The following is a 217217-nucleotide window of genomic DNA, read 5'->3' on the forward strand; positions in this document are numbered from 1 at the left end:
CAGTTCCGCATTTGCCGGCGAAACCTTCGTGAATGCCGGCATGCTGAATGTCGGCTACAAGGGCATTGGCACGCTGGCCGGACCTGTCACCGTTGACGCCGGCGCGCGGTTCGGCGGCAGCGGCACGGTTGTTGGCAATGTGACAATTGCCGCTGGTGCGACGCACCGGGTTGGCGACACGGTGCCGGTTACTCCTGTGGCGGGGCTTGTCCAGACCCAGACGATCACCGGCAACTACGTCAACCACGGCATCCTCGAGATCGAGGCGACGCCGACGACTGCCGACAGGCTCACGGTCAACGGCACGGTCGACATCGCCAATGCGACGCTCAATCTGTCGCTGACGCCCAACGACCCGAGCCCCGGCCGGCGGCTGGGACCCGCTCAACGGGCCGTTTACGATTATCGCCAATGACGGTAGCGACGCCGTCACCGGCACGTTCTCGTCCGTGGGCAATCTCAACAACCTGCTCTTTCTCAACCACCTCATCAGCTACACCGGCGGCGACGGCAACGATGTCACGCTGGCGCTGAGCCGCAACGACCTTTCGGTCGAAGAGGTCGCTCAGTCGTCGAACCAGTCGGCCGTCGGCGGCGCCGTCGATAGCCTGCCAAGCGGCAATCCGGTGCGCTCGGCGCTGCTGATGTCGACCGACGAAGACGAAGCGCGCGATGCGCTCGAGCAGCTTGCCGGCGATGTGCATGCTTCGGTCAGCGGCGGCTCGACGCAAACGAGCCAGTTCCTCGGCGAGTTCGCCAATGACCGTGTTCGCTCGGCCTTCGGCGATGTCGCCGCACCTGACCTGCCTGTCATGGGTTATGGCGAAGGTGGTCTCGAACTGGTCGCCGCCGACAGCGACCGCTTCGTCGTCTGGGGCCAGGCGCTCGGCAACTGGGGTTCGTTCGACGGCGACGGCAATTCGGGCGGCTTCAAGCATTCGAGCGGTGGCCTTGTCGCCGGCGGCGATACCATCGTCGGCGATGGCTGGCGTCTTGGCCTGCTTGGCGGCTACAGCCGCACCAGCTTCGATGCCGATGATGGTGCTGCCTCAGGCGACAGCGACAACTTCCATGTCGGTGTCTATGGCGGCCGCCATTTCGGTGCCGTCGCGCTGCGCGCCGGTGCGTCCTACACCAGACACGCGATCGACACGAGCCGCACGGTCTCATTCCCGGGTCTCACCGAGACGCTGAAGGCCGACTACGATGCCGGCACGGCGCAGGTCTTTGTCGAGGCAGGTTATCGCGCCGAGATGGGCCGTGTCGCCTTCGAGCCCTTTGCCGGCCTGGCTTATGTCTCGACCTCGACCGACGGCTTCACTGAATCAGGTGGCTCGGCGGCACTGACCAGCACTGACAAGAGCTTCGATAGCACGACGACGACACTTGGCCTGCGTGCTGCCACCGACTTCAATGTCGGCGACAGCAAGGCGACGGTGCGCGGCGGCCTTGGCTGGCGCCATGCCTTCGGCGATGTCACGCCCAGCTCGACAGTGGCCTTCGCCGGCGGCGGTGACAGCTTCACCGTCCATGGCGCGCCGATCGCCCGCGACGCGTTGTTGATCGAAGCCGGCCTCGATTTCGCCATCGCGCCCAAGGCCAATCTCGGCCTGAGCTATACCGGCCAGCTCGCCAACGGCGCCCGTGACCACGGCGTCAAGGCAAGCCTCGGCGTCAAGTTCTAGGCCCGGCATAACCAGGCGGGCATTGCAGCCCGCCTGGCAGCCCGTCTCGTTCAGACCCGTCTCGTTCAGAATTGTCTTTGGTATCAGGCGCTTGCGGCGGCGATTGACGATGCCGGTTATTTTGCCGAATGTCGGCGCTCGGTTTTTATAGTCACTCTCGCCGCGAGTTGCTTCGATGAATGCTCCCATTGCTCAGTACCGCACGTTGCCGCTGCCCGACTACCAGGAAAAGCCGGTCGAGGAGATGCGTGCCGGGGCGCAGTCGTTCTACGACGAGATCCGTACGCGTCACACGGTGCGCGATTTCTCGACGCGGCCGGTGCCGCGCGACATCATCGAAACCTGCATCATGGCGGCCGGTACGGCACCCAATGGCGCCAACCACCAGCCCTGGCACTTCGCCGTCATCGGCGACGCCGACATCAAGCGCCAGATCCGCGAGGCGGCCGAGATCGAGGAGCGCGCCTTTTATGAGGGTCGCGCCGGCGAGGAGTGGCTCAAGGCGCTGGCGCCGCTTGGCACCGATGCCTCCAAGCCGTTTCTCGAAGACGCGCCGTGGCTGATCTGCATTTTCGGCGAGCGCAAGAGCCGCTCGGCCGACGGTGTGTCGCGCAAGAACTACTACGTGCCCGAATCGGTCAGCATTGCCACCGGTTTCCTGATCGCCGCACTGCACCGCGCCGGCCTGGCGACGCTGACCCATACGCCGAACCCGATGAGCTTCCTCAACGAGATCTGCGGCCGCGACCCGCACGACAAGCCCTACATCCTGATGGTCGTCGGCTACCCCAAGGAAGACGCCACCATCCCCGTGCACGCCACCGAAAAGCGCCCGCTGTCGGAGATCGCGACCTTTCTTTGAGGTGAGGCTGTGAGGCGAGGGGCTAGTCACCCTCGCCGGCGAAGGGATTGACGATCCGCAGGCGACCGTCGACCACCCTGCCGTGCTGCATGTCCTCTGACCACACAATGGTGCAGTTGGCCCGTAGTGCGGTGGCGACCACAAGCGCGTCATAGAACGACAGGCGGTTCTGTTCTGCCAGTCTCAAGGCTTCAGCGTGGGTGTCCGCATCCAGCGGCAGCACGCGCGGGCAAAGTGTGCGGATGATCGCAACGGCGTCGCCGACCTCTGACCAACTCATGCCCAGCTTTCGATGCGCCACATTGGCGAACTCGTTGAGCCCCTGGACGCTGATGCTGCAGCCCTTGGCCAGCAATTGTTCAGCCACTTGGCTGCGCGGATCGCTGGTGAAGGCGTAGACGAGGATGTTGGTGTCGAGCAGTTCGTCGACAGCTGCCATTACCGGACGTTCGCGTCTTCGCGGTCGAACGTCCAGCCGGCGGGCAGGGGCTTGCGCAAGCCACGGATGCGTTCCAGTGCGCGCTCGCGGCTTCTGTCGAGAGCAATGTCGAAGGCGCGTTCGCCGGCAACCCTGATATCGATCTCGTCGCCTTCCTTGAGGTCAAGCGCCTCGACGACCTGGGCGGGCAACCTGATGGCGAGACTGTTGCCCCATTTCGAAACCTGCATGCCAGCCTCCATGATATACAGAGAGAATGTATATCATCCGGCCTTCCGCTCCAAGGGGAAGTCTATTCGGCAGCACCCTGGAAAGCGCTGGCGCCGGTGTCGAACTGCAGCTTGGCAAGCCGGGCATAGATGCCGCCCTTGGCGACAAGGCTCGCATGCGTGCCTTCCTCGACGATGCGGCCGCCATCCATGACCAGGATGCGGTCGGCCTTGAGCACGGTTGCCAGCCGATGGGCGATGACGATGGTGGTGCGGCCCTGCATCAGATGCTCGAGCGCTGTCTGCACCTGCTTTTCGCTTTCGGCGTCGAGTGCCGAGGTCGCCTCGTCGAGCAGCAGGATCGGCGCGTCGCGCAGGATCGCCCGGGCAATGGCGATGCGCTGGCGCTGGCCGCCCGAAAGCGTGACGCCGCGTTCGCCGACTTCGGTGTCATAGCCGTTCTGCAGCTTTTCGATGAACTCGTCAGCCAAGGCCGCCTCGGCTGCCTTGACAATGTCAGCCTGCGATGCGCCAGGGCGACCGAAGCCAATGTTCTCGGCGGCCGTGCTGGCAAACACCGTCACGTCCTGCGGCACGATGGCGATGCGTTCGCGCACAGCGCGTGGGTCTGCTTTCCTGAGGTCGACGCCGTCGATGACAACGGCGCCAGCCTCGGGGTCGTAGAAGCGCAGCAGCAGCGAAAATACGGTGCTCTTGCCAGCACCCGAGGGGCCGACAATGGCCACCGTCTCGCCCGGCTTCACAGTGAAGCTCAGGCCATGCACGGCGGCGCGGTCGGGCCGGACCGGGTAGGAGAAGGTCACGTCGCGGAATTCGATCGCGCCGGCGCTCTTGGCGGGCAGGGCCGTGGGCACGGTGGGGGCAGCGACGGTCGGCTCTTCGGCGAGGATTTCGGTGATGCGTTCGGCAGCACCGGCTGCGGAACTGAGCTCGCCCCACACTTCCGACAGGGCGCCGAGCGCGCCGGCGGCAAACACCGAATAGAGCAGGAACTGGCCGAGCGTGCCGGGCGAGACCACGCCTTCGAGCACGTCGCGCGAACCGAACCACAGCACTGCCACGACCGAGGCGAAGATGGTGAAGATGGCAAAGAAGGTCAGCACGGCGCGGGCCAGCACCGAAGCGCGGGCGGCGTTGAATGCGGTCTCGACGGCGGCGGCGAAGCTTGATGTCACCAGCGGTTCGTTGGTGAACGCCTGGAGCGTGCGGATGGCGCCGATCTGCTCGCTGGCAAAGGCGGTGGCGTCGGCAAGCGTGTCCTGCGCCAGGCGCGACTTGCGCCGCACCGAGCGGCCGAAAGCGACCAGCGGCAGCACGATCAGCGGGATCGCGGCGATCACCAGGCCCGACAGCTTGGGGCTGGTCACCACCATCATGGCCAGCGCGCCGAGGCCGAGGATGACGTTGCGCAGGGCGACGGAAGCGGTGGCGCCAACGGCCGACTTGATCTGGGTGGTGTCGGCGGTGAGCCGCGAGACGATCTCGCCCGACATCGCCGTGTCGAAGAAGGCCGGCGACAGCGAGGTGACATGCGAAAAGACGTCGCGGCGGATGTCGGAGACGACGCGCTCGCCGAGCGTGATGACGAAATAGTAGCGGCAGGCCGAGGCCAGCGCGAGCAGCGCGGCGATGCCCACCAGCATGGCGAAATATTTGGCGATGAAGCTCGAATCGGCGGAGGAGAAGCCGTGGTCGATCATCCGGCGCACGGCGATCGGCAGCGTCAGCGTGGTGACGGCGGCGGCGACCAGCGAAATGATCGCGCCGATCACCAGCCTGGGGTAGCGGTAGAGATAAGGCGAAAGCCGGCTCAACGGACGCAGCGAACGCCGGCGCTCTTCATTCGCGGCCGTTGTGGTGCTCGCCATGCTATTTCCCTCTCGGCCACGGCCCATTTGCAGGCTGCCGGCCTTGTGATTCGAAATCGGCTGATGTATAGGCACGCCGACCGTTTCTGAAGCTGTGGCCTATCTAGCCGTGGCTTCGAATTTTCGAAAGAGGCGCATCGCCGCAGGATACCTGCGCAAGCCGCGCCGCGACAGCAGGAACAGAGCGATGAAAGCCGATATCCATCCCGACTACCACGCCATCAAGATCGTCATGACCAATGGCACCGAATACATGACCCGCTCCACCTGGGGCAAGGAAGGCGATACGATGAACCTCGATATCGACCCGACCACGCACCCGGCCTGGACCGGCGGCCAGCACAACCTGCTCGATCGCGGCGGCCGTCTGTCGAAGTTCAAGAAGCGCTACGAAGGCCTCGGCATCTAAGCCGACCGCTTCAAGAATACCAAGAACCCGCCCTCGTGGCGGGTTTTTTGTTTGCTGCGGTTGGCGGCTCCGGGGTGCGTGCCGACGACGGCTTGCGCTGCCCCTCACCCTTACCCTCTCCCCGAGGGAGAGGGGGCGTCGACGTTGCGGCCAGCCGGCAGGGGATGAGGGGCGGTGCGATGCCGGCCAGGTACGCGCTTAGCCGGTCGCCGCGATCTCGCGCAGCGCCATCGCCTTGTAGTCGGCCACCAGCGCGTCGCCCTCGGCGCGGTCGACCGAAATCGCCAGCCGCATCGTGGCCTCGCCCAGCGACATGATCAGGAAGGCCTTGCGCTCGATTTCGGTCGCGTCGACGGCGGGTGCGACCCGCCGCCATGCCTCGGCCAGCAGCGCGCCATTGGCCCGGCTGTCCCTGATATCGATATCGCGCAGCGCCTTGTCGGCCTGGGTGCCCGACCAGATGTCGCGCATCACCGGTTCGGCGAGGAAGATGCCGTAATAGACGTCGATCAGTTCGCCGAAAGCCTCGATCAGCCCTTTCCTGTCGAGCACGCCGGCAAGCCCGTCTGATATGCAGGCGCGGCCTTCGGCATTGTAGCGCTCGGCCAGCGTGCGGATGATCGCGCCCTTGTCGGGGAAGTACTGGTAGAGCGAGCCGATCGACACGCCGGCGCGTTCGGCCACTTCGCCCATCCGCATGGCGTCGCTGCCGCCTTCCGAGATCAGCGCGCTCGCCGCCTGCAGCATGCGCTCGACGCGCTCCTGGCTGCGCTTCTGGCTCGGCGCGCGCCGCAGCGCCTGGCCCGAATTGTCGTCGATTGCTTCCATGATGTTCCGCCCGCAACGAATCCGCTTGACGGTCATAATATGAGGGTTTATCACATTTGCAAATGTGAGGAATACTCACATTAACGAAGGAGGCCAGAATGACCGCATCCCAGCATGACATGAAGCCCGTTCTCATCCTCGGCGGCACCGGCAAGACCGGCCGTCGCATTGCCGAGCAGCTTGCGCAGCACAACCTGCCCGTCCGCATCGGCTCGCGCAGCGCCACCCCGTCCTTCGACTGGGAGGACCGCGCCAGCTGGGCCGGCGCAGTCGAGGGCGTCAGTGCCATCTACATCTCCTATTATCCCGATCTTGCGGCCCCAGGTGCCGCCGAGGCCGTCGGCGCATTCGCCGAATTGGCTGTCGGCATGGGTGTGAAGCGCCTGGTGCTGCTGTCCGGGCGCGGCGAGCCCGAGGCGCAGCAGGCCGAGGCCGTCGTCCGGCAGTCCGGTGCGGACTGGACGATCCTGCGCTGCAGCTGGTTCATGCAGAATTTCAGCGAGGGCTTTCTGCTCGACGCCGTGCTGGCGGGCGAGGTCGCGCTGCCGGTCGGCGCGATCCGCGAACCCTTCATCGATACCGACGACATCGCCGACGCCGCTGTCGCCGCCTTGTCAGACGACCGCCATATCGGCCAGCTCTACGAACTCACCGGTCCGCGCATGCTGACCTTCGCTGACGCCGTCGCCGAGATATCAGCCGCCACCGGCCGCGATGTGCGTTTTGTCGAGATCAGCGCCGACGAGTTCAAGGCCGGCCTTGCCGAACAGCGCCTGCCCCAGGACCTCATCGACCTGTTGGCGATGCTGTTCACCGAGGTGCTCGACGGCCGCAACCAGCATGTTGTGGACGGTGTCAGCCGGGCGCTCGGCCGGCCCGCGCGCGACTTCACGGACTATGCCAACAATGCCGCCGCAACCGGTATCTGGGGAGACAAGCAATGATCGCTGCAGCTTTCACCGCACTCAGCTTCCTCGCAGCGCTCGGCAGCGGCATCGCCGCCGGCCTGTTCTTCATCTTCTCCAACACCATCATGGCGTCATTTGCCAGATTGCCGGCGCCCCAGGGCATCGCCGCCATGCAGCAGATCAACGTCACCATCATCAACCCGCTGTTCATGCTGGTGTTCATGGGGATGGCGGTGCTGTCGCTGGTTCTAGGTGCCAAGGCGATCTTCGGCTGGAGCGAGGCGGGGGCGGCCTGGCTGCTTGCCGGCAGCGTCGCCTATCTCGTGGGGTGTTTCCTGGTGACGATGGTCTTCAACGTGCCGCTCAACGACGCGCTCGCCGCGGTCGATCCGGCAAGTGCCGAGGGTGCCGCCATGTGGACGCGCTACCTCACCGAATGGCTGCCGTGGAACCATGTCCGTGCGGTCGCCTGCCTGGTGTCGCTGGCGTCGTTCGTCATGGCCTTTGCCCGCGCCGCCTGACGCATCAACCCGCATCGGCCCGATCTTCGGAAAGCACGATGCGCCAGGCAAGAAACGATAAAGGCCGGGGATGACCCGGCCTTAGCTGTTTCAAGCATGGCGCTGCCAGCGCGCCATGGCGTGCTCGATCAGCCGGCCGACGAGATCGGGGTAGGTGACGCCAGAGGCTGCCATCGTCTTCGGATACATGCTGATGTTGGTGAAGCCGGGAATGGTGTTGACCTCGTTGACCAGTGCTGTGCCATCCGCCTTCACGAAGAAGTCGACACGCGCCATGCTCTCGCAGCCGAGCGCCAGGAAAGCGCCACGGGCGATCTCCTGCAGCTTGGCCGTGGCCGCTTCCGGCAGTTCCGCCGGGATGCGCAAGGCCGCGCCATCGGCATCGATGTATTTGGCCTCGTAGGTGTAGAAGCCGTGGCTGGCGGCCGGCATGATCTCGCCCGGCACGGAGACGGAGAGCCGTCCGTCAGGCGCTTCGAGCACGGCGAATTCGACCTCGCGGCCGGCGACGAATTCCTCGATCAGCACCTTGCGGTCATGCTTGAAGGCTTCGGCCAGTGCGATGTCCAGCTGCTCCGCCGTTTTCGGCCTTGCTGACGCCGACCGAAGAACCCTGCCGCGCCGGCTTGACGAAGACAGGCAGTCCGAGCTCGGCCTTGACGGCGTCGAAAGCGGGCTTCTCTCCGGCATGCACGGTCATTCCGCGCGCCACCGGCAGCCCGGCTTGCTTCATCAGTCGCTTGGCCACGTCCTTGTCCATGGCGTTGGCCGAGCCGATCACGCCCGAGCCGACATAAGCAATGTCCGCCACCTCGGCGAGGCCCTGGACCGCGCCATCCTCGCCGAACGGACCATGCAGGACGGGAAACAGAACGTCGACCCTCGGCAGTTCGAACGGCGCTTCGCCGGCGGGCAGGGCGACCAGCCGTCCCTTGCCGCCGGGCACCAGCGCCACCTCGGTGCCACCTGTGGGCACGGCCTTGGGCAGCGCGCCGTCGCGGTCGAGCTCGGCCAGGAACCAGCGGCCGTCGCGGGCGATGCCGACCGGCACGACCTCGTATCTGGACGCGTCGATCGCCTTGACGACGTTGCTCGCCGACATGAGGGAAACGTCGTGTTCGGAGGAGCGTCCGCCGAAAAGAACTGCGATGCGTAGCCTCGATGTCATGGATGCTTTCCGTCCCTTTGAATTTCGCGAGCGAACCCGCCGGCCAATGGCGCGATTCAACGTCCTGCTTGCTCAGCAAATCGAACTTATCTGTGGCGCCGTTTCAGGGTTCGGCGGTGCCGCGCAGCTTTTGCGCCGTTCAGGCCTGGTCCTTGGATTTATGGCCCTTGCGATCGGAATGGCCAAGGTCGCGCTCGGGGTCGATGATGTCGCGCACCAATTGCTTCAGCTTGGCCGCATCGGGAAAGCCGCCGTCGCGCTTGCGGTCCCACACCAGCGTGTCGTTGCAGGTGATGGTGAACACGCCGCCCGTGCCCGGCACCAGCGTCACCTCGCCAAGCTCGGTGCCGAAGGTCGACAGCAGCTCCTGCGCCATCCAGCCGGCGCGCAGAAGCCACATGCACTGCGTGCAGTAGGTGATGCGGATCTGGGGAAGGCTCATCAAGTCCTCAACACACTCGTTCCAGCAATCCGGTCATAGATCGGATCGTGCTTCCTGGAAACCGAGATGGCAATCCACAGCAGCCAGGCGATTTGGATGACCGCCGCGATGGCAAACATGGTCCAGTAGCCTTGCGTTTCCATCGCCGCAAACGGGTCTTCGATAACAAAGAATACGACGACCGCAAACAGCACGCCTGGGACCATGCCGATCCATTTGGCGGCTTGCCGGATCACGGCCTGCCTGAGAGGCAAGCCGATCTGACCTGGGGTGCCTGTCGGTACGGCCCTGATGCCGAGGGTGCGCTTGCCAAACGTGGCGCCCGAGCGCCGCTCCATGGCAATCAGATAGACGACAACTGCGAGGATCGCGATCCAGTCGGTGGTGAACGCATTGACAGGGTTGCCTTGGGCATCCAGCGAATAGGTGATGAAACGACCGGACGTCGTGTTGCCCTCCTGCTTGACGGTGCCAATGGCAAGAGTTCTTGCTGTTGGCAGTCCAAAGAAGCCGATCTCGCATTCGGAGAACGTGTTGGCGTCCGCTGGCGGAGGCGGTTCCAGTCCTGACGGAGCCAGCGCGACAGGCGCGCATGTCCTGGACACGAGGCCGAAGCTGCCCTGGATCGATCCATTGCTCATCGCAAACAAAATGGCCACGACGATCTGAAGCGGCACCAGGACAACAAGGCAATCGATCACCAACGCGCCGACGCGCCGCCAGAAACCCGCTCGCATTGGAGCGCTTTCAACGTCTGTCATCTGGATGGTCTCCCCTCACCACGAATGAGGCTCGCCCATCCCCAGCCAAAACGCAATTGGCGCCGGTCGAGGATTTTCGACCGACGCCAATGATGTCAACTCTAGCCTCTTTGGACGTGCTTACGCCGCGCTGAGCTTGGCCAGTGTCGCTTCGTCGACTTCGAAGTTGGCGTAGACGTTCTGCACGTCATCGTCGTCTTCGAGCGTGCCGACGAGCTTCATCAGCGACTGGGCACGCTCTTCATCGACCGGCACGTTGTTCTGTGGCTTCCAGATGATCTTCACCGACTCGGCGTCGCCGAGCGAGCTTTCGAGCGCCTTGGACACTTCGCCGAGGTTCTCGAAGGCGCAGGTGATGGTGTGGCCGTCCTCATCGGACTGCACGTCGTCGGCGCCGGCCTCGATCGCCGCGTCCATGACCTTGTCGGCATCGCCTGCGGTTGCCGGATAGACGATTTCGCCGACGCGATCCCACATGAACGACACCGATCCGGTTTCGCCCAGTGCCCCGCCCGACTTGGTGAAGGCGGCGCGCACGTTGGAGGCCGAACGGTTGCGGTTGTCGGTCAGCGCTTCGACGATCAGCGCCACGCCGCCGGGGCCATAACCTTCGTAGCGCACTTCTTCGTAGTTCTCGGCGTCGCCCATCGAAGCCTTGGAGATGGCGCGCGCGATGTTGTCCTTGGGCATCGACACGGCCTTGGCGTTCTGCACGGCAAGGCGCAAACGCGGGTTCATCGTCGGGTCGGGCACGCCGGTCTTTGCTGCAACGGTGATTTCGCGCGCGAGCTTGGAGAACATCTTCGACCGCACCGCGTCCTGGCGGCCCTTGCGGTGCATGATGTTCTTGAACTGTGAATGGCCGGCCATGGGACCCCTGTTTGTCGCTTCGGCAGTGTTTGAATGGGCCGCCTTATAGATAAATCGGCTCAATACGTCCAGACATCAGGGCTTTCCGGTACTCGCGAAAACGTGACTCTGCGCGCCAGGCAGTGGCTGAGATAGTGCGTTTCAGCCCGAACGCCCGAGAGCGCCATGCCCCTTCGCCTGTTCGCCGCCTGTCTTCTCGCCCTCCTTGCACCCGTTCAATCTGCAGGTGCTGCCGACGACCCGGTGCCGAGCAAGTGCATGGCCATCGCCCAGGCGCTGCCCGAGGTCACCTTGCCAGCTTCACTTTGGCCCAGACTTTCGTCGATGGCGACGTCACCATCACCTATGCCGGTCATTCGACCTATGTCATCGAGACGCCGGATGGCGTGCGCATCGCCACCGACTACAGTGGCATCTACGGCTCAAATCCGCTGCCGCGCATCGTCACCATGAACAAGGCCCACCGCACCCACTACACCGACATGCCCGACAAAAGCATCGAGCATGTGTTGCGCGGCTGGAACCCTGACGGTGGGCCGGCCAGGCACGCGCTGGTCGTCGACGACGTCCATGTCCGCAACGTACCGACCGACATCAGGCGCTTCGGTGAGATGGAACGCGACGGCAACTCGATCTTCATCTTCGAGGTCGCCGGCCTGTGCATCGGCCATCTCGGCCATCTGCATCACCGGCTCGAAGACGCGCATTACGGCGCCATCGGCCGGCTCGACGTGGTGATGGTGCCGATCGACGGTGGCATGACGCTGTCGATCGATGCGATGACCGAGATCACCACCCGGCTCGACTCCTCATGATCCTGCCGATGCACCGTCATTCGACACCGATTGGCGCGTTCACCGCGATGATGGGTGACGGCTTCGCGGTCGAGTTCCGCGACACCCGTTCGCTCAAGGTGTCGCTCAGGTCGCTGCCGGATCGGCCGACCATCGTCGTACTCGACGGGGTCTGAGGCTCAGCTGCCGCTGACACGCACCTGGTTGCGGCCGCCGGCCTTGGCCTCGTACAGCGCGTGGTCAGCCTTCACCAGCATGACGTCGATTGTCGTGTCGAGTGCGGCCCGGCATGCCGAGACGCCGATGCTCACCGAAAAATCGAGGGTGGGGCTCGACGCCATCGTGACCACGGCTTCATCGACCGAAACGCGGACGCGCTCAGCCAGGGCCGTTGCCTCGATCAGGTCGGTTGCCGGCAGCAACACGGCGAATTCCTCGCCGCCAAGGCGTCCGAACAGGTCGCGCCCGCGCAGATGCGTCGGCACCAGCGCACAGAATTCCTTGAGCACGGTGTCGCCGACAGCATGGCCGTAGCGGTCGTTGATGTGCTTGAAGTGATCAAGGTCGAGCATCAGCACGGCTATGTTGCCACGCGTTTGCACCAGTTCGTCGAGCCTGCACTGACCGCGTTCGAAGAAGGCGCTGCGCGATAGCGCGCCGGTCAGCGTGTCGTAGGTTGCCAGATGGGTCAGCTTGTCGATCAGGTCCCGACGTGCCGCGTTGATACTTGCCACCGTCAAGGGACCGAGTGCGGTGAGCGCGATGCCGAGCCGTATCGAATCGAGCGAATTGATCAGGTCGGGCAAGGTCGGAATGGCAACAATGCCGGCAGGGATGGCGATCAGCAGCCATATGCACAGCAGCATCGTCTGCACCGATGTCGTGAACAGGCTGTAGCTCAGCGCGCACCACAAGAGCGCCGGCATCGGAAAGGCAAGCGCACCTGCGCCGCCGATGAATACGCCTGCCATGACAGACAGGATCAGCGCAAGGCAGGGCAGGCCATGCATGATGTTGGCGTGAGACATGGTGCTGGCGGACCTGATGTTGCCGACAACCTTGCGGAAACCCGGAAACGTCAGGATCGGCGGCAGGATGATCAGGTTGTTGGCGAGTTCTGTGACCCACCAGAAGACGACGCCCTGGAGAAGGTCGCGGTCGAACAGTATGGCGACGGCACCACCGCCGACGAGTGCCGAGACCAGGGCCAGCACGCAGCAGATGCCGAACAGATAGAGCACCGAGATCGCATGCTGCAGTCTGCGGTCCTTGTCGCTGACAAACTGGAAGCAGAAGTAGCCGGTCATCGAACCGGCCATGTTTGCAACGGTCAGCCACAATGTGATGTGCCAGCTGCCGCCGGTGGCGAGATCGGCCGCGACGTAGCCGAGGAAAGCCGCAACCCAGGCCTGGGGGCTGGCATAACGCGGATTGCGCACCATCATGCCGAGAAGGATGGCGTTCGCCGGCCAGAAACTGGCGAGGAAGCCGACAGGGCGGGTGAGGATTCCGAAAAGTGCCGCAGCGAAAATCACGCCGCCGACGATGACCATGCCTCGCACCCGCTGGGTCGCAAGCGATGCGGCCAGCGGGCTGTTGGCGTCAGTTACGCTCATTAGCCCAATACGCCCGACAAAGTGTCCCTAAGCACATACTCACCGAGTGGGGTTCAAATGGCATTAACATATATTAGGGCTTTTGAAACAGCCCTTGGTTGCATTTCCGCATTGTTGCTTTCTTCGAGATTGCGAAGGCCATCCGGGCGAACAACCTTGGCCGGGGCGTCGATTGAACGGGGTCTCCCACGGCGGGCCGTGAGAGACCGTGACCTCAGGCGGCCAGCCTGACGTCCAGATCCTGCAGCGTGGTGTGGCCAAGGAAGCCGCCGGTTGAGGTTGCCGGCTGCTCGTCCTCGATGGCATGGGCAAAGATCACGGCCGGGTCGGCTTCGAGCTTGGCCATGTGCTTATGGATGCCGGGAAATTCCCTGGCGATGTCGAACAGGCCGAGGTCCTCGCCCCAGCGCGCGATGCCGATGAAATAGGCGTCGGCAACCGTTTTGTGGTCGCCGACCAGCCATTCCCTGCTTTCGAGCACGCCTTGCAGGAAGGCATAGTCGTTGGCGGCCTTGTCACGCGCCAGCTTGCGCAGCATGTCGCGGCCGACCGCGTCGCCCTCGTCCAGCTTGAAGGCATTCCAGCCATAGCCGAGGTCGGAATGCAGCGAGGTGTGGAGATAAGAAAGCATCCAGTTCAGCTGGTCGAATTCCTTGCTGCCCTGGGCGAAGCCCAGTCCCTTGTCGAGACCGCGCGCGGCGATGTTGTGCAAGATCGCCAGGCTTTCGGTCAGGGTCCGGCCGTCGCTGGTGATCATCGCCGGCGTCTGGCCGAGCGGGTTGACCTTGGCGAAGGTGCCGGAGCGCTTGGCCATCATGTCGATGCGGTGCAGCCGGTAGGGCTGGCCGAGCCATTCGAGTGCCACGATCGAGCCGAACGAGCAGCCATGCGGCACGCCGTAGAAGAGTACAGGTTCCATGTTCAATCCTCTTGAAATCGGACCGCGAAACAGTCGCGGCGTGCCGCAGAACCTATGCGTTGCTTTCGTTGCGGCAAGTACCTACATTTCCGTAAGGTACTGACTTAAAAGTAAGAATTGAGGGTTTCATGGCGAAGATCCAACCAGAAAGTTGTGGCCTCGGTCCTGCCTTCCAGGTCATCGGCGGCAAGTGGAAGGCGCTCATCCTGTGGCTGGTGCATACCGAGCCGCGCCGCTTCGGTGAGCTCAAGCGCCTGGTGCCCGACATCAGCGAGAAGATGCTGATCCAGCAGCTGCGTGAAATGGAGGCCGATGGCCTCGTCCACCGCGAGGTGTTCCACGAGGTGCCGCCGCGCGTCGAGTATTCGGCGACGCCGCTCGGCCAGTCGCTCGATGATGCTCTGGTGCCGCTCGCCAACTGGGGCAAGGCGCATGGCGCTGCCATCGAGGCGCGCAGGACGACCGCCGCCTAGCTACCAGTCATCGGGGTTGAGACGGAGTTCTCAGCCCTCGAGGTCGAACTTCAGCCGGTCGAGAATCGACATCGCGTGGGTGGCGTATTCGCTGATCCAGCGGTCGTGAATCAGCTTGATCGGCAGCGAATTGAGGTGGTTCCAGCGTTCCCGGCCGTCGCGCCGGGCGACCACCAGCTCAGCCTCCTCCAGGACCTTCAGGTGCTGCATCACGGTGCAGCGGTCCATGTCGTCGAAGCGTTCGCAAAGGGCGCCCGTAGTCAGCGCGCCATCCTTCAGCACATCCAGCATCAACCGCCGGCGCGGATGCGCCAGGGCCTTGAAAACATTGTCGTCTTTCGAATCGCTTGACATGTTATATTTTTATAACACATTATCGCCGAGTGCAAGCATAGGAGGCTCACAATGTCCTTGGGGTTCAAGGTTTCGGGGCGTATCGCCAAGCCCGTTCACGAGGTGTTCGACGCGGTCGTCAACCCGAAGAAGCTCAGCGCCTACTTCACCACCATCCGCGGTGCGAGCGCGCCGCTGGTCGCCGGCACCACCGTCACCTGGTGGGGTTCGGTACCGGTCGAGGTCGAGGAGATCGAGCTGGACAAGCGCATCGTGCTGCGCTGGGACGCCGAGGTGGCCGAGGGCCAGCCGGCCTACAAGACCAGGATCGAGATGGGCTTCGAGGTGCTCGAGGACGGCTCGACTTTCGTCACCATCGGCGAATCCGGCTGGGTCGAGGACGCGGTCGGACGCAAGGCGTCCTATGGCAACTGCGAGGGCTGGGCCGAGATGCTGTCGGCGATGAAGGCGTGGCTCGAATACGGCATCAACCTGCGCGAGGGTTTCTACCCCTCAGAGATGCGCGGCGAGTTGCCGACGACCAGTGACCGCAAGTGAAGAGGGAAGAGACGATGGCTACCAAGATCGAAGGCGGCATCAACATCGCCATGAAAGTGCCGAGCCACCAGTACGAGGCGACCATCGCCTTCTACCGCGACGTGGTTGGTCTCGAGGGCATTCCAGAAAAGGCGCCGGCCGTGGGCTTCAAGCTCGGCCCGAACCGGCTCTGGATCGACGAGGCTCCGACGATGAGCCAGGCCGAAGTCTGGCTGGAGCTGTTCACGCCCGATTTCGCCGGCACGCTCAAGCAGCTCGGCGATGCCGGTGCGGTGCGCTGCGACGCGATCGAGCCGCTGGGCGAGGATTTCCGCGGCGGCTGGATCATGAACCCGGCCAACATCGTGCACATGGTTCGCGAACCCGACGCCTGGTGAGCATGCATCTCGGGCGGCGGGATCGGCCGCCGCCCGATCTCGTCACACTGCCTGGAACCGCACTTCGCCCTGATTCAGGAAGCAGGCCTTGTCGAACAGCTTGAGATCGAGCGGGTTGGGCAGTCTGACATCTCCAAGGTCCGGCATCGCCTTCGCCGACGGGTCGTATGAGCGGTCGATCTGCGAGATCATGACGATGATCAGTCCCTTGTCGCGAGCCAGCGACCTCAGCGCGCGCACCTGCTCCATCAGTTCCGGACTGTCGCGCTTCTGGTCAAGCAGCTGCAGATAGTCGACCACCACCAGGGTGCCGCGCGGCGCCGTCGCCATGCGCCTGGCGATATGGCCGGCGTTGATCGCATCGGAGCTGTCGAGTTCGAACAGGGCGCCGAATTGCTGCCGCTCGGCGCCGATGGCGCGAAAGCGGTCGAGCACATCCTTTTCGGTGTATTCCAGCGTGAAGAAGCTGCCGCGGTGGCCCGCCTTCATCGCCTCGACGGCGAGTTCGAGCCCCATCAGCGTCTTGCCCTGGCCCGGCCGGGCGCCGAGCAGGACCATGTCGCCCGGCACCAGGCGAGCGAACAGCCTGCCGGCGGGGCTCACCGCCCCAGCCCTCGCGGCCAGCAGGCTCCAGCCGGCAAAACCTTCGTCGGCCGCTACGTCGTCGAGTGCTTGATGGAGAGGGACTTTCTTCGTCCTGGCCAGAAGCCTGGCCTTGCGCTTCAGCATGGGAATGGGCGCGGAAAGTTTCATTGCGCGAACCTCCAGATACGAGCTGTCGTCGCAACCCCTCCTTATGCACGTGCTCGAACAGATGGTTCGATGATTAGGCGCCTTGCACGAACTGTACTTTCCCGATGGAGGGGGGAGGCGTGGGCCGCGCCAGAATCAGATGATAGCCCAGAACCCAGTGGCCTGAAATTGGCGCGGAAACGAAAACGGCGGGCACAGATTTACACGCTGTAGTGCCCGCCGTTTGTCCTGTCCGTCAGTGGCCGGCGCTGCGCTTGCGCCGGTTCCGCTGCAGCATGTTGAGGCCTTCGACCAGGGCCGAGAAGCCCATGGCGGCATAGATGTAGCCCTTGGGCACATGGTAGCCGAAGCCGTCGGCGATCAGCGTCATGCCGATCATCAACAGGAAGCCGAGCGCCAGCATGACGATCGTCGGGTTCTTCTCGATGAATTTGGCGAGCGGGGTCGCTGCCAGCATCATCACCGTCACGGCAACGATGACGGCGATGTACATGATGCCGATCTCGTCGGTCATGCCGACGGCGGTGATGATCGAGTCGATCGAAAACACCAGGTCGAGCAGCAGGATCTGGAAGATCGCCGCGCCCATCGAAAGCTGCAGTGTCCGCGAAACGATCTCGTCCTTGTGATCCTCGGGGTCGACCGAGTGGTGGATCTCCTTGGTCGCCTTCCACACCAGGAACAGGCCGCCGGCGATCAGGATCAGGTCGCGCCAGGAGAAGCCGTGGCCCAAGGCGGTGAACACAGGTGCCGTCAGCGCAACGATGAAGGAGATGGTGGCGAGCAGCACGAGCCGCATGATCAGCGCCGCCGAGATGCCGAGCCGCCGCGCCTTGGCGCGCTGGGCCTCAGGCAACTTGTTGGTCAGGATCGAGATGAAGATCAAATTGTCGATGCCGAGCACGACCTCCAGCGCGATCAGCGTCAGCAGCGCCACCCAGGCGGTCGGGTCGTTGACGAAGCCGAAATACGGCGCCAGGAATTCGATCATCTATGTGTCCCCGTTGTTCTTCTGAATAAGTTTCGAGCGGCCGGTGGCCGCTCCAACCGCATATGCAAAGCCAAGGCGTCGCGTATCCGAGCGACCGCGTTGTACTCTAACATTTGCTGACGTGCGGCGGGCAAGTAGGTGTCCACTGGCCCCTCGTCAATGTCAGGACCAGAAGGAAGGTACGGTTTCTTCGAGCCTTGGGCCGCGGCGCAATGGCGCAATCCGCTCGGCGAGGCCGGTGCGGTCGGAGATGTCGACGCCGACACCGCAGATGGTCGCTGGCCCGTTGGCGGCCTCGAAACGGCCCTTCGGCACCTTCGACAGGAAGCGGTTGAGCGGCTCTTCCTTGTCCATGCCGAGCGAGGAATCGTAGTCGCCGCACATGCCGGCATCGGTCAGATAGGCGGTGCCGCCATTGAGGATCTGGTGGTCGGCTGTCGGCTGGTGGGTGTGGGTGCCGACGACCAGGCTGGCGCGGCCGTCGACGAAATGCGCAAAGCACATCTTCTCGCTCGTCGCCTCGGCATGGAAGTCGATCACCACCGCATCGGCCTGCTCGCCGAGCGGGCAGGCGGACAGTTCTCGCTCGCCGGCCTGGAACGGATCGTCGAGCTCGGGATGCATGAACACCCGGCCCATGATGTTGGACACCAGCACGCGCGCGCCATTCTTGGCGATGAACAGGCCCGAACCACGGCCCGGCGTGCCTTTTGGAAAGTTCGCCGGGCGCAGGAAACGCTCCTCGCGCGGCGCAAAGGCCAGCGCCTCGCGCTGGTCCCAGACGTGATTGCCTGTCGTCACCACATCGGCGCCGGCATTGATCGTTTCGCGGAAGATCTCTTCGGTGATGCCAAAGCCGCCGGCGGCGTTCTCGCCGTTGACGATGACAAAATCGAGCCGGAAATCCGAAATCAGGCCGGGCAGCTGGTTCCACACCGCGGTGCGTCCGGCCTTGCCCACCATGTCGCCAAGAAAAAGAAGTCTCATGACGTCATCTACAATTCAGGGGCAAAGCTGCGCAACCCGCTTTCCGTCAGTATTTCGGGGATGATGACGTCGTGGTTCTCATCCGGAACACGCTCGACCTCCTGGCAATCGAAGGCGATGCCGATCAGCCTGGGTTCGATGCCCTTGTCCTGCAGCCTGGCGATCGCCCGGTCGTAATAGCCCGCGCCATAGCCGATGCGGTGGCCGCGCGCGTCGAAGGCGGCCAGCGGCACCAGCATGATCTCGGGGTCCAGCACCTCGGCTTCTTCATGCGGGCCGACGGTGCCAAAACCCATATCGACCATCGGCGCGCCGCGCACCAGTTCGCGGAAGACGATGGTGTGCTTGTCGAGGATCGCCGGCAGGCACAGCCTGGCGCCATGCTCGCGCAGTGCAAACATCATCGGCCTGACGTCGACCTCCGAACGCATCGGCCAGAAGCCGGAGACAATCGTGCCCGGTTCGATCGGAACGTTGTCGCGCGCCGTCTCGGCCATCTCCAGCGAAGCTTCGATGCGCCAGAACTGGTCAAGCGCATCGCGGCGGGCCAGCGCTTGCTTGCGCAGTTCTTTTTTCAGTGCTCGTGTTTGCATCGTCATGGCGCCTTTATAAAAGCCTCAGGCTAGAAAAATCCAGATTGCCCGTGCGTTTCGCTTGCGACTTCAATCCCGCGCATGTCGACCAGATATTGCACCGCCGGCAACTGTCTCGCCTTGCAGCTGACGATGTTGCCTTCCAACAACCGATTCCGACCTTCGCGACTTTGAGCTAGAGGTTCTGCATGCCCGACCCATTCGTGTCCGAAACAACCGTTCGACTGGCCACAAGCCTGGAGCGCGAACCGCTGGAATACCTGCAGCGCAGGGCTTCGCTTGTCGCCGATGCCTACAGGGAAAAGTTGCTCGCCCATCCCGACGCGATCGATCTACCGCTCGAACAGATCGAGGCCGGGCAGGTCCATGTCGCCGAGCGGTCAGGCGCGGTTGTCGGCTTTTGCGTCGTGCTGCCGCGATTGGACGGCGATGTCGAGCTGGATGGCCTGTTCGTCGAGCCCGATTGTTGGAAGCAAGGTATCGGTCGGCTGCTTGTCGCGCACGCCGAAGCTGTCCGCGCAGGCAATGGACGCGCGCCTTTTGTGGGTCGTGGCCAATCCTGAGGCGCTGGGCTTCTACGCCTCGTGCGGGTTTGAGCTTGTCGGCGAAGAGCAGACCCGCTTCGGCATGGCGCTGACCATGCGAAAGTCCGTCCGCGTGCCATAGCCAGCCGGGACTCGGCGATGCCGGGCGTCGATGACGATCTTGTGGATGTTGGGATGTTTGGGCCGATGTTGGGAAAGTGACGATCCACACGACCGGTGGAGAAGTCGATCCCGGAGACCTACAAAGTAGGTGGGCGCCGTGTGAAAAGACCCACGGGTCTTCCCAGGGACAGCTCCCTAAGGATCGTTAAGGCCCCGGGGAAAATGCTCTCCTGCCGCGAAGCGCAGACCGTCACCACCAATATAGGCGCTATGGCCGCAATGCGCCATGGCAATGCGACCGCTCGTGCAACGATATTTATGGGCGGCAGTGTGCAGGGGTTTTCCATGGTGACCTCATGCATTTTCCAGATCGCGACCTGCGAGATTTGCCCGACTGCTCTCACCAGCCGGGAGCGCTCCTTGACAATGGCCAGACCGGGACAATGGCCAGACTGGAACCGGGGCGTGGCAGTGAGCAAGCTTGCCCCTTCGCCCGCACCTCCCTAGTGTCTGCGCCGACGAATTTGGAGTTTCGCATGCGCTTTGAAGGAACGTCGGCCTATGTCGCCGACAAGGATCTGATGGTGGCGGTCAACGCGGCGATCGCGCTGGAGCGGCCGCTTCTGGTCAAGGGCGAGCCGGGCACCGGCAAGACCGAGCTGGCCCGTCAGGTGGCATCAGGCCTTGGTCTCGAGATGATCGAGTGGAACGTCAAATCCACCACCAAGGCGCAGCAGGGCCTTTACGAATATGACGCGGTGTCGCGCCTGCGCGACAGCCAGCTTGGCGACGGCCGCTTCAACGACATCAAGAACTACATCAAGCGCGGCAAGCTGTGGGATGCGTTTGCTGCCGGCAGGAAGGTCGTGCTTCTGATCGACGAGATCGACAAGGCCGACATCGAGTTCCCCAACGACCTGTTGCAGGAGCTCGATCGCATGGAGTTCTTCGTCTACGAGACCGGCGAGACGATCCGCGCCGAGGTGCGCCCGATCGTCATCATCACTTCGAACAACGAAAAGGAGCTGCCCGACGCGTTCCTGCGCCGCTGCTTCTTCCATTACATCCGCTTCCCCGACGTCGAGACGCTGCACAAGATCGTCGAGGTCCACTATCCCGGCATCAAGCAGAACCTGGTCCGTGCCGCCTTGACCCAGTTCTACGAGATCCGCGAAGTTGCCGGCCTCAAGAAGAAGCCGTCGACCTCCGAGGCGCTCGACTGGATCCGGCTGCTCGTTGCCGACGACGTGGCGCCCGAAGACTTGCGCGCCGACCCCAAAAACGCATTGCCCAAGCTGCATGGCGCGCTGCTCAAGAACGAACAGGACGTGCATCTGTTCGAGCGGCTGGCCTTCATGGCCAGACGGCAGGGGTGAGCAGCGGTTCGCCTAGCGGACGAAAAGTCAATGATTTGGCTTCGCGCAACGAACGCCCGGAGCCATAGCGGAGGGCAGGGTACGTCATTGCCCGGCCTCTGCTTGCGCACCGTTCGGCCAGCACATTCCCGTGCTGTGGACCGTTGGCTGCGCGCCAGCGCTCAGGCAGGTTGCAGCCAACCGACGCAATCACCGAAGGCATAGCCATGACCGACATCACCATTCGCCCGCTTGAGCTTGCCGACCATGCCGAATGGCGCCGGCTGTGGACTGCCTATCTCGATTTCTACAACACGGTACTGCCCGAAAACATCTACCAGCTCGCCTGGAAGCGGCTGTTCACCGACGGCGAGTTCGAGCCCAAGGGCCTGATCGCCCTTGTCGACGGCAAGGCGGTCGGGCTGACCCACTACCTCTACCATCGCTCGGGCTGGTCGGAGGCCAACAACTGCTACCTGCAGGATCTGTTTGCCGACCCGGCGGCGCGCGGCAAGGGCGTTGGTGCCGCGCTCATCGACGCGGTGAAGCAGGAGGCGGCGAAGCTGGGTGTCACCAATGTCTACTGGATGACGCATGAGACCAACGCCACCGCGCGCAAGCTCTACGACCGCGTCGCCCGCCGCACCGGCTTCATCGAATACGATCTGCTGTAGGCGTTGAAAATGCGCCCGGTCGGGCTGCAGCCTGTTCAGCCCGATGTCTTCGCCACCCACTGGTGCCACTGCGCGGCGTTGCCACGGAAAACGTTGAGATCGATCTTGCCGTCGACGCCGTGCGACAGGCCCGAACCCGAATATTGCCAGAACACCCAGTTGCGGCCGGGATAGACCTTGGATGGCGGTTCGGCCACGGCGCGCAGCCAGAACGGATAGTCCTGGAAGTGGCCGCGCAAATTGTCGCGGTAGAAGTCGGGCGCGGTGTAGATGACCGGCCGCTGGCCGTAATGGCGCTCCAGCTTGTCCATGAAGACCTGCATCTTCTCGCGGATCTTTTCGGGATTGTGGCGCCGCTTGCAGCTCGACTCGCCATTGTATTCGACGTCGATGACCGGCGGCAGCGCGCCCGCAACCTTGGGCACGTTGCGGATGAACCAGTCGGCCTGCTCACCAGCGGTGCGGCACCAGTAGAAGAAGTGATAGGCGCCGCGCTTCAGCCCGGCAGCCTCGGCGGCGCGCCAGTTCTTGCGGAACATCGGATCGAGATGGTCGCCGCCGTCGGTCGCCTTGATGTAGGCGAAGTTGGCACCTTGGGTGCGCAGCTTCGGCCAGTCGATGTCGCCCTGCCAGCGCGACACGTCGACGCCATGGACGGCGAAATTCCGGGGCGACATGGCCTTGCCGAAATTGATCGGCTTGGCGTCGCGGAAACGGCGGCCATAGATCTGGCCAGGGGCAAAGGGCGTTGCCTTCATCGGCCGCGACGGCGCGATCAAGGCGATCGGCTTGGCGTCGGGCGTGGGCATGTCTTCAAGCTCGATGGCCGGTTCCATCGGCGTGCTGAGCATCGGCGTCGGCATCGCCATCGCCACCTGAACCGGCGGTGCCGTCATCGTGGTCACTTCAGTCGGCGCTGCCATGACCGGCTGGGGCGCCTGGGCGACGACAGGCGCGATGTCGGCCGAGGGCCTGATCACCGAACTCGTCGTCTCCTGGGATGGTGAGGCCTGCTCCATCAGGCTGCCAAGGCCCGAACTGGAGGTGCAGCCGGCCAGAGCCAGGCTGGCGAGAACGATCGCTGACGCCGCTGAGAAACGCATTGGTACCCGTACGCAAAACAAGACAGGAGCAAAGGCAGACTCGCCCCGCTTCCCCACTGACGGGAATTGCTAACGGGAAATTACCAAGAAAGACTGAATCCGATTTTTACTTTAATTAGATTTCGGGTGTTGCAACCTTGCCGAAACGCTGCTGCCGCGCGCCACTTGGACGCGGCTGCGGCGATGGGCTTGCCTGCCGGCTCGCTCGCAAGCAAAGTGCCTGCCATGTTCATACCCTTCTTTCTCGAACTCAAGGCGGCCAAGGTCCCGGTTTCGCTGCGCGAATATCTGGCGCTGCTCGAGGCGCTCGACGCCGACCTCGTCAGCTATGACGTCGAGGGCTTTTATTACCTGGCGCGCGCCGCACTGGTGAAGGACGAGCGCCATATCGACCGCTTCGACCAGGTCTTTGCGCACTACTTCAAGGGTGTCGAGGCGATTGCCGGGGAGGGCGCCATCAATGTCGCTGACATTCCCGAGGAGTGGCTGCGCCGGCTCGCCGACAAGACACTGAGCGAGGAAGAAAAGAAGCTGGTCGAAGCGCTTGGCGGCTTCGACAAGCTGATGGAGACGCTGAAGCAGCGGCTGGAAGAGCAGAAGGGCCGTCACCAGGGCGGCTCCAAATGGATCGGCACCGCAGGTACCTCGCCCTTCGGCGCCTATGGCTACAATCCCGAAGGTGTGCGCATTGGCCAGGAGACGAGCCGCCATCGCCGAGCGGTCAAGGTCTGGGACAAGCGCGAGTTCAGGAATTTCGACGACTCGGTCGAGCTTGGCACGCGCAACATCAAGGTGGCGCTCAAGCGCCTGCGCCGCTGGGTGCGCGAGGGTGCCGAAGAAGAGCTCGATCTGCCCGGCACCATCCACGCCACCGCCGATCACGGTTATCTCGACGTCAAGACGCGACCCGAGCGGCGCAACGCGGTCAAGCTTTTGATGTTTTTCGACGTTGGCGGCTCGATGGACGACCACATCAAGGTCGTCGAGGAGCTGTTTTCGGCGGCGCGGGTCGAGTTCCGCCAGCTTGAATATTTCTACTTCCACAACTGCCTCTACGAAGGCGTGTGGAAGGACAACCGACGTCGCCATGCCGAGGTCTTGCCGACCCTCGACGTGCTGCACAAATACGGCCACGACTACAAGGTCATCTTCGTCGGCGACGCCTCGATGAGCCCCTATGAGATCGCTTATGCCGGCGGTTCGGTCGAGCACTGGAACCCCGAGCCAGGTGCGGTGTGGCTGCGCCGCGTGCTCGAGCAATGGCCCAACGCCGTCTGGCTCAACCCGACGCAGGAAAAACACTGGGGCTACACCAGTTCGATAAAGATGATCGCTGAGATCTTTGCCAGCCGCATGTACCCGCTGACGCTGGCCGGGCTTGAAGCGGCGACCAAGCAACTGTCGCGAAAGCATTAGGGCATTCACCGTGACGTGATGCCCTGTGATGCAGGTCTGTACGTAACTATCTGTGCCAGGAACACGAACAGGCAAGAAGAACAAGTCCGGGAGATCATTGCATGGACACCAAGACCTATCCCGTCACCCGCACCGATGCCGAATGGCGCGCGCTGCTGACGCCCGAGCAGTACCAGGTGATGCGCAACCACGGCACCGAGCGGCCGGGCAGCTGTGCGCTGCTCTACGAAAAGCGCGCTGGCACCTTCACCTGCGCCGGCTGCGACCAGCCATTGTTTGAATCCAAGCTGAAGTTTGAAAGCGGCACCGGCTGGCCGAGCTTCAACGACCCGGTCGAAGGTTCGGTCGAAAACACCGTCGACCGCAGCTACGGCATGGTGCGCACGGAATGCCATTGCGCACGCTGCGGCAGCCATCTCGGCCATGTTTTCCCTGATGGCCCGCCGCCGACCGGGCTGCGCTACTGCATCAATGGCGTGGCGCTCAACTTCGAGCCGGCGGCCTGAGCTTTACAGCAGGCTGGCGAGGATGATCCACAGCGTGGCGCTGATCTTGATGGCGCGGCTATTCGGTATCCCGGCCATGTCGGCCGTGCGCAACACGCTGCCATAAAGGAACAGATTGTAAGGCAGCGGGATCAGGTGGACGGCGACTGCCAGCAGGGCTGACATCTTGGCTGCCAGGATCAGCAGTGCGACGATCGTGGAGGCGACATTGATGATGCTGCCAACCACCACCATGTCCCACCAGAACAGCTGGCCGAGCGGCACCTCGCCGTTCCAGCGGCGCGAGAAAAATGCCGAAAGCCCGCCTTGCCCGCCCACAGGGTTGTCGGAAGGATGGAATTGTCCCGCGCTGCTCATGCCCGACCTCTTCACCTTCGCGGCGAGCCGGCGTGCGGCCCATCGCACCATGCCATTGTAGCAGGTAAATAGGGCATCATCTCAGTCGTCTTTACAAGTCCAACCAAAGCTGCACTTGCCAATACAGTGAACGATTGCAAGCATTTGTTTGTCGGACGGGCGTCAGCTGCGTGCGCCGTCGAGGCGTTCGACCAGTTGCCGCGAGGCGATCAGGCAACGTCGCGCCCGTTCTTCGGGGCCCATGCCGACGGCGAGCCGCATCATCGGGATCTCGATGCTGAGCGGCCGGTCGGCGGGCAGGGCGCGGAGATATGCGTTCAGCGGCAGCGCGCCTTCGCCAGGCAGATCGCGGTCGAAGGCCGCGTGGCGCACCATCGTCTCGAGGTCGGTGGCGGCGGGCGGGGCGTCGCAGAGATGGATGTTGTGGAGCAGAGCTAGGTTGATCGCAGCCAGTTCGGCCGGCGAGATGCCCATGCGGTCGATGTGCAGCATGTCGAGGATCAGCCCGGCGCCATGAGCCGCGCCCGCTGCGACCACCGACAACGCTTGCTTGAGCGTTCCCGCAGCCCGATGGGCTATCGGCTCGAAGTCGACGCCGAGCCCGCAGCCCGCCGCCATTTCGGCAAGACCGCCAAAGCGGTCCTCGATCTCCGCCTGCCCGATCGCTCCCCTCATGTCGGCCACGGCGATCAGCCGGGGGGTGCCAAGTGCCGCCGCGGCCTCCATCGCCTCGGCACTGCGCGACAGGTCGAAATCCCTGCGGATCATCCAGCTTTCGACCTCGGTCACCGTCAGCCCGGTGTCATCAAGCATCCGTCGGCAGGTGGCGGCGAGCGCCTTGTTGCCGAGCAAAGGCGACGGCGCGTCCGCCGCGGCGGTTGGATGGATGCGCAGGCCGACATGATCGTAGCCAGTCTCCGCAGCGATCCGGATCGAACTCGAGCGGCGAGGCGACCGGCGCGGTCAGGTACGACATCGAAAAGCGTCTCATCGCCGGGACCTTATCTGCGGTGCCGCGAAGCGGGATGGTCGGATTGGGTGCGCGGGCCCGAACCCGTCACTTTTTCGCGCAACGTGCCGACGCTGTATTCGGTCTTGAACATGCCGCGCCGCTGCAGCTCCGGCACCACCATGTCGATGACGTTTTCCATCGTCTCATGGGCGAGGATGCGAGCGATGTTGAAGCCGTCGACATCGGCCTGCTCGACCCAGCGGGCCAGTTCGTCGACAACCTGCTCGGCTGTGCCGACGATCAGCAGGTTGCGGCCGCTTACCACCATGCTTTCGGCCGCCTGGCGTACAGTCCACGTGCCTTTGCGCGTCAGGATCTCCAGCTGCGAGTGCGCAGCATCGGTCTTCTCGTAGCGGATCGGCTCATCCAGCGGATATTTCGACAGGTCGATGCCAAGTGCTGCCGACAGCTGGCACAGCATGCCCTCGACGCTTGTGTGGCGTTTGTAGTCTTCATAGTGGGCGCGGGCGAGTGCTTCCGTCGCGTCGACGATGATGGTTGCCCCGGCGAAGAACTTCAGGCTGCTGGGGTCTCGGCCAAGCTCGGCGGCGCGATTGCGCATGTCGGCTACCTCAGGCGCCACCAGTTCCAGCTTTGGCCCGTTGATGAAGACGCCCTCGGCATGGGTGGCAGCGAAATGGCGGCCGCGCGGCGACCCGCCGGCCTGAAACAGCAGCGGCGTGCACTGCGGCGACGGTTCGGCAGCGTTCACCGCGCGGATCTTGTGGAGGGGGCCGCGGTGATCCACTTCGCTGATCAGCTCCGGGTCGGCATAGATGGCACTTGCCTTGTCGCGCTTCAGCGCGCCGTCCGCCCACGAACCTTCCCACAGCCGGTACATCACCTCCATGAACTCGTCGGCGGCGTCGTAGCGGGCGTCGTGCTCTGCCAGTTCGTCGCGGCCCATGGCGCGTGCGCCGCTGCGCAGGAAGGACGTGACGATGTTCCAGCCGACGCGCCCGCGGGTCATGTGGTCGAGCGTCGTCATGCGTCGGGCAAACAGATAGGGCGTCTCGTAGGAGGCGCTGCCGGTGATGGCGAAGCCGAGGTTGCTGGTCACCAGTGCCATGGCCGGCACGATGACTGCCGGGTCGAGGCTCGGCGCCAGCGCGCCGCTGCGAAATGCCGGTGCGTAGCTCTGCTGATAGATGTCCGGCACGCCGAGCGAGTCGGCCAGAAACAGCGCGTCGAACAGACCGCGCTCCAGCAGGCGGGCATAGTCGGCCCAATAGTCGATGCTGGTGAAATCGAGCGCCTTGTCGCGCGGATGGCTCCACAGGCCGAAGGCAAGGAAGCTCGGATTGCACTGGTCGAGCGCGTTGAGCCTGATTTCCCTGGTCATGCGAAGGCGTCCTCCTGCTGGATTTGCGGTGCAACTTCCCGGAGGTGAAGCCCTGGATCAAATGACCGTTTTCGACGCGGCGATCTCGAAATCAGACCGCTCATCCAGCGGCCTCGAACCGCCCGGCCAATGTCTCGACAAAACGCAGCAGAACGGGCGTTTCGATCTCCTCGCGCCAGAACAGCTTGAGCGGCAACGGCACCGAGAAGCCGTCAACCTTGCGGATCAGGACGTTGGGCGGGTGACGCCCGGCCTGCGACCGGTTGACGAAGGCAATGCCGAGGCCGGCGGCGACAAGGCTCAACGTCGCCTCGGTGCTGCCGGCTTCCAGCAGCACGCGGATGGTGAAGCCCTTGGCGTGCAGCGCCTGCGTGACCTTCTCCGCCATCAGGCCGGACTGGGCGAGGTCCATGCCGATGAAGTCGGCGCCGTCGAGGTCTTCGAGGGAAAGCTTGTCCATGCCGGCGAGCGGATGGTGCTCGGGCAGGGCCAGCGCGAGGTCGTCGAGCACCAGCTGACGCGATTTCAGGCCGTGCGGATAGCCAAGCTCATAGGCCATGCCGAGGTCGATGTTACCTGCTGCCAGCGCCTGGAACGCCTGTTCTGACAGCATCGGCGTCAGCCGGAGTTCGACCGTCGGCTGTTCGCTGCGAAACCGCTGGAGCCCGTCGGGGATCGGCGCAAACATCATCGCCGCGCCGTTGAAGCCGACACGCAGCAACGACACCTCGCCGCTGCCGATCAGGTCGAAGCGGCGGATGGCGAGATCGACCTCGCGCAAGATGCGCGAGGCGTCCTCCAGCAGTGCTGCGCCGGCCAATGTCAGCCGCACGCCTCTCGGTTCGCGCTCGAACAGCCTGCCGCCGAGATGGGCCTCCAGCTCGCCGATGCGCCGCGACAGCGCCGATTGCACGATCGCCAGCCTGTCGGCTGCCTTGTGGAAGCTGCCCAGTTCGGCCGCGACGACGAAATGCTGCAGGTTCTTGAGCAACTGCATCCGGCGGATGCCAAGCCGGCCAAAACTGCGGCTCTCCTTGATGTCCTGGGCCTTGATGTCTTGGGTCTTGCCGGTCATCTGGGCACCATGCGCAACGGGGACTGATCGTCGCGTGATCTTGCCGATGCCGAAACGAGATCGCCTCGTCCGAAAAGGTCATTTGCTGCCGAAAGCGGTTGCCTGTCTGCTGACAGCCGAAACTGCAGGAGGACACGAAATGACGGCAAAAGCCTTGATCGTCGGGATTGGCGGCACCACCCGCAATGGCTCCAGCTCGGAGCGCTTGCTTCATCAAGCCCTGGCTGCGGTCGAAGCGTCGGGGGCCGAAACGCTTGTCTTCGGCGGCGAACGGCTGTTGTTTCCGATCTATGGAACGGCCAAACCTGCCGGCCTGGAACTGGAGTTCATCGACGCGCTGCGCCGCTGCGATGGCGTCGTCATCGCCTCGCCGGGCTATCACGGCTCGCTCTCGGGCTTGGTCAAGAACGCGCTGGACTATGTCGAGGAGCTGCGTGGCGATGCCAGGCCCTATCTCGAAGGACGCCCGGTCGGCCTGATCGCCGCTGCCGCCGGATGGCAGGCCGGCGGGTCGACGCTTCAGCACCTGCGCTCGATCGTGCATGCGCTGCGTGGTTGGCCCACCCCGCTGGGCGTCATTGCCAATTCGTCGCTGCCCAGCTGCGATTGTGCTGGCCAGATCGCCTTGATGGCCGGTCAGCTCATGGATTTTGCCGGCGCTTTTGCAGCGTCCGCAGCCGCGCCGACAAAGGCGCGGTGCGTCGCTTGAATTTCAAAGCCGAAACAGGCTCGCTGCGCACCGTCTCGGATGCGCCGCGGGCCAGAGCTTCAGACCATGCCGAGGGCGGCCTTGTACAGGTCGAGGATCGCCTCGGCTTCGTCGCGCTCGGCCTGGTCCTGCTTGCGCAGGCGGATCAGCGTACGGACGGCCTTGGTGTCGAAGCCGGTGCCCTTGGCTTCGGCATAGACGTCCTTGATGTCGTCCGAGATGGTCTTCTTTTCTTCTTCAAGCCGCTCGATGCGCTCGATGAAGGCGCGCAACTGGCCGGCGGCAACGGTCTGGCTGGTATCTGAAATTTCGTCGGCCATGGGGCACTCCGCAATTGTGACTGGAATAGCGCGACTCGGCGCGCCAGGGGCATTTCGGCCCGGTTCGATGCCCGATGATGGCAGGAGGGTCAAGGGGACGTGGCGGCGCAGCTGACACGACGCCGCGTAAAATCCGCTCAGTGATCCTTGGGATCCTTGGGTCGGCTGGCTTCGAAGGCTGTCTTTTGCGCGTCGGTGGCGTCGCGCTGATGTTTTGCCTGCCACTCGGCATAAGGCATGCCGTAGACGATCTCGCGCGATGTTTCCTTGGACAGCTCGACGCCGGCCTCGTTGGCCGCGTCGCGGTACCAGTTGGACAGGCAGTTGCGGCAGAAACCAGCGAGATTCATCATGTCGATGTTCTGCACGTCGGAGCGCTCGCGCAGATGTGCGAGCAGCCGGCGGAAGGCGGCGGCCTCGAATTCGCGCTGCTGTGCTTCGCTGAGTTCAGCCATCTGGTCCTCCATCACAGTGGCCCGGTGCGCGAGCCGAATTGTTTGACCTCATGTATATCGGCACGGCGGTTGATCGCGTCAACGATCGGAGCCAGCCGATCGGCCCAGGCGGTGGTACCCTCGTCATCGCCGATCAGGTCCTGCCGGATCTCGATCAGCGCATGGGCAAAGCCGTTGACGATGGCGTGGCGGAACATGGTGTCGCCGCGCAGCGCCCCGTCATAAGGCTCGTTGTCGCCAACGACGATGCCGGCATCTTCGGCCAGCATCTCGATCAGCGGCCAGGCGGCGCGGTGGTCCATGTCCCACAAGACACCGGCATGCCAGGGCCTGATGCGGCCCTGCATGACCGGTGTGAAGGAATGCACCGACAGGATGAACGGCGCGGTTCCGGTCTGTGCATGGACCGAGGCGATCATCGCGCCGACGGCGTCGTGATAGGGCCGGTAGAACCTGTCGAGCCGGCGCTCGCGCTCGTCTTTTGACATCGGGTAATTGCCCGGGATGACCGAGCCGTCATAAAGCTGGCGGATCAGGGTCGGGTCGTCCTCGCCACGATTGGGGTCGATCAGCAGGCGCGAAAAATTGGCCAGCACCGCCGGCGCGCCGATGATCGCCGCCAGCTTGCGGGTCACCTGTTCGGCGCCGATGTCATAGGCGATGTGGCGCTCGAACTCCTGGGGTGGCAGGCCGAGATCGCCATATTCCTGCGGCAGGTCGCGCCGGGCATGGTCGCACAGAAGCACCAGGCCCCGGCCGCGGTCGCCCTCGATGATTTCGAACGGGGCAAAGAGAGTGTTTCGCGTCATCGGTGGGCAATTTGTCCTGCGGCACGGCTTTGGTGTAGTTTCGTCGCCGCTTGTGATGTGGGGATATGTGCTAACGCCGTTGTTTTGCCAACCTTTTTTCGAATATGCCAGATGAGGCAGCAAATCACACCGGCTGAGCGCATCTAAATCGATTGGATAAGCGCTGTGCGATGCGTTGACATGCGCTTGCACATTGCCGAAAAGGGCACCAGAAAATGAAGAATACGTCGAAGAGGGGCTTGGGGATGGAACTTGCCGGAAGGCCGCGCGCACGCTCAGCCTTCGCAATGCTCTTTCTTTTCCTGGCAATTCCCGTTCTTACGGCCGTCGCTGCGACGCCTGCACATGCCGACTTCAGGGTCTGCAACGCAACCCAGAGCCTCGTCGGCGTCGGCATCGGCTATCGCGCCAAGGCCGGCTGGATCACCGAAGGCTGGTGGCACATCGAGGGCCAGACCTGCAAGACGCTGATCGAGGGGCCGCTGTCATCGAGGTTTTATTATCTCTATGCAGAAGATGCCGAGCGCGGCGGACGCTGGGATGGCCCGGTCAACATGTGCGTGGCTGAAAAAGAGTTCAAGGTTGCCGGGGTCACCGACTGCGTAGCGCGCGGTTTCCAGCGTGCCGGCTTCCAGGAATACGACACGGGCGAGCAGGCGAACTGGATGGTCCAGCTCACCGACGAGCCCGCAACGGGCGGCAATGCGGCCGCCTCGGGAACCAACGGTCAATGAGACGCAGCCGCAAGGTCAAGATACTCGCCACACTCGGTCCGGCCTCCTCCGACGAGGTCATGATCCGCAAGCTCTTCGATGCGGGCGCCGACGTCTTCCGCATCAACATGAGCCATACCGACCATGACTCGATGCGTACGCTTGTCGGCCGCATCCGCAAGGTCGAAGAAGAGGCGGGCCGCCCGATCGGCATCCTCGCCGACCTGCAGGGGCCGAAGCTGCGCGTCGGCAAGTTCGCCAACGGCAAGGAAGAGCTGACGGTCGGCCGGACCTTCACCTTGGACGACAGTGCCGAACTCGGCGACAGCAAGCGCGTGCACCTGCCGCATCCCGAGATTCTCAAGTCGGTCCAGGAAGGCCATCGCCTGTTGATCGACGATGGCAAGCTCGAGCTCAGGGCAGTCAAGACCGACGGCAAGTCGATCGTCTGCACCGTCGTTGCCGGCAACAAGATTTCCGACAAGAAGGGCGTCAGCCTGCCCGACACCGACCTGCCGGTCGGCGCGCTGACCGAGAAGGACCGCAAGGACCTCGACGCCGTGCTCGAGACCGGCGTCGACTGGGTCGCGCTGTCGTTCATCCAGCGGCCCGAGGATCTCGCCGAAGCGCGCAAGATCGCGCAAGGCCGCGCGCTGCTGATGTCCAAGATCGAAAAGCCGCAGGCCGTTGCCCGCCTTGCCGAGATCATCGAGCTCTCCGATGCCTTGATGGTTGCCCGTGGCGACCTCGGTGTCGAGATGCCGATCGAATCGGTTCCCGGCATCCAGAAGCAGATCACCCGTGCGGCCCGCCGTGCCGGCAAGCCGGTGGTTGTCGCCACCCAGATGCTGGAATCGATGATCACCGCCCCGGTGCCGACCCGCGCCGAAGTGTCCGACGTGGCGACCGCGGTATTCGAAGGCGCCGACGCGATCATGCTGTCGGCCGAATCCGCAGCCGGCGAATACCCTGTCGAGTCGGTGGCGACGATGAACCGCATCGCCGAGCGTGTCGAAAAGGATCCGACCTATCCCGGTATCATCAATGCCCAGCGTTCGCAGCCGGAAGCGACCGGTGCCGACGCCATCTCGCTTGCGGCGCGCGAAATCGCCGAGACGCTGAAGCTGTCGGCGATCGTCACCTACACCGCCTCGGGTACCACCGGCCTGCGCGCGGCGCGCGAGCGGCCGCAGGTGCCGATCATCGCACTGTCGCCGATCCTGGCGACCGCGCGTCGCCTGTCGCTTTTGTGGGGCACGCATTGTGTTGTCTCGCCCGATGCCGCCGATCTCGACGATATGGTCGACCGCGCCTGCAATGTTGCCTTCAATGAAGGTTTTGCCGCCGCCGGCGACCGCGTCATCATCACCGCCGGCGTGCCGCTGAGGACGCCGGGCTCGACCAATATGCTGCGCATTGCCTATGTCGGGCCGGAAGGCAAAGGCAGCAGGTAAATTACGGCAGTAGGGGAGTAGGGGAGTAGGGGAAATATGGCAGCATGTGTTGCCGCTGTCCTCTATGCCTTTATCCTACTGCCAATTCCCCCTACTCCCCTAAATCGGCGCCTTCTCGTTCACGCACATATCCGTGCCGAAATCATCGCCGGCAATCCGCGCCTCGACCGCCCGGGCTATCGCCTGCAGGTCGCGCGGCTGGCCGGCAAGCTTCTCGATCGCTGCCGCGACGAGATCGGGGGCGATCCAGTCCGGCTTGTGGCCAAGGTTGCTGACCCAGACCAGTTCGGCGCCGGGAATGTCGCGGGCCAGGCCGATCGAATGGATCTCCTCATAAACGACCGTGTCGTGATCGCCTGAGATCACCACCGTTGGCGTCCTGATCGTGGGATAGCGCGGTGCGATGGCAAGCACGTGGCGGTAAAGCCCCTCGACATCGATGGCGTTGGCGCGGAAAGCCCTTGGCCGCAGCACCAGCTTGATCGCGGCTTCGTCGACATAACCGTCGGGCACCTTGTTGGGCGAAAAGACGCAGACTGTCGCCGCATCGATGCGCATGAGCCCGGCCGGGTTGGCGACGGTTTCGGCAAAGAGCCGCCCGATCACTGGTCTGGCGCTCAGGCTGTAATACCAGGAGGTGTCGCCGCCCGGCCAGGGATGTGTCGCCGCCGACAGCAACAGCAGCCCGCGCGTGTGTTCGGGGTGTTCGAGGGCGAAGGTCGCCGCTACCGCGCCGCCGAACGAATGGCCGACGATGATCGCATCCTTGATGCCGAGCCTGTCCATCAGGGCAACGATGGTCGCCGCCTGTTCGGTCGGGTTTTCGTTATTGCCGGGGCCGCGGCCGGACCAGCCATGGCCGGGCCGGTCGAAGAACAGCATCTCGGCGCGGCCTTCGAACAGCTGTTTGAGCGGCAGCATCTGGTCTTTCAGATTGGCGCTGGCGCCATGGATGAAGACCAGTGGCGGCAGGTCGGCGCCGGCTGGTGCCGGCACATGGACATAGTGGATGTCGGCGCCGTTGACGTCGATGAAGCTGCCGACCGGCGGGTTGCGCCGTTCGATCAGCCACGATGCCGCGCGGGTAAAGCCGGCGAGCGCAAGGACGATCGTAACGAGCAGGACCAGGACAAAGGTGAGGATGTTCATGCGGCTCGCGGGGAAGGGGACGGAGTAGGGAGTAGGGCAGTAAGGCAGTAAGGCATAAAACAAAGGCAAATAGGACAGCTGCAACACATGCTGCCCTATTTGCCCTACTGCCTTATTCCCCTATTCCCCTCTCAAATGCCTTCGCCGGCAAGCTCTTCCGACAGCCGCGACACCTCATTTTGGGCGTTGCGCAGCATCGGGTAGATGTCGAGCACGCGCTGCCAGGCCTGCAACGCCAGTTCGTCGTGGTCGGTCAAGGCCATGATCTGGGCCATGCCGGACAGGGCGCCAAAATGGCGCGGCTCGAGCTCAAGCGTGCGCTCGATGTCGGCCATCGACTTGCGATAGTTCTGCATCAGGAAATGCACGGTGGCGCGGCGGTTCCAGCCTTCGGCATATTGGGGCTGGAGTGTCACGACCTGGTCGAGGAAGTCGAGCGCGACGTCGAACTTCTTGGCTTCCAGCGCCTGCTGCGACCACAGCATCATCAGGTCGACGGAAGCGCTGCCTGACCTGTACCAGGCCTCCCAGATCCGGCTGGCGAGGCGCTCGGCGGCCTTTTCGTTACGCTCGCGCTTGAGATCGGAAAACAGCGAATCGAGCTGGGTGTCCGCCTTGGCGACGACGGCTTCACCGTTCGCCTGGGCAAACGCCTGGAGTGGCAGGGGCGTCGCCACGATGGCCAGGGCGAAAAAGGCAAAAACGTTCCGCATGCGGAAATTCTAGACCCCCGCATGGGAACGTCAAACTGAAATTGCCGTGATGCGTCGGCCGCGAGCGGCCGGGCCTACATCAACCCTGGCGGGCCTTGTAGCGCGGCGCAGTCTTGTTGATGATGTAGACGCGGCCCTTGCGGCGAACCAGCTGGCAATCACGGTGACGGCCCTTGAGCGCCTTGAGCGAATTCTTGATCTTCATGTTACTGACCCATCGGATGGGGCCCATCACCGGGCCGAAACCAAAAGCGCGCCAAAGGAGCGCGCCCAATTTGTGTGAGTGGCTCTTAGACGAGGAAGTCTTGGCCAGTCAACCACGAGCGCGCTTCACGTGGCGGATTGATTGGCTTTTTTGCCGGCGCTGGTCGTGGCGACACTGGCGTGCCGCCGGGCCATCTTGGTGGATGCCGCAGGCGCGTCAATGTCGGCCGGGAAGATCAGTGGCCGGGAAGGTCAGCGGCTGGTTCAACCGTTGCGACAAGGCGCTTGATCGCCGTCGTCAGAGAAGTCGTGCCGCGCCGGTGTTCGCTGTCGTTCTGGCGCATGAACAGGCCGTTGGCTATGCCCTCATACATGCCGAGAAGCGCTGTCACCACCTCGCCTGATACACCTTCCCCGGCAAGCAGCGCGGCGTGCTGCTGCGGCGGGACCAGCACCGGCGTCACCGGATGCCCGAGAACTTCGGCGAAGGCCGACGCCACATCGCCGGCGCTCCAGTCTTCGGGCCCGCCCAGCTCGACGATCCGCTTGCCGGTCCATTCCTCGCACAGCAGCGCTGCCGCCGCGCGCCCGACATCGATGGTGCTCACCATCGGGATGTGCTGAGCGGGGTCGAGGAAGGTCGGCAGCACGCTGTCGGACATGACAGTTGCTGCCACCTCGCCCCAGGTCTCGACAAAATAGCCCGACCGCAGGTAGGCGGTCGCCGCTGCCGCTCCGTCAAGCAGTGCCTCGAATCGGTTGAGTGTGGCGATAACGCCGGTGCCGGCGGCATGCTGTGCGCCGATGGACGACAGGACAATGGCTTTGGGCAGACGCGCCCGCCTGGCTGCATCGGCCAGTGCCGCGCCGAGCTGTTGCGTGCGCGCATAGGGATCGCCGCTCACCGGCGGCGGATCGAGCAGGAACGCTGCCTGCGCGCCCGCCAGCGCATCGGCCATCGCGTCGGCGTCCTCGATATCAGCGACAGTCGTCTCCGCGCCGAGGGCCATCCACTTTTCAGCCTGTTCCTTGCGGCGCAGCACGACGCGCACGGCCTCGCCGCGTTCGATGAGGGCGCGCGCTGCCTCGCCGCCGGCCCGTCCGTTTGCTCCAAGCACAACATACATGATTGCCACTCCGTCAGATTGCTCGATAGGGGAACAGATAGGCGGAGGATTTCCATGCGTCCAATGCATGTCGTATATAGTCGTCATGCGCGAAATGGATTTACGCCGGATCGACCTCAACCTGCTGGTGGCGCTTGAGGCGCTGCTGGACGAGAAGAACGTCACACGGGCAGCCCAGCGGCTCGGCATGAGCCAGCCGGCCGCGAGCCGGGCGCTCGGGCGCTTGCGCGCGCTGTTTTCTGACGCGCTTTTGGTCGATGGGCCGGGCGGCTACCTCCTCAGCGCCCGGGCCGAAGAGCTGCGCCCCGCGCTGCGCAGGATATTGGCAGGCGTGGGCGAAATGCTGGAAGCGAATGTGTTCGATCCGGCGACGGCGACGGGCAGAATCCGGCTTCTCATGCCCGATCTCCAGGCCGCCGCGCTCGCGCCGCATCTGCTCGCCCGCCTCGCCCACGAGGCACCGTCGCTTGATCTCGATATTGTCGCGCCCGATAAGAACGGGTTCGAAGCGCTGGAGCACGGCGACGCGGATGCAATGGTGGCGCTGATCGACGAGGCGCCGGCCGGCATCCACCGCCGCCGCCTCTATGACGAAGAACTCGTGACGCTCATGCGGGTGCATCACCCTGCGCTGGCAGGAAAGCTCACGCTCGACCGCTTTCTGGCGCTGGAGCATATCGTGGTGAGCGTCACCGGCATCGGGCCGGCACCTGTCGATGAGGCGCTTGCGCGGATGGGGCGAACGCGACGGGTGAAGCTGCGCGTGCCGAACTTCTTCGCGGCGGTCGAGATCGCCGCGCGCTCCGACCTGATCATGACCCTGCCGTCGAGCCTGGCCCGTGCGGCGGCCGACATGAGGCGCTTCGTATCGTTGCCGCCGCCGCTCGATCTCCGGACTTTCACGATGAGCCTCGCCTGGCACGCCCGCCAGCAAGACGCGCCCCGGCACATCTGGTTGAGACGTGCCATCGTCACGGCGGCGACGGATATGTCATCGGCGATTGAAGTTGGAGGCTGAGGCTGCAAAGCGGGCTATCTGGCACAACGCCTCAACCAGGCCCGCGTCCGTCGAATATGCTCCAGCTCGAGCCTATGGCGATGCCATCAACCGTCTCGGCGACAATGCGGAGGCGCGCAAGCTGCTGCAGGACGTGCAGGGCGCTGGGATCGCCGTCCGCGATGGCGAAGGCGCGTTTTCCTCGTCAGGCGTCGGCGGTGGTTCAGCCTATCCGATGATCCAGGCGACGGGCCTGAAGCACGTGACCGACCGGCGCGTCGCGGCGTCTATCTCAAATGCGAGGAGGGGCGACCTGAGCTGTCCGGTGCCGGCAAAGTAGGGCCAGCCTGTATCGCCTCAGGCGTATTCCGCGGTGTTGTGGACATTGCAGGGAAGGCCGAACTGCTCGCCCCAACGGCATAATGAACCCGCTGCCGCATTGAGGGCTGCGCCGCGTTCAGTGAGCGAATAGACCACCTTGGCCGGCATTTCCGAATGGACTTTGCGGTCGACAAGCCCGTCGGCCTCGAGCTCGCGCAATTGTTGCGCCAGCATCTTTTCGCTGACCCCGGGAATCGACTGCTTCAGTCGGCCGAACCGGCGCGATGCCGTTCCGAGCTGGCAAAGGATATCGACCTTCCATTTGCCTTCGGTCATCCTGACAGCCATTGCAAAGCCATTGTCCGCCGTTTTGCTCATCGCGCTTTCCTTACCTTCAGGTGACCACTTACGCCGAGGTTCGTATTGTGCGCCGCCCGTTTCAACATACCTCCACGACGTCGCGACAGAAGCCGCGGCGTGGCACCGCCATTGGATATGGAGAGTTGGAATGACGCGTTCAATTGCCGTTGTTGGAACCGGTCGCATGGGCTCGGCACTTGCCAGCGCCCTGCTGGCCAAGGGCCATCGCACCACGGTCTGGAACCGGACAAAGGAAAAGGCTGAAGCGCTGGCCTTGCTTGGCGCGACCATTGCGCCGTCAGCGCTGGAAGCTGTGTCTGCGGCTGAGATCGTCATCGTGAATGTCAGCGACTATAAGGCGACGGCAGCCATTCTGCGCGACGACGCCTTGGCCTCGGCCATCCGCGGCAAGCTGATCGTGGAGCTGACGTCGGGCACGCCGCATGGCGCGCGCGAAGCCGCTGAATGGTGTGTCGAGCACGGCGCCGGTTACCTCGACGGCGCCATCATGGCGACACCTGACTTCATCGGCACGGATGCCGGAACGATCCTGATCTCGGGGCAAAGCCAGGCGTTCCGCGACAATGAGGCCGTCTTTCGCGCCTTGGGCGGAAATGTCCAGCATGTCGGGCAAGATCCCGGACGTGCGAACGCGCTTGACAGCGCGCTGCTGGCGCTCATGTGGGGCGAACTGTTTGGCGCGCTCCAGGCGATCGCCGTGTGTCAGGCCGAAGGGATCGAGCTCGGCGAACTGGGGCGGCAGTGGACCGCGACAGCGCCTGTCGTCGAGGGGCTTGTCGCTGATCTCATCAAGCGTACGAATGCCGGTCGTTTTGCCAGCGACGACGAGACGCTGTCGTCGATCTCCACACATTACGGTGCATTCCAGCACCTTTTGGAACTCATGGATGCGCGTGGAATCGACCGCTCCGTGGCTGACGGTTACGACGCCATCTTCCAGCGGGCGTTTGCAGCCGGCCAGCTGCACGGAGATTTTGCGGCGTTGTCGCAATTTTTCGGGCAAGGCCGCATAACAGCGGCGGCAACAACGAAGGAGGCTGGCCGCCTTGTCGTCCAGCCTCCGCCAGATCATCCATGTGAGGAAACAGAATGCCTTTGACGCGTCTCGTCGACACCTATTGCGCGGCCTGGTCTGCCGAGAGCGCCGAGCAGCGGCGGGCGTTGCTGCTGTCGGTCTGGAGCGAGGGCGCAACCTACACCGACCCTACCGTCCATGCCGAAGGCGCGGAGGAGCTGCTTGCGCATATCGCCGGAATTCAAGGCAAGCATCCCGGTGCCCGCATCCTGCGCACAAGCGACGTGGATGTTCATCATGGCGTCGCGCGCTTCGCCTGGAGGTTCGTCATGCCTGACGGATCATCCCCGCGCGAGGGCCTGGACATCGCCTTTGTCGATCCCGACCAGAAACGCATCACGCGCATCATCGGCTTCTTCGGCGCGCTGAACAGGTCCTCTCCATGATCCTGGTCGATCATCAACGACGTCGTGGAGAAGTGGCCCTACCACTTCCCTACCACTTCACATTGAACCCGAGCTTCGCACCAAGCGCATTGTTGCCACCGAAATCCGCGACGCTGCCCCGGGCGAGAGCCTCACCGAAGACGCTGTAGCGCTCGTTCGCCCAGCTCAGCGAGCCGCCGATGCCAACCCCGCCCCAAAGTCCGCGGTTGCGTGACGTGAAGGCGGTTCCTGATACGTCGACCGAGGAGCCGTCAAGCAGATCGTAATAGAAGTTGGCGACGCCGTAGAGGTGGGTCCGCTTCGTCTCGCCGGTCGCGTCCTTCCATTCGTTGTCATAGTCGGCGGACAGGCCGAGGCGGCCCACCAGCGTGTCGCCGCCATCGCTGAGCGACACCTTGCCGTTATACCGGTCGGTGAAGTCGCTGAAGCGCACCGCCGAATAGGCCAGCTGCGCCTGCGGCGTCAGCGACCAGTTGGTGTCCAGCCCGATCTTCTGGCCGGCTTCGATGCTGAGCCCGTAGCCCAAGGCGTCGTTGCCTTCGACCAGCGTCGTTCCGATCGTGTCGGAAACGATATCGGCCTCGTATCTGGTCAGCTGCGCCTGCCCGTCGACATAGAGGCCGCTCGCGCCATACCAGGTGAGCGTGCCACCCACCCCGAAGCCGATGGCGTCGATCGAGCCGGTGCCGTAGATCGACGAGATCTCAGAGCTTATCGTTCCGAACTGGCCATTCACGCCGGCCACCAGCGCGCCGGCCTCGCTCTCGTGCAGCAGGCCGTCCATGCCGGCCTGGAGCCTCCAGGTGGTTACCTCATAGCTGGCGCCGGTGGTGGAAACATCAGGCGCGAATTGCGCCTGTGATGCGTCCATGCGGGCCCAGATCGCGTCGGGCGCGACCGCGCCGTTGTCCGCACGCGCGGGCTGCCCGCCATGGAGCGACTTCCGGCTGCCGACACGTTGCTGCAAGGTGCCGAGTTCGTTGAAGCTCTGCAGCACGTTGGCGTAGTTTTCGTAGAGCGGCACGGTGGGTGCATAGAGCGGGCCGGCGTCGATGAGCTTGGAACGCAGGTACCAGTCGCCGTCGGCCACGCTCTCGGTGCCCTGATAGAGCCGGTAGGCGTAGGCGCCGCCGACCACCGCCTGGTCGCCCTCGAACACATAGTCACCGACGAGCGAGAATGTGCCGTTCGACGCGCCGCCGACCTCGATGACCTTGATGCCTTGGACCGTCTGGGCGCCGGTGCCGCCGACATTGGTGACGACAAGCGACGAGGTGCCCGAGCTGTCGCCATTGACCATGAGGCGCTCGGTGGCCGAGCTGTCATCGCCGAGTGCGGTGTTCACATAGACGGTGCCGCCGCTGCCGACATAATTGCCGGTCACGGTGAGCGTGGTGTTGGCGCCGCTCAGGCGCAGCGCGCCGGCATTGTTGATGCTGGCGATGGTCTGGTCGAAACCGCCGAGATCGAGCGTAGAACCGGCCAAGGTTGAATAGTCGCCACCGAACACAGCGGCCGCGCCGGCCTGGAGAATGCCGTGCTCCACCTTGGTGGGACCGGAATAGCTGGCCATCGCGTTCTGGATCAACGTGCCGTCGCCACGTTTCACCAGTCCGCCCGCGCCGGTCAGGGCCCCGCTCAGCGTCAGCACCGCGCCGGGGGTGACATCGAAGACGCCGTCGCTGGTGAAGGACATGGCGCGCGTGCTCTCGAAGCTCGCGAGAGCGCGCAGCGCGCCGCCGTTGAAGGTGAGCGCGCCAGCTACCGCGCCCAGCGCGCCGTCACTCGATATGGCGAGCGTGCCGCCCGAGATCGTCGTGCCGCCGGTATAGTCATTGGCGCCCGACAGCGTTTGTGTGCCGCCGCTGAGCGTCAGCCCGCCGCTGCCCGAGATGACGCCGGAGAAGACATCGTTGGCGCTGGTGATCGTCAGGGTCTTTGCGCCAAGCGCAACAGCACCGCTGCCGGCGAGGCTCTTGATGCTGGTCCCGCCCGCGGTAATCGTCGAGATGTCGAACGTCCCGTCCGCGACGACGCGGCTCGAATTGCTGATGTCGCCGGCGCCGGTCAGCCGAAGCGTGCCGGCCTGGATCATGGTCTGGCCGGCGTAAGTGTTGTTGGCGGCCAGGTTCAGAGTGCCGGTGCCGATCTTGGTCAATCCACCGACGCCCGTGAATGCGGATGTCGCATCGGTGCCGACGGCGAACGTGACTGTGTCTATCGTCAGCCCGCCCGCGAGGATGTTCAGCTCGGTACCGGCAAACCCGACGATGAAGGTAATGGGAGCGCTGCCTCTGGCACGCAAAATGGCATTGTCGAAATTGACCTGCGAGGCGCCGACGCCGCTGCCGCTCAGGACGCGGGTCTCAAGCGTGCCGCCGCCGCTGATGTTGATCGTGCCGGACCCGATGCCACTGGCCAGCCTCGTGCCGGAGGATGCTGATGCCAATACCTTCGCGCCATTTTCAATGTTGAGCGTGCCGGTGCCCGCGAAACCAACGACAAGCTGCCCGCCGGTGACCAGCCATTGTGATCCGGACCCGGTGACGGTGACGGTTCCATGGCTTCCAGCCGTTTGCCCGATTCGCGCGGTCAAGCCAGTGCTTGTCAGCGTGCTGCCGTTCTGAATTGTCAGATTGCCCGTCGAGCCGGCGACCACACCGACTGCGATGTTTCCGGTCGTTCCCGTTGCCGCGCCGCCGACACCGAGCACCGTCGCGTTTGGCGACGTCGCGCCAATGTTGATGGCGGTACCGGCGCCGGGGACGACTGTGCTCTGCCAGTTGCTCCCGACGGTCCAGTCATTGCTCGTGGTTCCGGTCCAGTTGACCTGCGCCGTCGCCGAGCCGGCGGAGAGAGCCACGAGAACCGCTGCCACGCCGACGCTGGCGAGCAGCTTGGCCTTGCCTGAGTGACGGGGACGATTAGCGTAGCCGCGCCCGGTCGCCTCAGTAGACATGCAGTCCTCAGAATACGCAAAATTATCGCGATGCAGAATCAGCGGACACTGCCGGTATTCGGAAGTTTAGACAAGCACAGCCATCGTGCCGATGCGTTGTCATAATTAAGAAAGATTTGCGACAGACCTTCGACGCGCACGGAGGTGCAAGCAAACTAGCGGACTACGGGTGTTTTGTCTTTTGGCAACTTATGATTGTGGCTGGCGGGCATGAATGGTGTCGGGCTAACTTCTGCTCTGGCGACCCTCAAAACGGGTGTTTGGTGTTTGCAGCCAGGCCGCTGATTCTGGGCCTGTCAGTGCTGCCCCTCAGCCGCGCGGCAGCAGCCTGGTGAATGACCCATCTCGCGGCCCGGGCGCGCCTCGGCCCTGCCGTAGAGGTGGACGGCGATGGATCGCGCATCCTGTCTGGAAGCTATCGACCAGAGTTGGCGATGCGATGCTCGAAACCGGCCAGGTCAAAGCGGACTATGTGAGGGCGCAATATGCGCCGATCCGACGCTCGCTTGCGGCTACGCCCTCCAGTTGCTCGTCAAGTTGTCGGTACTCCGCATCGTAAGCGACTTTGAACCGCTCAAAATGTTCTCGACTAAGCCAACGGTCAATCGTGAGGTAGACGTTCACCCGCTCCTCATCGGCAAGGAGCTGGGTTTCAATGTAGCCTTCTCCTTTGCGAAAAAGCTGCGCCCATGAACCGGACGGACCATAAGATGCTTCGAAGTCTGCGCGATGCCCTTCGGCTACCGTGAACTCCCAAATGATGTGGTAGCTTGCTTTTCCGCGCATTGGTGAACCGTACCAGCTTGACTAGCTAAGCGCGAGCGTCCGCCATGAGCGTCAACCACCCGGACCGTGGCGAAGCCAGCCATTGCCGGCCCTCAAAGCAGGTGTTTGGGGTGTTGTGACGCCGAGCCGCTAAGTGGTGGGCCTTGCCGGTGCCGCCCGTCAGCGGTGCGGCAACAGCCTGGTGAAATGGCCCATCTTGCGGCCCGGCCGCGCCTCGGCCTTGCCGTAGAGGTGGACGGCGACGTCGGCTTCGGCAAGCAGGGCCGGGACCTTTTCGATATCGTCGCCGATCAGGTTTTCCATGACGCAGTCGGAATGGCGGTTGGCGTCGCCGAGCGGCAGGCCGGCGACGGCGCGGATGTGCTGCTCGAACTGCGAGACGACGCAAGCGGCTTCGCTCCAGTGGCCGGAATTGTGCACCCGTGGCGCCATCTCGTTGACCAGCAGCGAACCGTCGGCAAGCACGAAGAACTCGACGCCGATGACGCCGACATAATCGAGTGCCGTGAGGATCTTGCGCGCCGCGTCGCGCGCTGCCGAAGCGGTTTCGTCGCTGATCGCCGCAGGCACGGTCGAGCTTGCGAGGATGCCGTTGCGATGGACATTTTCGGCCGGGTCGAAGGCGGCGATGCTGCCGTCGGTGCCGCGCGCAGCGATGATCGAGATTTCGCGCTCGAAGGCAACGAAGGATTCAAGGATCAGCGGCACATTGCCGAGCGAGGCGCAGGCGCCGTCGAAGCCGCCTGTCGTCATGTTGCGGAAGACCATCTGGCCCTTGCCGTCATAACCCATGCGGCAGGTCTTCAGCACGCCGCTGCCGCCAAAAGCCTGCAGTGCGGCGGCCAGATCCTGGTCGTTGTCCACAGGCATGAAGCGGGCTGTGGATATCCCGATGCCATTCAGGAAGGTCTTTTCGACGAGCCGGTCCTGGGCGACCTCGAGGGCGCGCGCCGGCGGGTAGACCGCGACGGTTCGAGCAAGCTGTTGGGCGGCAACGACGGGAACGTTTTCGAATTCATAGGTGACGACGGCACTGGCGCGCGCCAGCTCGTCGAGGGCTGCCGGATCGTCATAGGCAGCGACGATCTGGCGATTGGCGACCTGGGCCGCCGGGCAATCGGCCTGCGGTTCCAGAACCGTCGTCTGGTAGCCGAGGCGAGCGGCCGCCATGGCCAGCATGCGGCCAAGCTGGCCACCGCCGATGATGCCGATGGTGGCGCCGAGGGGGAGAGGGGCGCTCACGCGTCGTCCGTCGGCTGTTCGGCGACCCTGGCGGTCTGGGCGGCGCGCCATTCGTCGAGCCTTGCGGCGAGCGCGTCGTCGGACAGGGCAAGCACGGCTGCGGCAAGTAGCGCTGCGTTGGCCGCACCGGCCTTGCCGATGGCGAGTGTGCCGACGGGGATGCCGGCTGGCATCTGGACGATGGAGAGCAGCGAATCCTGGCCCGACAGCGCCTTTGATTCGACCGGCACGCCGAACACCGGCAGCGGGGTCATCGCCGCGGTCATGCCGGGAAGATGCGCCGCCCCGCCGGCGCCGGCGATGATGACGCGGAAGCCGGCAGCCTTGGCGCCCTTGGCGAATTCGTAAAGCCGATCGGGCGTGCGGTGGGCCGAGACGATGCGCGACTCGTAAGCAATGCCGAGCACGTCGAGCAATTCGGCGGCATGGCGCATGGTCGCCCAGTCAGACTGGCTCCCCATGATGATGGCGACGTCGACCCTGTCCTTGCTCACGCGCGGCACCCCTGCTTGATAAGCCTGCGCTTAACCGAAATGCGCTGCCATCGCAACCAAAGGCCCGCCAAAAATGGCGGATTCTCAGGCGATGATGTCGGGGATGATGCGGTCTTCGATCTGGGTGATCTTGTCCTTGAGCACCAGCTTCTTCTTCTTCATCCGCTGGATCTGCAACGTATCGCAGCCCATCGCGATCATCGCGTTGATCGCGGCATCAAAATCAGCATGGTCCTGCTTCAAGCGTGCAAACTCGAGACGAATCTCGGCCTGTTCCTGTTCCGACATGTCTACCGTCTGCAAACTCACTGGCGCACCCGGGGCGCTCCTAAGGCGGGGTCGGCGACTCCTTGTCACCGGCGCGAAGCCCTTATCACATTTCACGCTGTCAGGAAATGCTACCACGCTTTATTCGACATCGCCGACCGAGGGTGGCAGACTGTCATGGTTCCGTCACAGAGCACTGTCTGCGGTGGGCAGGGCTGTGCCCCGGGGCATCGAGGAAACCATGAAAGGGAGAACCAATCATGTCTCTTGCTTCCCATCTTGAAGAGCTTCAGCGCAAACATGGCGACGTCGAGCGTCAGCTCGGCGAGGCAATGAATCATCCATCCATGGACGACCTGCAAATCGTAGCGCTGAAGCGTCGCAAGCTGGCTCTCAAGGACGAGATTGAAAAACTGAGAGGCGACGACCCGACCCAGCACTAGGCTGGCCAGGAGGTCTCCAACAAGGCCCTGATTTTCGGCAAGGGTCCGACAGCCGGCGGCGAAACAACATCGCCGCCGGGACAGGGTGTTGTTTATCGGCCAAATCAGCGCATCACGTAAAGTCAGTCGCTCTTGCAGCGCGGCTGGTGGAGTTGCCGCGATCGGGCATCACGCCAACGCTGCGATCCAGCTTGTCGTTGGCCTGCCGTAATGTGGCAGTCTCTTGCCAGGCGTGGCCGCAACCTTGTCGCTGCCGTCAAGCGTCCCAGAACTGATCGAGCCAGATGTTGAGCTTGCGGAAGCCGGTGATGCTCACCGCATAGACGCGGCGCGTGCCTTCGGCGCGGGCGCTGACAAGGCCGGCATCGAGCAGCACCTTGAGATGCTGCGACACCGCCGGGCGTGACACCGGCAGGCCGGCGGCGAGTTCGCTCACGGTCTTGGGGCCACGCCGCAACTCCTCCAGCAGGTGGCGCCGGTTGGCATCCGAAATGGCGAGGAAGGTGTCGTCAGCTGTCATGGCTCCTTTGTGCCGCAACATCAGCGCAATCTCAACCATGAGTCGCAGCCTTGGCGTTCCTGCCCGACAGCTTTGCACGCTGCCAGTGGGGCGAGGTGTCAGCTTTCCGGTTCGGTCTTCTGCCTGGGGTCGAGGCGCAGCGATTCCGGCGTTGCGCTGCGGTCGGCCGGCTGGGTCTTGAAGGCTTCGCGTTCCTCGATCGGCACCGGCGCGCGGCGCTTGATGCGCAGCGCGGTGTAGCCGGCAAGCGCAAAGTGCGCCGCGGCGGTGGCGAGGAACAGCGCTTCGGGCCGCAACACATCCATCAGGCTCGCGCCAAGCAGCGGCCCGACCATGGTGCCGAAGCCGTAAAGCAGCAAAAGCCCGCCCGAAACCTTGACGAAATCCTCCGGCTTGGCGTGGTCGTTGGCATGCGCCACCGCCAGCGAATAAAGCGTGTAGGCAAAGGCACCGTAGCAGGCGGTCATGGCGATGACGAACGGGCCGGAGCGCGGCGCCACCAGGAAGATCAGCACGGCAGCGACGGCCGAGGCCAGCGACGCGCCGATCAGCACGTAGCGGCGGTCGGTCCTGTCGGAGATCTTGCCGACCGGGATCTGCAGCGCGGCGCCGGAGACGACGACAAGACTCATCATCAGCGCGATCTCGGGCGTCGAGATGCCGACGCGCGCGCCATAGACCCGCACCCAGCGTGCCCCAGTCGCCATTGGCGACACCGATAAGGAAACAGGCGACCGAGGCGACCGGCGAATTGGCGTAGAGCCCCTTGATGTCGAGCGAGACGTCCTGCAGCGGCTTGGGGTGGGCGGCACTCGAAACCGCGGTCGGGATCAGCGACAGGCAAAACAGGATGCCTGTGACCATGAACAGCGAGGCGCTGGTGACGTCGCCGCCGGCGACCATCATCTGGCCGGCCATGATCGAGGCATAGGTGACCATCATGTAGAGGCCAAAGACGGTGCCGCGGTTTTCGTTGGTGGCGCGCTCGTTGAGCCAGCTCTCGATGACCATGAAGGCGCCGGCCATGGCAAAGCCGGTGAAGGCGCGCAGCGCAATCCAGACATATTCGTTGACGATCAGGCCGGTCAGCAGGGCGATGATCGCAGCCGACGCGGCGAAGGTGCCGAAGGCGCGGACATGGCCGGCGCGGCGCACGACCCGCGGGGCAAAATAGCAGCCGGCAACGAAGCCGCCGGCCCAGGCGGTGCCCATCAGGCCAAGGGCCGTGGTCGAAAAACCTTCTTCCTGGCCGCGCAGGGGGAGCAGCAGGCCATGCAGGCCGGAGGCGGCAAGCAGGAAGGCGGTGCCGCGCAGCAAGGACAGGATCGGCCGGTAGGTTGCGAGCATCAGGTGTCCCACCACGAATCAATTAGGAAGTCAGAATGTGATGATAGCCGCTTTGGGGCTTATCGGTGGCGCGCCGGCGTCAGCCGCGCTTGAACAGCGCTTCGGCCGCCGATTTGGTCGAGCCCTTGGCGGTTAGTTCGGCCTCGAGCCGCACGATCTCGGCGCGCAGGGCCGAAATGCGCTCGTCGAGTTCGCCGACCGACAGCAAAGACAGGTCCTGGCCGATCTCGTGGACGGTCTTTTTCTTTTTCGGCTCGTCGTCGAACAGCGCCATCTCGCCTTCCTCCATGTCAGACAGGCGTTTGCCTGATTTGCCAATCAGAATACATAGTGCGGTCAACCACATGTAAAGTCCGGGACACACCGGACCGACGGAGACCGAAAAGACATGGCCACCAGACTTCCCGACAAGATGCTTGCGGTGGCGATCTCGCAGCCGGGCGGGCCGCGCGTGCTCAAGGCGGAAAAGCGCGACCTGCCCGAACTGGGCGCGGGCGAGATCCTGATCCGGGTCCATGCGGCCGGCGTCAACCGGCCTGACGTGTTGCAGCGCAAGGGCGCCTATCCCGCGCCGCCTGGTGCCTCCGACCTGCCCGGGCTCGAAGTGTCGGGCGAGGTGGCAGCCCTTGGCGAAGGTGCTGCGCGCTGGCGGGTTGGCGACGCGGTCTGTGCGCTGACGCCGGGGGGCGGTTATGCCGAATACGCCAAGGTGCACGAAACCAACGCGTTGCCGCTGCCCAGCGGCTTCACCTACACCGAAGCCGCCGCCGTGCCGGAAACCTTCTTCACCGTCTGGCACAATGTGTTCGAGCGCGGCGCGCTCAAACCAGGCGAAACACTTCTGGTGCATGGCGGCTCGTCGGGCATCGGCACGACAGCGATCCAGCTCGCCTCGGCCTTCGGCGCCTATGTCATCGCCACCGCCGGCTCGGAGGACAAATGCGCTGCCTGCCTCAAGCTCGGGGCCGACCGCGCCATCAACTACAAGTCGGAAGACTTCGTCCAGGCGGTGAAGGACGCCACCGACGGCAAGGGCGCCAATGTCATCCTCGACATGGTCGGCGGCGACTATGTCGGCCGCAACTATCATGCCGCCGCTGTCGACGGCCGCATCGTGCAGATCGCGACGCAAGGCGGGGCGGTGGCGAGTGCCGATTTCTCAAAGCTGATGGTCAAGAGGCTGACCCATACCGGCTCGACGCTGAGGCCACGCACCACCGAGTTCAAGGGCGCGATCGCCGCAGCGCTCGAGGCCCAGGTGTGGCCGCTGCTGGCTGTCCGCCGCGTCGCGCCTGTGATGGACATGATCTTCCCGCTCAAGGAAGCCTGGCGGGCGCATGAGCGCATGGAAGAGGGCGAACACATCGGCAAGATCGTGCTGGATGTCGGGTGAGGGGTTTCGCCCTTCGCTATGGCTCCAGGCGCTCGATATTCGAAAAGCCAAATCGTTGGCTTTTTGCCGGCGTTACGCCGTCATGTCTCACCCCTGCTCAGTCGTCGCCAGCCGCCGCGGACTTGGGGGCTCATCTCCGAGCAGCAGCACCTTATCCCCTGCCAGCCCGGACGCCGTCGCCAGGACGGAGGGTTATCGGTCAGGTGGAAAGGGGTTAGAAAAGAAGATTTTCAACACGATGTATTTGGGGTAGACTTCTTCGAAGAACTTTCATTATTTCAAAATCTTAGGGAGGGGCCATACTGATCTATCGGTGTCAATGTTCGCCGGAGATGATGAAATCTATCCACGGCGTTGGCCGGATATTTGTATGACTAATGCGGGGGGAGTCGCATTCAATGAGTTACGTTTTCCTTATTTCTGGACCGATTTCGGTAGGCAAAACCGCGTTGATGACCAAGTTCGAGCAGCGGTTTGGTGCCAAACGCCTGTCGACGCGACAAATACTTCTAAAAATCGACGCTACCGCTGATCGCGAGGCTCTAATCAAGCTTGGCATCGACAAGGACCAGCAGACAGGTGGCAAGTGGGTATTTGACGGCTTCAAAGCTGTGTCAGGCGATGAACCAGATGGTACTATTTGGCTGATTGATGCTGTCCGAACGAGTGAACAGGTTGCACACTTTCGCGAGGCCCTCGGCGAACGCGTGAGGCACATTCATCTCACCGCGCCAATAGGTGTGCTGCGTGAACGTTACGCCAGCCGACCTGCTGAGCTCAAAGAGTTTCCCACCTACGATGACGCCAAACTACACGGGACAGAGCAAAATATCGAAAGTTTGGCAAAGGGTGCAGACTTTGTCATCGAGACGGACAGAAGCGATCCTGCGTCACTGTTGGCTAGAGCGACTGCCGGCCTCGGGTTGTTTCCGCGCGCACCCGAGCAATGCGTCGATGTTTTAGTCGGCGCGCAATATGGGAGTGAGGGCAAGGGCAACATCTGTGCGCACATAGCGGAGGAGTACCAAGTCCTTGTACGTGTTGGAGGGCCGAATGCTGGTCATAAGGTTGCGCATCCAAAATATGACTACATCCAGATGCCGTCAGGCACGCTGTCGAACCTGACTGCTAAGATTTTGATTGGCGCGGGGGCAACCTTATCGGTCCTTCAGGTGCTGAAGGAGATCAAAGATCTCAATTTAACACCCGATCGCCTATCAATTGATCCGCAAGCCGTGATCATCGAGGACGCCGATAAACAGCAAGAAGAGCGAACGCTTGAGGTTATCGGCTCGACCAAGAAGGGGGTTGGTGCTGCGACGGCGCGGAAAATTATGGGCCGGGACGGCCAAGAGTATTGGGGCAGCAAAGTGCGTTTGGCGCGAGACATCCCGGAATTCAAGGAATTCATACGCTGTACGAAAACAGAACTGGAGAAAGCCTATGCGGCCGGTCACCGTGTGCTGTTGGAAGGAACTCAAGGAACAGACCTAAGCATACATCACGGCCAGTATCCCCATGTGACGTCGCGAGAAACAACGGCCTCCGGTTGCCTAGCCGATGCCGGGATCGCACCTAGCCGCGTACGCAAGGTCATCATGGTGATGCGCACTTATCCCATCAGAGTGGGTGGTGAGTCAGGTCCCATGGCCAACCCGATTAATTTTCGCATTGTTGCGGAGCGCAGCGGTATCTCAGAAGCGAGCATTGCCAATACAGAAGTGGGGACCGTTTCTGGGAAGCAAAGGCGGATCGCCGAATTCGATTGGGATCAAATCCGGCGAGCAGCGTCAATCAACGGTGTCACTGACATTGCGCTAACCTTCGCCGACTACATTGATGTCGCCAATCGCCCTGCCAGAAGGTTCAACGAACTGACACCAGAAACCAAATCATTCATCGAGGAGGTCGAACTTGTGACTAACGCCTCTGTTTCACTTATCGCCAAGGATTTCGGCAAAGATGCCGTAATTATCGATCGCCGTACTTGGGGAAAAGGATCGAAACAGTGACAGAAGCCGAACTTCTCGCACGGTACCCAAGGTTGTACCATATGGCCGAGGACGGCAGTTGGCCATCGATCCAGGCGAATGGCCTTCTCAGCACGTCGGCGCTTCTCGATCTCTATCGAGTGGAAGGCCAAGATCGTTTTGCCTTGGAATCGCAACGCCGGGCCGAGTCCGTGATCATCAAGCGAGACGAGTACCCGGACGCAATCGTTCGCGACCAGAAGCCAATGTCCGATTCGGCATTGAAAAAATGCTTGCTTGACGGACTGACACCACAGGAGTGGTACGAGAATCTCAATCGAAAAACCTTCTTTTGGCTTTCGAAGGAACGCTTGTGGAGGTTATTGGGAGCGAAAGCCTACCGCGAGGAACCGCAGACCGTACTGACGATTGATACTGCAGCTCTTGTCGCGGCTCATCGTGAGCGCATCCTTCTCAGCCCCATCAACAGCGGTTCGACGATCATGAAGCCGCAACCTCGTGGGAATGGAACTTTCATGACCGTTGCCGATTACCCGTACGCTGATCGGCGCCGCACGCGTACACACGCCGATGCTCTGGTCGAACTGGTAGTCCTCGATGGCGTCCCTGACATTCGCGACCACACGATAGCTGCGCACCGTATTGAAAATGGTCAGGTTGCCGAGATATGGCGGAGAGACGGGGCAGACGCAAACGATGGACCAGAGCTCTAAAGCTCAGGCATCGGACATTAGCCGCGCTGGTCGCTGGGATTTACGAATAAGGTCAGCAAGATGGCTGGTTAGTCCGATGTCGCCGTTGATTGTTACCCCGGCATCGGCGGGCAAGTCGGTCAAGAACGCGCGTAGTGCTTCCAGCCCGTCACTTGCGCTGAAGGAGCTCCAATGTTCAGCGTCCCCTGGGACAAGAACTGTAGAAGAGGATTGCGTTTCGCCGCGGTGTAGTTGGACAATCCAGACGTTTTGTCCGTCATGAACCCACTCGAATCTGACCGGCCCGAGTTCTTCTGATAGGCTCTGATACGCTTTACGCACGTCGCTCAGTACCGCAGATGGCAGGTTCTCGGGCCGATCTTTTCCAAGCATTAGTCCGTCGCCTTCGCCTTCACGCCCTTCAACCAAAAGTTCGTGATCGATAGTCACAATCGCTGCGCCCGAGTAAACGGCAGGAACAGCAGCTTGGCAAAGCACTGAGGCGATAGCACTGTGCTCGCTGTCTTCAACGGACATGAGCTTGAAAGGGTCTGTCCACCCTTTGAGCGTTGTGTAACGACCCGGCTCGGGATCGTGCGGACAAGTGCGAGTCCAAACCTCTAGACTTCCAGTTGGTCGACCGAAGGTGAACGGTGCGACTCGTCGGCCAAAAACAGTAGTTTTAGGAACAGGTAACCCTAGGTGATCAGCTATCAGCAAGCCAAACGCTTTGTCGCCTATATGACGGCTAAAACGGTTGGGCCATGCAAAGCTTGGAGAGGGATAACTGCTGTCTGTTTTTTCGTATTCCCACGCGAGCGTATGGCTGCGCTTCCAGCCACGGGGCTTCGGGTGGATGCTAAACTCTAAGCGACTATCATGCGGAGTATCGATGTCTGGTTGAAAACCATAGACAGTTTTCAGCAAAGCTATGCCCCAGTCCAGTGGCAAAGAGACCACCCCTGGTTTCTCCACACAGCGAGGCGTGTCGTCTGGGGCAAACTCGATGACGCCGCCCTGGATTACGCCTGAAACGCCGCCGTCATTGATGTCGACCGTTTCGTTGGCGATGATGAATAGTCCTTCACCGGCGAGCCGATTGGCAGAAGCAATAGCGTCTTCTAGTCGGCCGAGCCCGTACACAAATTCTCGGCTACGAGGACTGTCGGGCGAATAGCTGCGGAGATTGATCGTCCCATCCACGCTGTTGCTCAGCAGCACATTTAGCGCTGCAGGGAGTGAGCCGAAATCGTGATTAGGGGCAAAGCCAGTGATGCGCGAGTATTGCTGCCGCAGGCGACCGTCGGCATGCGGAGCGAAGCTCACAAATTGAGCAACATTTCCAGTTCGGGCCAGCGTATCGAGCGACTGGTCCTTGCGCACGTTCATCGATTTTTCCTTCGAATGGTCCGCTCTGCGGCGTCTGAACCATAGCGCGTAGTGTGCCGGCCATACACCCGCAATCCAATCGTTTTCCAGAGATTGCTTTAGCTTGTGGACAACATCTGACAACGTAAATTCTATTGCCTGCCCTATCGGGGCGATGTTGTTGAAATGTCGACGGAAAGCGCGCGCTTTCAGCTATCTAACCTACCGTGAAGCTGCTCGAAGCGCTGTAGAAAAATTTGCTTTGCCTCTGGCGGTGAATACGACTTTACCGTGATTTTTGCGGGGATCACGCCTGCTGCGTGTGCCCATGCATCTGTTCCAGAGGGCATGATCTGAGCTTGTTCTGCAGCGAGCACGCGCAAGTCGGCTTTTTTGACCGCATCTGGAAGTGGATACGGCACGCTGAAGCGGTCGAAGATAGCGCGTTCAACATCGGCCTCGATACGCTTGTAAGCCGGCAGCAGTTGCTTCAGCGGGCGAGTTACATCACCAATGAAGGCTTCCGCCGCGTCATGCATGAGGGCTGCATATGCGTGGTCGCTTGCAACTTCGCTTACATGCACACAGTGTTCAGCCACTGAATAAAAGCGGTCGCACTGGCCGGCATAGCGGCATATCAGTGAGAGGCCATGAGCAATGTCGTCGATCGTAAATTCGCTACTATGAGGATCCAGGAAGTCCAATACTGCGCCGCTGCGGAGCATGATTGTCGGTCCTACGGCCACTTTTACAGCGATCAATGAGTGCTTTGTCATCGCGTGGCTCCTTCGCGAACTTAGAGGAAGACAACTCTATTCGTTTCGACAGCACTCTCAACAGGCACCTTGCAACCGCTACCGGTTGATTTAGCGCCGATGTCGTCTACTAATTGTAGTTGGGCGGGAAAATTGATAGCGGGTCCATGCCGTTTTGCACCACGTTTTTTTGTCGCAGGCATGAAGCCTGCTGATGGTATGTTCAGGCGCCAGACTCCGGCTATGCCGTCCCGAACTCATTCTCCTATAGTGCTCCTACTGCCGGGATCTGCCTGGGCAGGTTTCGGGCTGAGTGCGTGACAAAGAACCTGACAAGAACCCGCCTCCTCGGCCTCGCGCTCTGGCTCGCCGCACTTGCGGCCTTTGCGCTCTATTCGGTCGAGGCGTCGCGGGCGCGGCTGGCGGGTGAGCTGGAGGTGACCGGGCGGACGCTGCACCGGCTGATCTCGCAGCGGGCGGCACAGCATGATGCGCATATGACCAGCCTGATCGCGCTGACCAGTGCCGACCCGCCCTTGGGCGCGGTGCGGCAGGTGATGGAGAGCATATCAAGGTTTTATCCGCGCATTGCCTGGATCGCGCTGGTCTCGCTCGGTGGCGAGGGTGGCGAGGGTGGCGGCGCGGCTGTGGCCAGCGGCGCGGCGGCGGCTGGCGCGGGTGCTGCGCCCGCCGGCGGGGTCAGCATGCTGGTCGAAGTGCCCGAGGGCGGCGGCGAGGACCTCACGCCGTTGCGCGGGGCGATCGGCGAACAGCTGCGCGGCAAGATCTCGGTGTATGCGAGCCAGAATGGCCGCTATCTGCTGGCCAAGCGGGCGCAAGCGCCTTCGGACGCGGCTTTGGTGTTCGGCATCGACGCCAGGCTGTTGCTGGAGCCGGAGGAGCGCCCCAGCTGGGCGCATCTCAGGCTCATGCTCGACGGCCAGGAACTGCTCGACCTGCCGGCGGACGAGGATTTTGGTACTGGCAGCGCGCTTGTGGCGGCACCGCATTTCGAGAAGGTGATCGACGGCGAGGGGCAGCGGATCCTGCTTACGCTCGACCGGGCGCTGCCGCTGGCAGCCCTTCTGCCGCCGAGCCAGTTGCTGGGCTTTGCTGTTTTGGCCGGCCTTGCGTCGTTTGCGCTGATGTTTGCCTTGCGCCAGCGGGCGGCGGCGCAGGCATCGCTGCAAACGGCACGGCAAGCGGAGGCACGCGCATTGTTGCAGGAGCGGGAGACGCTTCTGGCGCATGCCTCGCGCGTCAACGCCATGGGCGAGCTGGCGTCCGGCATGGCGCATGAGCTGACGCAGCCGCTGACGGCGGTGCTGAGCCGCAGCCAGGCGGCACTCAGGCTGGCGAGTGCGGAAAAGCCCGATCTCGGGCTGATCGCGCAGGCGCTCGACGTCAATGTGCGCGAGGCCAAGCGCGCCGGCGCCATGCTGAAACGCATGCGCGACTATGCCTCCAACAAGGCGCCGGCGCCCGTCGCCTCTGATCTGAACGGGATCGTCACCGAGATCGTGGCGCTGACTTCCGCCGATCTCGCGCGGCGCGGTATCGCGCTGGAACTCCAGCTTGCCGGGGACGGGCCGGAGGCGGTGGTCGACCCCATCGAGATGGAGCAGGTGCTGCACAACCTGATCCGCAATGCCGCCGATGCGCTGGAAGGCACCGTTGGTGCGCGGATCAGCATCGAGACGCGTGCCGTCGGCGGCGAGGTGCAGGTCGTGGTGTCGGACAACGGGCCAGGCATCGCAGCCGAGGTGCTGCCAAAACTGTTCACACCGTTCTTCACCACCAAGGCCGACGGCATGGGGCTGGGGCTGTCCTTGTGCCAGACGCTGGTGGAGCGGGTCGACGGGCGGATCGAGGCGCAGAATGGCGAGGGCGGTGGGGCGCGGTTCGTCATCACGCTGCCCGCCGCATCGGCCCGAAAATCGCAACCGATTGCCGGAACGCACGATGCGTAGATTCAACGACTGCCGGACGGTCCTTAGCGCGTCCACACGCGCGGTGCGCGGGTTCATCAGGTGGCGGAGCGGCCTTGACGCGTCCACACGCGTGCTGCGGGGAGAAGGCGCATGAGCCGGTACAAGGTCTATCTGATCGACGACGACGAGGCGGTGCGCGAGGCGATCGCGTTCCTGCTCGGTACCTATGGCATCGAGGTCGAGACCTTAGGTGATCCCAAGACGTTCCTGGCGCATGTCGATGAAGACAAGCCAGGCTGCCTGGTCGTCGACCTGCGCATGCCCGAAGTGTCGGGGCTGCAGCTGCACCAGAAGCTCAGTGAGCGCGGCATCGACTGGCCGACCATCATGATCACCGGCCATGGCGACGTCGCCGCCTGCCGCCGCGCCTTCAAGGCCGGCATCCAGGATTTCCTGACCAAGCCGGTCGATGGCGAGGTGCTGGTCGAAGCACTTCAGCAGGGTTTCTTGAGCCTCGACGCCAGGCTGGAAAAGCGCGAGGCGCGCACGCTTCTGGCCAGGCTGACGGAGCGCGAGCGCGAGGTGCTCGACATGGTGGCGCAGGGCTGGGCGAGCAAGGAGGTGGCGCAGGCACTCGACGTGTCGGTGCGCACCATCGACGCGCACCGGGCCAAGATCGCCGAGAAACTCGGCACCAGCTCGGTGGCCGAGTTCGTGCGGCTGACGCTGCTGGAAAAGGGGGCGTGACATCCGCTTTCGCTGCGTCGACCTGCGCTTCGCCCTGACGGGGCGGCTAGGTAGTCCTACCTAGGCCAGGTGGTGGCATCGCGGATTCTGCTGTGCCTGTGACCAGCGTAGGTATTGCCTCGGACAAGCAAGACGCTTTCTCCCAAGCAACATCAGGACAGGTCATGATCAAGAGCATTTTCCTCGCCGCCGCTGCCACCGTCGCCCTCAATGGCGCTGCTTCCGCACAGGTGCTGACCGAGAAGAACATCTCGTCGAGCCTTGCCGTCGAGATCGCCCAGAACGCGGTCGCCGCATGTGCTGCCGACAAGTACAACGTCACCGCCGCCGTGGTCGACCGCGCCGGCGTGCTGCGCGCCCTCGTCCGCGCCGACAATGCCGGCACCCACACGGTTTCGGCTGCCCAGGACAAGGCCTTCACCTCGGCCTCGTCGCGCACCCCGACCTCCAAGATGGCCGAGAACGTGCAGAAGAACCCCGGCGCTGCCGGCCTCGTCGACATTGACGGTTTCCTGGTGCTCGCCGGTGGCATGCCGATCAAGGCTGGCGACGCTGTCATCGGCGCGATCGGCGTCGGCGGCGCACCGGGCGGCAACTTTGACGAAGCCTGCGCTGTCGCTGCGCTCGAAAAGGTCGCCGACCAGCTGAAGTAAGCCCATTCGGCAGCATTGCCGGCATGATCAGCCCCGCTCCCGGCTTCGCCCGGAGCGGGGCTTTTTCGTGCGCCGGCGCAGGCGAAACGGGCCATTTGCCGGCGGTTCCAAAATCGTTGCGGTGGCCGGCGAATGCGTCTATATACGGGCCGAATTTCCCATTTTCTGGTGGTCTTGATCCACCGCCCGCGTGAGGGACGCGGGCGAGCGAAGAGGATATATCGCATGGCCAATACGCTGCTTATGCCCAAGGCGACCGCCGTCTGGCTGGTCGACAACACGGCACTTTCGTTCGAACAGATCGCGCAGTTCTGCTCGCTGCACCCGCTCGAAGTGAAGGCCATCGCCGACGGCGAGTCGGCCCAGGGCATCAAGGGCATGGACCCGATCATGACCGGCCAACTGAGCCGCGCCGAGATCGCCAAGGGCGAGGGCGACAGCAATCACCGCCTCAAGCTGTCGGACCCCAAGGTCCGCGTGCCCGAGGCCAAGCGCAAGGGTCCGCGCTACACGCCGCTGTCCAAGCGCCAGGATCGCCCGAACGCCATCTACTGGCTGGTCAAGAACCATCCCGAACTGAAGGACGCGCAGATCTCGCGCCTCGTCGGCACGACCAAGGCGACGATCGAGCAGATCCGCGAGCGCAAGCACTGGAACATGGCGACGCTGTCGCCGCTCGATCCGGTGGCACTCGGCCTGTGCTCGCAGATCGACCTCGACATCGAAGTGCAGCGCGCCTCGCGCGGCCGCGAAGCCCCGGCACCGACCGGCGATACACTTTTGCCGGCTTCGCTGACCGAGCGCCTGACGCCCGAGCAGGCCGCACCCAGGGACGAAGACAAGGAACTCGACGCCAACGCCGTGTTCGCCAAGCTCTCGGCCCTGCGCTCGAAGACGCCCGACGAGGACGAAGACGACAAGTTCTGAGGGTTTTCCTCACAGCATCAAAAAGGCCCCGTTATGCGGGGCCTTTTTTGTTTCTGCGCTGCCCTGCAGGAGAGGTCAGTCCGACAGGCGCGGTGCTGCCATATCGCGGCCGAAGCGGTGCAGGATCAGGCTGGGCGAGCGGTCCGCCGCCGGTTCGGCGAAGGTAATGGCGGCCTCGACATCCCTGTAGAAGAAGCGGTGTCCGCCCTCGGCAAACAGCCGCAGTCTGGGCTGGCCGGTGAACTGGGCAAACAGGCCGTCGTCGTCGCGCATGACGGAGAGGATCACATCGGGCGCGAGCCGGTAGCGGCCGACATAGCTGTCGAACAGCTTGGGATCGACTGAAACTTCGCTGTGGCGCGGCTTGGCCCTGGTCAGCGGGATCTCTGGATTGAGCAGATGCAGGCCGATGTCGCTGACGCCGGTGTTGGCATTCGACAGCACAACGACACCGGTCCGTGCACCGGGGTGGAAGCCGATGAAGGCGCTGTAGCCGCCGGTGCCGCCATCGTGCCAGGCGATCTCGCCATTGCTGCTTTTGGTGACGACCCAGCCGAGGGCAGCGGAGGTCTCCTGTTCGCCGATCGCCCGCCGCGTTGCCAGCGTGCCGGCAAGGGCCGTGGTCAGCGGCGTCGTGTCCTTGTTGAGCGTCACCTGGAGCAGGTCGAGCAGGTCGCTGGCGCTCGAGCGCAGCGCGCCGGCGCCGGCAAAGGCGGGCAGGTCCCAGTTGGGAACAATCTCCAGCACCGCGTTGTGGCCGGTTGCCATGCGCTTGGCCAGACGTGGCGCAAGCGCGATCGCCGTGCTGCGCATGGCAAGCGGGGCGATGATGCGCTCATCGACAAGGGCTTCGTAATCCTTGCCGGCGCGGCTTGCCAGCGCCTGCCCCAGAAGTGCTGAGCCGAGATTGGAGTATTCATATTCGGTGCCGATGTCGCGCGGCAGCGTGTAGCTGGAGACGAAGGCATGCATCTGCTCGACCGTGTAGTCGGCATAAGGGTTGGTCTCGTCGGTCGGCTCGAAATCGTCGGGCATGCGTGGCAGGCCGGAGGTGTGGGTGGCGAGGTCGACAAGGGTGATCGCCTTGCCGCCGCGTTCAGGGACGGCGACGTTCATCGGCAGGTATTTGGCCACCGGGTCGTCCAGCTTCACTTCGCCCCGTGCGGCCATGTCGGCGAGCAGCAATCCGGTAAAGACCTTGGTCACCGAGCCGATCTCGTAAACGGTGTCGCCGTCGACCGCGCGTGGATCGAGGCCGCCGAAGCTGCCATGGGCAACGATGTTGCGCCCGCCCGGTCCGATCGTGCCGACGACGATGCCGACACTTTGCCTCTGGACGTCGATCCTGTCGGCAAGGATGCGGCGGATCTCCGTCTCGGTGGGCAGCTGGCTTGACGAGGCGCTCGAGGCTGTCGTCACGACAATGGGCCTGTCCATCTTGCGGTCAAGATAGAGCAGCCCGCCGGCAACGGCAGCGACGGCGAAGATCGCGGCAGCGGCGGTCAGCGCGCCTGAAAATGCGGAAGGAATCCGGAAGCGAGTCATTGGTTATCGTCTTGGGGCTGTCGTCTTTTGGGTGTTGTCTTTGGGTAGCTCTGGCGTGAAGGCTGATGTGCAAGGTGCAAACGTCACTGTCTGGCGCGTCCGGATTGCGGGAGCATTGCGGTTGTCGATATCCAGGCGCGGCTGACCGCTGGCTGGGCTGCAAGCGCTGGCTGGCAAATCGGCCCTGTTTCACGCACGCGGCAAAAAGGCCCCGTCTCGACGGGGCCCTTGGTTTCGCTTGTGGTTCGAGGCGTCAGCCCCGGCGGTTCAGTCGGTCAGTCGCGGTGCCGAAATGTCGTTGCCGAACTGATGCAAGGTCAGGCTTGGCGACGGGCCGGCTTTTGCCTGCACGAAGGTGATCGCCGCCTCGACATCCTTGTAGAAGAAACGGTGCCCGCCCTCGGGGAAAAGGCGCAGCCTGGGCTGGCCGGTCAGCTGCGCAAACAGCTTGTCGCCGTCGCGCGTGATTTCGAAGACCAGGTTGGGCGCGAGCTCGTAGCGGCCGGCATAGCCGTCGAAGAGTTTCGGATCGACGACCGCTTCGACCGGTTTCGGCTTCGGCTCGGCGAGCGGGATGTCGCGGTCGAGCAGGTGCATGCCGATGTCGTTGACCCCGGCGTCGGAATTGGAGAGGACGACGACACCGGACCGGGAGGCGGGATGGAAGCCGATGAAGGTGGTGAAGCCGCCGGTGCCGCCGCTGTGCCAGACGATATCGCCTGACGAGGATTCGGTGACCATCCAGGCGAGACCGATCTGGGTGTCGGCGTTGACCGGCTTGCGCTTGACGCTCGCCGCGGCAACGGCCTCGGTGAGCGGGGTCTTTTCGGTGCTCAGCGCCATGGCCAGGAACCTGACCAGATCGTTTGTCGACGAGCGCAGCGCGCCGGCGCCGGCAAAGGCCGGAAGCTCCCAGTTGGGGACGGGCTGCAGGTCGCCATTATGGCCCGTGGCCATGCGTCCGGCGAGTTCGGGCGAAAGCGTGATGGCGGTGCTGGTCATGCCAAGCGGGTCGATGATCCGCTGCCGCATCAGCGTCTCGTAGTCGATGCCGGCACGGCGGGCCAGCGCATGGCCGAGCAGACCGAAGCCGGTGTTGGAATATTCGAAATCGGCACCGATGTCGCGCGGCAGCTGGTAGTGCGACAGGAAGCCGTAGAGCTGTTCGGTGGTGTAGGCGGCGTAGGGATTGAGCATGTCAGGCGGAACCAGGTCGTCGGGCAGGCTCGGCAGGCTGGAGCGGTGGGTCGCCAGATCGGCAAGGGTGATCGACTTGCCGGCGCGCTCGGGCACAGTGACGCCGTCGGGCATGTAATTGGCGAGCGGGTCATCGAGCTTCACTTCGCCTGATGCCGTCATGTCGGCCAGCAACAGGCTGGTGAACACCTTGGTGATCGAACCGATCTCGAAAAGCGTGTTGCCATCGACCGGGCGCGGGTCACTGGCGCCAAACTTGCCGTGGGCAACGACGCTGCGGTTATGCGGCCCGATCGCGCCGACGACGATGCCGACGCTTTCGGCCCTGAGGTCGATGCGCTCGGCAAGGATCTTGCGGATTTCCGAATCGGCCGGGAACGTATTGGAGGCGCTGCTGGCGGATGCTGTCGTCACCGTGAAAGGTCTCTCGATCAATTGGTCAAGACAGAGCAGGCCGGCCGAGAATGCAGCCACGGTGCAGATTGCCGCCGTGACAGTCAGGGCGCCTGAAAGCGCGGAAGGGGTTCTTTTTGATATCATCGTGTTGCTGTCTCTCGAACAGGCATTGTCGCTTGGGAGCCTCACTCATCTGACGGCCTGAGATTGCAACAGCATTGCGCGCCCCGTCACATGGGCTGCAAGCGCGGCCGTCGGCTTGCCGGTTCGCCTTGGCAGGCGCATGATCATGGGCTCAGCGAACGCAAGATGCCCCTGAGGTGCGAGATGAGCGGGTCCGCCGCATTCGACGCCTGGAGTGCCGGCAACAGCTACGAGCATTACATGGGCCGGTGGAGTCGGCTGGTGGCGACGAAGTTCGTCGCCTGGCTTTCGCCGCCCGAGCAGGTCGCGTGGCTGGAGATCGGATGCGGCACCGGCGCGTTGACGGCTGCGGTGCTTTCAGCTGCGGCACCACGCTCGATTTTGTCCATCGATCCCTCAGTCGATTTCGTAGCACATGTCCGCAAAGCGATCGGTGACGGACGGGTCCGGTTCGAAGTGGCGGATGCGCTGAAGCTGTCGGCGGAGCCGGCGAGCATCGACGTCGTCACCTCCGGGCTGGTGCTCAACTTTGTTCCCGACAGGCCGGCCGCCCTTGCCGAAATGCGACGCGTGCTGAAACCGGGCGGCGTGGTGTCGTTCTATGTCTGGGACTATCCTGGCGGCGGCATCGGCTTCATCCGCCAGTTCTGGCAGGCAGCCATCACCATCGATCCGGCTGCGGCGGAGCTGGGCGAAGGCAAGCGGTTTCCGTTCTGCACACGCGAAGGGCTTTTGGCGCTATGCCGGGAAGCCGGCTTGCGCGACATTGCCATCGCGCCGATGGAGATCGAAACCCGGTTCGCGGATTTCGAGGCGTTCTGGCAGCCGTTCACGCTGGGTGCGGGGCCAGCACCTGGTTACTGCATGAGCCTGAACGCGTATCAGCGCGCCAAACTCAAGGCGCGCCTGGCCGAGCGGCTGGGATCGACGGGGCCGATCGAACTTGTGGCGCGTGCCTGGATGGTCAAGGCGAAAACGCCAGGCTGAACGGCGGAGCCGTTGGCGATGCGAGCCGCGCTATTCGCTGGCGATGAAGCGCAGCGTGCCGGCGATGCCTGAGCCTGATGCGCCGCCCTTGCGGTCGGACGGATGGTTGATGCCGTCCATGACAGGGATTTCGGTGAAGTCGAACGGGCTGATGCCTTCGAGGATGGCGGCGTTGACGCCAAACTGGTTGGGGTTCGAGCGGCGCTGGTGGTGGGTGTAGATGCCGCATTTCGAGCAGAAGTAGTGCTTCGCCGCCATGGTGTTGAACTGGTAGATGGTCAGCGCGTCTTCGCCTGATAGCACATCGACGCCGCCGAGATCGGCCGACAGGGCGACCGCGCCCTTCATCCGGCAGTAGGAGCAGGTGCAGCGTCGCGCGCTGCGCAGGCCGTCCGACAGCCCTGACGCGCAGACGGACCGTGCCGCAGTGGCAGGCGCCGTTGATCTCATGAATGTCCATGTTCATGGCCGCGATGTCCTTGTCGTCAGGGTTATCAGGTTCGGTTCTCAACTGAACTGAACCGGTCGCGATTTCAAGGATGTGGGCCCGATTGTCGCTTGTACCAAAACCAAAAAAGCCCGGCTTGTGGCCGGGCCTTTCTGGTGAGGCTGATGCCGGGAGGATGCGTCAGCCACGGGAGGTGCGATCGGGGGTGCCGAAAGATTCGCTGCGTTCGACGCTGCGGTAGTAGTCGACGAGCAGCTTGCCGCGCTCGGGCTTGAAGCTGCGGCCGGAAGAGGCGACCGAAGAGATGCGGTCGATACGGAAGGCGCGGAAGTCGTTGCGCATTTCGCACCAGGCGATCAGGGTCCAGACCTTGCCCCAGAACCACAGGCCGAGCGGGCGCACGTCGCGGGCCGAACCGCGGCCGGCCTCGTCATTGTAGTCGAGCTTGAGCACCTGGCGCTTTTCGACGGCGCGTTCGATCAGGTCGATCGCCTCGCGGTCGGCGTCGGAAACCACCCACATCGGCGTGTGGATCTCGGTGCGGGCGATACGGTCCTTTTCGGAGTCGGGCAGCACGGCGCCGATCTTGACCAGCGCTTCGTCGGCGGCACGCGCCATGGCGGCACCGCCAAAGGCGCGGACCATGCGGGCGCCGGCAACCAATGCGACGATTTCATCTCGTGTGAACATCAGCGGCGGAAGGTCGAAACCTTCCCTCATCATATAGCCCACCCCGGCCTCGCCATCGATCGGCACACCCGTCGATTGCAGGTCGGCGATGTCGCGATAGATCGTGCGCTCGGAAACCTCGAGCCACGCGCCCAGCTTGTGCGCGGTGACCAGGCGGCCACCTCGGAGATGCTGTACGATCTGGAACAGCCTGTCGGCGCGTCTCATCGAAAACCCCTCAAAGTCTCGCGCTGTTCTTGGCCAAGTGGGGGCGCCTGGCTTCGATGACAATGCGCATCGTCAAAAAGCTGTTCCGTTGGGCCTTCGTGCCGGCGCTGGATGGCGCCGAATGACCACGCATGCGGAACTCTTCATCCTATCATCGCACAAGGCTCCTGACAGCGTGTTGTCAGGAGGCGTCACCATGTGCGCGCGCCACCATGGCATGCTCGCGTGCGAACATGGCGCGCATCTCGCCGATCTGGCCGGCCATCTCGGGATAGAGCGCCTCGAGAAAGGCCGCGGCAAAAGTGCCTGGCGCCGAGCCCGGAGCCGAGACGATGTTGTTGTCGGCGACGGCGTGCGGCACATCCTGGTAGCTTGCTGCACCAGCATAGGCCGGCTCGTGGCCGAGGATCCAGTCGCGGCCGTTGCTGGTGTGGCTCGTGCCTTCGAACAGGCCGGCGCGGGCGAGCGCCAGTGTGCCGGCACAGATGCCGCCGACCACGCCGCCGCGCGCCGCGACCGCCTTGAGCAGTGGCGCAACATCAGGCGCGTCCTTCGCTGCCCAACCGTCCGAACCGATGACCGCGACCGCGTCGAGATCCATGTTTTCCGCCGGATCAGTGCTGCGCGTGGCGGCAAGGCTGAAGCCGGCGATCGAGGTCAGCGGCGAGGCGTGCGGCGAAATCGCCACCGCGCGCGAGCCGAACCATTCGACCGCCGATGCGGCCAGCAGGCCGTATTCCCAATCGGCATAACCTTCGATGAACAAGACGCCGATGGTCTTGGGTGCGGTCATGGGCGTGTCCCCTGTGTCAGGCGATGTGTCAGTTGCGGTCGGCGCGGCGCGTATTGAAACGGTCGGGCCAGCCGATATCCTTGCGGATGCTTGTCGGCAGCGAATTCATCAGCCGCTCGGTGCGGATCTCATTGTGCATGGTCCTGACCTTGCCGGCATAATGCCTGATGGTGCGAAAGATGTCAGGCGTGAAGGTGTTCATGACGGGTCCTCCTTGTCTTGAGTGAGAGGAGTATCGCACACCCCTCCTGACAGCAGTCTGTCAGGAGCAGGCCGGCGTCCTGAAGTTAATTGGCGTCAGACTTTGGCCGGCATCGTGTAGTTGAGCGCGAGCCGCCCGCCATCGGCAAAAATGGTCTGGCCGGTGATGTAGGAGGCGTCGTCGGAGGCGAGGAAAGTGGCGATCGCGGCGATCTCCTGCGGCTCGCCGATGCGGCCGAGCGGGGTGCGCGACAGGATGCGGGCTTTCGCCGCCGGATCGGCCTTGGCGCGAGCCAGCATGTCGGTCGAGATCGAACCGGGGCCGATGGCGTTGACGCGGATGCCGTGGGGCGCAAGGCCGAGCGCCATGACTGTCGTCAGCTGGGCGATGCCGCCCTTGGACACCGCATAGGGCACCTGGTCGGCAATGGCGACGACCGAATTGACCGACGACATGTTGATGATCGCCCCTGGGCCGCCGCCCGCCTTGACCTTGTCGACCATGATCCGGGCGACGGCCTGGCCGGCAAGGAAGGCACCCTTGAGGTTGATCCTCAGCACGCGGTCGAAATCATCCTCGGCGAGGTCGAGGAAATCGGCCTGGTGGTCGATGCCGGCATTGTTGACCAGCACGTCGACGTCGCCGAAGGCGTCGATCGTCGAGGCGACGAGATTGTGGACGTCGAGGCGCTTGCCGACATCGGCGCGGACGAAACGGGCCTGGCCGAGCTTTTCAAGGTCGCGCTGGGCGGTGTTGCCCTGCTCATTGTCGATGTCGGCGATGACGACGCGCGCACCTTCGCGCAGGAAGCGCTCGGCAATGGCATAGCCGATGCCCCTGGCGCCGCCGGTGATGATTGCCGTCTTGCCGTCGAGCTTCATTGTCCGCTCCCTTGGCCCTGCTTCGCGGGCGAATCCAGTTGCGGACAGTGGCGGGAAGGGCAGGCGCGGTCAACGGGGAGGGAGGACGGCGAGCCTACCGCGCCGGCCTTGATCAGCCCGAAGATGCGGCGGTGAAAACCGCCCGCTGGGCCTCGAAGGCGCGCTTGTAGGCGGGCCGCGCCTGGCCGCGGGCGACATAGGCTGAGAGATTTGGATAATCTTCCACTATGCCATCCCCCTCCAGCCGGCGCAGCACCATCACCATCATCAGGTCGCCGGCGCTGAATGTGCCATCGAGCCAGTCGGCATCGCCAAGCCTATTGGAAAGCTCGCCCATCCGGACGCGGATGCGATCCTTGAGCATCGGTATGCGCTCCTCCAGCCAGGGCTTGTCGCCTTCCACAAAAGGCGCCTGCTCAAGCTCGACGATCGGCGGCTCGACCGTATTGAGCGCGGCAAACATCCAGGTGATGGCGCGCGCCCGGGCGTTGGCATCTTTTGGCAGCAGCCCGGCATGGTGCTCGGCGATATGCAAGATGATGGCGCCCGACTCAAACAGGACGAGATCGCCTTCCTCATAGGTCGGGATCTGCCCGAACGGATGAAGCGCCAGATGGGCTGATAGCTTCATCGCCTTGAACGAAACGAGACGAACCTTGTAAGGCTGGCCAACTTCCTCGAGTGCCCAGCGCACGCGCATGTCACGCGCCAGTCCCTGGCCGCCGTCAGGCGAGCGTTCAAAGGCGGTGATGGTGGGGGTCATTGGACGGCTCCGGCTTGTTGCATGTCCTTGTATTCAGCCACCAGAGGACGAACGACCGGCGTGGCTCCCGACAACGTACCCGATTTTCCTTCGGCAGCGCACGGCTCGGCGCGGCTGACGGCACCATTGCCGTCGTTCACGCAATCGCCGCTATTGCGAAATGCCGAGCCACTGTTGCAAAACAAGGCATGTCCAAGACGACTCCTGCCACGTTGATGCTCGCCAAATCAGGTGTCCCTTTCGCCGTGGCTACCTATGACTACGATGCCGGCGCCGAGCGTGTCGGGCTGCAGGCGGCGGAGGCCATGGGGGTGCCCGCATCCATCGTGCTCAAGACGCTGATGGTCGAGGTCGATGGCAAGCCGGCCTGCGTGGTGGTGCCCTCCGATCAGGAGGTCAACATGAAGAAGGTGGCGGCCGCCTTCGGCGCCAAGGCGGCGCAGATGATGAAGCCGGTCGATGCCGAGCGGCTGACCGGTTACAAGGTCGGCGGCATCAGTCCCTTCGGCCAGCGCAAGCAGGTGGCAACCGCCGTCGAGGAGATGGCGACGCTCGAAGACGAGGTCTTTCTCAATGGCGGACAGCGTGGCCTGCAGATTCGCATGCGGCCCGACGACCTGGTCCAGGCGCTTGGGGCCAAGGTGGTCGACCTCATCCGCTGATGTTTCGGCCGAGGGGGCGGTTCGTCCGCGCCGGACAGCAACGCGTTATTTCCGCTTGTCGATGAAATGCTGCTTCAGCCTCGCGACGTCGTCCGCCGACCAGCCCTTGATGTCGGCGACCTGCATCCAGGCATCGATGTAGTGCTCGGCGGCATAGACATGGCCGTAGCCCATCGGGGCGGTGGTGGCCATGGCGATGTCGAGCGTCAGCTGCAGGAAGGTGACGACGGGATACCAGCGCAGTTCGGGCGACACGTCAGGCCCGCGCGGCGTCTTCATCCAGTCCGGCTCGCGGTAGAGCGCGTGCGTTTTCGTAAAAGACGATCGGGTCGGAGGCGTATTGCAGGTAGACGAGGCGCAGCGGCCCCCACTGGGCCCCCGGAATGTCGAGCGCGTTGTTCTGGGCGGTGAAGCGGACATAAGAGCCGTCGCGGAACGCCGGCAGCCACTCCGGCGTGCCGGGATTGCGGTCGTCGGTGATCGAACGCCAGATGCGGCTGGCGAAGGGCGGGCCGCTGAGCAACGCACCCTGGTAGGGATCGCCAAGCACTTCGAACAGCTCGTTGGAAAGCTCGGTGCTCAAGGCGCCGAGGCTGAGGCCGAAGAGATAGAGCTTCGGCCGCGTTTGCCGGGGCAGCGTGTGCCAGTAGCCATAGACCTCGGTGAACAAGGCGCGCGACTGCTCGGCGCCATAGCCTGGTTCAACCAGCAGCGACAGCCAGCTGGCGAGATAGGAATACTGGGCGGCGACGCTGGCGACATCGCCATGGTGCAGGAACTCGATCGGGTCGATCGCCTGTTCGTCGACCCAGCCGGTGCCGGTGGGCGTGACAATGACCAGCGTCGAGCGCTCGAAGCCGCCGGCACGCTTGAGCTCTTCCAGCGCCAGCCTGGCGCGCTGCTGCGGCGTGTCGCCCGACTGCAGCCCGACATAGACGCGCACCGGCTCCCTGGCCGGCTTGCCGGAGAGCTTGCCGATGTCGGCGGCGGTCGGGCCGGTGGCGATGTAGGAGCGGCCCATGCGGCCGAGGTCCTGCCAGCGCACCAGCGAGGCGGCACTGCCGGTTTTTTCTGGATCGGAGGGCTGCTGCGTCTCCGGCGGCATCAAAGCGTCGAGGCGCTGGAACGAGCTGTCCATCACGCGCAGGCCGTAGCGGAAGATGATGCCGTCGGCGGCCGACCAGAACAGCAGCACGGCTATGGTCGTGCCGATGACGTAGGACACGCGCGTCGGCACGAAGCGGCGCAGCTTTTCAGAGACGAAGACCAGCGTCAGCTTGAACAGCCGGCCAAGGGCGACGAGCACGATGAAGGTGACGAGCGCGATGGCGCCGACCTCGAGCGGATGGGCGGTGTCGACCGGATCGAGCCGCATCAGGGCGCGGATCGAGTTCTGCCATTCGGCGGCGCGCCACAGGAAGACCAGCCCGACGATGCCGCAGGCGAGGGCGGCGACGAGCTTGCCGCCGCGCAGTATGCGTGCCTTGAGTTCGGGCAGCTCGAGATAACGCCACAGCCAGCGCAGGAAGAAGCCGCCACCATAGCCGACGGCGGCCGAAAGGCCCGACAGTGCGCCCTGGGTCAGGTAGTTGCGCGGGATCAGCGTCGGGGTCAGCGATGCGGCGAAGAACAGCGTGCCGAGCAGCAGGCCGGTCGTCGAAAACGAATACCAGTAGCGGACGGCCCAGTTGCGCATGAATCTGCCCTTCGATTGCCAGGGCAACTTGCCGTGCGCGCCGGGCCGGCGCAAGCCGTCGGCTGGACGCGCGCTAGACCCCGATGCCGCGGGCTTTCAGCGCCTCCGTGATCTCGTCGAGAATGACGGGATCGTCGATGGTCGCCGGCATCTTCCACTCCTCGCGGTCGGCGATCTTCTGCATCGTGCCGCGCAGGATCTTGCCGGAGCGGGTCTTGGGCAGGCGCTTGATGGTGACCACCATCTTGAAGGCGGCGACCGGGCCGATGCGGTCGCGGACGAGGCCGACGACCTCCTTCTCGATGATGCCGGTGTCGCGGGCGACGCCGGAATTCAGCACGATGAAGCCGCAAGGGATCTGGCCCTTCATGGCGTCGGCGATGCCGATGACGGCGCATTCGGCGACATCGGGGTGTTCGGCGACGACCTCCTCCATGCCGCCGGTCGACAGGCGGTGGCCGGCGACGTTGATGATGTCGTCGGTGCGGGCCATGATGAACAGGTAGCCCTCGTCGTCGATGTAGCCGGCGTCTGCCGTCTTGTAGTAGCCGGGGAACTCGGCGAGGTAGGCGTTGAAGAAGCGCTCGTCGGCGTGCCACAGCGTCGGCAGGCAGCCGGGCGGCAAGGGCAGCTTGATCACGACATTGCCGAGCGTTGAGCGCGGCACCTCATGGCCGGCATCGTCGAGCACACGCACGTCGTAGCCGGGCATCGGCACGCAGGGCGAGCCGTATTTGACCGGCAGCAGCCCAAGCCCGACCGGGTTCTGGCTGATCGGGTGGCCGGTCTCGGTCTGCCACCAATGGTCGATGACCGGGACCTTGAGCTTGTTTTCGGCCCACTTGATGGTTTCGGGGTCGGCGCGCTCGCCGGCGAGGAACAGGGTGCGGAATTTCGTGAGGTCATATTGCGGCACGAAGAGCCCTTGCGGGTCTTCCTTCTTGATGGCGCGGAAGGCGGTGGGCGCGGTGAACAAAGCGACGACCCCGTGTTCCGAAATGACACGCCAGAATGTGCCAGCATCGGGCGTGCCGACCGGCTTGCCCTCAAACAGGATGGTGGTGGCACCATGTAGCAGCGGGGCATAGACGATGTAGGAATGGCCGACGACCCAGCCGACGTCGGACGCTGCCCAGAAGACCTCGCCCGGCTTGACGCCGAATTCGTTTTCCATCGACCATTTGAGCGCGACCATGTGGCCGCCATTGTCGCGCACCACGCCCTTGGGCTGGCCCGTGGTGCCCGAGGTGTAGAGCACGTAGAGCGGGTCGGTGGCGGCGACGGAGACGCAGTCGACCTTGCGCCCGGCGGCCTTGGCGGCGCCGACAGTCTCGGCGTAATCGAGGTCGCGGCCGGCGACGAGATCACAGGTCAGCTGGGGTCGCTGCAGGATCACGCAGCTCTGCGGCTTGTGGCTGGCCAACTCGATGGCGCCGTCGAGCAGCGGCTTGTAGGCAACGACGCGGCCCGGCTCGATGCCGCAGGAGGCCGAGATGATCAGCCTGGGCGTGGCGTCGTCGATGCGGGTGGCGAGTTCCTTGGCGGCAAAGCCGCCGAACACCACCGAATGGATGGCGCCGAGGCGGGCGCAAGCGAGCATGGCGAAGGCCGCTTCGGCGACCATCGGCATGTAGATGATGACGCGGTCACCCTTGCCGACGCCCTGGTCGGTGAGCACGGCGGCGAGCGCATTGACCTCGGCGAGCAGGCCGGCATAGGTGAACTTCTGCTGCGTGCCGGTGATCGGGCTGTCGTGGATCAGGGCGACCTGCTCGGCGCGACCGGATGCGACATGGCGGTCGAGCGCGTTGTAGCAGGTGTTGCACTCGGCTCCCGTGAACCACTGGCCATAGACACCGCGCTTGGCATCGAAGACCTTGTCCCACGGCTTGAACCAGTCGATCGCCCTTGCCGCCTCGGCCCAGAACCCCTCGGGGTCGCTGGCCCAACCGTCATAGACCTCGTGATAGCGAGATGGCATGGCGTCTCCTTCCCAGGACAGTGGCCCTTGAGGGCGTCTTTGTTGGCTCGTCTTGTACCCGCCGGGCCGCTGCGGCGTCCATTTGACCTTGGTTTAAGAGCCTGTCCACAAACCCGTTTTTTCCAGGCGTTTCGGTGCAAGGCCGCTGTTCCCAAACTGTAGCGCGCCGGCACAGTGTAGCAGATCGGGTCGCGGGCTTTGACAGGGGCGCGCGAAGTTGATCAAAGGCAGCATGTCGAAGGCGCTGTCGCTCATCATCCTGGCCATCATGGCGATCCAGCTGCTCAAGCCGCTCGGCCTGCCGGGGCTCAGGCAGCGGCGCGATTTCTGGAAGCTGGCGGTGCTGGCGCTGGCGGCGATTTCGATCACCGCGCTGCTCGGGCACTAGATTCAGGTGATGCCGGCCTGCAAATGGCTGATACCTGCGCTTCGCTCCGTTCCGGTTCTCGGAATCCACCATTTTCGGCGCGGCCTGACCTCTCGACGCGCGTTAGAAGGCAGGCGCCAGGCCCTGCCACGAAATATGCGCGCCGAGCAGTGCCAATCCGGCAAAGAACCAGCGCCGGAAGGTTTCCGCTTCGACGTGGCTGCGCAGCCAGCCGCCCAGCCACATGCCGGTCAGGGCTGGAACGATCGCCACAGCTGACATGCCGATCGACTGGAGCGGAATGGCATCGTTCGACCACAAGCCGATGCCGAGGGCCACAGTGGAAACGGTGAAGGACAGCCCCAGCGCCTGGACGAGATCGTCGCGGCCAAGGCCCAGTCCGCCGAGATAGGGCACCGCCGGAATGACGAAAACGCCGGTGGCGCCGGTCATGATGCCGGTAAGCGCGCCGATAACAGGGCCGGCCCAGGGCTCGCTCCGGCGCGGCACCGACATGCTGAGCTTGAGCAGGCCAAGCACTGCATAGACCAGCAGCACCAGCCCGAGCCCCGCGGTGACGATGGCGGTGTAGCTGCTGGTGAGCAGGCCGGTGGAGGCGAGGGTTGCGGCAAACACCGCTGTCATCATCGGCCACAGGCGCCGCACCAGCGCGGCGACGCCGGGGCCGGCGAGCAATTGCCAGATGTTGGTGACAAAGGAGGGCAGGAGCAGGATGGCGGCGGCCTCGGCCGGCAGCATGACGAGGCCAAGCAATCCCATCGCCACCGTGGGCAGGCCGAGCCCGACCACGCCCTTGACCAGTCCGGCAAGGACAAAGACGACACCGATGATGAGGACAAGCTGTTCCGGCATGTCGGCCAGCATGCAATGTTGGCGCGCCGGCGGGCAAGCGGCCACCGACGTGCAACGCCTGGGGGCAGAACAAGAGCTCGCCGGAGGGAAACCCCTTCCCCACCCCGGCGAGCCCCACCTGATTTGAGACAAATCAGGCTCCGGCTACCGCCGGCAAGACATGCCATGCATGACGCGTGCCAGCGGTTTCTGTGCCGGAATGGGACAAAGATGCGACGAGGTCGCCCTTGTTGGAATGGCTGTCTGTGGTGCATTCTTGTCGAATGCCCGCCGGCCGAAAAATGAAGGCTGACAATGACAGATGATGGCGTCGTGGCCCTTGGAACCTGACTCTACGATGGGCATGTCCCAACCGCGGTGAAAATCGTCCGCCAACCTTGCCGGCGAGGATCGGGAGATCACGAAGATCCGCCGTCCATTCGCGATGGCAGCGATCTGCCGTGCTTTGTCGCGTGGTGGCAGTCTCCCGGCGACCTGGCTGGTTTTCATGCTGCATCGGCGGAGCACGAAACCGTGGCAGATGCCATTGCTGCGGCGAATGCGCTGGTTCCGGGCATTTCGTGACAGAGATGAATTGTCGGCGAGATGGGTGACGACGAAGACCTCAGGCGCAGGCTGGACCTGCTGGGCAGCCGGATCGACGTGCTCAAGGCATTGGAGGTCCAACGGCAGGCGCACCAGGCGGACAAGCCGCTGGTGCAGCGGCCGCCGACGCAATGGGTCGACCCGGCTTACCGCACCCGCGCGAGCCTCACCCCGCCAGAACGGGCAGCCGGCATGATCATTCTCATCGTCATGGCGTTGCTGCTGGAATGGCTCTGGCCGAAATGAGCTGAGTTCCTGTAGGAAACAGCAGCCGCGTTTGGTGGTATTTTGACACGTCCAGGATCGGGAGCGGGGGGGATGAATTCCCAGGGTGTTGCCAAGGTGCCCTTCGGGCCGACGACGGCTGCCGCCATCGTTCTGGCGCTGATGATCTGCACGCTTGTCGCTTATTTCGTGACGGCCGCGTTGACCATCGCTGTCGGTCAGCTGCTGATGCTTGGCGATTGGATCACAGCGGGCGTGCGGCCGTCGCGCCACATCCAGATTTTTGCCGCCATGACCGGAGCTGCCGCGAGCGGGTTTGCCGGCGTCTGGGTGGCGCGGGTGGTCTGCGATTTCGCCTTCGCAGCCTACCTGCCGCGCGCGGTGTTTTATGCCTTGGCCGTGCTGGCCGTGGCCGGACTGGGCAAGATCTGGCATGCGGGCTCCCTGAGCGAAAGTGGTGTGCTGCTTTCCCAACTCGTTGCGACCGTTGTCGCTGCCTTCATCTGGTTCTGGCCCGACCGTTCGCCGGTTACCATCGGCAACGGCATCGTCGATTCCGACTGACCGGGAGGCGCGGCCCGGTGCGTTGCCAGGCCGCGCCATCAGTGACCAGATTGCTGGGGCCGAGTTGCTGGACTTGCCGGCAGCTGGCCGCTACGACAGCCTGATGAAGCAGAACAATCTCTACCTGATCATCGGCGTACTTGTTGCCGCCGTCATTGGCCTCGGCATCTATGTCTACCGTGAAGAGACCAAGCCCAAGGGCGTCGAGCTGCGTATCGACGAAACAGGCATTTCGGTCCAGGAAAAGTAATCGCCGCCTGGCTACTTCTTGTTGACGCCGGCCACCGCGAGATTGGTCAGCTTGCTGTTGGCGGCCTTTTCCTCGTCGAGGATCTCGCTCAGCAATTTGTGCGCCTCGTCGTGGCCGAGAACCTTGGCCCACTCCCTGAGCGAACCGTAGCGGGCGATCTCGTAGTGCTCGACGGCCTGGGCCGCCGCCAGCAGGCCGGCATTCAGCGCCGTTCCTGACGTTTCCTCGATCAGGCCGGCGCTTTCCTTCAGCAGGCCCTCGATGGCGTCGCACTTCTCGCCTTCAGGCTTGAGGCCGACTGATGAAAACACCTTCTTCAGGATCTGGACGTGACCCTTGGTCTCCTCCAGATGGTCGTCGAACGCCTGCTTGAGCTTGCTGTCGGTGACCGCCTTGGACACACCAGGCAGTGCCTTGGCGATGGCATTTTCGGCGTAATAGATGTCGTGCAAGGTGTGTTCGAACAGTTCGGCAAGGGTCTTCATGATCTCTTTCCTCTGCGTTGGTGTGGGGGAGTAAGCGATGGGCGGCACAAAGGTTCCTGCCTGTTTGGCCCCATGGCGATGGGCGCTGCACCCGCCCTACGCGAGCAAGATGTCCATTGCTGCCGCCCCGGCTTGATGGAATGATGGGCCATGGCGAGATTGACGAACACGGCTCCGAACCGGGTGTTGGCTGTCGATACGACAGTGGTGAATGACGAGCCGCTGCTGGCGCTGCTCAACCTCGAGACCGATGACGGGGCCGTCGAGCTTGCGATCAACCGGACAATGGCCGAGTTGCTCGTCGATCAGCTGCTGACCCTGCTCGGATACGACGAAGAAGAGTGACGGGCGCGCTCGCCCCAGCACTGCTTTGCCGTTTTCAACGGCTGCAATGGAACGCTCTGCCGCATCAGGGGTTGTCTCATGGCGAGACAAAGGTGGAGCCCGCAATGTATGAGCTTTTGCAAAATCTGCTGGTCACGGCCTGGTACGGTCAACCAGCCGGCGATGCCGACGAGGTGGCGCAGGAAGATGTGACAGCCGGCGGCGCCGGCGAACGCCTGCATCGCGATCTCGACGCCTGTTTCCAGGTGATCCACGAGCAGATCTCCGAGCGCAAGCAATGAGCGTCCGTGCCGCCGCGGCCGGCTCCAAGGCCCTGAAGCAAGCCGGCGTCTCCCGAAAGGAGCAAGCACCGTGAATGTCGCCAACCTGCAACTCGAAGGCCTGCTGATGGCCATCGCCACCATCAATCACATCCTGGTCCGCAAGGGCGTGCTGTCCGCCGAAGAGATCGACATCGCCTTGCGCAAGGCCGAAGCGAGCGAGACATCGGGAGAGCGCTCCGATGAGCTGTCGTCGTCGCATCGCGACGCCATCAACTTCCCGATCCGGCTGCTGCAGCTGGCCAACCAGTGCCAGCCGGAAGCCGACATTCCGTCGTTTTCGACCTTGGCCCGCATGGTCGGCCAGATGAAGGAACCGTATAACGACCAGATGTGAGCCTGCCTCAACCCTTTTGCCGCCGTGCCCCATGCCCCGCTGCCGCGATTGTTTTCAGATGGGGCGAGGTGAGGCGGCCTTGAGGGCAGAATGAAAATCCTTGTTTTCCAGCATCTCAGGGTCGAGCACAGCGGCATCTTCGCCGAGTTCTGGCGCGCGGCCGGGCATAGCGAGCACATCGTCGAGCTGGATGAAAGCGAGGCGATTCCCGATCTCGACGGCTTCGACATGCTGGCTGTCATGGGCGGGCCGATGGATGTCTGGCAGGAAGATGCCCATCCCTGGCTGAAACAGGAGAAAGCCGCGATCCGGCACTGGGTGCGCGAACTCAAGCGGCCCTATCTCGGCATCTGCCTCGGCCACCAGTTGCTGGCCGATGCGCTGGGCGGCAAGGTCGGGCTGATGTCGGCGCCCGAGGTCGGGCTTGCCAGCGTCGAGCTGACCGCGGCCGGCCGCGCCGACCGGCTGTTTGCCGGCGTCGATCCGGCGATCGAAACGCTGCAATGGCATGGCGCGGAGGTATCGGAGCTGCCGCAGGGTGGCGAAATCCTGGCCGCAAACGCCGCTTGCCCGATCCAGGCGATGCGTGTCGGCCAAAACGCCTATGGCTTCCAGTATCACATGGAGATCACCGGACGCACCGTTGGCGACTGGTCGCAGATATCCGAATACGCCGCGAGTCTCGAGCAAGCGCTGGGGGCTGACGAGGCCGGGCGGCTGGCGCAGATTGTCGCGCCGCATCTGCCGGCTTTTCGTGCGACCGCGCAACGTATCAACGACAATTTCTTCGCTGCCATAAGCCGCTGAGACGCGGCCTGTCTTTGTCTTTGATGTCGGCACGGCAACATCGTGCGCCGACATGTCTTGTTGTGTTCCGGGGCATATCGCCCTAGAGCCTGTTCCACCCTATGAGCGTGATCTTTTCCAAAAACCGGTTTTTACCGTTCGCTAGACGGACCTTGGGTTTGGGATCATGCTCTACGCAGGCATGAACCAGAAAAGGACACTGCATGCCCAGACCGACAAATTATAATCAGGAACGCAGAGACCGCGATCGCGCCAAGGCGATGAAAAAGGCCGACAAGCTCGCCGCCAAGGCCGAAGCCAAGGAACGCGGCAAGTCTGAAGGCGAGGTCGAAGCGACCCCTGAGGCGGAAACCGAGCTTTAAGGCGAGTTGCGCCCGACGGGGGCGGACAAAGACGCTGTGACCCCCGGAGGCATCGTGCCGTGCCGAAGATCGTTTTCGATCTTCGGGCCGATGCGCCGGGGTCAGTCCTTGTCGTTGACGAAGACGTTGACTTCGCGTGCCGCGGCGATGAAGGCACGCCGCGCGGCCATCACAGGCTTTTCGCCCGACATCGCATCCGAGCATGCCTGAAGCGCTGCGCGATGCTTGGGGCTGCGCTTGCCGGGCCAGCTGTTGAGCAGGAAGGCGGACGCCTCCTTGGCGGTGCGCAGGAGTAGCGGGGTGCCGGCCGGATCGGCCTTCACGGTGACGGGAGTTTCAAACCTGACGTTTTCCATCGCCGCTCATACGCCAAACCGGCCAGGGAAGCGAGCCGCATAACGTCTCACGGTTGAAGAGCGGGCAAGCTTGTGCTGCGTCGGCTCGACAGCCGGTGGCGATGCTCCCGGTTTGGCCTCTTGTGGGGCTGTGCCTACCGTGACAGATGAGGCGTCACGCTTCAAGAACCATGGTGGGGAAGAATGATCACCAAACGGATACTGCCTGCCATTGTTGGCCTGCTGGTCGCCAGCGCCGCGCCTGTACTCGCCGAGGGCGACCGCTACAGGGCCTTCAGCACCACCGCCGAGAGCATCACCGGCGACATTTCGATGGACGACTTCTCCATCACCTTCGCCAATGGCGAATCGCTGAAGTTCGCGGCCTTGCTGGGCGATCATTTCGTCGTCGACGGCAGCCGCGTGAATGCCTCCGTCTACAGCGTCGAGAATCCGGCCGACCCCGAACTGGAAAACGGCAACAGGCTGTGCGGCGCGGGTGACGTGACCTATCTCGCCAGCTGGAGCGGCGGCGAGGGCCTGACGATCGTTGCGGTGTTCACCGGCGACGAACCGCCCGAGAGCAGCGACGACATGTGCGCGTCGTATACCTATCAGGATTGAGCGGGCGGACGGCCTAGTTTCCTCGCTGTCGCTCGACATGTAGTGTAAGTAGTCGTTGGTCAGCGATTGAGCTTGGGAGGGCAATGTGACGCGCAGGACACCTGTCTGGCTGTTGTTATTGTGCGGTGCCGTGGTGTTTGGCAGCACATACAGCGCTACGTCGACCGAGAAGTTCCCCGTGTCTTGGCGCAAGACGATGACGAACGATCCGGCTACGAATTTTTACCTTACCAAATTCACAGCCGACTTGGGGGACCCGCTCCAAACCGCTGCCAGGAATTTCGTCATTGCGCGGCTTGTCGGATCCTTCTGCCAAGGCGCCAAGATCGCGAAGCCAAAGCTTGTGAAGTACCTCGCCAGTGCAGGCATGGACGATGCGTCAGTTGCTGCTCAGCGTGCAGCATATGACGGTGTTCGGATGACGTTCAGCCAGTTCGACTATCGCGAACTCGCGCATCTATGTGCCGGCGTCGAATACATGTTCGGATCAGAGGGGAAACTGATTGCCGGCGTCGGCAAGCCCGGAAAAGGTGAGCCTCGGGACGCCTATGATCCATTGAACCTGTATTTGAGCGTCGAGACGCTCATTCCTCGTCCTTGAGCTCCTTTGCTGCATTGCCGATCTATGCGGCGCTGGAGAAACAAAAAAAGCCCCGGATCGCTCCGGGGCTTTTCATTTTCGTGCCTGAAGGCTTGGCTTACGCCGCCTTTTCCAGCGCCTGTTGCCACTGGCCGAGTGCAGCCAGGTGGTTCATGTGGGCGCGGTGGGTGAAGGCGGCCTGGCCGGCGCCGAGGTTTTCAACCTTGCCCGACCATGCCTTCTGCGGTGCTGCCTGCAGCGCGCGGCCGTAGGAGAAGGTCAGCTTCCACGGATGCGGGCCGATCGCGTTGATGGCGTTGAGGTTGGCGGTTGCCTCCTCGTCGGACTGGCCGCCCGACAGGAAGGCGATGCCCGGGACCGCAGCCGGAACCGTTTCGCGGAACAGCTTGATGGTCTTTTCGGCGATTTCCTCGGCGCTGGCCTGCCTGGCGGCCTTCTTGCCCGAGATGACCATGTTCGGCTTGAGGATGGTGCCTTCGAGCTTGACGCGGGCGGCGTAGAGCTCGTCATAAAGCTTGACCAATGTCGCCTTGGTGACGTCGTAGCAGGTGTCGATGTCGTGGGCGCCGTCCATCAATACTTCCGGCTCGACGATCGGCACGATGCCGGCTTCCTGGCACAGCGCCGCATAACGGGCCAGCGCATGGGTGTTGGCGGCGATCGAATATGCCGAAGGCACGCTGCGGGTGGTGTCGATGTCGATCACACCGCGCCATTTGGCGAAACGCGCGCCAAGCTTGTAGTACTCGGCCAGACGTTCGCGCAGGCCATCGAGGCCTTCGGTGATGGTGTCGCCGGGGAAGTTGACGATGCCCTTGGCGCCGGCGTCGACCTTGATGCCGGGGATGGCGCCTGATGCCTTGATCAGCTCGACCAGCGGGGTGCCGTCGGCGGCGTTCTGGCGAATGGTCTCGTCGTAGAGGATGACGCCGGAGATGTATTTGGTCATCGCCTCCTTGGTGCGGAACATCATCTCGCGGTAATCGCGGCGGCTGTCGGCCGTCGACTCGACGCCGATCACGTCGAAACGCTTCTTGATGGTGCCGGAGCTTTCGTCCGCAGCCAGAATGCCCTTGCCGTTCGCCACCATGGCGACGGCGATGTCTTCGAGACGTTCGCTCATACAAGTACCTCCTGATCAGATGCCGGGCGCATAGCAGATGGTTTTCCCGAACGGAATGCCGACAACAAGCCTATAACCGATTGAAATTATTTCAATCGTTTTAGCTTGCGGGCAAGACCAGTGGGCAATTGACCAGTGCCTGAACTTAAGGAATTGCGTGTAGATGAAAGTACATGCTTGGGCGGATGCCGACCTGGTCATTCGGCCCGCGCGGATGCGCCTCCACGGACGGGGCCATGGTCGCTTGCCTATCTATTATATCAGCCAGTGCTAAAATAATGACCCTCGCCATGCGCCGATGCGTATGATGATGGGCGTATGACGATGATGGGAGGAAGCCATGGCTGATGGCGGAATGAACGTCACGAAATTCGAGTTCAAGTCCCACAACGAACCTGACGAGGTGCGGACGCCCGACAAGACCCGCGTCGAAGTGGTGCGGCTTGCCGGTTTCACGCTCGGCCGGCTCAATATGGAGCCGGGCTGGAGATGGTCCGAATGCGTCAAGCCGGTGGTCAAGACCGACAGCTGCCAGGTCTCGCATGTCGGCTATGTCGTCTCGGGAACCCTGACCGTCAGGCTGAATGACGGGACCCAGAAGACACTCAAGCAAGGTGCGTCCTACACCATTCCGCCGGGCCACGATGCCTGGGTCGAAGGCAACGAACGCTTTGTCTGCATCGAGGTGATGAGCGCCGAGCAGTACGCCAAGCCGGCGTAGCGCAAGGTCAGGGCGGGGGTGCAGTCACGACATTGACGGGGAACCGACAGTGCCCTACGCCGGTCTGCTCGCAAACCGCCTCTCCCCCACTTGATGAGGGAGAGGAAACGCTCGCTCGGCGTCAGGCCTTGAGCACTTCCACACCAGGCAGTGCCTTGCCTTCCATCCATTCGAGGAAGGCGCCGCCGGCGGTCGAGACGTAAGAGAAGTCGTCGGCAACACCGGCGTGGTTGAGGGCTGCCACCGTGTCGCCGCCACCGGCGACCGAGACGAGCTTGCCTGTCTTGGTGCGGGCGGCCGCATGCTGGGCGGCCGAGACGGTCGCCTTGTCGAAAGGCTCGATCTCGAAGGCGCCGAGCGGACCGTTCCAGACCAGCGTCGACGCACGGTCGATCCACTCATTGATGGTGGCGACGGTCTTCGGACCGACGTCAAGGATCATGGCATCTTCAGGCACCGCATCGATGGCGACGACCTCGTTGGCTGCTCCCGCCTTGAACTCGCGGGCGATGACGCCGTCCGACGGCAGGATGATGGCGCAGCCGGACTGTGCCGCCTCGATCATGATCTGCTTGGCGGTGGCGGCAAGGTCGTGCTCGCACAGCGACTTGCCGACGTCGGTGCCGCGCGCGGCCAGGAAGGTGTTGGCCATGCCGCCGCCGATGACCAGCGCGTCGACCTTCTTCACCAGGTTCATCAACAGGTCGATCTTGGTCGAGACCTTGGCGCCGCCGACGATGGCGACGACCGGCTTGACCGGGTTGCCCAAGCCCTTTTCCAGCGCCTCGAGCTCGGCCTGCATGGTGCGGCCGGCAAAAGCGGGCAGCTTGTGGGCAAGGCCTTCGGTCGAGGCATGTGCCCGATGGGCGGCGGAGAAAGCGTCGTTGACGAAGATGTCGCCATTGGCGGCGAGCTGCTCGACAAAGGCCGGGTCGTTCTTCTCCTCGGCCTTGTAGAAGCGGGTGTTTTCAAGCAGCAAGATGTCGCCATCCTTCATCGCCGAAACGGCACCAGCCGCCTTTTCACCGATGCAATCGGCGGCAAAGCCGACCGGGCGGCCGATGACCTCGGCGGTTGCTGCGGCTATGGGGGCCAGCGACAGGGCCGGATCGGGACCGTCCTTGGGGCGGCCGAAATGGGCGAGCAGGATGACCTTGGCGCCCTTGCCGGAAAGCTCGGTGATGGTGGGCGCGATACGCTCGATGCGGGTCGCGTCGGAAACCTTGCCGTCGGCCATCGGCACGTTGAGGTCGACGCGGACCAGAACCCGCTTGCCGCTGACGTTGCCGATGGTGTCGAGAGTCCTGAAGCCGGCCATGGGGTTTCCCTTTCCTCATTGGGGGCGCGCATCGGGCTGCCGATACGCCGCGAGATCGCGCGGACCATAGCCAGCGCCGACGCGGATGCAAGGTTTGAGCGGGCTTGGGGGCGAAATTTTGCTGCCGCCGGAGCGGTGTCGACAAAGCTGGCCAGTTCCAGGGCAATGGCGGCGGGGACTTTGGCTTGCGGCTTGCCGGCTGCGGCGAGCCGACGATATAGGTGCAGGATGAATGACGTCGTATCCCGGCCTTACATGGCAGACGATTTTTCCGCCTGCCTGGCGATATTCGACAGCAACGTGCCAAGCTTCTTCGCGCCGGAAGAGCGCGCGGAGTTTTGCCAATTCCTGGGAAGCGTCAATGCCGAGGACCGGCCCTATCTCGTGCTTGTAAGCAAAGGCTCGGTGATCGCTTGTGGAGGGCTGGTTACCGAGACAGAGAAACGGCAAGCCGGTCTGGCATGGGGAATGGTCGACAGGGCTTTTCACGGACAGGGACTGGGAACCAGCCTGACGCAGGCCAGATTGGCGCTGGCGCGCGCAGACCCAGACATCGCCGAGCTGACGCTGGCTACAAGCCAGCACACGCGTGGTTTCTATGAGGGGTTCGGCTTCACCGTCTCGAAAGTCACGCCTGATGGTTTCGCAGCCGGGCTGGATCGCTGGGACATGACATTGCGCCTCACGTCAGCCTAGTCGGTCAAACCGGCCTTTCTTGCTGCCATTGCCGCGCGCAGTCCTTCACCCTCACGCGTCCTCGGGCAAGCCTTCCGAAGTTGTCGCCGGCCTCTCCTGCTTGGCGGATGCCTTGCCGCCAGACCGCCCGGCAAGGAAGCGCTTGATGCGGTCGCTGATTTCGCCGCCGCTGAGGAACACCGGCACTGGCGGTGGTGGCGGGGCGGGCTCGATCGACAGGCCGACCGACATGATGCGGCCCTTTTCGTCGACGTCGCGGACGATCAGGTCGATCAGGCCGAGCGAGACGCGGTCGGCATATTCGACATGGCCGCGCAACCGCTGCTTGATCAGGTCGGCGATGGTGAGCTTGAGCTCCTCGTCCTTCACCGACGCGCCATAGATGGCGACGAGCTCGCCGGCGAGGTGGGTCTGGTCGACGGTGAAGGCGCCGAAGAAATCCTCGTCCTCGGCATGGACCTCGGCACGGGAGGCAAACAGCCTGTCGAGCAGGCGCGGGTAGCGGTCGGGCACGAAGATGTAGACGTTGTCGCCGGCCTGCAGGCGGCCCATGTCCTGGAAACGCATCGAGCGGCCGTCGCGCACGACCAGCGAAGGCCGGGCCCAGCGCGGGATACGCTGGCCCTTGGCGACCGGCGAGCCCGGCACGACACGGTAGGCAAGCAGTTCGTGATGCGCCGAGCCGGGCAGTTCGAGTTCGACCTTGTCGAGCGGGCCGAAGCGCTGCGGCACGATGAGGCCGAGGCGGCGGGCGAGCGGGCCGACGGTCCAGCCTTGGACCACCAGCGACGACAAAACGATGATGAAGGCGATGTTGAAGATTTCGCGGCCGTTTTCGAGCCCGCCAAGCAGCGGCGTGATGGCAAGCAGGATGGAGACGGCACCACGCAGGCCGACCCAAGAGATGAAGGCGGTTTCCTGGCGCGGGAACTTGAACGGGATCAGGCACAGCCACACCGCGATGGGCCTGGCGACGAACATCAGGAAGAAGCCGAGCAGCAGCGCCGACAAAACGATCTCGGGAAACTGCGACGGCGTGGCAAACAGGCCGAGCACCAAAAACATGATGATCTGGGCGAGCCAGGACATGCCGTCCTGGAAACGCTTGAGCGTCGACACCGCGCGGATGTCGGAATTGCCGGCGACGAGGCCGGCGAGATAAACGGCTAGGAAGCCCGAGCCGCCGACGGCGCCGGCCGCGGCGAAGACCAGCAGCGACAGCGTCAGCACGAAGATCGGCAATAGGCCACGGTCGAGGTTGAGGCGCTCGACCAGCTTGACGATGAGGAAGCCGCCGAGCAGGCCGATGGCAGCACCCAGGATCATCTGGACGAAGAAGCCGACGACGAGGTCGACAAGCAGCAGGTCGGTGTCGGGCTTGGCGCCGAGCGCGATGATCTCGACCAGCGTGATGGTCAGGAAGATGGCGATCGGGTCGTTGGTGCCGGACTCGATTTCAAGCGTCGAGCGCACGCGCTCGCGCAGATTGATGTTGCCGGCGCGCAGCAGGAAGAACACCGCGGCGGCATCGGTCGAGGCAACGGCGGCGCCGAGCAGGAAGGATTCGAGCCAGGTGAAGCCGGTGAGGTAATAGGCGGCGATGCCGAAGATCACCGTGGTGATGCCGACGCCGATGGTTGCGAGCGTGAGCGCGGGCAGGCCGGCCTGGCGCAACACGCCGACAGGCGTGCCAAAGCCGGAATCGAACAGGATGACGGCAAGCGCGATGGCGCCGACGAAATAGGCGATGTGGGCATTGTCGAAGACGATGCCGAGGCCGTCGACGCCGGAGGCAAGGCCGATGCCGAGGAACAGCAGCAGCAAGGGGGCGCCGAAGCGGAAGGCGATCAGGCTCGAAAACGCCGCCGCTACGACCAGCGCGGTGCCTACCAGCGTGATGAGATATACCGCCTGTTCCATCCCCGACCCGTCTGCGAACCACCTGTTAGCTGCGTCGGTTGAGAGTGCGGCGAAGAAAAGGCCATGTGCAAGCAAGAATGGATTTTTGCCGGCTTGGGCCTGTGCATGACCCCGATAATCGAACCGATTTTCGGAAAGGATCATGCACAAAATCAATGTGTTACAGCGTCCTTTGCGCGTCCAAGAGGACGCGCGGCGCTGTAAGAAATTTTTCTTGCATTGCAGCAAAAACGAAAACGCCCGGCCGAAGCCGGGCGTTGAAGAATGGATGAGGCAGGCCCGATCAGCCGATGGTCTTGCCCATCACGACGGCCGTGTCGGCCATGCGGTTGGAGAAGCCCCACTCGTTGTCGTACCAGGACATGACACGGACGAGGTTGCCCTCGATGACCTTGGTCTGGTCGAGCGCGAAGGTCGACGAGGCCGGGTTGTGGTTCAGGTCGATGGAGACCAGCGGCTCGTTGGTGTAGGCTAGGATGCCCTTGAGCGGACCGTCGGCTGCGGCGACGAGCACCGCGTTGACCTCTTCGACGGTGACGTTCCTCTTGGCCACGAACTTGAAGTCGATGCACGAGACGTTCGGGGTCGGTACGCGGATCGAGACGCCGTCGAGCTTGCCCTTGAGTTCCGGCAGCACCAGGCCGACGGCCTTGGCCGCACCGGTCGAGGTCGGGATCATCGACATCGCCGCTGCACGGGCGCGGTAGAGATCCTTGTGCATGGTGTCGAGGGTCGGCTGGTCGCCGGTGTAGGCATGGATCGTGGTCATGAAGCCCTTGTCGATGCCGAAGGCATTGTTGAGGACCATGGCGACGGGGGCCAGGCAGTTGGTGGTGCAGGACGCATTCGAGATGACGATGTGGTCCCTGGTGATCTTGTCGTGGTTGACGCCGTAAACCACGGTCAGGTCGGCACCGTCGGCAGGCGCCGAGACGATGACGCGCTTGGCGCCGGCGGTCAGATGCGCCGAGGCCTTGTCCTTGGAGGTGAAGATGCCGGTGCATTCGAGCGCGATGTCGACGCCGAGTTCCTTCCACGGCAGCTGCGACGGATCCTTGATCGCGGTGACCTTGAACTTGTCGGTGCCGATGTTGATGGAATCGCCTTCGACCTTCACTTCGTGCGGGAAGCGGCCATGCACGCTGTCGTAGCGCAGCAGGTGGGCATTGGTCTCGACCGGGCCGAGATCGTTGATGGCAACGACGTCGATGTCCTTGCGGCCCGACTCATAGATGGCACGCACGATGTTGCGGCCGATGCGGCCGAAACCATTGATGGCAACTCTAACGGTCATGTCTGATCCTCCTGGGGAACGTCTTAAGCCTGAAGCCGAGCCTTGGCAGCCTGGGCGGCGGCCTCGGCGGTGATGCCGAAATGCTTGTAGAGGTCTTCGATCGGGGCGCTGGCGCCGAAGCCGTGCATGCCGACGAAGACGCCGTCGGTGCCGATGAAGCTGTCCCAGCCCATGCGGATGCCGGCCTCGATGGCGACCTTGACCTTGGCGTTGCCGATCATCGCCTTGCGGTATTCGGGGCTCTGCTTTTCGAACAGCTCGAATGCCGGCACCGAAACGACGCGGGTCGGGTGGCCGGCGTCCTGCAAAAGCTTGCGGGCTCCGAGCGCGATCTCGACCTCGGAGCCGGTGGCGAAGATGGTGACTTCGGCATCGCCGTTGGCGGTGGCAAGTTCATAGGCGCCGTAGCCGCAGAGGTTTTCCTCGACATATTCGGTGCGCACCGCCGGCAGGTTCTGGCGGGTGAGTGCCAGCGTCGATGGCGTCGTGCGGTTTTCAAGCGTCAGCTGCCAGCACTCGGCGGCTTCCATGGCATCAGCCGGGCGGAAGACGATGTGGTTGGGGATGGCGCGCAGTGCCGCCAGGTGCTCGACCGGCTGGTGGGTCGGGCCATCTTCGCCGAGACCGATCGAATCGTGGGTCATGACGAAGCCGACGCGGATGCCCATCAGCGAGGCCAGGCGCATCGCCGGGCGGGCATAGTCGGAGAAGCACAGGAAGGTGCCGGAGTAGGGGATGACGCCGCCATGCAGCGCCATGCCGTTCATGGCAGCGCACATGCCGAGTTCGCGGATGCCGTAGTGGACGAAACGCTGGCCATAGTCTTCAGCCGAGATCGGCTTGGTCTGGCTGGTCTTGGTGTTGTTGGAGCCGGTCAGATCGGCCGAGCCGCCGATGGTCTCGGGCACCACGCCGTTGATGACCTCGAGCGCCATTTCCGACGATTTGCGGGTCGCGACCTTCGGCTTGTCGGCGGCGAGCTTCTTCTTGTAGTCGGCGATCGTGGCGTCGAAATTGGCCGGCAGGTCGCCGCGCATGCGGCGCTCGAACTCGGCGCGGATTTCGGTCTCGGTCTCGCCGAGGCGCTTTTCCCACTCATTGCGCTTCTTGGCCGAGTTGAGGCCGGCGAGGCGCCATGCGTCGAGGATGTCGGAGGGGATCTCGAAAGCAGGGTATTCCCAGCCGAGCGCCTTGCGGGTGGCTTCGATTTCGGCAGCACCGAGCGGCGAACCATGGACCTTGTTGGTACCGGCCTTGGCCGGCGAGCCAAAGCCGATGGTGGTCTTGGCAGCGATCAGCGTCGGGCGGTCGGAGCGCTTGGCGGCCTCGATGGCGCCGGCGATCGCTTCGGGATCATGGCCGTCGATGGCCAGCGTGTTCCAGCCGGAGGCGGCGAAACGGGCGAGCTGGTCGGTCGAGTCGGCAAGCGAGATCGGGCCGTCGATGGAGATGTTGTTGTGGTCCCAGAAAACGATCAGCTTGTTGAGCTTGAGGTGACCGGCAAAAGACAACGCTTCCTGCGAGATGCCTTCCATCAGGCAGCCGTCGCCGGCGAGCACGTAGGTGTAGTGGTCGACGAGCTTGTCGCCGAACTGGGCATTCATGATGCGTTCGGCGAGCGCCATGCCGACAGCATTGGCGAGGCCCTGGCCGAGCGGGCCGGTGGTCGTCTCGATGCCGGCGGCGTGGCCGTATTCGGGATGGCCGGCGGTCTTGGAACCGAGCTGGCGGAAATTCTTGATCTGCTCGATGGTCATGTCCTCGTAGCCCGAGAGATAGAGCAGCGAGTAGAGCAGCATCGAGCCGTGGCCGGCGGACAGCACGAAGCGGTCGCGGTCATGCCAATGCGGGTTGGCCGGGTCATGCTTGAGGAAGCGGGTGTAGAGTACGGTGGCGATGTCGGCGGCGCCCATCGGCAGGCCGGGATGGCCAGAGTTGGCCTTCTCGACCGCATCCATGGACAGAAAGCGGATCGCGTTGGCCATCCGGTCGTGTTTTTCGCGCGAGGACATCGTCCCTCCCATAAGCCGTGGAACTGGGGCCGATGGGAGCCCCGGAAAAGTGCGCGACACATAGCAGGCACAGGGCTTGAGTCAATAAATCGGTGCGTTTTCGCAGCCGCATTGCGGCGCCAAGTCACGCCCTGGCCGCTTTGGTGTGTCCAGTCGGAGACGGTTAGTGGGGGAAAGACAAAACAGCTTTGTTGACGCCTCCTTCAACCGGTGCCTAATGTTTCCTTGATAACGCGTTCTGAAACGTGCGCGATTCGGTGATGGGCGAGGGTCTACGGGAGCCATGACCGGGGATACGACACTCAGGGAAGTCATTGGCCGGCTCGGCAGGGCGATCGATACGCTTGAGGGCGCGGTCGCCGCACGGCTGGAACATGAGCAGGACTACGGCGAAGCCGAAGCCGAGGTCCAGCGCATGAATGCCGACCGGGCGCGCCTCGCGCAGGAGCTCGACAATTCCGAAGCCCGCGCCGAACGGCTGGAAGAAGCCAACAAGGAAGTCTCGCGGCGGCTCGTGACCGCCATGGAGACGATCCGCGCCGTGCTGGACAGGTAGGATGGAGATGGCGCAAGTCACGGTTACCATCGACGGCAAGCAATACCGCATGGCCTGCGACGAGGGGCAGGAAGAGCACCTCATCGATCTCGCCAGCCGCTTCGACCGCTACGTGCTGCACCTCAAGGACTCATTCGGCGAAATCGGCGACCAGCGCCTGACCGTGATGGCCGGCATCATGGTGATGGATGAGCTGTCGGAGTTGCAGAAGCGCGTCAAGGGCATGGAAACTGAGGTCCTGACGCTGCGCAAGACGCGCGACGACGCGCTGACCAAGGCCGACAAGAACGACGCCGCGCTGACCGGTGCGCTGGGCTCGCTGGCCGAGCGCATGGAACAGCTGGCGTTGAGCCTGACGAAGAAAGTTTAGGGACGGGCTCAGGGTTGAGTAGCGACCACAACGGTTGGCGTTGTCCTGATCGCTTGCCGGCATAGCTACCGGCGGCTGACACCCGCCTGCGGCGACAATCTGGCTCCCTCAAAGTCTCTCGACCGTCACGGCATGGATCCCCGGGATCGCCGCTGCTCGCTACGCTCGCGCTTCGACTGAGGATGACGGAAACCATTGGGCGCTCGCTAATTGCCAACGTTCGCGATTGGCGGAGACGCCCCTATCTCGTCATCCTCGTGCCTGTAGCGGCGGAGCCGCGAAGGGTCACGGGGATCCATGCCTCGATCTTGCCAATTCGCTGACGACGAAATGTGAGGCTGCCTTAGCCAACCGTGTATCCTCGGCGGGTGGCTTGTGCTGGATTGGCGGTCGGCTAGATTCCCGACATGGCTCGCAAGGGGTACGTCTATATTCTGGCGTCTCAGAAGAATGGTACGCTTTACACCGGCGTAACGTCCGATCTTGCAGGACGGCTCCTCCAGCATCAGACCGGCACAGGGTCGAAATTTGCGGCGCGTTATGGCGCAGTGCGTCTCGCATGGTTCGACGAATACGACTTGGTCGTTGATGCCATCGCGCAGGAGAAGACGATCAAGAAGTGGCCGCGCCAATGGAAGATCAATCTGATCGAGGCGCGAAATCCCGACTGGAACGACATTTCGTGGCATCTGCTTTAGAGCCGGGCGAGGGCGACAGTTGGAAAGCAAGCTGGCGCCGTGGCCGATTTCGCAACCGTCGCGGCATGGATCCCCGGGATCTCCACCGCTCGCTACGCTCGCGCTCCGACCCGAGGATGACGGAAGCTTTGGTGCCAGTGCCAATCGCCAACGTTGGTGATTGGCGGTGTCACACCCACCTCCGTCATCCTCGTGCCCGAAGCGGCGAAGCCGCGAAGGGCCACGAGGATTCATGCCGTGGCCGCTGATCTGACGGTGCTGATTTGAGTTGGCAGGCAGGGCCGATGGCGTGCTCGTTGCCAAAACGAAAAACGCCGCCAAAACGAAAAACGCGCCGGTTTTGCCGGCGCGTTTTCTGTTTGGTGACGCTGTCAGTCTCAGGCGTCGATGGTGCGGAGCGCCTGGGCCTGCTTCTTGGCTGCGGCCTTGACCGCATCCTGGACCTTTTCGAAAGCGCGGACCTCGATCTGGCGGACACGCTCGCGGGAGATGTCGAACTCGGCCGAAAGCTCTTCCAGCGTCAGCGGCTCGTCGGAAAGACGGCGCGCCTCGAAGATGCGCTTCTCGCGGTCGTTGAGCACCGACATGGCGCTCGCCAGCATGCCGCGGCGGTTGTCGAGCTCGTCCTGCTCGATGAGCATGGTTTCCTGGCTGTCATGGTCGTCGACAAGCCAGTCCTGCCACTCGCCCGACTCGCCTTCGCTGGCGCGGATCGGTGCGTTGAGCGAGGCGTCGCCGGACAGGCGGCGGTTCATCGACACCACCTCGGCCTCGGAGACGTTGAGGCGGGTGGCGATCTCGGTGATGTGCTCGGGCTTCAGGTCGCCATCGTCGAGCGCTTGGATCTTGCCCTTGACCTTGCGCAGGTTGAAGAACAGGCGCTTCTGGTTGGCGGTGGTGCCCATCTTGACCAGCGACCACGAGCGCAGGATGTACTCCTGGATCGAGGCCTTGATCCACCACATGGCGTAAGTGGCGAGACGGAAACCACGCTCCGGCTCGAATTTCTTGACGGCCTGCATCAGGCCGACATTGCCTTCCGAGATGACCTCGCCGATGGGCAAGCCATAACCGCGATAGCCCATGGCGATCTTGGCCACGAGACGCAGGTGGCTGGTGACCAGCTTGTGGGCGGCAGAGGTGTCTTCATGCTCGTTGTACCGCTTGGCGAGCATGTACTCTTCCTGCGGCTGGAGCATCGGAAAGCGGCGGATTTCTTCCAGGTAGCGGCTGAGGCCGCCTTCGCCGGAAACGATACTGGGTAGTGACTGGGCCATAAAGCGCCCTCCCTCTTCACGAGAAATGCTCCCTGATCCTGGCGAGCATGTGGCGCGGCTGCCGAATGCCTGTCGCGCCATGGGGTCTTATACAGGAACAAAACCAGAAAAGACACGATTTGTTCAACGCGAAACAGAGTGTCACGCCTAAGTGAACAATACGAGTCAGGTTTTCTGATCGAAGGTTCAGAGATTGCGAAAGCCTTCGACCAATTCCCCCATGTCGCGAGGCAAGGACGCCTCGAACCGCATGATCAGATGGGTAGCCGGATGGCGAAATGCAAGGAGCCTCGCGTGCAAGGCCTGGCGCGGAAACGCCTTGACGTTCGACTTCAGCGGCTCGGGCAAGCGGTTCGACTTGGTGCGGAAAGCCTGGCCGTAATCGGGATCGCCCAGCACCGGATGGCCGATATGGGCCATGTGGACGCGGATCTGGTGGGTGCGGCCGGTTTCCAGCCGGCATTCGACCAGGCTGGCGGCGGCAAATTCGCCTTGCTCGGAGCCGAAACGCTCCAGCACGGTGAAATGGGTGATGGCGTGGCGGGCGTCGTCGCGGTGCTCTGGCACCACGGCGCGGCGGACACGGTCGGCATGGCGGCCGAGCGCGGCATCGATGGTCCCGGTCATGCGCTGCGGGAAGCCCCAGACAAGCGCGTCATAGGCACGTTCGAGGTCGCCGGTGCGGCCGTGGTCGGCGAAGGCCTCCGACAGCGACTTGTGGGCGCGGTCGGTCTTGGCGACGACCATGACGCCGGAGGTTTCCTTGTCGAGGCGGTGGACGATGCCCGGCCGCTTGACGCCGCCAATGCCCGACAGGCTGTCGCCGCAATGATGGATCAGCGCGTTGACCAGCGTGCCGGTCCAATTGCCGGCACCTGGATGGACGACAAGGCCGGCCGGCTTGTTGATGACGATCAGCTCGTCGTCCTCGTAGAGGATGTCGAGCGGGATCGCCTCGCCTTCGGGATCGGCTGGTTCGGGTTCGGGCATGTCGATGGCGATCTGGTCGCCCGCGGCGAGCTTGCGCTTGGCTTCGCCGACGACATTGCCGGCAATGCGCACAGCACCTTGCTTGATCAGTGCCTGGACGCGGCTGCGCGACAGATCGGGCGCGAGGCGGCCGGCCAGCCACTGGTCGAGCCGCACACCTGCGGCATCGGCGTCGGCCTCGAGCACTATCAAAGTGCCTGTCGCTTCGCTATCTGATGCGCTCATAACAATTGTTCCGGAAGTTTTGACATGTCTCGGCCCGCCATCGAAGAAGAAGACAAGCCGCTCGACCCGTCGGTTGAGCGCGTCCGCAGGAAACTGGTCCGCTTCTTCATCATCAATATAGGGCTGTTGTTCATCGCCCTTATGGCTGTCCTCGGCGGCGTTGTCTACAAATCGCGGACGCCGGAGGCATCTGCACCGGTGGCGAGCGGCGACATCCAGGTGCCGGCCGGCTCCCAGATCAGCGGCGAGATCGTGTTGCCGGTGGGCGCCAAGGTCATGTCGCAGGCGCTGTCGGGCAACCGCATCTCGATCGACGCCGAACTCGTCGACGGCAGCCGGACCATCTTCCTCTACGACATCGCCGAAAGGCGCCTGATCGGCCAGTTCCAGGTGCGCAACAAGTGAGCGGCTTTGCCGCTTCGGGGCGTCGTGTCGCGACCGTCTCGGTCGTCGTCGCCGACTACGACCAGGCGATCGCCTGGTATGTCGACAAGCTTGGCTTCGTGCTAACCGAAGACGTCGACCTCGGCGGCGGCAAGCGCTGGGTGACGGTCGCGCCCGGCGGTGGCCAGGGCGCGAGGCTTTTGCTCGCCAGGGCGGATGGCGAGAGCCAGCTGGCTGCCATCGGCAACCAGACCGGCGGCCGCGTCTTCCTGTTTCTCGAGACCGACGATTTTGCCCGCGACCATGCGCTGATGCTGGCCAACGGCGTCGAGTTCCGCGAAGCGCCGCGCCACGAGGCCTACGGCACCGTCGCTGTTTTTGTCGATCTGTGCGGAAACCTGTGGGATCTGCTCGAACCGAAGCGTTGATGCCGCTGCGGTAGCAAGGCCGGGCGCAAATAACGCCTTTGGGCCTGTTGCTTTTTCGAAACCGCCAGCCTATATCGCCGATCTCGGCTGCGCCCATCGTCTAGCGGTCAGGACACCGCCCTCTCACGGCGGGAACAGGGGTTCGATTCCCCTTGGGCGTACCAGCGATTTCAGGCACTTAGCCGAGCCTCGGCAAAACTCATCAAATAACAGTCAAATAAGTCCCCCGAGCGACCGCTTTTTGGTCGCTTCGAGCGCCTTGCCGACTCTTGCCGAGCGGTATCCCTGACGGCATCATCAGCGGTGTCTTCGCGGGGGGCGAACTACATGGCATGGCGCAAAGGCTTTTTCGTGTCTGGTAGTCGTCTCGTTGGTCTGGGTAATTTTCGTTGCCCTGATCACCTACGAGGGCCTAGCGAATCCGTATTTCGGCACCTGTATGACCAGGACATGACGCCTAGCGAATTTCTTAATAGCGGCAACCGAAAAGAACAGCGCGTGTTCAGGTCTGAGCTAGCTTCGCTAGTCGCGAAATTGAGGTTCAAAGAAGAGGTATTGGAGGGCCAGCAGGTTGGCCGACGCCTGCCTGATATTGGAAATCAACGGCGGAGGCGCAGGAGTCCGCTTGGCACATCCCAAGTCATGAACGGAGTTCGAGCAATGCACATATCAACCGCGTTACTGGCTGCCAGCATCTTCATGGCTCCTTTCAGCGCCAGAGCTGAAGAGCTTCATTCATATTTTCATGCAGCTGAGGATGGTTCCAGCGGGACACTGACAATCAGCCCGTGCACAGGCGAGGAAGTGTCCGAGTGCGTATCCCAAACCCTGCAATGTACCGCGCGTGTATGGCCCCGGCTCCAGTTTACATTGATCACCGGCCCCATTGAAAAGGTAGCGAGGACCATGATTCTCGGTACGGACGGCCAGCCGCGCGGCTCAGTAAAACTAGCGGGAGGCGTATCGATAGATCTGCAATTTTCGACCGTCCATTTGGATGCAAATGAACTGGACGGGGGATGGACACTGACAGCAGGCATTTCCGACGCGGCCCCGCTCCTTGACGTCATTACCGCCAAGAACGGAGAGGGCGCAGTCATCGCGCTAGGCGGAGAGACATTTCAACTTGCCCCGGAGAGAGGTGACGGAGCAAAACTGGTGCAGCTTAGGGACGCATGCCTGAAACTCAATTGAACATGGCGCGCAATTGACTAGATCCTACCAGTGAACTCGCTGCCCCCTATTTTCAGCCCGTTTAGCGCAATGCATGATAGCGCTTTCCATCAGTATGGCTGGCCCGTCCGAAGCGAACGAACCTGTCACTGGTCGCGCTTCGGTGGTCGATGGAGACACTATCGAGATTGCCGGTGAGCGCATCCGTTTCAATGGGGTAGGCGCGCCGGAAAGTTGGCAGGTTTGCCACGATGGCAACGGCATAGCCTACAGGTGCGGGCAGGCCGCTGCCAATGCCCTGGATGAGTTCCTGGCCGCGTCTCGCCCGGCAAGCCGCGGCCGCTACAGGCGCTTTGTGGGGGACTGCTGCCGGGCAGATGGCGAGAGCGTTGCCCGCTGGCTTGTTCGCAACGGCTATGCACTGGATTGGCCGCGCTACAGCCGGGGTGCCTATGCGCGAGAACAAGCCGAGGCCCAGGTAGATCGAGGCCAAGGTAGATCGACTCGGCATCTGGCAGGGCGATTTCTTGGAGCCATGGGAAGCTCGGAAGCAGCGCAGCAATTAGAACTTTCGAGCAGCGGTACCTTTCGGCAATTCACGCGCACCCATTGAAAAATCACGCTTTTGGCCCTTAGATATGGAAGGCGCATCGGGCGAGAAGAATATGGGACGGCCCTTCAGGTTTCTGGCCACACTTTGCGTGTACTTGGTCGCTGTCACCACAGCACAAGCTGGGCTCAGATACGAAAAACTGGTCTCCGAGAGCGGCCAGCCGTTTCTATTGTTATCCGGCGAATTCACCGTTGCCGACACAATTGCAGAATTTGTGACAGTCGCCACAGCGCATCGCGCACAATTTGTTATCTTCGACTCACCCGGCGGCAACATCTACTCGGCAATGCAACACGGCCGGATGATCCGCGCCTTGTACTTAAATACCATTCAGACACGGAACTTCGAATGCGCGTCAGCCTGCGCGCTGGCGTTTCTGGGGGGTGTGGCAAGAAGTGCTGTGCCCGGGTCAATCGGAGTGCATCAGCATTCCTTTGCCTCGGACTTCGAACTGGGGCGGGACGATGCAGTTGCAGCCGCCCAGCAGGTGACCGCCGATATTCTCCAATACCTGACGGAAATGGGCGTCGATGCAGGCTTGATGCAGTTTGCCCTTAGGTATGACCGGTCAGATATGCGCTACCTTTCCGGCAGTGAGATGGAGAGCTTGAAAGTAACGACCGATAGTGCGCCTGCGGTCGGCACGGCCATGGCGGCGCCCGATCAGGCCGTACCCAATGATGGAGGCAAGCTCACCCAGCGCCTAACTAAGGATGGCTTAGAGATCGATCCTGGCCGATCTGGAGGTTTGACCGTCGGCGAAGGGAAGTCCGTTTCCACGCCGTCCCGCCCCCCAGATCACAGCGCTTTCGTGGAACAGAAGGCCATCTTCTACAAAGAAAGCACCAACGTAGCCCAAGGCTCGTCCCAGCCTGGCTATGTCATCTGGTCGGTGGTTCAGAAGTCACCAGGCGCCGGCTTGCCGCCCGAGCCTGCAATAGTTGCTGAGGTGGTTATTTCGGGGGGTGATATTCGGGCACGCATGACGGTTCGTCGCAACGCGGACAAGTCGCTGCCCGCAAGCCATGTCCTCGAAATATTGTTTGTCACGCCTGACGGCATCGAAGGTGGTGGCATCGAGCAAATCTTACGCGTGGTTATGAAGAACTCTGAACAGGACGCTGGCAATGCGCTGCTGGGCACCCCGGCCAAGATCGGCGAAGGGTTGTTTTTTTTCGCGCTACACAATTCGAATTCAGAAGTTGCTGCAAACCTCAATCTTCTCCAACGCCGCAAGTGGTTCGACGTGCCGATCATCTACAAGTCAGGCCGCCGTGCGTTACTAACCCTGGAGAAGGGAATGTCAGGCGAGGATGCTTTTGACAGAGCCCTGAACGCGTGGGCAAGGGAGTGAATGGGGAGAGACACCCAATAGGCATGCCCCTGGATTTCCTTTGATTGTTTTTCAACTACGTTCGCACACACCGGTGCGCGTCCATGCGCTTTCCCTCTCATGGGGGGAACAGAGCTTCGATTCCGCTTGGGCGTACCAACTTCTCCAGGCACATATTGTACTTCGAACCGCGAACGATGGTCAGGCAAGGCTATCAGTTTAACCGTCTCGATGAGCGATTGACTGCGGTCCATTCTTGTTCTCAGCCAACGATAGGTCGCTTCACATGCTCATCCCCGAAGCGCCGTCGACGCTCCGGGGATTCTTGTCGAAGGCAATCACTTGGCGGTCGCGGCCTGCTCGATGATGGCGGCGACGGCCTCGGGCTTGGAGACATAGACGGCATGGCTGCCTGCCGTTTCGGTGACGGTGGCACCGGCACGCTCGGCCATCATGCGTTGCGCAGCAGGGGGGATCATGCGGTCGTCGGAGGCGACCAGGTAATAGCTCGGCTTGGACTTCCAGGCCGGATCGGTGACGGCGCCAGCCAACGCTTCTACGCCCCACGGAACCTGCGAGTCGGCCATGAAGGACGCGACATCGGCGTCAACGTCGGCGGCGAAGGAGGCGGCGAACTTGCCCTTGTCGAGGAACAGGAAGCCATCGACGGGCGGCAGGATCGGCGGCACCGGAGCGCCGGCAGGCGGATTGGCGATCAGCGAGGAAACGGACTCGCCCTTATCAGGCGCGAAGGCGGCGATGTAGACAACAGCCTTCACCTTCTCGTCCGTGCCGGCTTCACTGACGACCACGCCGCCATAGGAGTGGCCGACGAGAACAACCGGACCGTCCTGCTCGGCAATCGCACGCTTGGTGACGGCGACATCGTCGGCCAGCGAGGTCGTTGGGTTCTGGACGATGGTGACGTTGTAACCGTCCTTCTTCAGAAGATTGTAGACACCCTGCCAGCCCGAACCATCGACGAAGCCGCCATGGACGAGGACGACGTTCTTTGCGCCTGTCGGCTGGGCTGCGGCGGGTGTGAGGGCGGATGCTGCCAGTGCAAGCGTTGCGGCTGCGGCGGTGATGAGGGTCTTGGTCATTGTGCGTCTCCTTTGTTGTTGCCGCGATAATTGTTATCGCGATAATCATCGTGTACGACAGCACATCATTCTTGTAAAGCGTTTTCTTTATCGCGATATCCTTTTTTGTGGTAAGGGATGGCCGAACCACCACGGAGACCCGCAATGACCACCGATCCAGTGCTGCCGCTTGATGGCCAGCTTTGCTTTTCAATCTATTCCGCCTCGATCGCCATCCAGCGGGTCTACAAGCCGATGCTGGACGAGCTTGGCGTCACCTACACCCAGTATCTGGTGCTCAGTGCCCTTTGGGAGCGCGACGGTCTGACGATCGGCTCCATCGCCGAACGACTGGCACTTGAGCCGAGCACAATCACGCCAGCGGTCAAGCGGCTTGAGGCGGCAGGCTTTGTGGCCCGCCAACGCAGCACCACTGATGAGCGCCAGGTGCAGGTCCAATTGAGCAAGAAAGGTGCCGACCTTCACGCCAGGACGGGCTGCCTGACATCAGCGCTGCTGCGCAATTCCGGATTCACGGTGCCGGACATGATCGAACTGAACCGCAAGGTGCAGTTGCTGCGTGACGGCATGCGAAACGCTGTCGGCTCAGCTTCAGTGGCGTAATCCTTCGTCACTGCAACGCGCTGTTGGAGCCGAGTGAGCAAAAGCGGCAAGGCGGACGTGCCTGACGCATCCACGATTGAACGGTCGCAGGTGAACGGGCAGGCATAAAGCCTGCCCGGCACGATTACTTCGTCCGGCAGCGGCCGGTCTTGGTTGTTTCCTTGTCGCCGTCGTCATAGGCGATGCCGACTTTTTCGCCGGCCAGCGAGGTGATGGTGCCCTTGTACCACTCGCCGGCGCCCTTGAAATTGCACTCGACCTTGGTGCCGATCATCCAGTCGTAGGGGCGGACCTTGCTGAGGCTGGTCGTCTCGCGCTCATTGTCGTCGTAGCGAACGGTGATCGTGTCGCCATTCACCTTTTCGATGACGCCCGCGAACCAGTAGCCGGAACCCTTGTAGTTCCCCAGAACCCAATCGCCCGTTGTCTGGGCGCTCGCCATGCCTGCGGTGGCGAGCATGGCGGCTGCCGCCAGTAGAACTGAAAGATGTCGTGTCAAATTATCACCCTTGGGATTTCACCCCAGCCCCCCATTGAGCTGTGTCGACATGCATATTTGAGCTGATGTGAATGCACGGTGAAAATTACCGCGCCGGGCCCAGATAATTCGACTGGCGGCAGGCAGCACACAGCTTGAACGGCCAGGGCGGAACCTAGCGTGCCGACAGGCGTTGCGTTGGCAAAGGAGAACATTGCCATGCTTCGAGCGCTAGCACTGCTTGCCGTCGGCTATGTCGCCTACAGGATGGGCCGGGAGTTCATCGCCAGCGTGCCATCGGATTTCGATCCTGTCCCAGCACCTTCGGCTCCGCCCAAGCGTCGCCGCAAGCCCGCCGCCAAGCCGAATACCAAGGTCGCCACGGCGACCACGCACTAAAGTTGGTTAGCGCCGGCATCAAACCGGCCGAACGAGCTCGCTCGGACGCGGCACTTCCATCTCAAGGGTTCGGTGCGGCGACGGCATTTCGGTTTCGGTCGGTTGCGGTTCTGGCACGGTTGCCATGTCGCGATCGTGGTCGAACTGCCGTGCCTCCGGCAAGGGATGCAGCCAGTTTTCGCGGCGGCTGATCCACAATTCATATTCAGGCGTGAGATCGCCTGGCACAACGTCGAGGTTGCCAAGCATGACTTCGGCCTCGTCGTCGCTGACATATGTCACGCGACTGCCGCAGGTGACGCAGAAGCTTCGGTTACCATATGTGCTGACCTGGCCCGTCTGTTCGAGGGCCGAGACCGGCCAGACCGCATAGGCGGAGAACGCCGAACCGCTGGTCTTGCGGCAATCGGCGCAGTGGCAGATTCCCACTCGCAGAGGCTGGCCGGTGACCCGGAAGGTCACAGCACGGCAATAGCAGCTGCCAGATCGAATGGTTTCGCCGCTACGATTTTCCATGGCAGGGCTCCTTTCCGCTTCAACGGAAAGCTATGGGGAAATGTTCCCCAGGCTAAAGCGGCATGCGGCCACGTTTCGGCGTGACCATCCATGGCTCGATCGACACCGGATCGGCTTCGCGGATGCCGACAGAACGGGCGAAGCCAGCGAAGGCATTGCGGGCTCCGTCGACCGACAGCCGGTCCTCCCGCGCTGCCTGGCATGCGCGGATCGCCGTGTTGTAGATCGGCCCGCGCCGCTGTTCGGGCCATCTTGCCAGGAAGCCGAGCGCGTCGGCGACGCTTGCGATCTGCAGGATGGCCTGATCGGCGTCCTTGACGAAAATCGGGCTGGAAAAGGTTCTGGCTGTCATCACTTCCTCCGGGGGTCATGGACCGTCATTCGAGCAAGCGAACTTGCCGGCAATGGCGCGACAAGCAGACCAGGAAAATGGCGACGGCTGCCTTCCCAGTCAAGAATGCAGTTCAAGCCGTGCCCGGCGGCATGGCCAGTATTCCGGCCTCATTGCAGAAGCTTTCGAAAGCTTCCCTGGCCTCGTCGTCAGGGATCGAGCCGTTGATCGCGGCCTGCATGGCGTTTTCGGCCAGGTAGAAGAACGGATTGCGCTTGTCCTGGGGCCAACCGTCAAGAAACTCGACGGCATCCGGCACCGAGACGACCTCGCGCAGCGAAAACTCTCCATCCCTGATCCAGACGTTCGGTGTAAAATCCATCCACCAAAACGCGCGTGAGCAAGGACGGTTGCATAGGCTGTCTTCACCGGCGGCGACGTTGCTGCCGCGCGGCGTGCCCGCGCGGCACTCCGGAGCTCATTCGGTCACGTCCGCCGCCCCGCAATTCGGCTCGCCGTCCGGCACGCCTTCGCGCCTGAGCCAGGCGAGCACGTCGCTGCGACCGAGATGGGTATAGACGCCACCCGAGCCGCAAGCCTTGTCGGGGAAACGGTGATTGACGGGCAGGGCGCGCGAGATCACGCCAAAGGGAATGAAATTGCCACGGGCGCGAAAAAATGCCGGCCCGCCACTGTCGCCGCCGCAGGTGTCGCGGGCGATGCCGCGAACGGGTGTCGCACCGGCAATGAATTCGGCAAATGGCAGGCAACTCAGGCCACGCGCCTGCCCGGTGGCGCAAAGCACGGAGTCGAGGCTGACAACGGCTTCCTGGCGGCTGCCAAGATCCTGCGCCGCGGACCCGCTGAAGCCATAGCCGGCGACGCTGATGTTTTCGGGCGGCGTCGGGAACCAGTGGGCGGCGAATGCGATCGCCGGCAACAGGCTGTATTGCGGGCAGGCGGTGGCGATCTCCGTCGACCATAGCGGTTGAACGATCTCCAGCAGTGCCAGGTCGTCGCCACGCGGAATGTAGCGGCTGTCGTTGCAGTTGTAGTTGCCGAAGCGCGAGACAAAGGCGGCTATGCGAAACTTGCCCTTGTCAAAGTTTTCGTTGGTGACCCGGTAGTTGGTCGCGCCACAGGTGCAGTGCGCGGCGGTGAGAATGCGTCGCGCCGAGACATAGAGGCCGCTGCAGACGCGGGTTTCGCCTTGCTGGGCAAAGGCGATGCCGACAATCTTGCGGTCGTCGCTTGGTGCGCCGCCGATCACCGATATGCCAAGCGGCAGCGGCACGGGCACGCTCACGCCTGGCGGAAGGCGGCCCGTCTGTGTCGGATCGGCCGCCGCTGACAACGACAGCCACAGCGTAAACAGCAAGGCAATCGCAATGCGCAGTGGTGCCGGGAGCATGGCTGCTACTCGGCGTAATATCTGAGGCAGTCTTCGGAGGCGAAGTTGATGCGTTCGCACCGCGCCATTTCCTCGCTGGTCAGTGCTGCCGACCGTGGCGAAGGCAGGACGGTGCTGCGCGGGGCGAGAGCGTCGACATTGTCGCCGGCGGCGAGGCGTGCGGCGATCACCTTGTTGAGCGTGGCTTCGCTGTCGTTCAGGCTGGCTTGCGATTGAAGCCGGGTCGAACGGGCGCCGGCGACGCCACCGCTGGCCGAATTGACCGTCGCCTGGATGATCTTCAGCGGCAACTGGGCGACGGCGAGGCCCTCCGAGGGCTTGACGACCTTGACCTGGGTCAAGGCGCCGTCGGTGAAGGTGATCGTCGTCGCACGCGAGACGAACAGGCTGCGCCTGATGTCGACACGGAACATCGGCGAGCCGTTGGCGAAGGCATGCGGCACGAGCTGGGTGGTGACGCCTTTTTCGACGACATGGACCATCAGCGAGGCCGGGCGGCGATAGTAGATGCCGGGTGCGGCGCGCGGTGGCAAAGCGGTGTCCAGGCTGGCGCCCTGGGCATAGGTGGTGCCAAGCGAGTGCTTGCCGCAGCCCGGACTCCACAGACCTGGGGCAACTTCGACCTCGACGCAGGAATTGTGCTGGCGCAGACTGGCGTTGACCGCCATCGCATCGCGATAATTGAACGGGTCGAAAGACATGTCCTTCAGCAATGGCTGGCTGATGGGCGTGTCGCGCAGCCGGACGACAAGCTTGGCGACCTCGACCAGGATGTCGGCGGTCCTGTCAGTCAACGTCGCAGCGACCGAAGCGAGCAGGCCGTCCTTGTTGAAGGTGACATTGATGTCGTCGTCGGAAAGCGGCGAAAGGGCGAAACCCGTCTCGAGCGCCAGCCTGCGATCCTGCACTGGCGTGCTGGCAACGACGATCTTCTGGGCGGTCTTGTCGCCGTAAAGCTTCACGTTGAGCAGGTGCTTGGGCAAGTAGTAGACGCCGGCCTTCTGGCCCTCGCCTGAGGTGTAGGCTTGCGTTACCGGTTGGCTGTTGACGGCCGAACAGGCCGTAAGCGCAAGCGTGGCGGCAGCAACGGCATACCGCAAATAGTCCCTGAAATCGCAACCCATGCAGTCCCCCTGCTATCAAAAGTTGCTGGATTGATTGTATGCAACTATAAATTTAGCAGAAAGCCGGACCCTTGTCCTGTTGTTGTTGGTTTGACGACTGCGGCCAGTCGACCGGTGGCATTACGCGAGCAAGAGAAAGCATCATAGACGACACCGGCCATGCCATGCCGGCACGAAATCATCTTGTGCTGTCGACATTCATGTGGGCATGAGCAGTGTTCAATCCAGGATTGCTTGGTGTCAGCTGGCTGGGTTACTGCCCGCAACCGGAGCCGCCCGCGAGGGCGGCTCATTGCGACGAAATGCAACTGCAATCGCGACTTTCAATACACATGCCCGACAAGAGTTCGTCCCATACAGGTCCAATGAGCGCGGCAGAGTTGGCAGCGCATCGGCTCTTTCCACATATTGACCGGCGCCTCGCCCTCCACCTGATCGCCATACATGAGCAGACGCCAAGGCTCGCGCGGCTCAAGGCCTCGCATCGCAAATGGCTGATGACCCAGTCGCTCTATGCGCTGACCCTCGAGCGCACGGAAGAAGACCCTCACTCCGGCCTTTCCGCGTCTCGTCTGGTCGAGATCGCCACCAGCATCGGCGCGGTCAGCCACAACACGGCAAGGGCCTTTCTGCAGGAACTGCTGAGCTACAAGTTCCTGATGGAAATCCCCAGCCCGCACGACAAGCGGCTGCGCCTGCTCGACACGACCGAGGCGAGCCGCAAGGCGATGACCGGCTGGTTCATGGGGCATATGGACTGCCTCGATGAACTGGACAATGGCGGCCGCCATGCCCGCTGTGCGGCCAATGACAGGATCTTTCGGGCGGCCCAGCCGCGCGCCGCCCGCCGGCTCATCGAAAACCCGTTGTGGCGCTATCCGGCCGAAAGCATCAATTCGTTCCTGCAGTCGGAACTGGGCGGAATGATCCTGCACGAAATCATTTCGCGCATCGACGACTTCACGCCGCAAGACGGCAAGGTGATCGTTGGCCCCTCCAGCGTCGCGGAACTCGCCGCGCGATACTTCATCTCGGTCACGAACCTGAGGCGGATGTTCAGAAAGGCTGAAACCAGCGGCCTGATGGGCTGGTCCGTGACGTCAGAGCAGCGGGTGCTGTGGCTGTCAGGTGCGTTTCTGGACGATTATTTCCTGTGGCAGGCGCAGAAGTTCGCGGCACTGGACGAGGCATATTGCTGGGCGGTTCAAAACGTCGATTTGGACAGCCACTCGACCGCCGACGGGTGCGAGAGCGATCCGGCAGGACCACCGCAACATGCAGTAGCGGCAAGATAGGACCAGATTTGGTCGTTTACCGGTCGCGGAGCTAGCCCTTATCACGCAGCGCAGGGCGTGCAGCAGTCAGGTTTCCAGGCAACGAAAGGTTGCCGTGTTGTGCCCTTTCATTGCTGGGGTTCTTCATGAAAACAATTCTCCTTGCCTCGACTTTTCTGTTTGCAGCCGCAGGCGGCGCTTTTGCTGCCGATGCGGTTGTCAACGCGCCGGCACCTGATACAGCGCCGGCGGGCTTTGTCTGGACCGGCGGCTATGTCGGCCTGCATGGCGGCTACGCCTGGCTCAACGGCACGGTCAATGTCGGTCCGGATGAGCCGCCCTTCGATGTCGATGGCTTCGACAACGGATTGCTGGGCGTCCATGCCGGCTACAATTGGCAGCTCAACGGCAATCTTGTTGCCGGCATCGAGGCCGACATCTCGCATGCCTGGACCAAGCGGGATCTGGTCGTCCGCGTCAGCCTTCCCGATTTCCCGCCGATCGACGTTCCTGTCGAGGCCGGAACCAACTGGCAAGGCAGCGCGCGCCTGCGTGCCGGTTATGCGATGGACCGTACGCTGCTTTTTGCGACCGGCGGCGTTGCCTTCGCCAATACCTACGTGAAGATGCGTGCATACGACGAAAGCAAGACGTTCCTCGGCTGGACCGTGGGCGCCGGCATCGAGCATGCTTTCACCGACAACTGGATCGGCCGTTTTGAATACCGCTATGCCGACTTCGGTTCCGAGGCGTTCCCGGCAGACATCAAGATCGGCCTTAACGAGCACACCCTACGGGCCGGCGTCAGCTACAAGTTCTGACCGGCACTGCTTGCAACATCAAAGCCCGGCCTCGCGCCGGGCTCATTTGTGGCAGGCCCCGCGACCTTCTCAGGGACTTGGCTGTGCCGGCAAGATTCGCGCGAACTCGACACCGTCGATGACGAGCAGGCGCGGCTCGGGTGCTGCGGCGATACGCTGGACGCCGTCGCTGCACGAAAACACCGGCCAGCCGGTATCCGCACACAGGATTTCGACGAACCAGTTGCCGAGCTGGTCGGTCAGGCTGATCCGCAAGGCGCCATCGCGCAGACGCCGCGCATGGGAGCCGTTGGCGGCCGTCCAGGTCCACGGCCCGCCGAGAGGCGGTCGGGTGAACATGACAAAGGGGTAGGTTTTGGGCGGCAGGTCTTCGTATTCGGACGCCATGCGATAGCGCATCATCGCAGTGGTGTAGTCGGCGGCTATGACAGGCCAGTGCGCATAAAGGACGCCGATGCCGTGCGGATGGGGGTCGACCAGCAATTGTCGGCCGCGATTGTCGGCGCCCGGAGCCGCCCCCGGAGCCGCCATTGCCATGGCAGCGATCGGGATGGCGGCAAGCAGCACTGCGAGTCGTCGCGACATGTGCCCGGCCTTAGCGCCCATTCCCTGGAGGAATGAGCCCTAATTTCGCGTTGGAGCCTGGCCTTGCCCGAAAACCTGTCTCCCAATTTCCGGGAAGGAATCAGCCTGCGCCATTGTCGCTGCTCGGCGAACCGGGATCAATGGTGGCATCAAACCCCGCGCATTCTCGCTGGAGGGCAGAAAAAAGCGTCGAGAAAATCCCGGAAATTTCAGCCGAAGAATAACGCCGGGCGCGCAACGCGCTCGGACGTCAGGGTCGCATGGAAATCTGGTGAGAACGTTCCGGCAGCCTGGCCGACACCACCTCATCCCGAAAGCCGGGAGGCTCTCGGGACATCAATTCGAGGTTGTGGACCGCCTGTCGTCAGGCGGCGGTTCTGGTCCTGAAACGGGGTATGCTTGCCAGCAGCAGATCCTTGTCACGTACGCCGCTTCGATAAAGCTTGAGGAGCGTCCTCGCTATTTCACTTGCCCATACAGAGCTCGGATCTTCGCCGCGTTCGTGGCAAATCTGGTCGAACACATGCTGAAGAAGCGCGAGATCCCTGGGATAAATCGGGGAGTTAGGCTGGGTGAAAAGTACGTGCTCCATAGTCTTCTCCCATATGGTGCTTGTTCTTTTGTCTTCTGCTTGCTGCTGAGTTTTTGCCTGCTTGCTGTCGCGGTCAGCCAAGCTGATCGCGATCGACAACTAAATCCGCGCCTACACCCGTGGGTATAGATCGAGGATAGAGTTCAGCATCGTCACGTATGTGGAAGCATCTGCCGCAGGCGATCGCATCGATATGCCTCCTTGAGGCAAAGGTTGCATGCTGGCGTGGTTCATTTCAGGGCGGAAATTCTGCTCTACAACCTGTGCGATGTCGAGTCACTCTGGGTTGCATCGGAGTTGCAGGAAAAGGTGGTCAAAACCTGGCGAAAGGGCCGGCCGCGAGGGGGGCGGCAGGCCCTTTCTGAACGTGGCTGAAAGGAAGGACCACGCCCATTGTGCCTGAACGCAACTCTCCGAGGCGGAAAATGGTTCCGCGCAAGGCGGCTTGCCTTACATCAGGACATCGACCGTGATCGATTTCCTTCATTATTTGTTCACCATCAACTCCGCACCATTGACCTGCGCAATGTATCGAGTGCGCGTCTTTGGCAACGCCCGGCGGGTTGGCACAACCCTTCCGCCCGCCGGTGCGCCGCAAGGCCCGCTGCGGCCTTTCCAACGGTCCCGGCATGACTCAGCCTGACGCGGGTGCTGGGCGGCCGCATGGCTGCACCAGACCGAAGATCGAAGAAAGGCATAAACGCTTGGCCGAAATGACCATCATCGTCGAATTCGAGACACTGGACGGGGCAGAGGAACAGTTCCTCGACCTGATCTCGGAACATGCCCGCGCCACGCTGCAGGAAGAGCCGGGCTGCCTGCGCTTCGAGGTCATCAAGCCGGTGGAGCGCGACGGCACACCCGTCGCCAACAAGGTGATGGTCAACGCGCTTTATGCCGACGATTCGGCTGTCGCGGTACATGAGCGCAATCCGCGCATGGCGGATGTGCAGGCGGCACTTTCGCCGCTGCTCAAATCGCGCCGGCTGATCCTTGCCAGGTCGCTTGGCCTCGTCGATCCCAATGGCGGCATGCGGCCCGAGGAGCTGAACGCCGCCAATGACGATTAGCGGAGAGGTTTCGGGCGCTCTTCGAGCTGCAACTGGCGGTTTCCTGGTCGTCCGGTTCTGACGCTGCGGAAAGTAAGCGCAGATTCGGCGGCAGCTTTTCGCAGCTTCTCACCTCGAATACATTTGGATCAGCTCATCTATGGCGCCGCGGCGTTAAGGTTAGTCAGTCGTTAATGCTTCTGCGGCAAGGTTTGTCGCGGCGGTCTGCGGGGGAGCAGCATCGCTCCATGCATGCAGGGCTGACGGATGCGGAAAATTCTGGGCTCGGACGTCAATGATCCGACCGGCGAGCCGGCCAATGGGCAAGGGCTGACGAACGAGGCGCGCAACATGCGGGCTTTGGACGATCTCAACCTGCCTTATGCCGACCTCGAACGCACCATCGATTCAATGAACATGGGCGTGGTGCTGGTTGATGCCAGCCTCAATGTGCAGTTCATCAACAGGGCCTTCTACGACATCTGGAAGCTGAGCGTTGGTCAGGTCGCTATCGGTTGCCCGTTCAGGGCACTGATGGACATCAATCGCTACAGCGGTGTCTACGCCGTCGTCGACGGCGACTGGGAAAGCTACGTCGCCTTGCGCGAGTCGGAGATCTCGGCTGGCGACGTTGCGCCGCGCGAATTCCGCCGTGCCGACGGCTGCACCATGATCTATTCGGTAACAGCGCTTTCGGGCGGAAAGCGGCTGGTTTCTTATTACGACGTCAGCGAGATGAAGCGCCGCGAGGTCGAGGCGGTCGAGGCCCGCCACCGGCTGGCCGAAGTGCTGGAATCGCTGCCGGCGGGCGTCATCATCTACGACCGCGACGACCGCTTCGTGCTCGCCAACCACAAGCTCAAGAGCGCCTTGCCGGCACTCGACGAGGTCCTGACCGAAGGCCGTACGCTACGTGACAGCCTGTTTCTGGCGCAGCGCTCGGGCTATTTCCGCGACACCGGCGACGAGGATCTCGATGCTCTTTATGACGCCGATCCCGTGGCCTGGGTCGAGGGCATGGTCGTCCGCTATCACACCAGCCAGGCGGTGCGGGAACGGCGCAATCCCGACGGGCGCTGGTACCAGATCTTCGACCAGCGGCTTGCCGACGGCACCTTCATCGGCGTGCGCGTCGACATCACCGAACTCAAGCAGCGCGAGCGCGCGCTGCAAGACTCGATGCGCGAGAACGAAGTGTTCCGCAGCCTGATCGACAATGTTCCGGTGTCGATCTACGCCAAGCACGCCGACCTCCGGCTGATGTATGTCAACCAGGGCTGGTGCGAACTGACCGGCTATTCCAAGCAGGAAGCGATCGGCAGGACCGACCTCGAGATTTTCGGCGCCGAAGGCGAGCCATTCATGGAGGCCGACCGCGAAGTCATGCGCCGCGGCACGACGGTGGAGATCGAGGAGACGGCGACCTGCGCCGACGGGATGGTGCGCCATCAGTTCGCGCGCAAGAGCGCGATGGTCGCGTCCGACGGCTCGCTCTACCTGATCGGCTCGACCACCAACATCACCGAGCTCAAGCAGCGCGAGGTCGAGCTTGAGGAGGCGCAGCGCCGGGCGGTGCTGGCCGACCGGGCGAAATCTGAATTCCTCGCCAATATGAGCCACGAGATCCGCACGCCGATGAATGGCGTGCTCGGCATGGCCGAGCTGCTGGCGAAATCCGATCTCGACCCGAAGCAGAAGACCTTCACCGACATCATCGTCAAATCAGGCAATGCGCTTTTGACGATCATCAACGACATCCTCGATTTCTCGAAGATCGATGCCGGCCAGCTGGTGCTCGACCCAATCCCGTTCAACCTGTCGGAGGCGATCGAAGACGTCGCCACGCTGATGTCGACACGGGCCAAGGAGAAGGATCTCGAGCTGATCGTGCGCATGCAGCCCGATCTCCGCCATCTCTATGTCGGCGACGTCGGCCGCATCCGGCAGATCATCACCAACCTGCTTGGCAATGCGGTGAAGTTTACCGATTCCGGCCATGTGCTCGTCGATGTGACGGGGCGCAGCGATGGCGAGCAGACCAAGCTGCATGTCGCTGTGACCGACACCGGCATCGGCATCCCCGAAGGCAAGCTCAAGCTGGTGTTCGAAAAATTCAGCCAGGTCGATGCGTCGTCGACGCGCCGGCATGAAGGTACGGGGCTTGGCCTCGCCATCACCTCGCGGCTCGTCGACATGATGGGCGGCGAGATCGGCGTGGAAAGCGGCGAGGGGGCTGGCTCGACCTTCTGGTTCACGCTGACGCTGCCCAATGCCGGACGGCTGGAGACGCGGCCGGCGGCACTGATCGACGTCACCGGTGCGCGCGTGCTGATCGTCGACGACAATGCCGTCAACCGCACCATCCTGACCGAACAGATGCTGTCGTGGGGGTTTGATTCCTGTGCCGCCAAAAGCGGTGCCGAAGGCCTGAACGTGCTGCAGGCCGCGCAAGCGATGGGCGTCACCGTCGACTGTATCGTGCTCGACTACCAGATGCCCGGCATGACCGGCGCCGAGATGGCGCGGATCGTGCGGCAGTCGCCAAGCCTGGCCGAAACGCCAATCGTCATGCTGACGTCGGTCGACCAGTCGCTTTCGGGTCCCGGACATCGCGACCTCGCCATCGATGCCCAGCTGATCAAGCCGGCGCGTTCGTCGGCCCTGCTCGAGGCGCTTGTCGCGGCGATCCAGCGCAAGCGGGTTCCCAACCTCACACCGGCACAGATGGCCGATGCGCTGGTGCCGGCCAAACATGCCAGCAGTCCAGCGCCCAACGTCGCGCGCATGCGCGGCGGGCAGCGGCCCAGCGGCGATGGCGGGCTCGACATTCTCGTTGCCGAAGACAATGAGGTGAACCAGATGGTGTTCAGCCAGATCCTGGCCGAGACCGAACTCAGCTTCGAGATCGTCGGCAATGGCCGGCGCGCGGTGGCCGCCTATGGCGAGCGTCATCCCAGGATGATCCTGATGGATGTGTCGATGCCCGAGATGAACGGGCTCGAGGCGACCAACGAAATTCGCAAGCTCGAACGTGGCACCGGCCTGCGTGTGCCGATCATCGGTGTCACGGCGCACGCGCTGAAAGGCGACAAGGAACGCTGCCTCGAAGCCGGCATGGACGACTATCTGCCCAAGCCGATCAGCCCGCGCGCGCTGCTCGAAAAGATCGAGCGCTGGTCGTGGCAGGACGAGGAGCGCCGCGGCGCGATCTAGATTCTGCCGATGCCGGCCTGTCCTGAATCTTCGGCACGCCCTGGGCCGGCTCTCAAAGACTGTGGAAATGTGACAGCTCGCGGCAACAAAGGCCGGCCTGCCGTTGGGTAGGCGGCTTGCATTCGTTGCCTGCCTGTTGTTTGCCTCGCGCCGGCAAAGGATCGCGGAAACGACCCCTTGGCGGCCATGCACTGCAACCGTTACAGGGGTGACACGAAACTGTCATGCAACTGTAATAGAGGGGGGCTATTGGCTCACCGGGCGCCGAGGAATGGCGTCATACGAGATACCCCAACAGGAGCAGGCCCCAATGAAAAAAGCTCTTCTCACTGCGTCGGCTGCTGCCTTCGCGATCGCAGCCTCGGTCGGCTATGCCTCGGCCCGCGACCAGATCCAGGTTGCCGGTTCCTCGACCGTTCTGCCTTATGCCAAGATCGTCGCCGAACAGTTCGGTGAGACCTTCACCAACTTCAAGACCCCGGTCGTTGAATCAGGCGGTTCGGGCGCTGGCATCAAGGAATTCTGCAAGGGCGTCGGCGAGAACACCATCGACATCGCCAACTCCTCGCGCCCAATCAAGAAGGACGAAATCAAGTCCTGCGTTGACGCCGGCGTCAAGGAAATCCAGGAAGTGAAGATCGGCTATGATGGCATCGTCTTCGCAACCGACGTCAAGGGCCCGGATTGGGCGCTGACGCCTGAAGACGTCTACAAGGCGCTGGCCGCCAAGATCGTCGTCGACGGCAAGCTGGTCGAAAACCCGAACACCAAGTGGAACCAGGTCAACCCGAACCTGCCCGACTGGGACATCGCCGCCTACATTCCGGGCGAAAAGCACGGCACCCGCGAAGTCTTTGAAGAAAAGCTTTTGGTCGCCGGCTGCAAGAAGCTCGGCGGCGTTGACGCCGGCAAGGCTTCGGGCCTCGACGACAAGGCTGCGGAAGCCGCCTGCAAGGCCGTGCGCAAGGACGGCAAGGCTGTCGACATCGACGGCGACTACTCCGAGACGCTCGCTCGCATCGATAGCAACAAGACCGGCGTCGGCGTGTTCGGCCTCGCCTTCTACGAAAACAACGCCGACAAGCTGAAGGTTGCCACCGTTGGCGGCATCACGCCTTCGGTCGAGACCATCGCCAAGGGCGAGTATCCGGTGTCGCGTCCGCTGTTCTTCTACGTCAAGAAGGCACATCTCGGCGTCGTTCCCGGCCTGAAGGAATATGTCGAGTTCTTCCTCGACGACCAGATGGTCGGCCCGGAAAGCCCGCTTGCCGATTACGGCCTGGTTGCCGCTCCTGACGCAGAGCGTGCTGCCCAGCGCGAAGCCTTCGGCGCCGGCAAGACCATGTAATATCGACCATGGGGCGGCGAAAAAAAATCGCCGCCCCATGGACTATTTCGCCGGCTGTTCCGTTCGGCACAATGATCTGAATTCACCGAGGCCGGCCCATGTCCTTCCTGCTTGTCTTCGCCATTGTACTCGCAATCGGACTGGCGGCCTTCGTGGTCGGCCGGCAAAGGGCGCGTGCGCAGGATGACGGAACGGTCAAGCCGCACTCGCGTGCGCACTACCACGGCTGGTGGGCGTTCCTGACGGGCGTCGTTCCGGCCGTATTGTTTCTCGCTGCCTGGGATATCGGCGCCAGTGCCTATCTCAACAGCCATATCCATTCGGCCCTGCCGGCCGATGTTGCCGACGGCACCGTCGCGCATGAAGATCTTGCCGCGGGCCTGGTCAAGAGCCTCGCCAGCGGCCTGCGCAAGCTCGACAGCCAGACGCTCGGCGCACTGCCTTCGAGCTTTGCCGAGTTGCAGCCGATGCTCGCCGCAAAGGGCGTGGCGCTGGCGCCCGACACGCAAGACTACATGATCCCGATCGCGACCGAGGCCAACCGCGTCTCCGATCGTCTCGGCATGATCTCCGCCATCGTTTCGGTCGGCCTCGCCTTGATCGGTGTCGGTTATGGCTTGAAGGGCATCAGCCCGCGTGCCAGGGCGCGCAACAATGTCGAGAAGGTGATGCTGTGGAGCCTGCTCGGCGCCTCGACGCTCGCCATCCTGACGACCGTCGGCATCGTGCTGTCGATGCTGTTCCAGACCATCGCCTTCTTCGAAAAAATCCCGCTGACCAACTTCTTCTTCGGCACCGTGTGGGATCCGCGTTTCGCCGCTGCCGGTTCGGGTGGCGCGGAAGGCCAGTTCGGCCTCATCCCGTTGCTCGCCGGCACGCTCTACATCGCCTTTGTCGCACTGCTCGTTGCGGTGCCGATCGGCCTGATGTCGGCGGTCTACATGTCGGAATATGCAGCACCCAAGGTGCGCGCGGTGGTCAAGCCGGCGCTCGAACTGCTCGCCGGCATCCCGACCATCGTTTACGGTATCTTCGCGCTCGTCACGCTCGGACCCTTCCTGCGCGACATCAGCGCGGCCCTGACCGGCGGCACCCCGTTCATCCAGGCGCAGTCGATCCTCACCGCCGGCCTGGTGATGGGCGTGATGCTGATCCCGGTTGTCTCTTCGCTTTCCGACGACATCATCACCGCGGTGCCGCGCGCCATGCGCGACGGCTCGCTCGGCCTTGGCGCCACGCGCTCCGAAACGATCAAGCGCGTCATCCTGCCGGCCGCCTTGCCCGGCATCGTCGGTGCCATCCTGCTCACCGCCTCGCGCGCCATCGGCGAAACGATGATCGTGGTGCTGGCAGCCGGTGTCGCCGCCAACCTGACGCTCAACCCGTTCGAGGCGATGACCACCATCACCGTCAAGATCGTCAACCAGCTGACCGGCGATCTCGAGTTCAACACGCCGCAGACGCTGGTGGCCTTCGCGCTCGGCATCACGCTGTTTGCGCTGACGCTGGTGATGAACATCGTCGCCCTTTACATCGTCCGGAAGTACCGGGAGCAGTACGAATGACCGATATTTCGCTCGACACGCTGACCACCTCGGTTGCCCGCCCGCGCCGCGACATCGGCATCAAGAAACGCTACGCCGCCGAACGCCGCTTCCGCCTCTATGGCGTGCTGGCGATCGCCGTCGGCCTGGCGTTCCTGGGGGTCATGCTGACCTCGATCGTCTCCAAGGGCTACACCGCCTTCTGGCAGACGACGGTGACGCTGGCGATCAACTTCGACGAAAAGATCATCGATCCGTCGAACAAGCGGGCGACCGATCCGAACGTGCTGATCACGGCGAACTATCCCAAGCTCGCCGAAGCCGCCTTGATCGAAAAGCTCGGCATCGATGCCAACGACAAGGCCGAGGTGCGCAAGCTCAAGGGCTTCTTGTCCGACAGCTCGCGCGTCCAGCTCCGGGCAATCGTTGCCGCCGACCCGTCGGTGATCGGCACGACGCGCAACGTCGACATCCTCGCCGCTGCCAATCTCGACTCGGCCTTCAAGGGCCAGATCGACCTCGACGTGCCGGAAAGCCGCCGCAAGGTGTCGGACCAGCAGGTCGAGTGGATGAACAAGCTCAAGGCCGAAGGCGTGATGGCCGAGCACTTCAACACCGGGCTGTTCAGCTATGGCGCGTCGAGCCGGCCGGAGACCTCTGGTGTCGGCGTCGCGCTCATCGGTTCGTTCTACATGATGGTGATCGTGCTGCTTTTGGCGCTGCCGATCGGCGTCGCCGCCTCGATCTATCTCGAGGAGTTCGCCAAGAAGAGCCGCTTCACCGACCTGATCGAGGTCAACATCAACAACCTCGCCGCCGTGCCGTCGATCGTCTTCGGTCTGCTCGGCCTTGCGGTGTTCATCAACTTCCTTGGCCTGCCGCGCTCGGCGTCCTTTGTCGGCGGCCTGGTGCTGACGCTGATGACGCTGCCGACGATCATCATCGCCACGCGTGCGGCCTTGGCCGCGGTGCCGCCGTCGATCCGCTCGGCAGCGCTTGGTCTCGGCGCCTCGAAGATGCAAATGGTGTTCCAGCACATCCTGCCGCTGGCGGCTCCCGGCATCCTGACCGGCACGATCATCGGCCTGGCGCGCGCGCTCGGCGAGACCGCGCCGCTGCTGTTGATCGGCATGGTCGCCTTCGTCGCCGACTATCCCAAGACGCCTTTCGACCCGGCGACGGCCTTGCCGGTGCAGATCTACATGTGGGCAAACGAGGCCGAACGCGCCTTTGTCGAACGCATGTCGGGCGCCATCATCATTCTTCTGATTTTCCTCATGGCCATGAACATCGTCGCCATCGTCCTGCGCCGCCGCTTCGAGCGCCGCTGGTAGGGCATGGACAAGGAGCATCCTGCTATGAACATCATGACCGAAAAATCCCTCGACGACGCGGTGAATGCTGAGATGAACGCCAGATCGAATGAAATCATCAAGATGCGCGGCGACAAGGTCACCGTGCACTATGGCGACAAGCAAGCGCTGTTCGGCGTCGACCTCGACGTCCGCCAGAACCAGGTGACGGCGCTGATCGGCCCGTCGGGCTGCGGCAAGTCGACCTTCCTGCGCTGCCTCAACCGCATGAACGACACCATCGACAGCGCCAGCGTCGGCGGCAAGATCACGCTCGACAACGAAGACATCTACGATCCCAAGATCGATGTCGTCGAGCTGCGCGCCCGCGTCGGCATGGTGTTCCAGAAGCCGAACCCGTTCCCCAAGTCGATCTACGAAAACGTCGCTTACGGTCCGCGCATTCATGGCCTGGCCAAGAACAAGGCCGAGCTCGACGTGATCGTCGAAAAGAGCCTGCAGAAGGCGGCCCTGTGGAACGAAGCCAAGGACCGTCTCAACGAGCCGGGCACCGGCCTGTCGGGCGGCCAGCAGCAGCGCCTGTGCATCGCACGGGCCATCGCCGTTGCGCCCGAGGTGATCCTGATGGACGAGCCATGCTCGGCGCTCGATCCGATCGCCACCGCCAAGGTCGAGGAGTTGATCGACGAGCTGCGCGAGAACTACACCATCGTCATCGTGACGCACTCGATGCAGCAGGCGGCACGCGTGTCGCAGCGTACGGCGATGTTCCACCTCGGCTATCTCGTCGAGGAGGGTGCTACCGACAAGATGTTCACCAACCCCGACGACAAGCGGACGCAGGACTACATCACCGGCCGCTTCGGCTGAGTGAGCGTTTTCGCCGCGGGTAACGATACGAGGAAGAAATCATGGGCGAACATACAGTCCGGTCCTTCGACGAGGAACTCCAGCACGTCGACCAGCTCATCCGCGACATGGGCGACCTCGCCAGCGCGATGGTTGCCGGCGCCATCCGCGCGCTGTTGTCGTCCGACCAGTCGCTGGCGCAGAACGTCGTTGCCGACGACACGATCATGGATGCCAAGCAGCGCGATCTCGACAATTCGGCAATCACGCTGATCGCCAAGCGCCAGCCGATGGCGCAGGATCTGCGCGCCGTTGTCGGCGCCATCCGCATGGCGGGCGACCTCGAGCGCATCGGCGACCTTGCCAAGAACATCGCCAAGCGTGTCGGTGCTGTCGGCCAGTCGCCGACACCGCGCAACCTGTCGCATTCGATCGACGCGATGGCGCAACTGGTGCTTGGCCAGGTTCGCGGCGTCGTCGATCTCTATGTCGCGCGCAAGGCCGAGGGCCTGAAGGACCTGCGCGCCGACGACCAGAAGATCGACATCCAGTACACCGCCGTGTTCCGCGAACTGCTGACCTATATGATGGAAGATCCGCGCAACATCACCGCCTGCACGCATCTGCTGTTCTGCGCCAAGAACCTCGAGCGCATTGGCGACCATGTCACCAACATCGCCGAGAACGCCTATTTCGTGGTGACCGGCACGCAGCTGCCGCTCAACCGGCCGAAGGTCGACGAGACCACGACGACGGTTCCGGCCTGAACTCTGCGGCGATGCGTGTCCCGATGGATGCGCAAGGATGCTGCAGGACTTTAAATCCGTGCATGATCCGGTTGGGGTCATGCACCAAGAAAGGGGACAGCCGATGATCGCCCCCAAGATCATGGTCGTCGAGGATGAAGAGCCGCTGGGCGTGCTGCTTCGCTACAACCTCGAGTCCGAAGGCTACCAGGTCGAAGTCGTCACCCGTGGCGACGAGGCCGAGATCAGGCTCCAGGAAAACGTGCCCGACCTTCTGGTGCTCGACTGGATGGTGCCGGCACTTTCCGGCATCGAATTGTGCCGCAGGCTCAGGATGCGGCCCGACACCGAACGCCTGCCGATCATCATGCTGACGGCGCGCGGCGAAGAGAGCGACCGTGTGCGCGGGCTTTCGACCGGCGCCGACGACTATCTGGTCAAGCCGTTTTCGACGCCGGAGTTCATGGCACGCGTCAAGGCGCTGCTGCGCCGGGCCAAGCCCGAGGTGCTGTCTTCGGTGCTGAAGGTCGGCGACATCATGCTCGACCGCGAGTCGCACCGCGTCTACCGCAAGAAGAGCGAGATCAAGCTCGGGCCGACCGAGTTCCGCCTGCTCGAATTCATGATGCGGCATCCGGGCCGGGTGTTCTCGCGCAGCCAGCTGCTCGACAATGTCTGGGGCGAGACGATCTATATCGACGAGCGCACTGTCGACGTGCATGTCGGGCGTCTGCGCAAGGCCGTCAACAATGGCCGCATGCCTGACGTGATCCGCACCATCCGCGGTGCCGGCTACGCCATCCGCGAGGATTAAGCGATTTCGGCCTCGGCGCGGCGCGGGGCTGTGCCGGCGGCAAAAATCTCCTGATCGACAGTGAGCAGGGCGCGCATCATCGCGCCCTCGCGCTTGAGCGGTACCTCGTTGGGCTCGGTGTCGAACGAGATCGCCTTCGAGTGCAGCCCGCCGGCGGTCTTGGCGATGGCGGCGCGGACATGCGGCTCCATCAGGTCGAAGGCTGTGGCGCCGACGCCGACGAAAGCGAGCGGCGCGGGGTCGAACAAAGCAAACATCGAACCCAGGCCGAAGCCGATGGCTTCGCCGGCTTTGCGGAAGGCTTCCCGCTCGGGGCCGTCATGGTCGCGGGCCGCATCGGCAAGCGCCCTGATGTCGTCGTCGGACAGGTCGGCCAACGGCTCGGCGTTTTCGTCGCCAAGCCTGGCGTTGCGCCAGATGGCGTAGTTGCCGGCATAGGCCTCGATGCAGCCGCGGCGGCCGCAGCGGCAGAGCGCGCCGTCGGGACGGTGGATCATGTGGCCGAACTCGGCGCCGGACGATTGGGTGCCGGTGAACAGCTCGCCCTTGATGACGAGACCCATGCCGATGCCGTGCGACAACAGGATGGCGATGAAATCGTCGCGATAGCGGGCCGGGTCGCGCCAGCGCAGCGCCTCGGCGATCATGTTGCAGTCGTTTTCGACCGACACGGGCACGCCGAACTCCTGTTCGAGCCGATCGGCGAAGGGGATGTCGTCGTGCTGGGTGATCGGCGACCACAACAGCTTGCGCGATGCGGCATCGGTGATGCCCTGGACGGCAATGGCGATGCGCAGCACCGCCGCGCCTGAAGTGTCGCTGTCGATCAGGCGCCTGATCATGGCGATGCACTCGTCGACCAGGGCTTCGGCTGGCATCCGCTGGGTCACCAGCCGTTTGGTTTCCTCGACGATGGTGTTGCCGGCGTAGTCGATGACAGCGGCAGACAGGCTGTTGAGCGAGAGCACGACGGCGACGATCGACGCAGCCTTGGGTTCGAGCGTCAGGGCCACCTGGGGCCGGCCGCGTTTCATTGAGACCGGCTCGTTGCTCTTGGCTTCAGCCAGGATGCCTTCGGATATGAGATCGGAGGATATGGTCGAGATCGTCGAATGGCTGAGGCCGGTGGTGGCGGCGATTTCCGTGCGCGACGGCTGGCTGGCGCGGCGAACCGCGGATATAACCATGGCGCGGTTACGCCGTCTCAGATCGTCGTGACGTATGCCGACCGACATGTGCTCGTCTTCCTCCCGGCGAAGCGCTGCCCTTTTTAAGCGGCAGTCCCTTGCGCGCCAAGTGATTGTGACAGAGCTCAAGCCAAATGTCTTTATTTATTTCGAGCTCCGAAAAAAATATGGAGCCCATGCGAAACCATGTTGACAGCGGCCGGCCATTGGGTCACTATTTTTTCGAGGCTCGAAAAAAGAGCTTCTCCAAGGGCTATGCGAAGTAGGCGCGCCCATTGGGCGCAGGGAGGAAATCATGAAAAAGTTTACCACCGCCATCCTGGCGGGTGTTGCCATGACTCTGTCGCTTTCGGCAGTGGCTTCGGCAAAGGACAAGGTCATCGGCGTGTCGTGGTCGAACTTCCAGGAAGAACGCTGGAAGACCGACGAAGCTGCCATGAAGGCCGCCATCGAAGCTGCTGGCGACAAGTACATCTCGGCTGACGCGCAGTCGTCGCCGGCCAAGCAGCTGACCGACGTCGAAAGCCTGATCTCGCAGGGCGCCAATGCGCTCATCATCCTGGCGCAGGATGCGTCGGCCATCGGTCCGGCCGTCGACAAGGCTGTCGCCGAAGGCATTCCTGTCGTCGGCTATGACCGCCTGATCGAAAACAAGGACGCCTTTTACCTGACCTTCGACAACAAGGAGGTCGGTCGCATGCAGGCCAAGGGCGTGTTCGCCGCCAAGCCTGAAGGCAACTACGTCTTCATCAAGGGCAGCGGTGCCGATCCGAACGCCGACTTCCTGTTCGCCGGCCAGATGGAAGTGCTCAAGGAAGCCGTCGACGCCGGCAAGATCAAGAATGTCGGCGAGGCCTACACCGACGGCTGGCTGCCCGCCAACGCCCAGAAGAACATGGAACAGTTCCTGACCGCCAACGACAACAAGATCGACGCGGTCGTGGCTTCCAACGACGGCACCGCCGGCGGTGCGATCGCTGCACTCCAGGCACAGGGCCTTGCCGGCTCGGTGCCGGTTTCGGGCCAGGACGGCGATCATGCCGCGCTGAACCGCATCGCGCTCGGCACCCAGACCGTTTCGGTGTGGAAGGACGCACGCGAACTCGGCAAGAACGCCGCCGAAATCGCCTCGCAGCTCGCCGACGGCAAGAAGATGGAAGAGATCGCCAACGTCACCAAGTTCAAGACGCCCGGCGGCCTCGAGCTGAACTCGGTGTTCCTGACCCCGGTTCCGATCACCAAGGACAACCTCAACGTCGTCATCGACGCCGGCTGGGTTGGCAAGGACGTCGTCTGCCAGGGCGTGGCAGCGGGTTCGGTTGCGGCCTGCAACTAACAGTCGGCCTGGTCCGAAAGGTGAGACGCCGCGGCTTTCTGGCCGCGGCGTTTTCCCAAAACGCCCGCTTCATGACATGGCATATTGACCCTATCATGCGCACACCGGCCGCCGCGCAGACGGCTGTCCGGTCGGGAGGTAACAATGACAGACACGACATCCAACGTGCCGGCTGACCGGGCGCGGACGACCGAGCTTAGCCCCGTCGGGCGTTTCCTCAAGGCAACCGAGATCGATACGCGCATGCTCGGCATGGTCGGCGCGCTGTTGCTGATCTGGATCGGACTGCAGGTGATTTCGAGCCTGCGCCTCGGCGTCAACCCGCTCGATTTCGACAGCCGCACCTTCCTGACCTTCCGCAACCTGTGGAACCTGTCGGTGCAGGCGTCCGCCGTGGCGATCATGGCGACCGGTATGGTGCTGGTTATCGTCATGCGCAACATCGACCTGTCGGTCGGCTCGGCCGAAGGCCTGATCGGCATGGTGATGGGCTTTGCCCAGGTGCATTTCCTTGTCAAAGCCGTCGGCCTCGAACTCGGCAATCCGTGGATCTGGGCGCTGGCACTCGTCATCGGCATAACACTCGGCTTGCTGATCGGCGCGCTGCAGGGTTTCGTCATCGCCTATATGGAGGTTCCCGCCTTCATCGTGACGCTGGGCGGATTGCTGGTCTGGCGCGGCGCGGCCTGGTGGGTTACCTCAGGCCAGACGATTGCGCCGCTCGATGCGACCTTCCAGCTCATGGGCGGTGGTCCGCAGGGCGCCATCGGCGCGACATGGAGCTGGATCGTCGGCCTTGTCGCCTGCCTCGCCGTGGTGTTGCTGCTGCTGCGTGGCCGCCAGCAACGCAAGCGCTTCAAGTTTCCGCTGCGGCCGCTCTGGGCCGAGACATTTCTCGGCACTGTTACCTGCGGTGTGATCCTCGGTGCGATCTGGATTGCCAATTCCTACCCCTGGCCGATCGGCATCGTGCGCCGCTACGCCGAGGCCAACGGCATCACCGTTCCCGAAGGCGGGCTGTTCATCGCCCATGGCATTGCCATTCCCGTGCTGATCGCGGTTGCCGTGGGCATCGTCATGACCTTCGTCACCAACCGCACCCGCTTTGGTCGTTATGTCTTCGCCATCGGCGGCAACCCCGAAGCCGCCAACCTCGCCGGTATCAACACGCGCTGGATCACCATGAAGGTGTTCATGATCATGGGCGTGCTGGCGGCGATCAGCGCCGCCGTCTCCAGCGCGCGCCTGAACTCTGCCACTAATTCGCTCGGCACGCTGGACGAGTTGCTGGTCATCGCCGCAGCCGTCATCGGTGGCACCTCGCTCGCCGGCGGCTCCGGCACCGTTGCCGGTGCCATGCTGGGGGCGCTTTTGATGCAGTCGCTGCAGTCGGGCATGGTGCTGCTCAACATCGACACGCCGTTGCAGAACATCGTCGTCGGCATGGTGCTGGTCGTGGCTGTGTGGCTCGACACGCTCTACCGCAAGCGCGTTTAACGAAATCGGGAGCCAAGATCATGGAACAGACCCGTATCCCGCTCGTCGACCTCAAGAACATCTCGATCGCCTTCGGCGGTATCCGCGCCGTCGACGACGCCTCGGTCGACCTCTATCCCGGCGAAGTGGTGGCGCTGCTCGGCCATAACGGCGCTGGCAAGTCGACACTGATCAAGATCCTGTCGGGCGCCTACAAGCGCGACAGCGGTGCGATCTTCGTCCGCGGCGAGGAGGCAGCGATCTCCAACCCGCGCGACGCCAAGAAATATGGCATCGAGACGATCTACCAGACGCTGGCTTTGGCCGACAATGTCGATGCCGCCGCCAACCTGTTCCTCGGGCGCGAGATCATGACCGCCTACGGCACGCTCGACGACGTCGCCATGGAGGCCGAGGCACGCAAGGTGATGGGCAGGCTCAACCCGCGTTTCCAGCGCTTCAAGGAGCCGGTCAGCAAGCTGTCGGGCGGCCAGAGGCAGTCGGTGGCGATCGCGCGCGCGATCCTGTTCAACGCCCGCATCCTGATCATGGACGAGCCGACGGCAGCCCTTGGTCCGCAAGAGACGGCGCAGGTCGGCGAGCTGGTCAAGCAGCTCAAGGCCGATGGCATCGGCATCTTCCTGATCAGCCACGACATCCACGATGTGTTCGATCTCGCCGACCGCGTCTGCGTGATGAAGAACGGCCAGGTGGTGGGCACGGCGCGCACCCAGGATGTCACCAAGGACGAGGTGCTTGGCATGATCATTCTCGGCAAATGCCCGCCCGGCGCCACCCCGGGGCCAGGAGCGATGCAGATCGCCGCCTGATCGATCACGACCAGCTTTGCCGGCTACGAACCTGGCTCAAGAGATGATCGCGAAAAGCAGTTCCACCTTTTCGCGATCATGCTTTAATGAGTGGAGGGTGACGCGAGCCAGCCGGAATTGAGAAAATACTTCCCCAGCCTGATCTTTGTTGCCGTCGCGCTGGTCAGCCTGACGATGGCGGCGCTCGTTTACCTGGCGACGGTCGAGGCCGCACGCATCAAGTTCCAGTCGGTGGCCGACGATGCGCTCAACCGCATCGAGGGCAGGATGGAGTTCGACCTGGCCTTGCTGCATGCGACGCAGGCGATGTTTGCAGCCCAGAAGGGCAATCTTTCGCGCGACCAGTTTCGCAGCTACTTCGCCTCGCTCGATGCCGAGCGGAGTTTCCCGAGCCTGCGCGGCATCGGCTTTGTCAGGCTCATCGACAGTGGGCAAAGCGGTTCGATCACTGTCGAGCTGAAACAAGGCTACGGCATCGACCGGCCGCCTTTCCCGCAAACCGACCTGCCGTGGCGGACGCCGATCGTGCTGTTCGAGCCGATGAGCAAGGCCAGCCTCGACGCCATGGGCTTCGACATGGCGACCGACCCGCTGCGCCGGACCACGATTGAAGCGGCGATGGCGGCAAAGGGCGAGCCGCGGGCAACCGGCCGGGTGCTGCTGGGCCAAGGTAGCGACAATGGCGCGCGCCAGCCGGGGATATTGGTGTTTTCGCGTGTCGACCGGCCCGATGGCGAGGGTACGGCTCCTGCCGGCTTCCTCTATGTCGCCTTCCGCACAGCCGAGCTGTTTCAGGCAGCGCTTGGCAAGGCGCCGCTGCTGCCGGTCGCGGTCGAAGTGTTCGACGGCACGATGGGCGAGGACACGTTGCTGTTCCGCTCGCAGGCGCCGCCCGACCCCGGCTATGGCGACGACTTCTCGGTGACGCGCGAGGCCAATGTCGCCGGCCGCAAGTGGACGATCAATTTCAGGCCGAGCACCGCCTTCATGCCGCCATCGCCGCGCGCAGCGCCGTTGATGCTGGGACTGTTCGGGCTGGTGCTGGCCGGCTCGATCGCGCTGGTTGCCCGCTACCAGCAGCGCGCTTACGAGGTTGCGGCGCAGCTCCACGAAACGACCGAAAAGAGCCTTTTGGAAAAGGACCTGATGCTTCAGGAGATGAAGCATCGGATCAAGAACTCGATCGCCCGCGTCCTGGCCATGGCGCGCCAGACGGCGGCACACTCCGGCAACATTGACGAGTTCTCGACGTCGTTTTCGGCCCGGCTTCAGGCGATGGCCGCGTCGCAGGACATGCTGACGCGCTCGCGCTGGCAAAAGGCCGACCTCAGCGAGTTGCTGCGCATCGAGCTTGGCCAGGTGTTCGGCAAGGAGTTGCCTCAGGACATGATGACCGGCCCTGCCGTCGAACTCGACGAAACCACGACGCAGGCGCTCGGGCTGACTTTCCACGAACTGGCGACCAATGCGCTGAAATATGGCGATGCCGACAATTCCGTCGGCGGGCTGAAAGTCGACTGGCGCTTGAACGGCGAGGGCAAGCGGCGGCGGCTGCTGCTCAACTGGACGGAACGCAACGGCAATGGTGTGTCGGCACCTGACAAGACCGGCTTCGGCACCAAGCTGATCGACATGAACATCACCCGCGAACTCGATGGCCAGATCGTGCGGCGCTACGCCGAAGACGGGCTGCGGGTGGAGATCGACATCCCTTATCGCGGCTGAAGGCTTGCGGGCAGACAAAGAAAAGCCCGGCGACGGCCTGAGCCGGCGCCGGGCCTTGTCTGCAAAGCCGTGTTAGCGGCAGCGCGCGGTGTAGATCTGGCCACGGCTGTTGCGGTATTCGCAATAACCATTGCGCAGATTGCGCACCAGCAAGCCCGATGCGGCGCCGACGGCACCGCCGATCAGAGCACCACGGCCGCCGCCGATCAGCGCGCCTGCCACAGCACCGACGCCGGTGCCGGTCACCACGTCGCGCTCGGTCGTCGTGCAGCCTGAGATTGCAACGACGGCTGCAACGACAAGAATAAGCTTCTTCATGTAGTCAGTCCTCTCACTTTAACATCGCCCGGCCGATACTTAGCGTATCAGCCCGAATTTCGGAATCGTTTTTCCACGCAACGCGTCAATTCAACGGCTTAGCGTATCCGCATGATGTCGGCTCCTTGGTCTGAGGGAAGCGACCGGATACGCTCCGGCATCAATGGAGATAGTCCGGCTTGCCGAGCCCGGCACCCGAGGCGACGACAACGCTGGAAATGGAAAGGGAAGCGTCGAGCGTGCCATTGGGCAACACGTTCCAGGTCAGCTTGTCGTAGTCGTCCTCAAGTGCTGGATCGACCTCCAGGCACTTGGCGAAAATGCGCTGATTGCGGACGGCAAGCGCCAGCGCCCCGGGCAATGCGGACTGGCAAGCGTCGAATGCCTCAAACAGCGGCGTGGGCGCCGGAATCTCGCGGCAACCAGACAAATCCTGCGAGCAGGAAACGACCAACAGAAATGCTGCGATGTGTTCCATGACAAACCACCTCGGCCCAGAAACGGCGGGTGGCGGATAAAAGTTCCATGGCCGGGCGGAGCTGAACCGTTTGAATTTCGCGGCGAGCTAATCCTGCTCCATTTCGAAGTTCGCCTGGGGCATGACGAGACGATATTGCAGCCTGTCGACGCCGATTTCGAGTTCGGCATTGCCGTTCAGCGCGGCCGGGACGACGCGTTCGAGCGCCACCGACCCGAAACGCTTCTTGCGCGTCGTCGCATCCGCAATGGGGCCGATGGCTTCCGACCAGTGCAGGGCAATCTGTTCTTCGCCGTCGGGACCTGATGTCTTGCTGGCCGTCACCTCGACGTGACCGTCAGCGCGGGAAAGCGCGCCATAGCTCACCGAATTGACCGCCAGCTCGTGGACGGCAAGGCCGATGTGCAAGGCGGCATTGGGGTTGAGATATGGATCCTCGCCCAGGATGCGCACGGCGTGCTCGGTGTCGCTGCTGTAGCGCTTGACCTGACCGACAACCAGCTCGCGAAAGCCGGCGCCGCGCCAGTTGGACGAGGTGACGAGGTCCTGCGACGAGGCCAGGGACTGGAGCCTGCCGCGAAAACGCTCGAGGAAGACCTCGATGGAGCCGGAATAGTGACCGGTCTGGCTGGCGATGCTCTGGATGATGGCAAGCAGGTTCTTGGAGCGATGGCTGACCTCGCGCAGCAGCGCCTTCAGCGTCTGCTCGCGCCGCTTTTGCTCGGTCGTCTCGATGACGGTGACGACGACACCCTGGACCTGGCCGCCGGGGGAGCGGTCGGCATCGACGCAGACTTCGAACCAGCGCATACCGGCAGAGTTGTCGGCGATGCTGATCTCGAGTCCTTCGGAATTACCGGTGGCAAGGACGTTCTTCTTGGCGGCGACGAGGCGATCGACTTGCTGTTGTGGCACAAAGTCGCCCTCGCCAGCCTGTTCTTCCAACGCTTCCGCCCAAGGCGGCTGCAGATTGTGCGACCAGACCGTGTGGAGCGTGTGATCCTGGTAGAGCACGGCGATGCCGGCGTTGCGGGAGGCATGGAGAAGGGCTGCGTCTACCCGTGAACTTTGTCCCGCTGGGTGGGGAATGGCCATGCGACGAGAGCCCTTGCTCTGCTCATTGCGGCTCGGCCGAATGATTTCGGCGAGAACCAAATGGGACCGCCGGGCAACGCTTCAAGAGTGAGGCGCTACCCGGCGGCGCTGGATTCCGACTGAGGGGGCCGGCTTCCAGTCTCGGGTTCGTTCTTCATATTGCCGGCGTCATCAAGCGCGCCTGAAAAGGCCCGCGATCAACGATATGACCAGGAACGCCAGGAAGATGAAGAACAAGATTTGCGCGATGCCGGCAGATGTTCCGGCGATACCACCGAAGCCGAGGGCGCCGGCAATAATCGCGACGACGAGGAATACAAGCGCCCAATACAGCATGATCTATCTCCTTCAAATGACGTACGAAAAACGTGCCGCCCCAAGGTTGGTTCCCTGAGGCGGTGGTAAAAAGCCCTATGCCGCAGCCTTTGCCTGTCTGTCAAAGAACAAAGCCTGACTTATCAGCGCCTTGACCATTTCAGGGTTGAACGGCTTGGTGACGAGGAACGCCGGCTCCGGGCGCTCGCCGGTCAGCAGGCGCTCGGGGAAGGCGGTGATGAAGATCACCGGCAGCGGTGCCGAAGACAGCATCTCGTTGACGGCATCGATGCCGGAGCTGCCGTCGGCGAGCTGGATGTCGGCCAGGATCATCTTGGGACGTGTCCTCTTGAACAGCGCGATCGCTTCCGCACGGGTGCGTGCGGTGCCGACGACGCGATGGCCCAGGCTTTCCACCATCTCTTCGATGTCCATGGCGATCAGCGGTTCGTCCTCGATGATCAGGATGTCGGTTGCGACCTGGCGCGAGATTTCGCCGCTCGCTTCCTGCAGGAGCCTTGTGAACTCGTCCTGGTCGGCGTCGAGGACCTCGGCGGCTTCGGCTTCATTGAAGCCTTCGACGGCAACCAGAAGGAAGGCCTGGCGCGGGCGCGGCGAAAGAGCCGAAAGATTGGCAGCGGCGCGCTTTTCCCAGCCGAGCGTCGGAGAATCCTGCGGCACGCGGATGGACACGGATGTGAAAAGGCGGGCAAAAATCTTGTAAAGCGCAATGCGGTCGTTGGAAGCGGACGGGAAAACATCGATATCGTCGATCAGTGCTTCGAGCATCGCAGCCACCAGCGCATCGCCGCTCTCCTGGGAGCCCGCCACCGCGCGCGAGAAACGGCGGAGATAGGGCAAGTGCGGGGCGATTCTCGTGGATAGTGTCATGATTGACGTCTCCCTCATTCGACGTTGCTGAAACTGTTGTGAAGCGACACACAACGCCTGGTTTGTGCAAAAGTTCCTCTTTTGTGGAACCTAACCGCATTTGAGGAGTTGGGTGCAAAATTCGATAAACCGACAAGGTTGTTGCGCGCCGTTCGGGGCGGGACGTCCGGCGGGGCAAAAGGGCAAAGACAAGCATATGACCAAGCAGACCAGTGGCGTAGCCAGCGCCGGGCCGAACCGTCGACGCGACGGTGAGCCTCTGGGGGCAAACTCCGAAATAGGCCGCAAACTCAAGCAATATTACGATGAGCTGGTGTCCGACGAGGTGCCGGATCGTTTTGCCCAGCTGCTCAGCCAGCTGGAACAAGCCGAACCTGAGCAGCAGAAGGACTGACCGGGCATGGCAGCATCTCTCGGTTTCAAGGGCGACTTGCTCGCGACGATACCTGGCCTGCGCGCTTTTGCGATGTCGCTGTCGCAGAACGCCGACAGGGCCGACGACCTGGTCCAGGAAACGCTTGTCAAAGCGTGGGACAAGCAATCGAGCTTTCAGCCCGGCACCAATCTCAAGGCCTGGCTGTTCACCATCCTGCGCAACGAATTCTATTCGCAGATGCGCAAGCGCGGTCGTGAGGTCCAAGACAGCGACGGCCTTTTGACAGCCCGCCTCGCCGTGCATCCGAGCCAGCATGGCCGGCTCGATCTTGACGACTTCCGCAAGGCGCTGGAGCAATTGCCGGAAGACCAGCGCGAGGCGATCATCCTGATCGGCGCGTCAGGCTTTTCTTATGAGGAAGCTGCGGAGATCTGCGGCTGTGCGGTCGGCACCATCAAGAGCCGCGTCAGCCGCGCCCGCAACAGGCTGCAGGAGATACTCGACATCTCCGGCGAGGCCGATTACGGCCCCGACGCGATCGCGGCCCAGGTCATGGGGTCAACTGTCGGCTGAGCGGGCAGCCTTGCGGATGCTCTCGGCAACGGCCTCGATGAGTTCGGCGCCGGCATAAGGCTTGCTGACCAGGGCGACATCAGGGAAGCCGGCAAAGATCTCGTCAAGCTTGTCGTAGCCCGAGGCGAAAACGAATGGAACGCCAGCCGCCTCCAGCGAGCGTGCGAACTCGAAGGTCGGCTCACCGCCGAGCATGATGTCGATGATGGCGGCATCGTAGGGCAGCGAAACCTGCTTGGCCTCGCGCAGCGAACTGGCGATGGCGACCTCGCCGGCGCCGTGGTCCCGGCAGAGCTGCTCGACATCGAGCGCAATCAGCGCCTCGTCTTCGAGCACAAGGATACGCAGTCCTGAAAGCGGGCTTGGCACGTCGCGGGGCACTCCATGGAAACGAAGCCGAACATGACGGCAGTCGCGCCCGCTGTCATTTAAAAAAGACATGCTGGGGTCGCGTAGCAGGCTGCGGCATATGGACGTGGAACCTTCGGCGGCCTCAAGGCGTTGCCGGTCACATTCCTGGAGGATTTCATGGCAGCGCAGGGCATTCCGACCGACATGGTGCGGCAGGTTCCGTGCGAGAAGTGCCCACTCAGGCCATTGCCGGCCTTCAGGCCGTTCGACAATGCGGAACTGGCATTCGTCAGCTCCTTCAAGCGTGGCGAACTTGCGGTCGACAAGGGTGCGACGCTGCTTTCTGAAGGCAGCAACAGCGCGCATCTGTTTACTGTGCTGGCAGGGTGGGGCTTTCGCTACAAGCTGCTCGAAGATGGCCGCCGCCAGATCCTGAACTACGTGCTGCCCGGTGACATGATCGGCCTGCAGGGCAGCTTGATGGGCGAAATGCAGCACTCGGTGGAAGCGCTTTCGCCGATGCTGTTGTGCATGTTCGAGCGCGACCGGCTGATGGACCTCTACTCGAACTACCCGGGCCTCGCTTACGACATCACCTGGATCGCGGCGCGCGAAGAGCGCATGCTCGACGAGATCCTGTTGAGTGTCGGGCGCCGCTCGGCACTCGAACGCGCCGCCTATCTTCTTGCCTTCATCGCCAGCCGGGCGCGCAAGGTTGGCATCAACGGCAAGGGTGACGTCGAACTTCCGATTACCCAGCAACATGTAGCCGACACGCTCGGACTTTCCGTGGTTCACACCAACAAAACGATCCGCAAGCTGATGGACCGCAAGCTGGTGCAATGGCGCGATGGCGGATGCAAGGTGCTCGACATCGAAGGACTTATGGCACTGGCGAACTGGAGCGGCCTCGACGAGGGCGTACGACCGCTGCTGTGACTGACAATCCGTTCCCGCTTTCCGGGATCATGCGCTAACGCTCATATTGCCGGTCGAGGTCATCGACGCCCCAGTTCACGCCGGGCAACACATTGCGGATGATGGCGTAACCGACGAGCAGGGCCGGGATGGCGATGAAGCCGCCGATGGCACCCCACAGCCAGATCCAGAACGCCAGCGCAAGCAGCACGACGAAAGGATTGAGCGTCATGGTCCTGCCAATGACCAGCGGGGTGATGAACTGACCCTCGACAGTGTTGACGCCGAGATACAGCGCGACCGGCAGCAGGCTCGCGCCCAAAGTGTCGAACTCGGTCAGGCCGACGGCAAACAGGATCACCACCATGACCAGCGGGCCGACGAAGGGCACGAAATTGGTGATGATGGCGAGTGCCCCCCATAGCGGCGCGGAGGGCACGCCAAGCAGGAAAAGACCGATGCCGACGGTCACGCCTTCGGCGAAGTTGATGACGGTGATCGACAGCAGATATTGCGAGACGAGCCGTTCGACGTCGCGGAAGATATGGGCGACGCGCCAGCGCAGGCGGCGGTTGAAGCACACCCTCAGGATGGCGGTCCTGGTCTGGTTGCGCGTCGCGACAAAGAAATAGAGGCTGGCGAAGAACAACAGCACCTGGGCAATCACCGCCGGGGCCAGCGTCGCCATGGTTTCGACGCCCATGCCCTCGTCGACCGAGACCGACACGCCTTCGCCGCCGGTGACCTGGCGCAGCTGGTCGCGCATGCTCTTGAAGGTTTCGAGCGGGCCCTTGAGGTCCGACAGCTGGGTCGCGAGCTGCGCCCAGATCTGGGGCAGGCGCTGGAGCCAGAAGCTGAGTGGCGAGCTGATCAGCAGCGCAAAGATGCCGACGGAGAGGATGAACAACAAGACGACGATGGCCGCCGACAGTGCCGGTGGCACCTTGAAACGTTCAAGCCTGGAGGCAAGCGGTCCGAGCATCAGGCCGATGACGACGCCGAGGCCGATGGGGGTGAGGATGAACTCGCCGGCATGAAGGGCAAAGACGGTGACGATGATGCCGATGAAGATGATCGATACCTGGGCGCCGCGCGTGAGCAGGATCTCGAAATTGGATTTTGGCGGCAGGCGCACGGTTGGCGCCTTCTTGATGGTGCGGTTCGGCATCGACAATTTTTCCAGCTGAAACAGACTGGCAAAACGTCCGGTGGTCGGCGATGGTTCCTGCGACGACGGAACCGACAGGCCTATCAGGCGTTTGGACCCCAACGAACGCAAGGAGCAATGACATGGCGACAGCTACAGGCAAGGTCGGCAACGGCACCAAGACGGCACCGGACCTCGAGGCCGACATCAAGCAATTGAAGGCCGACATCGAAGCGCTCGCCAAGCAGTTGGCCACGACCGGCGAGCATGGCTACGGTGCGGCGCGGCGCGCGGCGTCACAAGGTGCCGAGCAGTTGAAGACGCAGAGCGACGCGGCAGTCGAAGCCTTGCGTGCCAACGCCCGCGACATCGAAGAACAGTTCATGACCACGGTGCGCGAAAAGCCGGTGACGTCGCTTGCGATCGCCGCCGGCGTTGGCTTCCTCATCGCGCTGCTGGCGCGGCGCTAACGCATCGGCCCGAAGATCGGCAATCGATTTTCGGAAAGCACGATGCGTAAATTCATAGTCAGTCCGGGGGACATATGCTGGCATCATTGATTGCGAGTTTCGCCACCGGCGAGACGACACTGGCGCTGAGGCGGACGCGCCGGGCGGCGGCGGCCTATCTTGGCGCCGCGATCGCTGGCCTGTGTGGCGCCGGCTTTCTCGTCGGTGCCGCCTTCATCTGGGCGGCCGAGAAATATGGTCATCTTGAAGCGGCACTCGGCTTTGGCCTGGGCTTCCTGGTGCTGGCGGGGTTGATCCTGCTTGTGCACAAGCTGCTGGCGGGGTCGCGGGCGCGCGAGGATAAAAGGCGTCGGCGCGCCGACATCGCAGCGTTGGGCACGACGGCGGCGATGGCCGTGCTGCCGACATTGCTGCGCAGCAAGGGCGGTATCGGTGCGCTGCTCGGGCCGGTGGTGGCGCTGGCCGCTTATGCGATCTATCGCGAAAATCACAAGCCCGACGACAGCGACGGCGTGGCAGGCGAATAGGCCTGCGGCTGTTCAGGCTTCGGCGGTTTCGCCTAATGGCATCGAAATGTGAGCGCGCACGCCGTCAGGCGGAAATTCGTGGGTCACCTCGCTTGAGATAACCTTGGCGAGGCTGCGGCGGATAAGGATCGAGCCGAAACCGTGATGGGTGGGCGGGCTGACCTTCGGTCCGCCACTTTCGATCCATTCCAGCTCGAGCTGTTTGTCGCCTGTGGTGGCCCTCACGGTCCACGACACGGCAACCTTGCCGGCCGACACTGAAAGGGCACCATATTTCAGCGCATTGCTGGCCAGTTCATGCAGGATCAGCGCCAGGCCCAGCGTTTGATCAGGGGTCAGCAGCGCATCCGGGCCTGACATCGAAATACGCGGGGACTCGGCGTCGTCGAACGGCGAGAGCTCCAGCCGCGCGAGATCGCGGATGCCGATGCCGCGCCATTCATATTCCGACAAGAGCCCGTGGGCGAGGCCGAGTGCGCGCAGGCGCTGACTGAAGGCGTCGAGGAACTCGCGCGGCTCGCGTGCATGGCGCACCGTCTGGGTGGCCAGCGCCTGAACGGTGGCGAGCGTGTTCTTGACCCGATGGTTGATCTCGCGCAGCAAAAGGCGCTGGCGCTCCTCGCCACTGTGGCGCTCCGATATGTCGTAATTGACGCCGAAGACCAGCGTCGGACGGCCATCGGCATCACGCTCGACGACGCGGCCACGGGCGGCGAGCCAGCGCGGCGGATCGAAGCCGCGGATGCGGTATTCGCCGGAATAATCGTCGCTGCCCTCGAGCGCTTCCTGGAAGATCTTCCGCGTCTTGCCGATGTCGCGGCGATCGATGGCGACGACGATGTCGCGCGCTCGCATCCTCGCTGCCGGCGGCATGTTGAACAGTTCGGGCAACAGCGTGTCGCATTCGACGACCCCGGTTTGCGGATCCCAGACCCAGCTGGCAAGGGCAGCGGCTTCAAGCGCGATCGCGCGGCGGGTTTCGGCATGCACCAGGGCCGCCTCGGCGCGCGCGCCGGCTTGCGAGCGGTCGCGCAGGACAATCAGGCTGCCGGCAAGGGCCGCGACGTCCTGCAACTGCGCGAGTTTGTTCAGATCCGGGGCGGGGCGTTCTCCGCCGTCGAGAACCAGCAAGGCGCCGACGGTGCGGCCGGACGCGACGATCGGTGCACCGGCATGCAAGAGCAATGAACGATTGCGCGCTTCGGCCGGGTCGTTGGCCAGGAACCGTTCTGCCAGGCCGAGCGCCTCCGCGGCCTGCGCTAGAGACGTTCCAACATGCGCCTGGATGACTTGTTTCCCCTCCGCGTCGGTGAGGGTGAGCAGGGCCGCAGGTGCTGCCATCAGCGTTGCAGCAAGGCTTGCCAGCCTGTCGAAATCGGCGTCGTGCGGCCCAGGCCTGTGCGCAGCGTTGTCGCTGTCTTCGGCGATGTTGACTGCCTTGGTTCTGTCGTCCTGCACTCGGCCATCCCTCTTGGGAGGGGAAACTAGACGGGTGCGGCACGCTTGGAAAGCCTTGGTCGAAATTGGGAACCATGCCGTGACGCTGTCGTTAGCCCTGCTTGGAACCAGATGGGAGAGCAGAGATGACCAGGATCATTCCAGCCCGAAATGCGCGTCAGGGGACGCGCGGTCGCCATGTCCTGCTGGTGCTTCTGGCGGCGTTGATGCTGGCAATGGCGGCATGGGGGGCTGCTGAATTCTATGGCGAGATGATCGACCAGAACGCCAACCAGACCACCGCCGCTCCGGGCTAAGTGCCCTTACGGAAAGGCGATTTTTGATTGCTTGCCGAAATGCGAGCGACGGTTCCGAGCCAGGCACGTGCCGAAATACGCCTCGCAAAAATTCGGAACCATGACCGGGTCACGACGTTGTGAACCCGTAAAGGGGCCGCGCCGGACCCTTCCCGCAAAAGACTGGTCGAGGCGCGGCATGCATGAAAACACGCACGAGGAGAGAATATCATGATCCGCAACCTTTTGGCCACGACCGCCATTACAGCCCTGCTTGCGACCGGCGCATATGCCCAGGACACCACCGCGCCGGCTCCTGCGCCCGCACCGACCCAGGCCGCTCCGGCAACGCCCGAAGTGATCCCGCATGCCGATGGTTTCCTTGCCGCCAACATCATTGGCGAGAAGGTCTACAATGGCACCGCCGACAACGCCGAGAACATCGGCGACGTCAACGACATCGTGCTTTCGGCTGATGGCACCGCCGACCAGCTGATCATCGGCGTCGGCGGCTTCCTCGGGCTCGGCGAAAAGAATGTCGCCATGCCGTTCAAGGACTTCGACTGGGCCGAGAAGAACGGCGATCGCTGGCTGGTGACGGCCGCGACCAAGGAGCAGCTGCAGGCACTGCCCGATTTCGACCGCCGCGCCTATGACCCGGCACCGGCTCCTGTAGCGGCGACGGATCCGGCGGCACCTGCCACCGACCAGACGGCACAGGCTCCGGTTCCTCCAGCAACGCCTGAGGCGACGCCTCCTGCAACGGAAGAGTCCGCCCTGGCACCCGCGACGCCTGATGCGGCGACGACCGACGAGACCAAGACGGCGGCGATCGACAAGTCGACGCTGAAGGAACTGCCGGCTGCCGATCTGCGCGCCGAGGAGTTGATGGGCACCACCGTCTACGGCGCTGATGACACCAATATCGGTGAGATCGGCGACATCCTGATGACCGCCGACGGCAAGATCGATGCTTATGTCATCGACGTTGGCGGCTTCCTCGGCGTCGGCGAAAAGAAGGTCGCCGTCGGTAGCGACAACCTTGCTTTCATGGCCGATGCCGATGGCAAGAAGTATCTCTACACGACCTTCACCAAGCAGCAGTTGGAAGGCCAGCCGGCCTATGATGCCGGCAGCTGGGCTGCCAAGCGCGACGAACAGCGCCTGATCATCACGCAGTAGATGCGGCGGCCTGCATAGAGCGGTATCGAGGAGACAAGGCCCGCGCTTCGGCGCGGGCCTTTTCTTTGCGTGTCAGAGTGCTTGCGCTCCTCTGCGAGGCGCGCAAGCACTCTGTCTTATTGTCTTGCGCAGTTCCTAGGGAAAACCGCTGCGCACTTTCCTGGAATTGCTCTAGGGCAGGCGCAGGAAATGGCCGGTGGGACCTGACACGGCGAGCTCCGACAGGGCCAGCGACTGGTCGAGATGCCGGGCGCGCCAGCCGAGCAGCTTCTCCGCAAATTCGAGCCGCACCGCCAGCCATTCCGGCTCATTGGCCAGATTGCGTGTTTCGCCGGGATCGTTGACGAGGTCGTAAAGCAAAGGCGGCAGGCCACCGCCGAAATGGACGTATTTGACCGCCTCGGTGCGGATCACCGACAGGTTGAGCGCGCGCGAGCCGGTGCCGAAATAGGCTTCGGTGGTGCCGTCAGCGACGGAGCGGAAGTCGTATTCCCAATGCGCGGCATCGCGCCAGGTCGTCGGCTCGCCGCCATCGAGGAAGGGTTTCAGCGACTGGCCGTCGAGATGCGGTTGTGCGGCCCCGCCGATGAGGTCGAGCACGGTCGGCATGATGTCGACGGCGGCGGTGAAGCGCTCGACGATGCTGCCTGCCGCCTGCTCGTGGCCCGGCGCCTTGACGATCAGCGGAATGTGATAGCTGCCGTCGAACCAGCCGCCTTTGCCGAGCATGAAATGGTCACCCATCATCTCGGCGTGGTCTGAGGTCAGGATGACGATGGTGTCGTCCCACACACCCGCTGCCTTGATGCCTTGCCAGATGCGGCCGAGCTGGGAATCGACCTCCGAGATCATGCCGTAATAAAGCGCGCGGATCTTGCGGAACGCGTCCTCGTTCCAGTCGCCGACCTTGCCGGGAGCGCCTGGGATGAAACTCGACTTATTCTGGTGATGCTCAAGATGGTAGGCGAGGAAGGGGTGGCTTGCCTTTTCCGCCTCGAGGGTGGCTGCGCGGGCATAGGCCGGGCCGTCCGCCGGATCGTACATGGTGTTGAACGGTTCGGGCACGATGAAGGGCGGGTGCGGGCTGAGGAAAGAGACATGGGCGAACCATGGCTCGCCTTCATCCTGTTCGCTAAGCCAGCGCAGGAATTCGCCGGTGAGGAAGGCGGCAGGGGTTTCGTCCTTCGAATAGACAGGAATCGCGTTGCCGACCTCCGGCGCATCGGCATTCCCCGGCCGGTGGATATCGGGGAAGCCGGGGCTCGAATCGATACCGCGCGCGGCGAGCCAGGACAGCCAGCCCTTCTGGTGTTCGGGCAGAAGCTGCCGCGTGGTGAAACCGGGCAGCACACCTTCATAGGTGCGCAGGAACGGATCGCCCGGCGCGCGGTTGCGCGGGTCGGGCGAGACGTCGGTGTAGCCGAACAATGTCGGGTCGTAGCCGACACGCCGCGCAGCACGGGCGATGTTGTCGTGCCTGTCGTCGAGCGGCGTGCCATTGCGGCAGACACGGTTGTTCATCTGGTAGAGGCCGGTATAGAGGCAGGCGCGCGCCGGCGAGCAAGGTGCTGCCCCGGCATAGTGGCGGGCGAACAATACGCCTTCCTGCGCGAGCGCGTCGGAATTGGGCGTCTTCACCTCGGGGTGGCCGACCGCCGAAAGGCTGTCGCCGCGCCACTGGTCGCAGGTGATGAGAAGAATGTTCTGCCGTCTGCCGGTGCCTGCCAAGCTCGCCCCCAAATCTGAAATCGCGGCCAAGGAAGCCGGATTCATCGGCGCGTGCAAGCGCCATTGTGCCAGCGCGGCTCATGCCAGAATCTGTGAACGCCGCAACATTTATTGTTCACCTATCGGCGACAGTGCATTCTGTGCCTGCTCACTTTGCCGCTTCCGCCAATGCGACCATATTCATCGCAACAGCGCGGCAGGGGCCGCAGCAAGAAAGGGAGCAAGATCATGCTCGACCAGATCAAGGGTCTGCACCACGTCACCTCGATGGCCAGGGACGCGGCTGAGAACAACCGGTTTTTCACCCACAAGCTCGGCCTGCGCCGGGTCAAGAAGACGGTCAATTTCGACGCGCCCGACGTTTACCATCTCTATTACGCCGACGAGCTCGGCACGCCGGGTTCGGTCATGACTTACTTTCCGTTCCCCAATATCGGCCAGGGCCGTCCGGGCGTCGGCGAGGTCGGCACCACGGTGTTCTCCGTGCCCGAGGGCACATTGCCGTTCTGGGAAAAGCGCTTTGCCGAACAGGGCGTGAGCGGGCTCGCCCGTGACGAGCAGTTCGGCGAAAAGCGCCTGAGCTTTGCCGGTCCCGACGGCGACGGTTTCGCCCTGGTCGAAGCCAGGGGCGACAAGCGTGCGCCCTGGGTCAAGGGTGGCGTCGCCAATGACGAGGCGATCCGCGGTTTCCACTCGGCGACGCTCAGGTTGCGCGACGGCGGTGCGACCGAAGAGCTTTTGAAGTTCATGGGCTATGACACGGTCGACACGTCTGGAAACATCAAGCGGCTGGCGGTGAAGGACGGCAATGGTGCCGACTTCATCGACATCGAGACGCTGCCGGGTGCATCCTTTGCCGGCATGGGCGCAGGATCGGTGCACCACATCGCCTTTGCGGTGGAGAACCGGGCCAAGCAGCTCGAAGTGCGCAAGGCGCTGATGGAGACGGGTTACCAGGTGACGCCGGTCATCGACCGCGACTATTTCTGGGCGATCTACTTCCGCACCCCAGGCGGCGTGCTGTTCGAGGTCGCGACCAACGAGCCCGGCTTCGACCGCGACGAAGACACCGCCCATCTCGGTGAGGCGCTGAAGCTGCCGGCGCAGCACGCGCATCTGCGCGACTATCTCGAAAACAGCCTGCAGCCGCTGGGCGACTGAGGAGGGACCGATGAGCAAGGATAGCTACATTCATAAGCTGCTGCCTGGGAAAGCTGACAGCCCGCTGGTCTTGGCTTTCCACGGCACCGGCGGTGACGAAAACCAGCTTCTGGGCTTTGCCCAGGAGCTGGTGCCTGGCGCGACTGTGGTGTCGCCGCGCGGCGATGTCTCTGAAATGGGCGCGGCACGCTTCTTCCGCCGCACCGGCGAGGGCGTCTATGACATGGACGATCTTGCAAGAGCGACCGACAAGATGGCCGGTTTCGTCAAGGCGCATGTCGAGGCGGCAAGGCCGTCGCAGGTTCTGGCGCTCGGCTATTCCAATGGCGCCAACATCCTCGCCTCGGTGCTGTTTGCCGAAGCTGAATTGTTCAACGCGGTGGCGCTGATGCACCCGCTGATCCCGTTCGCGCCAGAGGTGAAGGGCAGCCTTGCTGGCCGGCATGTGTTGATCACCGCTGGTCGGCGCGATCCGATCTGTCCGCCCGAACTGACGAACCGGCTCGACGCCAATTTGCGGCAAGTCGGTGCCGATGTCAGTCTTGAATGGCATGAAGGTGGTCACGAAGTGAGGCCTAACGAAATCGATGCGGTGAAGCGCCTTTTCGCCACCGTGACAAAGGAGCGGTAACAATGACTGAAGAACTGGCGGCGATCGAGCGTGAGGACCGCGGCAGCAAGGGGCGCTATGTCATCCGAGGTGCCGGCGGCGCCGAGGCCGAGATGACCTACAGCAATGTCAGCGAACAGCTGTTCATCATCGACCATACCGAAGTGCCCGATGCCTTCCGTGGCCAGGGTGCGGGCCTCAGGCTGGTGACGCGGGCGGTCGAAGACGCACGCGCCGCGGGCAAGAAGATCATCCCGCTGTGCCCGTTTGCGGCGGCGCAATTCCGCCGCCATCCCGAATGGGCCGACGTCCTGAACGGCTAGGCTCAAACACCGACGCCGGGCATCGCCCGGCCCCATCCGCTAGGCCGGTGCAGGCGACTGCATCGGCCTTTCGTTATTTTCGCATGTGCCTGAAAGTCAGGCAGGCTGTTACAAAGGCGGTTTTGGCGCTTTCTCGGAATGGTACAGCTTGTCAGTCGAAATGACTGATATGGCGACTGATTGTGACCGATTGGACAGAAATGCTGACTGTTTATGAGGTTTACCGGTTGTTGCATTAGATGTCGCTGATCAGCATCGGCGCGTTACAAAGCGCGGTTACATTCATATCAACAGGGGAATGAAATTTAACGAAAAGAGCTGCCCAATGTCCGGTTCCACCCAGCTTTCCGAGTTCGACCACAAGTTCCAGCCGCGCTCGCACATCTATCGCCGTCCGCGCCTTGCCATCCGCCAGCGTGCCAACGAGCACCCGATGGCGATGTTTTCGGTTTTCGTGATTGCCTCGCTGTCATCGATGGTGCTGGCCCCGACCAGCGGCCCGGCCTTTGCCTCGATGGGTTCGATGCCGCGGGTGATCGACGGTGCGCACACGACGGCCAAGACCGACAGGCTGCCGCTGTCCGAGACCGAGATCGCCTGCCGTGGGCAGGCCTGGGGCGCGGAAAGCGAGATCTGCGTCGAGACCATCGCCAAGGAAACCGGCATGCGTGAAGCACGCAAGGTCAGGCTGATCGCCAGCGCCGAGCCGGTCCGCACCACACCCAACATCTTCTAGCGTTCGGGCATTCCGGACGCGGCCCTATCCCCGCGCCTGCACACAGATCCTCCAGCGCGTACCTCCCCCGTGGCTTCGGCTGCGGGGGCTTTTTTTGTTCCGGGGCAAGCGTGGTGTTAGTCCCTCAGGACGATGCAGTGGCGGTGGTCATCGCGCGATCATGGGTTCCTCAAGCGAGGGGATCAGCGATGGGCCGCGTCGAAGGAAAGGTTGCGATCGTCACCGGTGCCGCATCGGGCATGGGGGAAGCGGGCGCCAAGCTGCTGGCGCGCCAGGGCGCTGCGGTGGTCGTCAGCGACCTGCAGGCCGACAAAGGCCGCCAGGTCGCCGAAGCCATCCGGATCGCGGGTGGGCGCAGCCTCTATGCCGAACATGACGTGACTTCGGAAGCCGGCTGGCAGGGTGTCATGGCGCAGACGCTCGAAGCGTTTGGCGGGCTGCACATCCTGGTCAACAACGCCGGCGTCGGCGCTCCCTTCGGCAGCGTCGAAGAGCTCAGCCTCGACGACTGGCGCCAGGTGATGGCGGTCAACATGGAAGGTGTGTTCCTCGGCACCAAATATGGCATCGGGGCGATGCGAAAGACCGGCAAGGGCGGGTCGATCATCAACTTCTCGTCGACGATGGGCATCGTCGGCAGCCCTTCGACAGCCGCCTATGTCGCGAGCAAGGGCGGGGTCAAGCTGTTCAGCAAGTCGGCGGCGCTGCATTGCGCCAAGGAGCGCTACGGCATCCGCGTCAACTCGATCTGCCCGGGCTGGATCCGCACGCCGATGTCGTCTGGGGCGCTCGACAAACTTGCCGAGAGCGGCGCGGGCAACAAGGCTGTCGAGCTGACACCGCTTGGCCGGGTCGGCGAACCTGACGATGTCGCCTATGGCGTGCTCTATCTCGCCTCGGATGAATCGAGCTTCGTGACCGGGACGGAACTGGTCATCGACGGTGGCTACACCGCCCAGTGACGCTGTCGCCGCATGAGGTCAGGCGCTGTCGGCGACCTGTTCGCTGACCGCGCTGAGCGCGCTGCGCACATCGAAGGTGCTGAACGGCTTTTCCAGTATATGCGGCTTGAGGTTGGGCGGCAGCTGCTCGAGCTCGGCCTTGGCGCCGATCAGGTCGCCGGTGACGAGCACGAAACGTGGGGCCATGTCGGGCTGTGTCGCGACGATCTCGCGGAAGATGGTGATGCCGCTGCGGTCCGGCATGCGCAGGTCGGAAAAGATGATGTCGGGCTGGCCAGCCAGCGCCTCTGCGACCGAATCCCAGGTCGCAACGATGCGCGACTTGACGCCCATCAGTTCAAGGATATCGGCCAGCGAGGCCGCGACATCAGGCTCGTCGTCGATGATGACGGCATGGCGCAGCCCGCTCGACTTTGGAACGGTTTCCAATACTGCGCTGTGGCCGACGCCCATCGGCGGCAGTTCGACGACAAAGCGTGCGCCGCACGGCTTGACCGGCTCAAACCAGACCTTGCCGTTGTGGCGGTCGACGATGGCTTTCGAGATCGACAGGCCGATGCCGGTGCCGACGCCGACCGGCTTGGTGGTGAAATAGGATTCGAATATGCGGTCGCGGATCGCCTCGGCAATGCCGGGGCCGGAATCTTCGACCGAAAAGCCGGCGCTGCCGTCGGCATTGCGGAAGGTCCTGACACGGATGTTGCGATCGCCGGGCGCGGCAGCCAGCGCATGCTGGCTGTTGACCAGGAAGTTGGCCGCCACCTGGGTCATATGGTCGGCGTCGGCCATCACGCTCAGCGTGCCCGAGGCAAAATCGGTGTCGATGCTGATGCCGCTGGAGCGGGCGCCGTAGGCAGTGACCTCAAGTGCTGCACGAATGACCTGGTTGAGGTCGGTCTCGGCCCGCGAGGTCGGGTGCAGCCGGACCATGCCGAGGAAGCTCTTGACGATACGGCCGCAACGCTCGGCGGCGGCGCGTACCTTTTCGGCGCGAATCTTGGTCTGGGGGTCGGGGGCGAATTCGTGCAGCAGCGTCGACTGGGCCACGACCACGGCGAGCGGGTTGTTGAGCTCGTGCGAGACGCCGGCAAGCAGCGAGCCCATCGCCGCCATCTTTTCGTTCTGGTGCAGCTTTTCGCGCTGGCGGTTGATCTCTTCTTCGGCGCGGTGCTTTTCCCTGAGGTCGCGGATCGAGCCGAGGACAAGGCGCCGGTCGGCAAGCCGCATCTCGTTGGCGGTGAGTTCGATCGGGATGATCTCGCCGGTCGCATTCTGGGTCACGGTCTCGAGCCTATGGCCGACCATCGGCGAGCCGCGCCCGGCCAGGTACTCGGCGCCGTTGTTGTAACCCTTGCGATAATAGCTGGGGATCACCGTATCGAGCAGGTCCTTGCCGAGGATCTCGTCGCGGCTCCAGCCGAACATCTTTTCGGCCGCCGGGTTGAATTCGATGATCGAGCCGGTCTCGTCGACGACCATGATGGCGTCGAGCGAGGCCTGCAGCATGGTGCGGCGGATGATCTCGCTGACATGATATTCCGACAGCGAGCGCTCGATGGCGTCGCCGAGGGCTGCGGCGATGATTTCGAGCGCGGCGATCTCGTCGTCGTTCCAGTGACGCTCGACCAGGCAGTCATTGACCGCCAGCGTGCCCCAGAGATGGCCATGCGCCGAGACCGACACCGACAGGAACGACTTGATGTGCTGCTTTTCGAAATCGGTGCGCAGGAAGCCGGTCAGGTCGCGTGTCAGGCCGGTGAAGATCTTGCCCTGGCGGCCTTCCTCGGCAAGGCGTTCGAGCAGCGGGTCGGAATCGACGAGCGTCTGGTTGATGGTCGTTGGCGGTGCGGCAATGGCCTCGATCTTCGGATCGACCCAGTAGGCCGAGATCGACTGCGCGAAACCCTGGCCGGGCACGTCGCGCAGCCGAAACAGGATGGTGCGATGGCCGCCGAAGCCGCGCGCAAAGCTCTCCAGGATATGATCGATCTCGATCTGCCAGTCCTGGGCGGCGCGCAGCCGGCGCACGATCTGCCCGGCCACGATGGTGGGGCTCGGCGTGCCCGACGGGTTGTCGGTGCGTGAGACGGTCAACAAGGTCATCGCGGTTCCTGGCGGGGCCGGAGGCTTTAGAGCGCTGTGCGTCCGATCGGACGCACAAAAGACGCTCTAGTTTCTGATTCTGCGCATCGTGCTTTCCGAAAATCGGCTCCGATTTTCGGGCCGATGCGCTAGTAGCCTTCGCTGCCGGGCAAGGAGAAGATATAGCCTTCCCCGCGCACGGTGCGCAGAAATTTCGGGTTCGCCGGATCGTCTTCGATCTTCTTCCTCAGCCGCATGATGCGGATGTCGACGGCGCGCGAGGATTCGGGGTCTTCGGCAAAGCCGATGGCCTCGGAGATGGTGGTGCGGCTGAGCAACCTATTGGGCCGCGTCAGGAAAACCTCGAGCATGTCGAATTCGCTCTTGGCAAGGTCGATGATGGCGCCGCTGCCGCCGGTGACCAGGCGGCCGTCGAGGTCGGCCTGGAACGGGCCGAAGGCGATGGTGCGGCGCGGCGGCTGGGCGGCAAGCAAAGACTGCCTGTAGCTTTCGGGCTGCGGCACACGGCGGATGACCGAGCGCACGCGCGCCAGAAGTTCGCGCAGCTCGTAAGGCTTGACCATGTAGTCGTCGGCGCCGATCTCGAGGCCGACGATGCGGTCGAGTGCGGTGCCTGCGGCGGTGGCGTAGATGATGCCGATCGGCATGCGCGAGCGCAGCCAGCGGCCGAGCGACAGCCCGTCTTCGCCGGGCATGGCGATGTCGAGAATGGCAAGCTGGAATTGTTCGGTCTCGAGCAGCGCGCGCAGGGCAGCAGCGCTTTCGACTGCGGTCACATCGAAGCCGTTCGCGCCGAGATACTCGGCGACGGCGTCCCTCAGGTCGGGCTCATCTTCGACGATGACAATCCGAGCGCGCAGTTTGGTCTCGCCTCCGCTACCGGCGGAAAGTAGATTGGGTATAAACATGATGTCCAGTGATCATTTGGCGTGGGCAGTTGCTAACGGTGTTGTGCCTCGTTAGGGGCGGAAGAGGCTTCGGATAGCGCGGACTGGGGACCCATCCCCGGCCGAGTGCGTCTCGCGGCATCTTCTTGCCCCTGTAGGCGCCGACGCGGCCGCCACGGCAGGCAATGGTTGCGCTGAGGCTGATGTTGCGGGGTGGAACGTGGCTGGAAGATCGGTCGTAGCACTTGTCGCCATCGCGGAGGTCGTTGCCTCCGACCTGGCCGATCATCTCGACCGGCGCGGCCACGACGTGCGCACGGCCAAGCGGCTGTGGGAAGCCGAGTCGCTGCTGTCGGCCACCGGAATCGACGTTGTGGTGGTGGGAGACGGGTTGACGCCGGCCGAGGGCCGCGACCTGCTGCGCCGCTTTGGCGGCGAGGGCCGTCCCGACTTCGTGCTGATCTGCCGTCCGGGCGAACTTGTCGACAAGGTGCTGGCGCTGGAACTTGGCGCCGCCGATGTCGTCGAGAGCCCTCTCAACGTAAGGGAGCTCGCCGCGCGCATCGGCGGCCTTCTCACGCGCCGGGGACGCGGCACGCAGGAATTGGTGGTGCTGGAGAATTCGACCGTCGACCTGCGCTCGGCGCTGGTGATGCACAGCACCGGCGAGGAGGAGCAACTGTCGCCCGGCCAGATCGCCTTGCTGAAGCTGTTCCTGTCGCAGCCCAGGCGCGTGCTGACGCGCGACGACATCATGGCGGCCGCGCCGGCTGAAAGTGCCGATGCCTTCGACCGCTCGATCGACTCGCGCATCGTGCGCCTGCGCCGCAAGCTCGACACCGAAAGCATCACGACGATCCGTGGATCGGGTTATCGCTTCGATCCGCCAACTAAGACAGCCGGCCAGGAGGCCGGCAGAACTCCAACCGAAAACCAGGGCTGATGTCGCTCCAGCGACCAACGTTTCAGCGTGCCAGCGTGGCGACGGCCGGTGCGGCCATCTCGACAACTGCCATCTCTTCGGCATGGGCCCTGTCCTTGAGGAGCACGCTCGCCACGCCTGCGAAGCCGAGCAGCCCCTGGGCATAAAGCAGTGCCGAAAGCACCGATGCTGCGAATTGTCTCTTCATCGTCGTAGGCCCCGTTTCCGTTTCAGGGGGTTCAATCAAAACCGTTTGCCAATATTGGCTACCGAGATACCCGCGCCGCCTGACCTGCCGTGGACGGCGCGGGTATCCTGTCCTCGCTGCGAGTGACGCGCGAGGTTCTGCTCACCCAGGCCAGGCACCCACGCCCATGGACCCGGCCGATGTGCAGAGTTGCGACGAACAAGGCTGCTGCGAAGAAGGTGGCGGCGGAGGCCACCGGCGCCATGTCCTGCACCGGCGGCAATTCAGCTGCCATGGCGTTGCCCGGATTGGCCAGAAAGCCGATTCCCGACAGAATCGCCGTAGCGACGCCCACCCGCAGGAACCATCTTGCAGCCAACCGTTTCGCGCTCATCCAACCTTCGCAACGTTCGTTTCGTCGCGGCTGAATGTGCCGGGCGGCTGTATCGGGAAGATGCCGCCGGATGGCCTTTCGTGCTTCCGAATGTTTCAACCAGGTTGCGAGACCGGCAGGCGCTTGCGCTGTGCTTTCAGCGGCATAACGGGCCGGCAGGCCGAGGATTCATAAAGGAGCGGCTGCCTGGAGGTGCTGTTTCAGGTCAATTCGCGTCGCACCGGGGCGGCTGCAAGCCTGGAGATGCGGGGTGGCAGCGAAACCAAATTCACCAATTTGGAAACGAATATGAAACACAAAGAATAGATAAACGAAATTCGCCGGAAACACGAAGCTGGCAAAAGATGTCCATTCCGAAATGCATTTTTTTACAGCCGGTGCGACCGGCTCAAGGGGGACGTCATGAATTCCGAACTGAAGAAGCGACTGATCAACATCGCCGCCATTGCCATGACTGGCGCCGCACTGCTGCTGGCGGCGGGCCAGGGCAGCGCCTTTGCGGCGAGCAAGATCGTGGCCCGGGTGTCGATCAGCGAGCAACGCATGCATGTGATCATCGATGGCCGTTCGGCCTTCGTGTGGAAGGTGTCGACGGCGGGCCGTGGCTATGTCACGCCCAAAGGCTCCTATAAGCCGACGCGCCTGCACGAGATGTGGTACTCGAAGAAATACGACAACGCACCGATGCCGCATTCGGTGTTCTTCAACGGCGGCTACGCGGTGCATGCGACCAATCATATCAGCCGCCTCGGCCGGCCGGCGTCGCATGGCTGCGTGCGCCTGCACCCCGACAACGCCGCCGACTTCTACCAGCTGGTCCAGGCCTACGGCCCGTCCAACACCAGCATCCAGATCGTCAAGTAGACGTATCCAGATCGTCAAATAGGCGCGCGCCAGCCAGGGCTGGCGCTTGCCGTTTTGACTAGAGCTTGTTGTTGACGAACCAGTCGTAGGTCGCGCGGATGCCACTTTCGAGTTCGATGCGCGGCTGCCAGCCAAGGCGGGCGAGCTTGTCGCCGCTCATCAGCTTGCGCGGCGTGCCATCCGGCTTGGAGGTGTCGAGGACGATGCGGCCCGTAAAGCCAACAACACGTGCCACCGTCTCGGCCAGTTCGAGGATGGTCACGTCAGTGCCGGAACCGACATTGACGTGCTGGTCGCCGGAATAGGATTTGAGCAGGAAAACCAGCGCGTCGGCGGCATCGTCGACATGCAGGAACTCACGCCGCGGCGTGCCGCTGCCCCAGATCGTCAGCTCGGCCGCACCAGACAGCTTGGCCTCATGCGCCTTGCGGATCAGCGCCGGCAGGACGTGGCTCGAGGTCAGGTCGAAATTGTCGCCGGGGCCGTAGAGGTTTGTCGGCATCGCCGAGATGAAGTCGACGCCGTGCTGCTTGCGGTAGGCCTCAGCGAGCTTGAGCCCGGCGATCTTGGCGATGGCGTACCATTCGTTGGTCGGTTCGAGCGCGCCGGTGAGCAGCGAATCCTCTGATATCGGCTGGGCCGCGAATTTCGGATAGATGCAGCTCGAGCCGAGAAACAGCAGCTTTTCGACGCCGACCAGATGCGCGGCGTGGATGATGTTGGTCTCGATCGCCAGGTTCTCATAGAGGAACGCGGCAGGGTAGGTGGCGTTGGCGAGGATGCCGCCGACCTTGGCCGCCGCCAGCAAAACGGCCTGCGGGCGGGTTTCGCCCAGCCAGGCCTCGACCTCGGCCTGCCGGGTCAGATCGACGGTGTCGCGGCCGGCGGTGATGATTTCGCAATCTTCCTGCGCCAAACGGCGCACCAGGGCAGCACCGACCATGCCGCGATGGCCGGCGACCCAGACGCGCTTGCCGGCGAGCGGATAGAGCATGTCAGCCATTGGTGCGCCCACTGCTTTGCGCCAGCGCGCGGCGGTCCTCGCGCACCATTTCGGCCACCAGCTGGTCGAAGCTGGTCTGGTGATGCCAGCCGAGCGCAGCACGCGCCTTTGCCGGGTCGCCGAGCAGATAGTCGACCTCGGTCGGGCGGAAATAGCGCGGGTCGATTTCGACCAGCACGCGGCCGGTGGCGGCGTCGACGCCGGTTTCCTCCAGGCCGTGACCACGCCATTCGATGGTGATGCCGATCTCGGCGAAGGCCTTTTCGACAAAGGTGCGGATCTTGTGGGCCTCGCCGGTGGCGAGCACATAGTCGTCGGGCTTGTCCTGCTGCAGCATCATCCACATGCCGAGCGCGTAGTCGCGGGCATGGCCCCAGTCGCGGCGGGCATCGAGATTGCCGAGATAGAGCCGGTCCTGGGTGCCGGCCTCGATCGCCGCCACGGCGCGGCTGATCTTGCGGGTGACGAAGGTTTCGCCGCGCAGCGGGCTCTCGTGGTTGAACAGGATGCCATTGGAGGCGTGGATGCCATAGGCCTCGCGGTAGTTGGCGACGATCCAGTAGGCGTAGAGTTTGGCGGCCGCATAAGGCGAGCGTGGCGCAAAGCCCGAGGTCTCGTGCTGCGGCGCGGGGATGTTGCCATAAAGCTCCGACGTCGAAGCCTGGTAGAAACGGGTCTTGCCGACGAGGCCGAGCAGGCGGATCGCCTCCAGCAGCCGGAGCGGCCCGAGCGCGTCGGAATTGGCGGTGTATTCAGGCGTTTCGAAGCTGACCTGGACATGCGATTGGGCGCCGAGATTGTAGATCTCGTCGGGCTGCGTTTCCTGCACGATGCGGATCAGATTGGTGGCGTCGGTGAGGTCGCCATGATGCAGGATCAGCCTGGGGTCGGCGACATGCGGGTCCTCGTAGAGGTGTTCGATGCGGCCGGTGTTGAAGGATGACGAGCGGCGCTTGATGCCGTGGACGACGTACCCCTTCGATATCAGGATCTCGGCGAGATAGGCGCCGTCCTGCCCGGTCACGCCGGTGATCAGCGCCACCTTGCCGTTCTTTGCCGGCGCTGATTTCAGTTCCTTCGACATTGCCGATTCCTTGGTTCTTTACGTGCGGCGCACCCTAGAGATGTTGCGTGCACTGCGAAAGAGGCGCCGTCCGGATCGCGCGCCGACAGTGCTTTCCCGCGGATTCCGGGACGTTTCGGCAAGGTTGTTTATTGTGCATTGCACGGCAGTGCATGCCTTCACCCGCGTGAAGCTTCTGGACTGCGCTTGATTCAAGCCGAGCCTCATAAAACATGGCCAGTTCAAACAAATTCATATCATTTGCACGCCTGTGCAAATTTTTGCAGATTCCGCATTGACACGAACGTACCGCCAATGGAATGAATATGCCAACAGGCACGGGAATGTGCCGCACCGCCTGGAGGTGGCGGTGGCGTCGGAAGCAGGACGGGTGAGGTGTGTCCGAGCGGCTGAGGTCGCGGGATGCAAGTTCCGCTTCAAGGCGCCCAACGGAGGAGAATTCATGCCCGTGCCATTGCATGCCAGCCATGCCGTGCCTTCGCGCCGGATCGTTCCCGGTGCCGGACGCTGCAGCCATGACGGAATGTGCCCGCGAGGCGTTGCCTCGTGACCGGTTCGTCCCAGACTTCCGTCAAGGCGGTGGCGATGCGGCCGCTCAAGGTTGCCACGGCCGCGCCGACACGCGGGCAGCGCCTGCGCTACCGGCTGAAAGTGGCGCTGCGCGAGCCGACGACGACAATCGGTATCCTGGCGGCGGTGCTGTTTGCCTATCTCATCGTCGTGCCGATCATCTCGATGCTTTCGGATGCGATGCGGGTGCAGTTCGGCGACGAGCGCCGCATCAAGCAGGATGTCGGCGAACTGACCTGGTATTACATCGACCGCGTCTTCCTTTCGCGCATCTCGCATGACCTGTTCTGGGAGCCACTGGTCAACACGCTTGTTGTCGCGGCAGGCGCGATCACGCTGTCGATGCTTGTCGGCGGCACACTCGCCTGGCTGCTCAGCCGTACCGACATGTTCGGGCGGCGCTGGTTCGCGACGGCTCTCATCGTGCCCTACATGCTGCCGGCCTGGACCTTTGCGCTGGCCTGGACGACCCTGTTCAAGAACCGCACCGTCGGTGGCCAGCCGGGCTGGATGGAAGCGCTCGGCTTTTCGCCACCCGACTGGCTGTCTTACGGCCAGCTGCCGGTGACCATCATCCTGGCACTGCATTATTCGCCCTTCGTCATCCTTTTGTTCGGCAACGCGCTGCGCCGCTTCGACTCGCAGCTCGAGGACTCGGCCCGCATCCTCGGTGCCAGCAGGCTGACGGTGGCCAGCAAGATCATCATGCCGCTGATGCGCCCGTCGCTGATGTCGGCGATGGTGCTGATCTTCGCCAAATGCCTCGGCGAGTTCGGTGTGCCTTACGTGCTCGGCCTGCCGGTCAATTTCGACGTGCTGGCGACCTCGCTTTACCAGAACATCTCGTCGCGCCAGGTCGGCGTCGGTGCGGTGCTGGCCGGTGCGATCATGTTGATCGGCATCATCACCATCACCATCGATGCCCGGCTGATGCGGGAAGCACGCCGTTTCGTGACCATCGGCTCGAAGGGTTCGATGAACCGGCTGAGCCCGCTCGGCATGTTGAGGATGCCGGCAACCGGCTTTGCCGCGCTGATGTTCGTGCTCAGTGTCGGCCTGCCGATCGGAACGCTGTTCTTGTCGACGATCATGCGGGTGCCGGGCCAGTTCAATCTCGGCAATTTCACGCTCGACTACTGGATCGGCACCAACCTCAACACGGTGGCGCTGCAGACCGGCATCCTGCTCAGCCCCGATCTGTGGAACGCGGCCTGGAACAGCCTGCGCATCGTCGGCGTCGCTTCGATCACCTCTGGCATCCTCGGCCTGCTGGTCGGCTATGTCGTGGCCCGCACCCCGGTGAGGCCGCTCGGCACCTTCCTGCGCCAGGTGACGTTCCTGCCTTACCTGGTGCCGGGCATCGCCTTTGCCGCGGCCTATCTGTCGCTGTTTGCCGTGCCGCGCGGCCCGATCCCCGCACTCTACGGCACGACGCTGATCCTGATGCTGGCGCTGATCGCCGACCAGATGCCCTATGCCTCGCGCGCCGGCATTGCCGCGATGACGCAGCTCGGCAAGGAACCGGAAGAGGCAGCACAGATCGCCGGTGCCGGCTGGTTCCGTCGCATGATCTCGATCGTCATCCCGATCCAGAAAGGATCGCTGACGACGGGCATCCTGTTGCCCTTCATCTCGGGCATCAAGGGGCTCAGCCTGTTTGTCGTGCTGGCGGTGCCGTCGACCGACGTGCTGACGACCTATTCGCTCCGGCTCGTCGACTACCACTACACGCAGGCGGCCAACGCCGTCGTGCTCATCATCGCCGGTCTCGCCTATTTCGGCGCGCTGCTCGGCCAGAAGCTGACCAAGACCAATCTCGCGCAAGGACTGGGGAACTGACATGCCGAAGATCAACCTGAGCGGCGTCGAGAAGAACTATGGCGGCAACTCCGCCAATGCGGTGGCCGATCTCGACCTCGAAATCGGCGACGGCGAATTCATGTGCCTGCTCGGACCGTCGGGCTGCGGCAAGACCACGACGCTGCGCATGATCGCCGGGCTGGAGCATCTGACGGCGGGCGAAATCCGCGTCGGGCCGAAGGTGGTCGACTCCGTCGTCGAAGGCGTGTTCGTGCCGCCGGAACGGCGCGAGATGGGACTGGTGTTCCAGAGCTATGCGCTGTGGCCGCATCTGACCATCGAGCGCAACACCGACTTCGGCCTCAGGCTGCGCAAGATGCCCAAGGCCGAGCGCGAACAGCGCGTCGACAAGGTGATGAAGACGCTCGGCATCGAAAAGTACCGCGACCGCTATCCCTCCCAGCTTTCGGGCGGCCAGCAGCAGCGCGTCGCACTTGCCCGCATGCTGGCGGTCAATCCCGAGGTGCTGCTGCTCGACGAGCCGCTGTCCAACCTCGACGCCGCACTCCGGCTCGAGATGCGGGCCGAGCTCAAGCGGCTGCATGCCGAGTTCAAGACCACCATCGTGTTCGTCACCCACGACCAGTGGGAGGCGATGACGCTCGCCACCACCATCGCCGTGATGAGCGAAGGGCAGCTGCAACAGGTCGGCACGCCCAACGACATCTACGACCGGCCGGCCAACCGCTTCGTGGCGCAGTTCGTCGGCAACCCGCCGATCAACATCATCGAACTCGGCGATGCCAAATCCGAGCTGTCGCGGCGCGCCAATGCCTATCTCGGCGCACGCTTTGCCGAGTTGCGCGACGCCGGCTCGATCGGCATCCGGCCGGAGGCGATCCGCCTTGCCGACGCCGAGCGCGGCGTGGCCGAAGGCGCCATCTCGGGCGAAGCCGAGGTGACCGGCATCCTGCCGACCGGCGGCAGCTGGATCATCGAACTGACCGCGTCAGGTGAAAAGCTGTTCTTGACCACGCACCAGTCGCCGGAAATCGAGGTCGGCGACGCCGTCACCTGGTGGGCCAAATCAAAGGCGCTGCATGTCTTCGACAAGGCTGGCGGCCGCGTGGAAGCGGCGGACCGGCTGATGCGGCCGACGAAGCTGCACTGAGAGGTTCCGCGGGCGGTGGAGGACCGACCGACGGGAAGCAAGCAGGACTTTCGGGAACGCGACGGCCGGCATGGCGCCGGCCTGACAGAGGGAGGAAAAGATGAGCAGACATTTCGATATGAAACGGCTCCTGGCAGCGACGGCACTTGGCGTCGTGGCGGGCATGTTTGCCGGCGCAGCGCAGGCCGAGGAGTTCGACCTCAACGTGCTGATCGAGGCGGCGAAGAAGGAGCCGCCGATCAACGTCTATTCGAGCACCGGCAAGATCGTGAAGCAGGCCGAAAACTTCACCAAGAAATACGGCGTGCAGGCGACGGGCACCAAGGCCAATGCCGCAGCCCAGCTGGAAATGGTGATCCGCGAAGGCCAGGCCAAGAACGTGCAGGGCGACGTCATCCAGATCAGCGACGTGCCGGCCGGCGTGGCCCAGCTGGTACCGCAGGGCTTCGTCGAGAGCTGGCTGCCGCCGGATCTCGCCGCCAAGATCCCGGCCAAGTACCAGAACCCGCTGACCGTCTCGAACGAGGCCAACGTCTTTGCCTACAACACCCAGCTCAACGAAAGCTGCCCGGTCAAGAACATCTGGGAGCTGACGGAGGCCAAGTGGAAGGGCAAGCTCGCGATGCAGGACCCGCTCAACAAGGCGTCCTATGTCGACTGGTTCAACCAGATGGCGACCAACGCCGACGACAAGGTGGCCGCGGCCTATAAGGAACATTACGGCAAGGATCTTGAAGCGGGGGAGGACGGCGCCACCGGTGCCTGGGTCAAGGCGCTGGCCGCCAACGGCCCGCTGCTCACCGACGCCGACGAGGCGGCAGCGCAGGCAGTCGGTGCGCCCGACCAGAAGGAGCAGTTCATCGGCCTGATCAGCTCGGCCAAGTTCCGCAACAACCAGGATGTCGGCTCCAAGCTTGGCCTGTGCACCGATCTGAAGCCCTTCGCCGGCTGGATGTATCCGAGCCTCGGCTTCATCGCCAAGGGCACCGACAGCCCGAATGCGTCGAAGCTGTTCATCCACTATCTGATGACCGACGAAGGCATCGCCCCGCAGGCGGCCGACGGCAAGATGTCGACCAACAGCGACGCCAAGCTGCCTGACGACGAGCCCTCGGGCATCGGCAAGGTGCTGGACCAGATCTTCCCCTATAACTCGGCGTCGGCCCAGAGCGACTGGGACGCGCGCCAGGATTGGCAGGACCTCTGGCGCATCAACTACAAGAAATGACGCTTGCGACTGCCGCGCCCGGCAGCACCGCCGGGCGCGTTTCAGCCGGATTTTTGGGGAGGAATCGATGAAACCGGCATTTGGAACGAGCAGGAAACTGGCACTGGCAACGACGGCGCTGGCCACGATGATGGCAGCTGCCGTGATGGCGTCGGCGCCGGCGCGCGCCGAGGCCTTCGATCTCAATGCGCTGGTCGAGGCGGCGAAGCAGGAAGCGCCGATCAACATCTATGACAGCACCGGCAAGATCGTCGAAATGGCCGAGAACTTCACCGCCAAATACGGGGTGAAGGCAACCGGCATTAAGGTGTCGGCAAGCGCCCAGCTCGAGATGATCGTGCGCGAGGGCCAGGCCAAGAACGTCAAGGGCGACGTGGTGCTGATCACCGATGCGCCGGCAGGCCTGGCGCAGCTTCTGCCGCAGAAGTTCGTCGAGAGCTATCTGCCGCCTGACATGGCCGACAAGATCCCGGCCAAGTTCCAGAACCCGCTGGCGATCACCACCAATGCGGCGGTCTGGGCCTACAATACCGAGGTCTACAGCGCCTGCCCGGTGAAGAACATCTGGGAGCTCACCGATCCGAAGTGGAAAGGCAAGGTCGCCTTCTACGACCCGCTGTCGAAGGGTACCTATCCCGACTGGTTCAACCAGACCGCGACGCATGACGACGACAAGATGAAGGCTGCCTACAAGGCGCATTTCGGCAAGGACATCGACGTCGGCGAAGACAGCGCCACGGCCGCCTGGGTCAAGGGTTTTGCCGGCAACGCGCCGCTGCTTGCCGACGCCGACGACGCGATCTCGGAAGCGGTGGGCGCGCCGGGCCAGAAGGAGCCGTTCTTCGGGCTGATGAGCTCGGCCAAGTTCCGCGACAATGCCGACAAGGGCTTCAAGCTCGGGCTCTGCGAAGGGCTCGATCCCTGGCCGGGCTGGACCTATGTCAAGCTCGGGCTGATCGCCACCGGCACCAAGAGCCCGAACGCGGCCAAGCTGTTCATCCACTACATCCTGACCGAGGAAGGCATTGCGCCGCAGGTGAAGGACGGCAAGCTGCCGACCAATCCCGACATCGGCCTGCCTGCCGACGAGCCCTCGGGTATCGGCAAGGTGCTGGACAGGCTGCAGCAATACGACGCCTCGACGGCACTCGAAGATTGGGATGCGCGCCAGGATTGGCAGGACCTCTGGCGCGTCGCCTACAAGAAATAGCTTTCCGGTGGACTGGGACGGAGCCTTTCTCCTTCGGCTCCGTCCACTTTTTTCCACCGGGCGACAGGAGATTTTTGAATGACTGCAACTTCGGCGAGGAAACTCGCGGCTCCCAAGGCACTGCTGCTCGATTTCGGCGGCGTCATCGTTTCGACGACGCATCTGCCGGGCTGGCAGGCGCGGCTGGCCGGACACGTGCGCGGCCTGCTCGACAGGGCCGGCGTTTCGGCGCCCGAGCTTTCGGTCGCGCAGATCAGCGACGACATCAAGGCCGCCGGCATCGCCGACTCGCACTGGAAGGATGCGATGTCGCGGCCCTTGGCACCGCGCGAACTCAGGCATGAGGAGTTCTGGGGCGATTTTGCTGCCGGCGACTGGCCGCAACAGGCGCAAGACGTCGTTGTGACCGAGGCCTATGATCTCTGCCGCAAGATGGGCAATTGGAAGAGCGAGCGCGTGCTGCGCAAAGGCATGCTCGACCTGTTCGATGCCGCGGATGCGGCGGGCGTGCCGGTCGGCATCGTCAGCAATGCATTGTGCGGCCAGGTCCATCTCGACTTCCTTGACACGCACGGGCTGACCGACCGATTTGCCACGATCATCCACAGCGACGAGGTCAAGCTGCGCAAGCCCAATCCGGAGATGATCTGGCTGGCGACGCGGGCGCTCGGCGTCGACGCAGGCGAGGCCTGGTATGTCGGCGACAATTTCGACCGCGATGTGCTGTGCGGCAAGCGCGCCGGCATTGGCGGCAACATATTGATGGAAGCCAAGGGCACCTACGAGCTGCCTTATGAGCTGAAGCTCAAGCCCGATGTCATCGTTGCCGATCCGGTCGGGCTGCTCGGTCTTTTCCATGAAGCCACACGCGGGATCGCGGCATGACGCGCATCGAGGAATCCAGGCGCCTGCGGGCGGTTGCCGAAGAGGCGTCACAGCTGATGCGCGTGCCGCTGCTGGCGGCGTTCCGGTCGAACATGGCTGTCGACTACAAGGTCGATCTGCACGACGTGGTGACCAAATACGACAAGGAATCGGAAGTGGCGATCCGCGCCTTCATCCTGAGCGCGGTGGCCGATTCCGTCGTGATCGGCGAGGAGGCCGGCGAAAGCGGGGCCGGCCGGGTGCGCTGGTATGTCGACCCGATCGACGGCACCTCGAATTTCGCCCGCGGTTTTGCCTTCTGGTGCGTGTCGGTAGGTGCGGTGATCGACGGCGAGATCGTCGCCGGCGCCGTCCATGACCCGGTCGCCGGGATGCTGTTTTCGGCCGACCTCACCGGTGCTTGGCTGAATGGTGAGCCGTTGCGCTCGCGCGCCATAACAGACGAGCGCCATGCGACGCTGATATCGGGCTATCCGGTGGCACGCGACCTCAGGCTCGATGGACGCGAACAGGCGCTCGAAAATTTCGGCGAATTGGCCGAGACCTTTTCGACATTGCGCCGGCCAGGCAGCGGCGCGCTCAGCCTCTGCCACGTTGCCGCCGGCTGGGTCGATGCCTCAGCCGGATTTGGCAGCAACCCGTGGGATGTGGCAGCGGCAGTCCTCATCCTCAAGCAGGCCGGGGGCAGCTATCACCCTTTGACCCTGGGCAAGGTCGATGCCGGCGTACCCGATTTCATGTGCCCGGGTTATGTCGCATTGGGGGAGGGCGCCGACTATCCGACGCTGATGCGCGTGGCGCGGCGCATCTCCGAAGGGCGCGAAGCGGCCCGGGCGCGAGATGCGGCATGATGGAACGCGTGTGCATTCGCATGAAATCGGTGGCTGCACGAGCTTTCCTCGAGCTGCAGAAACATTATCCAAGTTAAGGCGTTGACGATTTTGCACAGCTGTGCAATTTGAGATCAACTGTTATCACAGGCGGCATTGAAATGACGGTTCACGCAACAGCCACCGAAGCCACTGATGAAACCGGCATCGACCGGCGCGCATCATTCTGCCGCGACATCGCGCGTTCGGCCGGTGCGGTGGCGCTCGACGGTTTCACCAACCGCGTTGCCGGCTTCGGCATGAAGGGTCCGCAGGATTTCCTGACCGAGACGGACGCCGCGGTGGAGCGGCATCTCAAGGCGCGCATCGCCGAAGAATTTCCCGAGGACGGGTTTCTCGGCGAGGAGGGCGGCGGAGCGATCAAGCCGGACATCTGGGTCGTCGATCCGATCGACGGCACGGCGAACTTCGCCCGCGACATTCCGCATTTCTGCATCTCGATCGCTTTTGTCAGCAATGGCGTGACCGAGATCGGGGCGATCTACAATCCGGTGCTGGACGAGCTGTATCTCGCCCGCCGCGGGCAGGGCGGAACCCGCAACGGCAAGCCCTTGTCGGTTGCCAAGACAAGCGATTTCGACGCCGCCTGCGTCGAGTTCGGCTGGTCGAACCGCAAGACCAACACGCGCTATCTCGAAGTGCTGTCGAACATCCTCGAGCGTGGCGCCAATGTGCGGCGTGGCGCCTCGGGCGCGCTGGGTCTCGCCTATGTCGCCGATGGCCGCTCGGATGCCTATGCCGAGTTGCACATGCATGCCTGGGACTGCCTTGCCGGTCTGCTGATGGTCAAGGAGGCGGGTGGTGTTGTCGCTCCCTTCCTGGCGCTTGGCGGGCTGACCAAGGGCGGGGCGGTGCTTGCCGCAGCACCCGGTGTGGCGTTGGGCATGAGCGAGGCGACCGGCATCGCGCTCGAAGCCGGCAAGTGAATTTCCAGACACCACCAAGCATCAAGGCCGCGCACATGGACCACAATAGCCCGCGATATGAGCGCCCAGCACTCAGCCTGATCGAACGCGACATCGCCGGTTACGGCATCGACATCTATGTCGGCGGCATGGACGGTGCGGGCGACCTTGATCTGCTCAGGCAAAAGAACATCACCACGGTGGTGAACTGCGCTGTCAATCTCGACTTCAACTACGCCACCGAGCCGTTCGGCGAGGGCGAGGCGACCGATGCCATCTACGGCGTCGGCGCCGTGCGTTATTACAAGCTTGGCCTGATCGACGGCCACGGCAACCCCGAGACGATGATGCTGTCGGGCTTTTACCTGCTGCGTGGCGCACTGAGCCAGGTGCTGCCTGACAAGGCCACCTACAGGCGGCGCGAGAAGGGCAATGTGCTGGTCAATTGCCGCGGCGGCCGCAGCCGCTCGGTGTCGCTGGTCGCACTGTTCCTGCATGTCGAGATGCCTCAGAAATTCCCGACGCTCGACGCAGCGCTCGACCATGTGCGCACGCAGCGCGAGCTGCGCCGCGACGAATGGCACGAGGCGCCCAAGCCGATGCTGGTCACGGCGGCGCGCAAGGCGGCGCAGTGGATTGCCATGATCGACAAGGGATTGCCTGTCACGGCCTTGGCTTACAAGGACTGACGGCGAGGCCGTTCGCAGCGAGAATGAAATGAAGATTGCCGTCATCGCCGACCCGCATTTCCATGACATCAACTACCGGCAAGGCGTGGGCGTCGGCGAAGAGGTGGCGATCCGGACGCTCGCCGACACGGCGGCCTCGACGCGGGTGTTCAACGAGAGCTTTCATGCCACCTGCGCGCTGCTCGACGACATCGTTGAGCGCGGCATTTCGCTGGTGGTGGTCGCGGGCGACCTGACCGACGACGGCCAGCAATCGACGATGGCGGCGGCAACCGCCTTGCTCGACGACTACTCCAGGCGCTTCGGCCTGCGTTTTGTCGCGACGCCGGGCAATCACGATCTCTACGCCATCCATGGCCGCCACCAGAGCAAGCGATTCCTCAACACTGATGGCTCGCACACGCTGGTGACGAGCGACCCTGCGATGGGGCAGGGAGATTCCGTCGAGCGCATCGTCTCGGACGAGATGTATTGCGGCGGTTATGACACGGCGATCCCGGCGCTGGGCGCCTACGGCTTTTCCAGGCGCCAAGGCGACCTGCATTGGGAGTGCCCGTTCGGGGGCGATGACAGGCTGGAGGCGCGGGTTTTCGAGATCGTCTCGGCCGACGGTCAAACCAGGCGGCGCATGATCGACGCGTCCTTCCTGGTCGAACCGGTCGACGGGCTATGGCTGCTGTCGATCGACGCCAATGTGTTCGAGCCGAGGAATGGCGACCTCGATGCGACGCTGGAGAAGAGCTACCACGACAGCACCGATGCCGGCTGGAACTCGATGCCGCGCAACAAGGGCTTCGTGCTCGCCTGGATGCAGGATGTCGCGGCGCGGGCCAGGGCGTCGGGCAAGCGGCTGGTCGCGTTTTCGCATTATCCTGTCATCGACCCGCTCAACGGCACCTCGACTGACGAAGCCAGGTTGCTCAACGACACCAGCTTCCTGCGCCGCACGCCACGGCCCGAGGTGGCCGAGGCCGCCGCAGCGACCGGCATCAAGGTGCATTTCAGCGGCCACCTGCACATCAACGACACGGCGGTTTTCCGCACCGGCGACGATTTCCTCGTCAACATCGCGGTGCCGTCGATGGTCGGCTTTCCGCCGGCCTACAAGATCGTCGATGTCGGCAGCGACACACTCGATGTCGAGACGGTGACCATCGCCGATGTGCCCGGCTACGACGCGGCGTTTGCCCACTACCGCATCGAGGCGGCAAGGGACGGCGTCTCGGCCGCGGTCACCGAAGCGGCCAGCCATGCCGATTTCCTCAGCCGGCACCTGGCTGAAATGGTGCGCCACCGCTACCTGCCCAAGGAATGGCCACAGGATCTGGCTCGTCTCGTGCCGCAGCTTGCACTTGGCGACCTGGATGCCTTCGCCGCCACCACCCGACCGCTGACCATCGGGGACGCAGGCGCCATCATCGGGCGCGGGCAAGATGGGGCAGGGGCGATGGCTGCGCTGCCGCTGTTCGAGGTGATCGTCGACTGGTACCGGTTGCGCAAGGGCCGGGAGATCGCGCTCGACTTCATCGATCCGGCGCGCATTGCTGCCTATCGTGTGACCGCGCAGCGCTATGCCGCCGGTTCATGGCCGCAAGGCAGCCTGCAGGATCGCTTCGGTTCGTTCATGCGCATGATGATGGACTGGCTCGACAGCCAGCCGTCACGCAACTTTTCCGTCGACCTCGCCACCGGCAAGGTCGAGCGCATTGATCACTTGGGCCGGACGGTGCGGCGCCAGACCGGAGCGGCATGAAAGCAGACGCGGCCGCCACTGACGACGTCCGGGCCGCTGATCGCGTCCGGGCCGTTGACAACGTCCGGATTGTCGCTGTCGAGCAATGTCGTGATGTGCTCGGCGATCTGGGCGATCGGCTGGCGGAACGTCGTCAGCTGGTATGACGCCCAGCCGGCCTGTTCGATGTCATCGAAGCCGATGACGCAGAGATCGGCCGGCACGTCCATGCCGAACTCGACACGCGCCGCGTCCATGAAACCGCAGGCCAAGAGGTCGGTGACACAGAACGCCGCCTCTGGCCGTTCCGAACCGCTAAGCAGCAGTCGACCCGCCTCGAAGCCGGCACCGTAGCCGGTCGGTCCGGCGCGGGTGATGGTGACCCCGAGGCCGGCTTCTTGTGCCGCCCGCTCGAAACCGCGTTCGCGGGCGACCAGGCTGGGCGTGCCGGCCTGCGACGAGACCACGGCGATGCGGCGGCAGCCGGCGCGGTGCAGCATGTGGAAGGCCTCGCGCGCCGCGGCCGCATTGTCGACGGTGATGTTTTCGGGGCCATCGAGATGATCGTCGCGGTTGATCAGGATGACGTGCTGGCCGCTGTTGACGCAGGTGTTGATCAGCGACGCCGGCGGCGTGCCCGATAGCACGACGGTGGCATTGGCACGGTAATTGAGCGTCTGGCGCAGCGCCGCTTCGACGCTGTCGCTGTCGCCAGAGGTGTTGATGACCATGGCGACGCGGTTGATCGCCTGCAGGCGCCGCGTGATCGCGTCGAGCAGGCGCGAATGGTAGGGCGTGTTGATGTCGGCACCGATCAGGCAGACGATGCCGCTGTCTTCGTGGATCAGGCTGCGGGCGAGATGGTTGACGTGGTAGCCGAGCTGCTCCGCCGCCTCGAGCACCTTCTTGCGAGTGGTCTCCGAGACACTGGCGCCATCGGTAAAGGTGCGCGACACCGCCGAGCGCGATACGCCGGCCAGCTCAGCGACCTGCTGTGCGCTGACGAATGACCTGCCCGGCTTCATTTCGGACATCGCATGGCTCCAGTTTGGCCGGTCCGTGAACCGCTTCGCAAGCGTTGCACAAATGTGCAACGCGCTCTCCCTGATACATTCGGATTGTCGCGCCTGCAATCCTTGAGGCGCAATCTTGCAGAGGCAATTGCCGGAGGCGGTGGCTAGGCTGTCGCCGCTGCCATGGCCGGGGCGGGCGTGGCGATGCTGGCTACCGACAAATTGCGGATGAGCGTGGCGAGCTCGGGCTCGTCGATGAGGACGGCGGCGTCGGCGGGCGCCAGCCAGGCGCGTTGCCGCGCCCCTGCCTCCTGCCAGTCCTGCAGTTCCTCTGTTACCTCGATCAGAAAGGCGGTGACTGCGACATGGACGAAGCTCGTCGACAGCCGCTTCCAGTAGCAATAGCTGCCGGCTGGCGTTTTCAGGGCCTTTCCGCGTACGCCGGCTTCTTCGCGCGCCTCGATCAGCGCGGCCTGGCGCCCGCTTTTGCCCTTCATCGGCCAGCCCTTGGGCACGATGAAACGGCGGGTGCCACGCGAGGTGACAAGCATGACCTCAAGCTCGCCGCCCCCATTCACGCGGAATGGAATGGCAGCTACCTGGGCGATGACCTCGCCCTTGGTCGCCTTGCGTAGGGTCTTCTTGTCCTTTGGCATTTTCGCCTGGTCGTTCCTCTAGCTGTGCCGACGGGCGCCGCTGGCTTTGTGTGTATCACCTCGGCCCGTTCGGGTTCATGACACTAAGATAGTGCGATGAACACGATTGCAAAATGCGCAAAAACAACTCACTCTGCAAGTGACCAAAACGACATCAGATCGTTAGACGGCGAATAATTATGTGGAGGGAACCCCGATATGAAGTCTGCCTATTTGCGTTCGGCCGCGCTGGCCGCTGTTTTCGTCGCCGGTGGTACGGCAGCCCAGGCGGAGAGCCTGACACTTTATTGCAGCGCCGATGAGGCGTGGTGCCAGCAGATCAAGACCGGTTTTGAGGAAAAGACCGGCATCACCGTCGACATGACCCGCAAGAGCTCGGGCGAGACCTATGCCCAGGTTCGCGCCGAAGCCGGCAATCCCAAGGGCGACGTGTGGTGGGGCGGCACCGGCGATCCGCACCTGCAGGCGGCACAGGAAGGCCTGACCGACGAATACATGTCGCCGATGCGCGGCGAGTTGCACGACTGGGCGATCAAGCAGGCCGAAGCCGCCGGCAACAAGACCATCGGCGTCTACTCCGGCGCGCTCGGCTTCGGCTACAACAAGGACCTGCTGGCCAAGAACGGCCTGCCCGAGCCGAAGTGCTGGGCCGACCTGACCAAGGCCGAATACAAGGGCCAGGTCCAGATCGCCAATCCGAATTCGTCGGGTACCGCCTACACGACGCTGGCAACGATGGTGCAGCTGTTCGGCGAGGACAAGGGCTTCGACTACATGAAAGCCCTGCACAAAAACATCAACCAGTACACCAAGTCGGGCTCGGCGCCGATCAAGGCCGCCGGCCTCGGCGAAACCACCATCGGCATCGTGTTCATGCACGACGCGGTGGCGCAGACGGCGGCGGGCTTCCCGATCGTGACGGTCGCGCCTTGCGAAGGCACCGGCTACGAGATCGGCTCGATGTCGCTGATCAAGGGCGCGCGCAATCCCGATGCGGCCAAGAAGTTCTACGACTGGGCGCTTTCGGCCGAGATGCAGAGCAAGGCCAAGGACGTGAAGTCGTTCCAGCTGCCGTCGAACAAGACAGCGACGGTGTCGGAACTGACGCCTGATCTGTCGACCATCAAGCTGATCGACTACGACTTCAAGAAGTATGGCTCGAGCGACGAGCGCAAGCGGCTGCTGTCGAAATGGGACACCGAGGTCTCGACGCTGCCGCAGTAAGACATGCGCTCCCGCGACTTCAGCGGCGGCCTGCACCCGGCCGTCATCCTATGGATGGCGGTCGGTTGGCTCGGCTTCGCCGTGCTGCCCTGGTTTGGCGTCGAAGACGGGTTCTTCGGCTTGTCCTGGCTGTTCGAGGGCTATCCGCTCGACAGCGAGTTCGCGCCTGCGCTGATCCTCAACCTTAAAGGTGAGAAGCTGTGGCTGGCGCCGCTCAGCCTCGCCCTGGCCGCGCCGCTGCTGCTTTGGCGGCGCAAGAAATCCGACCCGCTGTTCGGCAGACTGTTGATCGCTGTCGGCGCTGTCGGTTTTGCCTGGATGATGTTCCAGGGCTTTGCCATCGGTCTGCGCGGCTGGCAGTTCGGCTGGCTGCAGAGCCTGTTTGGCGATCTCGGCGACCGCCAGTTCGGCATGGGTTACGGGGCGCTGCTGGTCGGCCTTGCCTTCCTGTTTTTGTTCTCGCTCGGCCTGGCGGCGCGTGGCGCTGTCGGCGGCGACGTCTTCGTGGTTTCGACAATCGCCTTTGTCGTCGCGGCGGTCGGGCTGTTCATCTTCATGCCGATCCTGCAGCTGCTGGCCAATGCGCTGATCACCGCTGACGGCAGCTATTCGTTCAGCACCTTCCTGGGCAAGCTGTTCAGCGCGCGGCTGTGGGGGCTCGACTGCCTCGCCGGCGGCAGCCGCTGCGGCGTCGCCTGGAACTCGCTGTTCCTGGCCGTTCTTGTCGGTGTCCTGACCACCGTGCTTGGGCTTGTCTTCGCCCTGGTGGTGACCCGCACCGGCTTCCGTTATGGCAAGCTCTTGCGGGCGCTGACGGTGCTGCCGATCATCACGCCGCCCTTCGTCATCGGCCTTGCCATCGTGCTCCTGTTCGGCCTGTCGGGCGCGATCACCCAGTCCGTCTCCGAAGTCCTGGGCATCCAGCCGACGCGCTGGGTCTATGGCCTGCCGGGCCTGCTGATCGCCCAGCTTCTGGCCTTCACGCCGATCGCCTTTCTGGTGCTGATCGGTGTGGTCGAGGGTGTCAGCCCCTCGATGGAGGAAGCGGCGCAGACCCTGCGCGCCAACCGCTGGCAGACCTTCTGGACGGTGTCGTTGCCGCTGATGCGGCCGGGCCTCGCCAATGCCTTCTTGCTCGGCTTCATCGAAAGCATGGCCGATTTCGGCAATCCGCTGGTTTTGGGCGGCAATTTCGACGTGCTGTCGACCGAGATTTTCTTCGCCATTGTCGGCGCCCAGAATGACGAGGCGCAAGCCGCGATCCTGGCGCTGGTGCTGCTCGCCTTTACGCTTGTCGCCTTTTATGCCCAGCGTTTCTGGCTCGGCAAGAAGTCCTATACGACGCTGTCGGGCAAGGGCGATTCCGGCGTGCATCCGCAATTGCCGAGCGGCCTCAGGCGCGCCGTCTATGGTGTCGCCGGCTTCTGGGCGATCTTTACCATCGTCATCTACGGGACGATCTTCTACGGCAGCTTCGTCAAGCTTTGGGGCGTCGATCACAGCCTGACCCTCGCCCACTACGTCAAGGCATTCGCCGTCGGCTGGAACGAGTTCGGCATCCACTGGAAGGGCTCGGCCTGGAGCTCGTTCTGGACGACGATGATGATCGCGCTGATCTCGGCGCCGCTGACCGCGGCCATCGGCCTGCTCACCGCCTATCTGCTGGTGCGGCAGAATTTTGCCGGCAAGAACGCCTTCGAGTTCGGCACCATGCTGTCTTTTGCCATCCCCGGCACGGTCATCGGCGTGAGTTATGTCATTGCCTTCAACGTGCCGCCGATCGAGCTGACCGGCACCGGCATCATCCTGGTGCTGTCGTTCATCTTCCGCAACATGCCGGTCGGCGTGCGGGCAGGGGTGGCCTCGATGTCGCAGATCGACAAGAGCCTCGACGAGTCGTCGCTGACGCTTGGCGCCAATTCGTGGCAGACCTTCCGCAAGGTGGTGCTGCCTTTGCTCAGGCCGGCGATCCTCGCGGCACTGGTCTATTCCTTCGTGCGCGCCATGACGGCGATCAGCGCCATCATCTTTTTGGTCAGCGCCCGCTACGACATGTCGACGAGCTACATCGTCGGCCGTGTCGAAAACAACGAATATGGCATTGCGATTGCCTATTCGGCGGTGCTGATCGGCGTCATGCTGGCGGTGGTCGGCCTGATGCAGCTGCTTGTCGGGCGGCGCAACATCGGCCGGCGCGGGCAGCATGGCGATCCGCAAACGACCGGCTGGCGCTCCAATGTCAGCCTGCCCGAGCGCAACCAACCGGCATTTTCTGGAGGCGGCTAAAATGGCAAGCATCGGCAGCAACGCCGCGTCGGTGGAGTTTCACGAGGTCACCAAGGTTTACGGCAAAAGTCCGACCGCGGCGGTCAACAATGTCTCGTTGTTTGTCGAAGCGGGCAAGCTGGTGACGCTGCTTGGCCCTTCCGGCTGCGGCAAGACGACGACGCTGAGGATGATCGCCGGGCTGGAGATGGCGACGCGCGGAAAAATCCTGATCGGCGGGACTGATGTCACCACGCTTCCGGCGACCGATCGCGACGTGTCGATGGTGTTCCAGTCCTATGCGCTGTTTCCGCATATGAGCGTCAACGAGAACGTCGAATACGGGCTGAAATTCTCGGGCTTCGCCAAGAAGGAGATCGGTGAGCGGGCGCGTGCCGGGCTCGAACTTGTCGGCCTCTCCGGTTATGGCAACCGGTTGCCGAGCGAGCTGTCGGGCGGGCAACAGCAGCGTGTCGCGGTGGCGCGCGCGCTGGTGCTCGAGCCGCAGGTACTGCTGTTCGACGAGCCGCTGTCCAATCTCGACGCCAAGCTGAGGCGGCGGGTGCGCGAGGAAATCCGCGACATCCAGACCAAGCTCGGCCTGACCGTGGTCTATGTCACGCATGACCAGGAGGAGGCGCTGGCCGTCTCCGACCGGATCATCGTCATGAACAATGCCGTCATCGCCCAGGACGGCACGCCGCGCGAACTCTATGAAGCACCGGCCGATGCGTTTGTCGCCGACTTCATCGGCGAGGCCAACATCTTCGACTGCGAGATCGCCTCGGTCGAAGGCGGACTGGCCAATGTGCGGCTCGGCGGGCTCGAAACGAAGCTCGATGCACGCGGCATGGCGCCGGGGCCGGCCAAGCTCGCGGTGCGGCCGAGCCGCATCGAGATCAAGCCGGCCGGCGCGGCGGGCACGATTCCCGGCCGGCTCGACAAGGTGACTTATGTCGGTTCCGACCTGGAGTTCATGGTCGGCACCGCGTTCGGCGAGGTCTTTGCCGTGTCGTCAGACGTCGATGCACCCTTCGTACCGGGACAGGATGTCGGGCTGGGGTTTGCCGCGCGCGGACCGGTGCTGATCCGGGCGTGACCGGGATTGGTCCATCTGCCCCTCAACCCCTGCCGGACCTTCTCCCCGTGAAGAACGGGGCGAAGGAAGCTGGCCGCAACGTGGGCGTCTCCCTCTCCCCGTTCTTCACGGGGAGAGGGTAAGGGTGAGGGGCAGTGTGAACTGTTGTTTCAGACGAAACTCTGTGCTGCCGCCGCCACCGCAAGGTAGCGCATGAGCTTGGCGATGCCGACGAGGGCAAGAAAGCTCCACAACGGCTCCTTCAGCGTGCCGGCGATCAGCGTCAGCGGGTCGCCGATGATCGGCACCCAGGAGAGCAGCAGCGACCAGCGGCCATAGCGCCGATACCAGTTTTCGGCCCGCTGCAGTGCGACTGGGCCGACCGGAAACCAGCGCCGGTCCTTGAAGCGTTCGACCTGGCCGCCGATCAGCCAGTTCACCCACGATCCGAGCACGTTGCCAAGTGTTGCGACGGCAACGAGCAGGGCAAGCGAATAACCGCCATTGATGGTCAGCCCGGCAAGCAGGGCTTCGGACTGCGCCGGCAGCAGCGTCGCGGCGGCGAAGGCCGCGACGAAGAGACCGCCATAGGCGGCGAGGCTGGTCACTCGAACTTCACGCCGGCTACTGCGTCTGCAGGCGGCCGGACAGGCCGTCGATGATCGGGCAATCGGGCCTGGCGTCACCGTGGCAGTTGTGCACGAGGTGGCGCAGCGTGTTGCGCAGCTCGGTCAGCTCGGCCAGCTTGCGGTCGATCTCGGCAAGCTTGGTCTCGGCGAGGGCCTTGACGTCGGCGCTCTCGCGCTCCTTGTCGCCATAAAGCGACAAAAGCTGGCGGCATTGCTCGACCGAAAAGCCGAGGCTGCGCGAGCGCTGCAGGAAACGCAGGCGATGCACGTCGGACATCGAGTAGTCGCGATAGCCGTTGTCGGCGCGGTCGGGGCGCAACAGGCCGATGTCTTCGTAATAACGGATGGTCTTGGCCGGCAGGCCCGACTTTTCCGAAGCGGTACCAATGTTCATGGTCACTCCTCGATCGATTTGGATGTCATATAAAGCTTCCAGTAACTGGAAGTTCAAGGGGCTGGCGAAATCGTGATGGGCCGGGGCAGCTGATGCCGCCCCGTCCCAGTCTCAGCTTCAGTCGTCATAGGCCATCGAGGTCATCATGCCGCCGGCCATGTGGTAGAGATGGTGGCAGTGCAGCGCCCAGTTGCCGGCATTGTCGGCGTCGAAGGCGATGGTTACCGTGCCCATATTGGCCGGCACCAGCACCGTGTCGCGCATGGCCCCGGCAAAACGCTTGCCGTTGACCGCAACCACCTGGAAGTGGTGGCCGTGCAGGTGCATCGGATGCGACATGGTCGTGTGGTTCATGAAGGTGAGCTCGAAGCGGTCGCCGCTCGTCACCGCCAGCGGCTTGTCCTGGCCGTGCATGGCGCCATCGAGCGTCCAGACATAACCAGCTCCTTCGCCGAGCATCATGGTGTGCTTGCGTGTGGCAGGCTTGTCGCCGAGCGGCCTGGCCGCCCTGAGCTTCTGCTCGAGCGCGACACCGACGGCGGGGAAGTCCTCGTCGGCCATGCCGGCAAGCTTGGCGACAGGCGCGCCCTTGGCGGCAAGCACGACACCGGTGCGCATGCGGCCGCCTTCCTGCACGGCCAAGACCGGCCAGGCGCCCGGCTCCTTCGGCAGTTCGAGCAGGATGTCGAGGCGCTGGGCCACGGCGAACTCGAAGCGCTGACCTTCGACCGGCTCGACCGGCATGCCGTCGACGGCGATCAGCTTGCCCTCGAGCTTGCCGAGGTCGAGCCACATATTGGTCGAGGCGGCACCGTTGATGAGGCGTAGGCGAACGCGGCCGCCCGGCTCGACGGCGAAGATTTCGGGATCGTCGAGGGTGCGGTCATTGGCCAGCAGGGCGTCGTATTGCACGTCCTGCAGATGGGACATGCCCGTCTGGGCTCCCATCTGGCCGCCCATCTGCATGCCACCCATGTTCATCGTGCCGTGGTCCATGGTGCCGCTGCCCATCGCCATGCCCGACATGTCGTGGCCTTCATGGCCGCCAGCTGCCGGCGCTGGTGCCATGGCCCCCATGTCGTGGCCGCCGGCCTTGAGCTCGGCGAGGATCTCCTGCGGATCGCGGAAGGTGAAGTCGTGGAACAGCACCACCACCTCCTGCATGTCCTGGCCTGCTTCGTCAGGGTCGCGCACGATCAGCGGGGCCGCCAGCATCGACTGCTCCTGCAGGCCGAAATGCGAATGCATCCAGAAGGTGCCGGCACGAGCGACTGGAAAGTCGTAGTCATGGCTGCCGCCATCGGCGATCGGCTGCTGCGAGATGGCGGCGACGCCGTCCTGCTGCCATGGCGGGGTGAGGCCGTGCCAGTGGATGGCGGTCGGCTCGCCGATAAGGTTCTTCAGCCTGACGCGGAAGTTCTCGCCGGCATTCATGACGAGGCCGGAAGAGCCGTCGGCCTGGGTGAGGCCAAAGACGTTGGCGGCCTTGCCCCTGACCTCGATGACGCGCTTGCCCGCCGTGATGACCTTGTGGCCGTCGGCGCGGGCCGGGCGCACCGGCAGCAGGAGCGATGGGACAGCGGCAGCCGAAAGCGTAGCCGCTGAAGCCGCGAGGAAGCCGCGGCGCGAAAGGGTATTCATGTTCATGGTCTCCAAAACTTGATGTCTCCCGGCGCTGACAGGGCCGGGGCGTGCGCGTCGAAACGCGTCAGTTCAGGAGTGGGATGGCGGTCTGAGATGCGGCGAGGCGATCGCCCCGTGCAAAGGCTCGGTCTTGGCGGGACGCGGCGAAGCAGCTGCAAGGTCGGGGAAGACAGTCGGCAGCGGAACCGGCGCGCAATAGCTGCACGAGGCCAGACATTGGGCGAGACAAGCCTTGGCGTCCTTGTCTTGCGAAAGGTCGCAGCAGCCGGCGTCGGCCTTGGCGTGATGCGACACCGTCTGGGTGGCGTGCGGCTGGTGCTGGCTGCCGGCCGGGTGGGCGGATGCCGCCTGGCCGAGCGCCAGGAAAAACAACAGCAGCAGCGGCAACAGCAGGCGCAGGGCTTTCAGCGCCCTGCCATCGGGCATCACAGCAGCGCGCGCACGAGCCTGCCTGCGCCCGGTGGCGCGGTGCTGATGGGTCGTGGCCGGGATGTGCCGCATCGAATGCATGTCCTATTAATGGGGATTGCGACCCCTGGAGGTCAAGCGGCGTTGTTGTCGCTTGCCTCAGGCGTGAAGAAGACATCGGCGTGGATGTCGCTGGCCTGTAGCCCACGCGCGCCGAGAATGGCCATGGCGGCGTCGACCATGGCGGGAGGGCCGGCGACATAGGCCTTGGCCCCGGCGAGGTCGCGATGATCCTCGGCGAGCGCGTCGGCAACGAAGCCGCTGCGCCAGCCCTCCGAAGCCGTCTGCGACAGCACCGGCACGAAGGTCAGCTTGGCAAATCTCCGTTCCAGCGCGCGGAAGTGCTCGACCAGATAGAGGTCGCGCGCGGCGCGGACGCCGAAATAGACATGGATCGGCTGGCCCAGGCCGGAAAGCAGCGCCGTCTCGACGATCGACTTGACCGGGGCGAGGCCGCTGCCACCGGCAAGGGCAATAATCGGGCCGGCATGGGCCTCGCGCAGATAGGCCGAGCCGGCCGGGCCTTTGATCCCGACCGTGTCGCCGGCCGACAGGGTGGCGTGGATCAGGCTGCTGGTGCGACCGCCTGGTACAGCCCTGACGTGAAGCTCGATGAGCTCCTCGTCGGGCCGGCTGGCCATCGAATAGTTGCGCGGCGGCGCGCCCGGCATCGACAGCGACAGATACTGCCCGGCGGCAAAGCGGAAATTTTCGCGGTCGGCAAGTTGAAGGCGGAGCGCGACGATGTCGTGCGTCATCTTGTCGATGGCGACGACCCGCGCCTCCTGCACGACAGGCGGGGCGGCGTCGAAGCTTTCGTCGAGCCATTCGACGACGACGTCATCGCTTGGCACGGCGCGGCAGGCGAGGATGAAGCCGTCTTCGCGCTCCTGTTGGCTGAGCGCAAAAGGCGAGTGCTTGCCGAGTTCGACATGGCCCGAGACGAGGCGCGACTTGCAGGCGCCGCAGCGGCCGGAACGGCAGCTGTGCGGATAGGCGATGCCGGCGTCGAGGGCTGCCTGCAGGACCGTCCTGGTATCGCCGACCGCGATGCGGCGGCCGGGCTGGGGCAGGGTCAGGTAGGTCATGTTCAGGCTGCCCTGGTCAGGTCGAGCAGCGCTGCGATCTCGGCGCGCTGGGTGGCGAAGGTGCCGTAAAAGACGTGCTTGCCGTCGATGATGGTGATCGGGGCGACGCGCACCCCGGTGCGGCGCTTGGCTTCGTCGGCGATGTCGGGGTCGCGCAGGTCGCGCTCGACGAAGGGCAGGCTCTCAGCATTGAGCCAGCGCTTCAGCGCCAGGCAGTCGGGGCAGGTCGGCGTGGTGAAGATCTCGATCCAGGGAGCGTTGGGCATGGTGGCCTCGCGTGATGAGCAGATGGATTGGAGAAAGCAGCAGCGGCCGGCCTGCCTGGGCACGATCTTGTCCGAAAAGTTTCCACCTTCGGGATCATGCCCTGCCGGGCAGGCCGCCGGCCTGGCTACACGGCCGGGACCAGCGACGGGGCACCTGGCACTGCGGTCGCGCGGGCCGGGGCCTTGAAGCGCTTCAGCCGCATCGCATTGCCGAGCACGAAGACGCTCGACATCGCCATCGCGCCCGCCGCCAGCATCGGCGACAGCAAGGTGCCGCTGATCGGGTAGAGCACACCCGCCGCGACCGGGATGAGGGCGGCGTTGTAGGCGAAGGCCCAGAACAGGTTCTGCCGGATGTTGGCAATCGTCGCCTTGGACAGCGCAATCGCGTTGGTCACCCCGAGCAGGTCGCCTGACATCAGCACCACGTCGGCACTTTCGATGGCGACATCCGTGCCGGTGCCGATGGCAATGCCGACATCGGCCTCGGCAAGTGCCGGCGCGTCGTTGATGCCGTCGCCGACGAAGGTCACGGCGCGGCCACCGGCACGCAGGCGCTTGATGGCATCGACCTTGCCGTCGGGCAACACTTCGGCGACGACCTCGTCGATGCCGAGCTGGGCGGCGATGGCTTCGGCGGTGCGACGGTTGTCGCCGGTGATCATCGCGACCTTCAGGCCCATGTCGTGCAGGGCGCGGATGGCCTGCGGCGTCGTCGGCTTGATCGGGTCGGAGACCGCGATGACTGCCGCGAGCTTGCCGTCGATGGCGGCATAGAGCGGGGTCTTGGCCTTGTAGCCCATGCGGATAGCGGTCTCGGCGAAGCCCTGCACCGGGATGCCGAGCCTGGCCATGTAGCGGTCGGCACCAACATCGACGCGGTGCGTGCCGACGCTGGCGCTGACGCCGAAGCCGGGCACCGCCTCGAAGGCGCTGGCCTCGGCCAGAGCGAGACCTTCTTCCCTGGCCGCGGCGACGATGGCCGCCGCGACCGGGTGCTCGGACTGGGCCTCGACGGCGGCCACCAAAGCGAGCACCCTGGTACGGTCAAAACCGTTGGCGACTTCGAGGTCGGTCGTGACCGGCTTGCCGGCGGTCAGCGTGCCGGTCTTGTCGAGCGCCACGACCTCGGTCGACTTCAGCGACTGCAGTGCTTCGCCGTTGCGGAACAGCACGCCCAGTTCGGCGGCACGGCCGGTGCCGACCATGATCGAGGTCGGGGTGGCGAGACCCATGGCACAGGGGCAAGCGATGATCAGCACGGCAACCGCATTGACCAGCGCAAAGGTCGCCGCAGGTTCCGGGCCAAAGACCAGCCAGACCAGGAAGGTCAGCGCTGCGGCGGCCATGACGGCGGGCACGAACCAGGCCGTGACCTTGTCGACCAGCGCCTGGATCGGCAGCTTAGAGCCTTGCGCTGTTTCGACCATGCGGATGATCTGGGCCAGCAGCGTATCGGCGCCGACCTTGGTGGCGCGATAGGTGAAGGAGCCGGTCTTGTTGATGGTACCGCCGACGACCTCGGCACCTTCGCCCTTGCTGACCGGGATCGGTTCGCCTGAGATCATCGATTCGTCGACGAAGGACGAGCCCGACAGCACGATGCCGTCGACCGGCACCTTGTCGCCGGGGCGCACCTGCACGACATCGCCGGCAACGACCTCTTCGAGCGGGATGTCGACGAATGTGCCATTGCGCTCGACACGCGCCGACTTGGCCTGCAGGCCCATCAGCCGCTTGATGGCTTCGCTGGTGCGGCCCTTGGCCTTGGCTTCGAGCACGCGGCCAAGCAGGATCAGCGTGACGATGACCGCCGATGCCTCGAAATAGACATTGGCGGTGCCGGCCGGCAGCACGCCTGAGGCAAAGGTGGCGACAACCGAATAGGCCCAGGCGGCAGTCGAGCCGAGCACGACCAGCGAGTTCATGTCGGGCGCCAGCCGCAGCAAGGCCGGCACGCCCTTTTGGTAGAAGCGCAGGCCGGGGCCGAACTGGACGATGGTCGCCAGCACAAAAAAGGCAATGTAGAGCTTCTGCTGGCTGACATTCATCATCAGCCAGTGGTGCAGCGCGGGGATGGCGTGCGAGCCCATCTCCAGCACGAAGATCGGCAGCGTCAGCACCGCAGCGATGGCGAAGTCGCGCTTGAGGTTGGAGAATTCGCGGTTGCGGGCGTCCTCGCGGCTGTCGCCTTCGGCGTCGGCCTTGTCGCTACGACGCGGCTCGTAGCCGGCCTTGCGGATCGCGGCATCAATCGCTGCGCGGGTGGTGCCGGCCAGCGTCTCGATGGTGGCGCGTTCGGTGGCGAGATTGACCGAAGCGGTCTTCACGCCCGGCACGGCAGCAATGGCCTTTTCGACCCGGCGGACGCAGGAGGCGCAGGTCATGCCCTCGATCTCGACTTCGATCTTCTCGACCGGCACGTCGTAGCCGGCGTTGCGGATGGCGGCGATGACGCCGTCGGCGTCGATGCTGCCGCCGAAGGTCACGTCAGCACTTTCGGTGGCAAGGTTGACGGTGGCCGCGGTCACACCAGGCACCTTGGCGATGGCCAGCTCGACGCGGCGCACGCAGGAGGCGCAGGTCATGCCCTCGATCGGGAAGCTTTGCCGGATAGTGCCGGTGGGCGGGTTGAATGGTGCGTTCATGGCCATGGACCTCTATGTCATCAATTTCGAACCGAGGTCTAAGGCTTCCAGTGTTGGGAAGGTCAACAGCTTTCTTGCCGATTTCGTTCTTATCGGACAACTCACTGAAAACATTGATCTTTCATGGATATGCCGGGCCAACGCTCCGTTGCTTGCGCGTTGCGTGGCTGGTAACAAATCCGTGATCGAAAAACTGTTTGACCTTACAGTAACTGGAAACACCACATTGCGGATACGGCGCGATGCCGGCCCGAAAGAGGATTTGAAATGCTGAAGATGAATGTTCCCGACATGACCTGCGGCCATTGCGCCGGCATGGTGACCAAGGCCGTGCACAGCGTCGATGCGGCCGCGCGCATCGATATCGACCTCAAGGCGCAGACGGTGTCAGTCGAAACCAGCGCTGACGCTGCCAAGGTTGCCCAGGCGCTCGACGCGGCCGGCTATCCGGCCCAGGCGGTCTGAACGGCCAAACTGCCCGTCAAGTCCGGAGTGGCGAAGCCATCTCGGACGGTGTGGCGAAGCCATCGCGGCGCGCCGCATTGGGAGCTTGACCTGACGGCCAAGAAGACAAGACCGGTTGCGGAAGAGTTTCTGCAACCACAAGCAGCTTGCAAATATGACGCAACCTGCAACCGCTTCCTCCCCTAGTATTTCCGCGCCAAATCAAGCTATGATGCGGCTGGCCTTCCTGCTGGGACAGCGTCCCCGGAATGCCGGGGAGGACAGAGGATGGCCATTGCGCTCGTACTCGTTCTTGTTGTCGTCGGCTCAGTGCTCTTCCATGTGCTGAGCCCTTGGTGGTGGACGCCGATAGCCTCCAACTGGGGCTACATCGACAGCACTCTCGTTGCCACTTTCTGGATCACCGGCGCGGTCTTCTCGGCCGTCGTCCTGTTCATGGCCTATTGCGTCTATCGCTTCCGCCACAAGGAAGGGCAGAAGGCGGCCTATGAGCCCGAAAGCAAGAAACTCGAATCCTGGCTGACACTGGTCACGGCGGTCGGCGTGGCGGCGATGCTGGCGCCCGGCCTGTATGTCTGGGGCCAGTTCGTCACCGTGCCGAAGGATGCGACCGAGGTCGAGGTGGTTGCCCAGCAATGGCAGTGGAGCTTCCGCCTGCCCGGCGCCGACGGCAAGCTCGGCACCTCCAACGCCCGGCTGGTCAATTCCGACAATCCGCTCGGCATCAATCCCGACGACCCCAACGGCCAGGACGATGTCGTGGTCGAGGCCGCCGACCTGCATCTGCCGATCGACAAGCCGGTCAAGATGCTGCTGCGTTCGATCGACGTGCTGCACGATTTCTACGTGCCCGAGTTCCGCGCCAAGATGGACATGGTGCCGGGCATGGTCACCTATTTCTGGTTCACCCCGACGCGGACCGGAACGTTCGAAGTGCTGTGCGCGGAACTCTGCGGCACGGGACACGGCTTCATGCGCGGTATCGTCATGGTCGACACCGCGCAGGACTACACGAGCTGGCTGCAGCAGCAGTCGACATTCGCCCAGCTGACAGGGCCCGCCAAGGTCGGCGCGCTTGTCGATCGGGCGAAAGCTGCGGCGAAGATCGAATAGGAGATACGGCGCGACCGCTTGAAAGCGGCCTCACCGCGAAGGGCAGAGGCAATAGCAACAGGTGTACGCATGGTCGATGTCACGCCCACGGAGCAGACCTGATCCCACCAGCGGAAGTGGGCGAGATGGAGCTTTACCATCCGCATAGCTGGTGGACGAAATACGTCTTCTCGCAGGACGCCAAGGTCATCGCCATCCAGTATGCGGGCACCGCACTTGCCATCGGGCTGGTCGCGCTGGTGCTGTCCTGGCTGATGCGGCTGCAGCTCGGTTTCCCCGGCACCTTCGATTTCATCACGCCCGAGGCCTACTACCAGTTCATGACCATGCACGGCATGATCATGGTCATCTACCTTTTGACCGCCCTGTTCCTCGGCGGCTTCGGCAACTACCTGATCCCGCTGATGGTCGGCGCCCGGGACATGGTGTTTCCCTACGTCAACATGCTGAGCTACTGGATCTATCTGCTGGCCGTGCTGGTGCTGGTGGCGAGCTTCTTTGCGCCCGGCGGGCCGACCGGTGCTGGCTGGACGCTGTATCCGCCACAGGCGATCCTGTCAGGCACGCCCGGCGGCACCGGGCCCGGCATCATCCTGATGCTGGTGTCGCTGATCCTGTTCATCATCGGCTTCACCATGGGCGGGCTCAACTATGTCGTCACCGTGCTGCAGGGGCGCACGCGCGGCATGACGCTGATGCGGCTGCCGCTGACGGTGTGGGGCATCTTCACCGCGACTGTCATGGCGCTGCTGGCCTTCCCGGCGCTGTTCGTCGCTTGCGTGATGATGCTGTTTGACCGCGCCATCGGCTCGAGCTTCTTCATGCCGGCGATCGTCGAGATGGGCGAGCAGTCGCCGCATAATGGCGGCAGCCCGATCATGTTCCAGCACCTGTTCTGGTTCTTCGGCCACCCCGAAGTCTACATCGTCGCACTGCCCGCCTTCGGTATCGTCTCCGACCTGATCAGCACCCATGCGCGCAAGAACATCTTCGGCTACCGCATGATGGTGTGGGCGATCGTCGGCATCGGCGCGCTGTCCTTCGTGGTCTGGGCGCACCACATGTATGTTTCGGGCATGCACCCCTATTTCGGCTTCTTCTTCGCCACCACCACGCTGATCATCGCCGTTCCCACCGCCCTCAAGGTCTACAACTGGGTGCTGACCCTGTGGCGCGGCGACATCCACCTGACGATCCCGATGCTGTTTGCGCTCGCCTTCATCGTCACCTTCGTCAATGGCGGGCTGACCGGGCTGTTCCTCGGCAATGTCGTCGTCGACGTGCCGCTGTCGGACACGATGTTCGTGGTCGCCCACTTCCACATGGTGATGGGCGTGGCGCCGATCATGGTCATCTTCGGCGCGGTCTATCACTGGTATCCCAAGATGACCGGCCGCATGCTCAACGAGTGGCTGGGCCGCTTCCACTTCTGGGTCACCTTCGTTGGCGCCTACCTGATCTTCTTCCCGATGCACTATGTCGGGCTGGTCGGCGTGCCCCGGCGCTATCCCGAACTTGGCGATACCGCCTTCATCCCGCCATCGGTGCATACGCTGAACGAGTTCATCACCGTCGCAGCACTGACCGTCGGCTTCGCCCAGATGGTGTTCCTGTTCAATCTCATCTGGAGCATTCGCCACGGCAAGGAAGCGGGCGACAATCCGTGGCGGGCAACGACGCTGGAATGGCAGACTGCCGGCACGCCGCCGCCGCATGGCAATTTCGGCAAGGAACTGCCTGTCGTCTATCGCTGGGCCTATGACTACTCGGTGCCCGGCGCGCCGGAGGACTTCATTCCGCAAAACGATCCTGGTCCGCCGACGCAAGGCGGGCCGGCATGAGCGCCATCCTGATCTTCCTCGCCTTGATCACCGCCATTGCCGGCTGGTGGCTGGCGCGGCAGCGGCTGATGTCCAAGCCGTGGCTGGAAGCGGGACCGGTCAACGCCTTTCCCGAGACCGAGGCGTCATTGCTGCATCCGGCCAAGCTCGGCCTTGGGGTGTTTCTCGCCGTCGTCGGCGCGCTGTTTGCGCTGTTGATCAGCGCCTACTTCATGCGCATGGTCTATGCCGACTGGCAGGCGCCGCCGATGCCGCGGCTGCTTTGGCTCAACACCGGCATGCTGGTGCTGGCGAGCGTGGCCCTGCAATGCGCGGTGGTTGCCGCGCACAAGGACCAGCTCGACAATCTGCGCCTTGGCTTGCTGGCCGGCGCACTGTCGTCGGTGGTGTTCCTCGGCGGCCAGCTGCTGGCCTGGCGCGACCTCGCCGCCGGCGGCTATTTCGCCGCCGAGAACCCGGCGGTCAGCTTCTTCTACCTGATCACCGCGATGCACGGCCTGCACATCATCGGCGGGCTTGTCGTGCTTGGCCGAACCAATGTCAGGGCGTGGCGCGGCGAAAAATCGGCCAGGCTCGTCCTGTCGACCGAACTGTGCGCCATGTACTGGCACGTCCTGCTCGTCGTCTGGCTGGTGCTGTTTGCCGTGCTGGCCGGCTGGGCCGCCGACTTCGTCGACATCTGCCGCCAATTGCTGAGCTGAGGGAGAACGCGGATGGCCGAGACCACGCTGGGACATGCCGACCACACCGCGCCACGGCCGCCGGGCCTGCGCGGCTTCATAGCCGATTGGTCATCGGACCAGCGGGCGTTCAAGGGTGTCTCCTGGGGGAAGGCCATGATGTGGATCTTCCTGCTCAGCGACACCTTCATCTTCGGCTGCTTCCTGCTGTCCTACATGACCGCGCGCATGTCGACCGTCGTGCCGTGGCCGAACCCGAGCGAGGTCTTTGCGCTGCATCTGTTCGGCCAGGACATCCCGTTGATCCTGATCGCGATCATGACCTTCGTGCTGATCTCGTCCTCGGGCACGATGGCGATGGCGGTCAATTTCGGCTACCGCCGCGACCGCAAGAAAACGGCGATCCTGATGCTTTTGACCGCGGCCCTTGGCGCCACCTTCGTCGGCATGCAGGCCTTCGAATGGACCAAGCTGATCAGCGAGGGCGTGCGGCCGTGGGAGAATCCATGGGGCGCAGCACAGTTCGGCTCGACCTTCTTCATGATCACCGGCTTCCACGGCACCCACGTGACCATCGGCGTGATCTTCCTTTTGATCGTCGCGCGCAAGGTCTGGCGCGGTGACTACGAGACCGGTGAACGGGGGTTCTTCACCAGCCGGCGGGGCCAGTATGAGAGCGTCGAGATCATGGGGCTCTACTGGCACTTCGTCGATCTGGTGTGGGTGTTCATTTTCGCGTTCTTCTATCTTTGGTGAGGTGAAGCGATGGCACAGGTAGAAGCGCAGGATCACGGGCTGCATGGCCATGCCGCGCCCGCCCAGGCAGCGGCGCATGCCGTGGGCCAGCAGCACCCGATCAAGCTTTATCTCGTCGTCTGGGGCTGGCTGTTCATCCTCAGCGCCTGCTCCTACGCGGTCGACTATTTCGGCGTTCACGGCTATCTGCGCTGGGCGCTGATTCTCACCTTCATGATGCTCAAGGCCGGGCTGATCGTCGCCGTGTTCATGCACATGGCCTGGGAGCGGCTGGCGCTGGCCTATGCGATCATCGTGCCGCCTTTGGCGATCCTGGTGTTCGTCGCGATCATGGTGGTCGAGGCCCGCTACACGGAAATCACGCGGGTGCTGTCGTTCGGCACCGGGCAGTAGGGCGCAGTGACGTCAGCCGGCCGACGGGTTCGGCCGGCGCCATGCGTTCTTCGTTGACAGGAAAAATGATGGGAGGAGAATGAGATTTCTCGTTCTCCGACGCGTCACCACCTCCAACAGAAGGGCGCCCACGATGACGATCGCAAGGAAACTTGAAGACTACATGACCGGCAAGGGTATCCACTACGATACCGTTGCCCATCACCGGACGTCGACCAGCAGCCAGACGGCGCAGGCGGCGCACATACCCGGCCGCAGGCTGGCCAAGTCGGTGCTGCTGCACCATGAAATGGGCTATGCGCTGGCGGTGGTTCCAAGCAGCCACCGGGTCGAGCTCAGCACGCTGCAGGACGTCATCGACAAGCGTCTCGGGCTCGCCTCCGAAGACGAAGTCAGCCAACTGTTCAACGACTGCGACACCGGCGCCGTGCCGCCGGTAGGTGCAGCCTATGACGTGCCGGTCATTCTCGACGAAAGCTTCGGTGTGGAAGGCGACGTCTACTTCGAGGCCGGCGACCACAAGACGCTTGTGCATGTCACCGGCGGCGACTTCCGCAACCTGCTGCAAGGCGCGCGGGTCGCCCGCTTCAGCCACCCGGCGTGAGGCAAACCGAAGCCGTTAGCGTCCGCCCCTCGACAGGGCGGGCGAAGTTGTTTCATCGAGGGGTGCGCCGACGACTGAACGCCGCCGGCGAGGAATGGTTCAGGCTGCGCGTTTGCGCGGCTTCTTGACGGGTGCCGGCGCCACCGGCGCTGGCTCGATCAGCTTGCGGTAGAGATGCCAGGTCGAATGACCGAGCACCGGCAGGACGATCGCCAGGCCGACGAGCAGCGGTATCGATCCGGCAACAAGAGCGGCTGCAACGATCAGGCCCCAGAGCAGCATCGGCACCGGGTTTGCCATGATCGCCCGTGCCGAGGTCTCGACGGCGGCATAGGCGCCGATGTCGCGATCAAGCAGCAACGGAAAGGCGACGACCGTGGTGCTCAGCGCGACAAGGGCGAAGACGAAGCCAATGAGGTTGCCGAGGATCATCAGTGTCCAGCCGCGCTGGGTCGTCAGCACGTCGTTGACGAAGCCGGTATAGCTGGCCGGTGCGGCGTCGCCGTAGAGCCAGGAAAACAGCGCTTGGGCGGTGAACAGCCAGGCGACGAACAATGCCATCAGCATGATGCCGAGAACAGCGATCGCCGGCATGGCGGGCGATTGCCGGACCTCGAAAGCGTGCTTCCACGACGTGTCGAGGTTTTTCTCCCGGCGACGGCTGATCTCATAGAGGCCGAGTGCCGCAAATGGTCCGAGCAGGGCGAAGCCGGTCACCAGCGGATAGATCAGCTGCAGCGCGTTGCCACCGGAGGTCCATGTAATCAGGAACACGCCAACAACCGGATAGATCAGGCATAAAAAGACGTAATGTGAGGGTTTGTCCCAAAAATCTTCAAATCCCAGGCGAAGCGCGTCGAAAACGTCCGAAACCCCTATCCGACGTATGGCGGGATGTTCGACGTTGCTGCCAGTGCCTGCTGCGTAGACGTGGAAATTTGCCATGAACCATTCCTCCGAGATCGGGTCCGGTTCAGGTCGCGGCTCGCGGTGCTGCCGTCCAGCGTGTCTGGTCACGCGAAACCGCGACCTGCACCGGCAAGGATGATAACAACCATCGTGGCCCTTGTCGCCCCTCCAGCGCTTTGGCTCCAAAGGCTGCAACGGAATGGCGCATGGCGCGTTGGCAAAGGCAACGCTAGTATCGTCAGCGTCGGTGCGATGCGCCGGCCTGACCAGGGAGACAGCCATGAGACTGACAGCATGGGGCGTCCAAGCCCTTCTTGCAGCTTCGGTTCTAGCCACCAATCCGGTTCATGCGGCGGGCGATGCGGCCGCCGGCAAAAAGGTCTTCACCAAATGCATGGCCTGCCACGACCTGGCAGTCGACAAGAACAAGATCGGCCCATCGCTGCACGGTGTCATCGGCCGCACGGCGGGCTCGCTGCCGAGCTTCGAAGCCAAATATTCCGACGCCATGAAGCAGGCCGGCACTGGCGGTCTCGTCTGGGATGAGACCAACATCGCCGCCTATATGAAGGCGCCGAAAGAGAAGGTGCCGGGCAACAAGATGGCCTTCCCCGGTCTCAAGGACGACGCCGACATCGCCAATGTGATTGCCTATATCGAAGAGATGTCGAAGTAGCGGGGCGGCGCAAACCGCCACTGCTTTCATCGGACGGACCTGCCCGGTCGCCATGCGCGACCGGGATAAGCTGTTTATGTTCCGGCTTGCAAACGATAGCGCGTCCCTGGATCAGCGAGGACTGCTCGTCCGTGGGGGAGACACTATCCGGACCGGGGAACGCATCCACATGTCCTGCCTTGCCAAAGTGCATGGTTCGACGCCTGTCGTGAAATTTCACCCTTGCTGACATTGTATGAAGTCGTTATCGTTTTGCCATACTGTATGCATTGGTTTTAAATCACGTAGCTATTCTTGCCTTCCTTGGGGGGAAAAATTGCGGCCTGCTTGGGGGCCAGGCAGCCGCATCATTTCCTTTGCGCGATCTCAGTCCGGCGCGTCGAAATCGGGCGCCACAGCCGCGATATTGTAGGCCTCGAGCCGTGCCGTTGGGGCGTCGGCCGTATCGAAGCTGAGGATCGTCGCTGTACCAGGCGTCACCGGCACGACGCGTGAAGGCGGCAATCCCAAAAAAGCGTGGCAGGCAGCGCGGATGACGCCGCCATGGACGATGGCCAGTGTGTCGCCGTTGCACTTCTTCAGGCAGTCTCTCAACCCCTCGACGATGCGGGCGCAGAAATCCGCCCAGGGCTCACCCTTGTCGGGCGTAAACGTGCCGGCACGCCAGGCCAGATATTCGTGCGGCCGCTCGGCCTCGAGCTCGTGTTTGATGCGGCCGGTCCAGTTGCCCATGTCGATCTCGCGCAGCCGCGGGTCGAGCGGTGCGTCGCCATAACCGAGCAGGCCGGCGGTCTGGCGCGTCCGGCCAAGGTCGGAGACCACGACATGGTCGGGCGCCATCGCCCTGGCGAAGGATGCGAAGCTCTGGACCTGCTTGATGCCACGCGGCGACAGCGGCGCATTGTCGTGGCCCTGCAGCCTGTGCTCGGCATTCCAGGTGGTCTCGCCATGGCGCACCATTACCAATCTCATCAGCTAATCCTTTCACCATTCATTGCAAAAACCGCGCTCGGCCCGTTGACGAAGCTGAGGCGTATCTGGTCGCCGATCGCAGCGCGGAAGTAGCCGTCGGCCATGGCGGTCAGCCGCTGGCCGTTCGAAAACGCCGTCACCATCGTGCGCCCGGCGATCGGGGCGGCTTCCTCGAAACGCGCGCTGAGCGTCGGCCGCCCCTCGACATCGCCGACCATCAAATCGTGGGCGCGGTAGAGAAGCTGCACGCCATCCTGTGCCTCGGCCCGGCCGGCGTCGGTGAGGCGCAGACCGTCATAGACAAGGCCGTCGCCGCTGTTTTTGACCTCGATCAGGTTGGCCGGTGGCGTGCCAAGGAAGGTGGCGACAAAGGTGGTGCGCGGGTTTTCCAGAAGCTCCAGCGGTGCGCCGAACTGTTCGACCTTGCCATTGTTGAGCACGGCGACATGGCTTGCCATGGTCATCGCCTCGACCTGGTCGTGGGTGACGTAGACCGATGTCGCACCTGTGGCGCGATGGATGCGCATCAGCTCGCTGCGCATCTCGATGCGCAGCTTGGCATCGAGGTTGGACAGCGGCTCGTCGAACAACAGGATGTTCGGCTTGGGGCCGATGGTGCGGGCAATGGCCACGCGCTGCTGCTGGCCGCCCGAAATCTCGGCCGGGTAACGCTCCTTGAGCGCTGCGATGCCGAGCAGCCCGAGCACCTCGTCGACCCGGGCGGTACGCTCCGCCTTGCTCCATTTCGCGACCTTGAGCGGCCATTCGATGTTGCCGGCAACCGTCATGTGCGGCCACAGTGCGTAGCTCTGGAACACCAGTCCGGCGTCGCGGGCCCCGGCATCGGCGACCAGGCCACGCGTGCCGTCGGAGACAATGCGGCCCATGAAGGCCATTTCGCCTTCGCTCGGTGTTTCCAAGCCGGCAAGCATCCTGAGCAGCGTGGACTTGCCGCAGCCCGACGGGCCGACCAGCACCAGGAAGGCGCCTTGCGGCACCGAGATGTCGACATTGTCGACGGCGGTGAAGCTGCCGAAACGCTTGGAGACGTTGCGGATCGCGATCGCGGCTGGATTGCCGTTTGCCGGGTTCATGCGGATTTCCACTTCTGGACGCGGTTCTGCAGGCGGTGCGCCAGAAGCGTGGCGACGACGCAGAGGACGAGGATGACCATGGTGATGGCGTTGGCGAACTGCATGAAGCCTTCGGCGGCATAGCGGTAGGCAAGCATGCTGAGCACCGGCGAGGTCGAGGTGAACAGCAGCACCACCAGCGACAGGTCGCGCACGATCTTGACGAAGACCAGCAGCGCGCCGGCAAGCAGGCCGCGAATGGCCAGCGGCATGATGATGGCGCCCATGCGGCGGAAGAAGCCGGCGCCGGTCAGCCGCGCGCTTTCTTCGATGTCGGCCGAGATCTGGCCGAGCACCGAGCGGCCGGACTGGACCGCGTAGGGCAAAAGGTGGGCGGAGGCTGCGAGCACCAAAAGCAGGAAGGTGCCGTAGAGCGATGGCAGCGGGCCGATCGGCGCGCCGAACAGGGCGATATAGGCGGCGGCGAAAGCGATGGAGGGGATCAGGATCGGCGTGAACGAGACCTGGCCGAGCACGGTTGCCAAGACCGTGCCCTTGTTGCGGGCGATGGTGTGCGCCAGCGCCAGGCCAAGCGCCATGGTGGTGACAGCCACCGTCACGGCGAGCTTCAGCGTCATCCACAGCGCTTCGATCAGCACCGGATTGCGGAAGATGCCAGCCTGGCCCTGGGCCATGTCGGTGCCGCCTTCGCCGATCCAGAAATGCGTCGTCCAGTTGGAAAACAGCGAGCCGTTCTGCAGCGCGAAGCTCGAGGCGGTCAGGATCAGCGCCGGCAGGAAGGTGGTGAGCAGACACAGGACGACGGCGACGGCGAACAGCGGCCAGCGCCACTTGCCGAGCGGGAAGCGCTTGGTGCGGCCGCCCTTGCCGGTGACGGTGACGAAGTTCTTGCGGCCGGCGACCAGGCGTTCGCCAAGCCACAGGAACGAGGCGGAGACGACGATCAAGAGCAGGGCGATGACGAAACCGCGCTCGGTCTGGCCGGTCTCGATCATGCCGAACAGGCGTGTCGACAGCGTCTGCATGCGCACCGGCAGGCCAAGCAGGGCAGGGGCGGCGAAGTTGGAGACGGCGCCGGCGAAGGTCAGCGATGCGGCAGCGATCAGTGCCGGGGTGACGACGGGCAGGATGATGCCGAAGAAGATGCGGGCGCGCCGGGCGCCGGCGACCTGGGCCGCCTCGACGAGGTCGGCGCCGATCGAACTCAAGGCGGCCGAGATGACGGTGAAGGCGAGCGAATAATAGTGGGCGATGAGCACGATCAGCGTCGGTACCAGGCCCCAGGCGAGCCAGTCGGGCACGATATAGCCATTGGCTTCGAAGAAGCCGACCGAGCCGCCGAGGCGGCTGTTGCGGAACAGCGCGCCCCAGGCAAGGGCCGCGGCAAAACTCGGGATCATGAACGGCATGGTGGCGAGCAAGCCAATTGTCCTGGGCGCCGGCACGTCGGTGAGCATCACCAGCCAGGCGAGGAAGCCGCCCATCAGGATGCAGCCGGCGGCAACGCCGACACCGAGCAGCACGGTGTTCCACAGCGGGCGCCACCACAGGTTCTCGGACATTTTGGAGGCCAGCACCGCCTGCCAGGCATCACGGCCTTCGACGGTCAGGGTGGACAGCACGATCTTGACCAGCGGCGCGATGACGAGGACCGAAACGATCAGGATCAGGAGGATGGGCACGAGTGTTTCGGAGCGCAAAAAGCCTCTCCTCGACAACACGGATGTTGCGACGGCGGACATGACAATCTTTCTCACTGGAGAGACCGGGGGCAACCAGACCGCAGTGGGGCGGCTGGGCGGGCTGAGCGTGCGGACCGGCGCCTCCCCCGAGGCGCCGGGTGGGCTGAGGGTGTGGACCGGCGCCTCCCCCAAGGCGCCGGCCCGGCCGCAGTCATTGCAGCGTCAGCACCAGGTCGGCGATACGCTTGCGGGCAGCGGCGGTCTTGACCGGATCGATGCGCCAGGCCTTGAGTTCCTTGAGCGGCACGGAATCCGGGCTGTCCTTGACCGTCGGTCGCACGGCGTAGTCGCCTGGCACGTTGAAGGGCTCGAAGGCCGGTCCGCCGGTGGCAGAATCGTCGCCCATCATGAAGTCGATCAGCAACCGGGCCGCAGCCGGGCTCGGCGCCTTGTCGACCAGTGCAAGGACTGCAGGAAACAGAATGCCATTGGACGGCTCGACGTCGTTGGCGACCTGCAGCGCCCAGCCTTCCTTGTCGTTGTCGCGGCGGTCGGAATAGGTGGCAAAGCCGACAGGCGGATTGGCCGAGGTCTTGTCGCCGATGGCCTTGTTGATGACGTCTGAATTGGGAACCAGCACGAGGTCATTGGCAAACAGGTCGCGGACGAACTGTTCGCCGGCACCCTCAAGGTCGCTGTCGACAGTGATCGGCTTGCCGAACTGCGCTTCGTAGGCCTTGGCCATCTCGTCGGGCCTGAGCGAGAATTCGACCAGCAGGTCGAGCAACTCGCCGCGCTGCAGCGGGTCGACCATCAGGACACGGCCTTTCCATTCCGGCGTTGTCAGCTGCCACAGGTTGTTGATCGGCGCGCCATTGGGGTTGGCGGCTTCGTTGTACATCAGCACCTTGGTCGACAGGCGCTGGGTCAGAAGCGGGGTCTTGTGCTCGTCGGCGAGTTCACCTGATACGCGCGGCGGGATGTAAGGCACGACGCGGTTGGTCTTGACCAGGTCTTCATAGACCACTGGCGTGTCGGCGATGTAGAGCACGTCGACGGCATTGACGCCGGCGGTCTGCTCGGCAACGACACGGGCGATCTGCTTGACAGAGCTCATGTCGATGCCGACGAGGTCGATGCCGGGATAGGTCTCCTCGAAGGCCTTCTCGACCTTGGCGATGCGGCTCGACAACGAAAAGACGGTGACCTTGCCTTCCTTCTGCGCCAGCGGCAGCAGTTCCTTGACGCTTATGGCGTCGAGATCGGCAGCGCTGGCTGCCAAAGGCAGCAAGGCGGCGGCTGCGAAAAGTGTCCATTTCATCGACTTGAGCATGTTTTTCCCTCCCAGGTTTTTCTCAATCGAATTCGTCGAACAGGCCCGACAGGCGCTCGAGCGCGCCCATGACGCGGCTCTGGTGCCGGCCGGCAATGGTCAGAAGGATGGCGTTGACGATGGCGAACGGCACCGTCGGCGTCTGGAACTCGCTGCCCGAGCGGCCGCGTGGTGCCGCGAGCACAAGGTCGGCTTCGGGCTGCATCATGGTACCGGCGAGGTCGGTGACCAGCATCGCCTTGGCGCCTTGCGCATGACAGTGCTCGACCAGCGGGGCATAGCTTGTCGGCTGCTTGCGGAAGGCCAGCGCCAGCACGAGGTCGCCCTTTTCCATGCCGACGACACGCTCGGCAATGTCGCGGCCACGGCCTTCGAGCACGATGGTGGTCATGCCGAAGCGGTCGAGCCGGCGGCGCAGGAACTGGGTGATCGACTGGGCATGGCCCTGGCCGAACAGGAAGATGCGCCTGGCATCGACGATCATGTCGGCGGCGCGGTTGATGCTGTCCTGCGAAACGGCAAGGCGCAGATGTTCAAGCGCGGCGATCTCGCTGCCGACCAGGTCGAGCAGGAAGTCGCCATGCTCGACCTTGGCGACGGAGCGGCGCATGCGCTCGGCGGCGTCCTGGCTCTCGACCAGCTCGCGCTGCAGCTGCGAGCGCAATTCAGGATAACCCTTGAAGCCAAGCTTCTGGGCCAGCCGGGTGGTTGCCGCCTCATGCACGCTGGCACGTTCGGCAAGCCTGGCGCTCGACAGGAAAGCGGCCTCGGCGGCGTTTTCGAGCAAGGCAGAGACGAGCCGCTGGTCGGCCTCGGTGAGGCGGGTCGAATGGCTCTTGATGCGATCCAGCAGCGTCATCATCTTGCATCCATGTTGCACTAGACTCTTATTGTGCAAGATATCTTGCAGTCAAGTGCAAACGTGTGCAAGATTGGCTTTTCTGTCTTGCAAGGCGGGGGGTGGCGACATGAAAAAGGCGCTCCGAAGAGCGCCTGGTTTCGGTCAGGACCGGCGAACAGGCGTCGCCGAAACCCTAGATGTATTTCATGTAGCCGACGAAACCGGTGATCCTCCAGCGCCCATCCGCCTTGCGGCAGAAATACAGCGTCTGCCAGTTCAGGACGTCGTCGCTGCCGTCGGCGCGGCGGATGGTGCCGTCGAACTTCTTGCGCGCCACAGCTATGTCGCCCGTGATGTCGATCTCGGTCAGCTTCGTGGCGCGGAAGATGCCGTCGGCGAGCGGCTCGGCATATTCGGTGGCAGCCGTTTCGGCTGCCTGGCGCAGCCACTCGTCGCGATAGACTGCGAGCGTCGGGAAAGCGGCGGTCCAGTCGTCGGGGTTGGCGGCGTTATGGGCATGGATGCCGAGGAAACGCTGCTCGTCGAAATCGCCCGCCACCATCGACCAGTCCTGGCCGACGAAGGCGGCGATGTCGCGCTCGACCAGCATCTCCCAGATGGCCGCGCGGTCGGCATCGCCAGGGAATGGGTTTTCGGCAATCGTCATGTCAGTCACCTAGAGGCAGTCTGGGGTCGTCGATCTTGAGCATGCTGAGGCTCTGCTTGATGCGGCGCAGGCCTTCGAGCACGTTGGTACCGCGGGTCTCGGCGGTCGCAGTCGCGATCATGTCGAGGATGGCAAGCAGCGCGAAACGCGACGAGGTCGGCTTGTAGATGTTGCCGTCCTCGATCGGCTGGAACGGGATGACGATGTCGGCGACCTTGGCCAGTGCCGAACCAGGCGCGGTCACCGCAACGGTGCGGGCGCCATATTGGCGGGCGACCTGGACCGCATCGACCACCGACTTGGCGTGGCCGGAAACGGAAAATGCAACGACCGTCGTCTCGGGCTTGGCGACCGCCGCATACATGCGCTGCAACTGGCCGTCGACCTGGGCGACAACAGGCAGGCCGAGGCGGAACAGCCGGTTCTGCAGTTCCGTCGCCATCATCGAGGAGATACCGCCGGAGCCGAAGCACAAGATGTTCTGCGAGGCCGACAGCCGCTCGGCCACCGAAACCAGCGTCGCCATGTCGAGATTGTCCGAGGCACGCTGGATCGCCACGATCGCCGCTTCGGTGACGGCGGAGGCGATGCGCTGCTCACGCGCGTCGCGGCTGAGCGGTTCGGGCTTGAGATATTGCCCGCCGATGGCGATGGCCTGGGCGAGGAAAAACTTGAAGTCGCGCACGCCGTCGCAGCCGAGGTTGCGGCAAAAGCGGGTGACGGTGGGTTCGCTGACGCCGACGCGCGCGGCGATCTCGGAGATCGCGGCCTTGGAGGCAAAGTCGAGATCCGACAGCACCAGGCTGGCTAGGCGCTTGTCGGACTTCGAGCCGTCCTGCGCCGTGACCTGAAGCCGGGTGATGATGTCGGCGATGTTGCTCATACGGGCAGGCCGGTCGCCTTGTCGAACAGATGGATGTTCTTCGGATCGGCGGTGACAGGCAGTGTCTCGCCCGGCCGCACCGAAACGCGGTCGCGGAACACCGCGCGTACCTGCTCGTCACCGATGGCGCCATAGATATGGGTCTCCGAGCCAGTCGGCTCGATGACGTCGACCTTGAACTGCAACGCGCCCTGGGTGCCGCTGATGATGAAATGCTCCGGCCGGATGCCGGCCTCGACCGCTCCTGCGAAGGCCGAGGCGCGGCCGCCATTGAGCGACAGCTTGTCGCCGGTCGCCGTCTCGAAATGCGCGCCCGACGTTGAGCTGCCAAGGTTGCCGGAGACAAAACTCATCGACGGCGAGCCGATGAAGCTTGCGACGAACTTGTTGGCCGGGCTGTCATAGAGTTCGAGCGGTGCACCCACCTGCAGGATCTTTCCCTGGTTCATGACGACGATGCGGTCGGCCATGGTCATGGCCTCGATCTGGTCGTGTGTCACGTAAACCACTGTTGATTTCAAGCGCTGATGCAGCGCCTTGATCTCGGTGCGCATCTGGACGCGCAATTGCGCGTCGAGATTGGACAGCGGTTCGTCGAACAGGAACACCTTGGGTTCGCGCACGATGGCGCGGCCCATGGCGACGCGCTGGCGCTGGCCGCCGGAGAGCTGGCGTGGATAGCGGTCGAGATAGGCATGCAAATTGAGGATCGCTGCGGCCTTGTTGATCTTCTGGTCGATCGTGGCCTGCGTCTCGCCCCTGATCTTCGGGCCGAAGCCGATATTTTCGGCCGCGGTGAGATGCGGAAACAGCGCGTAGGACTGGAACACCATGGCGATGTTGCGCTTCTGCGGCGGCAGGTCGTTGGCGCGCGTGCCGCCGATCAAGAGGTCGCCGTGGCTGATCGGCTCGAGCCCGGCGAGCATGCGCAGCAAGGTCGACTTGCCGCAGCCGGAAGGACCGACGAGCACGACGAACTCGCCGCTTGGAATGTCGAGGTTGATGTCGTCGAGCACCTTGTGCTGGCCAAACGACTTGGAGAGGTTGCGGAAGGTTACGCCGGTCATGTCTTCACGCTCCCAATATGTCGTCGATGAAAGGCAGGCAGCCGGCGGTCAGGCCGGCGTCGACCGGCAGCACCGTACCGGTGATGCCAGAGGCGCGTGGCGAGGCAAGGAAGGCGACAGCCTCGGCCACTTCCTGGGCGTTGACTATGCGGCCCAGCGGATAGAGCCGCTGCAGCTTGCCGAGAATGGCCGGGTCCTTGGCGAGGCGATGGTCCCAGGCCGGGGTGCGGATCGAGCCGGGGCAGACGACGTTGGCGCGGATGCCCTGGCGGCCATGCTCGACTGCGATGGCGCGCGACAAGGCGTTGATGCCGGCCTTGGCTGCGGCATAGGCCGGGTTGCCGAAATGCGCCAGCGCATTGACCGAGGAGATGAAGACGAAGCAGCCCGCGCCGCGTACCACCATCGGCTTGAGCAGCGCATTGGTCAGGCTGGCGACGCCGGTCAGGTTGAGGTCGATCTCGGTCTCGACCCGCTCCTGTGTCAGCGCCGGCATGGTTTCGGCGCGGGTCCAGCCGGCATTGTTGATGACGATGTCGGGCACGCCGTCGGCGTCGACCAGCCTGCGTGCTGCTGTTTCGAGGCCGGGGCGATCGGTCAGGTCGAAGCTGTGGCGCCCGGCGAGATCAAGCCCCTCCATCGCCTCGACGGTCTGGTCGCAGCCGATGACGCGGGCGCCACGCGCGGCGAAGATCGCGACCAGCGCCCGACCAAGGCCGCCACCGGCGCCGGTGATCAGGACGGAGTTTCCCCGGAATTCGCTGTCACTGCTCAATGATGTGCTCCCATAGCGATCTTGGCCGCTTTCTTTGCTCAGGACTATGGCTGAAAATGTAATTAAGCAACAAAGAAAATCGCTTGATATGGCGAAAATGCCGGATAATGTAGGAAAGTCACTTAATCAAAGAGGCGCGGTAAAGCGCCGGAGGACCGGGCCTTGGCCCGTGGGAGCAAGGGAACACCGACATGGCGATTTCGAAGTGGAAGACTGGCCTTCTGGCCGGGTTGAGCGTGCTGGCGCTGGCCGCCCAGGCAAATGCCGGCGAAGTCCGGGTCACGGTCGCGGAATACAGCGCAAAGACCGGCCCCTATTTCCAGGAAGTGGAAAAGGCATTCGAGGCGGCCAACCCTGGCATCGACGTCAAGTTCGAGGTCGTGCCGTGGGACGTGCTGCTGCAGAAGCTGACCACCGACATCACCGCCGGCACCAATGCCGATTTGTCGATCATCGGCACGCGCTGGCTGATCGACTTCGTCCAGCAGGGCGTCGCCGAGCCGCTCGACGGCTACATCAATGACGAGTTCAAGGGCCGCTTCATCGACACCTTCATGTCGCCTTCGGTGATGGACGGAAAGACCTACGGCCTGCCGATCGCCGCTTCGGCGCGGGCGATGTATTACAACAAGGAACTGCTCGAAAAGGCTGGCGTCGCCAACCCGCCGGCGACCTGGGCCGAGCTCAAGGACGCGGCCGCCAAGATCAAGGCGCTGGGCGGCGAGAACTACGGTTTCGGCCTACAGGGCAAGGAGATCGAGACCGACGTCTATTATTATTACGCGATGTGGTCGCAAGGCTCCGAGATCCTCGACAAGGACGGCACCTCGGGCCTCGACAGCCCCGGCGCCATCGAGGCGGCCAAGCTCTACAAGTCGCTGATCGACGAGGGCCTGACCCAGCCGGGCGTCACCTCCTATGCGCGTGAGGACGTGCAGAACCTGTTCAAGCAGGGCAAGGTCGGCATGATGATCACCGCACCCTTCCTGTCCAACCAGATCAAGGAAGAAGCGCCGAAGCTGAAATATGGCGTCGCTGCCATCCCGGCTGGTCCGACCGGTGCACGCGGCACCTATGGCGTGACGGATTCCATCGTCATGTTCAAGAACTCGAAGAACAAGGACGAGGCCTGGAAGCTGCTCGACTTCCTGTTCCAGACCGACTGGCGCGCCAAGTTCACCCAGGGCGAAGGCTTCCTGCCGGTGAACAAGGAAGAGGCCAAGATGGACTATTACGTCAACAACGCCGACCTGGCCGCCTTCACCGCCCTTCTGCCCGACGCCCGTTTCGCGCCGGTCATTCCGGGCTGGGAAGAGATCGCGCAGATCACCTCTGACGCGATGCAGAAGGTCTATCTCGGCGAAGGCGATCCCGAGGCCCTGCTCAAGGAAGCAGCTGCAAAGGCCGACGGCATCCTGAAGAAGTAGTTTTCCTTCCTCCCGCCGGTGGCGCATCTCGGGCGCCACCGGTCCCTTATCCCGTGCTCCGGCCAGGGCTCCCATGCACAATCGCGCACTGCCATATCTTTTGACGCTGCCGAGCCTGATCCTGGCTGCGGTGGTGATCTTCTGGCCGGTCGTCGACCTGATCCAGATCGCGACGCATGACGTCAGCCGCTTCGGCCAGCTGCGCGATTTCAGCGGCCTCGACAATTTCGCCGCACTGGTTGCCGATCCGGATTTCATCAAGGCGCTGCTGCGCACCGGCGTCTGGACCGTGGCCGTTGTCGGTGGCGCGCTTTTGGTCTCGATCCCGGTGGCGGTCATCCTCAACACCGATTTCTACGGCCGTTCGCTCGCGCGTGTCATCGTCATGCTGCCCTGGGCGGTGTCGCTGACCATGACGGCCATCGTCTGGCGCTGGGCGCTGAACGGTGAAAGCGGCATGCTGAATTCCGCCTTGCGCGGGCTCGGCCTCGCCGACCAGAACATCCAGTGGCTGGCGAGTGCGGCGACCGCATTCCCGATGCAGATCATGATCGGCATCCTGGTGACCGTGCCGTTCACCACCACCATTTTCCTGGGCGGGCTGTCGTCGATCCCCGACGACCTCTATGAGGCGGCGGCACTGGAGGGGGCGGGACCGGTGCAGCAGTTCCGGCGCATCACCTTTCCGCTGCTCAAGCCCTTCGTCAACATCGCCATCGTGCTCAACACGATCTATGTCTTCAACTCGTTCCCGATCATCTGGGTGATGACGCAGGGCGGTCCGGCCAACTCGACCGACATCCTCGTCACCCATCTCTACAAGCTGGCCTTCCGCATCGGCAAACTCGGCGAGGCATCCGCCGTCTCGCTTGTCATGCTGGCGATCCTGCTGGTCTTCACCGCCATCTACATCAGGCTCGCGATGCGGGGAGAACGCGCATGATCTCGCCCAAGCTCAAGCGCAGCATCATCGCCTGGGGCCTGCTGGCGCCGCTTGTCGTCGTCACCTTGTTTCCGTTCGCGGTGATGTTCTTGACCGCGGTCAAGCCGGCGCAGGAAGTGCTGACGCCGAACTGGTGGCCGAGCGAGTTCCGCTGGCGCAACTTCTACGACATGTGGGTGCAGGCCGGCTTCGGCCAGGCGCTGTTCAATTCGCTCTATGTCTCGCTGATCGCCACAATCGGCGCGATCCTGATCTCGATCCCCGCCGCTTATGCGATGTCGCGCTTCCGTTTTGCCGGCCATGGCGCCTTCCGCCAGTTCCTGCTGGTGTCGCAGATGATCTCGCCGATCGTGCTGGTGCTCGGCCTGTTCCGCCTGCTCGCCTCCTTCGGGCTGGTCGAAAGCCTGAATGCCGTCGGCGGCGTCTACATGGCCTTCAACATCGCCTTCACCGTGTGGATGCTGCAGAGCTATTTCGACACCATCCCGCGCGACCTCGAGGAAGCCTCGTGGATGGAAGGCGGCAGCCGCTGGCTGACCTTGCGCAAGGTGTTCCTGCCGCTATGCGTGCCGGCCATCGCCGTCACCGCCATCTTCACCTTCATCAATGCCTGGAACGAGTTCGTCGTCGCGCTGACCATGCTGCGCAGCCAGGAAAGCTACACGCTGCCGATCCAGGTGTTTTCGCTCGTCGCCGGGCGCTACACTGTCGAATGGCACTACGTCATGGCGGCGACGCTCGTCGCCACCGTGCCGGTCGCCATCCTGTTCGTCTGGCTCCAGCGCTACCTTGTCCGCGGGCTGGCGCTCGGCGCCGTCAAGTGACCTCCTGACTTCAACGATAAAGAAACGAAGCTGACATGCGCATCTTCACCGCCTCGCTGGCGACTGAAACCAACACCTTCTCGCCGGTGCCGACCGACCGCGCCTCGTTCGAGATGGCGTTCTACGCCGCGCCAGGGCAGCATCCTGAGACGCCGACCTTGTGCTCGTCGCCGATGGTGGCGCTGCGCCGCCGCGCCGATGCCGACGGGCTGACCGTCATCGAGGGCACCGCGACCTGGGCCGAGCCGGGCGGGCTGGTGCAGCGCCAGACCTTCGAGGCGCTGCGTGACGAAATCCTCGACCAGCTCAAGGCGGCGCTGCCGGTCGACGCCGTCATCCTCGGCCTGCATGGCGCGATGGTGGCGCAAGGCTATGACGACTGCGAGGGCGACCTCCTGGCGCGGGTCCGCGACATCGTCGGGCCCGACGTCGTGGTCGCTTCGGAATTCGATCCGCACAGCCACCTGACGCCGAAGCGCGTCGCTGCCTGCAACGTGCTGGCGGCGTTCCTCGAGTTTCCGCACACCGATTTCTATGAGCGCGGCGAGCATGTCGTCGCGCTTGGCCTGGCAGCGGCGCGCGGCGAGATCAAGCCTGTCATCTCGACCTTCGACTGCCGCATGATCACCGTGCTGCCGACCAGCCGCGAGCCGATGCGCTCGTTTGTCGACCGCATCAAGGCGCTGCATGGCAAGGACGGCATCCTGTCGGTGTCGGTGATCCACGGCTTCATGGCGTCCGACGTGCCGGAAATGGGGTCGCGCATCGTCGTCGTCACCGACAATGACAAGGCCAAGGGTGATGCGCTGGCCGAAAGGCTCGGCCGCGAGCTCTATGCCATGCGCGAAAAAACCGCGATGACCATGGTCGACACCGACGCCGGCATCGACAAGGCGCTTGCCGCGCGCAAGGCCAATCCGGCAAAACCTGCTGTCATTGCTGATGTCTGGGACAATCCCGGCGGCGGGGTCGCCGGCGACGGCACTTTCATGCTGCGCCGGATGCTGGAGCGTGGCCTCGACAAGGTCGCGGTGGCGACGATCTGGGATCCGATCGCGGTGACCTTCTGCCATGCGGCGGGCGAGGGCGCGGTGATTAACCTGCGCTTTGGCGGCAAGGCGGGCCCGCAGGCCGGCGAGCCGATCGATGCCAAAGTTCAGGTGCTGAAGGCGGTCGCGGAAGGCTGGCAGAGTTTTGGGCCGAGCCGCGTCACGCTCGGGCAAACGGCGCTGGTGCGCATCCTGGGCACCGAGGTCGATATCATCCTCAACACCAACCGCACCCAGACCTTCGAACCCGACATCTTCTCCAATCTCGGCATCGACCTGGCCGGCAAGGACATCCTTTTGGTCAAGTCGACCAACCATTTCTACGCCGGCTTTGCGCCGGTGGCGGCCGAGATCATCTATGTCGACGCGCCGAGCTCATATCCGAGCAATCCGCGCGTCACCAACTACACCAAGCTTGTCCGCCCGGTGTGGCCGCGGGTCAACGATCCCTGGGCATGAGTGGTGAGACCGCCAGGCCTCGCCGTTTGTCCGTCAGGTCGCCGGCCGGAACGGCTTGGCCAGCGACGCCGGGAAATGCAGCGCCAGCATCTGGCGGTTCTGCGAGATGATGACCAGCACGATGATGGTGGCGAGGTAGGGCAGGGCGCTGAGCAGTTCGGAAGGAACCGCGATGCCGAGCGCCTGGCCCTGCAGCTGCAGGATGGTCATGCCGCCGAACAGCCAGGCGCCGAGCAGTACCCGCAGCGGCCGCCAGGTCGCGAACACCACCAGCGCCAGCGAGATCCAGCCCTTGCCGGCGGTCATGTTTTCGACCCACAGCGGGGTGTAGGCGACCGACAGATAGGCGCCGGCAAGACCAGCCATCAGCCCGCCGAACAGCACCGCGAGATAACGGATGCGGATCACCGGATAGCCGATGGCGTGCGCCGTCTCCGGTGACTCGCCGATGGTGCGCAGCACCAGCCCGCCCTTGGTGCGGTAGAGGAACCAGCTGATGACGAAGAACATGACGATGGCGAAATAGACCATCGGGTCGAAGCGGAACAGCATCGGCCCGATGACGGGGATGTCGGAAAGATAGGGGATGTAGATCTTCTTCAGCGCATCGATCGGTGCCGAGCCGAAGTTGCGGCCGAGGAAGGCCGAGACGCCGGAGCCGAAGATGGCGAGCGCCAGGCCGGCGGCGTACTGGTTGGTCAAAAAGGTCAGCGCCAGGACGCCGAACAGCAGCGAGGCGGCGGCCCCGCCCAGCGCGCCGGCTAGGATGGCGACCGGCATCGGCAGTCCGGCAATCACCGCCCAGAAGGCGAAGGCAGCACCCATCAGCATCATGCCTTCGATGCCAAGGTTGAGAACGCCTGATTTTTCGACGACGAGTTCGCCAAGGGCAGCGAAGATCAGGGGTGTCGCGGCAATGATGGTGCCGGTGAAAATGGCAATGAACAGGTCCATCAGGCATGCTCCGGAATGCGGCGAAGCCGGTAGAAGATGAAGAAGTCAGCGGCAAGCAAAAAGAACAGCAATATGCCCTGGAAGATGCGGGTCAGCGCAGCCGACAGGCCAAGATTCATTTGCACTGCTTCGCCGCCGAGGAAAAGTAGCGACATCAGCAATCCACCGAGGACGATGCCAAAGGCGTTGAGGCGGCCGATGAAGGCAACGATGATCGCGGCGAAACCGTAGCCGGGCGAGATCTGCGGCGACAGCTGTCCGAGCGGGCCCGAGACCTCGGCCATGCCGGCGATGCCGGCGGCAGCGCCACCGGCAAGCAGGCCGGTCCAGACCGCGGCGGATTCGCGGAAGCCGGCGTAACGTGCCGCCAGAGGTGCCGCACCACTGACCGACATCTTGTAGCCAAGGAAGCTGCGGTCGGTGAACAGCCACATCAGGAACACCGCGACGACGGTGATGAACACCGAGGCGTTGAGCCGGTAGGCATAGTCGAAGGGCTCGAACATCGCCGCTGCCGACAGCAGGGCCGTCTGCGGATAGTTGAAGCCGGCCGGGTCACGCCAGGGGCCATGCACCAGCCACGACAACAGCAGCGTGGCGATATAGGTCAGCATCAGCGTGACCAGGATCTCGTTGGTGTTCATCCGCGCCCGGAGGAAGGCGGGGATGGCGGCCCAGGCCATGCCGGCGATGGCACCGGCGAAAAACATCAGCGGCAAAAGCAGCATGCTGTCGGGGTCAGGGTAAAACAGGCCGACGCCACAGGCGGCAATGGCGCCGATGATCAGCTGGCCCTCGGCGCCGATGTTCCAGACATTGGCGCGGAAGCCGACGGCCAGGCCGCAGGCAATCAGGATCAGCGGCGAGGCCTTGAGCAGCCACTCGGACAGCCCGTTCACCGAATTGAGCGGGGCGATGAAGAAGGCTTGCAGCGTCGCCAGCGGGTCATAGCCGAGCACGGCAAACAGCAGCGAGCCGACGAGAAGCGTAAGCCCGGTCGCGATGACCGGTGCCGCCACCCGCATCCTGGCGGATGGTTCCGGTCTTTGTTCAATCCTGAATCGCAACTTCGGCTCTCCCGTTGGTACCGTTGCCGCGGTCGACCCTGGTCATCAGCAGGCCGATTTCTTCGCGGTTGGTTTTTGTCCTGATCAATGGCGGCGAGACCTGGCCCTGGCAGATGACGAGCAGGCGGTCGCAGATCTCGAACAGCTCGTCGAGTTCCTCCGAAATCACCAGCACGGCGGCACCCGACCGGCTCAGGTCGACAAGCGTCTGGCGGATGAAAGCGGCGGCACCGACATCGACGCCCCAGGTCGGCTGTGCCACGAGGAACAGCTTGGGTTCGAGCGCGATCTCGCGACCGACGATGAACTTCTGCAGATTGCCGCCTGATAGACTCTGCGCGCTCGATTGCGGGCCGTTGGCCTTGACCTTGAAGCGCTCGATGATCCCGGCGGCGAAATTGCTCGCCCGCTTGCGGTCGACGAGGCCGTTGCGCACCAGCCCGGAACGGTGGGCGGTCAGTACGGCATTCTGCCACAGCGCATGCGGCGGCACTGCACCGCGGCCAAGCCGCTCCTCCGGCACGAAAGCCATGCCGAGCTTGCGCCTTTCGCTGGCATTGAGGTGGGCGGCAGCCTTGCCATCGATCTGGATCGCCAGCGCATTGGCATGCGTGCGTTCGCCGCTGAGCAGCGAGATCAGCTCGGCCTGGCCGTTGCCGGAGACGCCGGCAAGCCCGACGATCTCGCCGCCGCGCACCTCGAACGAGACGTTGTTGAGCTCGACGCCGTATTTGTCGCGGGCAGGGGCGGTCAGCCCGCGCACCTCGAGCACCGGCTTGTCGCTCGGCACCGAGGGGCTGACATGCATTTCGGGCAATTCCGCGCCGACCATCAACCGGGCGAGCTGGGCCGAGGTGCTTTCCTTGGGCCTGGCCGTGCCGGTCACCTTGCCGTTGCGCAGGACGGTCGCTGTGTCGCAAAGCTCCTGCACTTCGTCGAGCTTGTGGCTGATGTAGACGATCGAGCAGCCTTCGCTAGCCAGCTGGCGCAAGGTCTCGAACAGCTTGACGACGGCCTGCGGCGTCAGCACCGAGGTCGGTTCGTCGAGGATCAAGAGCTTCGGCGCCTGCAACAGGCAGCGCACGATTTCGACACGCTGGCGCTCGCCGACCGACAGGTCGTGGACGCGGCGATGCGGGTCGATCGGCATGCCGTAGCGGTTGGAAAGCTCGGTGATCTGGCGCGCCAGCGCATCGAGGTCGAAAGTGCTCGACACGGCAAGCGCGATGTTTTCGACCACGGTGACGGATTCAAACAGCGCGAAATGCTGGTAGACCATCTCGATGCCGAGGGCCCGCGATGTCGCCGGCGTGTGGGCGGCGATGGCTTTGCCGTCGCAGAAGATCTCGCCGGAATCGGCCTGGGCCGCGCCATAGATGATCTTCATCAATGTCGATTTGCCGGCGCCGTTTTCGCCGAGCACGGCGTGGATTTCGCCTGGCATGATCGACATCGAGATGTCGTCATTGGCAATGATGCCTGGGTAACTTTTGGTGATGTTGCGCAATTCGAGGCGTGGGGGCATAGCCGGGTCCTGCCGTGAGGGTTGGACGGTGCGCAGCCATAGTCCACCGGAGCCAGTGCGCGATTCCGAAGATCGGAATCGCTGCACTATTGTGCCCCGGCGGCCTTGCTAGCGGTAAGCGAGGATCAGCCGAGCTTGCCGATCATTCCCTTGACGAACCAGTTCATGCCGCGGATGTCGGCATCGGCCAGCACGCTGCCCGCCGCAACCTTGACATTACCGTCCTGGTCCTTGAGTTCGCCGGCATAGGGATGGACCTTGCCGGAGCCGATGTCGGCCTCGAGCTGCTTGAGCTTGGTGATGACGTCGGCCGGGATCGCCTCATTGTAGGGCGCCATCTTGACGACGCCGCCGGCCAGGCCGTCCCAGCGTGCCTCTGGCTTCCAGGTGCCGGCTGCGACACCCTTGGCGGCACCGACATAGTCGCTCGACCAGTCCAGGGTGAAGGCGGTGAGCTGCTTGCCCGAGCCGAACTTGGCCATGTCGCTGGCATAGCCGATCGACCATGCGCCGCCTTCGCCGGCGACCTGCACGCCGGTTGCGGTGTCGGTCATCGAGCAGATGACGTCACAGCCCTGCGATAGCAGCGTGTTGGCGGCTTCCTTTTCCTTGCCCGGATCGAACCAGGAATTGAGGAAGATGGCGTTGCAGGTGGCGTCGGGATTGACGCTCTGGGCGCCGAGCAGCAGCGCGTTGGCCGGGCCGACGATGTCGGGGATTGGGAAGCCGCCGATGAAGCCGATCTTGCCGTTCTTGCTCATATGCGCCCCGGCGGCACCGGCAACGAAAGTGCCTTCGTAATATTTGGCTTCGAAGGTGCCGAGATTGGCGAGATGGACGATGCCAGAGCAATGCTCGAAGGCGATCTTGGGGAAGCGCGGGGCGACCTTCTGCATCGGCGTGCCATGCGAGAACGAGGTGCCGAAGATCAGCTGGTTGCCGGAAGCGGCAAGCTCGCGGAAGACGCGCTCGGCATCCTGCGGCATGAAGATGTTGTCGATGACGGTCAGCGCGACCTTGTCGCCGAACTCCGCCTTGATGGCGTCGACACCGAGGCTGTGCTGCTTGGTCCAGCCGATATCGGCGATCGGCGAGACATAGACGACACCGATCTTGAGTGGTTCCTGGGCGCTGGCGATGCCGGCCAGGCCGGTGGTGCCAAGGGCTGCGCCGGCGGCGCCGGAATATTGCAGAAATTGCCGTCTGGTCAGATTGAACATGGTGGTAACCCTCTGTTGGTTGGTTGTGCCCGGCTTTTTGCCGGGTCTATTTTGAGGCGTGGACATGGGCGTGCGCCCGTGCCGCGCCATTTTCTCCTGCCTTCTTTCGTGGTGCCGGTTTCGGCGGCTCGCCGGACTTGCCGTCGAGATAAGGTTCGAGCGCTTCGCGCGGCGTCAGCTCGGGAAACACCTGCCGGTCCATGATGTAGCCGCGCACGACGGAGCGGTGATGGGTGTCGATCAGCTCCATCGCCTGCTTCAGCCGGCCCTTTTCGAGCAGGTCGATCACCCGCGCATGGTCGTCGAGCAGGTTGCAATAGTCGAAGTCGGCGGTGATCAGCGAGCGCAGCAAGGTCGTGCGGCGGACCAGCTGGGCATGGATTTCCTGCATCACCTTGTTGCGGCTGAGCCGGACGAACAAGGTGTGGAATTCCTGGCCGAGCACGTCGGCGAGCGCGTCATTGCCTGATGCCACCGCCTGGCGCTGGCGCTCGACATGCTGGCGCAGTTCGGCCCAGCCGGCGGGGCCGAGGCGGTCGCTGAGCTGGGCGGCAACGCCTTGTTCGACAAGCGTCAGCGCGTCGTAGATCTCCAGCGCTTCCTGCATGCTGGGGCGGGCGACGAAGGCGCCGCGGTTGCGCTCGATCTGGGCCAGGCCGTCATCGGCGAGACGGATCAGCGACTGGCGCACGACGATGCGGCTGACGTCGAAAATCTCTGATAGCTCGCGTTCGCCGAGCTTGCAGCCGGGCACCAGCCGGTGATCGATGATCGCCCGCGTCAGTATGTCGGCAATGGCCTGCGAGCGACTGCTCATGACATCTTCCTCCCCCACCAGCGCACTTTGGCTTGCTCAGCGGTCACGCCCGGCACTGGCAACAGCTGATGTGCCGCATATCCCGAATTGCGTTTCCCATATCGGTAGTCAATCAAATCAACCTGTCAACCAAATTTCTTTCATTGACATGCAAATTGTCATTGATTGATATCCAATCCTGTGGTTCCAATATGGGCATAACAGAGCTAGGTTCACGGGGAAGTGCTAGCCAGGGAGGGTGCGATGAGCATAGCTGCCCTTTGTAGCGACAGAGTCCTTCTTAACGATTGGCATGTGATCGCCGACCTGACGAACCTGTCGGCGCATGAGCCGTTTCAGACTCGCCTGCTCGGCATCGATCTCGGCGTCCATTGCCGTGGACGCTACAACAAGGAAGTGGTGCGCAACGACACCGGCGCGCTGGTCAATTCGATCAAACGTTATGGTTTTCTCTGGGCCTGCCTCGGCACGCCGGAGCGCGACATCGTGTTTGTGCCGGAGGCCGAGGAAGCCGACCGCTACCTGCTTACCGGCGGGTCGATCGCGGTCAAGGTCTCGGGCCTGCGCGCGGTCGAAAATTTCCTCGACATGGGCCATTTCCCCTTCGTCCACACCGGTTTGCTCGGCGAGGAACCGCATACCGAAGTCGCGCCCTACAAGGTCGAACTGACGGCTGCCGACGAACTGGTTGCGACCGAATGCAAATTCTACCAGCCGGTGGCGTCGCCGACGGCCAAGGAAGGTTTTGTCGTCGATTACATCTACAAGGTGATCAGGCCCTACACGGTGGCGCTCTACAAGAGCAACCCGGTGCACAAGGACCGGCTCGACGTCATCACCTTGTTTGTCCAGCCCGTCGACGAGGAAAACTGCGTCGCCCATCCCTTCCTTTGCTATCTCAAGGACGGCAGCGACGAGGCTGGAATCCGCAACTTCATGCAGCTGATCTTCGCCCAGGACAAGCCGATCCTGGAGAACCAGCTGCCGCGACGGCTGCCGCTCGACCCACGCGCTGAAACGCCGATCCGTGCGGATGCGGTCGCGGTCATGTACCGGCGTTGGCTGCGCGACAAATCAGTCACTTACGGCGCGATACCGGCGCGGATGTGAACCCGCGCCCTTAGGAGGAACTTCATATGACCGAGACGAGATGCAAGGATCAGGTGATCCTCGACCTTTGGCACCCGCTTGGCGCACTTTCCGAAGTGCCGGCCGGCGTCGTGGTCGACACAGTGCTGCTCGAAGAGCGCCTCAGCCTGGGCTCCGACGGCACTGGCAAGGTTTCCGTCTGGCGTTCGCGGCGGGATCTGCCGGCGGACGCCCCGGTCGACATCGCGGCACTTGAGGGCACGTTGCCGGTCAAGCTTGCCTATGGTTATGTCTGGACGTCGCTGGGCAATCCGCCGGCCGATATCTTCCCGATCCCCGAATATGCCGAGGCCGACCGCCGCAAGCTCAACGCCGCCACCTTCGGGGTCAATGTTTCGGCGCCACGCGCCATCGAGAACTTCCTCGACATGGGGCATTTCCCTTATGTCCACACCGACATCCTCGGTGCCGAGCCGCATACGGAAGTGAAGGAATATGACGTCGAGATCTCGGTCGACCGCGACGAGATCCTGGCCACGCGCTGCCGCTTTTTCCAGCCGATGGCATCGACCGCCTCGGATGGCGGTGCCGACGTCGACTACATCTACCGCGTGCCGCATCCCTATTGTTCGGTGCTCTACAAATCGAGCCCGCTCGACGAGACGCGGCTCGATGTCATTGCCGTGTTCCTGCAGCCGGTCGACCAGGAACATGTCCGTGCGCACATGATGTTGTGCGTGCTCGACGAAGACAATGAAGACAAGGTGATCAAGCGCTTCCAGCAGACGATCTTCGGCCAGGACAAGCCGATCCTGGAGAACCAGTTCCCCAAGCGCCTGCCGCTCGATCCGCGCGCCGAGACCCCCATTCGTGCCGACAAGTCGGCGATCGCCTACCGCCGGTGGCTGAGCCAGAAGGGCGTGACCTACGGGGTCATCCCGGCCGCCACCTGAGCGCCTAACGGCGCGACACGACAAGATATCAGCGAGGAACATATGCTCGACCTAGCCAAATCAAGATGGCATCCCATCGCCGCGGCGCACGACCTTCCGTTGCGCCATGTCTTCCATGGCCAGCTGCTCGGCCGCGAGTTCGCCGTCTGGCGCGCCGACGATGGCTACGTCAACATCTGGGAAAACCGCTGCCTGCATCGCGGCGTACGCCTGTCGATCGGCATCAATGACGGCCGCGAGCTGAAATGCCAGTACCATGGCTGGCGCTATTCGAACCGCACCGCCGGCTGCACCTATATCCCGGCACACCCGGCCGATGCACCGGCACGCACCATCACCAACCGCACCTTTGCCGCGGTCGAACGCTACGGCCTGGTCTGGTCGGCGGAGGAGCCGCAAGGCGACGTGCCCGAGGTGGCTGGGTTCGCCGAAGGCAAGCTTCTGGCGCTGCGCGGCATTCCGGTCAACGCGCCGGCCGATGTGGTGGCGGCCAGGTTGAAAGCCTATCGCTTCCAGCCGAGCGGCAAGATCGATGGCAAGGACGCCAAGGTCGCGGTCGAAGCCGCCAACACCTTTTCGGTGGCGCTGCGTTCCAGCGAGGGCGACGCCGGCACGCTCGCCGTGTTCTTCGTCCAGCCCGTCGATTCCAACCGCTCGGTGATCCGCGGCGTGCTCGACAGCCAGGTCGAAGGTGCAACGCGTCTCGCCGTGCTGCACCACCACAACGAGCTGTTGTCCCGCCTGCGTGTCGCCGTCGAAGCCGAGGCCGCGCGGGAACCTGCACCCGCCCCGCTGGAGCCGATCATCGAACGCGTCTCGCCTGAACTGGCCGAGATGCCGGAGGAGACGACACATGGCCGCAAGGCGACGATCCGTGTCCAGGTCGCCAGGAAGTGGCCGGCCGCCGACGGCATCGCCGGCTTCGAGCTCAGGCCGCTCAAGGGCCTGCTGCCGACCTTCCAGCCCGGCGCCCATATCGACGTGCATTTGCCCAACGGGCTGATCCGGCAATATTCGATCACCAACGGCCCGGGCGAAAGCGACAGCTATGTCATCGGCGTCAAGCTCGAACGCGACTCCAAGGGCGGCTCGACCTGCCTGCACGAGACGGTGCGCGAAGGCGACGTGCTGGCGATCTCCGAGCCGCGCAACAATTTCCCGCTGCGCCGCGATGCGCTCCAGACCTTGTTCATTGCCGGCGGCATCGGCATCACGCCGCTGCTCGCCATGGCCCAGGCGCTCAACAACCAGAGCCTCAACCACGAACTGCACTACTTCGCCCAGAACGAAGCCCAGCTCGCCTTCCCGGAGAAGACCAAGACGCTCGGCGCCTCGCTCAAGCCGCATCTCGGGCTTTCGCCCGACCAGACCGGTGCGAAGCTGCGCGAGATCCTGTCAGGCTATGGCCCGGACAAGCATGTCTATCTCTGCGGCCCCGGGCCGATGCTGGAAGCGGCGCGGAAGATCGCGGCCGAGATGGGCTGGCCGGAGACGGCGGTGCATTTCGAGTATTTCAAGAACACCAATGTCATCGACGACTCCACCAGCTTCGAAGTGGCACTGGCGCGCTCCTGCATGACGCTGACCGTGCCGGCCGGCAAGACCATCCTCGAAGTGATGCGCGACGCCGGCATCGACATGCCGTCATCGTGTGAACAAGGCGCCTGCGGTACCTGCCTTGCCACCGTCATCGAAGGCGAGCCCGACCACCAGGATGTCTATCTCAACGATGCCGAGCGCAAGTCCGGCACCAAGATCATGACCTGCGTGTCGCGTGCCAAGTCGGCGCGGCTTGTGCTCGACCTCTAGGAGTTTCCCGATGATCACGCTCTACGACTACGAACTGTCGGGCAACTGCTACAAGCTGCGCCTGCTGATGGGCATGCTCGGTGTCGAGTGGAAGACGATCCCCGTCGACTTCTATCCCGGCCGCGAGCACAAGTCGGACTGGTTCCTTAGGATCAACCCGCTCGGCCAGCTGCCGGTCATCGACGATGACGGGCTCGTGCTGCGCGACGCCCAGGCGATCCTGGTCTATCTCGCCTCGAAATACGATGCGTCGGGTAGCTGGTATCCCCGGGACAATCCGGCCCTGCTCGGCGAGATCAGCCAGTGGCTGGCCTTCGCCGATGGCATCACCGGCACCGCCTCGGCGGCACGGCTGCATGACGCGCTGTTCTATGACTTCGACGTCGAGGCAGCACGCGCCGGTGCGCATCGGCTGTTTCGCATCCTCGACGAACATCTGTGGTTCGGCGAACAGGAAGGGCGCAGCTGGATCTGCTCGGCGGCCCAGCCGACGATCGCCGACATCGCCTGCTTCCCCTACATCATGCTGTCAGAAGAGGGCGGCATACCAAGACAGGACTATCCGGCGATCCGCCGCTGGTGCGACCGTGTCAAGCGCATCAAGGGTTTTGCCGTGATGTCGGGCGTGTTCCCGGCAGGACCGGCCAAGGCTGCCTGAGCTCAACAAGCAACATCCAGGCCGGGCGACGCGCGCGGCCATGAATCCAGTTTTGGGAGTGAGAAAAAATGAAAACCCGCGCCGCCGTTGCCGTAGGAGCTGGAAAGCCGCTCGAGATCATGGAGGTCGACCTCGAGGGGCCGCGCGAGGGCGAGGTGCTTGTCGAGATCAAGGCGACCGGCATCTGCCATACCGACGAGTTCACGCTTTCCGGCGCCGATCCCGAAGGCATCTTTCCTGCCATCCTCGGCCATGAAGGTGCCGGTGTCGTCGTCGATGTCGGCAAGGGTGTGACCTCGCTCAAGAAGGGCGACCATGTCATCCCGCTTTACACGCCGGAATGCCGCTCGTGCCCGTCGTGCCTGTCGCGGAAAACCAATCTGTGCACCGCCATCCGCTCGACCCAGGGCCAGGGCCTGATGCCTGACGGTTCCAGCCGCTTTTCGATCGGCAAGGACAAGATCTTCCACTACATGGGCTGCTCGACCTTTTCGAACTTCACCGTGCTGCCCGAGATCGCACTGGCCAAGGTCAACCCCGACGCGCCGTTCGACAAGATCTGCTACATCGGCTGCGGGGTTACGACAGGCATCGGTGCGGTCATCAACACCGCCAAGGTCGAGATCGGTTCGACCGCGATCGTCTTCGGCCTCGGCGGCATCGGCCTCAACGTGCTGCAGGGCCTGCGCCTTGCCGGTGCCGACATGATCATCGGCGTCGACATCAACAATGAGCGCAAGGCCTGGGGCGAAAAGTTCGGCATGACGCATTTCGTCAATCCGAAGGAGGTCGACGGCGACATCGTGCCTTACCTCGTCAACATGACCAAGCGTGGCGCCGACCAGATCGGTGGTGCCGACTACACCTTCGACTGCACCGGCAATGTCAAGGTGATGCGCCAGGCACTGGAAGCCAGCCATCGCGGCTGGGGTGAGTCGATCGTCATTGGCGTCGCGGGTGCTGGCCAGGAGATCTCGACGCGGCCGTTCCAGCTGGTCACCGGCCGGACCTGGAAGGGCACCGCCTTTGGCGGCGCGCGTGGCCGCACCGACGTGCCGAAGATCGTCGACTGGTACATGGAAGGCAAGATCCTGATCGACCCGATGATCACCCACACACTCAAGCTCGAAGACATCAACAAGGGCTTTGACCTGATGCATGCAGGCGAAAGCATCCGCAGCGTCGTCGTCTACTGAGCTCCCACGGCCGGCCAGGCCCCCATGGCCGGTCCCCTAAACGCCAGGGCTTTTCGCCGGCCTTCAAGCCTCCCAGCTTGGCCCGCGTGTTCCCAAAGTGCTGGCGTTGACCGGCGGTGCGTCCGAGGTTTCTGCAAACCCTCGTCCGCACCGCCGGCATCTCTTTTGAACGGTTGCAGGTCTTGTGTCCCGACGTTATGCCGGGTCGGGATTGTTTGACGAGAAGGCAAAGCAGATGAAGACCATTTCCACGTCGAAGTCGCATGGTGGCGTCCAGGGCGTCTATGCCCACGCCTCCGCGGCCTGCGCCTGCGACATGACCTTTGCCGTCTTCGTGCCGCCGCAGGCCAAGGATGGCCCGGTGCCGGTGCTGTGGTATCTCTCGGGCCTGACCTGCACCCATGCCAATGTCATGGACAAGGGCGAGTACCGTCGCCTGGCTGCCGAGCTTGGCCTGATGATCGTCTGCCCCGACACCAGCCCGCGTGGCGAAGGCGTCGCCGACGAAAAGGACAACTGGCAGTTCGGTTCGGGCGCCGGCTTTTATGTCGACGCGACGCAAGCGCCGTTCGCTGCCAACTATCGGATGTATTCCTACGTCACCGAGGAGCTGCCTGCGCTGATCGCCGCAAACTTCCCGGCCGACATGTCGCGGCAGGCCATCTCGGGCCATTCGATGGGCGGCCACGGTGCGCTGACCATCGCGCTGAAAAACCCCGAGCGCTTCAAGAGCTGTTCGGCCTTTGCACCGATCGCCCAGCCCTCGACGGCGGGCTGGTCGAAGCCGGCGCTGGAGAAATATCTCGGCACCGACGAGCAAGCCTGGCGCGCCTATGACACGACGCTTTTGATCGAGGACGGCAAGCGTTTCCCCGAATTCCTCGTCGACCAGGGTTCGGCCGACGGCTTCCTGCAGGACGGCCTGCGGCCATGGCTGCTCGAAGAGGCCTGCAAGCAAGCTGGCATCGGGCTGAGCTTGCGCATGCAGGACGGCTACGACCATTCCTACAACTTCATCTCGACCTTCATGGACGATCATCTGAGGTGGCACGCCGCCCGCCTGGGCTGAACCAGGCGATCAGACCTGCACGCTCGAAGCAAGAAGCCTGGCGAAGACATGGCGCTTCGCCTTGCCGATGCTGATCTCCAGCGTTTCATAGCGTGCCAGATGTGCTGCGATGGCACTGGCGAGCAGGCAGCCGGTGCCACGCATGGCGACGGGAATGCGCGATGCCTCGAAGCGCACGGGTTCGCGGCCCGGCTGGATCAGCAGGTCCGTGGCGGTCGCGCCCGTGGCGTGGCCGCCCTTGACGAGAATGGCTGATACACCGGCGTCGAACAGTTTTTCGGCTTGCTCGACGATCTCTGTTTCGCCGCTGGCGAGCGGCAGGTCGCTCAGCAGTGCCAGCTCGGGCAGGTTGGGTGTGACCAGCGCGCAAAGCGGAAACAGCCTGCGCTTCAACGTGTCGATGGCGTCGTGGTCGAGCAGCCGGCGTCCCGAGGTCGAGGCGAGCACCGGGTCGAGCACGACAGGCACCGGCAGGCAACTCGCCAGCACCGAAGCGACGGTGTCGATGGTCGCCGCGGTTCCCAGCATGCCGATCTTGACCGCCGCGACCGGGTTGGCGGCAAAGGCCGCGCGCATCTGGTCGGCGACGAGGTCGGGCGGCATCTGCTCGATGCGCGCGACGCGCTGATGCGTCTGCACCGTCACCGCCGTGACGGCGAGGCTGCAACGCAGGCCGAAGGCCGACACCGCCTCGATGTCGCGGACGATGCCGGCGCCGCCGCTCGAATCCGAGCCGGCGACGATGAGCACATGCGAGGTCATCGCCACTGAGCCGTCGCTGCCAGCCAGGCGCGGGTGCGCGCCTCTGGATCGGCGTTGCGCGTGATATCGGTGACGACGGCGGCGCTATCGGCGCCCTGGGCGAAGACGCCTGCGATGCGCTCGACATTGAGCCCGCCAATGGCGACCAGCGGCACTGTGCCGACGCGCCGTTTCCATTCAGCGATGCGGTCGAGCCCTTGCGGCGCCCATTTCATCGCCTTGAGGATGGTCGGATAGACAGGCCCGAGCGCGACATAGTCTGGTGCGGCGGCAAGTGCCGTGTCGAGTTCGGCATCGTCATGGGTGCTGAGCCCGAGCTTCAGGCCGGCGTGGCGGATCGCCTTCACATCGGCTTCGGCCAGATCCTCCTGGCCGAGATGGACGAAGTCGCAACTCTCATCGATGGCGAGCTGCCAGTAATCGTTGACGACGAGCTGGCAGCCATGGCGGTCGCAGATGGTTTTCGCGGCGCGGATTTCGCGGCGCAGGCCGGCCTCATCCAGGTCCTTGATGCGCAGCTGCACCAGCTTGACGCCCAAAGGCACCAGGCGCTCGATCCAGGCGGCGGAATCGACAATCAGGTAGAACGGGTCGAGCTTCATGAAAATGCTGCCATGCCGATGACGGGAGTGGAGGGAACGGCCATGTCGCGTGGTTCGAGCGGGCCGGCGCGGAATGCCTGCCGTCCTGCTTCAACCGCCTTGCCGAAAGCCGAAGCCATGGCGACCGGGTCGCCGGCCTTGGCAACCGCCGTGTTGAGCAGCACGGCGTCGTAGCCGAGCTCCATGACGGTGGCTGCATGCGAGGGACGGCCGATGCCGGCGTCGACGATCAGCGGCACGCCGGGGAAATGGCCGCGCAGGCTGCGCAAAGCATCGAGGTTCTGCGGGCCGCGGGCCGATCCGATCGGCGCGCACCAGGGCATCAGCACCTTGCAGCCGGCGTCGAGCAGCCGCCCGGCGACGACCAGGTCGTCGGTCGTGTAGGGGAAGACCTCGAAGCCTTCGGCAGCGAGAATCCTGGCGGCTTCGACGAGGCCGAAGACGTCGGGCTGCAGCGTGTCGTGATTGCCGATGACCTCGAGCTTGATCCAGCTGGTCGAAAAGACCTCGCGCGCCATCCTCGCCGTCGTCACCGCTTCCTTGACCGAGTGACAGCCGGCGGTGTTGGGCAAGACGCGCATGCCGAGCGACTGGATCAGCGACCAGAATTTTCCACCCGTCTTGCCGCCCGAGGTCTCGCGGCGCAGCGACACCGTGACGATGTCGGCGCCCGATGCCTTGATCGCCTCCGCCATGATGGCGGGCGAGGGGTAGAGTGCGGTGCCGAGCAGCAGGCGGGAGGAAACCTGTTGTCCGTAGAGTTCGAGCATGGCTTACCCTCCCTTCATCGGTGCGAGGATTTCGATGCGGTCGCCTTCGGCGAGGGCGCAGCCGTCGCGCTGCCTGGCCGGCACGACTTCGCCATTGAGGGCTGTGGCGAGCCAGCTGCCCTCATAGTCGAGCTCGGCAAGCAAGGCGGCGAGGGTGGCGGCTGCGACGTCGTGGTGTTCGCCGTTAATGGTGAGCTTCATCGGCGCGCTCCTTCTCCATCTCTGTGCCCAGGATCATGACGGCCGCCTGCCGCGCCATGGCAGGTGCGAGCAGGAAGCCGTGGCGATAGAGGCCGTTGATGCGGATGGTGTTTCCCTCGCGCTCGACGCGCGGCAAATTGTCGGTAAAGGCCGGGCGGATGCCGGTGCCGGTCTCGACCAGCTCGGCCTCGCCGAAGGCCGGATGCAACGCATAGGCGGCGTTGAGCAGCTCCAGCACCGAACGCGCGCTGATCGGCCCGGCGGCGTCGCTTTCGATCATCGTTGCGCCGACCATGAACAGATTGCCGGAGCGCGGCACGATGTAGACGGGCACGCGCGGATGCAGCAGCCGCACCGGCCGCGCCAGCGAGACGTCAGATGTCTTGAGGATCAGCATCTCGCCGCGCACGCCGCGCAGCTCAGGCTGCCTGCCGGCGATGCCGGTGCAGTCGGCCTCGACATCGCAGGACGGCTGGTGCACCGCGCCATAGCCGAACTCGAAACGCACGCCCATCCCAACGAGCTTTTGCTGCAGCCTGAGCAGCGCCCGGCGCGGGTCGAGATGCGCTTCGTCAGCGAAAAACAGCGCGCGGGTGAAGCTGCCTTCGAGGTCGGGTTCAAGGGCCGCGATCGCCTCGGCGTCGATGGCGCGGTAACCAGACGTGCGGCGGCCGAAGCGGTCGAGTTCGGCGACATCGCGGGCGGGGGCGACGACCAGCGTGCCGTTGCGCATGACATGACCGGGCAGGGCGGCGTCCCACCAGTCGGCGGCACCGCGCCCGAGCGTCAGCACCGCGTCTTCGGCACTCTCCAATTCGCACCACGGCGCCAGCATGCCGCCGGCCTGCCATGAGGCATTGCCGGCGATCTGCCTTTTGATGTCGACGACGGTGACGTCGGCGCCGCGCGATGCGAGCTCGTGGGCGAGCGTCAATCCGGTAACGCCCGCGCCGCGGATCAGCAGCTTCATGGCTGGCTCGCTGGCTCCGCCGGCTCGACGCTCTCCACGGCCATGTAGAGGTCGCCACCGTCGCGGTATTTCGCCGCCATGGCCGCCAGCCCTTCTTTCTGTGCTTCGGCGCGGATGTCGTGGGAGATCCGCATCGAGCAGAATTTCGGGCCGCACATCGAGCAGAAATGCGCCACCTTGTGCGCTTCCTTGGGCAAGGTCTGGTCGTGGTAGGAGCGTGCCGTCTCAGGGTCGAGCGACAGGTTGAACTGGTCCTCCCAGCGGAACTCGAAACGGGCCCGCGACAAGGCGTCGTCCCTGACCTTGGACGCCGGGTGGCCCTTGGCGAGATCGGCGGCGTGGGCCGCGATCTTGTAGGTGATGACACCGACCTTGACGTCGTCGCGGTCGGGCAGGCCGAGATGCTCCTTGGGCGTGACGTAGCAGAGCATCGCCGTGCCGAACCAGCCGATCATCGCCGCACCGATGCCTGAGGTGATGTGGTCGTAGCCGGGCGCGATGTCGGTGGTCAAAGGCCCGAGCGTGTAGAAGGGTGCTTCGCCGCAGACCTCGAGCTGCTTGTCCATGTTCTCCTTGATCTTGTGCATCGGCACATGGCCGGGGCCCTCGATCATCACCTGGCAGTCCTTGGCCCAGGCGATCTTGGTCAGCTCACCGAGCGTTTCCAGTTCGGCGAACTGGGCGGCGTCGTTGGCGTCGGCAATCGAGCCGGGGCGCAGGCCGTCGCCGAGCGAAAAGGCGACGTCATAGGTGCGGCAGATGTCGCAGATCTCGTCGAAATGCTCGTAGAGGAAACTCTCCTTGTGGTGATGCAGGCACCATTTGGCCATGATCGAACCGCCGCGCGAAACGATGCCGGTGACGCGGTCGACGGTCAGGTGGATATAGGCCAGGCGCACGCCGGCATGGATGGTGAAATAGTCGACGCCCTGTTCGGCCTGCTCGATCAGCGTGTCGCGGAACACCTCCCAGGTCAGGTCCTCGGCGATGCCGTTGACCTTCTCCAGCGCCTGGTAGAGCGGCACCGTGCCGATCGGCACCGGCGCATTGCGGATGATCCAGTCGCGGATGTTGTGGATGTTGCGGCCGGTCGACAGGTCCATCACCGTGTCGGCGCCCCAGCGCGTCGACCAGACCATCTTTTCGACCTCTTCGGCCATCGACGAGGTGACGGCCGAGTTGCCGATATTGGCGTTGATCTTGACCAGGAAATTGCGGCCGATGATCATCGGCTCGCTTTCGGGATGGTTGATGTTGGAGGGGATGATGGCGCGGCCGCGCGCCACCTCGTCGCGGACGAATTCCGGCGTGACGAAGTCGGGGATGACGGCACCGAAGCTTTCGCCGTCGCGCACAAGCCTGGTGCGCAGCTGCTCGCGGCCGAGGTTTTCGCGGATGGCGACGAACTCCATCTCCGGCGTGACGATGCCGGCGCGGGCATAAGCGAGCTGGGTGACGGCACGGCCGCCGGTGGCGCGCAGCGGCGCGTTGCGCACCGGGAATTCCGGCGTCAGCCTTTCGCCCGAGACAAAGCCGTTGTCTTCGGCCTTGACGGCGCGGCCCTCGTAACGCTCGACGTCGCCGCGGGCGACGATCCAGTCCTCGCGCAGCCGGGGCAGGCCACGCTCGATGTCTGTCTTCACCGAGGTGTCGGTGTAAGGGCCCGAGGAATCATAGACGGTGACGGGCGGCTCGCCGGATGTCGGGTGGAGCGAGATTTCGCGCATCGGCACGCGGATGGCGGGATGGAGTTTTCCCGGTTTGTGGACTTTCTTCGAGGCGGGAAGTTCGCCAACGGTGACTGTCGGGGTGTGGGCATTCATGCGTGAGCCTCCTTGCTTCGGCGCGCCATGCGTCCGGCAGGACGCACAAGGACGCTCCGGGTCCTTGGGTTTGCGCATCGTGCTTGCCTAAAACCGGAACCGGTTTTCGGACGCGATGCGCCGCAATGGAGACCCAGTTCGTGCGATGAGGAGGAGGTGAGGTTTGCCTGAGGGACTTCGGGCATGAGCCCGAATGCCAAAGCCGGAATGCCCGACCCGCAACGCCTCGCACCGTCCCTACGCCAGTGTGAACTGGATCAGGTTCAACGGGTCACTGCGCTGCATAAGCGAGCAGTATCTCAGCCCCTTGTCGGGACCCCCCTGGTGAGGCCGGCAACATGAGGGAGGAAGGCCGCTGCTGTCAACCGGGCTTTCGATATTGTCGCGACAATGCCAAACTCACCTCAGCAGCCATTGCGGTTTCGAAAGTGTTGGGATAATAGGTCAGCGTTGCTGACATAAATTGTCTGCCGCGCAGGGAGGACCAGTTGGCCTGCGCGCGAGACAGGAGGAACATCCGTGACGGACAATCCCTCGCCACTCAAGTTTCACGTGCCCGAACCCGAGGTTCGGCCGGGCGGCACGCCCGACTTCTCCAATGTGCCGATTCCCAAGGCCGGATCGGTGGCGCGACCCGAGGTCGATGTCGACCCGCGCAACATCCGCGATCTCGCTTATTCGATCATCCGCGTGCTCAACCGCGAGGGTGATGCCGTCGGCCCCTGGGCCGGTACGCTGACCGACGAGGAGCAGCTCGATGGGCTGCGTCACATGATGACGCTGCGCACCTTCGATGCGCGCATGCAGATGGCGCAGCGCCAGGGCAAGACCTCGTTTTACATGCAGCATATGGGCGAGGAGGCGGTGAGCTGCGCCTTCCGCAAGGCGCTGATCCCAGGCGACATGAATTTCCCGACCTATCGCCAGGCCGGCCTGCTGATCGCGGGCGGCTATCCGATGGTCGAGATGATGAACCAGATCTACTCCAACGAGCGCGATCCGCTGAAGGGCCGGCAGCTGCCGGTGATGTATGCCTCGAAGGAGCACGGCTTCTTTTCGATCTCCGGCAATCTGACGACGCAATACATCCAGGCGGTCGGCTGGGCGATGGCATCCGCCATCAAGGGCGACACCAAGATCGCCGTCGGCTGGGTCGGCGACGGCGCCACCGCCGAGAGCGACTTCCACGCCGCCCTCGTTTTCGCCTCGACCTACAAGGCGCCCGTGGTGCTCAACATCGTCAACAACCAGTGGGCGATCTCGACCTTCCAGGGCATCGCCCGTGGCGGCTCCGGCACCTTTGCCGCGCGCGGCCTTGGCTTTGGCATTGCCGCCCTGCGTGTCGACGGCAACGATTATCTCGCCGTCCATGCGGTGGCCAAATGGGCGACCGAACGCGCCCGGCGCAATCTCGGCCCGACGCTGGTCGAATATGTCACCTACCGTGTCGGCGCGCATTCGACATCAGACGATCCCTCGGCCTATCGGCCCAAGACTGAATCAGATGCCTGGCCGCTCGGCGACCCGGTGATCCGGCTCAAGAACCACCTGATCAAGCGTGGCCTGTGGTCGGACGAACGCCACAAGCAGGCCGAGGCGGAAATCCTCGAAACCGTCATCGCAGCGCAGAAGGAAGCCGAAAGCCACGGCACGCTGCATGCCGGTGGCAAGCCGTCGACGCGCGACATGTTCGAGGGCGTCTATGCCGAGATGCCGCCGCATCTGAGACGCCAGCGCCAGAAGGCGGGGGTATAGACCATGCCGCGCATGACCATGATCGAAGCCATCCGCAGCGCCATGGACGTTGCCATGGGGCGTGACGACGATGTCGTCGTCTTTGGCGAGGATGTCGGCTATTTCGGCGGCGTCTTCCGCTGCACCCAGGGGCTGCAACAAAAATACGGCCGCTCGCGCTGTTTCGACGCGCCGATCAGCGAACTCGGCATCGTCGGTGCCGCCATCGGCATGGCCGCCTACGGGCTCAAGCCTTGTGTCGAGGTGCAGTTCGCCGACTATGTCTATCCGGCCTATGACCAGATCGTTTCGGAAGCGGCACGGTTGCGCTACCGCTCCAATGGCGAGTTCACTTGCCCGATCGTCGTGCGCATGCCGACAGGCGGCGGCATCTTCGGCGGCCAGACCCACAGCCAGAGCCCCGAAGCGCTGTTCACCCATGTTTCGGGCCTGAAGGTCGTCGTTCCATCCAACCCGCTCGACGCCAAGGGCCTGCTGATCGCCTCGATCGAAGACCCCGATCCGGTGATCTTTCTGGAGCCGAAACGATTGTACAACGGCCCCTTCGACGGCCATCACGACCGGCCTGTTACGGCCTGGTCGAAGCATGAGTTGGGCGAGGTGCCCGAGGGGCATTACACCACCCCGCTCGGCAAGGCGGAGATCCGCCGGCCAGGTTCAGCCGTCACCGTGCTCGCTTATGGCACCATGGTCTATGTCGCCCAGGCGGCGGCTGAAGAGACCGGCATCGATGCCGAAATCATCGACTTGAGGACGCTGCTGCCGCTCGACCTCGACACCATCGTCGCCTCGGTCAAGAAGACCGGCCGCTGCGTTGTCGTGCATGAAGCGACGCTGACTTCGGGCTTTGGCGCCGAGCTTGCTGCACTTGTGCAGGAACACTGCTTCTACCATCTCGAAGCGCCGGTCGCGCGTGTCACCGGCTGGGACACGCCTTATCCGCATGCCCAGGAATGGGACTATTTCCCCGGTCCCAAGCGGGTCGGCGAAGCTTTGATCGAAACGATGGGGGCCTGAACATGGGCGAACATGTCATCAAGCTTCCCGACGTCGGCGAAGGCGTGGCCGAGGCCGAACTGGTCGAATGGCACGTCAAGATCGGCGACCTCGTGCGCGAGGACGCGGTGCTTGCCGCCGTCATGACCGACAAGGCGACGGTCGAAATCCCGTCGCCGGTCGATGGCGAGATCATCTGGCTCGGCGCCGAGATCGGCGACACCGTCGCCGTCGGCTCGCCGATCGTGCGCATCAAGGTCGCCGGCGACGGAGCGGCGGAAACTGTGGCTGAGGCCGCACCGACCGAGGCGAAAAGCGAGGTCAAGCAGCCGGCCCCGGCAGCTGTGGAAGCGGCTCCTGCGCCGGCTAAGAAAGCCGAAGCTGCGGCAAAGGCGCCAACGCCGACTGCGGCGCTCAAGCCTGTGCCACGAGCCACGACAATTGGCCTGCCCAGGCCGGAAGGCGAACGTCCGCTGGCTTCGCCCGCCGTCCGCCTGCGCGCCAAAGAAGCCGGCATCGACCTGCGTCAGATCCCCGGCACCGGTCCGGCCGGCCGCGTCACCCATGAAGATCTCGACGGTTTTGCCGCGCGTGGTGCGGCGGTCCCAGTGGCCGGCTTGCAGGCCAAGTCAGGGGTCGAGGAGATCAAGGTCATCGGCCTGCGCCGGCGCATCGCCGAGAAGATGGCGCTGGCCAAGTCGCGCATCCCCCACATCACCTATGTCGAGGAGATCGACGTCACCACGCTCGAGGAGCTGCGCGCCAGGCTCAACGCTTCGAAAAAGCCGGAGAGGCCGAAGCTGACTTTGCTGCCGTTCCTGATGCGGGCGCTGGTCAAGGCGGTGGCTGAACAGCCGCAGCTCAATGCCATCTATGACGACGATGCCGGCATCATCCACCGCCATGCCGGCGTGCATATCGGCATGGCCGCGCAGACGCCGGGTGGGCTGATGGTGCCTGTGGTCAAGCATGCCGAGGCGCGCGACCTGTGGGATTGCGCTGTCGAGGTCAACCGCCTTGCCGAGGCGGCCAAGGCAGGCACGGCGACACGCGAGGAGCTGACCGGCTCGACCATCACCATCACCTCCTTGGGGGCGATGGGCGGCGTCGCCACCACGCCCGTCATCAACTATCCGGAAGTGGCGATCGTCGGCGTCAACAAGATCATGATCCGGCCGATGTGGGACGGCTCCCAGTTCGTGCCACGCAAGATGATGAACCTGTCCTCCAGCTTCGACCATCGTGTCATCGATGGCTGGGACGCGGCGGTCTTTGTCCAGCGCCTCAAGGCGCTGCTCGAAGCGCCGGCAATGATCTTCGTGGAGGGCTGAGGCTGTGAAGGAAATCTCCTGCAAGCTTCTGATCATCGGTGCTGGCCCCGGCGGCTATATCTGCGCCATCCGCGCCGGCCAGCTCGGCATCGACACCGTCATCGTCGAAGCGGTCAAGCCCGGCGGCACCTGCCTCAATGTCGGCTGCATCCCCTCCAAGGCGATGATCCACGCCGCCGACGAATATCTCAAGGTCTCGGAGATGGCGTCGGGCACAAGCCCGCTCGGCATCTCCCTGTCGGCACCAGTGCTCGATCTCGCCAAGACCGTTGCCTGGAAAGACCGCATCGTCGGCCGCCTGACCACAGGCGTTGCCGGCCTGCTCAAGAAGGCCCGGGTCAAGTCGGTGCAGGGTTGGGCGCGCTTCCGCGACGGCAAGACCGTCGAGGTCGACACCGAAACCGGCCTGCAGGTGATCCGTGCTGAAACCATCGTCATTGCCACTGGTTCCGTGCCGGTCGAGTTGCCGTTCCTGCCCTTTGGCGGATCGGTGATCTCGTCGACCGGGGCGCTGGCGCTCAAGCAGGTGCCGGCAGCGCTGGCCGTCGTTGGCGGCGGTTATATCGGCCTTGAGCTCGGCACCGCCTTTGCCAAGCTCGGTTCGAAAGTGACGGTCGTCGAAGCCTTGCCGCGCATCCTGCCGCAATATGACGCCGAGCTGACCCGGCCCGTCGCCAAGCGTCTTGAAACGCTCGGCGTCAAGGTGCTGACAGGCGCCAAGGCCAAGGGGCTTTCAGCCAAGGGCGATGCGCTGCTGGTCGAGGCCGCCGACGGCAGCGAGCACAAGATTTTGGCCGACAAGGTGCTGGTGACGGTCGGGCGCAAGCCGCTGGTCGAAGGCTGGGGGCTGGAAGAGATCGACCTCGACCGCGACGGCCGCTTCATCCGCATCGACGAGCAGTGCCGCACCTCGATGCGTGGCATCTACGCCATTGGCGACGTCACCGGCGAGCCGATGCTGGCGCACCGCGCCATGGCCCAGGGCGAAATGGTCGCCGAGATCGTCGCCGGCCACAAGCGCAGCTGGGACAAGCGTTCGATCCCCGCCGTCTGCTTCACCGATCCGGAGGTCGTCACCGCTGGTCTTTCGCCCGACGAGGCCAAGGCGCTCGGCATCGAGATCAAGTCGGCGTCGTTCCCGTTCTCGGCCAATGGCCGGGCGATGACCTTGCTCGGCGAAGACGGCTTTGTTCGTATCGTTGCGCGCGCGGACAACCATCTGGTGCTCGGCATCCAGGCCGTCGGCACCGGCGTGTCGGAGCTTTCGGCGGCCTTCAGCCTGGCGATCGAGATGGGGGCGCGGCTGGAAGACATCGCCGGCACCATCCATGCCCACCCGACCCAAAGCGAGGCCTTCCTCGAGGCAGCACTGCGCACGCTCGGCCACGCGCTGCACATCTGATGCCCTATGTTGATATCAGGGACGCGGCCTTGCGCCGCGTCCCTTACTGCCTTGCCCAATCAGCTAAGCTCAGCTAACAAGCCCACGCACTGGACGACCAGTGCCTAGCACGTTCGGGGACGGCCCCATCCAAGAGATGGCGCCGCAGACTTGTCACCCGAACCTGTTCACACCTTGAAACCGCGAAAACATGCAGCCTCCGCGCGGCGGACTGCCCTGTGCGCTCGACCCTGTCAGGCTTCCGGATTGGGTTCGGTGGCGCGCGCTTTCGCATTCGCATTGACCAGACCGGAGAGGCGCCATGGCCGGACCGATAGAACAATTTGAAATCAAGCCGATCTTCACCCTGTTCGAGTTTGCCGGCCAGGAGATCGCCTTCACCAACTCCGCCGCCTACATGGTCGGCGTCGCGGTGTTCGGCGGGCTGTTCCTGCTTTTGTCGACAAGTGCGCGTGCGCTTGTGCCGACGCGGCTGCAGTCGATCACCGAGCTGATCTACGAATTCGTCTCCAAGACCTTGCGCGAAAATGCCGGCGAGGGCGGCATGACATTTTTCCCGCTGGTGTTCTCGTTGTTCGTCTTCATCCTGATCGCCAACCTGGCCGGCATGTTTCCTTATGCCTTCACGGTGACCAGCCACATCATCGTCACCTTCGCCTTTGCCATGATCGTGTTTTTAACCGTCACGCTCTACGGCATCTGGAAAAACGGGCTCGGCTTTTTCAGGCTGTTTCTGCCATCCGGCGTGCCGCTGGCACTGGCGCCGATCATCGTGCCGATCGAGATCGTTTCCTACATCTCGCGGCCGATCAGCCATTCGGTGCGCCTGTTTGCCGTCATGCTGGCCGGCCACATCACCCTCAAGGTCTTTGCCGGCTTTGTCGTCAGCCTAAGCAGCATGGGCACGCTCGGCATCTTCGCCGCCGTGCTGCCGCTGGCCATGACGGTTGCGCTGACCGCGCTCGAACTGTTGATGGCGGTGATCCAGGCCTACATCTTCACCATGCTGACCTGCATGTATCTCAACGACGCGCTGCACCCCGGGCACTGATCGGGCGCTGCCAAACAAAAACCCCGGCTTGAGACCGGGGTTTTTCCGTTCAGGTGGATCGGCCGGCTCAGTTGCGCGGCGGCCAGACCTGGTCGCTCATCCCCATCTTCGGCTCGCCGAGCAGCGGCGTCTTCAGCGCATGCACACCATTGACCGAAAACAGCCAGATGATGTTGCGGTCATATTCGGTGAACACCGCAAAGCTGGCATTGTCGAAAGTGTAGTCGGGCATCTCCGAAGTCGTTGGGAAACGCGGCACGAAATAGCCTGATATCTTCGGCTGTGCCGGGTCCTTGACGTCGAAGATCTGCAGCCCGGCGTTGTAGAAGGCATAAGGCACGATGCCGTCGCGGCCATGGCCCGGCTGGTGGGTGGTGCCGGAGCGCTTGGGCCCGAAGCTGCCCTTGCGCTGGCAGAAATCGCTGAACTTGGCCTCCTTCGGCGGCGTCGGGCGCGGCAAGGTCGCCACCACCTTGGGTGCGGCGACATCCTTGGCGTCGATCACCAGCACGTCCTTGTAGGGCTCGTAGCAGTTCGAGTTCATCGGATAGCCATTGGCAAGGACATAACCTGTGCGCGCATATTGCGAGGTGTCGACATTGTCGAACTCGGTGCCGGCAAAGCTCGGCGCTGTCTCGACATGGCCCTTGATCTCCGGTCTGTCGGGATTGGTCAGATCGAAGGTGTAGAGCCCGAGCCCGCCCATCGCGCCGAAGGCGACCTTGCCGCCCTTTTCAACCGGGGTCGGCAGGAACGGCGGCATGCGCGAGCCCATCCACGACGTGCGGTTGCCGGCGCGCGGGTTCTTGAGGTACGCGTCCTCGCTTGCCTTGTCGCCGACCATCTGGCCGGGCACCGTGACCTGGCTGACAAAGACCGGATTGGCCGGGTCCGACATGTCCCAGACCTGGTAGCCCGGCGAGTGCAGGTAATCAGGATATTCGGTCAGCGCGTAGGAATCGTCGGGAGCCGCCGACAGATACATGTATTTGCCGCCGAACCAGGCCGGCGCGTCGAGCGAGCCCGAGCCCTCTTGCTGGCCGATCGGCGCATCGGGATTTTTGGTGTCGGTGGTGCGGGTGGCGATCAGCTTCCAGTCGTCGGGCAGCGGCCCGTTCATCTCATAGACCTTGAAGCCCTTGAGCGAATTGTAGTTGCGCAAGGTCGCGACGATGTCGGGCTGGGTGCGTTTGTTGTCGAGAATGCCGAAGCGGCCGATCTCGTAGGAAGCGACAACGACGTTCTTCTGAAGCTTTGCGCTCCAGGCGATGGTGATGCCGCCGAAATAGTCCTGGACTGTCTTGGCGTCCCAGTCCTCGCTCGAACCTTCCGGACCCCACACGCCGCCCTTGGAATAGACGACCTTGGCCTTGGCCGGGTCGGTGATGTCGAGCACCCGCATATAGTCGCGGTCGTGCACATACATGTAGCGCTTGCCGTCGAAGTCGGCGACATCGGGCCAGGCATGCCAGGGCGAGCTGACATGCGGGTAAAACGCGATCTCCTCGACATTGTTGCTGTAGCTGTTGTCGTCCCAGGCTTCGAGCTGGCCGGGAAAGGCCGGGCTTTCGCCCAAAGGCGTGGCGCGCGGCGCGCGGAACGTGCCGTCCTCCGCCATGCCATAATCCTTGCCCGGCTCGGGCGCCGGCGGCGCCTTGTCGTAGGTCAGCGCGTTCCATTGCTTGAGGGCGGGATCGGTGATGTTGATCTCCGTCGGCACCTTGCTGCCCCAGTCGGCAGCCCGAGCCATGCCGGCCGTCAGCGCCAACAACGAACAGCCGATCGCGATAATCCTAGGTGTCATGACGTCCCTCCCGACGGTTGGCCCTCGCATCGGGCCGGCCTGGCCAGTTGAGGAAAGTTCGGTCAGTCAGAAAAGTGAATTGTTGGCATTCGGATATGAGGGATTAGAATAGTAGACAATACCCCAAACTTACTGATGCAGCCGGCATTTCTCACATGAGAATCTTGCAAGGATTGCGGCCGCAGATCCGACGACCGACACGACCATGAATATGGCGGCTGTGGTCTCCATGCCGGACATATTCGCCACTTGCGGGATGAAACGCTCGAATGGGTCTCTTTGCGAAAAGACCAGCAATCGCCCGTACCACTGCAATGCCTGATCAATAGCGCTGAGCCACATTTTTCGTCCCCCACCCTGATGTTGCCAGCGCCTTGGGGCATTCACCCGACACCAATACGGCTCGGCGCATAGGGTTTCGAGGTGACCGTGAAGGCACCGAAATCAAAATGTCATATAATCTAGTCGCTCTGGCTGGC

At 63.6% G+C, this 217217-nt stretch carries 229 protein-coding genes, 1 tRNA gene, 1 other RNA gene, 5 pseudogenes and 1 riboswitch (1 of these 237 only partly in view); of the genes and pseudogenes, 119 read left to right on the forward strand and 117 right to left on the reverse strand.

Going from position 1 to position 217217, the window contains the following annotated elements:
• From ACHMW7_RS07155 to ACHMW7_RS07165, 3 genes are all read left to right on the forward strand, one after another.
• Positions 1 to 415, forward strand: partial view of an autotransporter-associated beta strand repeat-containing protein gene (locus tag ACHMW7_RS07155; RefSeq protein WP_395449606.1) — the 3' portion only. The gene continues 1106 nt to the left of window position 1, outside the view; 415 of the gene's 1521 nt are visible here — the last part of the coding sequence; its start codon lies beyond the left edge, outside the window; it ends in the stop codon at positions 413 to 415.
• A gap of 34 nt (positions 416 to 449) precedes the next feature.
• Positions 450 to 1685 (forward strand): autotransporter outer membrane beta-barrel domain-containing protein, encoded by a 1236-nt coding sequence (locus ACHMW7_RS07160; protein WP_395449607.1) that lies wholly within the window; start codon positions 450 to 452, stop codon positions 1683 to 1685.
• A gap of 175 nt (positions 1686 to 1860) precedes the next feature.
• Positions 1861 to 2547 (forward strand): nitroreductase family protein, encoded by a 687-nt coding sequence (locus ACHMW7_RS07165; protein ID WP_395449608.1) that lies wholly within the window; start codon positions 1861 to 1863, stop codon positions 2545 to 2547.
• Positions 2548 to 2569: 22 nt separating this feature from the next.
• On the opposite strand, the gene ACHMW7_RS07170 is transcribed toward ACHMW7_RS07165, so the two are convergent.
• The 3 genes from ACHMW7_RS07170 to ACHMW7_RS07180 all read right to left on the reverse strand — a co-directional run bounded on the left by ACHMW7_RS07170 (position 2570) and on the right by ACHMW7_RS07180 (position 5084).
• On the reverse strand, positions 2570 to 2986 hold the full coding sequence (locus ACHMW7_RS07170) for a PIN domain-containing protein (protein WP_395449609.1): 417 nt from the start codon (positions 2984 to 2986) through the stop codon (positions 2570 to 2572).
• Positions 2986 to 3216 (reverse strand): AbrB/MazE/SpoVT family DNA-binding domain-containing protein, encoded by a 231-nt coding sequence (locus ACHMW7_RS07175; RefSeq protein ID WP_395449610.1) that lies wholly within the window; start codon positions 3214 to 3216, stop codon positions 2986 to 2988. Before ACHMW7_RS07175 ends, ACHMW7_RS07170 begins: the two co-directional genes overlap by 1 nt.
• A gap of 62 nt (positions 3217 to 3278) precedes the next feature.
• Entirely contained in the window at positions 3279 to 5084 is a 1806-nt protein-coding gene (locus tag ACHMW7_RS07180) for an ABC transporter transmembrane domain-containing protein (RefSeq protein ID WP_395449611.1), read from the reverse strand.
• A 187-nt stretch (positions 5085 to 5271) separates the two neighbouring features.
• Here ACHMW7_RS07180 and rpmE point away from each other — a divergent pair, with 187 nt between their 5' ends.
• Positions 5272 to 5493, forward strand: a complete 222-nt coding sequence (rpmE, locus tag ACHMW7_RS07185) for a 50S ribosomal protein L31 (RefSeq protein WP_108609677.1) — start codon at positions 5272 to 5274, stop codon at positions 5491 to 5493.
• A 198-nt stretch (positions 5494 to 5691) separates the two neighbouring features.
• On the opposite strand, the gene ACHMW7_RS07190 is transcribed toward rpmE, so the two are convergent.
• Positions 5692 to 6321, reverse strand: coding sequence for a TetR/AcrR family transcriptional regulator (locus ACHMW7_RS07190; protein WP_395449612.1), 630 nt, complete (start codon positions 6319 to 6321; stop codon positions 5692 to 5694).
• Positions 6322 to 6419: 98 nt separating this feature from the next.
• Between ACHMW7_RS07190 and ACHMW7_RS07195 the strand changes: the two genes are divergently transcribed.
• Both ACHMW7_RS07195 and ACHMW7_RS07200 read left to right on the forward strand, forming a co-directional pair.
• Complete coding sequence (locus ACHMW7_RS07195) at positions 6420 to 7265, forward strand: NAD(P)H-binding protein (RefSeq protein ID WP_395449613.1); 846 nt, start codon at positions 6420 to 6422, stop codon at positions 7263 to 7265.
• Complete coding sequence (locus ACHMW7_RS07200) at positions 7262 to 7750, forward strand: DUF1772 domain-containing protein (RefSeq protein ID WP_395449614.1); 489 nt, start codon at positions 7262 to 7264, stop codon at positions 7748 to 7750. The genes ACHMW7_RS07195 and ACHMW7_RS07200 overlap by 4 nt, the downstream gene beginning before the upstream one ends.
• Before the next feature lie 90 nt (positions 7751 to 7840).
• Here the strand turns inward: ACHMW7_RS07200 and ACHMW7_RS07205 are convergent.
• From ACHMW7_RS07205 to ACHMW7_RS07220, 4 genes and pseudogenes are all read right to left on the reverse strand, one after another.
• Positions 7841 to 8918 (reverse strand): annotated as a pseudogene (locus ACHMW7_RS07205) (D-alanine--D-alanine ligase family protein).
• A gap of 139 nt (positions 8919 to 9057) precedes the next feature.
• The gene (locus tag ACHMW7_RS07210; RefSeq protein ID WP_395449615.1) at positions 9058 to 9360 is read right to left on the reverse strand and encodes a SelT/SelW/SelH family protein; all 303 of its coding nucleotides are present in this window, start codon (positions 9358 to 9360) and stop codon (positions 9058 to 9060) included.
• The gene (locus ACHMW7_RS07215; protein WP_395449616.1) at positions 9360 to 10121 is read right to left on the reverse strand and encodes an RDD family protein; all 762 of its coding nucleotides are present in this window, start codon (positions 10119 to 10121) and stop codon (positions 9360 to 9362) included. Before ACHMW7_RS07215 ends, ACHMW7_RS07210 begins: the two co-directional genes overlap by 1 nt.
• 120 nt (positions 10122 to 10241) lie before the next feature.
• Positions 10242 to 10991 carry a YebC/PmpR family DNA-binding transcriptional regulator gene (locus ACHMW7_RS07220; protein ID WP_395449617.1) on the reverse strand — a complete coding sequence of 250 codons (750 nt, stop codon included), beginning with the start codon at positions 10989 to 10991 and terminating at the stop codon, positions 10242 to 10244.
• Positions 10992 to 11156: 165 nt separating this feature from the next.
• Between ACHMW7_RS07220 and ACHMW7_RS07225 the strand changes: the two are divergent.
• Positions 11157 to 11961, forward strand: a pseudogene (locus ACHMW7_RS07225) (MBL fold metallo-hydrolase).
• A 3-nt stretch (positions 11962 to 11964) separates the two neighbouring features.
• Here the strand turns inward: ACHMW7_RS07225 and ACHMW7_RS07230 are convergent.
• A complete protein-coding gene (locus ACHMW7_RS07230; RefSeq protein ID WP_395449618.1) occupies positions 11965 to 13401 on the reverse strand; it encodes a diguanylate cyclase in 1437 nt (478 codons plus the stop codon).
• A 214-nt stretch (positions 13402 to 13615) separates the two neighbouring features.
• Positions 13616 to 14320 (reverse strand): glutathione S-transferase family protein, encoded by a 705-nt coding sequence (locus ACHMW7_RS07235; RefSeq protein WP_395449619.1) that lies wholly within the window; start codon positions 14318 to 14320, stop codon positions 13616 to 13618.
• A gap of 128 nt (positions 14321 to 14448) precedes the next feature.
• Here ACHMW7_RS07235 and ACHMW7_RS07240 point away from each other — a divergent pair, with 128 nt between their 5' ends.
• The gene (locus ACHMW7_RS07240; RefSeq protein WP_395449620.1) at positions 14449 to 14793 is read left to right on the forward strand and encodes a winged helix-turn-helix transcriptional regulator; all 345 of its coding nucleotides are present in this window, start codon (positions 14449 to 14451) and stop codon (positions 14791 to 14793) included.
• A 30-nt stretch (positions 14794 to 14823) separates the two neighbouring features.
• Here ACHMW7_RS07240 and ACHMW7_RS07245 read toward each other — a convergent pair whose 3' ends face one another.
• Positions 14824 to 15147: an ArsR/SmtB family transcription factor gene (locus ACHMW7_RS07245; protein ID WP_395449621.1), complete on the reverse strand. Its 324-nt coding sequence runs from the start codon at positions 15145 to 15147 to the stop codon at positions 14824 to 14826.
• A gap of 51 nt (positions 15148 to 15198) precedes the next feature.
• Between ACHMW7_RS07245 and ACHMW7_RS07250 the strand changes: the two genes are divergently transcribed.
• Together ACHMW7_RS07250 and ACHMW7_RS07255 are read left to right on the forward strand one after the other, a co-directional pair.
• A complete protein-coding gene (locus tag ACHMW7_RS07250) occupies positions 15199 to 15684 on the forward strand; it encodes an SRPBCC domain-containing protein (RefSeq protein ID WP_395449622.1) in 486 nt (161 codons plus the stop codon).
• Positions 15685 to 15698: 14 nt separating this feature from the next.
• The gene (locus tag ACHMW7_RS07255; RefSeq protein ID WP_395449623.1) at positions 15699 to 16061 is read left to right on the forward strand and encodes a hypothetical protein; all 363 of its coding nucleotides are present in this window, start codon (positions 15699 to 15701) and stop codon (positions 16059 to 16061) included.
• A 42-nt stretch (positions 16062 to 16103) separates the two neighbouring features.
• Here ACHMW7_RS07255 and ACHMW7_RS07260 read toward each other — a convergent pair whose 3' ends face one another.
• From ACHMW7_RS07260 to ACHMW7_RS07275, 4 genes are all read right to left on the reverse strand, one after another.
• Entirely contained in the window at positions 16104 to 16814 is a 711-nt protein-coding gene (locus tag ACHMW7_RS07260; RefSeq protein WP_395449624.1) for a DNA helicase, read from the reverse strand.
• A 235-nt stretch (positions 16815 to 17049) separates the two neighbouring features.
• Positions 17050 to 17805 carry a TerC family protein gene (locus ACHMW7_RS07265; RefSeq protein WP_395449625.1) on the reverse strand — a complete coding sequence of 252 codons (756 nt, stop codon included), beginning with the start codon at positions 17803 to 17805 and terminating at the stop codon, positions 17050 to 17052.
• A gap of 162 nt (positions 17806 to 17967) precedes the next feature.
• The gene (locus ACHMW7_RS07270; protein ID WP_395449626.1) at positions 17968 to 18792 is read right to left on the reverse strand and encodes a TIGR00282 family metallophosphoesterase; all 825 of its coding nucleotides are present in this window, start codon (positions 18790 to 18792) and stop codon (positions 17968 to 17970) included.
• An 8-nt stretch (positions 18793 to 18800) separates the two neighbouring features.
• Positions 18801 to 19385: a 5-formyltetrahydrofolate cyclo-ligase gene (locus tag ACHMW7_RS07275; protein WP_395449627.1), complete on the reverse strand. Its 585-nt coding sequence runs from the start codon at positions 19383 to 19385 to the stop codon at positions 18801 to 18803.
• Between the two features lie 188 nt (positions 19386 to 19573).
• Between ACHMW7_RS07275 and ACHMW7_RS07280 the strand changes: the two genes are divergently transcribed.
• Positions 19574 to 19948: a GNAT family N-acetyltransferase gene (locus ACHMW7_RS07280; protein WP_395449628.1), complete on the forward strand. Its 375-nt coding sequence runs from the start codon at positions 19574 to 19576 to the stop codon at positions 19946 to 19948.
• Between the two features lie 180 nt (positions 19949 to 20128).
• Here ACHMW7_RS07280 and ssrS read toward each other — a convergent pair.
• Positions 20129 to 20284, reverse strand: a non-coding RNA gene (gene ssrS / locus ACHMW7_RS07285) — 6S RNA.
• A 284-nt stretch (positions 20285 to 20568) separates the two neighbouring features.
• On the opposite strand from ssrS, the gene ACHMW7_RS07290 reads away from it, so the two are divergent.
• Entirely contained in the window at positions 20569 to 21408 is an 840-nt protein-coding gene (locus ACHMW7_RS07290; protein WP_395449629.1) for an AAA family ATPase, read from the forward strand.
• Positions 21409 to 21614: 206 nt separating this feature from the next.
• Positions 21615 to 22061, forward strand: coding sequence for a GNAT family N-acetyltransferase (locus tag ACHMW7_RS07295; protein ID WP_395449630.1), 447 nt, complete (start codon positions 21615 to 21617; stop codon positions 22059 to 22061).
• A 35-nt stretch (positions 22062 to 22096) separates the two neighbouring features.
• On the opposite strand, the gene ACHMW7_RS07300 is transcribed toward ACHMW7_RS07295, so the two are convergent.
• Complete coding sequence (locus ACHMW7_RS07300; protein WP_395449631.1) at positions 22097 to 23164, reverse strand: GH25 family lysozyme; 1068 nt, start codon at positions 23162 to 23164, stop codon at positions 22097 to 22099.
• 225 nt (positions 23165 to 23389) lie between these two features.
• Between ACHMW7_RS07300 and ACHMW7_RS07305 the strand changes: the two genes are divergently transcribed.
• On the forward strand, positions 23390 to 24580 hold the full coding sequence (locus tag ACHMW7_RS07305; protein WP_395449632.1) for a VWA domain-containing protein: 1191 nt from the start codon (positions 23390 to 23392) through the stop codon (positions 24578 to 24580).
• Between the two features lie 101 nt (positions 24581 to 24681).
• Entirely contained in the window at positions 24682 to 25086 is a 405-nt protein-coding gene (gene msrB, locus ACHMW7_RS07310) for a peptide-methionine (R)-S-oxide reductase MsrB (protein ID WP_395449633.1), read from the forward strand.
• 3 nt (positions 25087 to 25089) lie between these two features.
• Here the strand turns inward: msrB and ACHMW7_RS07315 are convergent, their stop codons facing one another.
• From ACHMW7_RS07315 to ACHMW7_RS07330, 4 genes are all read right to left on the reverse strand, one after another.
• The gene (locus ACHMW7_RS07315; RefSeq protein WP_395449634.1) at positions 25090 to 25443 is read right to left on the reverse strand and encodes a hypothetical protein; all 354 of its coding nucleotides are present in this window, start codon (positions 25441 to 25443) and stop codon (positions 25090 to 25092) included.
• 162 nt (positions 25444 to 25605) lie between these two features.
• The gene (locus tag ACHMW7_RS07320) at positions 25606 to 26376 is read right to left on the reverse strand and encodes a sugar phosphate isomerase/epimerase family protein (RefSeq protein ID WP_395451282.1); all 771 of its coding nucleotides are present in this window, start codon (positions 26374 to 26376) and stop codon (positions 25606 to 25608) included.
• A gap of 68 nt (positions 26377 to 26444) precedes the next feature.
• Positions 26445 to 27797, reverse strand: a complete 1353-nt coding sequence (locus ACHMW7_RS07325) for an LLM class flavin-dependent oxidoreductase (RefSeq protein WP_395449635.1) — start codon at positions 27795 to 27797, stop codon at positions 26445 to 26447.
• 100 nt (positions 27798 to 27897) lie between these two features.
• Entirely contained in the window at positions 27898 to 28872 is a 975-nt protein-coding gene (locus tag ACHMW7_RS07330; RefSeq protein WP_395449636.1) for a LysR family transcriptional regulator, read from the reverse strand.
• A gap of 139 nt (positions 28873 to 29011) precedes the next feature.
• On the opposite strand from ACHMW7_RS07330, the gene ACHMW7_RS07335 reads away from it, so the two are divergent.
• Positions 29012 to 29581, forward strand: a complete 570-nt coding sequence (locus tag ACHMW7_RS07335) for an NADPH-dependent FMN reductase (protein WP_395449637.1) — start codon at positions 29012 to 29014, stop codon at positions 29579 to 29581.
• Between the two features lie 59 nt (positions 29582 to 29640).
• Here the strand turns inward: ACHMW7_RS07335 and ACHMW7_RS07340 are convergent, their stop codons facing one another.
• The 3 genes from ACHMW7_RS07340 to ACHMW7_RS07350 all read right to left on the reverse strand — a co-directional run bounded on the left by ACHMW7_RS07340 (position 29641) and on the right by ACHMW7_RS07350 (position 31165).
• Entirely contained in the window at positions 29641 to 29901 is a 261-nt protein-coding gene (locus ACHMW7_RS07340) for a DUF2312 domain-containing protein (RefSeq protein WP_214391548.1), read from the reverse strand.
• A gap of 137 nt (positions 29902 to 30038) precedes the next feature.
• The gene (locus ACHMW7_RS07345; protein ID WP_395449638.1) at positions 30039 to 30356 is read right to left on the reverse strand and encodes a DUF1244 domain-containing protein; all 318 of its coding nucleotides are present in this window, start codon (positions 30354 to 30356) and stop codon (positions 30039 to 30041) included.
• 11 nt (positions 30357 to 30367) lie between these two features.
• Positions 30368 to 31165 carry an N-formylglutamate amidohydrolase gene (locus tag ACHMW7_RS07350; protein ID WP_395449639.1) on the reverse strand — a complete coding sequence of 266 codons (798 nt, stop codon included), beginning with the start codon at positions 31163 to 31165 and terminating at the stop codon, positions 30368 to 30370.
• A 245-nt stretch (positions 31166 to 31410) separates the two neighbouring features.
• Between ACHMW7_RS07350 and ACHMW7_RS07355 the strand changes: the two genes are divergently transcribed.
• Together ACHMW7_RS07355 and pyk are read left to right on the forward strand one after the other, a co-directional pair.
• Positions 31411 to 31899, forward strand: coding sequence for a DUF1036 domain-containing protein (locus ACHMW7_RS07355; protein WP_395449640.1), 489 nt, complete (start codon positions 31411 to 31413; stop codon positions 31897 to 31899).
• Entirely contained in the window at positions 31896 to 33332 is a 1437-nt protein-coding gene (pyk, locus tag ACHMW7_RS07360) for a pyruvate kinase (protein WP_395449641.1), read from the forward strand. Before ACHMW7_RS07355 ends, pyk begins: the two co-directional genes overlap by 4 nt.
• Positions 33333 to 33431: 99 nt before the next feature.
• On the opposite strand, the gene ACHMW7_RS07365 is transcribed toward pyk, so the two are convergent.
• The 4 genes from ACHMW7_RS07365 to ACHMW7_RS07380 form a co-directional block, all read right to left on the reverse strand.
• The gene (locus tag ACHMW7_RS07365; RefSeq protein WP_395449642.1) at positions 33432 to 34481 is read right to left on the reverse strand and encodes an alpha/beta fold hydrolase; all 1050 of its coding nucleotides are present in this window, start codon (positions 34479 to 34481) and stop codon (positions 33432 to 33434) included.
• Between the two features lie 131 nt (positions 34482 to 34612).
• On the reverse strand, positions 34613 to 35194 hold the full coding sequence (locus ACHMW7_RS07370) for a tetratricopeptide repeat protein (protein ID WP_395449643.1): 582 nt from the start codon (positions 35192 to 35194) through the stop codon (positions 34613 to 34615).
• Between the two features lie 79 nt (positions 35195 to 35273).
• The gene (gene ykgO, locus ACHMW7_RS07375; protein ID WP_010661422.1) at positions 35274 to 35399 is read right to left on the reverse strand and encodes a type B 50S ribosomal protein L36; all 126 of its coding nucleotides are present in this window, start codon (positions 35397 to 35399) and stop codon (positions 35274 to 35276) included.
• A 235-nt stretch (positions 35400 to 35634) separates the two neighbouring features.
• On the reverse strand, positions 35635 to 36525 hold the full coding sequence (locus tag ACHMW7_RS07380; RefSeq protein WP_395449644.1) for an NAD(P)H-binding protein: 891 nt from the start codon (positions 36523 to 36525) through the stop codon (positions 35635 to 35637).
• Between the two features lie 85 nt (positions 36526 to 36610).
• Between ACHMW7_RS07380 and ACHMW7_RS07385 the strand changes: the two genes are divergently transcribed.
• Entirely contained in the window at positions 36611 to 37543 is a 933-nt protein-coding gene (locus ACHMW7_RS07385) for a LysR family transcriptional regulator (RefSeq protein ID WP_395451283.1), read from the forward strand.
• Positions 37533 to 37862 (forward strand): hypothetical protein, encoded by a 330-nt coding sequence (locus tag ACHMW7_RS07390; RefSeq protein WP_395449645.1) that lies wholly within the window; start codon positions 37533 to 37535, stop codon positions 37860 to 37862. The genes ACHMW7_RS07385 and ACHMW7_RS07390 overlap by 11 nt, the downstream gene beginning before the upstream one ends.
• Before the next feature lie 17 nt (positions 37863 to 37879).
• On the opposite strand, the gene ACHMW7_RS07395 is transcribed toward ACHMW7_RS07390, so the two are convergent.
• Entirely contained in the window at positions 37880 to 38221 is a 342-nt protein-coding gene (locus tag ACHMW7_RS07395; RefSeq protein WP_395449646.1) for a winged helix-turn-helix transcriptional regulator, read from the reverse strand.
• 130 nt (positions 38222 to 38351) lie between these two features.
• On the opposite strand from ACHMW7_RS07395, the gene ACHMW7_RS07400 reads away from it, so the two are divergent.
• Complete coding sequence (locus ACHMW7_RS07400) at positions 38352 to 39323, forward strand: NAD(P)-dependent oxidoreductase (RefSeq protein ID WP_395449647.1); 972 nt, start codon at positions 38352 to 38354, stop codon at positions 39321 to 39323.
• Positions 39314 to 39685 carry a hypothetical protein gene (locus ACHMW7_RS07405; protein ID WP_395449648.1) on the forward strand — a complete coding sequence of 124 codons (372 nt, stop codon included), beginning with the start codon at positions 39314 to 39316 and terminating at the stop codon, positions 39683 to 39685. Before ACHMW7_RS07400 ends, ACHMW7_RS07405 begins: the two co-directional genes overlap by 10 nt.
• A gap of 49 nt (positions 39686 to 39734) precedes the next feature.
• Here ACHMW7_RS07405 and ACHMW7_RS07410 read toward each other — a convergent pair whose 3' ends face one another.
• From ACHMW7_RS07410 to ACHMW7_RS07435, 6 genes are all read right to left on the reverse strand, one after another.
• Positions 39735 to 42644, reverse strand: a complete 2910-nt coding sequence (locus tag ACHMW7_RS07410; RefSeq protein ID WP_395449649.1) for an autotransporter outer membrane beta-barrel domain-containing protein — start codon at positions 42642 to 42644, stop codon at positions 39735 to 39737.
• A gap of 296 nt (positions 42645 to 42940) precedes the next feature.
• Positions 42941 to 43063: a hypothetical protein gene (locus tag ACHMW7_RS07415; protein ID WP_395451284.1), complete on the reverse strand. Its 123-nt coding sequence runs from the start codon at positions 43061 to 43063 to the stop codon at positions 42941 to 42943.
• Positions 43064 to 43112: 49 nt separating this feature from the next.
• Positions 43113 to 43430: an antibiotic biosynthesis monooxygenase family protein gene (locus ACHMW7_RS07420; RefSeq protein WP_395449650.1), complete on the reverse strand. Its 318-nt coding sequence runs from the start codon at positions 43428 to 43430 to the stop codon at positions 43113 to 43115.
• A gap of 159 nt (positions 43431 to 43589) precedes the next feature.
• The gene (locus tag ACHMW7_RS07425; protein WP_395451285.1) at positions 43590 to 44609 is read right to left on the reverse strand and encodes a 5-(carboxyamino)imidazole ribonucleotide synthase; all 1020 of its coding nucleotides are present in this window, start codon (positions 44607 to 44609) and stop codon (positions 43590 to 43592) included.
• 59 nt (positions 44610 to 44668) lie between these two features.
• Positions 44669 to 45133 (reverse strand): 5-(carboxyamino)imidazole ribonucleotide mutase, encoded by a 465-nt coding sequence (gene purE / locus ACHMW7_RS07430; protein ID WP_395451286.1) that lies wholly within the window; start codon positions 45131 to 45133, stop codon positions 44669 to 44671.
• Positions 45134 to 45250: 117 nt separating this feature from the next.
• Entirely contained in the window at positions 45251 to 45454 is a 204-nt protein-coding gene (locus tag ACHMW7_RS07435; RefSeq protein WP_214391539.1) for a YdcH family protein, read from the reverse strand.
• A 239-nt stretch (positions 45455 to 45693) separates the two neighbouring features.
• Between ACHMW7_RS07435 and ACHMW7_RS07440 the strand changes: the two genes are divergently transcribed.
• Positions 45694 to 45876, forward strand: coding sequence for a YdcH family protein (locus ACHMW7_RS07440; RefSeq protein ID WP_184772614.1), 183 nt, complete (start codon positions 45694 to 45696; stop codon positions 45874 to 45876).
• Positions 45877 to 46132: 256 nt separating this feature from the next.
• On the opposite strand, the gene ACHMW7_RS07445 is transcribed toward ACHMW7_RS07440, so the two are convergent.
• From ACHMW7_RS07445 to ACHMW7_RS07455, 3 genes and pseudogenes are all read right to left on the reverse strand, one after another.
• The gene (locus tag ACHMW7_RS07445; protein WP_395449651.1) at positions 46133 to 46396 is read right to left on the reverse strand and encodes an ArsR/SmtB family transcription factor; all 264 of its coding nucleotides are present in this window, start codon (positions 46394 to 46396) and stop codon (positions 46133 to 46135) included.
• Positions 46397 to 46494: 98 nt separating this feature from the next.
• A pseudogene (locus ACHMW7_RS07450) lies at positions 46495 to 47743 on the reverse strand (MFS transporter).
• Positions 47744 to 47822: 79 nt separating this feature from the next.
• On the reverse strand, positions 47823 to 48017 hold the full coding sequence (locus ACHMW7_RS07455; protein ID WP_395449652.1) for a DUF1192 domain-containing protein: 195 nt from the start codon (positions 48015 to 48017) through the stop codon (positions 47823 to 47825).
• Positions 48018 to 48131: 114 nt separating this feature from the next.
• Between ACHMW7_RS07455 and ACHMW7_RS07460 the strand changes: the two genes are divergently transcribed.
• From ACHMW7_RS07460 to ACHMW7_RS07470, 3 genes are all read left to right on the forward strand, one after another.
• On the forward strand, positions 48132 to 49136 hold the full coding sequence (locus ACHMW7_RS07460) for an NAD(P)H-quinone oxidoreductase (protein ID WP_395449653.1): 1005 nt from the start codon (positions 48132 to 48134) through the stop codon (positions 49134 to 49136).
• Positions 49137 to 49534: 398 nt separating this feature from the next.
• A complete protein-coding gene (locus tag ACHMW7_RS07465; protein WP_395449654.1) occupies positions 49535 to 51148 on the forward strand; it encodes an adenylosuccinate synthetase in 1614 nt (537 codons plus the stop codon).
• 41 nt (positions 51149 to 51189) lie between these two features.
• Complete coding sequence (locus ACHMW7_RS07470; protein WP_395449655.1) at positions 51190 to 51840, forward strand: DUF7002 family protein; 651 nt, start codon at positions 51190 to 51192, stop codon at positions 51838 to 51840.
• Positions 51841 to 51843: 3 nt separating this feature from the next.
• Here ACHMW7_RS07470 and ACHMW7_RS07475 read toward each other — a convergent pair whose 3' ends face one another.
• Positions 51844 to 53208 carry a hypothetical protein gene (locus ACHMW7_RS07475; protein ID WP_395449656.1) on the reverse strand — a complete coding sequence of 455 codons (1365 nt, stop codon included), beginning with the start codon at positions 53206 to 53208 and terminating at the stop codon, positions 51844 to 51846.
• 188 nt (positions 53209 to 53396) lie between these two features.
• The gene (locus ACHMW7_RS07480; protein WP_395449657.1) at positions 53397 to 53963 is read right to left on the reverse strand and encodes a hypothetical protein; all 567 of its coding nucleotides are present in this window, start codon (positions 53961 to 53963) and stop codon (positions 53397 to 53399) included.
• A 296-nt stretch (positions 53964 to 54259) separates the two neighbouring features.
• Between ACHMW7_RS07480 and ACHMW7_RS07485 the strand changes: the two genes are divergently transcribed.
• The 4 genes from ACHMW7_RS07485 to ACHMW7_RS07500 all read left to right on the forward strand — a co-directional run bounded on the left by ACHMW7_RS07485 (position 54260) and on the right by ACHMW7_RS07500 (position 58200).
• Positions 54260 to 55912, forward strand: a complete 1653-nt coding sequence (locus tag ACHMW7_RS07485; RefSeq protein ID WP_395449658.1) for a sensor histidine kinase — start codon at positions 54260 to 54262, stop codon at positions 55910 to 55912.
• 111 nt (positions 55913 to 56023) lie between these two features.
• Positions 56024 to 56620 carry a response regulator transcription factor gene (locus ACHMW7_RS07490; protein ID WP_395449659.1) on the forward strand — a complete coding sequence of 199 codons (597 nt, stop codon included), beginning with the start codon at positions 56024 to 56026 and terminating at the stop codon, positions 56618 to 56620.
• Positions 56621 to 56784: 164 nt separating this feature from the next.
• Positions 56785 to 57273: a heme-binding protein gene (locus tag ACHMW7_RS07495; RefSeq protein WP_395449660.1), complete on the forward strand. Its 489-nt coding sequence runs from the start codon at positions 56785 to 56787 to the stop codon at positions 57271 to 57273.
• Positions 57274 to 57498: 225 nt separating this feature from the next.
• Complete coding sequence (locus ACHMW7_RS07500; protein ID WP_395449661.1) at positions 57499 to 58200, forward strand: DUF1013 domain-containing protein; 702 nt, start codon at positions 57499 to 57501, stop codon at positions 58198 to 58200.
• A gap of 75 nt (positions 58201 to 58275) precedes the next feature.
• Here the strand turns inward: ACHMW7_RS07500 and ACHMW7_RS07505 are convergent, their stop codons facing one another.
• Complete coding sequence (locus tag ACHMW7_RS07505; RefSeq protein WP_395449662.1) at positions 58276 to 59745, reverse strand: serine hydrolase; 1470 nt, start codon at positions 59743 to 59745, stop codon at positions 58276 to 58278.
• Positions 59746 to 60012: 267 nt separating this feature from the next.
• A complete protein-coding gene (locus ACHMW7_RS07510; protein WP_395449663.1) occupies positions 60013 to 61356 on the reverse strand; it encodes a serine hydrolase in 1344 nt (447 codons plus the stop codon).
• 309 nt (positions 61357 to 61665) lie between these two features.
• Here ACHMW7_RS07510 and ACHMW7_RS07515 point away from each other — a divergent pair, with 309 nt between their 5' ends.
• Positions 61666 to 62469, forward strand: coding sequence for a class I SAM-dependent methyltransferase (locus tag ACHMW7_RS07515; protein WP_395449664.1), 804 nt, complete (start codon positions 61666 to 61668; stop codon positions 62467 to 62469).
• A 30-nt stretch (positions 62470 to 62499) separates the two neighbouring features.
• Here the strand turns inward: ACHMW7_RS07515 and ACHMW7_RS07520 are convergent.
• The 6 genes and pseudogenes from ACHMW7_RS07520 to ACHMW7_RS07545 form a co-directional block, all read right to left on the reverse strand.
• Positions 62500 to 62935, reverse strand: a pseudogene (locus ACHMW7_RS07520) (GFA family protein).
• A 162-nt stretch (positions 62936 to 63097) separates the two neighbouring features.
• Positions 63098 to 63814, reverse strand: coding sequence for a helix-turn-helix transcriptional regulator (locus ACHMW7_RS07525; protein WP_395449665.1), 717 nt, complete (start codon positions 63812 to 63814; stop codon positions 63098 to 63100).
• 181 nt (positions 63815 to 63995) lie between these two features.
• Complete coding sequence (locus ACHMW7_RS07530; protein WP_395449666.1) at positions 63996 to 64607, reverse strand: DJ-1/PfpI family protein; 612 nt, start codon at positions 64605 to 64607, stop codon at positions 63996 to 63998.
• Positions 64608 to 64635: 28 nt separating this feature from the next.
• Complete coding sequence (locus ACHMW7_RS07535) at positions 64636 to 64809, reverse strand: hypothetical protein (RefSeq protein ID WP_395449667.1); 174 nt, start codon at positions 64807 to 64809, stop codon at positions 64636 to 64638.
• A 95-nt stretch (positions 64810 to 64904) separates the two neighbouring features.
• Positions 64905 to 65690: an SDR family NAD(P)-dependent oxidoreductase gene (locus ACHMW7_RS07540; protein ID WP_395449668.1), complete on the reverse strand. Its 786-nt coding sequence runs from the start codon at positions 65688 to 65690 to the stop codon at positions 64905 to 64907.
• Between the two features lie 112 nt (positions 65691 to 65802).
• On the reverse strand, positions 65803 to 66453 hold the full coding sequence (locus ACHMW7_RS07545; protein WP_395449669.1) for a glutathione S-transferase family protein: 651 nt from the start codon (positions 66451 to 66453) through the stop codon (positions 65803 to 65805).
• Between the two features lie 188 nt (positions 66454 to 66641).
• Between ACHMW7_RS07545 and ybaK the strand changes: the two genes are divergently transcribed.
• Positions 66642 to 67115, forward strand: coding sequence for a Cys-tRNA(Pro) deacylase (gene ybaK, locus ACHMW7_RS07550; protein ID WP_395449670.1), 474 nt, complete (start codon positions 66642 to 66644; stop codon positions 67113 to 67115).
• 45 nt (positions 67116 to 67160) lie between these two features.
• On the opposite strand, the pseudogene ACHMW7_RS07555 reads toward ybaK, so the two are convergent.
• Together ACHMW7_RS07555 and ACHMW7_RS07560 are read right to left on the reverse strand one after the other, a co-directional pair.
• Positions 67161 to 68811 (reverse strand): annotated as a pseudogene (locus ACHMW7_RS07555) (alpha/beta hydrolase).
• A gap of 73 nt (positions 68812 to 68884) precedes the next feature.
• Positions 68885 to 70792, reverse strand: a complete 1908-nt coding sequence (locus ACHMW7_RS07560) for a propionyl-CoA synthetase (RefSeq protein WP_395449671.1) — start codon at positions 70790 to 70792, stop codon at positions 68885 to 68887.
• Positions 70793 to 71009: 217 nt separating this feature from the next.
• Between ACHMW7_RS07560 and ACHMW7_RS07565 the strand changes: the two genes are divergently transcribed.
• Entirely contained in the window at positions 71010 to 71180 is a 171-nt protein-coding gene (locus tag ACHMW7_RS07565) for a hypothetical protein (protein WP_395451489.1), read from the forward strand.
• A 102-nt stretch (positions 71181 to 71282) separates the two neighbouring features.
• Here the strand turns inward: ACHMW7_RS07565 and ACHMW7_RS07570 are convergent, their stop codons facing one another.
• Positions 71283 to 72044 carry a sulfite exporter TauE/SafE family protein gene (locus ACHMW7_RS07570; RefSeq protein WP_395449672.1) on the reverse strand — a complete coding sequence of 254 codons (762 nt, stop codon included), beginning with the start codon at positions 72042 to 72044 and terminating at the stop codon, positions 71283 to 71285.
• Positions 72045 to 72617: 573 nt separating this feature from the next.
• Here ACHMW7_RS07570 and ACHMW7_RS07575 point away from each other — a divergent pair.
• The 3 genes from ACHMW7_RS07575 to ACHMW7_RS07585 all read left to right on the forward strand — a co-directional run bounded on the left by ACHMW7_RS07575 (position 72618) and on the right by ACHMW7_RS07585 (position 73656).
• Complete coding sequence (locus tag ACHMW7_RS07575; protein WP_395449673.1) at positions 72618 to 72863, forward strand: hypothetical protein; 246 nt, start codon at positions 72618 to 72620, stop codon at positions 72861 to 72863.
• 72 nt (positions 72864 to 72935) lie between these two features.
• On the forward strand, positions 72936 to 73406 hold the full coding sequence (locus ACHMW7_RS07580) for a hypothetical protein (RefSeq protein ID WP_395449674.1): 471 nt from the start codon (positions 72936 to 72938) through the stop codon (positions 73404 to 73406).
• A 64-nt stretch (positions 73407 to 73470) separates the two neighbouring features.
• Positions 73471 to 73656, forward strand: coding sequence for a hypothetical protein (locus tag ACHMW7_RS07585; protein ID WP_395451490.1), 186 nt, complete (start codon positions 73471 to 73473; stop codon positions 73654 to 73656).
• Positions 73657 to 73667: 11 nt separating this feature from the next.
• Here ACHMW7_RS07585 and ACHMW7_RS07590 read toward each other — a convergent pair whose 3' ends face one another.
• Positions 73668 to 74141: a ferritin-like domain-containing protein gene (locus ACHMW7_RS07590; protein WP_192314010.1), complete on the reverse strand. Its 474-nt coding sequence runs from the start codon at positions 74139 to 74141 to the stop codon at positions 73668 to 73670.
• Between the two features lie 150 nt (positions 74142 to 74291).
• Here ACHMW7_RS07590 and ACHMW7_RS07595 point away from each other — a divergent pair, with 150 nt between their 5' ends.
• From ACHMW7_RS07595 to ACHMW7_RS07615, 5 genes are all read left to right on the forward strand, one after another.
• Positions 74292 to 74486 carry a hypothetical protein gene (locus ACHMW7_RS07595; RefSeq protein ID WP_214391500.1) on the forward strand — a complete coding sequence of 65 codons (195 nt, stop codon included), beginning with the start codon at positions 74292 to 74294 and terminating at the stop codon, positions 74484 to 74486.
• Positions 74483 to 74767, forward strand: coding sequence for a hypothetical protein (locus ACHMW7_RS07600; RefSeq protein WP_395449675.1), 285 nt, complete (start codon positions 74483 to 74485; stop codon positions 74765 to 74767). The genes ACHMW7_RS07595 and ACHMW7_RS07600 overlap by 4 nt, the downstream gene beginning before the upstream one ends.
• A 70-nt stretch (positions 74768 to 74837) precedes the next feature.
• Positions 74838 to 75143: a hypothetical protein gene (locus ACHMW7_RS07605; RefSeq protein ID WP_192314014.1), complete on the forward strand. Its 306-nt coding sequence runs from the start codon at positions 74838 to 74840 to the stop codon at positions 75141 to 75143.
• 90 nt (positions 75144 to 75233) lie between these two features.
• Entirely contained in the window at positions 75234 to 75950 is a 717-nt protein-coding gene (locus ACHMW7_RS07610; RefSeq protein WP_395449676.1) for a type 1 glutamine amidotransferase, read from the forward strand.
• Positions 75951 to 76153: 203 nt separating this feature from the next.
• Positions 76154 to 76312, forward strand: a complete 159-nt coding sequence (locus tag ACHMW7_RS07615; RefSeq protein WP_214391495.1) for a hypothetical protein — start codon at positions 76154 to 76156, stop codon at positions 76310 to 76312.
• Positions 76313 to 76413: 101 nt separating this feature from the next.
• Here ACHMW7_RS07615 and ACHMW7_RS07620 read toward each other — a convergent pair whose 3' ends face one another.
• The gene (locus ACHMW7_RS07620; protein ID WP_214391494.1) at positions 76414 to 76668 is read right to left on the reverse strand and encodes a DUF982 domain-containing protein; all 255 of its coding nucleotides are present in this window, start codon (positions 76666 to 76668) and stop codon (positions 76414 to 76416) included.
• A 183-nt stretch (positions 76669 to 76851) separates the two neighbouring features.
• On the opposite strand from ACHMW7_RS07620, the gene ACHMW7_RS07625 reads away from it, so the two are divergent.
• Together ACHMW7_RS07625 and ACHMW7_RS07630 are read left to right on the forward strand one after the other, a co-directional pair.
• Entirely contained in the window at positions 76852 to 77271 is a 420-nt protein-coding gene (locus ACHMW7_RS07625) for a hypothetical protein (protein ID WP_395449677.1), read from the forward strand.
• Positions 77272 to 77356: 85 nt separating this feature from the next.
• Positions 77357 to 77872 carry a hypothetical protein gene (locus ACHMW7_RS07630; protein ID WP_395449678.1) on the forward strand — a complete coding sequence of 172 codons (516 nt, stop codon included), beginning with the start codon at positions 77357 to 77359 and terminating at the stop codon, positions 77870 to 77872.
• Between the two features lie 97 nt (positions 77873 to 77969).
• Here ACHMW7_RS07630 and ACHMW7_RS07635 read toward each other — a convergent pair whose 3' ends face one another.
• Positions 77970 to 78995, reverse strand: a complete 1026-nt coding sequence (locus tag ACHMW7_RS07635; protein WP_395449679.1) for a class I fructose-bisphosphate aldolase — start codon at positions 78993 to 78995, stop codon at positions 77970 to 77972.
• 340 nt (positions 78996 to 79335) lie between these two features.
• Between ACHMW7_RS07635 and ACHMW7_RS07640 the strand changes: the two genes are divergently transcribed.
• Entirely contained in the window at positions 79336 to 79716 is a 381-nt protein-coding gene (locus ACHMW7_RS07640) for a cupin domain-containing protein (protein ID WP_332686102.1), read from the forward strand.
• A gap of 121 nt (positions 79717 to 79837) precedes the next feature.
• On the opposite strand, the gene ACHMW7_RS07645 is transcribed toward ACHMW7_RS07640, so the two are convergent.
• Entirely contained in the window at positions 79838 to 81034 is a 1197-nt protein-coding gene (locus tag ACHMW7_RS07645; protein WP_395449680.1) for a phosphoglycerate kinase, read from the reverse strand.
• 228 nt (positions 81035 to 81262) lie between these two features.
• Here ACHMW7_RS07645 and ACHMW7_RS07650 point away from each other — a divergent pair, with 228 nt between their 5' ends.
• Positions 81263 to 81730: a GNAT family N-acetyltransferase gene (locus ACHMW7_RS07650; RefSeq protein WP_395449681.1), complete on the forward strand. Its 468-nt coding sequence runs from the start codon at positions 81263 to 81265 to the stop codon at positions 81728 to 81730.
• Positions 81731 to 81781: 51 nt separating this feature from the next.
• On the opposite strand, the gene ACHMW7_RS07655 is transcribed toward ACHMW7_RS07650, so the two are convergent.
• From ACHMW7_RS07655 to tkt, 3 genes are all read right to left on the reverse strand, one after another.
• Complete coding sequence (locus ACHMW7_RS07655) at positions 81782 to 83650, reverse strand: potassium/proton antiporter (RefSeq protein WP_395449682.1); 1869 nt, start codon at positions 83648 to 83650, stop codon at positions 81782 to 81784.
• 283 nt (positions 83651 to 83933) lie between these two features.
• Positions 83934 to 84944 carry a type I glyceraldehyde-3-phosphate dehydrogenase gene (gene gap / locus ACHMW7_RS07660; protein WP_395449683.1) on the reverse strand — a complete coding sequence of 337 codons (1011 nt, stop codon included), beginning with the start codon at positions 84942 to 84944 and terminating at the stop codon, positions 83934 to 83936.
• Positions 84945 to 84967: 23 nt separating this feature from the next.
• Complete coding sequence (gene tkt / locus ACHMW7_RS07665) at positions 84968 to 86956, reverse strand: transketolase (RefSeq protein ID WP_395449684.1); 1989 nt, start codon at positions 86954 to 86956, stop codon at positions 84968 to 84970.
• A 283-nt stretch (positions 86957 to 87239) separates the two neighbouring features.
• Here tkt and ACHMW7_RS07670 point away from each other — a divergent pair, with 283 nt between their 5' ends.
• The 3 genes from ACHMW7_RS07670 (at position 87240) to ACHMW7_RS07680 (ending at position 88580) form a co-directional block, all read left to right on the forward strand.
• A complete protein-coding gene (locus ACHMW7_RS07670) occupies positions 87240 to 87512 on the forward strand; it encodes a DUF4164 domain-containing protein (RefSeq protein ID WP_395449685.1) in 273 nt (90 codons plus the stop codon).
• A gap of 7 nt (positions 87513 to 87519) precedes the next feature.
• The gene (locus tag ACHMW7_RS07675; RefSeq protein WP_395449686.1) at positions 87520 to 87882 is read left to right on the forward strand and encodes a cell division protein ZapA; all 363 of its coding nucleotides are present in this window, start codon (positions 87520 to 87522) and stop codon (positions 87880 to 87882) included.
• 407 nt (positions 87883 to 88289) lie between these two features.
• Positions 88290 to 88580: a GIY-YIG nuclease family protein gene (locus ACHMW7_RS07680; protein WP_395449687.1), complete on the forward strand. Its 291-nt coding sequence runs from the start codon at positions 88290 to 88292 to the stop codon at positions 88578 to 88580.
• Positions 88581 to 88957: 377 nt separating this feature from the next.
• On the opposite strand, the gene rpoH is transcribed toward ACHMW7_RS07680, so the two are convergent.
• Both rpoH and ACHMW7_RS07690 read right to left on the reverse strand, forming a co-directional pair.
• A complete protein-coding gene (gene rpoH / locus ACHMW7_RS07685; RefSeq protein ID WP_115730533.1) occupies positions 88958 to 89857 on the reverse strand; it encodes an RNA polymerase sigma factor RpoH in 900 nt (299 codons plus the stop codon).
• Between the two features lie 186 nt (positions 89858 to 90043).
• Positions 90044 to 91072, reverse strand: a complete 1029-nt coding sequence (locus ACHMW7_RS07690) for an RluA family pseudouridine synthase (RefSeq protein ID WP_395449688.1) — start codon at positions 91070 to 91072, stop codon at positions 90044 to 90046.
• Positions 91073 to 91096: 24 nt separating this feature from the next.
• On the opposite strand from ACHMW7_RS07690, the gene ACHMW7_RS07695 reads away from it, so the two are divergent.
• The 4 genes from ACHMW7_RS07695 (at position 91097) to ACHMW7_RS07710 (ending at position 93078) form a co-directional block, all read left to right on the forward strand.
• Entirely contained in the window at positions 91097 to 91477 is a 381-nt protein-coding gene (locus ACHMW7_RS07695) for a fimbrial protein (protein WP_395449689.1), read from the forward strand.
• A complete protein-coding gene (locus ACHMW7_RS07700) occupies positions 91474 to 91884 on the forward strand; it encodes a VOC family protein (protein WP_395449690.1) in 411 nt (136 codons plus the stop codon). The genes ACHMW7_RS07695 and ACHMW7_RS07700 overlap by 4 nt, the downstream gene beginning before the upstream one ends.
• Positions 91885 to 91973: 89 nt before the next feature.
• Positions 91974 to 92048, forward strand: a tRNA-Glu gene (locus ACHMW7_RS07705).
• A gap of 496 nt (positions 92049 to 92544) precedes the next feature.
• A complete protein-coding gene (locus tag ACHMW7_RS07710) occupies positions 92545 to 93078 on the forward strand; it encodes a hypothetical protein (protein ID WP_395449691.1) in 534 nt (177 codons plus the stop codon).
• Between the two features lie 61 nt (positions 93079 to 93139).
• Here the strand turns inward: ACHMW7_RS07710 and ACHMW7_RS07715 are convergent, their stop codons facing one another.
• The gene (locus ACHMW7_RS07715) at positions 93140 to 93550 is read right to left on the reverse strand and encodes a hypothetical protein (RefSeq protein WP_395449692.1); all 411 of its coding nucleotides are present in this window, start codon (positions 93548 to 93550) and stop codon (positions 93140 to 93142) included.
• Between the two features lie 145 nt (positions 93551 to 93695).
• On the opposite strand from ACHMW7_RS07715, the gene ACHMW7_RS07720 reads away from it, so the two are divergent.
• The gene (locus tag ACHMW7_RS07720) at positions 93696 to 95024 is read left to right on the forward strand and encodes a hypothetical protein (protein ID WP_395449693.1); all 1329 of its coding nucleotides are present in this window, start codon (positions 93696 to 93698) and stop codon (positions 95022 to 95024) included.
• Between the two features lie 317 nt (positions 95025 to 95341).
• On the opposite strand, the gene ACHMW7_RS07725 is transcribed toward ACHMW7_RS07720, so the two are convergent.
• Positions 95342 to 96106 carry an alpha/beta hydrolase gene (locus tag ACHMW7_RS07725; RefSeq protein ID WP_395449694.1) on the reverse strand — a complete coding sequence of 255 codons (765 nt, stop codon included), beginning with the start codon at positions 96104 to 96106 and terminating at the stop codon, positions 95342 to 95344.
• Between the two features lie 144 nt (positions 96107 to 96250).
• Here ACHMW7_RS07725 and ACHMW7_RS07730 point away from each other — a divergent pair, with 144 nt between their 5' ends.
• The gene (locus tag ACHMW7_RS07730) at positions 96251 to 96709 is read left to right on the forward strand and encodes a MarR family winged helix-turn-helix transcriptional regulator (protein WP_395449695.1); all 459 of its coding nucleotides are present in this window, start codon (positions 96251 to 96253) and stop codon (positions 96707 to 96709) included.
• Between the two features lie 124 nt (positions 96710 to 96833).
• Here ACHMW7_RS07730 and ACHMW7_RS07735 read toward each other — a convergent pair whose 3' ends face one another.
• Entirely contained in the window at positions 96834 to 97169 is a 336-nt protein-coding gene (locus tag ACHMW7_RS07735) for a tudor domain-containing protein (protein ID WP_395449696.1), read from the reverse strand.
• Between the two features lie 237 nt (positions 97170 to 97406).
• Here ACHMW7_RS07735 and ACHMW7_RS07740 point away from each other — a divergent pair, with 237 nt between their 5' ends.
• Entirely contained in the window at positions 97407 to 97586 is a 180-nt protein-coding gene (locus tag ACHMW7_RS07740) for a hypothetical protein (protein WP_395449697.1), read from the forward strand.
• A gap of 18 nt (positions 97587 to 97604) precedes the next feature.
• Here ACHMW7_RS07740 and ACHMW7_RS07745 read toward each other — a convergent pair whose 3' ends face one another.
• The 5 genes from ACHMW7_RS07745 to ACHMW7_RS07765 all read right to left on the reverse strand — a co-directional run bounded on the left by ACHMW7_RS07745 (position 97605) and on the right by ACHMW7_RS07765 (position 100968).
• The gene (locus tag ACHMW7_RS07745) at positions 97605 to 98102 is read right to left on the reverse strand and encodes a GFA family protein (RefSeq protein ID WP_395449698.1); all 498 of its coding nucleotides are present in this window, start codon (positions 98100 to 98102) and stop codon (positions 97605 to 97607) included.
• Positions 98103 to 98154: 52 nt separating this feature from the next.
• On the reverse strand, positions 98155 to 98454 hold the full coding sequence (locus ACHMW7_RS07750; RefSeq protein WP_395449699.1) for a DUF982 domain-containing protein: 300 nt from the start codon (positions 98452 to 98454) through the stop codon (positions 98155 to 98157).
• 112 nt (positions 98455 to 98566) lie between these two features.
• Positions 98567 to 98815 (reverse strand): DUF982 domain-containing protein, encoded by a 249-nt coding sequence (locus ACHMW7_RS07755; RefSeq protein WP_395449700.1) that lies wholly within the window; start codon positions 98813 to 98815, stop codon positions 98567 to 98569.
• A gap of 96 nt (positions 98816 to 98911) precedes the next feature.
• A complete protein-coding gene (locus tag ACHMW7_RS07760) occupies positions 98912 to 99844 on the reverse strand; it encodes a trypsin-like serine protease (protein WP_395449701.1) in 933 nt (310 codons plus the stop codon).
• A 5-nt stretch (positions 99845 to 99849) separates the two neighbouring features.
• A complete protein-coding gene (locus ACHMW7_RS07765) occupies positions 99850 to 100968 on the reverse strand; it encodes a hypothetical protein (RefSeq protein WP_395449702.1) in 1119 nt (372 codons plus the stop codon).
• Between the two features lie 332 nt (positions 100969 to 101300).
• Here ACHMW7_RS07765 and ACHMW7_RS07770 point away from each other — a divergent pair, with 332 nt between their 5' ends.
• Both ACHMW7_RS07770 and ACHMW7_RS07775 read left to right on the forward strand, forming a co-directional pair.
• Positions 101301 to 102263 carry a hypothetical protein gene (locus tag ACHMW7_RS07770; RefSeq protein ID WP_395449703.1) on the forward strand — a complete coding sequence of 321 codons (963 nt, stop codon included), beginning with the start codon at positions 101301 to 101303 and terminating at the stop codon, positions 102261 to 102263.
• A 125-nt stretch (positions 102264 to 102388) separates the two neighbouring features.
• Positions 102389 to 103063, forward strand: a complete 675-nt coding sequence (locus ACHMW7_RS07775; protein WP_395449704.1) for an outer membrane protein — start codon at positions 102389 to 102391, stop codon at positions 103061 to 103063.
• Positions 103064 to 103132: 69 nt separating this feature from the next.
• On the opposite strand, the gene ACHMW7_RS07780 is transcribed toward ACHMW7_RS07775, so the two are convergent.
• Both ACHMW7_RS07780 and ACHMW7_RS07785 read right to left on the reverse strand, forming a co-directional pair.
• Complete coding sequence (locus ACHMW7_RS07780; protein WP_395449705.1) at positions 103133 to 103648, reverse strand: hypothetical protein; 516 nt, start codon at positions 103646 to 103648, stop codon at positions 103133 to 103135.
• Between the two features lie 364 nt (positions 103649 to 104012).
• A complete protein-coding gene (locus ACHMW7_RS07785) occupies positions 104013 to 104339 on the reverse strand; it encodes a hypothetical protein (protein WP_395449706.1) in 327 nt (108 codons plus the stop codon).
• A gap of 614 nt (positions 104340 to 104953) precedes the next feature.
• Here ACHMW7_RS07785 and ACHMW7_RS07790 point away from each other — a divergent pair.
• The 8 genes from ACHMW7_RS07790 (at position 104954) to phoB (ending at position 115116) form a co-directional block, all read left to right on the forward strand.
• A complete protein-coding gene (locus ACHMW7_RS07790) occupies positions 104954 to 105310 on the forward strand; it encodes a putative quinol monooxygenase (RefSeq protein ID WP_395451287.1) in 357 nt (118 codons plus the stop codon).
• 246 nt (positions 105311 to 105556) lie between these two features.
• Positions 105557 to 108502 carry a response regulator gene (locus ACHMW7_RS07795; RefSeq protein WP_395449707.1) on the forward strand — a complete coding sequence of 982 codons (2946 nt, stop codon included), beginning with the start codon at positions 105557 to 105559 and terminating at the stop codon, positions 108500 to 108502.
• Positions 108503 to 108812: 310 nt separating this feature from the next.
• Positions 108813 to 109850, forward strand: a complete 1038-nt coding sequence (locus ACHMW7_RS07800) for a PstS family phosphate ABC transporter substrate-binding protein (RefSeq protein WP_395449708.1) — start codon at positions 108813 to 108815, stop codon at positions 109848 to 109850.
• A 98-nt stretch (positions 109851 to 109948) separates the two neighbouring features.
• A complete protein-coding gene (pstC, locus tag ACHMW7_RS07805) occupies positions 109949 to 111415 on the forward strand; it encodes a phosphate ABC transporter permease subunit PstC (protein WP_395449709.1) in 1467 nt (488 codons plus the stop codon).
• Entirely contained in the window at positions 111412 to 112728 is a 1317-nt protein-coding gene (gene pstA / locus ACHMW7_RS07810; RefSeq protein ID WP_395449710.1) for a phosphate ABC transporter permease PstA, read from the forward strand. The genes pstC and pstA overlap by 4 nt, the downstream gene beginning before the upstream one ends.
• A 24-nt stretch (positions 112729 to 112752) precedes the next feature.
• Positions 112753 to 113577 carry a phosphate ABC transporter ATP-binding protein PstB gene (pstB, locus tag ACHMW7_RS07815; RefSeq protein ID WP_395449711.1) on the forward strand — a complete coding sequence of 275 codons (825 nt, stop codon included), beginning with the start codon at positions 112753 to 112755 and terminating at the stop codon, positions 113575 to 113577.
• A gap of 41 nt (positions 113578 to 113618) precedes the next feature.
• A complete protein-coding gene (gene phoU, locus ACHMW7_RS07820; RefSeq protein WP_395449712.1) occupies positions 113619 to 114323 on the forward strand; it encodes a phosphate signaling complex protein PhoU in 705 nt (234 codons plus the stop codon).
• Between the two features lie 103 nt (positions 114324 to 114426).
• Positions 114427 to 115116 (forward strand): phosphate regulon transcriptional regulator PhoB, encoded by a 690-nt coding sequence (gene phoB, locus ACHMW7_RS07825; protein ID WP_214391826.1) that lies wholly within the window; start codon positions 114427 to 114429, stop codon positions 115114 to 115116.
• Here phoB and ACHMW7_RS07830 read toward each other — a convergent pair.
• Complete coding sequence (locus ACHMW7_RS07830) at positions 115113 to 116351, reverse strand: ROK family protein (RefSeq protein ID WP_395449713.1); 1239 nt, start codon at positions 116349 to 116351, stop codon at positions 115113 to 115115. The genes phoB and ACHMW7_RS07830 overlap by 4 nt on opposite strands.
• 247 nt (positions 116352 to 116598) lie before the next feature.
• Between ACHMW7_RS07830 and xylF the strand changes: the two genes are divergently transcribed.
• The 4 genes from xylF (at position 116599) to ACHMW7_RS07850 (ending at position 121670) form a co-directional block, all read left to right on the forward strand.
• Positions 116599 to 117639 (forward strand): D-xylose ABC transporter substrate-binding protein, encoded by a 1041-nt coding sequence (gene xylF, locus ACHMW7_RS07835; RefSeq protein WP_109577709.1) that lies wholly within the window; start codon positions 116599 to 116601, stop codon positions 117637 to 117639.
• A 144-nt stretch (positions 117640 to 117783) separates the two neighbouring features.
• On the forward strand, positions 117784 to 119136 hold the full coding sequence (locus ACHMW7_RS07840; RefSeq protein WP_395449714.1) for a sugar ABC transporter permease: 1353 nt from the start codon (positions 117784 to 117786) through the stop codon (positions 119134 to 119136).
• Between the two features lie 20 nt (positions 119137 to 119156).
• On the forward strand, positions 119157 to 119945 hold the full coding sequence (locus tag ACHMW7_RS07845) for an ATP-binding cassette domain-containing protein (protein ID WP_395449715.1): 789 nt from the start codon (positions 119157 to 119159) through the stop codon (positions 119943 to 119945).
• A 117-nt stretch (positions 119946 to 120062) separates the two neighbouring features.
• Positions 120063 to 121670: a CHASE domain-containing protein gene (locus ACHMW7_RS07850; RefSeq protein ID WP_395449716.1), complete on the forward strand. Its 1608-nt coding sequence runs from the start codon at positions 120063 to 120065 to the stop codon at positions 121668 to 121670.
• A gap of 72 nt (positions 121671 to 121742) precedes the next feature.
• Here the strand turns inward: ACHMW7_RS07850 and ACHMW7_RS07855 are convergent, their stop codons facing one another.
• The 5 genes from ACHMW7_RS07855 to ACHMW7_RS07875 all read right to left on the reverse strand — a co-directional run bounded on the left by ACHMW7_RS07855 (position 121743) and on the right by ACHMW7_RS07875 (position 124767).
• Complete coding sequence (locus tag ACHMW7_RS07855) at positions 121743 to 121988, reverse strand: YMGG-like glycine zipper-containing protein (protein ID WP_395449717.1); 246 nt, start codon at positions 121986 to 121988, stop codon at positions 121743 to 121745.
• Positions 121989 to 122148: 160 nt separating this feature from the next.
• Complete coding sequence (locus ACHMW7_RS07860) at positions 122149 to 122466, reverse strand: hypothetical protein (RefSeq protein WP_395449718.1); 318 nt, start codon at positions 122464 to 122466, stop codon at positions 122149 to 122151.
• Positions 122467 to 122553: 87 nt separating this feature from the next.
• A complete protein-coding gene (locus ACHMW7_RS07865) occupies positions 122554 to 123561 on the reverse strand; it encodes a sensor histidine kinase (RefSeq protein WP_395449719.1) in 1008 nt (335 codons plus the stop codon).
• A gap of 171 nt (positions 123562 to 123732) precedes the next feature.
• Positions 123733 to 123897: a DUF1328 domain-containing protein gene (locus ACHMW7_RS07870; protein WP_018429836.1), complete on the reverse strand. Its 165-nt coding sequence runs from the start codon at positions 123895 to 123897 to the stop codon at positions 123733 to 123735.
• A 75-nt stretch (positions 123898 to 123972) separates the two neighbouring features.
• Positions 123973 to 124767, reverse strand: coding sequence for a response regulator (locus tag ACHMW7_RS07875; protein ID WP_395449720.1), 795 nt, complete (start codon positions 124765 to 124767; stop codon positions 123973 to 123975).
• A 196-nt stretch (positions 124768 to 124963) separates the two neighbouring features.
• Between ACHMW7_RS07875 and ACHMW7_RS07880 the strand changes: the two genes are divergently transcribed.
• Together ACHMW7_RS07880 and ACHMW7_RS07885 are read left to right on the forward strand one after the other, a co-directional pair.
• Positions 124964 to 125161 (forward strand): NepR family anti-sigma factor, encoded by a 198-nt coding sequence (locus ACHMW7_RS07880; protein WP_214391456.1) that lies wholly within the window; start codon positions 124964 to 124966, stop codon positions 125159 to 125161.
• A 6-nt stretch (positions 125162 to 125167) separates the two neighbouring features.
• Entirely contained in the window at positions 125168 to 125716 is a 549-nt protein-coding gene (locus ACHMW7_RS07885) for an RNA polymerase sigma factor (RefSeq protein ID WP_395449721.1), read from the forward strand.
• Here the strand turns inward: ACHMW7_RS07885 and ACHMW7_RS07890 are convergent.
• Positions 125702 to 126085: a response regulator gene (locus ACHMW7_RS07890; RefSeq protein ID WP_395449722.1), complete on the reverse strand. Its 384-nt coding sequence runs from the start codon at positions 126083 to 126085 to the stop codon at positions 125702 to 125704. The genes ACHMW7_RS07885 and ACHMW7_RS07890 overlap by 15 nt on opposite strands.
• 159 nt (positions 126086 to 126244) lie before the next feature.
• On the opposite strand from ACHMW7_RS07890, the gene ACHMW7_RS07895 reads away from it, so the two are divergent.
• The gene (locus tag ACHMW7_RS07895; RefSeq protein WP_395449723.1) at positions 126245 to 127006 is read left to right on the forward strand and encodes a Crp/Fnr family transcriptional regulator; all 762 of its coding nucleotides are present in this window, start codon (positions 126245 to 126247) and stop codon (positions 127004 to 127006) included.
• A gap of 34 nt (positions 127007 to 127040) precedes the next feature.
• Here the strand turns inward: ACHMW7_RS07895 and ACHMW7_RS07900 are convergent, their stop codons facing one another.
• The gene (locus tag ACHMW7_RS07900; RefSeq protein ID WP_395449724.1) at positions 127041 to 128153 is read right to left on the reverse strand and encodes an AI-2E family transporter; all 1113 of its coding nucleotides are present in this window, start codon (positions 128151 to 128153) and stop codon (positions 127041 to 127043) included.
• Between the two features lie 122 nt (positions 128154 to 128275).
• On the opposite strand from ACHMW7_RS07900, the gene ACHMW7_RS07905 reads away from it, so the two are divergent.
• Both ACHMW7_RS07905 and ACHMW7_RS07910 read left to right on the forward strand, forming a co-directional pair.
• Positions 128276 to 128602: a YqjD family protein gene (locus tag ACHMW7_RS07905; RefSeq protein ID WP_395449725.1), complete on the forward strand. Its 327-nt coding sequence runs from the start codon at positions 128276 to 128278 to the stop codon at positions 128600 to 128602.
• Between the two features lie 74 nt (positions 128603 to 128676).
• Positions 128677 to 129129, forward strand: a complete 453-nt coding sequence (locus ACHMW7_RS07910; protein ID WP_395449726.1) for a hypothetical protein — start codon at positions 128677 to 128679, stop codon at positions 129127 to 129129.
• Positions 129130 to 129141: 12 nt separating this feature from the next.
• Here ACHMW7_RS07910 and ACHMW7_RS07915 read toward each other — a convergent pair whose 3' ends face one another.
• Complete coding sequence (locus ACHMW7_RS07915; RefSeq protein ID WP_395449727.1) at positions 129142 to 130587, reverse strand: sensor histidine kinase; 1446 nt, start codon at positions 130585 to 130587, stop codon at positions 129142 to 129144.
• 125 nt (positions 130588 to 130712) lie between these two features.
• On the opposite strand from ACHMW7_RS07915, the gene ACHMW7_RS07920 reads away from it, so the two are divergent.
• Together ACHMW7_RS07920 and ACHMW7_RS07925 are read left to right on the forward strand one after the other, a co-directional pair.
• Complete coding sequence (locus tag ACHMW7_RS07920) at positions 130713 to 130883, forward strand: hypothetical protein (RefSeq protein ID WP_395449728.1); 171 nt, start codon at positions 130713 to 130715, stop codon at positions 130881 to 130883.
• 210 nt (positions 130884 to 131093) lie between these two features.
• Positions 131094 to 132044, forward strand: coding sequence for a PRC-barrel domain-containing protein (locus ACHMW7_RS07925; RefSeq protein ID WP_395449729.1), 951 nt, complete (start codon positions 131094 to 131096; stop codon positions 132042 to 132044).
• Positions 132045 to 132215: 171 nt separating this feature from the next.
• Here the strand turns inward: ACHMW7_RS07925 and ACHMW7_RS07930 are convergent, their stop codons facing one another.
• Positions 132216 to 133772 carry an alkaline phosphatase family protein gene (locus tag ACHMW7_RS07930; protein WP_395449730.1) on the reverse strand — a complete coding sequence of 519 codons (1557 nt, stop codon included), beginning with the start codon at positions 133770 to 133772 and terminating at the stop codon, positions 132216 to 132218.
• A 228-nt stretch (positions 133773 to 134000) separates the two neighbouring features.
• On the opposite strand from ACHMW7_RS07930, the gene ACHMW7_RS07935 reads away from it, so the two are divergent.
• The 5 genes from ACHMW7_RS07935 (at position 134001) to ACHMW7_RS07955 (ending at position 137564) form a co-directional block, all read left to right on the forward strand.
• Positions 134001 to 134933, forward strand: a complete 933-nt coding sequence (locus ACHMW7_RS07935) for a VOC family protein (protein ID WP_395449731.1) — start codon at positions 134001 to 134003, stop codon at positions 134931 to 134933.
• Between the two features lie 10 nt (positions 134934 to 134943).
• Complete coding sequence (locus ACHMW7_RS07940; protein ID WP_395449732.1) at positions 134944 to 135564, forward strand: alpha/beta hydrolase; 621 nt, start codon at positions 134944 to 134946, stop codon at positions 135562 to 135564.
• Positions 135565 to 135566: 2 nt separating this feature from the next.
• Positions 135567 to 135866, forward strand: coding sequence for a GNAT family N-acetyltransferase (locus tag ACHMW7_RS07945; RefSeq protein ID WP_395449733.1), 300 nt, complete (start codon positions 135567 to 135569; stop codon positions 135864 to 135866).
• A gap of 325 nt (positions 135867 to 136191) precedes the next feature.
• Positions 136192 to 136602 carry a hypothetical protein gene (locus ACHMW7_RS07950; protein ID WP_395449734.1) on the forward strand — a complete coding sequence of 137 codons (411 nt, stop codon included), beginning with the start codon at positions 136192 to 136194 and terminating at the stop codon, positions 136600 to 136602.
• Positions 136603 to 136790: 188 nt separating this feature from the next.
• Entirely contained in the window at positions 136791 to 137564 is a 774-nt protein-coding gene (locus ACHMW7_RS07955) for a glucose 1-dehydrogenase (RefSeq protein WP_395449735.1), read from the forward strand.
• A gap of 18 nt (positions 137565 to 137582) precedes the next feature.
• Here the strand turns inward: ACHMW7_RS07955 and ACHMW7_RS07960 are convergent, their stop codons facing one another.
• Together ACHMW7_RS07960 and ACHMW7_RS07965 are read right to left on the reverse strand one after the other, a co-directional pair.
• Positions 137583 to 139667: a PAS domain S-box protein gene (locus tag ACHMW7_RS07960; RefSeq protein WP_395449736.1), complete on the reverse strand. Its 2085-nt coding sequence runs from the start codon at positions 139665 to 139667 to the stop codon at positions 137583 to 137585.
• A gap of 128 nt (positions 139668 to 139795) precedes the next feature.
• A complete protein-coding gene (locus ACHMW7_RS07965; RefSeq protein WP_395449737.1) occupies positions 139796 to 140575 on the reverse strand; it encodes a response regulator in 780 nt (259 codons plus the stop codon).
• 199 nt (positions 140576 to 140774) lie between these two features.
• On the opposite strand from ACHMW7_RS07965, the gene ACHMW7_RS07970 reads away from it, so the two are divergent.
• Positions 140775 to 141497, forward strand: a complete 723-nt coding sequence (locus tag ACHMW7_RS07970; protein WP_395449738.1) for a response regulator transcription factor — start codon at positions 140775 to 140777, stop codon at positions 141495 to 141497.
• A 22-nt stretch (positions 141498 to 141519) separates the two neighbouring features.
• Here ACHMW7_RS07970 and ACHMW7_RS07975 read toward each other — a convergent pair whose 3' ends face one another.
• Positions 141520 to 141684 (reverse strand): hypothetical protein, encoded by a 165-nt coding sequence (locus ACHMW7_RS07975; RefSeq protein ID WP_395449739.1) that lies wholly within the window; start codon positions 141682 to 141684, stop codon positions 141520 to 141522.
• 58 nt (positions 141685 to 141742) lie between these two features.
• Positions 141743 to 142057 carry a hypothetical protein gene (locus ACHMW7_RS07980; RefSeq protein WP_395449740.1) on the reverse strand — a complete coding sequence of 105 codons (315 nt, stop codon included), beginning with the start codon at positions 142055 to 142057 and terminating at the stop codon, positions 141743 to 141745.
• Between the two features lie 402 nt (positions 142058 to 142459).
• On the opposite strand from ACHMW7_RS07980, the gene ACHMW7_RS07985 reads away from it, so the two are divergent.
• Entirely contained in the window at positions 142460 to 142921 is a 462-nt protein-coding gene (locus ACHMW7_RS07985) for a L,D-transpeptidase (RefSeq protein WP_395449741.1), read from the forward strand.
• Between the two features lie 58 nt (positions 142922 to 142979).
• Here ACHMW7_RS07985 and ACHMW7_RS07990 read toward each other — a convergent pair whose 3' ends face one another.
• Positions 142980 to 143924, reverse strand: coding sequence for a GDP-L-fucose synthase family protein (locus ACHMW7_RS07990; protein ID WP_395449742.1), 945 nt, complete (start codon positions 143922 to 143924; stop codon positions 142980 to 142982).
• On the reverse strand, positions 143917 to 145008 hold the full coding sequence (gene gmd, locus ACHMW7_RS07995) for a GDP-mannose 4,6-dehydratase (RefSeq protein WP_395449743.1): 1092 nt from the start codon (positions 145006 to 145008) through the stop codon (positions 143917 to 143919). The genes ACHMW7_RS07990 and gmd overlap by 8 nt, the downstream gene beginning before the upstream one ends.
• Positions 145009 to 145593: 585 nt before the next feature.
• On the opposite strand from gmd, the gene ACHMW7_RS08000 reads away from it, so the two are divergent.
• The 9 genes from ACHMW7_RS08000 (at position 145594) to ACHMW7_RS08040 (ending at position 156109) form a co-directional block, all read left to right on the forward strand.
• The gene (locus ACHMW7_RS08000) at positions 145594 to 147417 is read left to right on the forward strand and encodes an ABC transporter permease (protein WP_395451288.1); all 1824 of its coding nucleotides are present in this window, start codon (positions 145594 to 145596) and stop codon (positions 147415 to 147417) included.
• 1 nt (position 147418) lies between these two features.
• Positions 147419 to 148549: an ABC transporter ATP-binding protein gene (locus ACHMW7_RS08005; protein ID WP_395449744.1), complete on the forward strand. Its 1131-nt coding sequence runs from the start codon at positions 147419 to 147421 to the stop codon at positions 148547 to 148549.
• Positions 148550 to 148649: 100 nt separating this feature from the next.
• Positions 148650 to 149777 carry an ABC transporter substrate-binding protein gene (locus ACHMW7_RS08010; RefSeq protein ID WP_395449745.1) on the forward strand — a complete coding sequence of 376 codons (1128 nt, stop codon included), beginning with the start codon at positions 148650 to 148652 and terminating at the stop codon, positions 149775 to 149777.
• Between the two features lie 67 nt (positions 149778 to 149844).
• Complete coding sequence (locus tag ACHMW7_RS08015; RefSeq protein ID WP_395449746.1) at positions 149845 to 150987, forward strand: ABC transporter substrate-binding protein; 1143 nt, start codon at positions 149845 to 149847, stop codon at positions 150985 to 150987.
• 78 nt (positions 150988 to 151065) lie between these two features.
• Positions 151066 to 151872 carry an HAD family hydrolase gene (locus tag ACHMW7_RS08020; protein WP_395449747.1) on the forward strand — a complete coding sequence of 269 codons (807 nt, stop codon included), beginning with the start codon at positions 151066 to 151068 and terminating at the stop codon, positions 151870 to 151872.
• The gene (locus tag ACHMW7_RS08025; protein ID WP_395449748.1) at positions 151869 to 152723 is read left to right on the forward strand and encodes an inositol monophosphatase family protein; all 855 of its coding nucleotides are present in this window, start codon (positions 151869 to 151871) and stop codon (positions 152721 to 152723) included. Before ACHMW7_RS08020 ends, ACHMW7_RS08025 begins: the two co-directional genes overlap by 4 nt.
• 140 nt (positions 152724 to 152863) lie before the next feature.
• Positions 152864 to 153688: an inositol monophosphatase family protein gene (locus ACHMW7_RS08030; RefSeq protein WP_395449749.1), complete on the forward strand. Its 825-nt coding sequence runs from the start codon at positions 152864 to 152866 to the stop codon at positions 153686 to 153688.
• Positions 153689 to 153723: 35 nt separating this feature from the next.
• On the forward strand, positions 153724 to 154356 hold the full coding sequence (locus tag ACHMW7_RS08035) for a dual specificity protein phosphatase family protein (protein ID WP_395449750.1): 633 nt from the start codon (positions 153724 to 153726) through the stop codon (positions 154354 to 154356).
• Positions 154357 to 154384: 28 nt separating this feature from the next.
• Entirely contained in the window at positions 154385 to 156109 is a 1725-nt protein-coding gene (locus ACHMW7_RS08040; RefSeq protein WP_395449751.1) for a metallophosphoesterase family protein, read from the forward strand.
• Here the strand turns inward: ACHMW7_RS08040 and ACHMW7_RS08045 are convergent.
• Entirely contained in the window at positions 156067 to 157122 is a 1056-nt protein-coding gene (locus tag ACHMW7_RS08045; RefSeq protein ID WP_395449752.1) for a substrate-binding domain-containing protein, read from the reverse strand. The two genes, ACHMW7_RS08040 and ACHMW7_RS08045, sit on opposite strands and share 43 nt — an antisense overlap.
• Before the next feature lie 143 nt (positions 157123 to 157265).
• Entirely contained in the window at positions 157266 to 157757 is a 492-nt protein-coding gene (locus ACHMW7_RS08050; protein ID WP_395449753.1) for an NUDIX hydrolase, read from the reverse strand.
• Between the two features lie 198 nt (positions 157758 to 157955).
• Between ACHMW7_RS08050 and ACHMW7_RS08055 the strand changes: the two genes are divergently transcribed.
• Genes ACHMW7_RS08055 through ACHMW7_RS08065 form a run of 3 tightly spaced genes read left to right on the forward strand, consistent with a single transcriptional unit; the run spans position 157956 to position 162345 of the window.
• A complete protein-coding gene (locus ACHMW7_RS08055; protein ID WP_395449754.1) occupies positions 157956 to 158981 on the forward strand; it encodes an ABC transporter substrate-binding protein in 1026 nt (341 codons plus the stop codon).
• 3 nt (positions 158982 to 158984) lie between these two features.
• Positions 158985 to 161267, forward strand: a complete 2283-nt coding sequence (locus tag ACHMW7_RS08060) for an ABC transporter permease (RefSeq protein WP_395449755.1) — start codon at positions 158985 to 158987, stop codon at positions 161265 to 161267.
• A gap of 1 nt (position 161268) precedes the next feature.
• Positions 161269 to 162345, forward strand: coding sequence for an ABC transporter ATP-binding protein (locus tag ACHMW7_RS08065; protein WP_395449756.1), 1077 nt, complete (start codon positions 161269 to 161271; stop codon positions 162343 to 162345).
• A 149-nt stretch (positions 162346 to 162494) separates the two neighbouring features.
• On the opposite strand, the gene ACHMW7_RS08070 is transcribed toward ACHMW7_RS08065, so the two are convergent.
• The 7 genes from ACHMW7_RS08070 to ACHMW7_RS08100 all read right to left on the reverse strand — a co-directional run bounded on the left by ACHMW7_RS08070 (position 162495) and on the right by ACHMW7_RS08100 (position 169461).
• Entirely contained in the window at positions 162495 to 162932 is a 438-nt protein-coding gene (locus tag ACHMW7_RS08070) for a YqaA family protein (RefSeq protein ID WP_395449757.1), read from the reverse strand.
• A gap of 16 nt (positions 162933 to 162948) precedes the next feature.
• Complete coding sequence (gene cueR, locus ACHMW7_RS08075; protein ID WP_395449758.1) at positions 162949 to 163347, reverse strand: Cu(I)-responsive transcriptional regulator; 399 nt, start codon at positions 163345 to 163347, stop codon at positions 162949 to 162951.
• 117 nt (positions 163348 to 163464) lie between these two features.
• Positions 163465 to 164988 (reverse strand): multicopper oxidase family protein, encoded by a 1524-nt coding sequence (locus tag ACHMW7_RS08080; RefSeq protein ID WP_395449759.1) that lies wholly within the window; start codon positions 164986 to 164988, stop codon positions 163465 to 163467.
• 72 nt (positions 164989 to 165060) lie between these two features.
• Positions 165061 to 165492 (reverse strand): hypothetical protein, encoded by a 432-nt coding sequence (locus ACHMW7_RS08085; RefSeq protein ID WP_395449760.1) that lies wholly within the window; start codon positions 165490 to 165492, stop codon positions 165061 to 165063.
• A gap of 41 nt (positions 165493 to 165533) precedes the next feature.
• The gene (locus ACHMW7_RS08090) at positions 165534 to 166547 is read right to left on the reverse strand and encodes a 2Fe-2S iron-sulfur cluster-binding protein (RefSeq protein ID WP_395449761.1); all 1014 of its coding nucleotides are present in this window, start codon (positions 166545 to 166547) and stop codon (positions 165534 to 165536) included.
• Positions 166548 to 166549: 2 nt separating this feature from the next.
• On the reverse strand, positions 166550 to 166813 hold the full coding sequence (locus ACHMW7_RS08095; RefSeq protein WP_395449762.1) for a glutaredoxin family protein: 264 nt from the start codon (positions 166811 to 166813) through the stop codon (positions 166550 to 166552).
• Positions 166814 to 166938: 125 nt separating this feature from the next.
• Positions 166939 to 169461, reverse strand: a complete 2523-nt coding sequence (locus ACHMW7_RS08100; RefSeq protein ID WP_395449763.1) for a heavy metal translocating P-type ATPase — start codon at positions 169459 to 169461, stop codon at positions 166939 to 166941.
• Between ACHMW7_RS08100 and ACHMW7_RS08105 the strand changes: the two genes are divergently transcribed.
• From ACHMW7_RS08105 to ACHMW7_RS08140, 8 genes are all read left to right on the forward strand, one after another.
• Entirely contained in the window at positions 169460 to 169735 is a 276-nt protein-coding gene (locus ACHMW7_RS08105; RefSeq protein WP_395449764.1) for a hypothetical protein, read from the forward strand. The genes ACHMW7_RS08100 and ACHMW7_RS08105 overlap by 2 nt on opposite strands.
• Entirely contained in the window at positions 169729 to 169926 is a 198-nt protein-coding gene (locus ACHMW7_RS08110; RefSeq protein ID WP_395449765.1) for a heavy-metal-associated domain-containing protein, read from the forward strand. The genes ACHMW7_RS08105 and ACHMW7_RS08110 overlap by 7 nt, the downstream gene beginning before the upstream one ends.
• A gap of 267 nt (positions 169927 to 170193) precedes the next feature.
• Positions 170194 to 171039, forward strand: coding sequence for a cytochrome c oxidase subunit II (locus ACHMW7_RS08115; protein ID WP_395449766.1), 846 nt, complete (start codon positions 170194 to 170196; stop codon positions 171037 to 171039).
• Between the two features lie 125 nt (positions 171040 to 171164).
• Positions 171165 to 172880 (forward strand): cbb3-type cytochrome c oxidase subunit I, encoded by a 1716-nt coding sequence (locus tag ACHMW7_RS08120; protein ID WP_395449767.1) that lies wholly within the window; start codon positions 171165 to 171167, stop codon positions 172878 to 172880.
• Positions 172877 to 173581 (forward strand): cytochrome c oxidase subunit 3, encoded by a 705-nt coding sequence (locus ACHMW7_RS08125; protein ID WP_395449768.1) that lies wholly within the window; start codon positions 172877 to 172879, stop codon positions 173579 to 173581. Before ACHMW7_RS08120 ends, ACHMW7_RS08125 begins: the two co-directional genes overlap by 4 nt.
• Before the next feature lie 12 nt (positions 173582 to 173593).
• Positions 173594 to 174316: a heme-copper oxidase subunit III family protein gene (locus ACHMW7_RS08130; RefSeq protein ID WP_395449769.1), complete on the forward strand. Its 723-nt coding sequence runs from the start codon at positions 173594 to 173596 to the stop codon at positions 174314 to 174316.
• Between the two features lie 9 nt (positions 174317 to 174325).
• Positions 174326 to 174709 (forward strand): cytochrome C oxidase subunit IV family protein, encoded by a 384-nt coding sequence (locus ACHMW7_RS08135; protein WP_395449770.1) that lies wholly within the window; start codon positions 174326 to 174328, stop codon positions 174707 to 174709.
• A gap of 133 nt (positions 174710 to 174842) precedes the next feature.
• Positions 174843 to 175313 carry an aminoacyl-tRNA deacylase gene (locus ACHMW7_RS08140; protein WP_395449771.1) on the forward strand — a complete coding sequence of 157 codons (471 nt, stop codon included), beginning with the start codon at positions 174843 to 174845 and terminating at the stop codon, positions 175311 to 175313.
• Between the two features lie 99 nt (positions 175314 to 175412).
• Here ACHMW7_RS08140 and ACHMW7_RS08145 read toward each other — a convergent pair whose 3' ends face one another.
• Positions 175413 to 176258, reverse strand: coding sequence for a DUF2189 domain-containing protein (locus ACHMW7_RS08145; RefSeq protein WP_395449772.1), 846 nt, complete (start codon positions 176256 to 176258; stop codon positions 175413 to 175415).
• A gap of 244 nt (positions 176259 to 176502) precedes the next feature.
• Between ACHMW7_RS08145 and ACHMW7_RS08150 the strand changes: the two genes are divergently transcribed.
• Positions 176503 to 176898 (forward strand): c-type cytochrome, encoded by a 396-nt coding sequence (locus tag ACHMW7_RS08150; protein ID WP_395449773.1) that lies wholly within the window; start codon positions 176503 to 176505, stop codon positions 176896 to 176898.
• Between the two features lie 366 nt (positions 176899 to 177264).
• Here the strand turns inward: ACHMW7_RS08150 and ACHMW7_RS08155 are convergent, their stop codons facing one another.
• From ACHMW7_RS08155 to ACHMW7_RS08195, 9 genes are all read right to left on the reverse strand, one after another.
• The gene (locus ACHMW7_RS08155) at positions 177265 to 177870 is read right to left on the reverse strand and encodes a histidine phosphatase family protein (protein ID WP_395449774.1); all 606 of its coding nucleotides are present in this window, start codon (positions 177868 to 177870) and stop codon (positions 177265 to 177267) included.
• A complete protein-coding gene (locus ACHMW7_RS08160) occupies positions 177870 to 178964 on the reverse strand; it encodes an ABC transporter ATP-binding protein (RefSeq protein ID WP_395449775.1) in 1095 nt (364 codons plus the stop codon). Before ACHMW7_RS08160 ends, ACHMW7_RS08155 begins: the two co-directional genes overlap by 1 nt.
• A complete protein-coding gene (locus ACHMW7_RS08165) occupies positions 178961 to 180706 on the reverse strand; it encodes an ABC transporter permease (RefSeq protein WP_395449776.1) in 1746 nt (581 codons plus the stop codon). Before ACHMW7_RS08165 ends, ACHMW7_RS08160 begins: the two co-directional genes overlap by 4 nt.
• A 151-nt stretch (positions 180707 to 180857) precedes the next feature.
• On the reverse strand, positions 180858 to 181979 hold the full coding sequence (locus ACHMW7_RS08170; RefSeq protein ID WP_395449777.1) for an ABC transporter substrate-binding protein: 1122 nt from the start codon (positions 181977 to 181979) through the stop codon (positions 180858 to 180860).
• A 22-nt stretch (positions 181980 to 182001) separates the two neighbouring features.
• Complete coding sequence (locus ACHMW7_RS08175; protein ID WP_395449778.1) at positions 182002 to 182841, reverse strand: MurR/RpiR family transcriptional regulator; 840 nt, start codon at positions 182839 to 182841, stop codon at positions 182002 to 182004.
• A gap of 172 nt (positions 182842 to 183013) precedes the next feature.
• Complete coding sequence (locus ACHMW7_RS08180; protein WP_395449779.1) at positions 183014 to 183487, reverse strand: hypothetical protein; 474 nt, start codon at positions 183485 to 183487, stop codon at positions 183014 to 183016.
• A 1-nt stretch (position 183488) separates the two neighbouring features.
• Positions 183489 to 184370 carry a MurR/RpiR family transcriptional regulator gene (locus tag ACHMW7_RS08185; protein ID WP_395449780.1) on the reverse strand — a complete coding sequence of 294 codons (882 nt, stop codon included), beginning with the start codon at positions 184368 to 184370 and terminating at the stop codon, positions 183489 to 183491.
• The gene (locus tag ACHMW7_RS08190) at positions 184367 to 185437 is read right to left on the reverse strand and encodes an ABC transporter ATP-binding protein (RefSeq protein ID WP_395449781.1); all 1071 of its coding nucleotides are present in this window, start codon (positions 185435 to 185437) and stop codon (positions 184367 to 184369) included. The genes ACHMW7_RS08185 and ACHMW7_RS08190 overlap by 4 nt, the downstream gene beginning before the upstream one ends.
• A gap of 4 nt (positions 185438 to 185441) precedes the next feature.
• Positions 185442 to 186212 carry an SDR family oxidoreductase gene (locus ACHMW7_RS08195; protein ID WP_395449782.1) on the reverse strand — a complete coding sequence of 257 codons (771 nt, stop codon included), beginning with the start codon at positions 186210 to 186212 and terminating at the stop codon, positions 185442 to 185444.
• Between the two features lie 191 nt (positions 186213 to 186403).
• Here ACHMW7_RS08195 and ACHMW7_RS08200 point away from each other — a divergent pair, with 191 nt between their 5' ends.
• The 4 genes from ACHMW7_RS08200 to ACHMW7_RS08215 all read left to right on the forward strand — a co-directional run bounded on the left by ACHMW7_RS08200 (position 186404) and on the right by ACHMW7_RS08215 (position 190914).
• Positions 186404 to 187639: an ABC transporter substrate-binding protein gene (locus tag ACHMW7_RS08200; protein WP_395449783.1), complete on the forward strand. Its 1236-nt coding sequence runs from the start codon at positions 186404 to 186406 to the stop codon at positions 187637 to 187639.
• Between the two features lie 73 nt (positions 187640 to 187712).
• On the forward strand, positions 187713 to 188582 hold the full coding sequence (locus ACHMW7_RS08205) for a carbohydrate ABC transporter permease (protein WP_395449784.1): 870 nt from the start codon (positions 187713 to 187715) through the stop codon (positions 188580 to 188582).
• A complete protein-coding gene (locus ACHMW7_RS08210) occupies positions 188579 to 189406 on the forward strand; it encodes a carbohydrate ABC transporter permease (RefSeq protein WP_395449785.1) in 828 nt (275 codons plus the stop codon). Before ACHMW7_RS08205 ends, ACHMW7_RS08210 begins: the two co-directional genes overlap by 4 nt.
• Positions 189407 to 189441: 35 nt before the next feature.
• Positions 189442 to 190914 carry a M81 family metallopeptidase gene (locus ACHMW7_RS08215; protein ID WP_395449786.1) on the forward strand — a complete coding sequence of 491 codons (1473 nt, stop codon included), beginning with the start codon at positions 189442 to 189444 and terminating at the stop codon, positions 190912 to 190914.
• Between the two features lie 33 nt (positions 190915 to 190947).
• Here ACHMW7_RS08215 and ACHMW7_RS08220 read toward each other — a convergent pair whose 3' ends face one another.
• From ACHMW7_RS08220 to ACHMW7_RS08240, 5 genes are all read right to left on the reverse strand, one after another.
• Positions 190948 to 191868 (reverse strand): ABC transporter permease, encoded by a 921-nt coding sequence (locus tag ACHMW7_RS08220; RefSeq protein WP_115730614.1) that lies wholly within the window; start codon positions 191866 to 191868, stop codon positions 190948 to 190950.
• A complete protein-coding gene (locus ACHMW7_RS08225; RefSeq protein ID WP_395449787.1) occupies positions 191868 to 192935 on the reverse strand; it encodes an ABC transporter permease in 1068 nt (355 codons plus the stop codon). The genes ACHMW7_RS08220 and ACHMW7_RS08225 overlap by 1 nt, the downstream gene beginning before the upstream one ends.
• Positions 192919 to 194460, reverse strand: a complete 1542-nt coding sequence (locus ACHMW7_RS08230; RefSeq protein WP_395449788.1) for an ABC transporter ATP-binding protein — start codon at positions 194458 to 194460, stop codon at positions 192919 to 192921. The genes ACHMW7_RS08225 and ACHMW7_RS08230 overlap by 17 nt, the downstream gene beginning before the upstream one ends.
• 125 nt (positions 194461 to 194585) lie before the next feature.
• Positions 194586 to 195680 (reverse strand): BMP family ABC transporter substrate-binding protein, encoded by a 1095-nt coding sequence (locus ACHMW7_RS08235; RefSeq protein ID WP_395449789.1) that lies wholly within the window; start codon positions 195678 to 195680, stop codon positions 194586 to 194588.
• Between the two features lie 46 nt (positions 195681 to 195726).
• Positions 195727 to 196497, reverse strand: coding sequence for a GntR family transcriptional regulator (locus ACHMW7_RS08240; protein WP_395449790.1), 771 nt, complete (start codon positions 196495 to 196497; stop codon positions 195727 to 195729).
• Between the two features lie 243 nt (positions 196498 to 196740).
• Between ACHMW7_RS08240 and ACHMW7_RS08245 the strand changes: the two genes are divergently transcribed.
• The 6 genes from ACHMW7_RS08245 (at position 196741) to fghA (ending at position 203271) form a co-directional block, all read left to right on the forward strand.
• Entirely contained in the window at positions 196741 to 197607 is an 867-nt protein-coding gene (locus tag ACHMW7_RS08245) for an aromatic ring-hydroxylating dioxygenase subunit alpha (protein WP_395449791.1), read from the forward strand.
• A 26-nt stretch (positions 197608 to 197633) separates the two neighbouring features.
• Positions 197634 to 198539, forward strand: coding sequence for an aromatic ring-hydroxylating dioxygenase subunit alpha (locus ACHMW7_RS08250; protein ID WP_395449792.1), 906 nt, complete (start codon positions 197634 to 197636; stop codon positions 198537 to 198539).
• A 42-nt stretch (positions 198540 to 198581) separates the two neighbouring features.
• Positions 198582 to 200348, forward strand: coding sequence for a Rieske 2Fe-2S domain-containing protein (locus ACHMW7_RS08255; protein ID WP_395449793.1), 1767 nt, complete (start codon positions 198582 to 198584; stop codon positions 200346 to 200348).
• A 10-nt stretch (positions 200349 to 200358) separates the two neighbouring features.
• Positions 200359 to 201006: a glutathione S-transferase family protein gene (locus ACHMW7_RS08260; protein ID WP_395449794.1), complete on the forward strand. Its 648-nt coding sequence runs from the start codon at positions 200359 to 200361 to the stop codon at positions 201004 to 201006.
• A 68-nt stretch (positions 201007 to 201074) separates the two neighbouring features.
• On the forward strand, positions 201075 to 202202 hold the full coding sequence (locus ACHMW7_RS08265) for an S-(hydroxymethyl)glutathione dehydrogenase/class III alcohol dehydrogenase (RefSeq protein WP_395449795.1): 1128 nt from the start codon (positions 201075 to 201077) through the stop codon (positions 202200 to 202202).
• Positions 202203 to 202437: 235 nt separating this feature from the next.
• Positions 202438 to 203271 carry an S-formylglutathione hydrolase gene (gene fghA, locus ACHMW7_RS08270; RefSeq protein ID WP_395449796.1) on the forward strand — a complete coding sequence of 278 codons (834 nt, stop codon included), beginning with the start codon at positions 202438 to 202440 and terminating at the stop codon, positions 203269 to 203271.
• Between the two features lie 9 nt (positions 203272 to 203280).
• Here fghA and ACHMW7_RS08275 read toward each other — a convergent pair whose 3' ends face one another.
• The 6 genes from ACHMW7_RS08275 to thiC are packed head-to-tail and all read right to left on the reverse strand — an operon-like array spanning position 203281 to position 208399.
• The gene (locus tag ACHMW7_RS08275; protein WP_395449797.1) at positions 203281 to 204033 is read right to left on the reverse strand and encodes a hydroxymethylpyrimidine/phosphomethylpyrimidine kinase; all 753 of its coding nucleotides are present in this window, start codon (positions 204031 to 204033) and stop codon (positions 203281 to 203283) included.
• Positions 204030 to 204635 (reverse strand): thiamine phosphate synthase, encoded by a 606-nt coding sequence (locus ACHMW7_RS08280; RefSeq protein ID WP_395449798.1) that lies wholly within the window; start codon positions 204633 to 204635, stop codon positions 204030 to 204032. The genes ACHMW7_RS08275 and ACHMW7_RS08280 overlap by 4 nt, the downstream gene beginning before the upstream one ends.
• On the reverse strand, positions 204632 to 205405 hold the full coding sequence (locus ACHMW7_RS08285) for a thiazole synthase (protein ID WP_395449799.1): 774 nt from the start codon (positions 205403 to 205405) through the stop codon (positions 204632 to 204634). Before ACHMW7_RS08285 ends, ACHMW7_RS08280 begins: the two co-directional genes overlap by 4 nt.
• A gap of 3 nt (positions 205406 to 205408) precedes the next feature.
• Complete coding sequence (gene thiS, locus ACHMW7_RS08290) at positions 205409 to 205606, reverse strand: sulfur carrier protein ThiS (RefSeq protein ID WP_395449800.1); 198 nt, start codon at positions 205604 to 205606, stop codon at positions 205409 to 205411.
• Positions 205590 to 206576 carry a glycine oxidase ThiO gene (gene thiO, locus ACHMW7_RS08295; RefSeq protein ID WP_395449801.1) on the reverse strand — a complete coding sequence of 329 codons (987 nt, stop codon included), beginning with the start codon at positions 206574 to 206576 and terminating at the stop codon, positions 205590 to 205592. The genes thiS and thiO overlap by 17 nt, the downstream gene beginning before the upstream one ends.
• On the reverse strand, positions 206573 to 208399 hold the full coding sequence (gene thiC / locus ACHMW7_RS08300; RefSeq protein WP_395449802.1) for a phosphomethylpyrimidine synthase ThiC: 1827 nt from the start codon (positions 208397 to 208399) through the stop codon (positions 206573 to 206575). The genes thiO and thiC overlap by 4 nt, the downstream gene beginning before the upstream one ends.
• Before the next feature lie 216 nt (positions 208400 to 208615).
• Positions 208616 to 208732: riboswitch (TPP riboswitch) on the reverse strand.
• Between the two features lie 186 nt (positions 208733 to 208918).
• Between thiC and ACHMW7_RS08305 the strand changes: the two genes are divergently transcribed.
• The 5 genes from ACHMW7_RS08305 (at position 208919) to ACHMW7_RS08325 (ending at position 214934) form a co-directional block, all read left to right on the forward strand.
• Entirely contained in the window at positions 208919 to 210154 is a 1236-nt protein-coding gene (locus ACHMW7_RS08305) for a 3-methyl-2-oxobutanoate dehydrogenase (2-methylpropanoyl-transferring) subunit alpha (RefSeq protein ID WP_395449803.1), read from the forward strand.
• 3 nt (positions 210155 to 210157) lie between these two features.
• Complete coding sequence (locus ACHMW7_RS08310; protein ID WP_395449804.1) at positions 210158 to 211171, forward strand: alpha-ketoacid dehydrogenase subunit beta; 1014 nt, start codon at positions 210158 to 210160, stop codon at positions 211169 to 211171.
• A 2-nt stretch (positions 211172 to 211173) separates the two neighbouring features.
• Complete coding sequence (locus ACHMW7_RS08315; protein WP_395449805.1) at positions 211174 to 212481, forward strand: dihydrolipoamide acetyltransferase family protein; 1308 nt, start codon at positions 211174 to 211176, stop codon at positions 212479 to 212481.
• A gap of 4 nt (positions 212482 to 212485) precedes the next feature.
• Entirely contained in the window at positions 212486 to 213883 is a 1398-nt protein-coding gene (lpdA, locus tag ACHMW7_RS08320; RefSeq protein WP_395449806.1) for a dihydrolipoyl dehydrogenase, read from the forward strand.
• A gap of 301 nt (positions 213884 to 214184) precedes the next feature.
• Complete coding sequence (locus ACHMW7_RS08325) at positions 214185 to 214934, forward strand: F0F1 ATP synthase subunit A (protein ID WP_395449807.1); 750 nt, start codon at positions 214185 to 214187, stop codon at positions 214932 to 214934.
• A gap of 67 nt (positions 214935 to 215001) precedes the next feature.
• Here ACHMW7_RS08325 and ACHMW7_RS08330 read toward each other — a convergent pair whose 3' ends face one another.
• On the reverse strand, positions 215002 to 216738 hold the full coding sequence (locus ACHMW7_RS08330; protein ID WP_395449808.1) for a hypothetical protein: 1737 nt from the start codon (positions 216736 to 216738) through the stop codon (positions 215002 to 215004).
• Positions 216739 to 217217 lie beyond the last annotated feature (479 nt).

Source organism: Aminobacter sp. UC22_36 (assembly GCF_044056035.1).
Taxonomy (GTDB): Bacteria; Pseudomonadota; Alphaproteobacteria; order Rhizobiales; family Rhizobiaceae; genus Aminobacter.

Bases quoted from the DNA above. Each gene is read 5' to 3' on its own strand.
- ACHMW7_RS08015 (WP_395449746.1), top strand. From the start codon at position 149,845: ATGAAACCGGCATTTGGAACGAGCAGGAAACTGGCACTGGCAACGACG.
- ACHMW7_RS07465 (WP_395449654.1), top strand. From the start codon at position 49,535: ATGAGTTACGTTTTCCTTATTTCTGGACCGATTTCGGTAGGCAAAACC.
- ACHMW7_RS07380 (WP_395449644.1), bottom strand. From the start codon at position 36,525: ATGTATGTTGTGCTTGGAGCAAACGGACGGGCCGGCGGCGAGGCAGCG.
- ACHMW7_RS08085 (WP_395449760.1), bottom strand. From the start codon at position 165,492: ATGCGGCACATCCCGGCCACGACCCATCAGCACCGCGCCACCGGGCGC.
- ACHMW7_RS07235 (WP_395449619.1), bottom strand. From the start codon at position 14,320: ATGGAACCTGTACTCTTCTACGGCGTGCCGCATGGCTGCTCGTTCGGC.
- ACHMW7_RS07655 (WP_395449682.1), bottom strand. From the start codon at position 83,650: ATGGAACAGGCGGTATATCTCATCACGCTGGTAGGCACCGCGCTGGTC.
- ACHMW7_RS08325 (WP_395449807.1), top strand. From the start codon at position 214,185: ATGGCCGGACCGATAGAACAATTTGAAATCAAGCCGATCTTCACCCTG.
- ACHMW7_RS07175 (WP_395449610.1), bottom strand. From the start codon at position 3,216: ATGCAGGTTTCGAAATGGGGCAACAGTCTCGCCATCAGGTTGCCCGCC.
- ACHMW7_RS07400 (WP_395449647.1), top strand. From the start codon at position 38,352: ATGACGCGTTCAATTGCCGTTGTTGGAACCGGTCGCATGGGCTCGGCA.
- ACHMW7_RS07425 (WP_395451285.1), bottom strand. From the start codon at position 44,609: ATGCTGGCCATGGCGGCCGCTCGCCTCGGCTACCAGACGACGGTTCTG.
- ACHMW7_RS07540 (WP_395449668.1), bottom strand. From the start codon at position 65,690: ATGAAGCTCGACGGCAAGACGGCAATCATCACCGGCGGCGCCAGGGGC.
- ACHMW7_RS07355 (WP_395449640.1), top strand. From the start codon at position 31,411: ATGGAACTTGCCGGAAGGCCGCGCGCACGCTCAGCCTTCGCAATGCTC.
- ACHMW7_RS08265 (WP_395449795.1), top strand. From the start codon at position 201,075: ATGAAAACCCGCGCCGCCGTTGCCGTAGGAGCTGGAAAGCCGCTCGAG.
- ACHMW7_RS08095 (WP_395449762.1), bottom strand. From the start codon at position 166,813: ATGCCCAACGCTCCCTGGATCGAGATCTTCACCACGCCGACCTGCCCC.
- ACHMW7_RS07675 (WP_395449686.1), top strand. From the start codon at position 87,520: ATGGCGCAAGTCACGGTTACCATCGACGGCAAGCAATACCGCATGGCC.
- xylF (WP_109577709.1), top strand. From the start codon at position 116,599: ATGAAAAAGTTTACCACCGCCATCCTGGCGGGTGTTGCCATGACTCTG.
- ACHMW7_RS08055 (WP_395449754.1), top strand. From the start codon at position 157,956: ATGAAGTCTGCCTATTTGCGTTCGGCCGCGCTGGCCGCTGTTTTCGTC.
- ACHMW7_RS08160 (WP_395449775.1), bottom strand. From the start codon at position 178,964: ATGAACCCGGCAAACGGCAATCCAGCCGCGATCGCGATCCGCAACGTC.
- ACHMW7_RS08135 (WP_395449770.1), top strand. From the start codon at position 174,326: ATGGCACAGGTAGAAGCGCAGGATCACGGGCTGCATGGCCATGCCGCG.
- ACHMW7_RS07695 (WP_395449689.1), top strand. From the start codon at position 91,097: ATGTCTCGGCCCGCCATCGAAGAAGAAGACAAGCCGCTCGACCCGTCG.
- ACHMW7_RS07765 (WP_395449702.1), bottom strand. From the start codon at position 100,968: ATGGGTTGCGATTTCAGGGACTATTTGCGGTATGCCGTTGCTGCCGCC.
- ACHMW7_RS07755 (WP_395449700.1), bottom strand. From the start codon at position 98,815: ATGGATTTTACACCGAACGTCTGGATCAGGGATGGAGAGTTTTCGCTG.
- ACHMW7_RS08130 (WP_395449769.1), top strand. From the start codon at position 173,594: ATGGCCGAGACCACGCTGGGACATGCCGACCACACCGCGCCACGGCCG.
- ACHMW7_RS07975 (WP_395449739.1), bottom strand. From the start codon at position 141,684: ATGAAGAGACAATTCGCAGCATCGGTGCTTTCGGCACTGCTTTATGCC.
- ACHMW7_RS07515 (WP_395449664.1), top strand. From the start codon at position 61,666: ATGAGCGGGTCCGCCGCATTCGACGCCTGGAGTGCCGGCAACAGCTAC.
- ACHMW7_RS07370 (WP_395449643.1), bottom strand. From the start codon at position 35,194: ATGCGGAACGTTTTTGCCTTTTTCGCCCTGGCCATCGTGGCGACGCCC.
- ACHMW7_RS07735 (WP_395449696.1), bottom strand. From the start codon at position 97,169: ATGCTCGCCACCGCAGGCATGGCGAGCGCCCAGACAACGGGCGATTGG.
- pyk (WP_395449641.1), top strand. From the start codon at position 31,896: ATGAGACGCAGCCGCAAGGTCAAGATACTCGCCACACTCGGTCCGGCC.
- ACHMW7_RS07495 (WP_395449660.1), top strand. From the start codon at position 56,785: ATGATCAAGAGCATTTTCCTCGCCGCCGCTGCCACCGTCGCCCTCAAT.
- ACHMW7_RS07385 (WP_395451283.1), top strand. From the start codon at position 36,611: ATGCGCGAAATGGATTTACGCCGGATCGACCTCAACCTGCTGGTGGCG.
- ACHMW7_RS07305 (WP_395449632.1), top strand. From the start codon at position 23,390: ATGTTCATACCCTTCTTTCTCGAACTCAAGGCGGCCAAGGTCCCGGTT.
- ACHMW7_RS07745 (WP_395449698.1), bottom strand. From the start codon at position 98,102: ATGGAAAATCGTAGCGGCGAAACCATTCGATCTGGCAGCTGCTATTGC.
- ACHMW7_RS08185 (WP_395449780.1), bottom strand. From the start codon at position 184,370: ATGAGCAACATCGCCGACATCATCACCCGGCTTCAGGTCACGGCGCAG.
- ACHMW7_RS07300 (WP_395449631.1), bottom strand. From the start codon at position 23,164: ATGCGTTTCTCAGCGGCGTCAGCGATCGTTCTCGCCAGCCTGGCTCTG.
- ACHMW7_RS07710 (WP_395449691.1), top strand. From the start codon at position 92,545: ATGCACATATCAACCGCGTTACTGGCTGCCAGCATCTTCATGGCTCCT.
- ACHMW7_RS07595 (WP_214391500.1), top strand. From the start codon at position 74,292: ATGGCGAGATTGACGAACACGGCTCCGAACCGGGTGTTGGCTGTCGAT.
- ACHMW7_RS07790 (WP_395451287.1), top strand. From the start codon at position 104,954: ATGACCATCATCGTCGAATTCGAGACACTGGACGGGGCAGAGGAACAG.
- ACHMW7_RS07860 (WP_395449718.1), bottom strand. From the start codon at position 122,466: ATGGAACACATCGCAGCATTTCTGTTGGTCGTTTCCTGCTCGCAGGAT.
- ACHMW7_RS07900 (WP_395449724.1), bottom strand. From the start codon at position 128,153: ATGCCGAACCGCACCATCAAGAAGGCGCCAACCGTGCGCCTGCCGCCA.
- ACHMW7_RS07990 (WP_395449742.1), bottom strand. From the start codon at position 143,924: ATGGCTGACATGCTCTATCCGCTCGCCGGCAAGCGCGTCTGGGTCGCC.
- rpmE (WP_108609677.1), top strand. From the start codon at position 5,272: ATGAAAGCCGATATCCATCCCGACTACCACGCCATCAAGATCGTCATG.
- ACHMW7_RS07230 (WP_395449618.1), bottom strand. From the start codon at position 13,401: ATGAGCGTAACTGACGCCAACAGCCCGCTGGCCGCATCGCTTGCGACC.
- thiO (WP_395449801.1), bottom strand. From the start codon at position 206,576: ATGAAGCTGCTGATCCGCGGCGCGGGCGTTACCGGATTGACGCTCGCC.
- ACHMW7_RS07895 (WP_395449723.1), top strand. From the start codon at position 126,245: ATGGCAGCGCAGGGCATTCCGACCGACATGGTGCGGCAGGTTCCGTGC.
- ACHMW7_RS07420 (WP_395449650.1), bottom strand. From the start codon at position 43,430: ATGCGCGGAAAAGCAAGCTACCACATCATTTGGGAGTTCACGGTAGCC.
- ACHMW7_RS08110 (WP_395449765.1), top strand. From the start codon at position 169,729: ATGCTGAAGATGAATGTTCCCGACATGACCTGCGGCCATTGCGCCGGC.
- msrB (WP_395449633.1), top strand. From the start codon at position 24,682: ATGGACACCAAGACCTATCCCGTCACCCGCACCGATGCCGAATGGCGC.
- ACHMW7_RS07635 (WP_395449679.1), bottom strand. From the start codon at position 78,995: ATGAGCGAACGTCTCGAAGACATCGCCGTCGCCATGGTGGCGAACGGC.
- ACHMW7_RS08050 (WP_395449753.1), bottom strand. From the start codon at position 157,757: ATGCCAAAGGACAAGAAGACCCTACGCAAGGCGACCAAGGGCGAGGTC.
- ACHMW7_RS07295 (WP_395449630.1), top strand. From the start codon at position 21,615: ATGACCGACATCACCATTCGCCCGCTTGAGCTTGCCGACCATGCCGAA.
- ACHMW7_RS07210 (WP_395449615.1), bottom strand. From the start codon at position 9,360: ATGAGCCTTCCCCAGATCCGCATCACCTACTGCACGCAGTGCATGTGG.
- thiS (WP_395449800.1), bottom strand. From the start codon at position 205,606: ATGAAGCTCACCATTAACGGCGAACACCACGACGTCGCAGCCGCCACC.
- ACHMW7_RS07190 (WP_395449612.1), bottom strand. From the start codon at position 6,321: ATGGAAGCAATCGACGACAATTCGGGCCAGGCGCTGCGGCGCGCGCCG.
- ACHMW7_RS07935 (WP_395449731.1), top strand. From the start codon at position 134,001: ATGCTCGACCAGATCAAGGGTCTGCACCACGTCACCTCGATGGCCAGG.
- ACHMW7_RS08090 (WP_395449761.1), bottom strand. From the start codon at position 166,547: ATGACCTACCTGACCCTGCCCCAGCCCGGCCGCCGCATCGCGGTCGGC.
- ACHMW7_RS07445 (WP_395449651.1), bottom strand. From the start codon at position 46,396: ATGACAGCTGACGACACCTTCCTCGCCATTTCGGATGCCAACCGGCGC.
- ACHMW7_RS07535 (WP_395449667.1), bottom strand. From the start codon at position 64,809: ATGAACACCTTCACGCCTGACATCTTTCGCACCATCAGGCATTATGCC.
- ACHMW7_RS08025 (WP_395449748.1), top strand. From the start codon at position 151,869: ATGACGCGCATCGAGGAATCCAGGCGCCTGCGGGCGGTTGCCGAAGAG.
- fghA (WP_395449796.1), top strand. From the start codon at position 202,438: ATGAAGACCATTTCCACGTCGAAGTCGCATGGTGGCGTCCAGGGCGTC.
- ACHMW7_RS07255 (WP_395449623.1), top strand. From the start codon at position 15,699: ATGGCTACCAAGATCGAAGGCGGCATCAACATCGCCATGAAAGTGCCG.
- ACHMW7_RS08245 (WP_395449791.1), top strand. From the start codon at position 196,741: ATGAGCATAGCTGCCCTTTGTAGCGACAGAGTCCTTCTTAACGATTGG.
- ACHMW7_RS07740 (WP_395449697.1), top strand. From the start codon at position 97,407: ATGCTTCGAGCGCTAGCACTGCTTGCCGTCGGCTATGTCGCCTACAGG.
- ACHMW7_RS07620 (WP_214391494.1), bottom strand. From the start codon at position 76,668: ATGGAAAACGTCAGGTTTGAAACTCCCGTCACCGTGAAGGCCGATCCG.
- ACHMW7_RS07275 (WP_395449627.1), bottom strand. From the start codon at position 19,385: ATGCAAACACGAGCACTGAAAAAAGAACTGCGCAAGCAAGCGCTGGCC.
- ACHMW7_RS07910 (WP_395449726.1), top strand. From the start codon at position 128,677: ATGCTGGCATCATTGATTGCGAGTTTCGCCACCGGCGAGACGACACTG.
- ACHMW7_RS07410 (WP_395449649.1), bottom strand. From the start codon at position 42,644: ATGTCTACTGAGGCGACCGGGCGCGGCTACGCTAATCGTCCCCGTCAC.
- ACHMW7_RS08170 (WP_395449777.1), bottom strand. From the start codon at position 181,979: ATGCTCAAGTCGATGAAATGGACACTTTTCGCAGCCGCCGCCTTGCTG.
- ACHMW7_RS07245 (WP_395449621.1), bottom strand. From the start codon at position 15,147: ATGTCAAGCGATTCGAAAGACGACAATGTTTTCAAGGCCCTGGCGCAT.
- ACHMW7_RS07220 (WP_395449617.1), bottom strand. From the start codon at position 10,991: ATGGCCGGCCATTCACAGTTCAAGAACATCATGCACCGCAAGGGCCGC.
- rpoH (WP_115730533.1), bottom strand. From the start codon at position 89,857: ATGGCCCAGTCACTACCCAGTATCGTTTCCGGCGAAGGCGGCCTCAGC.
- ACHMW7_RS07475 (WP_395449656.1), bottom strand. From the start codon at position 53,208: ATGAACGTGCGCAAGGACCAGTCGCTCGATACGCTGGCCCGAACTGGA.
- ACHMW7_RS07955 (WP_395449735.1), top strand. From the start codon at position 136,791: ATGGGCCGCGTCGAAGGAAAGGTTGCGATCGTCACCGGTGCCGCATCG.
- purE (WP_395451286.1), bottom strand. From the start codon at position 45,133: ATGGGGAGCCAGTCTGACTGGGCGACCATGCGCCATGCCGCCGAATTG.
- ACHMW7_RS08045 (WP_395449752.1), bottom strand. From the start codon at position 157,122: ATGTCCGAAATGAAGCCGGGCAGGTCATTCGTCAGCGCACAGCAGGTC.
- tkt (WP_395449684.1), bottom strand. From the start codon at position 86,956: ATGTCCTCGCGCGAAAAACACGACCGGATGGCCAACGCGATCCGCTTT.
- ACHMW7_RS08260 (WP_395449794.1), top strand. From the start codon at position 200,359: ATGATCACGCTCTACGACTACGAACTGTCGGGCAACTGCTACAAGCTG.
- ACHMW7_RS07775 (WP_395449704.1), top strand. From the start codon at position 102,389: ATGAAAACAATTCTCCTTGCCTCGACTTTTCTGTTTGCAGCCGCAGGC.
- ACHMW7_RS08205 (WP_395449784.1), top strand. From the start codon at position 187,713: ATGCACAATCGCGCACTGCCATATCTTTTGACGCTGCCGAGCCTGATC.
- ACHMW7_RS07560 (WP_395449671.1), bottom strand. From the start codon at position 70,792: ATGCCATCTCGCTATCACGAGGTCTATGACGGTTGGGCCAGCGACCCC.
- ACHMW7_RS08080 (WP_395449759.1), bottom strand. From the start codon at position 164,988: ATGAATACCCTTTCGCGCCGCGGCTTCCTCGCGGCTTCAGCGGCTACG.
- ACHMW7_RS08145 (WP_395449772.1), bottom strand. From the start codon at position 176,258: ATGGCAAATTTCCACGTCTACGCAGCAGGCACTGGCAGCAACGTCGAA.
- ACHMW7_RS07650 (WP_395449681.1), top strand. From the start codon at position 81,263: ATGAATGACGTCGTATCCCGGCCTTACATGGCAGACGATTTTTCCGCC.
- ACHMW7_RS08180 (WP_395449779.1), bottom strand. From the start codon at position 183,487: ATGACGATTGCCGAAAACCCATTCCCTGGCGATGCCGACCGCGCGGCC.
- ACHMW7_RS07720 (WP_395449693.1), top strand. From the start codon at position 93,696: ATGGAAGGCGCATCGGGCGAGAAGAATATGGGACGGCCCTTCAGGTTT.
- ACHMW7_RS07270 (WP_395449626.1), bottom strand. From the start codon at position 18,792: ATGAGACTTCTTTTTCTTGGCGACATGGTGGGCAAGGCCGGACGCACC.
- ACHMW7_RS07345 (WP_395449638.1), bottom strand. From the start codon at position 30,356: ATGGCTGAACTCAGCGAAGCACAGCAGCGCGAATTCGAGGCCGCCGCC.
- ACHMW7_RS08020 (WP_395449747.1), top strand. From the start codon at position 151,066: ATGACTGCAACTTCGGCGAGGAAACTCGCGGCTCCCAAGGCACTGCTG.
- ACHMW7_RS07680 (WP_395449687.1), top strand. From the start codon at position 88,290: ATGGCTCGCAAGGGGTACGTCTATATTCTGGCGTCTCAGAAGAATGGT.
- ACHMW7_RS07435 (WP_214391539.1), bottom strand. From the start codon at position 45,454: ATGTCGGAACAGGAACAGGCCGAGATTCGTCTCGAGTTTGCACGCTTG.
- ACHMW7_RS07625 (WP_395449677.1), top strand. From the start codon at position 76,852: ATGATCACCAAACGGATACTGCCTGCCATTGTTGGCCTGCTGGTCGCC.
- ACHMW7_RS07615 (WP_214391495.1), top strand. From the start codon at position 76,154: ATGCCCAGACCGACAAATTATAATCAGGAACGCAGAGACCGCGATCGC.
- ACHMW7_RS07830 (WP_395449713.1), bottom strand. From the start codon at position 116,351: ATGTCGGTCGGCATACGTCACGACGATCTGAGACGGCGTAACCGCGCC.
- ACHMW7_RS08200 (WP_395449783.1), top strand. From the start codon at position 186,404: ATGGCGATTTCGAAGTGGAAGACTGGCCTTCTGGCCGGGTTGAGCGTG.
- ACHMW7_RS07690 (WP_395449688.1), bottom strand. From the start codon at position 91,072: ATGAGCGCATCAGATAGCGAAGCGACAGGCACTTTGATAGTGCTCGAG.
- ACHMW7_RS07530 (WP_395449666.1), bottom strand. From the start codon at position 64,607: ATGACCGCACCCAAGACCATCGGCGTCTTGTTCATCGAAGGTTATGCC.
- ACHMW7_RS07580 (WP_395449674.1), top strand. From the start codon at position 72,936: ATGAATTCCCAGGGTGTTGCCAAGGTGCCCTTCGGGCCGACGACGGCT.
- ACHMW7_RS07195 (WP_395449613.1), top strand. From the start codon at position 6,420: ATGACCGCATCCCAGCATGACATGAAGCCCGTTCTCATCCTCGGCGGC.
- ACHMW7_RS08010 (WP_395449745.1), top strand. From the start codon at position 148,650: ATGAGCAGACATTTCGATATGAAACGGCTCCTGGCAGCGACGGCACTT.
- ACHMW7_RS08040 (WP_395449751.1), top strand. From the start codon at position 154,385: ATGAAGATTGCCGTCATCGCCGACCCGCATTTCCATGACATCAACTAC.
- ACHMW7_RS08210 (WP_395449785.1), top strand. From the start codon at position 188,579: ATGATCTCGCCCAAGCTCAAGCGCAGCATCATCGCCTGGGGCCTGCTG.
- ACHMW7_RS07950 (WP_395449734.1), top strand. From the start codon at position 136,192: ATGTCCGGTTCCACCCAGCTTTCCGAGTTCGACCACAAGTTCCAGCCG.
- ACHMW7_RS07470 (WP_395449655.1), top strand. From the start codon at position 51,190: ATGGCCGAGGACGGCAGTTGGCCATCGATCCAGGCGAATGGCCTTCTC.
- ACHMW7_RS08105 (WP_395449764.1), top strand. From the start codon at position 169,460: ATGGCCATGGACCTCTATGTCATCAATTTCGAACCGAGGTCTAAGGCT.
- ACHMW7_RS07330 (WP_395449636.1), bottom strand. From the start codon at position 28,872: ATGACCGGCAAGACCCAAGACATCAAGGCCCAGGACATCAAGGAGAGC.
- ACHMW7_RS07440 (WP_184772614.1), top strand. From the start codon at position 45,694: ATGTCTCTTGCTTCCCATCTTGAAGAGCTTCAGCGCAAACATGGCGAC.
- ACHMW7_RS07290 (WP_395449629.1), top strand. From the start codon at position 20,569: ATGCGCTTTGAAGGAACGTCGGCCTATGTCGCCGACAAGGATCTGATG.
- ACHMW7_RS08235 (WP_395449789.1), bottom strand. From the start codon at position 195,680: ATGTTCAATCTGACCAGACGGCAATTTCTGCAATATTCCGGCGCCGCC.
- ACHMW7_RS07250 (WP_395449622.1), top strand. From the start codon at position 15,199: ATGTCCTTGGGGTTCAAGGTTTCGGGGCGTATCGCCAAGCCCGTTCAC.
- ACHMW7_RS07725 (WP_395449694.1), bottom strand. From the start codon at position 96,106: ATGACCAAGACCCTCATCACCGCCGCAGCCGCAACGCTTGCACTGGCA.
- ACHMW7_RS07165 (WP_395449608.1), top strand. From the start codon at position 1,861: ATGAATGCTCCCATTGCTCAGTACCGCACGTTGCCGCTGCCCGACTAC.
- ACHMW7_RS08280 (WP_395449798.1), bottom strand. From the start codon at position 204,635: ATGAAGCTCGACCCGTTCTACCTGATTGTCGATTCCGCCGCCTGGATC.
- ACHMW7_RS07180 (WP_395449611.1), bottom strand. From the start codon at position 5,084: ATGGCGAGCACCACAACGGCCGCGAATGAAGAGCGCCGGCGTTCGCTG.
- ACHMW7_RS07365 (WP_395449642.1), bottom strand. From the start codon at position 34,481: ATGAACATCCTCACCTTTGTCCTGGTCCTGCTCGTTACGATCGTCCTT.
- ybaK (WP_395449670.1), top strand. From the start codon at position 66,642: ATGTCCAAGACGACTCCTGCCACGTTGATGCTCGCCAAATCAGGTGTC.
- ACHMW7_RS07865 (WP_395449719.1), bottom strand. From the start codon at position 123,561: ATGGCCATTCCCCACCCAGCGGGACAAAGTTCACGGGTAGACGCAGCC.
- ACHMW7_RS07960 (WP_395449736.1), bottom strand. From the start codon at position 139,667: ATGACCTTGTTGACCGTCTCACGCACCGACAACCCGTCGGGCACGCCG.
- ykgO (WP_010661422.1), bottom strand. From the start codon at position 35,399: ATGAAGATCAAGAATTCGCTCAAGGCGCTCAAGGGCCGTCACCGTGAT.
- ACHMW7_RS08005 (WP_395449744.1), top strand. From the start codon at position 147,419: ATGCCGAAGATCAACCTGAGCGGCGTCGAGAAGAACTATGGCGGCAAC.
- ACHMW7_RS07500 (WP_395449661.1), top strand. From the start codon at position 57,499: ATGGCCAATACGCTGCTTATGCCCAAGGCGACCGCCGTCTGGCTGGTC.
- ACHMW7_RS07905 (WP_395449725.1), top strand. From the start codon at position 128,276: ATGGCGACAGCTACAGGCAAGGTCGGCAACGGCACCAAGACGGCACCG.
- ACHMW7_RS07590 (WP_192314010.1), bottom strand. From the start codon at position 74,141: ATGAAGACCCTTGCCGAACTGTTCGAACACACCTTGCACGACATCTAT.
- ACHMW7_RS08230 (WP_395449788.1), bottom strand. From the start codon at position 194,460: ATGCCCCCACGCCTCGAATTGCGCAACATCACCAAAAGTTACCCAGGC.
- ACHMW7_RS08330 (WP_395449808.1), bottom strand. From the start codon at position 216,738: ATGACACCTAGGATTATCGCGATCGGCTGTTCGTTGTTGGCGCTGACG.
- ACHMW7_RS07395 (WP_395449646.1), bottom strand. From the start codon at position 38,221: ATGAGCAAAACGGCGGACAATGGCTTTGCAATGGCTGTCAGGATGACC.
- ACHMW7_RS07640 (WP_332686102.1), top strand. From the start codon at position 79,336: ATGGCTGATGGCGGAATGAACGTCACGAAATTCGAGTTCAAGTCCCAC.
- ACHMW7_RS07280 (WP_395449628.1), top strand. From the start codon at position 19,574: ATGCCCGACCCATTCGTGTCCGAAACAACCGTTCGACTGGCCACAAGC.
- ACHMW7_RS07780 (WP_395449705.1), bottom strand. From the start codon at position 103,648: ATGTCGCGACGACTCGCAGTGCTGCTTGCCGCCATCCCGATCGCTGCC.
- ACHMW7_RS07325 (WP_395449635.1), bottom strand. From the start codon at position 27,797: ATGACCAGGGAAATCAGGCTCAACGCGCTCGACCAGTGCAATCCGAGC.
- ACHMW7_RS07940 (WP_395449732.1), top strand. From the start codon at position 134,944: ATGAGCAAGGATAGCTACATTCATAAGCTGCTGCCTGGGAAAGCTGAC.
- ACHMW7_RS08220 (WP_115730614.1), bottom strand. From the start codon at position 191,868: ATGGACCTGTTCATTGCCATTTTCACCGGCACCATCATTGCCGCGACA.
- ACHMW7_RS07795 (WP_395449707.1), top strand. From the start codon at position 105,557: ATGCGGAAAATTCTGGGCTCGGACGTCAATGATCCGACCGGCGAGCCG.
- ACHMW7_RS07880 (WP_214391456.1), top strand. From the start codon at position 124,964: ATGACCAAGCAGACCAGTGGCGTAGCCAGCGCCGGGCCGAACCGTCGA.
- ACHMW7_RS07240 (WP_395449620.1), top strand. From the start codon at position 14,449: ATGGCGAAGATCCAACCAGAAAGTTGTGGCCTCGGTCCTGCCTTCCAG.
- ACHMW7_RS08065 (WP_395449756.1), top strand. From the start codon at position 161,269: ATGGCAAGCATCGGCAGCAACGCCGCGTCGGTGGAGTTTCACGAGGTC.
- gmd (WP_395449743.1), bottom strand. From the start codon at position 145,008: ATGTCGAAGGAACTGAAATCAGCGCCGGCAAAGAACGGCAAGGTGGCG.
- ACHMW7_RS08060 (WP_395449755.1), top strand. From the start codon at position 158,985: ATGCGCTCCCGCGACTTCAGCGGCGGCCTGCACCCGGCCGTCATCCTA.
- ACHMW7_RS08255 (WP_395449793.1), top strand. From the start codon at position 198,582: ATGCTCGACCTAGCCAAATCAAGATGGCATCCCATCGCCGCGGCGCAC.
- ACHMW7_RS07525 (WP_395449665.1), bottom strand. From the start codon at position 63,814: ATGAGACGCGCCGACAGGCTGTTCCAGATCGTACAGCATCTCCGAGGT.
- ACHMW7_RS08000 (WP_395451288.1), top strand. From the start codon at position 145,594: ATGCGGCCGCTCAAGGTTGCCACGGCCGCGCCGACACGCGGGCAGCGC.
- thiC (WP_395449802.1), bottom strand. From the start codon at position 208,399: ATGAATGCCCACACCCCGACAGTCACCGTTGGCGAACTTCCCGCCTCG.
- cueR (WP_395449758.1), bottom strand. From the start codon at position 163,347: ATGAACATTGGTACCGCTTCGGAAAAGTCGGGCCTGCCGGCCAAGACC.
- ACHMW7_RS07490 (WP_395449659.1), top strand. From the start codon at position 56,024: ATGAGCCGGTACAAGGTCTATCTGATCGACGACGACGAGGCGGTGCGC.
- ACHMW7_RS07315 (WP_395449634.1), bottom strand. From the start codon at position 25,443: ATGAGCAGCGCGGGACAATTCCATCCTTCCGACAACCCTGTGGGCGGG.
- ACHMW7_RS07350 (WP_395449639.1), bottom strand. From the start codon at position 31,165: ATGACGCGAAACACTCTCTTTGCCCCGTTCGAAATCATCGAGGGCGAC.
- gap (WP_395449683.1), bottom strand. From the start codon at position 84,944: ATGACCGTTAGAGTTGCCATCAATGGTTTCGGCCGCATCGGCCGCAAC.
- ACHMW7_RS08120 (WP_395449767.1), top strand. From the start codon at position 171,165: ATGGAGCTTTACCATCCGCATAGCTGGTGGACGAAATACGTCTTCTCG.
- pstC (WP_395449709.1), top strand. From the start codon at position 109,949: ATGTCCTTCCTGCTTGTCTTCGCCATTGTACTCGCAATCGGACTGGCG.
- ACHMW7_RS07200 (WP_395449614.1), top strand. From the start codon at position 7,262: ATGATCGCTGCAGCTTTCACCGCACTCAGCTTCCTCGCAGCGCTCGGC.
- ACHMW7_RS07335 (WP_395449637.1), top strand. From the start codon at position 29,012: ATGACGGCAAAAGCCTTGATCGTCGGGATTGGCGGCACCACCCGCAAT.
- ACHMW7_RS08165 (WP_395449776.1), bottom strand. From the start codon at position 180,706: ATGTCCGCCGTCGCAACATCCGTGTTGTCGAGGAGAGGCTTTTTGCGC.
- ACHMW7_RS07570 (WP_395449672.1), bottom strand. From the start codon at position 72,044: ATGCTGGCCGACATGCCGGAACAGCTTGTCCTCATCATCGGTGTCGTC.
- ACHMW7_RS07800 (WP_395449708.1), top strand. From the start codon at position 108,813: ATGAAAAAAGCTCTTCTCACTGCGTCGGCTGCTGCCTTCGCGATCGCA.
- ACHMW7_RS07875 (WP_395449720.1), bottom strand. From the start codon at position 124,767: ATGACACTATCCACGAGAATCGCCCCGCACTTGCCCTATCTCCGCCGT.
- phoB (WP_214391826.1), top strand. From the start codon at position 114,427: ATGATCGCCCCCAAGATCATGGTCGTCGAGGATGAAGAGCCGCTGGGC.
- ACHMW7_RS07215 (WP_395449616.1), bottom strand. From the start codon at position 10,121: ATGACAGACGTTGAAAGCGCTCCAATGCGAGCGGGTTTCTGGCGGCGC.
- ACHMW7_RS07980 (WP_395449740.1), bottom strand. From the start codon at position 142,057: ATGAGCGCGAAACGGTTGGCTGCAAGATGGTTCCTGCGGGTGGGCGTC.
- ACHMW7_RS08035 (WP_395449750.1), top strand. From the start codon at position 153,724: ATGGACCACAATAGCCCGCGATATGAGCGCCCAGCACTCAGCCTGATC.
- ACHMW7_RS08285 (WP_395449799.1), bottom strand. From the start codon at position 205,405: ATGCTCGAACTCTACGGACAACAGGTTTCCTCCCGCCTGCTGCTCGGC.
- ACHMW7_RS08125 (WP_395449768.1), top strand. From the start codon at position 172,877: ATGAGCGCCATCCTGATCTTCCTCGCCTTGATCACCGCCATTGCCGGC.
- ACHMW7_RS07265 (WP_395449625.1), bottom strand. From the start codon at position 17,805: ATGATCGAATTCCTGGCGCCGTATTTCGGCTTCGTCAACGACCCGACC.
- ACHMW7_RS08315 (WP_395449805.1), top strand. From the start codon at position 211,174: ATGGGCGAACATGTCATCAAGCTTCCCGACGTCGGCGAAGGCGTGGCC.
- ACHMW7_RS07170 (WP_395449609.1), bottom strand. From the start codon at position 2,986: ATGGCAGCTGTCGACGAACTGCTCGACACCAACATCCTCGTCTACGCC.
- ACHMW7_RS07945 (WP_395449733.1), top strand. From the start codon at position 135,567: ATGACTGAAGAACTGGCGGCGATCGAGCGTGAGGACCGCGGCAGCAAG.
- ACHMW7_RS07920 (WP_395449728.1), top strand. From the start codon at position 130,713: ATGACCAGGATCATTCCAGCCCGAAATGCGCGTCAGGGGACGCGCGGT.
- ACHMW7_RS07645 (WP_395449680.1), bottom strand. From the start codon at position 81,034: ATGGCCGGCTTCAGGACTCTCGACACCATCGGCAACGTCAGCGGCAAG.
- ACHMW7_RS08175 (WP_395449778.1), bottom strand. From the start codon at position 182,841: ATGATGACGCTGCTGGATCGCATCAAGAGCCATTCGACCCGCCTCACC.
- ACHMW7_RS07885 (WP_395449721.1), top strand. From the start codon at position 125,168: ATGGCAGCATCTCTCGGTTTCAAGGGCGACTTGCTCGCGACGATACCT.
- ACHMW7_RS08310 (WP_395449804.1), top strand. From the start codon at position 210,158: ATGCCGCGCATGACCATGATCGAAGCCATCCGCAGCGCCATGGACGTT.
- ACHMW7_RS07455 (WP_395449652.1), bottom strand. From the start codon at position 48,017: ATGGCGCTGTTCGACGACGAGCCGAAAAAGAAAAAGACCGTCCACGAG.
- ACHMW7_RS08100 (WP_395449763.1), bottom strand. From the start codon at position 169,461: ATGAACGCACCATTCAACCCGCCCACCGGCACTATCCGGCAAAGCTTC.
- ACHMW7_RS07750 (WP_395449699.1), bottom strand. From the start codon at position 98,454: ATGACAGCCAGAACCTTTTCCAGCCCGATTTTCGTCAAGGACGCCGAT.
- ACHMW7_RS08140 (WP_395449771.1), top strand. From the start codon at position 174,843: ATGACGATCGCAAGGAAACTTGAAGACTACATGACCGGCAAGGGTATC.
- ACHMW7_RS08215 (WP_395449786.1), top strand. From the start codon at position 189,442: ATGCGCATCTTCACCGCCTCGCTGGCGACTGAAACCAACACCTTCTCG.
- ACHMW7_RS07840 (WP_395449714.1), top strand. From the start codon at position 117,784: ATGACAGACACGACATCCAACGTGCCGGCTGACCGGGCGCGGACGACC.
- ACHMW7_RS08030 (WP_395449749.1), top strand. From the start codon at position 152,864: ATGACGGTTCACGCAACAGCCACCGAAGCCACTGATGAAACCGGCATC.
- ACHMW7_RS07340 (WP_214391548.1), bottom strand. From the start codon at position 29,901: ATGGCCGACGAAATTTCAGATACCAGCCAGACCGTTGCCGCCGGCCAG.
- ACHMW7_RS07855 (WP_395449717.1), bottom strand. From the start codon at position 121,988: ATGAAGAAGCTTATTCTTGTCGTTGCAGCCGTCGTTGCAATCTCAGGC.
- ACHMW7_RS07730 (WP_395449695.1), top strand. From the start codon at position 96,251: ATGACCACCGATCCAGTGCTGCCGCTTGATGGCCAGCTTTGCTTTTCA.
- ACHMW7_RS07965 (WP_395449737.1), bottom strand. From the start codon at position 140,575: ATGTTTATACCCAATCTACTTTCCGCCGGTAGCGGAGGCGAGACCAAA.
- phoU (WP_395449712.1), top strand. From the start codon at position 113,619: ATGGGCGAACATACAGTCCGGTCCTTCGACGAGGAACTCCAGCACGTC.
- ACHMW7_RS08250 (WP_395449792.1), top strand. From the start codon at position 197,634: ATGACCGAGACGAGATGCAAGGATCAGGTGATCCTCGACCTTTGGCAC.
- ACHMW7_RS07545 (WP_395449669.1), bottom strand. From the start codon at position 66,453: ATGACCCCCACCATCACCGCCTTTGAACGCTCGCCTGACGGCGGCCAG.
- ACHMW7_RS07845 (WP_395449715.1), top strand. From the start codon at position 119,157: ATGGAACAGACCCGTATCCCGCTCGTCGACCTCAAGAACATCTCGATC.
- ACHMW7_RS08275 (WP_395449797.1), bottom strand. From the start codon at position 204,033: ATGACCTCGCATGTGCTCATCGTCGCCGGCTCGGATTCGAGCGGCGGC.
- ACHMW7_RS07260 (WP_395449624.1), bottom strand. From the start codon at position 16,814: ATGAAACTTTCCGCGCCCATTCCCATGCTGAAGCGCAAGGCCAGGCTT.
- ACHMW7_RS08115 (WP_395449766.1), top strand. From the start codon at position 170,194: ATGGCCATTGCGCTCGTACTCGTTCTTGTTGTCGTCGGCTCAGTGCTC.
- pstB (WP_395449711.1), top strand. From the start codon at position 112,753: ATGAACATCATGACCGAAAAATCCCTCGACGACGCGGTGAATGCTGAG.
- ACHMW7_RS07460 (WP_395449653.1), top strand. From the start codon at position 48,132: ATGGCCACCAGACTTCCCGACAAGATGCTTGCGGTGGCGATCTCGCAG.
- ACHMW7_RS08155 (WP_395449774.1), bottom strand. From the start codon at position 177,870: ATGAGATTGGTAATGGTGCGCCATGGCGAGACCACCTGGAATGCCGAG.
- ACHMW7_RS07505 (WP_395449662.1), bottom strand. From the start codon at position 59,745: ATGACTCGCTTCCGGATTCCTTCCGCATTTTCAGGCGCGCTGACCGCC.
- ACHMW7_RS07670 (WP_395449685.1), top strand. From the start codon at position 87,240: ATGACCGGGGATACGACACTCAGGGAAGTCATTGGCCGGCTCGGCAGG.
- ACHMW7_RS07870 (WP_018429836.1), bottom strand. From the start codon at position 123,897: ATGCTGTATTGGGCGCTTGTATTCCTCGTCGTCGCGATTATTGCCGGC.
- ACHMW7_RS08150 (WP_395449773.1), top strand. From the start codon at position 176,503: ATGAGACTGACAGCATGGGGCGTCCAAGCCCTTCTTGCAGCTTCGGTT.
- ACHMW7_RS08240 (WP_395449790.1), bottom strand. From the start codon at position 196,497: ATGAGCAGTCGCTCGCAGGCCATTGCCGACATACTGACGCGGGCGATC.
- ACHMW7_RS07925 (WP_395449729.1), top strand. From the start codon at position 131,094: ATGATCCGCAACCTTTTGGCCACGACCGCCATTACAGCCCTGCTTGCG.
- ACHMW7_RS07610 (WP_395449676.1), top strand. From the start codon at position 75,234: ATGAAAATCCTTGTTTTCCAGCATCTCAGGGTCGAGCACAGCGGCATC.
- ACHMW7_RS07760 (WP_395449701.1), bottom strand. From the start codon at position 99,844: ATGCTCCCGGCACCACTGCGCATTGCGATTGCCTTGCTGTTTACGCTG.
- pstA (WP_395449710.1), top strand. From the start codon at position 111,412: ATGACCGATATTTCGCTCGACACGCTGACCACCTCGGTTGCCCGCCCG.
- ACHMW7_RS07985 (WP_395449741.1), top strand. From the start codon at position 142,460: ATGAATTCCGAACTGAAGAAGCGACTGATCAACATCGCCGCCATTGCC.
- ACHMW7_RS07575 (WP_395449673.1), top strand. From the start codon at position 72,618: ATGGGTGACGACGAAGACCTCAGGCGCAGGCTGGACCTGCTGGGCAGC.
- ACHMW7_RS07405 (WP_395449648.1), top strand. From the start codon at position 39,314: ATGCCTTTGACGCGTCTCGTCGACACCTATTGCGCGGCCTGGTCTGCC.
- ACHMW7_RS07480 (WP_395449657.1), bottom strand. From the start codon at position 53,963: ATGACAAAGCACTCATTGATCGCTGTAAAAGTGGCCGTAGGACCGACA.
- ACHMW7_RS07770 (WP_395449703.1), top strand. From the start codon at position 101,301: ATGCCCGACAAGAGTTCGTCCCATACAGGTCCAATGAGCGCGGCAGAG.
- ACHMW7_RS08190 (WP_395449781.1), bottom strand. From the start codon at position 185,437: ATGACCGGCGTAACCTTCCGCAACCTCTCCAAGTCGTTTGGCCAGCAC.